224 protein-coding genes, 2 tRNA genes, 3 rRNA genes, 1 other RNA gene, 1 pseudogene and 1 riboswitch (2 of these 232 cut by a window edge) are annotated in these 230686 nt (G+C 40.9%); of the genes and pseudogenes, 157 read left to right on the top strand and 74 right to left on the bottom strand.

The window, feature by feature from the left end; translation table 11 throughout:
• From rpoB to L4F91_RS00480, 14 genes are all read left to right on the top strand, one after another.
• On the top strand, nucleotides 1-1542 hold the final stretch of the coding sequence (gene rpoB / locus L4F91_RS00415; protein ID WP_250351165.1) for a DNA-directed RNA polymerase subunit beta. Its footprint begins 2487 nt before the window's first position; 1542 of the gene's 4029 nt are visible here — the last part of the coding sequence; its start codon lies beyond the left edge, outside the window; its stop codon occupies nucleotides 1540-1542.
• Nucleotides 1543-1641: 99 nt separating this feature from the next.
• Nucleotides 1642-5904, top strand: a complete 4263-nt coding sequence (gene rpoC, locus L4F91_RS00420) for a DNA-directed RNA polymerase subunit beta' (RefSeq protein ID WP_395896632.1) — start codon at nucleotides 1642-1644, stop codon at nucleotides 5902-5904.
• A 244-nt stretch (nucleotides 5905-6148) separates the two neighbouring features.
• The gene (locus tag L4F91_RS00425) at nucleotides 6149-6706 is read left to right on the top strand and encodes an acetate uptake transporter (RefSeq protein WP_395896634.1); all 558 of its coding nucleotides are present in this window, start codon (nucleotides 6149-6151) and stop codon (nucleotides 6704-6706) included.
• A gap of 152 nt (nucleotides 6707-6858) precedes the next feature.
• On the top strand, nucleotides 6859-7659 hold the full coding sequence (nudC, locus tag L4F91_RS00430) for an NAD(+) diphosphatase (RefSeq protein ID WP_395897777.1): 801 nt from the start codon (nucleotides 6859-6861) through the stop codon (nucleotides 7657-7659).
• An 11-nt stretch (nucleotides 7660-7670) separates the two neighbouring features.
• Complete coding sequence (gene hemE, locus L4F91_RS00435; protein WP_250351161.1) at nucleotides 7671-8735, top strand: uroporphyrinogen decarboxylase; 1065 nt, start codon at nucleotides 7671-7673, stop codon at nucleotides 8733-8735.
• A gap of 9 nt (nucleotides 8736-8744) precedes the next feature.
• Entirely contained in the window at nucleotides 8745-9335 is a 591-nt protein-coding gene (locus L4F91_RS00440) for a YjaG family protein (RefSeq protein ID WP_395896636.1), read from the top strand.
• A gap of 158 nt (nucleotides 9336-9493) precedes the next feature.
• On the top strand, nucleotides 9494-9766 hold the full coding sequence (locus L4F91_RS00445; RefSeq protein ID WP_017805492.1) for an HU family DNA-binding protein: 273 nt from the start codon (nucleotides 9494-9496) through the stop codon (nucleotides 9764-9766).
• Nucleotides 9767-9922: 156 nt separating this feature from the next.
• A complete protein-coding gene (locus tag L4F91_RS00450; RefSeq protein WP_395896638.1) occupies nucleotides 9923-10705 on the top strand; it encodes a DeoR/GlpR family DNA-binding transcription regulator in 783 nt (260 codons plus the stop codon).
• Between the two features lie 50 nt (nucleotides 10706-10755).
• Nucleotides 10756-12588, top strand: a complete 1833-nt coding sequence (gene glmS, locus L4F91_RS00455; protein ID WP_265778483.1) for a glutamine--fructose-6-phosphate transaminase (isomerizing) — start codon at nucleotides 10756-10758, stop codon at nucleotides 12586-12588.
• A 189-nt stretch (nucleotides 12589-12777) separates the two neighbouring features.
• A complete protein-coding gene (locus tag L4F91_RS00460) occupies nucleotides 12778-14013 on the top strand; it encodes an MFS transporter (RefSeq protein ID WP_265762960.1) in 1236 nt (411 codons plus the stop codon).
• Nucleotides 14014-14161: 148 nt separating this feature from the next.
• Nucleotides 14162-14812: a cell division ATP-binding protein FtsE gene (gene ftsE / locus L4F91_RS00465; RefSeq protein WP_250351156.1), complete on the top strand. Its 651-nt coding sequence runs from the start codon at nucleotides 14162-14164 to the stop codon at nucleotides 14810-14812.
• Nucleotides 14813-14822: 10 nt separating this feature from the next.
• On the top strand, nucleotides 14823-15737 hold the full coding sequence (ftsX, locus tag L4F91_RS00470; protein ID WP_265778444.1) for a permease-like cell division protein FtsX: 915 nt from the start codon (nucleotides 14823-14825) through the stop codon (nucleotides 15735-15737).
• 299 nt (nucleotides 15738-16036) lie between these two features.
• Nucleotides 16037-17152, top strand: coding sequence for an aspartate-semialdehyde dehydrogenase (asd, locus tag L4F91_RS00475; RefSeq protein ID WP_265762959.1), 1116 nt, complete (start codon nucleotides 16037-16039; stop codon nucleotides 17150-17152).
• 293 nt (nucleotides 17153-17445) lie between these two features.
• The gene (locus tag L4F91_RS00480) at nucleotides 17446-18435 is read left to right on the top strand and encodes an alpha/beta fold hydrolase (RefSeq protein WP_395896641.1); all 990 of its coding nucleotides are present in this window, start codon (nucleotides 17446-17448) and stop codon (nucleotides 18433-18435) included.
• On the opposite strand, the gene crcB is transcribed toward L4F91_RS00480, so the two are convergent.
• Together crcB and L4F91_RS00490 are read right to left on the bottom strand one after the other, a co-directional pair.
• Nucleotides 18395-18778 carry a fluoride efflux transporter CrcB gene (gene crcB / locus L4F91_RS00485; RefSeq protein ID WP_250351152.1) on the bottom strand — a complete coding sequence of 128 codons (384 nt, stop codon included), beginning with the start codon at nucleotides 18776-18778 and terminating at the stop codon, nucleotides 18395-18397. The genes L4F91_RS00480 and crcB overlap by 41 nt on opposite strands.
• A gap of 26 nt (nucleotides 18779-18804) precedes the next feature.
• Nucleotides 18805-19623: a Cof-type HAD-IIB family hydrolase gene (locus L4F91_RS00490; RefSeq protein WP_395896644.1), complete on the bottom strand. Its 819-nt coding sequence runs from the start codon at nucleotides 19621-19623 to the stop codon at nucleotides 18805-18807.
• Between the two features lie 369 nt (nucleotides 19624-19992).
• On the opposite strand from L4F91_RS00490, the gene ilvG reads away from it, so the two are divergent.
• The 5 genes from ilvG (at nucleotide 19993) to ilvA (ending at nucleotide 26134) form a co-directional block, all read left to right on the top strand.
• Complete coding sequence (gene ilvG, locus L4F91_RS00495; protein ID WP_395896646.1) at nucleotides 19993-21639, top strand: acetolactate synthase 2 catalytic subunit; 1647 nt, start codon at nucleotides 19993-19995, stop codon at nucleotides 21637-21639.
• A 25-nt stretch (nucleotides 21640-21664) separates the two neighbouring features.
• Nucleotides 21665-21895, top strand: a complete 231-nt coding sequence (ilvM, locus tag L4F91_RS00500; RefSeq protein WP_250351149.1) for an acetolactate synthase 2 small subunit — start codon at nucleotides 21665-21667, stop codon at nucleotides 21893-21895.
• A gap of 71 nt (nucleotides 21896-21966) precedes the next feature.
• Complete coding sequence (gene ilvD / locus L4F91_RS00505) at nucleotides 21967-23808, top strand: dihydroxy-acid dehydratase (protein WP_265762954.1); 1842 nt, start codon at nucleotides 21967-21969, stop codon at nucleotides 23806-23808.
• Between the two features lie 90 nt (nucleotides 23809-23898).
• Nucleotides 23899-24576, top strand: a complete 678-nt coding sequence (locus L4F91_RS00510; protein ID WP_395896648.1) for a DUF1345 domain-containing protein — start codon at nucleotides 23899-23901, stop codon at nucleotides 24574-24576.
• A gap of 10 nt (nucleotides 24577-24586) precedes the next feature.
• Nucleotides 24587-26134 carry a threonine ammonia-lyase, biosynthetic gene (gene ilvA / locus L4F91_RS00515; RefSeq protein ID WP_395896650.1) on the top strand — a complete coding sequence of 516 codons (1548 nt, stop codon included), beginning with the start codon at nucleotides 24587-24589 and terminating at the stop codon, nucleotides 26132-26134.
• Between the two features lie 190 nt (nucleotides 26135-26324).
• Here ilvA and gdhA read toward each other — a convergent pair whose 3' ends face one another.
• The 5 genes from gdhA to metN all read right to left on the bottom strand — a co-directional run bounded on the left by gdhA (nucleotide 26325) and on the right by metN (nucleotide 31282).
• Entirely contained in the window at nucleotides 26325-27674 is a 1350-nt protein-coding gene (gene gdhA / locus L4F91_RS00520; protein WP_250351145.1) for an NADP-specific glutamate dehydrogenase, read from the bottom strand.
• 246 nt (nucleotides 27675-27920) lie between these two features.
• Entirely contained in the window at nucleotides 27921-28547 is a 627-nt protein-coding gene (locus tag L4F91_RS00525; protein WP_250351144.1) for a YchE family NAAT transporter, read from the bottom strand.
• A 145-nt stretch (nucleotides 28548-28692) separates the two neighbouring features.
• The gene (locus L4F91_RS00530; protein ID WP_395896653.1) at nucleotides 28693-29526 is read right to left on the bottom strand and encodes a MetQ/NlpA family lipoprotein; all 834 of its coding nucleotides are present in this window, start codon (nucleotides 29524-29526) and stop codon (nucleotides 28693-28695) included.
• 39 nt (nucleotides 29527-29565) lie between these two features.
• Entirely contained in the window at nucleotides 29566-30255 is a 690-nt protein-coding gene (locus tag L4F91_RS00535; RefSeq protein WP_250351142.1) for a methionine ABC transporter permease, read from the bottom strand.
• Entirely contained in the window at nucleotides 30245-31282 is a 1038-nt protein-coding gene (gene metN / locus L4F91_RS00540; RefSeq protein WP_265762949.1) for a methionine ABC transporter ATP-binding protein MetN, read from the bottom strand. The genes L4F91_RS00535 and metN overlap by 11 nt, the downstream gene beginning before the upstream one ends.
• 167 nt (nucleotides 31283-31449) lie before the next feature.
• On the opposite strand from metN, the gene gmhB reads away from it, so the two are divergent.
• From gmhB to rplQ, 23 genes are all read left to right on the top strand, one after another.
• Complete coding sequence (gene gmhB / locus L4F91_RS00545) at nucleotides 31450-32004, top strand: D-glycero-beta-D-manno-heptose 1,7-bisphosphate 7-phosphatase (RefSeq protein ID WP_265762948.1); 555 nt, start codon at nucleotides 31450-31452, stop codon at nucleotides 32002-32004.
• A gap of 365 nt (nucleotides 32005-32369) precedes the next feature.
• Nucleotides 32370-33912, top strand: a 16S ribosomal RNA gene (locus L4F91_RS00550).
• A gap of 80 nt (nucleotides 33913-33992) precedes the next feature.
• Nucleotides 33993-34069, top strand: a tRNA-Ile gene (locus L4F91_RS00555).
• Between the two features lie 25 nt (nucleotides 34070-34094).
• A tRNA-Ala gene (locus L4F91_RS00560) sits at nucleotides 34095-34170 on the top strand.
• Between the two features lie 309 nt (nucleotides 34171-34479).
• Nucleotides 34480-37378 (top strand): 23S ribosomal RNA (locus L4F91_RS00565).
• Nucleotides 37379-37489: 111 nt separating this feature from the next.
• Nucleotides 37490-37605: ribosomal RNA gene (rrf, locus tag L4F91_RS00570) — 5S ribosomal RNA — on the top strand.
• Together the 16S, 23S and 5S rRNA genes with 2 tRNA genes alongside form the textbook arrangement of a ribosomal RNA operon.
• 397 nt (nucleotides 37606-38002) lie before the next feature.
• Nucleotides 38003-38374, top strand: coding sequence for a 50S ribosomal protein L14 (gene rplN / locus L4F91_RS00575; protein WP_005548786.1), 372 nt, complete (start codon nucleotides 38003-38005; stop codon nucleotides 38372-38374).
• 10 nt (nucleotides 38375-38384) lie between these two features.
• Nucleotides 38385-38696 carry a 50S ribosomal protein L24 gene (gene rplX / locus L4F91_RS00580; RefSeq protein ID WP_250351139.1) on the top strand — a complete coding sequence of 104 codons (312 nt, stop codon included), beginning with the start codon at nucleotides 38385-38387 and terminating at the stop codon, nucleotides 38694-38696.
• Between the two features lie 20 nt (nucleotides 38697-38716).
• A complete protein-coding gene (gene rplE, locus L4F91_RS00585; protein WP_115248902.1) occupies nucleotides 38717-39256 on the top strand; it encodes a 50S ribosomal protein L5 in 540 nt (179 codons plus the stop codon).
• 12 nt (nucleotides 39257-39268) lie between these two features.
• Nucleotides 39269-39574, top strand: a complete 306-nt coding sequence (gene rpsN, locus L4F91_RS00590) for a 30S ribosomal protein S14 (protein ID WP_250351138.1) — start codon at nucleotides 39269-39271, stop codon at nucleotides 39572-39574.
• 36 nt (nucleotides 39575-39610) lie between these two features.
• Nucleotides 39611-40003, top strand: coding sequence for a 30S ribosomal protein S8 (rpsH, locus tag L4F91_RS00595; protein ID WP_250351137.1), 393 nt, complete (start codon nucleotides 39611-39613; stop codon nucleotides 40001-40003).
• Nucleotides 40004-40021: 18 nt separating this feature from the next.
• On the top strand, nucleotides 40022-40555 hold the full coding sequence (gene rplF, locus L4F91_RS00600) for a 50S ribosomal protein L6 (RefSeq protein WP_046098796.1): 534 nt from the start codon (nucleotides 40022-40024) through the stop codon (nucleotides 40553-40555).
• A gap of 13 nt (nucleotides 40556-40568) precedes the next feature.
• A complete protein-coding gene (rplR, locus tag L4F91_RS00605) occupies nucleotides 40569-40922 on the top strand; it encodes a 50S ribosomal protein L18 (RefSeq protein WP_046098797.1) in 354 nt (117 codons plus the stop codon).
• A 15-nt stretch (nucleotides 40923-40937) separates the two neighbouring features.
• Nucleotides 40938-41438: a 30S ribosomal protein S5 gene (gene rpsE / locus L4F91_RS00610; protein ID WP_103854523.1), complete on the top strand. Its 501-nt coding sequence runs from the start codon at nucleotides 40938-40940 to the stop codon at nucleotides 41436-41438.
• A gap of 6 nt (nucleotides 41439-41444) precedes the next feature.
• A complete protein-coding gene (rpmD, locus tag L4F91_RS00615) occupies nucleotides 41445-41624 on the top strand; it encodes a 50S ribosomal protein L30 (protein ID WP_103854522.1) in 180 nt (59 codons plus the stop codon).
• Nucleotides 41625-41628: 4 nt separating this feature from the next.
• The gene (gene rplO, locus L4F91_RS00620; RefSeq protein WP_250351136.1) at nucleotides 41629-42063 is read left to right on the top strand and encodes a 50S ribosomal protein L15; all 435 of its coding nucleotides are present in this window, start codon (nucleotides 41629-41631) and stop codon (nucleotides 42061-42063) included.
• Between the two features lie 7 nt (nucleotides 42064-42070).
• Nucleotides 42071-43396, top strand: coding sequence for a preprotein translocase subunit SecY (secY, locus tag L4F91_RS00625; RefSeq protein ID WP_250363751.1), 1326 nt, complete (start codon nucleotides 42071-42073; stop codon nucleotides 43394-43396).
• 26 nt (nucleotides 43397-43422) lie between these two features.
• Nucleotides 43423-43536, top strand: a complete 114-nt coding sequence (gene rpmJ, locus L4F91_RS00630; RefSeq protein WP_005548767.1) for a 50S ribosomal protein L36 — start codon at nucleotides 43423-43425, stop codon at nucleotides 43534-43536.
• A 140-nt stretch (nucleotides 43537-43676) separates the two neighbouring features.
• Nucleotides 43677-44033, top strand: a complete 357-nt coding sequence (rpsM, locus tag L4F91_RS00635; protein ID WP_017805524.1) for a 30S ribosomal protein S13 — start codon at nucleotides 43677-43679, stop codon at nucleotides 44031-44033.
• Between the two features lie 15 nt (nucleotides 44034-44048).
• A complete protein-coding gene (gene rpsK / locus L4F91_RS00640; protein ID WP_012072238.1) occupies nucleotides 44049-44438 on the top strand; it encodes a 30S ribosomal protein S11 in 390 nt (129 codons plus the stop codon).
• 28 nt (nucleotides 44439-44466) lie between these two features.
• A complete protein-coding gene (rpsD, locus tag L4F91_RS00645) occupies nucleotides 44467-45087 on the top strand; it encodes a 30S ribosomal protein S4 (RefSeq protein WP_250351134.1) in 621 nt (206 codons plus the stop codon).
• A gap of 32 nt (nucleotides 45088-45119) precedes the next feature.
• Nucleotides 45120-46109: a DNA-directed RNA polymerase subunit alpha gene (locus L4F91_RS00650; RefSeq protein ID WP_126371196.1), complete on the top strand. Its 990-nt coding sequence runs from the start codon at nucleotides 45120-45122 to the stop codon at nucleotides 46107-46109.
• Between the two features lie 39 nt (nucleotides 46110-46148).
• Entirely contained in the window at nucleotides 46149-46538 is a 390-nt protein-coding gene (gene rplQ, locus L4F91_RS00655) for a 50S ribosomal protein L17 (protein WP_250363749.1), read from the top strand.
• A gap of 677 nt (nucleotides 46539-47215) precedes the next feature.
• Here the strand turns inward: rplQ and ribB are convergent.
• Nucleotides 47216-47863, bottom strand: coding sequence for a 3,4-dihydroxy-2-butanone-4-phosphate synthase (gene ribB, locus L4F91_RS00660; RefSeq protein WP_395896666.1), 648 nt, complete (start codon nucleotides 47861-47863; stop codon nucleotides 47216-47218).
• Nucleotides 47864-47979: 116 nt separating this feature from the next.
• Nucleotides 47980-48125: riboswitch (FMN riboswitch) on the bottom strand.
• 96 nt (nucleotides 48126-48221) lie between these two features.
• Between ribB and L4F91_RS00665 the strand changes: the two genes are divergently transcribed.
• The 3 genes from L4F91_RS00665 to L4F91_RS00675 all read left to right on the top strand — a co-directional run bounded on the left by L4F91_RS00665 (nucleotide 48222) and on the right by L4F91_RS00675 (nucleotide 50532).
• Nucleotides 48222-48485, top strand: a complete 264-nt coding sequence (locus tag L4F91_RS00665; protein WP_395896668.1) for an accessory factor UbiK family protein — start codon at nucleotides 48222-48224, stop codon at nucleotides 48483-48485.
• Nucleotides 48486-48565: 80 nt separating this feature from the next.
• The gene (nadR, locus tag L4F91_RS00670) at nucleotides 48566-49837 is read left to right on the top strand and encodes a multifunctional transcriptional regulator/nicotinamide-nucleotide adenylyltransferase/ribosylnicotinamide kinase NadR (protein WP_250363746.1); all 1272 of its coding nucleotides are present in this window, start codon (nucleotides 48566-48568) and stop codon (nucleotides 49835-49837) included.
• Between the two features lie 8 nt (nucleotides 49838-49845).
• Nucleotides 49846-50532, top strand: coding sequence for a metallophosphoesterase (locus L4F91_RS00675; protein WP_250363745.1), 687 nt, complete (start codon nucleotides 49846-49848; stop codon nucleotides 50530-50532).
• 63 nt (nucleotides 50533-50595) lie between these two features.
• On the opposite strand, the gene L4F91_RS00680 is transcribed toward L4F91_RS00675, so the two are convergent.
• The 3 genes from L4F91_RS00680 to L4F91_RS00690 form a co-directional block, all read right to left on the bottom strand.
• Nucleotides 50596-52131, bottom strand: coding sequence for a YifB family Mg chelatase-like AAA ATPase (locus tag L4F91_RS00680; protein ID WP_395896671.1), 1536 nt, complete (start codon nucleotides 52129-52131; stop codon nucleotides 50596-50598).
• 330 nt (nucleotides 52132-52461) lie between these two features.
• On the bottom strand, nucleotides 52462-53094 hold the full coding sequence (gene yihA / locus L4F91_RS00685) for a ribosome biogenesis GTP-binding protein YihA/YsxC (RefSeq protein WP_250363743.1): 633 nt from the start codon (nucleotides 53092-53094) through the stop codon (nucleotides 52462-52464).
• Between the two features lie 133 nt (nucleotides 53095-53227).
• Nucleotides 53228-53674, bottom strand: a complete 447-nt coding sequence (locus L4F91_RS00690; protein WP_265778418.1) for a hypothetical protein — start codon at nucleotides 53672-53674, stop codon at nucleotides 53228-53230.
• 122 nt (nucleotides 53675-53796) lie between these two features.
• Here L4F91_RS00690 and L4F91_RS00695 point away from each other — a divergent pair, with 122 nt between their 5' ends.
• From L4F91_RS00695 to L4F91_RS00705, 3 genes are read left to right on the top strand one after another with little or no spacing between them, the layout of a single operon-like run.
• Complete coding sequence (locus L4F91_RS00695) at nucleotides 53797-54546, top strand: hypothetical protein (protein WP_265762945.1); 750 nt, start codon at nucleotides 53797-53799, stop codon at nucleotides 54544-54546.
• 4 nt (nucleotides 54547-54550) lie between these two features.
• Complete coding sequence (locus L4F91_RS00700) at nucleotides 54551-56062, top strand: Eco57I restriction-modification methylase domain-containing protein (RefSeq protein WP_265762944.1); 1512 nt, start codon at nucleotides 54551-54553, stop codon at nucleotides 56060-56062.
• On the top strand, nucleotides 56049-58529 hold the full coding sequence (locus L4F91_RS00705; RefSeq protein ID WP_395896675.1) for a GIY-YIG nuclease family protein: 2481 nt from the start codon (nucleotides 56049-56051) through the stop codon (nucleotides 58527-58529). Before L4F91_RS00700 ends, L4F91_RS00705 begins: the two co-directional genes overlap by 14 nt.
• Before the next feature lie 76 nt (nucleotides 58530-58605).
• Here the strand turns inward: L4F91_RS00705 and icd are convergent, their stop codons facing one another.
• Complete coding sequence (gene icd / locus L4F91_RS00710) at nucleotides 58606-59862, bottom strand: NADP-dependent isocitrate dehydrogenase (RefSeq protein WP_395896677.1); 1257 nt, start codon at nucleotides 59860-59862, stop codon at nucleotides 58606-58608.
• A 110-nt stretch (nucleotides 59863-59972) separates the two neighbouring features.
• Between icd and L4F91_RS00715 the strand changes: the two genes are divergently transcribed.
• Entirely contained in the window at nucleotides 59973-60674 is a 702-nt protein-coding gene (locus L4F91_RS00715; RefSeq protein ID WP_395896679.1) for a pseudouridine synthase, read from the top strand.
• Nucleotides 60667-61122 (top strand): NUDIX domain-containing protein, encoded by a 456-nt coding sequence (locus L4F91_RS00720; RefSeq protein ID WP_250363737.1) that lies wholly within the window; start codon nucleotides 60667-60669, stop codon nucleotides 61120-61122. Before L4F91_RS00715 ends, L4F91_RS00720 begins: the two co-directional genes overlap by 8 nt.
• A 72-nt stretch (nucleotides 61123-61194) precedes the next feature.
• On the opposite strand, the gene L4F91_RS00725 is transcribed toward L4F91_RS00720, so the two are convergent.
• The 7 genes from L4F91_RS00725 to xylA form a co-directional block, all read right to left on the bottom strand.
• Nucleotides 61195-61800 (bottom strand): DUF1440 domain-containing protein, encoded by a 606-nt coding sequence (locus L4F91_RS00725; RefSeq protein ID WP_250351120.1) that lies wholly within the window; start codon nucleotides 61798-61800, stop codon nucleotides 61195-61197.
• A gap of 235 nt (nucleotides 61801-62035) precedes the next feature.
• On the bottom strand, nucleotides 62036-62455 hold the full coding sequence (ruvX, locus tag L4F91_RS00730) for a Holliday junction resolvase RuvX (RefSeq protein WP_395896682.1): 420 nt from the start codon (nucleotides 62453-62455) through the stop codon (nucleotides 62036-62038).
• Nucleotides 62455-63012 (bottom strand): YqgE/AlgH family protein, encoded by a 558-nt coding sequence (locus L4F91_RS00735; RefSeq protein ID WP_250351118.1) that lies wholly within the window; start codon nucleotides 63010-63012, stop codon nucleotides 62455-62457. Before L4F91_RS00735 ends, ruvX begins: the two co-directional genes overlap by 1 nt.
• Nucleotides 63013-63036: 24 nt before the next feature.
• Nucleotides 63037-63771, bottom strand: coding sequence for a 16S rRNA (uracil(1498)-N(3))-methyltransferase (gene rsmE, locus L4F91_RS00740; protein ID WP_395896684.1), 735 nt, complete (start codon nucleotides 63769-63771; stop codon nucleotides 63037-63039).
• 100 nt (nucleotides 63772-63871) lie between these two features.
• The gene (locus L4F91_RS00745) at nucleotides 63872-65053 is read right to left on the bottom strand and encodes a XylR family transcriptional regulator (protein WP_395896686.1); all 1182 of its coding nucleotides are present in this window, start codon (nucleotides 65051-65053) and stop codon (nucleotides 63872-63874) included.
• A 129-nt stretch (nucleotides 65054-65182) separates the two neighbouring features.
• Entirely contained in the window at nucleotides 65183-66628 is a 1446-nt protein-coding gene (gene xylB / locus L4F91_RS00750; RefSeq protein WP_395896688.1) for a xylulokinase, read from the bottom strand.
• 84 nt (nucleotides 66629-66712) lie between these two features.
• Complete coding sequence (xylA, locus tag L4F91_RS00755; protein ID WP_395896690.1) at nucleotides 66713-68032, bottom strand: xylose isomerase; 1320 nt, start codon at nucleotides 68030-68032, stop codon at nucleotides 66713-66715.
• Nucleotides 68033-68307: 275 nt separating this feature from the next.
• Between xylA and L4F91_RS00760 the strand changes: the two genes are divergently transcribed.
• From L4F91_RS00760 to dusC, 12 genes are all read left to right on the top strand, one after another.
• The gene (locus tag L4F91_RS00760) at nucleotides 68308-69474 is read left to right on the top strand and encodes a MalY/PatB family protein (RefSeq protein WP_395896692.1); all 1167 of its coding nucleotides are present in this window, start codon (nucleotides 68308-68310) and stop codon (nucleotides 69472-69474) included.
• A gap of 11 nt (nucleotides 69475-69485) precedes the next feature.
• Nucleotides 69486-70901 carry a Na+/H+ antiporter NhaC gene (gene nhaC / locus L4F91_RS00765; RefSeq protein ID WP_395896694.1) on the top strand — a complete coding sequence of 472 codons (1416 nt, stop codon included), beginning with the start codon at nucleotides 69486-69488 and terminating at the stop codon, nucleotides 70899-70901.
• A 213-nt stretch (nucleotides 70902-71114) separates the two neighbouring features.
• The gene (gene xylF, locus L4F91_RS00770) at nucleotides 71115-72113 is read left to right on the top strand and encodes a D-xylose ABC transporter substrate-binding protein (protein ID WP_395896696.1); all 999 of its coding nucleotides are present in this window, start codon (nucleotides 71115-71117) and stop codon (nucleotides 72111-72113) included.
• A gap of 73 nt (nucleotides 72114-72186) precedes the next feature.
• Nucleotides 72187-73701 (top strand): D-xylose ABC transporter ATP-binding protein, encoded by a 1515-nt coding sequence (gene xylG / locus L4F91_RS00775; protein ID WP_395896698.1) that lies wholly within the window; start codon nucleotides 72187-72189, stop codon nucleotides 73699-73701.
• 2 nt (nucleotides 73702-73703) lie between these two features.
• Nucleotides 73704-74831, top strand: coding sequence for a sugar ABC transporter permease (locus L4F91_RS00780; RefSeq protein ID WP_395896700.1), 1128 nt, complete (start codon nucleotides 73704-73706; stop codon nucleotides 74829-74831).
• A gap of 175 nt (nucleotides 74832-75006) precedes the next feature.
• Entirely contained in the window at nucleotides 75007-75717 is a 711-nt protein-coding gene (gene recO, locus L4F91_RS00785) for a DNA repair protein RecO (RefSeq protein ID WP_250351614.1), read from the top strand.
• Between the two features lie 3 nt (nucleotides 75718-75720).
• On the top strand, nucleotides 75721-77034 hold the full coding sequence (gene rlmD / locus L4F91_RS00790) for a 23S rRNA (uracil(1939)-C(5))-methyltransferase RlmD (RefSeq protein WP_395896702.1): 1314 nt from the start codon (nucleotides 75721-75723) through the stop codon (nucleotides 77032-77034).
• A gap of 13 nt (nucleotides 77035-77047) precedes the next feature.
• On the top strand, nucleotides 77048-79279 hold the full coding sequence (relA, locus tag L4F91_RS00795; protein WP_395896704.1) for a GTP diphosphokinase: 2232 nt from the start codon (nucleotides 77048-77050) through the stop codon (nucleotides 79277-79279).
• Nucleotides 79280-79364: 85 nt separating this feature from the next.
• Nucleotides 79365-79721 carry a diacylglycerol kinase gene (locus L4F91_RS00800; protein WP_395896706.1) on the top strand — a complete coding sequence of 119 codons (357 nt, stop codon included), beginning with the start codon at nucleotides 79365-79367 and terminating at the stop codon, nucleotides 79719-79721.
• Nucleotides 79722-79925: 204 nt separating this feature from the next.
• Nucleotides 79926-80216, top strand: coding sequence for an IS3 family transposase (locus tag L4F91_RS00805; protein ID WP_395896708.1), 291 nt, complete (start codon nucleotides 79926-79928; stop codon nucleotides 80214-80216).
• A gap of 6 nt (nucleotides 80217-80222) precedes the next feature.
• Entirely contained in the window at nucleotides 80223-80642 is a 420-nt protein-coding gene (locus L4F91_RS00810; protein WP_395896710.1) for a transposase, read from the top strand.
• A 142-nt stretch (nucleotides 80643-80784) separates the two neighbouring features.
• Complete coding sequence (gene dusC, locus L4F91_RS00815) at nucleotides 80785-81723, top strand: tRNA dihydrouridine(16) synthase DusC (protein WP_395896712.1); 939 nt, start codon at nucleotides 80785-80787, stop codon at nucleotides 81721-81723.
• A 526-nt stretch (nucleotides 81724-82249) separates the two neighbouring features.
• On the opposite strand, the gene L4F91_RS00820 is transcribed toward dusC, so the two are convergent.
• The 3 genes from L4F91_RS00820 to L4F91_RS00830 all read right to left on the bottom strand — a co-directional run bounded on the left by L4F91_RS00820 (nucleotide 82250) and on the right by L4F91_RS00830 (nucleotide 85517).
• Complete coding sequence (locus tag L4F91_RS00820) at nucleotides 82250-83242, bottom strand: amidohydrolase family protein (protein WP_250351095.1); 993 nt, start codon at nucleotides 83240-83242, stop codon at nucleotides 82250-82252.
• Nucleotides 83243-83545: 303 nt separating this feature from the next.
• Entirely contained in the window at nucleotides 83546-85291 is a 1746-nt protein-coding gene (locus L4F91_RS00825) for a DUF3413 domain-containing protein (RefSeq protein WP_395896714.1), read from the bottom strand.
• 4 nt (nucleotides 85292-85295) lie between these two features.
• On the bottom strand, nucleotides 85296-85517 hold the full coding sequence (locus L4F91_RS00830) for a YejL family protein (protein ID WP_265762391.1): 222 nt from the start codon (nucleotides 85515-85517) through the stop codon (nucleotides 85296-85298).
• Between the two features lie 118 nt (nucleotides 85518-85635).
• On the opposite strand from L4F91_RS00830, the gene yejK reads away from it, so the two are divergent.
• The 4 genes from yejK to cpxA all read left to right on the top strand — a co-directional run bounded on the left by yejK (nucleotide 85636) and on the right by cpxA (nucleotide 89274).
• Nucleotides 85636-86652 carry a nucleoid-associated protein YejK gene (yejK, locus tag L4F91_RS00835; protein WP_395896716.1) on the top strand — a complete coding sequence of 339 codons (1017 nt, stop codon included), beginning with the start codon at nucleotides 85636-85638 and terminating at the stop codon, nucleotides 86650-86652.
• A gap of 63 nt (nucleotides 86653-86715) precedes the next feature.
• Complete coding sequence (gene bamE, locus L4F91_RS00840; protein WP_250351091.1) at nucleotides 86716-87129, top strand: outer membrane protein assembly factor BamE; 414 nt, start codon at nucleotides 86716-86718, stop codon at nucleotides 87127-87129.
• Nucleotides 87130-87175: 46 nt separating this feature from the next.
• On the top strand, nucleotides 87176-87877 hold the full coding sequence (gene cpxR, locus L4F91_RS00845; protein ID WP_395896719.1) for an envelope stress response regulator transcription factor CpxR: 702 nt from the start codon (nucleotides 87176-87178) through the stop codon (nucleotides 87875-87877).
• Nucleotides 87878-87888: 11 nt separating this feature from the next.
• Complete coding sequence (gene cpxA, locus L4F91_RS00850; protein ID WP_250363949.1) at nucleotides 87889-89274, top strand: envelope stress sensor histidine kinase CpxA; 1386 nt, start codon at nucleotides 87889-87891, stop codon at nucleotides 89272-89274.
• Nucleotides 89275-89448: 174 nt separating this feature from the next.
• On the opposite strand, the gene narL is transcribed toward cpxA, so the two are convergent.
• Both narL and L4F91_RS00860 read right to left on the bottom strand, forming a co-directional pair.
• A complete protein-coding gene (gene narL / locus L4F91_RS00855; RefSeq protein WP_250351088.1) occupies nucleotides 89449-90078 on the bottom strand; it encodes a two-component system response regulator NarL in 630 nt (209 codons plus the stop codon).
• Between the two features lie 13 nt (nucleotides 90079-90091).
• Nucleotides 90092-92584 (bottom strand): class I adenylate cyclase, encoded by a 2493-nt coding sequence (locus L4F91_RS00860; RefSeq protein ID WP_395896723.1) that lies wholly within the window; start codon nucleotides 92582-92584, stop codon nucleotides 90092-90094.
• Nucleotides 92585-92767: 183 nt separating this feature from the next.
• On the opposite strand from L4F91_RS00860, the gene hemC reads away from it, so the two are divergent.
• From hemC to L4F91_RS00895, 7 genes are all read left to right on the top strand, one after another.
• Nucleotides 92768-93694, top strand: coding sequence for a hydroxymethylbilane synthase (gene hemC, locus L4F91_RS00865; RefSeq protein WP_250363951.1), 927 nt, complete (start codon nucleotides 92768-92770; stop codon nucleotides 93692-93694).
• A gap of 32 nt (nucleotides 93695-93726) precedes the next feature.
• Nucleotides 93727-94479 carry a uroporphyrinogen-III synthase gene (locus L4F91_RS00870; protein WP_395896726.1) on the top strand — a complete coding sequence of 251 codons (753 nt, stop codon included), beginning with the start codon at nucleotides 93727-93729 and terminating at the stop codon, nucleotides 94477-94479.
• A gap of 19 nt (nucleotides 94480-94498) precedes the next feature.
• On the top strand, nucleotides 94499-96031 hold the full coding sequence (locus L4F91_RS00875; RefSeq protein ID WP_395896728.1) for a uroporphyrinogen-III C-methyltransferase: 1533 nt from the start codon (nucleotides 94499-94501) through the stop codon (nucleotides 96029-96031).
• Between the two features lie 11 nt (nucleotides 96032-96042).
• The gene (locus L4F91_RS00880; RefSeq protein ID WP_265778525.1) at nucleotides 96043-97335 is read left to right on the top strand and encodes a heme biosynthesis protein HemY; all 1293 of its coding nucleotides are present in this window, start codon (nucleotides 96043-96045) and stop codon (nucleotides 97333-97335) included.
• Nucleotides 97336-97373: 38 nt separating this feature from the next.
• Nucleotides 97374-97814, top strand: a complete 441-nt coding sequence (locus tag L4F91_RS00885; protein ID WP_250351083.1) for a hypothetical protein — start codon at nucleotides 97374-97376, stop codon at nucleotides 97812-97814.
• Nucleotides 97815-98147: 333 nt separating this feature from the next.
• Nucleotides 98148-99512 carry a diaminobutyrate--2-oxoglutarate transaminase gene (locus L4F91_RS00890; protein WP_250351082.1) on the top strand — a complete coding sequence of 455 codons (1365 nt, stop codon included), beginning with the start codon at nucleotides 98148-98150 and terminating at the stop codon, nucleotides 99510-99512.
• A gap of 78 nt (nucleotides 99513-99590) precedes the next feature.
• Nucleotides 99591-101123, top strand: a complete 1533-nt coding sequence (locus L4F91_RS00895; RefSeq protein WP_395896732.1) for a pyridoxal phosphate-dependent decarboxylase family protein — start codon at nucleotides 99591-99593, stop codon at nucleotides 101121-101123.
• A gap of 60 nt (nucleotides 101124-101183) precedes the next feature.
• Here the strand turns inward: L4F91_RS00895 and L4F91_RS00900 are convergent, their stop codons facing one another.
• Nucleotides 101184-102077, bottom strand: coding sequence for a DMT family transporter (locus L4F91_RS00900; RefSeq protein WP_395896734.1), 894 nt, complete (start codon nucleotides 102075-102077; stop codon nucleotides 101184-101186).
• Nucleotides 102074-102430 carry a dihydroneopterin aldolase gene (gene folB / locus L4F91_RS00905; protein WP_265762381.1) on the bottom strand — a complete coding sequence of 119 codons (357 nt, stop codon included), beginning with the start codon at nucleotides 102428-102430 and terminating at the stop codon, nucleotides 102074-102076. Before folB ends, L4F91_RS00900 begins: the two co-directional genes overlap by 4 nt.
• 98 nt (nucleotides 102431-102528) lie before the next feature.
• Between folB and plsY the strand changes: the two genes are divergently transcribed.
• Complete coding sequence (plsY, locus tag L4F91_RS00910; RefSeq protein ID WP_250363957.1) at nucleotides 102529-103131, top strand: glycerol-3-phosphate 1-O-acyltransferase PlsY; 603 nt, start codon at nucleotides 102529-102531, stop codon at nucleotides 103129-103131.
• 14 nt (nucleotides 103132-103145) lie between these two features.
• On the opposite strand, the gene L4F91_RS00915 is transcribed toward plsY, so the two are convergent.
• Nucleotides 103146-103544, bottom strand: a complete 399-nt coding sequence (locus L4F91_RS00915) for a helix-turn-helix domain-containing protein (protein ID WP_250363958.1) — start codon at nucleotides 103542-103544, stop codon at nucleotides 103146-103148.
• Between the two features lie 139 nt (nucleotides 103545-103683).
• Between L4F91_RS00915 and L4F91_RS00920 the strand changes: the two genes are divergently transcribed.
• From L4F91_RS00920 to L4F91_RS00930, 3 genes are read left to right on the top strand one after another with little or no spacing between them, the layout of a single operon-like run.
• On the top strand, nucleotides 103684-104166 hold the full coding sequence (locus L4F91_RS00920) for a hypothetical protein (protein WP_250363959.1): 483 nt from the start codon (nucleotides 103684-103686) through the stop codon (nucleotides 104164-104166).
• 20 nt (nucleotides 104167-104186) lie between these two features.
• A complete protein-coding gene (locus L4F91_RS00925) occupies nucleotides 104187-104795 on the top strand; it encodes an outer membrane protein (RefSeq protein WP_265762379.1) in 609 nt (202 codons plus the stop codon).
• A 22-nt stretch (nucleotides 104796-104817) separates the two neighbouring features.
• Nucleotides 104818-105267 carry a DUF2846 domain-containing protein gene (locus L4F91_RS00930; protein ID WP_250364528.1) on the top strand — a complete coding sequence of 150 codons (450 nt, stop codon included), beginning with the start codon at nucleotides 104818-104820 and terminating at the stop codon, nucleotides 105265-105267.
• Between the two features lie 60 nt (nucleotides 105268-105327).
• Here L4F91_RS00930 and L4F91_RS00935 read toward each other — a convergent pair whose 3' ends face one another.
• From L4F91_RS00935 to L4F91_RS00955, 5 genes are all read right to left on the bottom strand, one after another.
• Nucleotides 105328-106098: a class I SAM-dependent methyltransferase gene (locus L4F91_RS00935; RefSeq protein ID WP_395896738.1), complete on the bottom strand. Its 771-nt coding sequence runs from the start codon at nucleotides 106096-106098 to the stop codon at nucleotides 105328-105330.
• Complete coding sequence (trmA, locus tag L4F91_RS00940; protein WP_395896740.1) at nucleotides 106080-107174, bottom strand: tRNA (uridine(54)-C5)-methyltransferase TrmA; 1095 nt, start codon at nucleotides 107172-107174, stop codon at nucleotides 106080-106082. The genes L4F91_RS00935 and trmA overlap by 19 nt, the downstream gene beginning before the upstream one ends.
• Nucleotides 107175-107249: 75 nt before the next feature.
• A complete protein-coding gene (locus tag L4F91_RS00945) occupies nucleotides 107250-107579 on the bottom strand; it encodes a DUF413 domain-containing protein (RefSeq protein WP_250351072.1) in 330 nt (109 codons plus the stop codon).
• Nucleotides 107580-107652: 73 nt separating this feature from the next.
• Nucleotides 107653-108285 carry a DsbA family protein gene (locus tag L4F91_RS00950; RefSeq protein WP_395896742.1) on the bottom strand — a complete coding sequence of 211 codons (633 nt, stop codon included), beginning with the start codon at nucleotides 108283-108285 and terminating at the stop codon, nucleotides 107653-107655.
• A gap of 11 nt (nucleotides 108286-108296) precedes the next feature.
• Nucleotides 108297-108563 (bottom strand): YihD family protein, encoded by a 267-nt coding sequence (locus L4F91_RS00955; RefSeq protein ID WP_250351070.1) that lies wholly within the window; start codon nucleotides 108561-108563, stop codon nucleotides 108297-108299.
• Nucleotides 108564-108760: 197 nt separating this feature from the next.
• On the opposite strand from L4F91_RS00955, the gene mobA reads away from it, so the two are divergent.
• From mobA to L4F91_RS01005, 10 genes are all read left to right on the top strand, one after another.
• On the top strand, nucleotides 108761-109366 hold the full coding sequence (mobA, locus tag L4F91_RS00960; protein WP_250363964.1) for a molybdenum cofactor guanylyltransferase MobA: 606 nt from the start codon (nucleotides 108761-108763) through the stop codon (nucleotides 109364-109366).
• A gap of 80 nt (nucleotides 109367-109446) precedes the next feature.
• Nucleotides 109447-109971 carry a hypothetical protein gene (locus L4F91_RS00965; protein ID WP_395896745.1) on the top strand — a complete coding sequence of 175 codons (525 nt, stop codon included), beginning with the start codon at nucleotides 109447-109449 and terminating at the stop codon, nucleotides 109969-109971.
• Nucleotides 109972-110170: 199 nt separating this feature from the next.
• The gene (fruB, locus tag L4F91_RS00970; RefSeq protein ID WP_395896747.1) at nucleotides 110171-111703 is read left to right on the top strand and encodes a fused PTS fructose transporter subunit IIA/HPr protein; all 1533 of its coding nucleotides are present in this window, start codon (nucleotides 110171-110173) and stop codon (nucleotides 111701-111703) included.
• An 11-nt stretch (nucleotides 111704-111714) separates the two neighbouring features.
• Nucleotides 111715-112656, top strand: coding sequence for a 1-phosphofructokinase (gene fruK, locus L4F91_RS00975; RefSeq protein ID WP_395896749.1), 942 nt, complete (start codon nucleotides 111715-111717; stop codon nucleotides 112654-112656).
• Between the two features lie 4 nt (nucleotides 112657-112660).
• Nucleotides 112661-114349, top strand: a complete 1689-nt coding sequence (locus tag L4F91_RS00980; RefSeq protein ID WP_395896751.1) for a fructose-specific PTS transporter subunit EIIC — start codon at nucleotides 112661-112663, stop codon at nucleotides 114347-114349.
• Between the two features lie 234 nt (nucleotides 114350-114583).
• The gene (locus L4F91_RS00985; RefSeq protein WP_250351064.1) at nucleotides 114584-114832 is read left to right on the top strand and encodes a succinate dehydrogenase assembly factor 2; all 249 of its coding nucleotides are present in this window, start codon (nucleotides 114584-114586) and stop codon (nucleotides 114830-114832) included.
• Nucleotides 114833-114932: 100 nt separating this feature from the next.
• Nucleotides 114933-115508 carry an RNA polymerase sigma factor RpoE gene (rpoE, locus tag L4F91_RS00990; protein WP_250351063.1) on the top strand — a complete coding sequence of 192 codons (576 nt, stop codon included), beginning with the start codon at nucleotides 114933-114935 and terminating at the stop codon, nucleotides 115506-115508.
• 32 nt (nucleotides 115509-115540) lie between these two features.
• Nucleotides 115541-116116, top strand: a complete 576-nt coding sequence (locus L4F91_RS00995; RefSeq protein WP_395897779.1) for a sigma-E factor negative regulatory protein — start codon at nucleotides 115541-115543, stop codon at nucleotides 116114-116116.
• Between the two features lie 73 nt (nucleotides 116117-116189).
• On the top strand, nucleotides 116190-117149 hold the full coding sequence (gene rseB / locus L4F91_RS01000) for a sigma-E factor regulatory protein RseB (protein ID WP_395896753.1): 960 nt from the start codon (nucleotides 116190-116192) through the stop codon (nucleotides 117147-117149).
• Nucleotides 117150-117584, top strand: coding sequence for a SoxR reducing system RseC family protein (locus L4F91_RS01005; protein ID WP_395896755.1), 435 nt, complete (start codon nucleotides 117150-117152; stop codon nucleotides 117582-117584).
• Between the two features lie 135 nt (nucleotides 117585-117719).
• Here L4F91_RS01005 and pgtP read toward each other — a convergent pair whose 3' ends face one another.
• The gene (pgtP, locus tag L4F91_RS01010) at nucleotides 117720-119045 is read right to left on the bottom strand and encodes a phosphoglycerate transporter protein PgtP (RefSeq protein ID WP_395896756.1); all 1326 of its coding nucleotides are present in this window, start codon (nucleotides 119043-119045) and stop codon (nucleotides 117720-117722) included.
• A 126-nt stretch (nucleotides 119046-119171) separates the two neighbouring features.
• On the opposite strand from pgtP, the gene mobB reads away from it, so the two are divergent.
• The gene (mobB, locus tag L4F91_RS01015; RefSeq protein ID WP_395896758.1) at nucleotides 119172-119672 is read left to right on the top strand and encodes a molybdopterin-guanine dinucleotide biosynthesis protein MobB; all 501 of its coding nucleotides are present in this window, start codon (nucleotides 119172-119174) and stop codon (nucleotides 119670-119672) included.
• A 27-nt stretch (nucleotides 119673-119699) separates the two neighbouring features.
• Nucleotides 119700-121094, top strand: coding sequence for a DHA2 family efflux MFS transporter permease subunit (locus L4F91_RS01020; protein ID WP_395896760.1), 1395 nt, complete (start codon nucleotides 119700-119702; stop codon nucleotides 121092-121094).
• Between the two features lie 106 nt (nucleotides 121095-121200).
• Here the strand turns inward: L4F91_RS01020 and L4F91_RS01025 are convergent, their stop codons facing one another.
• The 11 genes from L4F91_RS01025 to L4F91_RS01075 all read right to left on the bottom strand — a co-directional run bounded on the left by L4F91_RS01025 (nucleotide 121201) and on the right by L4F91_RS01075 (nucleotide 130305).
• Nucleotides 121201-121830: a hypothetical protein gene (locus L4F91_RS01025; protein ID WP_250351057.1), complete on the bottom strand. Its 630-nt coding sequence runs from the start codon at nucleotides 121828-121830 to the stop codon at nucleotides 121201-121203.
• A gap of 5 nt (nucleotides 121831-121835) precedes the next feature.
• A complete protein-coding gene (locus L4F91_RS01030; RefSeq protein ID WP_395896762.1) occupies nucleotides 121836-122894 on the bottom strand; it encodes a beta-ketoacyl synthase N-terminal-like domain-containing protein in 1059 nt (352 codons plus the stop codon).
• A 2-nt stretch (nucleotides 122895-122896) separates the two neighbouring features.
• The gene (locus L4F91_RS01035) at nucleotides 122897-123181 is read right to left on the bottom strand and encodes an acyl carrier protein (RefSeq protein ID WP_395896764.1); all 285 of its coding nucleotides are present in this window, start codon (nucleotides 123179-123181) and stop codon (nucleotides 122897-122899) included.
• Nucleotides 123181-124425, bottom strand: coding sequence for an ABC transporter permease (locus L4F91_RS01040; protein ID WP_395896766.1), 1245 nt, complete (start codon nucleotides 124423-124425; stop codon nucleotides 123181-123183). The genes L4F91_RS01035 and L4F91_RS01040 overlap by 1 nt, the downstream gene beginning before the upstream one ends.
• Nucleotides 124419-125141 carry an ABC transporter ATP-binding protein gene (locus L4F91_RS01045; RefSeq protein WP_395897781.1) on the bottom strand — a complete coding sequence of 241 codons (723 nt, stop codon included), beginning with the start codon at nucleotides 125139-125141 and terminating at the stop codon, nucleotides 124419-124421. The genes L4F91_RS01040 and L4F91_RS01045 overlap by 7 nt, the downstream gene beginning before the upstream one ends.
• 7 nt (nucleotides 125142-125148) lie before the next feature.
• Nucleotides 125149-126150 (bottom strand): BtrH N-terminal domain-containing protein, encoded by a 1002-nt coding sequence (locus L4F91_RS01050; protein WP_395896768.1) that lies wholly within the window; start codon nucleotides 126148-126150, stop codon nucleotides 125149-125151.
• The gene (locus L4F91_RS01055) at nucleotides 126147-127148 is read right to left on the bottom strand and encodes a virulence RhuM family protein (RefSeq protein WP_265777430.1); all 1002 of its coding nucleotides are present in this window, start codon (nucleotides 127146-127148) and stop codon (nucleotides 126147-126149) included. Before L4F91_RS01055 ends, L4F91_RS01050 begins: the two co-directional genes overlap by 4 nt.
• A gap of 104 nt (nucleotides 127149-127252) precedes the next feature.
• Complete coding sequence (locus L4F91_RS01060) at nucleotides 127253-127663, bottom strand: hypothetical protein (protein WP_395896770.1); 411 nt, start codon at nucleotides 127661-127663, stop codon at nucleotides 127253-127255.
• Entirely contained in the window at nucleotides 127650-128813 is a 1164-nt protein-coding gene (locus tag L4F91_RS01065) for a beta-ketoacyl-ACP synthase III (protein WP_395897783.1), read from the bottom strand. Before L4F91_RS01065 ends, L4F91_RS01060 begins: the two co-directional genes overlap by 14 nt.
• A gap of 2 nt (nucleotides 128814-128815) precedes the next feature.
• Complete coding sequence (locus L4F91_RS01070) at nucleotides 128816-129742, bottom strand: dialkylrecorsinol condensing enzyme (RefSeq protein WP_395896772.1); 927 nt, start codon at nucleotides 129740-129742, stop codon at nucleotides 128816-128818.
• A gap of 137 nt (nucleotides 129743-129879) precedes the next feature.
• A complete protein-coding gene (locus L4F91_RS01075; protein WP_250351047.1) occupies nucleotides 129880-130305 on the bottom strand; it encodes an excinuclease ABC subunit A in 426 nt (141 codons plus the stop codon).
• A gap of 140 nt (nucleotides 130306-130445) precedes the next feature.
• Here L4F91_RS01075 and L4F91_RS01080 point away from each other — a divergent pair, with 140 nt between their 5' ends.
• The 26 genes from L4F91_RS01080 (at nucleotide 130446) to L4F91_RS01205 (ending at nucleotide 158176) form a co-directional block, all read left to right on the top strand.
• Nucleotides 130446-130859: a hypothetical protein gene (locus L4F91_RS01080; protein ID WP_250363981.1), complete on the top strand. Its 414-nt coding sequence runs from the start codon at nucleotides 130446-130448 to the stop codon at nucleotides 130857-130859.
• A 6-nt stretch (nucleotides 130860-130865) separates the two neighbouring features.
• A complete protein-coding gene (locus tag L4F91_RS01085) occupies nucleotides 130866-131618 on the top strand; it encodes a beta-ketoacyl synthase chain length factor (protein ID WP_395896775.1) in 753 nt (250 codons plus the stop codon).
• Nucleotides 131603-132355: a lysophospholipid acyltransferase family protein gene (locus L4F91_RS01090; protein WP_395896777.1), complete on the top strand. Its 753-nt coding sequence runs from the start codon at nucleotides 131603-131605 to the stop codon at nucleotides 132353-132355. Before L4F91_RS01085 ends, L4F91_RS01090 begins: the two co-directional genes overlap by 16 nt.
• A 13-nt stretch (nucleotides 132356-132368) precedes the next feature.
• A complete protein-coding gene (locus tag L4F91_RS01095; RefSeq protein ID WP_250351043.1) occupies nucleotides 132369-132626 on the top strand; it encodes a phosphopantetheine-binding protein in 258 nt (85 codons plus the stop codon).
• An 8-nt stretch (nucleotides 132627-132634) separates the two neighbouring features.
• Nucleotides 132635-132913 carry an acyl carrier protein gene (locus L4F91_RS01100; protein WP_250351608.1) on the top strand — a complete coding sequence of 93 codons (279 nt, stop codon included), beginning with the start codon at nucleotides 132635-132637 and terminating at the stop codon, nucleotides 132911-132913.
• On the top strand, nucleotides 132906-134567 hold the full coding sequence (locus L4F91_RS01105; protein ID WP_395896779.1) for an AMP-binding protein: 1662 nt from the start codon (nucleotides 132906-132908) through the stop codon (nucleotides 134565-134567). The genes L4F91_RS01100 and L4F91_RS01105 overlap by 8 nt, the downstream gene beginning before the upstream one ends.
• 4 nt (nucleotides 134568-134571) lie before the next feature.
• On the top strand, nucleotides 134572-135135 hold the full coding sequence (locus tag L4F91_RS01110) for a hypothetical protein (protein ID WP_395896781.1): 564 nt from the start codon (nucleotides 134572-134574) through the stop codon (nucleotides 135133-135135).
• Nucleotides 135125-136450 (top strand): AMP-binding protein, encoded by a 1326-nt coding sequence (locus L4F91_RS01115; protein ID WP_395896783.1) that lies wholly within the window; start codon nucleotides 135125-135127, stop codon nucleotides 136448-136450. The genes L4F91_RS01110 and L4F91_RS01115 overlap by 11 nt, the downstream gene beginning before the upstream one ends.
• Nucleotides 136443-137168, top strand: a complete 726-nt coding sequence (locus tag L4F91_RS01120) for a glycosyltransferase family 2 protein (RefSeq protein WP_395896785.1) — start codon at nucleotides 136443-136445, stop codon at nucleotides 137166-137168. The genes L4F91_RS01115 and L4F91_RS01120 overlap by 8 nt, the downstream gene beginning before the upstream one ends.
• A complete protein-coding gene (locus L4F91_RS01125) occupies nucleotides 137165-138097 on the top strand; it encodes a glycosyl transferase family 2 (protein WP_395896787.1) in 933 nt (310 codons plus the stop codon). Before L4F91_RS01120 ends, L4F91_RS01125 begins: the two co-directional genes overlap by 4 nt.
• Nucleotides 138094-138540, top strand: coding sequence for a thioesterase family protein (locus L4F91_RS01130; RefSeq protein ID WP_250351037.1), 447 nt, complete (start codon nucleotides 138094-138096; stop codon nucleotides 138538-138540). The genes L4F91_RS01125 and L4F91_RS01130 overlap by 4 nt, the downstream gene beginning before the upstream one ends.
• A gap of 14 nt (nucleotides 138541-138554) precedes the next feature.
• A complete protein-coding gene (locus L4F91_RS01135) occupies nucleotides 138555-139139 on the top strand; it encodes an outer membrane lipoprotein carrier protein LolA (RefSeq protein ID WP_265762357.1) in 585 nt (194 codons plus the stop codon).
• A 17-nt stretch (nucleotides 139140-139156) separates the two neighbouring features.
• Nucleotides 139157-141484 (top strand): MMPL family transporter, encoded by a 2328-nt coding sequence (locus L4F91_RS01140; RefSeq protein WP_395896789.1) that lies wholly within the window; start codon nucleotides 139157-139159, stop codon nucleotides 141482-141484.
• Nucleotides 141485-141511: 27 nt separating this feature from the next.
• Nucleotides 141512-142750: an NAD(P)/FAD-dependent oxidoreductase gene (locus L4F91_RS01145; protein WP_265777418.1), complete on the top strand. Its 1239-nt coding sequence runs from the start codon at nucleotides 141512-141514 to the stop codon at nucleotides 142748-142750.
• Between the two features lie 107 nt (nucleotides 142751-142857).
• Nucleotides 142858-143364 (top strand): DUF3261 domain-containing protein, encoded by a 507-nt coding sequence (locus tag L4F91_RS01150; RefSeq protein ID WP_395896792.1) that lies wholly within the window; start codon nucleotides 142858-142860, stop codon nucleotides 143362-143364.
• Between the two features lie 8 nt (nucleotides 143365-143372).
• Nucleotides 143373-144593, top strand: a complete 1221-nt coding sequence (locus L4F91_RS01155) for a beta-ketoacyl-ACP synthase (RefSeq protein WP_395896794.1) — start codon at nucleotides 143373-143375, stop codon at nucleotides 144591-144593.
• Nucleotides 144586-145041 (top strand): dehydratase, encoded by a 456-nt coding sequence (locus L4F91_RS01160; protein ID WP_250363994.1) that lies wholly within the window; start codon nucleotides 144586-144588, stop codon nucleotides 145039-145041. The genes L4F91_RS01155 and L4F91_RS01160 overlap by 8 nt, the downstream gene beginning before the upstream one ends.
• On the top strand, nucleotides 145038-145766 hold the full coding sequence (gene fabG, locus L4F91_RS01165; protein WP_250363995.1) for a 3-oxoacyl-ACP reductase FabG: 729 nt from the start codon (nucleotides 145038-145040) through the stop codon (nucleotides 145764-145766). Before L4F91_RS01160 ends, fabG begins: the two co-directional genes overlap by 4 nt.
• A 10-nt stretch (nucleotides 145767-145776) precedes the next feature.
• The gene (locus L4F91_RS01170; protein ID WP_250351029.1) at nucleotides 145777-147015 is read left to right on the top strand and encodes a beta-ketoacyl-ACP synthase; all 1239 of its coding nucleotides are present in this window, start codon (nucleotides 145777-145779) and stop codon (nucleotides 147013-147015) included.
• 911 nt (nucleotides 147016-147926) lie between these two features.
• Nucleotides 147927-148862: a substrate-binding domain-containing protein gene (locus tag L4F91_RS01175; protein ID WP_395896797.1), complete on the top strand. Its 936-nt coding sequence runs from the start codon at nucleotides 147927-147929 to the stop codon at nucleotides 148860-148862.
• 100 nt (nucleotides 148863-148962) lie between these two features.
• Nucleotides 148963-149895, top strand: a complete 933-nt coding sequence (locus L4F91_RS01180; protein ID WP_395896799.1) for a sugar ABC transporter substrate-binding protein — start codon at nucleotides 148963-148965, stop codon at nucleotides 149893-149895.
• A gap of 33 nt (nucleotides 149896-149928) precedes the next feature.
• Complete coding sequence (locus L4F91_RS01185) at nucleotides 149929-151437, top strand: sugar ABC transporter ATP-binding protein (protein ID WP_395896801.1); 1509 nt, start codon at nucleotides 149929-149931, stop codon at nucleotides 151435-151437.
• Nucleotides 151438-151506: 69 nt separating this feature from the next.
• On the top strand, nucleotides 151507-152463 hold the full coding sequence (locus L4F91_RS01190) for an ABC transporter permease (protein ID WP_250351025.1): 957 nt from the start codon (nucleotides 151507-151509) through the stop codon (nucleotides 152461-152463).
• 204 nt (nucleotides 152464-152667) lie between these two features.
• Complete coding sequence (purL, locus tag L4F91_RS01195; RefSeq protein ID WP_395896803.1) at nucleotides 152668-156561, top strand: phosphoribosylformylglycinamidine synthase; 3894 nt, start codon at nucleotides 152668-152670, stop codon at nucleotides 156559-156561.
• Between the two features lie 149 nt (nucleotides 156562-156710).
• A complete protein-coding gene (locus L4F91_RS01200) occupies nucleotides 156711-157247 on the top strand; it encodes an NADPH-dependent FMN reductase (protein ID WP_395896805.1) in 537 nt (178 codons plus the stop codon).
• Between the two features lie 29 nt (nucleotides 157248-157276).
• On the top strand, nucleotides 157277-158176 hold the full coding sequence (locus L4F91_RS01205; RefSeq protein ID WP_265762349.1) for a pirin family protein: 900 nt from the start codon (nucleotides 157277-157279) through the stop codon (nucleotides 158174-158176).
• Between the two features lie 99 nt (nucleotides 158177-158275).
• Here the strand turns inward: L4F91_RS01205 and dusA are convergent, their stop codons facing one another.
• The 5 genes from dusA to L4F91_RS01230 all read right to left on the bottom strand — a co-directional run bounded on the left by dusA (nucleotide 158276) and on the right by L4F91_RS01230 (nucleotide 164269).
• Complete coding sequence (dusA, locus tag L4F91_RS01210) at nucleotides 158276-159274, bottom strand: tRNA dihydrouridine(20/20a) synthase DusA (protein WP_265762348.1); 999 nt, start codon at nucleotides 159272-159274, stop codon at nucleotides 158276-158278.
• Nucleotides 159274-160680, bottom strand: a complete 1407-nt coding sequence (locus L4F91_RS01215; protein WP_250364004.1) for a chloride channel protein — start codon at nucleotides 160678-160680, stop codon at nucleotides 159274-159276. The genes dusA and L4F91_RS01215 overlap by 1 nt, the downstream gene beginning before the upstream one ends.
• Nucleotides 160681-160821: 141 nt before the next feature.
• On the bottom strand, nucleotides 160822-161538 hold the full coding sequence (gene deoD, locus L4F91_RS01220) for a purine-nucleoside phosphorylase (RefSeq protein WP_250351019.1): 717 nt from the start codon (nucleotides 161536-161538) through the stop codon (nucleotides 160822-160824).
• 21 nt (nucleotides 161539-161559) lie between these two features.
• Nucleotides 161560-162798 (bottom strand): phosphopentomutase, encoded by a 1239-nt coding sequence (gene deoB / locus L4F91_RS01225; protein WP_395896808.1) that lies wholly within the window; start codon nucleotides 162796-162798, stop codon nucleotides 161560-161562.
• Between the two features lie 208 nt (nucleotides 162799-163006).
• On the bottom strand, nucleotides 163007-164269 hold the full coding sequence (locus L4F91_RS01230) for a NupC/NupG family nucleoside CNT transporter (RefSeq protein WP_250364006.1): 1263 nt from the start codon (nucleotides 164267-164269) through the stop codon (nucleotides 163007-163009).
• A gap of 241 nt (nucleotides 164270-164510) precedes the next feature.
• Here L4F91_RS01230 and L4F91_RS01235 point away from each other — a divergent pair, with 241 nt between their 5' ends.
• From L4F91_RS01235 to rplS, 7 genes are all read left to right on the top strand, one after another.
• Complete coding sequence (locus L4F91_RS01235) at nucleotides 164511-165161, top strand: YitT family protein (RefSeq protein WP_395896810.1); 651 nt, start codon at nucleotides 164511-164513, stop codon at nucleotides 165159-165161.
• 82 nt (nucleotides 165162-165243) lie between these two features.
• Nucleotides 165244-166017 (top strand): glycosyltransferase family 2 protein, encoded by a 774-nt coding sequence (locus L4F91_RS01240; protein WP_395896812.1) that lies wholly within the window; start codon nucleotides 165244-165246, stop codon nucleotides 166015-166017.
• 10 nt (nucleotides 166018-166027) lie between these two features.
• Nucleotides 166028-167056 carry a glycosyltransferase family 4 protein gene (locus L4F91_RS01245; protein WP_395896814.1) on the top strand — a complete coding sequence of 343 codons (1029 nt, stop codon included), beginning with the start codon at nucleotides 166028-166030 and terminating at the stop codon, nucleotides 167054-167056.
• 156 nt (nucleotides 167057-167212) lie between these two features.
• Nucleotides 167213-167461 carry a 30S ribosomal protein S16 gene (gene rpsP / locus L4F91_RS01250; protein ID WP_395896816.1) on the top strand — a complete coding sequence of 83 codons (249 nt, stop codon included), beginning with the start codon at nucleotides 167213-167215 and terminating at the stop codon, nucleotides 167459-167461.
• Between the two features lie 32 nt (nucleotides 167462-167493).
• A complete protein-coding gene (gene rimM / locus L4F91_RS01255) occupies nucleotides 167494-168021 on the top strand; it encodes a ribosome maturation factor RimM (RefSeq protein ID WP_250351012.1) in 528 nt (175 codons plus the stop codon).
• A 62-nt stretch (nucleotides 168022-168083) separates the two neighbouring features.
• Complete coding sequence (trmD, locus tag L4F91_RS01260; RefSeq protein WP_395896818.1) at nucleotides 168084-168836, top strand: tRNA (guanosine(37)-N1)-methyltransferase TrmD; 753 nt, start codon at nucleotides 168084-168086, stop codon at nucleotides 168834-168836.
• Nucleotides 168837-168908: 72 nt separating this feature from the next.
• The gene (rplS, locus tag L4F91_RS01265; protein WP_250351010.1) at nucleotides 168909-169259 is read left to right on the top strand and encodes a 50S ribosomal protein L19; all 351 of its coding nucleotides are present in this window, start codon (nucleotides 168909-168911) and stop codon (nucleotides 169257-169259) included.
• A gap of 65 nt (nucleotides 169260-169324) precedes the next feature.
• On the opposite strand, the gene L4F91_RS01270 is transcribed toward rplS, so the two are convergent.
• On the bottom strand, nucleotides 169325-170158 hold the full coding sequence (locus L4F91_RS01270) for a MurR/RpiR family transcriptional regulator (RefSeq protein WP_250351009.1): 834 nt from the start codon (nucleotides 170156-170158) through the stop codon (nucleotides 169325-169327).
• Nucleotides 170159-170408: 250 nt separating this feature from the next.
• On the opposite strand from L4F91_RS01270, the gene iolC reads away from it, so the two are divergent.
• The 3 genes from iolC to rsmB all read left to right on the top strand — a co-directional run bounded on the left by iolC (nucleotide 170409) and on the right by rsmB (nucleotide 174898).
• Nucleotides 170409-172322, top strand: a complete 1914-nt coding sequence (gene iolC / locus L4F91_RS01275) for a 5-dehydro-2-deoxygluconokinase (protein WP_395896821.1) — start codon at nucleotides 170409-170411, stop codon at nucleotides 172320-172322.
• Between the two features lie 246 nt (nucleotides 172323-172568).
• Entirely contained in the window at nucleotides 172569-173528 is a 960-nt protein-coding gene (fmt, locus tag L4F91_RS01280; RefSeq protein WP_395896823.1) for a methionyl-tRNA formyltransferase, read from the top strand.
• A 26-nt stretch (nucleotides 173529-173554) separates the two neighbouring features.
• The gene (gene rsmB / locus L4F91_RS01285) at nucleotides 173555-174898 is read left to right on the top strand and encodes a 16S rRNA (cytosine(967)-C(5))-methyltransferase RsmB (RefSeq protein ID WP_395897785.1); all 1344 of its coding nucleotides are present in this window, start codon (nucleotides 173555-173557) and stop codon (nucleotides 174896-174898) included.
• 152 nt (nucleotides 174899-175050) lie between these two features.
• Here rsmB and L4F91_RS01290 read toward each other — a convergent pair whose 3' ends face one another.
• The 8 genes from L4F91_RS01290 to rapA all read right to left on the bottom strand — a co-directional run bounded on the left by L4F91_RS01290 (nucleotide 175051) and on the right by rapA (nucleotide 183508).
• Nucleotides 175051-175800: an amino acid ABC transporter ATP-binding protein gene (locus L4F91_RS01290; protein WP_250363641.1), complete on the bottom strand. Its 750-nt coding sequence runs from the start codon at nucleotides 175798-175800 to the stop codon at nucleotides 175051-175053.
• A gap of 9 nt (nucleotides 175801-175809) precedes the next feature.
• Nucleotides 175810-176493: an amino acid ABC transporter permease gene (locus tag L4F91_RS01295; protein WP_268738993.1), complete on the bottom strand. Its 684-nt coding sequence runs from the start codon at nucleotides 176491-176493 to the stop codon at nucleotides 175810-175812.
• A gap of 22 nt (nucleotides 176494-176515) precedes the next feature.
• A complete protein-coding gene (locus L4F91_RS01300; protein WP_250351004.1) occupies nucleotides 176516-177298 on the bottom strand; it encodes an amino acid ABC transporter substrate-binding protein in 783 nt (260 codons plus the stop codon).
• A 185-nt stretch (nucleotides 177299-177483) separates the two neighbouring features.
• On the bottom strand, nucleotides 177484-178851 hold the full coding sequence (hemN, locus tag L4F91_RS01305; protein ID WP_395896825.1) for an oxygen-independent coproporphyrinogen III oxidase: 1368 nt from the start codon (nucleotides 178849-178851) through the stop codon (nucleotides 177484-177486).
• 10 nt (nucleotides 178852-178861) lie between these two features.
• Nucleotides 178862-179296, bottom strand: coding sequence for a DUF2489 domain-containing protein (locus L4F91_RS01310; protein ID WP_250351002.1), 435 nt, complete (start codon nucleotides 179294-179296; stop codon nucleotides 178862-178864).
• Between the two features lie 3 nt (nucleotides 179297-179299).
• Nucleotides 179300-179866 (bottom strand): Der GTPase-activating protein YihI, encoded by a 567-nt coding sequence (yihI, locus tag L4F91_RS01315; RefSeq protein ID WP_395896828.1) that lies wholly within the window; start codon nucleotides 179864-179866, stop codon nucleotides 179300-179302.
• Nucleotides 179867-179954: 88 nt separating this feature from the next.
• On the bottom strand, nucleotides 179955-180614 hold the full coding sequence (gene rluA / locus L4F91_RS01320) for a bifunctional tRNA pseudouridine(32) synthase/23S rRNA pseudouridine(746) synthase RluA (RefSeq protein WP_250351000.1): 660 nt from the start codon (nucleotides 180612-180614) through the stop codon (nucleotides 179955-179957).
• Entirely contained in the window at nucleotides 180614-183508 is a 2895-nt protein-coding gene (gene rapA, locus L4F91_RS01325; RefSeq protein WP_395896830.1) for an RNA polymerase-associated protein RapA, read from the bottom strand. Before rapA ends, rluA begins: the two co-directional genes overlap by 1 nt.
• A gap of 248 nt (nucleotides 183509-183756) precedes the next feature.
• Between rapA and pnuC the strand changes: the two genes are divergently transcribed.
• Entirely contained in the window at nucleotides 183757-184437 is a 681-nt protein-coding gene (gene pnuC / locus L4F91_RS01330) for a nicotinamide riboside transporter PnuC (RefSeq protein WP_395896832.1), read from the top strand.
• A gap of 71 nt (nucleotides 184438-184508) precedes the next feature.
• Here pnuC and L4F91_RS01335 read toward each other — a convergent pair whose 3' ends face one another.
• Together L4F91_RS01335 and L4F91_RS01340 are read right to left on the bottom strand one after the other, a co-directional pair.
• Complete coding sequence (locus L4F91_RS01335; protein ID WP_395896834.1) at nucleotides 184509-185645, bottom strand: Gfo/Idh/MocA family protein; 1137 nt, start codon at nucleotides 185643-185645, stop codon at nucleotides 184509-184511.
• 62 nt (nucleotides 185646-185707) lie between these two features.
• Nucleotides 185708-187216 carry a CoA-acylating methylmalonate-semialdehyde dehydrogenase gene (locus L4F91_RS01340; protein ID WP_395896836.1) on the bottom strand — a complete coding sequence of 503 codons (1509 nt, stop codon included), beginning with the start codon at nucleotides 187214-187216 and terminating at the stop codon, nucleotides 185708-185710.
• A 242-nt stretch (nucleotides 187217-187458) separates the two neighbouring features.
• On the opposite strand from L4F91_RS01340, the gene iolB reads away from it, so the two are divergent.
• Together iolB and L4F91_RS01350 are read left to right on the top strand one after the other, a co-directional pair.
• Nucleotides 187459-188292 carry a 5-deoxy-glucuronate isomerase gene (iolB, locus tag L4F91_RS01345; RefSeq protein WP_395896838.1) on the top strand — a complete coding sequence of 278 codons (834 nt, stop codon included), beginning with the start codon at nucleotides 187459-187461 and terminating at the stop codon, nucleotides 188290-188292.
• A gap of 208 nt (nucleotides 188293-188500) precedes the next feature.
• A complete protein-coding gene (locus L4F91_RS01350; RefSeq protein WP_395896840.1) occupies nucleotides 188501-189964 on the top strand; it encodes a catalase in 1464 nt (487 codons plus the stop codon).
• A 335-nt stretch (nucleotides 189965-190299) separates the two neighbouring features.
• Here the strand turns inward: L4F91_RS01350 and L4F91_RS01355 are convergent, their stop codons facing one another.
• From L4F91_RS01355 to L4F91_RS01370, 4 genes are read right to left on the bottom strand one after another with little or no spacing between them, the layout of a single operon-like run.
• Nucleotides 190300-191469, bottom strand: a complete 1170-nt coding sequence (locus L4F91_RS01355; RefSeq protein ID WP_395896842.1) for an FAD-dependent monooxygenase — start codon at nucleotides 191467-191469, stop codon at nucleotides 190300-190302.
• On the bottom strand, nucleotides 191466-192677 hold the full coding sequence (gene ubiH / locus L4F91_RS01360) for a 2-octaprenyl-6-methoxyphenyl hydroxylase (protein ID WP_395896844.1): 1212 nt from the start codon (nucleotides 192675-192677) through the stop codon (nucleotides 191466-191468). Before ubiH ends, L4F91_RS01355 begins: the two co-directional genes overlap by 4 nt.
• An 18-nt stretch (nucleotides 192678-192695) precedes the next feature.
• Complete coding sequence (gene pepP / locus L4F91_RS01365; RefSeq protein ID WP_395896846.1) at nucleotides 192696-194009, bottom strand: Xaa-Pro aminopeptidase; 1314 nt, start codon at nucleotides 194007-194009, stop codon at nucleotides 192696-192698.
• A gap of 11 nt (nucleotides 194010-194020) precedes the next feature.
• Entirely contained in the window at nucleotides 194021-194566 is a 546-nt protein-coding gene (locus L4F91_RS01370) for a UPF0149 family protein (RefSeq protein WP_395897787.1), read from the bottom strand.
• Nucleotides 194567-194710: 144 nt separating this feature from the next.
• Here L4F91_RS01370 and L4F91_RS01375 point away from each other — a divergent pair, with 144 nt between their 5' ends.
• The 3 genes from L4F91_RS01375 (at nucleotide 194711) to L4F91_RS01385 (ending at nucleotide 195881) form a co-directional block, all read left to right on the top strand.
• Nucleotides 194711-195013, top strand: coding sequence for a cell division protein ZapA (locus L4F91_RS01375; RefSeq protein ID WP_250350990.1), 303 nt, complete (start codon nucleotides 194711-194713; stop codon nucleotides 195011-195013).
• Nucleotides 195014-195098: 85 nt separating this feature from the next.
• A non-coding RNA gene (ssrS, locus tag L4F91_RS01380) (6S RNA) lies at nucleotides 195099-195295 on the top strand.
• A gap of 10 nt (nucleotides 195296-195305) precedes the next feature.
• Nucleotides 195306-195881, top strand: coding sequence for a 5-formyltetrahydrofolate cyclo-ligase (locus tag L4F91_RS01385; protein WP_395896848.1), 576 nt, complete (start codon nucleotides 195306-195308; stop codon nucleotides 195879-195881).
• Nucleotides 195882-195918: 37 nt separating this feature from the next.
• Here L4F91_RS01385 and xerC read toward each other — a convergent pair whose 3' ends face one another.
• Both xerC and dapF read right to left on the bottom strand, forming a co-directional pair.
• Nucleotides 195919-196809: a tyrosine recombinase XerC gene (gene xerC, locus L4F91_RS01390; RefSeq protein ID WP_395896850.1), complete on the bottom strand. Its 891-nt coding sequence runs from the start codon at nucleotides 196807-196809 to the stop codon at nucleotides 195919-195921.
• 43 nt (nucleotides 196810-196852) lie between these two features.
• Nucleotides 196853-197677 carry a diaminopimelate epimerase gene (dapF, locus tag L4F91_RS01395; RefSeq protein WP_250350987.1) on the bottom strand — a complete coding sequence of 275 codons (825 nt, stop codon included), beginning with the start codon at nucleotides 197675-197677 and terminating at the stop codon, nucleotides 196853-196855.
• Nucleotides 197678-197960: 283 nt separating this feature from the next.
• On the opposite strand from dapF, the gene clpB reads away from it, so the two are divergent.
• The 10 genes from clpB to prmA all read left to right on the top strand — a co-directional run bounded on the left by clpB (nucleotide 197961) and on the right by prmA (nucleotide 208662).
• Nucleotides 197961-200534, top strand: a complete 2574-nt coding sequence (gene clpB, locus L4F91_RS01400) for an ATP-dependent chaperone ClpB (RefSeq protein WP_395896852.1) — start codon at nucleotides 197961-197963, stop codon at nucleotides 200532-200534.
• 138 nt (nucleotides 200535-200672) lie between these two features.
• The gene (menB, locus tag L4F91_RS01405) at nucleotides 200673-201530 is read left to right on the top strand and encodes a 1,4-dihydroxy-2-naphthoyl-CoA synthase (protein ID WP_250363615.1); all 858 of its coding nucleotides are present in this window, start codon (nucleotides 200673-200675) and stop codon (nucleotides 201528-201530) included.
• A gap of 64 nt (nucleotides 201531-201594) precedes the next feature.
• Nucleotides 201595-202053: a hypothetical protein gene (locus L4F91_RS01410; RefSeq protein WP_395896855.1), complete on the top strand. Its 459-nt coding sequence runs from the start codon at nucleotides 201595-201597 to the stop codon at nucleotides 202051-202053.
• A gap of 11 nt (nucleotides 202054-202064) precedes the next feature.
• Nucleotides 202065-203057, top strand: a complete 993-nt coding sequence (gene menC, locus L4F91_RS01415; protein ID WP_395896857.1) for an o-succinylbenzoate synthase — start codon at nucleotides 202065-202067, stop codon at nucleotides 203055-203057.
• A gap of 88 nt (nucleotides 203058-203145) precedes the next feature.
• Nucleotides 203146-203598, top strand: a complete 453-nt coding sequence (aroQ, locus tag L4F91_RS01420; protein ID WP_250363618.1) for a type II 3-dehydroquinate dehydratase — start codon at nucleotides 203146-203148, stop codon at nucleotides 203596-203598.
• A 159-nt stretch (nucleotides 203599-203757) separates the two neighbouring features.
• Nucleotides 203758-204213: an acetyl-CoA carboxylase biotin carboxyl carrier protein gene (gene accB / locus L4F91_RS01425; protein WP_395896859.1), complete on the top strand. Its 456-nt coding sequence runs from the start codon at nucleotides 203758-203760 to the stop codon at nucleotides 204211-204213.
• 57 nt (nucleotides 204214-204270) lie between these two features.
• Nucleotides 204271-205617 (top strand): acetyl-CoA carboxylase biotin carboxylase subunit, encoded by a 1347-nt coding sequence (gene accC, locus L4F91_RS01430; protein WP_250350980.1) that lies wholly within the window; start codon nucleotides 204271-204273, stop codon nucleotides 205615-205617.
• Nucleotides 205618-205951: 334 nt separating this feature from the next.
• The gene (locus tag L4F91_RS01435; protein WP_250350979.1) at nucleotides 205952-206215 is read left to right on the top strand and encodes a YhdT family protein; all 264 of its coding nucleotides are present in this window, start codon (nucleotides 205952-205954) and stop codon (nucleotides 206213-206215) included.
• Entirely contained in the window at nucleotides 206215-207639 is a 1425-nt protein-coding gene (gene panF / locus L4F91_RS01440) for a sodium/pantothenate symporter (RefSeq protein ID WP_265762860.1), read from the top strand. The genes L4F91_RS01435 and panF overlap by 1 nt, the downstream gene beginning before the upstream one ends.
• 138 nt (nucleotides 207640-207777) lie before the next feature.
• Complete coding sequence (gene prmA / locus L4F91_RS01445; protein ID WP_395896862.1) at nucleotides 207778-208662, top strand: 50S ribosomal protein L11 methyltransferase; 885 nt, start codon at nucleotides 207778-207780, stop codon at nucleotides 208660-208662.
• A gap of 37 nt (nucleotides 208663-208699) precedes the next feature.
• Here prmA and L4F91_RS01450 read toward each other — a convergent pair whose 3' ends face one another.
• From L4F91_RS01450 to L4F91_RS01460, 3 genes are all read right to left on the bottom strand, one after another.
• Nucleotides 208700-210157, bottom strand: a complete 1458-nt coding sequence (locus L4F91_RS01450) for a surface lipoprotein assembly modifier (protein WP_395896864.1) — start codon at nucleotides 210155-210157, stop codon at nucleotides 208700-208702.
• 54 nt (nucleotides 210158-210211) lie between these two features.
• The gene (locus L4F91_RS01455) at nucleotides 210212-211006 is read right to left on the bottom strand and encodes a Slam-dependent surface lipoprotein (protein ID WP_395896866.1); all 795 of its coding nucleotides are present in this window, start codon (nucleotides 211004-211006) and stop codon (nucleotides 210212-210214) included.
• Nucleotides 211007-211136: 130 nt separating this feature from the next.
• Nucleotides 211137-214193, bottom strand: a complete 3057-nt coding sequence (locus L4F91_RS01460; RefSeq protein WP_395896868.1) for a TonB-dependent receptor domain-containing protein — start codon at nucleotides 214191-214193, stop codon at nucleotides 211137-211139.
• 313 nt (nucleotides 214194-214506) lie between these two features.
• On the opposite strand from L4F91_RS01460, the gene dusB reads away from it, so the two are divergent.
• The 12 genes from dusB (at nucleotide 214507) to L4F91_RS01520 (ending at nucleotide 224729) form a co-directional block, all read left to right on the top strand.
• Entirely contained in the window at nucleotides 214507-215505 is a 999-nt protein-coding gene (gene dusB / locus L4F91_RS01465; RefSeq protein WP_250350973.1) for a tRNA dihydrouridine synthase DusB, read from the top strand.
• Complete coding sequence (gene fis, locus L4F91_RS01470; protein WP_103855173.1) at nucleotides 215486-215785, top strand: DNA-binding transcriptional regulator Fis; 300 nt, start codon at nucleotides 215486-215488, stop codon at nucleotides 215783-215785. Before dusB ends, fis begins: the two co-directional genes overlap by 20 nt.
• Nucleotides 215786-216476: 691 nt before the next feature.
• Nucleotides 216477-216692 (top strand): IS3 family transposase, encoded by a 216-nt coding sequence (locus tag L4F91_RS01475; protein ID WP_395896871.1) that lies wholly within the window; start codon nucleotides 216477-216479, stop codon nucleotides 216690-216692.
• On the top strand, nucleotides 216628-218004 hold the full coding sequence (gene trkA, locus L4F91_RS01480; RefSeq protein WP_395896873.1) for a Trk system potassium transporter TrkA: 1377 nt from the start codon (nucleotides 216628-216630) through the stop codon (nucleotides 218002-218004). The genes L4F91_RS01475 and trkA overlap by 65 nt, the downstream gene beginning before the upstream one ends.
• A gap of 89 nt (nucleotides 218005-218093) precedes the next feature.
• Nucleotides 218094-218492, top strand: a complete 399-nt coding sequence (gene mscL, locus L4F91_RS01485; RefSeq protein WP_395896875.1) for a large-conductance mechanosensitive channel protein MscL — start codon at nucleotides 218094-218096, stop codon at nucleotides 218490-218492.
• Nucleotides 218493-218607: 115 nt separating this feature from the next.
• Nucleotides 218608-219021, top strand: a complete 414-nt coding sequence (gene rraB / locus L4F91_RS01490; RefSeq protein WP_250363625.1) for a ribonuclease E inhibitor RraB — start codon at nucleotides 218608-218610, stop codon at nucleotides 219019-219021.
• Nucleotides 219022-219170: 149 nt separating this feature from the next.
• A complete protein-coding gene (locus L4F91_RS01495) occupies nucleotides 219171-219869 on the top strand; it encodes an SIMPL domain-containing protein (RefSeq protein ID WP_395896877.1) in 699 nt (232 codons plus the stop codon).
• 60 nt (nucleotides 219870-219929) lie between these two features.
• Nucleotides 219930-220538: a peptidylprolyl isomerase gene (slyD, locus tag L4F91_RS01500; RefSeq protein ID WP_250350968.1), complete on the top strand. Its 609-nt coding sequence runs from the start codon at nucleotides 219930-219932 to the stop codon at nucleotides 220536-220538.
• A gap of 174 nt (nucleotides 220539-220712) precedes the next feature.
• A complete protein-coding gene (gene pepE, locus L4F91_RS01505) occupies nucleotides 220713-221432 on the top strand; it encodes a dipeptidase PepE (RefSeq protein WP_395896879.1) in 720 nt (239 codons plus the stop codon).
• Between the two features lie 10 nt (nucleotides 221433-221442).
• Nucleotides 221443-222735: a C4-dicarboxylate transporter DcuC gene (gene dcuC, locus L4F91_RS01510; RefSeq protein ID WP_395896881.1), complete on the top strand. Its 1293-nt coding sequence runs from the start codon at nucleotides 221443-221445 to the stop codon at nucleotides 222733-222735.
• 186 nt (nucleotides 222736-222921) lie between these two features.
• A complete protein-coding gene (rimO, locus tag L4F91_RS01515) occupies nucleotides 222922-224253 on the top strand; it encodes a 30S ribosomal protein S12 methylthiotransferase RimO (RefSeq protein ID WP_395896883.1) in 1332 nt (443 codons plus the stop codon).
• The gene (locus L4F91_RS01520; protein ID WP_265762870.1) at nucleotides 224253-224729 is read left to right on the top strand and encodes a low molecular weight protein-tyrosine-phosphatase; all 477 of its coding nucleotides are present in this window, start codon (nucleotides 224253-224255) and stop codon (nucleotides 224727-224729) included. Before rimO ends, L4F91_RS01520 begins: the two co-directional genes overlap by 1 nt.
• Nucleotides 224730-224796: 67 nt before the next feature.
• Here the strand turns inward: L4F91_RS01520 and L4F91_RS01525 are convergent.
• From L4F91_RS01525 to dnaA, 5 genes and pseudogenes are all read right to left on the bottom strand, one after another.
• A pseudogene (locus L4F91_RS01525) lies at nucleotides 224797-224982 on the bottom strand (MFS transporter); the annotation flags it as partial.
• Nucleotides 224983-225021: 39 nt separating this feature from the next.
• Complete coding sequence (locus L4F91_RS01530; protein ID WP_265778631.1) at nucleotides 225022-225714, bottom strand: 7-cyano-7-deazaguanine/7-aminomethyl-7-deazaguanine transporter; 693 nt, start codon at nucleotides 225712-225714, stop codon at nucleotides 225022-225024.
• Nucleotides 225715-226017: 303 nt separating this feature from the next.
• A complete protein-coding gene (gene recF, locus L4F91_RS01535) occupies nucleotides 226018-227109 on the bottom strand; it encodes a DNA replication/repair protein RecF (RefSeq protein ID WP_395896886.1) in 1092 nt (363 codons plus the stop codon).
• A gap of 5 nt (nucleotides 227110-227114) precedes the next feature.
• On the bottom strand, nucleotides 227115-228215 hold the full coding sequence (gene dnaN / locus L4F91_RS01540) for a DNA polymerase III subunit beta (protein ID WP_395896888.1): 1101 nt from the start codon (nucleotides 228213-228215) through the stop codon (nucleotides 227115-227117).
• Between the two features lie 10 nt (nucleotides 228216-228225).
• Complete coding sequence (gene dnaA / locus L4F91_RS01545) at nucleotides 228226-229584, bottom strand: chromosomal replication initiator protein DnaA (protein ID WP_395896890.1); 1359 nt, start codon at nucleotides 229582-229584, stop codon at nucleotides 228226-228228.
• 357 nt (nucleotides 229585-229941) lie between these two features.
• On the opposite strand from dnaA, the gene rpmH reads away from it, so the two are divergent.
• The 4 genes in view from rpmH to yidC are tightly spaced (at most 14 nt apart) and all read left to right on the top strand, a layout consistent with a single transcriptional unit that may run on beyond the window.
• A complete protein-coding gene (rpmH, locus tag L4F91_RS01550; RefSeq protein WP_395896892.1) occupies nucleotides 229942-230076 on the top strand; it encodes a 50S ribosomal protein L34 in 135 nt (44 codons plus the stop codon).
• A 14-nt stretch (nucleotides 230077-230090) separates the two neighbouring features.
• Complete coding sequence (gene rnpA, locus L4F91_RS01555; RefSeq protein ID WP_395896894.1) at nucleotides 230091-230450, top strand: ribonuclease P protein component; 360 nt, start codon at nucleotides 230091-230093, stop codon at nucleotides 230448-230450.
• Nucleotides 230414-230674 carry a membrane protein insertion efficiency factor YidD gene (yidD, locus tag L4F91_RS01560; RefSeq protein WP_250350956.1) on the top strand — a complete coding sequence of 87 codons (261 nt, stop codon included), beginning with the start codon at nucleotides 230414-230416 and terminating at the stop codon, nucleotides 230672-230674. Before rnpA ends, yidD begins: the two co-directional genes overlap by 37 nt.
• A protein-coding gene (gene yidC, locus L4F91_RS01565) for a membrane protein insertase YidC (RefSeq protein ID WP_395896897.1) crosses the window boundary here: on the top strand, nucleotides 230674-230686 show its 5' portion. It continues 1601 nt past the right edge of the window; only the first 13 of its 1614 coding nucleotides appear in the window; its start codon is at nucleotides 230674-230676; the stop codon falls past the right edge of the window. Before yidD ends, yidC begins: the two co-directional genes overlap by 1 nt.

A 230686-nucleotide genomic window follows, 5' to 3' on the forward strand; every position in this document is an offset into this window, starting at 1 on the left:
ACGACTATTCATATTCAAGAACTTTCTTGTGTGGCACGTGATACTAAACTGGGTTCAGAAGAAATCACCGCAGATATTCCAAACGTCGGTGAGGCCGCGTTAAGCAAACTTGATGAATCAGGGATTGTATATATCGGTGCAGAAGTAAAAGGTGGCGATATTCTTGTGGGTAAAGTCACACCAAAAGGTGAAACCCAATTAACCCCAGAAGAAAAATTATTACGCGCCATCTTTGGTGAAAAAGCCTCAGATGTAAAAGATTCTTCACTACGCGTACCAAATAGCGTATCAGGTACCGTGATTGACGTTCAAGTTTTCACCCGTGATGGTGTAGAAAAAGATAAACGTGCATTAGAAATTGAAGAAATGCAATTAAAACAAGCGAAAAAAGATCTTGTCGAAGAATTAGAGATCTTGGAAGCAGGTTTATTTGCTCGTGTACGTAACGTATTAATTTCTGGTGGAATCTCTGAAGCGCAGTTAGATAAACTAGAACGTACAAAATGGTTAGAACAAACCCTTTCAGATGAAGACAAACAAAGCCAATTAGAACAATTAGCCGAACAATACGAAGAACTTCGCAAAGACTTTGAACACAAACTTGAAGTCAAACGTGGCAAAATTATCCAAGGCGATGATCTTGCACCGGGCGTATTGAAAGTGGTGAAAGTGTATCTTGCAGTGAAACGTCAAATCCAACCGGGTGATAAAATGGCGGGTCGTCACGGTAACAAAGGGGTTATCTCAAAAATTAACCCAGTTGAAGATATGCCGTATGACGAAAATGGTCAGCCAGTGGATATCGTATTGAACCCGCTGGGCGTACCTTCACGTATGAACATTGGTCAGATTCTTGAAACACACTTAGGTTTAGCGGCGAAAGGAATTGGTGATCAAATCAATGCAATGATCAAACAAAAACAAGATGTTGAGAAATTGCGTGGTTATATCCAAAAAGCCTATGACTTAGGTGGCGGCTCACAAAAAGTGGATCTTTCAACCTTTACAGATGAAGAAGTGATGCGTTTAGCGCAAAACTTACGCAAAGGTTTACCATTAGCAACACCAGTATTTGACGGGGCGCACGAAGAAGAAATTAAAGGCTTGTTAGAGCTAGGTGGCTTACCAACGTCTGGTCAAATTACCTTATATGATGGTCGTACCGGTGAGAAATTTGAACGTCCTGTAACCGTGGGTTATATGTATATGCTCAAATTGAACCACTTAGTGGATGACAAAATGCACGCACGTTCAACAGGTTCTTATAGTCTTGTGACGCAACAACCATTGGGTGGTAAAGCACAATTTGGTGGTCAGCGTTTCGGTGAGATGGAGGTATGGGCGCTCGAAGCTTATGGTGCGGCTTACACCTTACAAGAAATGCTTACAGTGAAATCTGATGATGTGAATGGTCGTACGAAGATGTATAAAAATATCGTGAGCGGTAACCAACAAATGGATCCGGGTACGCCAGAATCTTTCAACGTAATTATGAAAGAAATTCGTTCACTGGGTATTAACATCGACTTAGACGAAGAATAATCTGATAAGCGAAAGCTAAAGTACGCTCAAGTGCGGTGAAAAAATGTTGAAATTTTACACCGCACTTGGATAAGTTTAACTCCGACAGGAGCAAAATCTGTGAAAGACTTAGTTAAGTTTTTAAAAGCACAATCAAAAACTTCAGAAGATTTTGATGTGATTAAAATTGGTTTAGCCTCACCGGATATGATCCGTTCTTGGTCATTTGGTGAAGTTAAAAAACCTGAAACTATCAACTACCGTACGTTTAAACCAGAGCGTGACGGGCTTTTCTGTGCGCGTATTTTCGGGCCAGTAAAAGACTATGAATGTTTATGTGGAAAATATAAACGTTTAAAACACCGTGGTGTGATCTGTGAAAAATGTGGTGTCGAAGTTACTCAAGCAAAAGTTCGTCGTGAACGTATGGGACATATTGAGTTAGCTTCTCCAGTTGCACACATTTGGTTCTTAAAATCTTTACCATCCCGTATCGGTTTATTATTAGATATGCCGTTGCGTGATATTGAACGTGTACTTTATTTTGAATCTTACATTGTTACTGAACCGGGAATGACGGATCTGGAAAAAGGTCAATTATTAACGGAAGAACAATATATGGACGCTGAAGACCGTTGGGCTGACGAATTTGAAGCGAAAATGGGAGCGGAAGCGATCCAAGCGTTATTACGTGATATGGATTTGGAAGTGGAATGCGAAAACTTGCGTGAAGAATTGCAAGAAACCAATTCAGAGACTAAACGTAAAAAAATCACTAAACGCTTAAAATTATTAGAATCTTTCATTCAATCAGGCAATAAACCTGAGTGGATGGTGATGACAGTATTACCTGTTTTACCACCAGATTTACGTCCATTAGTACCACTTGATGGCGGACGCTTTGCAACGTCCGATTTAAATGATTTATATCGTCGTGTGATTAACCGTAATAACCGTTTAAAACGTTTATTAGACTTGATTGCACCGGATATTATCGTGCGTAACGAAAAGCGTATGTTACAAGAATCTGTCGATGCGTTATTGGATAACGGTCGTCGTGGTCGTGCAATTACGGGTTCTAACCGTCGTCCATTGAAATCACTTGCGGATATGATCAAAGGTAAACAAGGTCGTTTCCGTCAAAACTTATTAGGTAAACGTGTTGATTATTCTGGTCGTTCTGTAATTACAGTGGGTCCATACCTACATCTACATCAATGTGGTTTACCGAAAAAAATGGCATTGGAATTATTCCGTCCATTTATTTACGCGAAATTAGAAAGCCGTGGCTTTGCAACAACCATCAAAGCTGCGAAGAAAATGGTTGAGCGTGAAGATGCTATCGTATGGGATATTTTGGCTGAAGTTATCCGTGAACACCCAATCTTATTAAACCGTGCGCCAACCTTGCACCGTTTGGGTATTCAGGCTTTTGAACCAATCTTAATTGAAGGTAAAGCGATTCAATTACACCCATTAGTGTGTGCGGCATTCAATGCGGACTTCGATGGTGACCAAATGGCGGTTCACGTACCATTAACCCTTGAAGCTCAGCTTGAAGCGCGTGCGTTGATGATGTCAACCAACAACATTCTTTCACCAGCTAATGGTGAGCCAATTATCGTACCATCACAAGACGTGGTATTAGGTCTTTACTATATGACACGCGATAAAGTGAACGGTAAAGGCGAAGGAATGTTATTACAAGATCCGCGTGAAGCAGAAAAAGCTTATCGTACAGGACAAGCAGAATTACATTCTCGTGTGAAAGTACGTATCACAGAATATGTGAAAGATGCTGCTGATGAGTTTGTTCCGCAAACGAACCTTGTGGATACCACAATTGGTCGTGCCATTTTATGGATGATTGCACCAAAAGGAATGCCATTTAGCTTATTCAATCAAACCCTAGGCAAAAAAGCGATTTCTAAATTAATTAATGAAAGTTATCGTCGTCTTGGATTGAAAGCGAGCGTGCTATTTGCTGACCAAATTATGTACACTGGTTTTGCTTATGCCGCACGTTCTGGTTCATCAGTCGGTATTGATGATATGGTGATCCCGGCGAAAAAATATGAAATTATTTCAGCCGCAGAACAAGAAGTTGGAGAAATTCAAGAGCAATTCCAATCAGGTTTAGTTACCGCAGGTGAGCGTTATAACAAAGTCATCGATATTTGGGCAGCCGCAAATGAACGTGTTGCTAAAGCGATGATGGAAAACCTTTCACAAGAAGAAGTCGTAAACCGTGAAGGGGAGCTGGAAAAACAAGCGTCATTTAACAGTATCTTTATGATGGCGGATTCTGGGGCGCGTGGTTCTGCCGCACAGATTCGTCAGCTTGCTGGTATGCGTGGTTTGATGGCTCGTCCAGATGGCTCAATTATCGAAACACCAATTACCGCGAACTTCCGCGAAGGGCTAAACGTACTTCAGTACTTTATTTCAACCCACGGTGCGCGTAAAGGTTTGGCGGATACCGCACTGAAAACGGCAAACTCAGGTTACTTAACTCGCCGTTTAGTGGATGTGGCACAAGACTTAGTGATCATTGAAGATGACTGTGGTACTTACGAAGGTATCGTAATGACCCCATTAATTGAGGGGGGCGATGTAAAAGAGCCTTTACGTGATCGCGTATTAGGTCGTGTTGCCGCAGAAGACATCTTAAAACCGGGTACAGACGAAGTTTTAATCCCACGTAATACCTTATTAGATGAAAAACTTTGTGATCTCATTGATGAAAATTCCGTTGATAGCATTAAAGTACGTTCAGTCGTAACCTGTGATACTAACTTTGGTGTATGTGCGAAATGTTACGGACGCGATCTGGCACGCGGACACCTTATTAACCAAGGTGAAGCGGTAGGTGTTATTGCTGCACAATCAATCGGTGAGCCGGGTACACAGCTAACGATGCGTACCTTCCATATCGGTGGTGCGGCATCTGCGGCAGCAAAAGAATCAAGTATTCAAGTTAAGAATAACGGTACATTACGTTTAGCAAACGTGAAATTTGTTACCAACAAAGAAGGCAAATTGGTATTAACTTCTCGTAACACTGAATTAACTGTCATTGATGCCTTTGGTCGTACCAAAGAGCATTATAAAGTGCCTTACGGTGCAGTATTAAACAAAGCAGATGGTGATGAAGTGAACGCAGGGGAAACCGTTGCAAACTGGGATCCACATACTATGCCAGTGGTTTCCGAAGTATCAGGTTTCGTGAAATTTGTTGATATTGTTGATGGCTTAACCGTAACTCGTCAAACCGATGAATTAACAGGTTTATCTTCAATCGTCGTACAAGATGTGGGTGAGCGTGCAACAGCTGGTAAGGATTTACGTCCAACTATCAAGCTAGTCGATGCACAAGGTAATGATGTTCTCATTGCAGGTTCGGATATGCCAGCGCAGTACACCTTACCGGGTAAAGCGATTGTTACCCTTGAAGATGGGGCAGAGGTTCACGTCGGGGATTCCCTTGCTCGTATTCCACAAGAATCAGCAGGAACCAAAGATATTACCGGTGGTCTTCCACGCGTAGCCGATCTCTTTGAAGCGCGTAAACCGAAAGAACCTGCAATCTTAGCAGAAATTTCCGGTATTGTTTCCTTCGGTAAAGAAACCAAAGGTAAACGCCGCTTACTTATCACCCCAACAGAAGGTGAAGTGTACGAAGAAATGATTCCAAAATGGCGTCAGCTCAACGTATTTGAAGGTGAAATGGTAGAGCGTGGGGATCTGATTTCTGATGGTGCAGAAACGCCACACGATATTCTACGTTTGCGCGGTGTACACGCAGTGACTGATTACATTGTGAACGAAGTGCAAGAAGTTTACCGCTTACAAGGGGTAAAAATTAACGATAAACATATCGAAGTTATCGTTCGCCAAATGTTGCGTAAAGCCATCATCACGAAGGCTTATGATTCTGAATTCTTAGAAGGTGAGCAAGTGGAAGTTGCACGTGTGAAAATGGTTAACCAAAAACGTGAAGCGGAAGGTAAACCATTGGTTGAGTTTGAGCGTGAGTTATTGGGTATCACCAAAGCCTCATTGGCGACCGAATCCTTTATCTCAGCTGCCTCATTCCAAGAAACCACCCGCGTGCTTACAGAAGCTGCCGTGGCAGGTAAACGCGATGAATTACGTGGCTTGAAAGAGAACGTTATCGTTGGTCGTTTGATCCCAGCAGGTACGGGTTTTGCGTATCACCAACAACGCCAGAAAAACCGTGCTGCGGGCATTGTAGAACCTGAGCAACCAACAAAAGCTTCAATGGTTTCAGATGAAGACATTGCCTCTGAATTTACATTCAGTGCTGATGATGCCACCGCAAGTTTAGCAGAAATGTTAAATATGGCAGAAGATGCAGAATAAAATTTAGTCTTTAAGTCATCGAAAGCCCGAATATCATTTCGGGCTTTTTTTATTACTTGGGATTCGGGGCATTAATATTTAGGTAAGCATATAAAGTGCGGTGAAAAATTCATAAATTTTATACCGCTCTTAAAACGTTATCTGAGTTAAATTTTTCCTCTCAATTTCGATAAAATCGCTTTATTTTCAAAATAATATCAAGCATAATCCGCCCTTTCATTTTATTAACAATCTAGGAAAACAAATGACAGTTCAAACAACAGAAAAATTGGCAAATCCGGGGCCTTTAGGCTTATGCGGTTTTGCTTTAACAACATGGTTATTAAGTTTAATTAATGCAGGGATTTTTGCTAAACAAGATGGGATCTCTGTTGTGTTAGCAATGGCATTCGCCTTCGGGGGAACAGCACAATTAATCGCAGGTATAATGGAATACCGCAAAGGTAATACCTTTGGCTTCACTGCTTTCATCAGCTATGGGGCATTCTGGTGGTCTTGGGCATTGTTCGTACAATTTATGCCAACCGCAAGCCCTGCCTTTTTAGGTTGTTATTTAGCTGCTTGGGGAACTTTTACTTTAATGATGTTTATTGCTTCATTTAGCAAACCAAAAGCGTTACGTGTGGTCTTCTTCTTTCTTGTGCTAACTTTCTACGCATTAGCAATTGGCGATGGTTTTGGTTATGACTATATCGTGAATATTGGTGGGTATTTAGGGTTAATCACAGCATTAGCTGCATTTTATCTCGCTGCCGCAGAAATGATTAACGAAAATTTTGGTCGAGAGATTTTACCGATTTAATATTTAAAAAATAGTGCGATAACGCACTATTTTTTTGCGTAAATTTTAATAGTTTTTGATTGATAAACCTGTAAAATGCCTCATCATATTTCATTAGAAATACTTATTAATACAATCCTAACAAAGTGCGGTGAGTTTTTATGAATTTTTCTATGCAACCTATTGCAGCCACAACGCAAGGCGCTTGGCTTTTAACCCAAGGATCAAACATTTTTCTGGTAAATGAAAAATTACCTGAGGGCAAGGCGGAAGCGTTTCAATTAACGGGGCTTTTAGCAATGGAAATTGGGCGTTGGAATGATCAACCACTTTGGCTTGTTGCAGAACAGGAAGATTTACGAACTTACACGTCTTTGCGTAGTTTGTTGCATTTGCCTGAAACACAATTTAATTTGCTCAATCGTGGGGTGGAAATTAACCATTTCCTAAAAACTCACCGCTTTTGTGGGAAATGTGGGACGAAAATGGCAATGGTGAAAGACGAATTGGCGGTGCAATGTGAAAACTCCGCCTGTTCTTACCGCACTTATCCTGTGATTTGCCCTTCAATTATCGTGGCAGTTCGCCGTGGGAAGCAGATTTTGCTCGCTAATCATCAGCGTCATCAACAAGAAAAAATGTACACTACCTTGGCGGGCTTTGTGGAAGCGGGGGAGAGTTTTGAGCAAACGGTAAAACGTGAAGTGTTTGAAGAAACAGGAATCAAGGTGAAAAATATTCGCTATTTTGGTAGCCAGCCTTGGGCATTTCCTAATTCTCAAATGGTGGGGTTTTTAGCTGATTATGTTTCGGGGGAGATTCGTGTGCAAGAAACAGAGATTCAAGAGGCACAGTGGTTTGATTATGATAAACCCTTGCCAAATTTGCCACCAAAAGGCACTATTGCGTTGAAATTAATTAATGCCACACTGGCACTTTGTGCCGCTGATGATAAAAGTGCGGTAGAAAAATAAAGGAAGTTAAGATGTCTGAATTAAAAAATGATCGTTATTTACGTGCGCTTCTGCGTGAACCTGTGGATATGACCCCAGTATGGATGATGCGTCAAGCAGGGCGTTATTTACCAGAATATAAAGCCACACGTGCGCAAGCAGGGGATTTTATGTCCCTTTGTCGTAATGCCGAGCTGGCTTGTGAGGTTACGCTACAACCTTTACGCCGTTATAATTTGGACGCTGCAATTTTGTTTTCTGATATTCTCACTATTCCAGATGCAATGGGGCTAGGTTTGAGCTTTGGAGCTGGGGAAGGACCAAAATTTGCCCATCCAATAGAAAATAGAAGTGCGGTGGAAAATTTGCCGATTCCTGATCCTGAACAAGAATTGCAATATGTGATGAATGCGGTGCGAACCATTCGCCGTGAACTCAAAGGTGAAGTGCCGTTAATTGGATTTTCTGGCAGCCCTTGGACGCTTGCGACTTATATGGTGGAAGGTGGTAGCAGTAAGGCTTTCACGAAAATTAAGAAAATGCTTTATAGCGATCCAAAAACCTTGCATTTATTACTCGACAAATTAGCGGATTCCGTTGCCCTTTACCTCAATGCGCAAATTAAAGCAGGGGCGCAATCAGTGATGATTTTTGACACTTGGGGTGGTGTGCTAGCGCATCGTGAATATCTTGAATTTTCGCTACAATATATGCGAAAAATTGTGGAAAACCTCATTCGTCATTATGATGAACGCAAAGTACCAGTTACCTTATTCACCAAAGGTGGCGGATTGTGGTTAGAACATATCGCGAACACAGGTTGCGATGCAGTTGGTTTGGATTGGACCGTGGATCTCGCAGAGGCAAAAAAACGTATCGGGCATAAAGTGGCACTACAAGGTAATATGGATCCTTCCGTGCTTTATGCTTCTCCTGAACGCATTGAACAAGAAGTGCGGTCAATTTTGGCGGATTTTGGTGAAGGAAGCGGGCATATTTTTAATCTTGGTCATGGTATTCATCAAGATGTACCTGAAATCAGTCCGAAGATTTTCGTTGATGCGATTCATCATTATTCTCAGTCTTATCATAAATAAGGGCAAACAATGCGTAATCCTATTCATAAACGCTTAGAACATTTAACAAGTTGGCAGCATATCACTTTTATGGCGTGCCTATGTGAACGAATGTTGCCGAATTTTCAGCTTTTTTGCCAAGTAACAGAACAGCCTGAGCAAAGTCGAATTTATCAAAATATTCTGAATTTAACCTGGGAATATTTAACCGTGAAAGGGGCAAACATCAATTTTGATAATCAGTTAGAAAAGTTTGAGGCGATTATCCCAGATGTAAATAATTACGACTTTTATGGTGTAGTACCCGCGATTGATGCGTGCGAGGCGCTTTCTGAATTATTACACAGCCTCATTGCGGGAGAAACCTTAGAACACGCGGTGCAAGTGAGTTTGATTTCTTTGCAAACTGTTACTGGATTATTGGAAATGCATTTAGATCGGGAATTATCCGAGCAAGAACTCAAAGCAAGTGAAGAAATTGAGCAAGAACTAGATGTACAATGGCAGATCTACCGTACGCTCCGAGAGAGCGAAGCGCGTGATATTTCCTTGATTTTAGCCCTTAAAAATGAAATTCGAGCTGAAGGGATTTCAAATATCGGTATAGAATTTAACCAATAATGTGATTTAGGCGACATTTTTGCGATTTATTGCTTTGTTTTATATCGAAGTTGATTTATGCTTTAGCACACTGTGAATACAGTATTTCTTAATAGACTTAGGTGTTAGGTATGTCCTAATACGCTTAATTTAATCGAAAATAGAGAAGGTACTAATTTATGAACAAAACGGATTTAATTGATGCAATTGCAAGTGCAGCAGAGTTAAACAAAAAACAAGCTAAAGCTGCATTAGAAGCAACTTTAGATGCTATCGCAGGGAGCTTAAAAGCAGGTCAACCAGTTCAATTAATCGGCTTTGGTACATTTAAAGTGAATGAGCGTAAAGCACGTACTGGTCGCAATCCGCAAACGGGTGCAGAAATCCAAATTGCTGCTTCTAAAGTGCCTGCATTCGTTGCTGGTAAAGCATTAAAAGACGCAATTAAATAATTATTGTCTTTATTTTTCTGACCCTGCGTAATGCAGGGTTTTTTATTTATGCTACTTGATAAATAGCCTTCTTCTCTATTTTAACCAATTTTCTATTTACATTTTCCTTTTCTTTCTATAATATTCCGAACCGAAATTTAAATCTAATCAAGTGTTATGAAGCGAAATATTCAGCCAAGAAATACCCAGCAACGCCGTCATCGCATTGTACAGTTATTACAAAGCCAAGGTGAAGTTAGTGTAGAGCAACTTGTGCAATTATTTGACACCTCAGAAGTGACTATTCGCAAAGATTTAACCGCGCTTGAGGCAAATGGGGTATTAGTACGTCGCTATGGTGGGGCGATTTTAATGCCGCAAGAATTGCTGGATGAAAACCAAGATGAACATCTTTCAAAACGAAAGTTAGCGATTGCAAAAAAAGCGGCAGAACGGATTGCCGATCATAATCGCATCATCATTGATAGCGGTAACACAACCGCTGCCTTGATCAATCAGCTCAATAAGAAGCAAGGTTTGGTCGTGATGACGAACTCGCTTTCCGTCGCCACGCAGTTGCGTGCTTTAGAAAATGAGCCAACGCTATTGATGACAGGGGGAACTTGGGATACCCGTTCTGAATCTTTTCAAGGGCAAGTCGCCGCACAGGTGTTACGTTCATACAATTTTGATCAGCTCTTTATTGGTGCAGATGGCATTGATCTTGAACGCGGTACCACGACATTTAATGAATTAGTGGATTTAAGTCGTGTTATGGCAGATGTTTCCCGTGAAGTTATCGTTATGGTGGAATCACAAAAAATTGGCAGAAAAATGCCAAATATCGAATTAACCTGGCAACAAATTGATGTATTAGTCACAGATGATGTGTTGGCAGAAGACATTAGACAGCAAATCGAAGCACAAGGCGTAGAGGTTATTTGTGCAAGTGCGGTCTAAATTTTAAGTATTTTTTATTATTTTTTTAACATTGAAACAAAGGACATTTTATGTGTGGAATTGTTGGTGCAGTAGCACAACGTGATGTAGCAGAAATTCTGGTTGATGGATTACATCGTTTGGAATACCGTGGTTATGATTCCGCGGGTGTGGCGGTATTAGATGCAGATCATAATATGCAAATTGTTCGCCGAGTAGGGAAAGTCAATGCGCTGGATGAAGCGATTGAAGCGAACCCCATTTTAGGCGGAACAGGGATTGCACATACGCGTTGGGCTACCCACGGTGAGCCTTCAGAAGCCAATGCTCACCCACATCGCTCTGGTAAAATTGCTATTGTACATAATGGTATTATTGAAAATTACGAAGAATTGCGTGAAGAATTGCAAAAACGCGGTTATGTATTTCTTTCTCAAACCGATACAGAAGTTATTGCACACCTAGTAGAATGGGAATATCGCACTGCTAGCTCATTATTAGACGCCGTGCAAAAAACCGTGGCACAATTGCGCGGCGCTTATGGGATGGTTGCGATGCATCAAGATGAACCTGAACATCTTGTTGTCGCTCGTTCTGGTAGCCCATTAGTTATCGGCTTAGGTGTGGGAGAAAATTTCCTTGCCTCTGATCCGCTTGCCCTCTTAAGTGTTACACGCCGTTTTATTTACTTAGAAGAAGGGGACGTTGCTGAAATTTCTCGCCGTGATGTGCAAATTTTTGATGCGCAAGGTAATGCCGTTGAGCGTGAAGTACACGAAGGACATTTTGAAGCGGATGCGGCAGATAAAGGACAATATCGCCACTATATGCAAAAAGAAATTTTTGAACAGCCTGTTGCAATTATGAATACCTTAGATGGCCGCATCGTCAATGGTAAAGTGAATATTGATGCCATTGGCCCTAATGCCGCAGAAATCTTGAAAAAAGTGGAACATATTCAAATTGTTGCCTGTGGTACGTCGTATAATGCAGGTATGGTTGCGCGCTACTGGTTTGAATCTATTGCTGGGGTGAGCTGTGATGTGGAAATTGCTTCGGAATTCCGCTATCGCAAATTTGTAACACGTCCAAACAGTTTATTAATTACCCTTTCACAATCAGGAGAAACAGCAGATACTTTAGCTGCATTACGTTTAGCGAAAGAATCGGGTTATATGACAGCAATGACCATCTGTAACGTGGCAAGCTCTTCATTAGTACGTGAATCTGATTTTGCCTTTATGACCCGTGCTGGGGTGGAAATTGGTGTGGCATCCACCAAAGCATTTACCACGCAATTAACTTGCTTATTACTATTAAATGCAGCAATTGGGCGTTTAAAAGGCACTGTGAGTGAAGAACAAGAACATCATATCGTACAGGCTTTACAACGCTTACCAGCACAAATTGAAAGTGCGCTAGTTTTTGATAAACAGATTGAAAAACTCTCTGAAGATTTTGCTGAAAAACATCATACATTATTCTTAGGACGTGGTGAGTTTTACCCCATTGCAATGGAATCTGCATTGAAATTGAAAGAAATTTCTTATATTCACGCAGAGGCCTATGCGGCAGGAGAATTAAAACACGGCCCATTAGCCCTAATTGATAGCGATATGCCTGTGATTGTGGTTGCGCCAGAAAATGATTTACTGGAAAAAGTAAAATCAAATATTGAGGAAGTTCGCGCTCGTGGTGGTCAGCTTTATATTTTCGCAGATCACGATGCGGGTTTCAGCGATGGCGAAGGCTTTAAAACGATCGTATTGCCGAAAGTTGATGAAGTTACTGCACCCATTTTTTACACTGTGCCGTTACAACTCCTTTCTTACCACATTGCCTTAATTAAAGGCACAGATGTGGATCAACCTCGTAATCTTGCTAAAGCGGTTACGGTGGAATAAGTTTTCTAACAGCCTTGTAATGATTTGCAAGGCTGTTTTTTATTCTTCATTTTCTAGTCTGTTCTCATTGCTTAACGCAAACGAATTGACTACACTATGCACGCTTTTATGATGTGCTTTTATGTACATATTAGCAAATCTCCTTTCTTAACACTTTAAAGGCTACCCGTGAGTAGCAAAAGGACATCTATGAAAAACAACGTAAATGATTATGGCTGGAAAGCCTTGATTGGCTCTGCCGTGGGCTATGCAATGGACGGTTTTGATTTACTCATTCTTGGCTTTATGCTTAGTGCTATTTCTGCCGATTTAGCATTATCAAGCGCCCAAGCAGGATCTTTAGTTACTTGGACATTAATCGGAGCGGTAGCCGGTGGCATAATTTTTGGTGCGTTAAGTGATCGTTATGGACGTGTGCGAGTATTAACTTGGACAATTGTTCTCTTTGCCGTGTTTACAGGGTTATGTGCGTTTGCTCAAGGCTATTGGGATTTACTAATCTATCGTACTATTGCTGGTATTGGCTTAGGTGGTGAATTTGGGATTGGAATGGCATTAGCGGCAGAGGCGTGGCCTGCTCGACATCGTGCCAAAGCAGCTTCTTATGTGGCGCTTGGGTGGCAAATCGGTGTATTGGGCGCGGTGCTGCTTACCCCATTATTATTGCCAATAATCGGCTGGCGAGGAATGTTTATTGTGGGCATTTTCCCTGCTCTTGTTGCGTGGTATTTACGAAGAAAATTACACGAGCCAGAGGTTTTTACGGAAAAACAGACCGCACTTTCCACTACACATCCTACACAATCTAAATGGCAGGCATTCCGAGAGTCTTTCCAATTATTGGTGAAAGATAAGCAAACAGCAAAAGTGAGCTTGGGCGTGGTGATACTTACATCTGTACAAAATTTTGGTTATTACGGCATAATGATTTGGTTACCTAATTTCCTTTCTAAACAGCTTGGGTTCAGTTTAACTAAATCTGGTGTTTGGACTGCGGTAACTGTGTGTGGAATGATGAGTGGTATCTGGATTTTTGGCCGTCTTGCCGACAAAATCGGGCGTAAGCCAAGTTTTCTGCTTTTCCAGCTTGGTGCTATTATCAGCGTCATCACTTATTCGCAACTGACTGAACCAAGCGCTATGCTCATTGCGGGGGCATTCTTAGGAATGTTCGTAAACGGAATGATGGGGGGCTATGGTGCATTAATGGCAGAGGCCTATCCGACCCAAGCTCGTGCCACTGCACAAAATGTGTTGTTTAATCTTGGACGTGCTGTAGGTGGCTTTGGCCCAGTAGTTGTCGGGGCAGTGGTGGCGACTTATTCTTTTTCTACTGCGATTGCTTTCCTTGCCTTGATTTATGTGATCGATATGATCGCGACCCTTTTCTTAATTCCAGAATTGAAAGGTAAACTATTGGATTAATGGATAAAAATGATGAGCAATTTAGTTATGCTCGTCATTTTCTAGTTTGATTGACAATTCCTTACATTTATCCCACAAATTTCTGCTCAAAAAATGAGAATATCCGTTATAATCATCCGCTTAACATAAAAGAAAAGAGATAACAACGATGATACGCTTTGAAAATGTCAGCAAGGCTTATTTAGGCGGCAAGCCTGCCTTGCAGGGATTAAACTTTCATCTTCCCGTAGGGAGTATGACCTATGTTCTTGGGCATTCTGGCGCGGGGAAAAGTACCTTATTGAAACTCATTATGGGAATGGAGCGCGCGAATGGCGGGCAAATTTGGTTTAACGGACACGATATTACACGTTTGTCTAAACACGAATTGCCATTTTTACGTCGCCAAATTGGTATGGTGCATCAAGACTATCGTCTGCTTGCCGATCGTTGTATTGTTGATAATGTGGCATTACCATTAATTATTTCAGGCATTCATCCAAAAGAAGCACAAAGCCGAGCCTTAGCCGCGTTAGATCGTGTTGGTTTACGTGATCGTGCCAATCACTTGCCTATCCATTTATCTGGTGGAGAACAACAGCGCGTGGATATTGCTCGTGCCATTGTACATAAGCCTCAATTATTACTTGCCGATGAGCCAACAGGCAATTTAGATAACGCGCTTTCTCTCGATATTTTTAATTTATTTGAAGAGTTTAACCGCCTTGGTATGACGGTGTTAATTGCCACTCACGATATTAATATTGTTCAACAAAAACCAAAACCTTGTTTAATCTTAGAACAAGGTCATTTACGTTAAGGAAAGTGAAATGAGTTCTCGTCCAATTAATGCGTCTTGGTGGGTTCAAACCCATTATGTGCTACGAGCGGTGTTGGCAGATCTAATTAAGAAAAAATATGCCACCCTATTAACCATTCTCGTGATCGCCGCTTCGCTAACTGTGCCAACGGTGAGCTATTTGTTATGGAAAAATATTCATCAAGCCACCACACAATTTTATCCTGAAAGCGAACTTACCGTTTATTTGCATAAAAATCTCACGGAAGCCGATGCTAATTTAGTGGTGGAAAAAATTCGCCAACAATCTGGGGTAGAAAGTCTGAATTATATTTCTCGTCAAGAGAGTCTTAATGAGTTTAAAAACTGGTCTGGTTTTAGTGAAGGCTTGGATATTCTCGATGATAATCCGCTGCCTGCGGTAGTGATTATTAAGCCAAGCAAAGACTATAATGAAAGCCAAAAACGCAATGAATTAAGGGAAAATTTAGCTAAAATAAAAGGCGTGCAAGAAGTGCGTTTAGATAATAATTTAATGGAAAAACTCACCGCACTTTCGTGGCTCATTGCACATATTGCGGTAGTTTGCACGCTTTTGATGGCTATTTCCGTTTTTCTCGTGATTGGCAATAGTATTCGCTCTGATGTGTATAGCAACAAAGCGAACATTGAAGTGATGAAATTGCTTGGTGCCACAGATCAATTTATCCTACGTCCTTTCCTTTACACAGGTATGATCTATGCCGTCTTAGGAGGATTATTGGCTTGCGTGTTCAGTGCCATTGTAATTGGCTATTTTACAAGTGCGGTGAAATATGTGACGGAAATTTTTGCGGTAAATTTTGAGCTACACGGCATAATGATTGGCGAGTTACTATTTTTACTCGCAATGTGCGCGCTCTTGGGCTATATCGCCGCGTGGTTATCGGCAAAAAAATACAGCTAATTTTTCTCGTTCTTTAATCCCCTTTTGCTTTGTAAAAAGGGGATTTTTCTTTCCTTTTTCGATTTTTTCAACGCTCGCCGAGCTAAATCGAGTATTCTTTATAGAAAGATCAATTATTCGCAACTTTTTTTAGAAAAATGCTTGCTTTTGTTTACGCTATCTTGTACGTTTTTTTGCACGGTTTAACGTAATTAATTTCCTGTGAATTAAAGCCGAAGGGTTATACTTTTAACCTTTTTACTGGGCATAATTCATCCAGATTTTATTTTCAACACAACATTACTTATAAGGAAAATTTTATGCAAAACGTTGGTTTTATCGGTTGGCGTGGAATGGTGGGTTCCGTACTAATGGATCGTATGCAGCAAGAAAATGATTTCGCGAATATCAACCCTATCTTTTTTACCACTTCACAAGCAGGTCAAAAAGCCCCTGTTTTCGCGGGTAAAGAGGCCGGTGTGTTAAAAGATGCGTTTGACATCGCGGAATTACAAAAATTAGACATTATCGTTACCTGCCAAGGCGGTGATTATACCAATGAAGTCTATCCAAAATTAAAAGCAACAGGGTGGAACGGCTATTGGATTGATGCAGCTTCGGCATTACGTATGGACAAAGATGCAATTATCGTACTTGATCCTGTAAACCAGAATGTGATCAGTGAAGGGCTAAAAAATGGTGTGAAAACCTTCGTGGGCGGAAACTGTACAGTGAGCTTAATGTTAATGGCATTAGGCGGATTATTTGAACGTGATTTGGTGGAATGGGTATCCGTTGCCACTTACCAAGCTGCCTCTGGCGCGGGTGCAAAAAATATGCGTGAATTATTAGTGCAAATGGGGGAATTAGAAGCGTCTGTTAAAGCCGAATTAGCAAATCCAGCTTCATCAATCTTAGATATTGAACGCAAAGTAACCGCAAAAATGCGTGATGCGTCCTTCCCAATTGATAATTTTGGCGCGCCACTTGCTGGTAGTTTAATCCCTTGGATCGATAAATTATTACCAGAAACAGGGCAAACGAAAGAAGAATGGAAAGGCTATGCAGAAACCAATAAAATTTTAGGTTTAAGTGACAATCCAATCCCAGTGGACGGCTTATGTGTGCGTATTGGTGCATTACGTTGCCACAGCCAAGCCTTTACCATCAAATTGAAAAAAGATTTGCCATTAGACGAAATTGAGCAAATTCTTGCATCTCACAATGAATGGGTGAAAGTGATTCCAAACGATAAAGAAACCACTTTACGCGAATTAACCCCTGCAAAAGTAACAGGCACATTAAGCGTACCAGTAGGACGCTTACGCAAATTAGCAATGGGGCCTGAATACCTCGCCGCCTTTACTGTTGGTGACCAATTACTATGGGGGGCTGCGGAGCCTGTTCGCCGTATTTTAAAACAACTCGTGGCGTAATTTCTAAGTTAAAAACTCATTGAAAAACGAATAGATAGAAAGCACCGCACGGCTGAAAATAAAGTGCGGTGCTTTTTGTGGGTTTTTTAGTGAATTTGAATAGCAAAATGTTTTATTTTCCCTTGAATGTTTAGCAATAGGGCTGCTGTATAAAAATAACGAAAAAAACACCGCACTTTAAAAATATGAAGTTTTATCAAAAAGTCAGAACCTCTGATGTGGCATTATGTTCTATCTTTCTTATCAGCTTTCCTTTATGATCGTGACATCTTTGTTTTATTGAAGGTAATCCAATGCTAAATTGCCTACACCGAGAACCTCATTTTTGCCGATTTGCGTTACAGCAATTAATGCCCTTTGTCGATCAATTTCCTATCCAATATTTAACGGGGAAGCAGGGTTGCCAAATTGCCTATCGCCATTTTTTGCATACAGAAACCTCGCCAAGTGCGGAGCGAAAATTGATGATTTTAGTCAATGGACGGGCGGAGAATATGTTGAAATGGTCGGAGTTGGCTTATGATTTTTATCAATGGGGATATGATGTATTGCTTTTTGATCACCGTGGACAGGGGTATTCTCAACGTTTATTAACGGATAAAGACAAAGGTTACGTTGATGAATTTCGCTTTTACTGTGAGGATATGGATACGGTAATTAAGCAAATCACTTGCCACAACGATTATTCGCAACAATACCTGCTTGCCCATTCGTTGGGATCACTGATTTCGGCTTATTATTTGGCGAATTATGATCATCAGATTCAATGTGCGGTGCTTTCTTCGCCATTTTTTGGCTTGCCGACCAAACATTTATTGCGTGATGAGTTGATCATTAATTTGATGATGTTAGTTGGACAAGGACAGCGTTATGTATTCGGCAAAACCGCTTATAAACCCACCAATCTTGAGTTAAATGAACTCAGTTTCTGCAAAACCAGAATGAAATGGATGAATCGTATTAATCGCTATTTTCCTGAATTAAGTCTTGGCGGGCCAACATTCCGCTGGGTGCATTTGTGTTTAACGGCAATTAAAGGGTTGGAAAAAATTTTGTCGCGCATTGAAATTCCTGTCTTGGTTTTGCAAGCTGGCAAAGAAAAAATTGTAGAAAATGCACAGTTGGCAAAATTAGTTGCCTGCTTGCCACAAGGAAAGTTAATTACACTGGAAAATGCCAAGCACGAGATTTTATTTGAACGGGATAAAATTCGTGCCGAAGCCTTAAATACAGTACAAGCCTTTATCGCCAATAACGAGACAACAACACGCCCAACAGGGTAAATAATAGGCTACCAGCAAGATGTAAGGCAATAATGGTCAGTGCGGACAGCCATTTTTCATTTAAGAAATTATTAATGACCTCCGCTGAAAAGGAAGAAAAGGTGGTGAGACTGCCTAAAAATCCTGTGATTAAAAATAATCGCCATTCGCCAGAAAACTGGGGGGATTGCCAAGCGAGAGCGAGTAAGATGCCAATTAAAAAACAGCCGAGATAATTGGCGATCAGTGTACCAAACGTGAGAAATGAAAACAGTGGGTTTAATAACTCACTCAAGCCCCAACGTGTGCAAGCGCCTAGTGCTGCGCCAGTACTGATGATGAGTAATGTTTGCCAAATTGCCATTTCGCCTGATATCCGCTTATTTTGCTCTAATACACACCAAAGGTGGCGCGTAAATAACTTGCGACAGCTTCGTGACGGTTAAAACCGATTTGTTCTAACTGCGGGCAAGTTTGCACTAAACGTGGATCAGCATTGCCCATAATGCACCCTTTTCCTACTTCGCTGAGCATTTCCACATCGTTCATTCCATCTCCAAAGGCAATACAAGCATTTAAGCCATAGTCGCGATTTGTTACAACTTTAGCAAGTGCGGTGGCTTTTGACACATTTTTATTCATAATTTCTAAACACTGTGGGGTGGAATAGGTCATATAAACGTGCTCGCCAAAATGTTGTGCGATATGTGCTTCAATTGGGGCGAGATCGGCGGGCGTTCTGCCAATGAAGAAGACTTTTTCTGTTTCACGTCCGTGATGTTGGTTGAAATCCACAACCTGATACATAAAACCAGAATCTTGATGATATTTTGCTAATTCGGGCATATCTAGGCTAATGAACCAACCCTCTTCTTGATAGCTATTTACAAACACATTTTTTTTATCATAAGGGGTTTGCATTATTTCCATTGCGATTGCATCCGGCAAACTGTTGCTCAACAGCAATTTACCTTGCAAATTATGCGATCTTGCGCCATTTGAAGTAATGAGCACGGCGTTATCCAGTTTCACTTTGCCTACAATATGTGCCACATCTTCATATTTCCGCCCTGTGGCGAGAATAATATCAATCTTTTTTTGGGATAATTTTTCGAGGGTTTCAATTGTGAAATCACCAATCACGTGATTTCCATTGAGCAATGTGCCATCTAAATCGGATACAACGGCACGAAAGGGTTGATTTTGCATAATTAAGCTCCTTCAACAAAAACAGCGAATATCATAGCAAATTATACGAAAAAATGACCGCACTTTTTCTTTCACGTTTTCTCTTTTATAAGAAAACGATTGCTAAATAGAAAAATTCCTTGATTTCTATTTTCAATGTGGTATCAATAGTAGCCAGTAACGGTAATTATTCAGATTTTATTCATACAATGACAAAACATTATTCTCTTATTAGCATTATTATTAACCTCGTGGTGATTATCACTGCGAGGTGTTGGCTTGCTAATAACTAGAATAATTAAACCTGATTTATACTTATTAGAAAGCCCCTCGCAGAGATTGCTGAGAGGCTTTTTTTATAACTAATTTATGATATAGGATAGGTGAAAAATGAACGGTGCAAGATTAGTAACCGAATGTTTAAAGGCGCATCAGGTGGATGTGGTGTTTGGGTATCCCGGTGGGGCGATAATGCCAGTTTATGACGCCATTTATGATTCAGGCTTGGAACATTTACTCTGTCGTAATGAGCAAGGCGCTGCGATGGCGGCAATTGGCTATGCCAGAGCCAGCGGTAAAACAGGCGTATGTATTGCCACTTCAGGCCCGGGAGCAACCAATTTAATCACTGGGCTAGGTGATGCGTTAATGGATTCCATTCCGGTTGTGGCGATTACGGGGCAGGTGGCATCCTCATTAATCGGTACAGATGCCTTTCAAGAAGCCGATGTATTAGGGTTATCTCTTGCTTGCACGAAACATAGTTTTATTGTGCAACATATTGATGAATTACCAGAAATTATCGCCAAAGCCTTTCAAATCGCGCAAAGTGGTCGCCCCGGTCCTGTGTTGATTGATATTCCAAAAGATGTGCAATTTGCTGAAACCGATTTACAGCCTTTTACCCTTCCTGTGGAAAAACCAACCGCACTTGATCCTGTCGAATTAGAAAAAGCATTGGCATTAGTGAAAAATGCGAAACGTCCTGTGGTGTATGTTGGCGGGGGCGTAGGAATGGCGAATGCGGTTCCTGCCTTGCGTGAATTTTTAGCTATCACCGAAATCCCAAGTATTTCCACGTTAAAGGGATTAGGCACAATTTTGCCTGATACGCCTTATTATATGGGAATGATCGGTATGCACGGCACCAAAGCCGCCAATTTAGCCACTCAAGAGTCAGATTTATTGCTCGTGTTCGGTGCGCGCTTTGATGATCGTGTAACGGGAAAATTAGATACCTTCGCCCCTAAGGCAAAAGTGATTCATTGCGATATTGATATTGCTGAACTCGGTAAATTACGTCGTCCTGATGTGGCTTTACGTGGTGATTTAAATGCCATTTTTCACGCCTTAGCAATGAAATTAGCATTGACTGATTGGCATAAAGAAATCAATAAACTCAAACAAGCGTTTGATTTTCGCTATGCACAAAATCAGGGGAAACAACCGATTAATCCTTGGTGGTTGCTTAACACGGTTTCTCAGCAAAAAGCAAAAAACGCTATTGTGGTTACTGATGTCGGACAGCATCAAATGTGGTCAGCACAGCATATGCAACATTATGCCCCAGAAAATTTTATTACCTCAGCAGGATTTGGCACAATGGGATTTGGCTTGCCCGCAGCGATTGGGGCGAAAAAAGCCCGTCCCAATGATGAGGTAATTTTAATTACGGGTGATGGCTCATTAATGATGAACGTGCAAGAACTTGGCACGATTAAACGTGGCAAAACACCGGTAAAAATCATTTTATTAGACAACCAACGCTTAGGTATGGTACGCCAATGGCAAACCTTATTTTTCCAAGCTCGTCATAGTAATACCATTCTTGATGATAACCCTGATTTCGTTACCCTTGCCTCTGCGTTTGATATTCAGGGTGAACGCATTGAATCAGGGGAAGAAGTGCAAGGGGCATTAGATCGTTTATTCCGATCAGAAGGGGCTTATTTATTACATATTTGTATCCCAGCAGAAGAAAACGTGTGGCCACTTGTTCCGCCAAATGCTTGCAATGTGGATATGCTGGAAGAATAAGAAAAAAGGAATTGTGGGGAAAATTATGCAACAGTATGAATTATCAATTCGTGCCAATAGACGGCCAGAAACCTTAGAGCGTTTATTGCGCGTAATGCGTCATCGTGGTTTTGAAGTGGTAAAATTACAAACCGAAAGCCAGCAACAAGAAATCACCTTGCAAGTCATCGTGCAAAGTGAAAGAGCGGTGGAATTATTAGTCAATCAATTAGTGAAATTACCTGATGTCATTGCGTTAAATTCATCGGCTAACTGAAGAAATAAATGCCTCATTGCGTTTTATCGCATTGTATTTAATTTAAAAATTTGTCAAAGTTTGGAGAGATTATGCCTAAATTACGTTCAGCAACCAGTACACAAGGTCGCAATATGGCGGGCGCACGCGCCTTATGGCGTGCAACAGGAATGAAAGAAAATGATTTTGGAAAACCCATTATTGCGGTGGTGAACTCATTTACACAATTCGTACCGGGACACGTTCACTTGAAAGATATTGGGCAATTAGTTGCACAGCAGATCGAACAAGCTGGTGGTGTAGCGAAGGAATTTAACACAATCGCCGTTGATGATGGCATTGCAATGGGACACGGTGGAATGCTGTATTCCCTACCTTCTCGTGATTTAATTGCCGACAGCGTAGAATATATGGTGAATGCACATTGTGCCGATGCAATGGTGTGTATTTCCAACTGCGATAAAATTACCCCGGGAATGTTAATGGCAGCATTACGCTTAAATATTCCAACCATTTTCGTTTCTGGCGGTCCAATGGAAGCCGGAAAAACCAAGCTCTCTGATCAATTGATTAAATTAGATTTAGTCGATGCAATGGTACAAAGTGCGGATAAAAATGTGTCCGATTCTGATGTTGAAGCCATTGAACGCTCAGCTTGTCCAACCTGTGGTTCTTGTTCTGGAATGTTCACCGCAAACTCAATGAACTGTTTAACGGAAGCATTAGGCTTAAGCTTGCCGGGTAATGGCTCTTGTTTGGCAACGCATAAAGATCGTAAACAGTTATTTTTAGATGCGGGGAAACAAATTGTTGAACTTTGCCACAACTATTATCAACAAGATGATGAATCTGTATTACCACGTTCGATTGCCACGAAAGCCGCTTTTGAAAATGCGATGAGCTTAGATATTGCAATGGGGGGGTCAACCAATACCGTTCTGCATTTATTGGCGGCAGCGCAAGAAGCCGAAGTGGATTTCACGATGGCAGACATTGATCGCCTTTCTCGTCGCGTGCCTTGTTTAAGCAAAGTTGCCCCAAATACCGCGAAATATCATATGGAAGATGTTCATAGAGCAGGCGGTATAATGGCCATTTTAGGCGAATTAGATCGTGCGAATTTGCTGGATAACCAAACTCGCACCGTATTAGGGTTAAGCTTGGCAGAGCAAATAGCCAAATATGACATTATGCTAACTCAAGACGAAGCGATTCGTGCATTCTATCGCGCAGGGCCGGCTGGCATTCGCACCACGCAAGCCTTTTCGCAAGATTGTCGTTGGGAAAGCCTTGATGATGACAGAGAAAACGGTTGTATCCGCAGTAAAGCATTTGCTTATAGTCAAGATGGTGGACTTGCAATGCTTTCAGGTAATATCGCCTTAGATGGTTGTATTGTAAAAACCGCTGGGGTAGATGAATCAATTTTAAAATTTACCGGAAACGCCATTGTCTTTGAAAGCCAAGAAGACGCAGTTAATGGCATTTTAGGTGGAAAAGTGCAAGCGGGCCACGTGGTGGTGATTCGTTATGAAGGGCCAAAAGGCGGACCGGGTATGCAAGAAATGCTTTATCCAACCAGTTACTTAAAATCAATGGGGCTAGGCAAGGCTTGTGCATTATTAACCGATGGGCGTTTTTCTGGTGGAACATCAGGCTTATCTATCGGCCATTGTTCGCCAGAAGCGGCAGCAGGTGGCGTAATTGGCTTAGTGAAAGATGGCGATACCATTGAGATCGACATTCCAAATCGCTCCATTCAATTAATGGTATCTGAACAAGAATTAGCGGTCCGTCGTGCAGAGCAAGATGCAAAAGGCTGGAAACCAGCGAATCGTCAGCGTGAAGTGTCGTTAGCACTGAAAATTTATGGCCACTTCGCCACTTCTGCAGATAAAGGTGCGGTGAGAGATCGCACTAAATTAGCCGATTAAAGAAAAATGACTGCACGGAATAAAGTGCGGTCATTTTTTCACCTATTTTTATCATCGTGCCTATAATCTTAGGTCGTGAAGGGAAACATTATGCTAAAAATGTTAAAGCAACACATTAAATTTTATACCAGCTTGATCCTTGTTGTGTTTGCTTTTTTAGGTTTTCGCCTGCTTTCTCAGGGCGAGATCAGCATTGATCTGATTTATTCTTGGGATATAGGAATGAGCCTGTATTTATTTTGGACATTTTGGACAATTCGCCAGCAACATCGTCATCGCGAAAAAATGACCGCACTTTTACAAGAACGCCAAACAGGAACAAAAGCGATGTTTGCCATTGTGAGCATTATTATTGTCGCTTGTCTTGTTGCCTTAGTCCGTTTAGTGAGTATTGCACAAAATTTGCCCGTTATGGAAAAAATGTGGTATATCAGTGTGGCTATCATTTCTATTTTTCTTTCTTGGCTAGTTATTCATATTTTATTCGCCATTCGGTATGCTCATCTTTTCTACCATAGCAAAATAAGCGGTGAGCCAATGCCATTACAAATTCCCCAAAGTGATGGGCAAAATGGTTATCAAACCGAGCCAAATTATTATGATTTTATTTATACAGCCTTGATTATAGGTACGTCAGCGCAAACCGCCGATGTTATGTTTTCATCAAGAGCAGGGCGTATTTTAGGCGGGATTCATAGCATTGTTGCCTTTATTTTTAACGTTACCGTGCTTTCTTTACTGATTAATATTATTTCAGGTTTTATTTAAGGATAATAAAATGACAACCCTTTCATTCAACAGCCCGACACCCAGCGGGGACGATTATTTAAAAACCATTTTAAAATTAGGTTCAGTGGTTTATCAAGTAGCGCAAACCACCCCATTACAGCCGATGGAAAAACTCTCTTCTCGCTTAGCTAATCAGATTTTAATTAAACGTGAAGATCGCCAGCCAGTGCATAGTTTTAAATTACGCGGTGCTTACGCAATGATCGCTGCATTAAACGAACAACAACGTCAAGCGGGGGTCATTGCCGCGTCCGCAGGTAACCACGCACAAGGCGTTGCGCTATCCGCCAAGCATCTTGGCTTAAAGGCATTAATTGTGATGCCACAAAATACGCCAAGCATTAAAGTTGAAGCGGTGAGTCGTTTTGGTGGCGATGTGTTGCTTTATGGCGCAAACTTCGATGAAGCAAAAAGTAAAGCGATTGAGCTGGCTAAAACGAAAAATATGACGTTTATTCCTCCTTTCGATCATCCTTTAGTGATCGCAGGGCAAGGCACCTTAGCACTGGAATTATTACAACAATCTTCTAATATCGATCGGGTTTTTGTCCCCGTTGGCGGTGGCGGTTTGGCAGCGGGAGTTGCCGTGTTAATTAAACAATTAATGCCAGAAATTAAAGTGATTGGCGTGGAAAGCAAAGATTCGGCGTGCCTGTATCAAGCGTTAAAAGCAGGGCAACCCATGGATCTAGAACGAGTGGGATTGTTTGCCGATGGGGTGGCAGTAAAACGCATTGGTGATGAAACGTTCCGCTTATGTCAGCAATATCTTGATGATGTGGTGTTGGTGGACGGCGATGAAATTTGTGCGGCAATGAAAGACATTTTTGAAAATGTTCGTGCAATTGCGGAGCCTTCAGGCGCTGTTTCTCTGGCTGGGCTTAAAAAATATGTCAAACAACATCAAATTCAAGGGGAAACCTTAGTCAATATTTTATCTGGGGCAAACCTGAATTTTCATACTTTACGTTATGTCTCTGAGCGTTGTGAAATTGGTGAAAAACACGAAGCGATGCTCGCGGTAACGATTCCCGAAGAAAAAGGCAGTTTCTTGCGTTTTTGTCATTTGCTTGGCGATCGTGCGGTAACAGAATTTAATTACCGCTATGCCGATCAAGCGCAAGCCTGTATCTTTGTTGGGGTGCGTATCAGTGGTGAAAAGGAAAAAAATGAAATCATCGCCCAGCTACAACAAAACGGCTATGCGGTGATGGATCTGTCTGATGATGATGTCGCGAAAACCCATATTCGTTATATGATTGGTGGACGCTCATCAAGCCAAGCTAAAGAACGTTTATACAGTTTTGAGTTCCCAGAACAGAAAGGTGCATTGCTTAAATTCCTTGAAATGCTTGGCACACACTGGAACATTTCCTTGTTCCATTATCGTGCGCACGGTGCAGATTATGGCAATGTGCTTGCTGGCTTCCAATTAGATGAAAATGATGAAATTCGTTTTAACGGACATTTGGAAGAACTGGCTTACACCTATCAAGATGTAACGGATAGCCCGGCGTATAAGTATTTTTTAGGATAAGTGAAAACTCGGGAAAAGAAAAACCATCGTAAAAAAGTGCGGTGGTTTTTTTATGAATTTTTACCTGTTTATAAATGATTAGCAGAGAAAATAAAGGGAGGTGCTTGACCTCCCTTTATCTTTATAAATACATTAATGTCCTTTCGCTCTGCTTGCTTAGTCCATAATGTGTTTTGCACTTTAAGGATTATTAGTAAACCCCTTGCGCTAACATTGCATCAGCAACTTTTACGAAACCAGCGACGTTTGCACCAGTGACATAATTGATGTTAGCTTGACCTTCCACTGTGCCGTATTTTTTACAGTTAGCGTGGATGTCGAGCATAATTTGTTTTAATTTCGCGTCCACTTCTTCAGCCGTCCAGTATAGACGTTGTGAGCTTTGTGCCATTTCTAAGCCTGAAGTGGCCACACCACCTGCATTTGCTGCTTTACCCGGACCAAATAATACGCCAGCTTCAAGCAATGCATCGGTTGCTTCGATCGTTGTTGGCATATTTGCACCTTCTGCCACAAGTTGTACGCCATTAGCGATTAATTTTTGTGCATCAGCAAGGTCTAATTCGTTTTGTGTTGCACAAGGTAAGGCGATGTCTGCTTTCACGCTCCACGGACGCTCGTTCGCAACATATTGTAAGCCGAATTTTTCCGCATAATCTTTCACTCGACCGCGCTGTACATTTTTGATTTCCATCAACGCAGCTAATTTTTCTGGGGTGAAACCCGCTTCATCATAAACGTAGCCAGAGCTGTCAGAACAAGTAACGACTTTCGCGCCAAGTTGTAAGGCTTTCTCAATCGCATATTGTGCAACGTTACCTGAACCTGACACAACCACGGTTTTACCTTGGAAAGATTGATTTTTTTCTTCAAGCATTGCTTGTGCAAAATACACTAAGCCATAGCCTGTTGCTTCTGGACGAATTAAGCTACCACCGAATGATAAACCACGCCCTGTGAACACACAGCCTGCTTGGTTAGATAATTTTTTCATCATCCCAGCAAGATAGCCCACTTCACGACCACCAACACCAATGTCGCCTGCAGGAACGTCTGTGTCAGGGCCAATATGGCGATAAAGCTCGCTTACTAATGCTTGGCAGAAACGCATTACTTCGCCGTCAGATTTACCTTTAGGATCGAAGTCTGAACCGCCTTTACCACCGCCCATTGGTAATGTGGTGAGGGCATTTTTGAAGATTTGTTCAAAGCCTAAGAATTTTAGGATTGATTGGTTTACAGAAGGGTGGAAACGCATTCCGCCTTTAAATGGTCCAATTGCACTGCTGAATTGAACACGGAAAGCACGGTTTACCTGCACTTGACCTTTGTCATCTGTCCACGCTACGCGGAATTGGATTAAACGCTCAGGCTCAACAAGGCGCTCTAAAAGAGCTTGTGAGCGATATTGTGGGTTTTTCTCTAAGAATGGCCAAATCGAAGTGAACACTTCACGCACAGCTTGTAAAAACTCTGGTTGGTGTCCATCACGTTGTTCAACTTTGGCTAAGAATTCTTCTAATGAGGTAACTTGTGACATAATTTACTTCCTTTATGTGTGTATGATGTTGATAAATTTATTATTAGAATGGCTAAAGTCCTGTTGTACAGTCTTTAGGTAAGCCTTAGAAAGTTGGCTTGGGAATTACTATGCAACAAAAAGGGGATCTATTGCAAATATTTTTTTGTAAAAAAATGGTTTTTTATAAAAAATTAGATGATTATCAAAAAAAAGCGGTGGTTTATGAAAAAATTCTAAATAAACCACCGCACTTTAAAAAATAAATCAGAAGAGATGAAGATTTTTGATCCCTTCAACAATAATTTCAACCCCGAGAGACATCAAAATTAACCCCATAATACGGGTAATCACATTAGAACCTGTTTTGCCTAATTTTTTAATCAATGGCTCAGAATATTTTAATAAGATAAAACAGCATAGCCCGAAAATGGCAATGGTGAGTGAGGTGTAAATATAATCCATAATGGTATGCTGATTTGAGCCAAATACGATGGTGGCACTGATTGAGCCGGGGCCTGCCATAATTGGCATTGCCAATGGCACGACGGCAATGTTGTTGTAATCGTCAAAGTTTTCTGCTTTTTCTTCTTTATTGATTTTATGATCACCGATTTTACCGTTGATCATTGTCAGTGCGATCATCGCCACCAAGATACCTCCCGCAATGCGGAAAGAGTTAATGGAAATATGGAAGGCATCTAAAATCATATTGCCAAAGAAGAAGCTGACCAACAAAATCACGGTAACAGAAAAGCAGGTAATAAGCCCCGTGCGATTTTGCTGTGCTGGTGTTTGATCGGATGTCATTGAGTAGAAAATAGGAATAACGCCCAGTGGATTGACGAGTGCGATCAGTCCTACGAAAAATTGGATATAAATTGCAATGTCCATACGTTTTTTTGGAATAAGTAAAGGGGTTGCTATTGTTGCTATTATAGAGCGTTCATTTTTGTTGAACAAGAAAAGTGCGGTGTTTTTTCGATGAGAAAATAATGCCCCTGAATGGTCAGGGGCAAGGTGAAAAAAGGGGTTAAAATTACCAGCCTTTAACTACGCCGTCTTTGAAGTATTTTACTGCTTCTTGGTACACTTCATCGGTTTGATACGCTTTTACGAAGTTTTTCACCGCGTCGCTGTCTTTGTTGTCTTCACGCGCTACGATAATGTTTACATAAGGCGAATCTTTATCTTCAACAAACACACCGTGTTCTTGCGTATTTAAACCAACTTGACCCGCGTAAGTGTTATTAACAACCGCCAAATCAACATCATCTAATGCACGGGCTGCTACAGAGGTATCCACTTCTTTAATTTGTAGATGTTTTGGATTTTCTACAATGTCTAAAGAGGTTGCGAATAGGTTTGTGTTGTCTTTAAGTTTAATTAAACCTTGTTTTTCTAATAAGATTAATGCACGCGCAAGGTTACTTGGATCATTTGGCACAGCAATGATGGCACCGTCTTGTAATTCGCTCACATTTTTAATTTTTTTCGAATAACCAGCTAATGGATAAACGAAGGTGTTACCCACGATAACAAGGTTTTTATAGCCGTGTTCTTGCGAATCTTTATCAAGGTAAGGTTTGTGTTGCATTGCATTGATATCTAAATCCCCATTGCTTACCGCTGGGTTTGGTAATGAATATTCGTTAAATTCGACAAATTCGACATCTAAACCATATTTTTCTTTCGCTACTTTTGCCGCAATTTCCGCCACTTGGTGTTCTGGCCCTGACATTACGCCCACTTTAATTTTTTGTGCAGCAGGTTGTGCGGCGGCAGTGGTTTCTGCTTTTTTGTCATCTTTACAAGCGGTTAGTGCTAAAACCGATGAAAGTGTGGCTACCGTGAATAATTTTTTAAAGTTCATTTTTACTTTCCTTTTTAGTGAGTTAAGTGGATGTTGAGATTAACGATGATCGAAATGATCTGCTAATTTGTTACCGTATTTTTCGCATAACATAACGATAAGTACGATGATAATGGTTGAAACCCAAAGCACATAAGGCATATTGCGGTGTAATCCGAAAGAAATTGCGGTGTTACCTAAACCGCCACCGCCCACTGCGCCAGCCATTGCGGAATAACCAATCAGCGTGACTAAGGTGAGTGTCATTGCTTTAATTAGAATCGGTAAGGCTTCGGGTAAATAAAAGCGTGTAACTAGCTGCCAAACGTTTGTTCCCATTGCTTTGGCGGTTTCTGTTAGCCCCGTAGGAATATCGCCCAAGGCGTTTACGGTTAAGCGTGCGTAAAAAGGCAAGGCCGCAACACTTAATGGAATAATTGCCGCTGTGGTGCCTAAGGTGGTGCCAACCAGAAAACGCGTTACGGGCATTAAGTCAAATAATAAAATGATAAAAGGAATTGAACGCCCAACATTAATAATGATTTCTAAAGTGCGGTTCAATTTTTTATTATTTAGGGTTTGCCCTTCTTTGGTTAGAAAGGTGATGATGCCCAATGGCAAGCCAAATAATACAGCAAAAAAGGTTGCCACAAGGCTCATATAAACTGTTTCAAAAGAGCTGTTGGCAATCAGTTGCCAAACTTGTGGGGTAAGCTGACGGGAAAATTCAGCGCTAAACTCAGTCCACATAACCTAATACCTCCACACGAACATTATTTTCCATTAGATAAATTTTGGCTTGCGTAATCGCGTCTTCATCGCCTTCCACTTCTGCGATGGTAAAACCAAATTTTACCCCACCTGCATAGTCAATTTGTGAGGTGAGAATACTTAAATCCACGCCAAAACGTTTGGAAGCTTGTGAAAGTAACGGGGCATCTACGGAACGCCCCGTAAATTCAAATTTAATAATTGGCCAAGCATTCGGGTGTTTTGGGGTTGGTGATAATTTTTCCAAATATTCTTCCGGCAAATTAATGTGGAATGTTGAGCTAATAAATTGTTGTGCCAATTCAGTTTTTGGATTTGAGAAAATTTCGCTCACCGAACCTTGTTCAACAAGTCGTCCTTTGTCAATCACCGCAACTTGATCGCAGATCCGTTTTACTACGTCCATTTCGTGTGTAATCAATAGAATAGTAATACCTAAAGTGCGGTTAATTTCTTTTAATAATTTTAAAATTGCTTGCGTGGTGGCGGGATCTAGCGCACTGGTTGCTTCATCGCAGAGGAGTACTTTAGGATCACTGGCTAAGGCGCGTGCAATAGCAACACGTTGTTTTTGTCCGCCTGAAAGATTGGCTGGGTAAACATCACGTTTTTCACTTAATCCAACTAAAGCAAGCAACTGTTCCACTTTTTGTTTAATGTCAGCTTTGCTTTCACCTGCTAATTCTAGTGGTAGGGCAATGTTGCCATAGACGGTGCGTGAACTGAGCAAATTGAAATGTTGGAAAATCATTCCAATATTGCGTCGTTCTTGAATCAGTTGGCTATCGGATAAATGGGTTAATGCTTTGCCATTTACTATCACAGAACCAGAAGTTGGTCGTTCTAATAAATTGACACAGCGGATTAGCGTGCTTTTCCCCGCACCTGAGGCACCAATCACACCGCAAATTTGCCCTTTCGGAACGTGCAAATTGACGTTATCAAGTGCGGTGATTTTTTTATCCGCAATGTCGAAAATTTTACTAAGGTTTTCTAGCTTAATCATATAAGCCCTTTTTATATGCTTAAATTTAAGTTTTTGGTATTTTAGACGTCTAGAATGCTGTGTCAATATTTATTCACAAGATTTTTAGAATGTTCCGCTATTAGTTAGAATAAAATTACGTCATAATGCAACAAAATAGCAAGCATTAATATAATAAGGATAAGAAGGTGAATAAAGCGATTTTTCTCGATCGAGATGGGACGATCAATATTGATCACGGTTATGTCCATCAAATTGATGACTTTCAATTTATTGAAGGAAGTATTGAGGCATTGCAACAACTTAAGGCAATGGGCTATTTATTGGTGTTGGTAACGAATCAATCGGGCATTGCAAGAGGCTATTTTACAGAACAACAATTTTTACAACTCACCGAATGGATGGATTGGTCACTGGCAGATCGCGGTGTTGATCTCGATGGTATCTATTATTGCCCTCATCACCCTGAAGGCAAAGGAGAATATAAAGAAGCGTGCGATTGCCGTAAGCCGAAATCGGGTATGTTATTACAGGCAATAGAAGAATTGGATATCGATCCTGCGCAGTCTTTTATGCTGGGTGATAAAAAAGAAGATATGCAAGCTGGCAAAGGAGCTGGTGTGCAAAATTGTGTTTTAGTGCGTACAGGCAAAGCGATCACCGCTGAAAGTGAACAAACTGCTGATTTTGTGATAAATAGCATTGCGCAATTACCTGCTTTAATTAAGCAAATGAAAAAGTAAAATGTGAAATTAATAGGACGTAAAAGCAAAGTGCGGTATAAAAATTCACTAAATTTTCACCGCACTTAGGTGAATAATTTTGCAAGTTGGTGTAAAAGTCATCAAGCGATAAAAAATCTTAAAAATTTGCAAAAAAAGACTTGCAAAGATTTTCGAGATGTCTATAATACGCCGCACACAACGACGCGACGTTGTAGAAATTAAGATGATACAAATCGCGTCGTTCTTTTTTGCTCTTTAACAATCAATCAGACAATCTGTGTGGGCATTCGTTGATTTTCAAAAAGATTTAAAATTTAGAAATCAATGATGCTTAACTTGAGATTCGAAAAGAATATAACGTTATGTATTCATTGAGCGAGATTAAACTGAAGAGTTTGATCATGGCTCAGATTGAACGCTGGCGGCAGGCTTAACACATGCAAGTCGAACGGTAACGGGTTGAAAGCTTGCTTTCGATGCTGACGAGTGGCGGACGGGTGAGTAATGCTTGGGAATCTGTTTTATGGAGGGGGATAACCATTGGAAACGATGGCTAACACCGCGTAATATCTGAGGATTAAAGTAGTGGGACCGGAAGGCCACTAGCCATAAGGTGAGCCCAAGTGGGATTAGGTAGTTGGTGGGGTAAAGGCCTACCAAGCCTGCGATCTCTAGCTGGTCTGAGAGGATGACCAGCCACACTGGGACTGAGACACGGCCCAGACTCCTACGGGAGGCAGCAGTGGGGAATATTGCGCAATGGGGGGAACCCTGACGCAGCCATGCCGCGTGAATGAAGAAGGCCTTCGGGTTGTAAAGTTCTTTCGGTGATGAGGAAGGTTGACGTGTTAATAGCGCGTTGATTTGACGTTAGTCACAGAAGAAGCACCGGCTAACTCCGTGCCAGCAGCCGCGGTAATACGGAGGGTGCGAGCGTTAATCGGAATAACTGGGCGTAAAGGGCACGCAGGCGGTAAATTAAGTGAGATGTGAAATCCCCGAGCTTAACTTGGGAATTGCATTTCAGACTGGTTTACTAGAGTACTCTAGGGAGGGGTAGAATTCCACGTGTAGCGGTGAAATGCGTAGAGATGTGGAGGAATACCGAAGGCGAAGGCAGCCCCTTGGGGAGATACTGACGCTCATGTGCGAAAGCGTGGGGAGCAAACAGGATTAGATACCCTGGTAGTCCACGCTGTAAACGCTGTCGATTTGGGGGTTGGGCTTTGAGCTTGGCGCCCGTAGCTAACGTGATAAATCGACCGCCTGGGGAGTACGGCCGCAAGGTTAAAACTCAAATGAATTGACGGGGGCCCGCACAAGCGGTGGAGCATGTGGTTTAATTCGATGCAACGCGAAGAACCTTACCTACTCTTGACATCCAAAGAAGGTCTTAGAGATAAGACTGTGCCTTCGGGAACTTTGAGACAGGTGCTGCATGGCTGTCGTCAGCTCGTGTTGTGAAATGTTGGGTTAAGTCCCGCAACGAGCGCAACCCTTATCCTTTGTTGCCAGCACTATGGGTGGGAACTCAAAGGAGACTGCCAGTGATAAACTGGAGGAAGGTGGGGATGACGTCAAGTCATCATGGCCCTTACGAGTAGGGCTACACACGTGCTACAATGGTGCATACAGAGGGAAGCGAGTCTGCGAGGGTGAGCGAATCTCAGAAAGTGCATCTAAGTCCGGATTGGAGTCTGCAACTCGACTCCATGAAGTCGGAATCGCTAGTAATCGCGAATCAGAATGTCGCGGTGAATACGTTCCCGGGCCTTGTACACACCGCCCGTCACACCATGGGAGTGGGTTGTACCAGAAGTAGATAGCTTAACCGAGAGGGGGGCGTTTACCACGGTATGATTCATGACTGGGGTGAAGTCGTAACAAGGTAACCGTAGGGGAACCTGCGGTTGGATCACCTCCTTACCGAAGAGAAGACGAATGTTCACACAGATTGGTTGATTGATGTTAGACAATGAGAAGCAAAGGAATACCCGAATCCTTGAGGGTCTGTAGCTCAGGTGGTTAGAGCGCACCCCTGATAAGGGTGAGGTCGGTGGTTCAAGTCCACTCAGACCCACCACTCAAGTGATGAAGAAGAAATGATTGGGGATATAGCTCAGCTGGGAGAGCGCCTGCCTTGCACGCAGGAGGTCAGCGGTTCGATCCCGCTTATCTCCACCAAATCATTTAATGAGATGTAAATCATTAGTAAGTTCTTTTAGGTTATCTTAAGTCTATATACTTAAGATGGATTTTAGTCAGAGAATTTAGTAATGATAGTACACAAAATCAGTATTATTGTATTTGCTCTTTAACAATGTAAAAACAAGCTGAAAACTGAAGAGACTTTCAAGCCGGTGATAAAGGATAAAGTTTATCATTGAATTGAAGAAGTCTGAGTAGAAGAAGACTTACTTGAACAAAAGCAAGTAAGCGATTCTCAACGAATGACGATGATAGCTTTAAGGAAAAAAATCCTTGAGGTTGTATAGTTAAGTGAGAAAGCGTACAGGGCGGATGCCTTGGCAATCAGAGGCGAAGAAGGACGTGCTAATCTGCGAAAAGCGTGGGTGAGTTGATAAGAAGCGTTTAACCCACGATGTCCGAATGGGGAAACCCGATAGGTGAAGAACCTATCATTGTTTACTGAATAAACTAGGTAAACAAGGCGAACCGGGAGAACTGAAACATCTAAGTACCCCGAGGAAAAGAAATCAACCGAGATTCTGTGAGTAGCGGCGAGCGAAAGCGGAGTAGCCAGTAAGTGATAGCGAGTGATTTAGGAGAATTGACTGGGAAGTCAAGCGAAACAGGGTGATAGCCCCGTATCTGAAAAATCGCGTGTGGTACTAAGCTTACGAGAAGTAGGGCGGGACACGAGGAATCCTGTTTGAAGATGGGGGGACCATCCTCCAAGGCTAAATACTCCTGATTGACCGATAGTGAACCAGTACTGTGAAGGAAAGGCGAAAAGAACCCCGGTGAGGGGAGTGAAATAGAACCTGAAACCCTGTACGTACAAGCAGTGGGAGCCCTTTTGGGTGACTGCGTACCTTTTGTATAATGGGTCAGCGACTTATATTTTGTAGCGAGGTTAACTGAATAAGGGAGCCGAAGGGAAACCGAGTCTTAACTGGGCGGCTAGTTGCAAGGTATAGACCCGAAACCCGGTGATCTAGCCATGGGCAGGTTGAAGGTTGGGTAACACTAACTGGAGGACCGAACCGACTAATGTTGAAAAATTAGCGGATGACCTGTGGCTGGGGGTGAAAGGCCAATCAAACCGGGAGATAGCTGGTTCTCCCCGAAATCTATTTAGGTAGAGCCTTGTGTGAATACCTTTGGGGGTAGAGCACTGTTTCGGCTAGGGGCCCATCCCGGGTTACCAAACCGATGCAAACTCCGAATACCAAAGAGTACTGCACAGGAGACACACGGCGGGTGCTAACGTCCGTCGTGGAGAGGGAAACAACCCAGACCGCCAGCTAAGGTCCCAAAATCTATATTAAGTGGGAAACGAAGTGGGAAGGCTTAGACAGCTAGGATGTTGGCTTAGAAGCAGCCACCATTTAAAGAAAGCGTAATAGCTCACTAGTCGAGTCGGCCTGCGCGGAAGATGTAACGGGGCTAAAATATAGTACCGAAGCTGCGGCATCAATCGAAAGATTGTTGGGTAGGGGAGCGTTGTGTAAGCGGAAGAAGGTGGTTCGAGAGGATTGCTGGACGTATCACAAGTGCGAATGCTGACATAAGTAACGATAAAACGGGTGAAAAACCCGTTCGCCGGAAGACCAAGGGTTCCTGTCCAACGTTAATCGGGGCAGGGTGAGTCGGCCCCTAAGGCGAGGCTGAAAAGCGTAGTCGATGGGAAACGGGTTAATATTCCCGTACTTGGTAAAGCTGCGATGTGGGGACGGAGAAGGTTAGGTTAGCGTACTGTTGGAGATGTACGTTTAAGTTGGTAGGTGGGTAGACTAGGCAAATCCGGTCTACTGTCAACACAGAGAGATGATGACGAGGCTCTAAGGAGCTGAAGTAACTGATACCACACTTCCAGGAAAAGCCACTAAGCTTCAGGCTTTACTAAACCGTACTGAAAACCGACACAGGTGGTCAGGTAGAGAATACTCAGGCGCTTGAGAGAACTCGGGTGAAGGAACTAGGCAAAATAGCACCGTAACTTCGGGAGAAGGTGCGCTGGCGTAGTGTGAAGTTCTTTGCGAATGGAGCATGAACCAGTCGAAGATACCAGCTGGCTGCAACTGTTTATTAAAAACACAGCACTCTGCAAACACGAAAGTGGACGTATAGGGTGTGATGCCTGCCCGGTGCTGGAAGGTTAATTGATGGTGTAATCGAAAGAGAAGCTCCTGATCGAAGCCCCAGTAAACGGCGGCCGTAACTATAACGGTCCTAAGGTAGCGAAATTCCTTGTCGGGTAAGTTCCGACCTGCACGAATGGCATAATGATGGCCAGGCTGTCTCCACCCGAGACTCAGTGAAATTGAAATCGCCGTGAAGATGCGGTGTACCCGCGGCTAGACGGAAAGACCCCGTGAACCTTTACTATAGCTTGACACTGAACCTTGAATTTTGATGTGTAGGATAGGTGGGAGACTATGAAGCGGTAACGCCAGTTATCGTGGAGTCGTTGTTGAAATACCACCCTTTAACGTTTGATGTTCTAACGAAGCGCCTGAAACGGGTGTTCGGACAGTGTCTGGTGGGTAGTTTGACTGGGGCGGTCTCCTCCCAAAGCGTAACGGAGGAGCACGAAGGTTTGCTAATGACGGTCGGACATCGTCAGGTTAGTGCAATGGTATAAGCAAGCTTAACTGCGAGACAGACAAGTCGAGCAGGTGCGAAAGCAGGTCATAGTGATCCGGTGGTTCTGAATGGAAGGGCCATCGCTCAACGGATAAAAGGTACTCCGGGGATAACAGGCTGATACCGCCCAAGAGTTCATATCGACGGCGGTGTTTGGCACCTCGATGTCGGCTCATCACATCCTGGGGCTGAAGTAGGTCCCAAGGGTATGGCTGTTCGCCATTTAAAGTGGTACGCGAGCTGGGTTTAGAACGTCGTGAGACAGTTCGGTCCCTATCTGCCGTGGGCGTTGGAGAATTGAGAGGGGCTGCTCCTAGTACGAGAGGACCGGAGTGGACGCATCACTGGTGTACCAGTTGTCTCGCCAGAGGCACTGCTGGGTAGCTAAATGCGGAAGAGATAAGTGCTGAAAGCATCTAAGCACGAAACTTGCCTTAAGATGAGTTCTCCCCGACTTTAAGTTGGTAAGGGTTGTTTGAGACTAAGACGTAGATAGGCTGGGTGTGTAAGCGATGTGAGTCGTTGAGCTAACCAGTACTAATTGCCCGAGAGGCTTAACTATACAACACTCAAGGGTTTTGGCTTGTTTTTGATTGAAAGAGTAGGGATTTTAGAGCGTAAGGCTTTGAAGTCTGTGAAGAAGAGATAAGATTTAGATGAGATAAAGAATTATCTTGGCGGCGTTAGTGCAGTGGACCCACCTAAATCCATGCCGAACTTAGAAGTGAAACGCTGTAACGCCGATGGTAGTGTGGGAGTTTCCCATGTGAGAGTAGGGCACCGCCAGGTTTTGAATGAAAGAAGAACGCCATTGAGGGAACTCAGTGGCGTTTTTTGTATTTGGAGGGAATAGAAGCAGAGAAGCATCACTGAGAATGAATAGGCTAGATTGAACCATAATCTAAAGATAAAAGATATTATATATAAGTATATTTAAAGGCTATTAATTATGTCTGATATGTTTGGGGTATAAAGACATAAGCAAGAGAAAAAAGATGCAAGAAAAATCTGTCAAAATTACAGGCACTTTGATTTGGGGAGTTATATGATTTTTTCTAAGGAAAATAGTGTTTAGAGATCAGTTTTATATTGCATTCATAGCATTTTTTATAGTAGAATTCATCCTCTATCCTGTAAGGATAGGTTCGTCCCGAGAGGGTGTTATTAATTTTAGCGGAGTACTAAGATGATCCAAGAACAGACTATGCTGGACGTTGCTGATAACTCAGGCGCTCGCAGTGTAATGTGTATCAAGGTTCTAGGTGGATCGCACCGTCGTTACGCTGCTATTGGTGATATCATCAAAATTACTGTGAAAGAAGCAATTCCACGCGGTAAAGTTAAAAAAGGTGATGTATTAAAAGCAGTTGTTGTGCGCACCAAGAAGGGTGTTCGTCGCCCAGATGGATCAGTCATTCGCTTCGATGGTAATGCTTGTGTAATTTTAAACAATAACACAGAGCAACCAATCGGTACTCGTATTTTTGGACCTGTGACTCGTGAACTTCGTTCTGAGAAGTTTATGAAGATCATTTCTTTGGCGCCAGAAGTACTATAAGGAGTAAGAAATGGCTGCAAAAATTCGTCAAAATGATGAGGTGATTGTTCTTGCTGGTAAAAGCAAAGGCAAACGTGGTAAGGTAACTAAAGTGTTACCAAACGGTAAAGTTATTGTTGAAGGTATTAACATTATCACTAAACACGAGAAACCAGTTCCTGCATTAGGAAAAGAAGGTGGCTTAGTGAAAAAAGAAGCAGCAATTGATGTATCGAATGTTGCAATTTTTAACCCAAAAACAAACAAAGCTGACCGTGTAGGTTTTAGATTTGAAGATGGTAAAAAAGTCCGCTTCTTTAAATCTAACAATGAAATTATTTAATTAAAAACTGGAGTAATGCGATGGCGAAACTGCATGATTACTACAGAGATCAAGTAGTTAATGAATTGAAAGAGAAATTCAACTACTCGTCTGTCATGCAAGTCCCACGAATCGAAAAGATTACCCTGAATATGGGGGTGGGTGAAGCATTGACCGATAAGAAATTGCTAGATAACGCAGTTGCGGATTTAGCAGCGATTAGTGGTCAAAAACCTTTAATTACTAAAGCACGCAAATCTGTTGCTGGCTTTAAAATCCGTCAGGGATATCCAATCGGTTGTAAAGTAACACTACGTGGTGAACGTATGTGGGAGTTCTTTGAACGTTTAATTACAATCGCTGTTCCACGTATTCGTGACTTCCGCGGTTTAAGTGCGAAATCATTTGATGGTCGTGGTAACTACAGTATGGGTGTACGTGAGCAAATTATCTTCCCTGAAATCGACTATGATAAAGTAGATCGTGTTCGTGGTTTAGATATCACTATTACTACTACTGCTAATAGCGATGAAGAAGGTCAAGCACTATTGGCTGCCTTTAATTTCCCATTCCGCAAATAAGGCAGGTTACAAATGGCTAAACAATCAATGAAAGCACGCGATGTCAAACGCGTAAAACTCGCTGAGAAATTCTATACAAAACGTATGGAATTGAAAAAAATCATCTCTGATGTCAATGCATCAGATGAAGATCGTTGGGCAGCAGTGTTAAAGTTACAGTCTTTACCACGTGATTCAAGCCCTAGCCGTCAACGTAACCGTTGCAACCAAACTGGTCGTCCACACGGTTTCTTACGTAAATTTGGTTTGAGCCGTATTAAGGTGCGTGAAGCAGCAATGCGTGGTGAAATTCCTGGCCTTAAAAAAGCTAGTTGGTAATTTACTACTTTATTTTGGAATCGGAGTAAAAGCACAATGAGTATGCAAGATCCAATCGCAGATATGTTGACCCGTATTCGTAATGGTCAAGCTGCGAATAAGATTGTGATCAATATGCCTTCATCCAAGCTAAAAGTGGCAATTGCCAATGTATTAGCTGCGGAAGGTTATATTGAGAACGTTAAAGTTTTAGAAGGCACTAAGCCTGAATTGGAAATTACTTTAAAATATTTCCAAGGGAAGCCTGTTGTAGAAAGCATTCAACGCGTAAGCCGTCCTGGTCTTCGTATTTATAAACGTAAAGACGAATTACCGAAAGTTATGGGCGGATTGGGTGTAGCAGTAATTTCTACATCTAAAGGTGTAATGACTGATCGCGCAGCTCGTCAAGCGGGTTTAGGCGGTGAAGTTATTTGTTATGTAGCTTAATAGAGAGGTAGGAAGAAAATGTCTCGTGTTGCAAAAGCACCTGTTAGTATTCCTGCCGGCGTTGAGGTTAAACTTGACGGACAGCTACTAACAGTTAAAGGTAAAAATGGCGAGTTATCTCGCACTATTCATAACTCAGTTGAAGTTAAACAAGATAATAATGAATTAACTTTTGCTCCTCGTGCAGGGGTAGTTGGTGCAGACGCACAAGCGGGTACAGCGCGTGCATTAGTTAATGCAATGGTTATCGGTGTTACTGAAGGCTTCACTAAGAAGTTACAATTGGTGGGTGTTGGTTATAGAGCACAAATGAAAGGTAACGTAGTTGCATTAAGTTTGGGTTTTTCACACCCTGTTGAGCATACATTACCTGCAGGTGTGACTGCTGAATGTCCATCACAAACAGAAATCGTTCTGAAAAGTGCTGACAAACAATTGATTGGTCAAGTTGCAGCAGATATTCGTGCTTATCGCCGTCCTGAGCCTTACAAAGGTAAAGGTGTACGTTATGCTGACGAAGTTGTACGTACAAAAGAGGCTAAGAAGAAATAATTAAGGTAACACTATGGATAAGAAATCAGCTCGTATCCGTCGTGCAGCTCGTGCCCGTCATATGATGCGTGAACAAGGTGCAACTCGTTTAGTTGTTCACCGTACTCCTCGTCATATTTATGCACAAGTGATCGCACCAAACGGTTCAGAAGTGCTTGCCGCTGCTTCTACAGTCGAAAAAGCAATTAGTGAGCAAGTTAAATATACCGGTAATAAAGATGCAGCCGCAGTAGTGGGCAAAATCATTGCTGAAAGAGCTTTGGCAAAAGGTGTCAAAGATGTTGCATTTGATCGTTCCGGTTTTAAATATCATGGTCGTGTCCAGTCTTTAGCGGACGCTGCCCGTGAAGCTGGTCTACAGTTCTAATAGAGGTAATTTGAGATGGCAAACATCGAGAAACAAGCTGGTGAACTGCAAGAGAAGCTAATCGCGGTAAACCGTGTATCAAAAACAGTTAAAGGTGGTCGTATCATGAGCTTTACTGCATTAACAGTAGTTGGCGATGGTAATGGTCGTATTGGTTTTGGTTATGGTAAAGCGCGCGAAGTTCCGGCAGCGATCCAAAAAGCGATGGAGAAAGCTCGTCGCAATATGATTACTGTGGCTTTAAATGAAGGCACTTTACAACACCCAATTAAAGGTACTCACACAGGTTCTCGCGTATTTATGCAACCTGCCAGTGAGGGTACTGGTATTATTGCAGGCGGTGCAATGCGTGCAGTACTAGAAGTTGCTGGTGTTCGTAACGTTCTTTCTAAAGCATACGGTTCAACTAACCCAATTAACGTTGTTCGTGCAACAATTGATGCACTAGCAAATATGAAATCACCAGAAATGGTTGCTGCTAAGCGTGGCAAAACCGTTGATGAAATTTTGGGGTAATGGACAATGGCTAAAACTATTAAAGTAACTCAAGTTCGTAGTTCTATCGCTCGTTTACCGAAGCATAAAGCTACCTTGCGTGGACTAGGTCTTCGCCGTATGCACCATACTGTTGAACTAATTGATACTCCTGCTGTACGTGGGATGATTAACCAAGTTTCATATATGGTTAAAGTGGAGGAATAAGAGAATGCGTTTAAATACTCTATCTCCGGCTGAAGGTGCTAAACATAGTGCAAAACGCTTAGGTCGTGGTATCGGTTCAGGCTTAGGTAAAACAGGTGGACGTGGTCATAAAGGTCAAAAATCTCGTACTGGCGGTGGTGTTCGTCGCGGTTTCGAAGGTGGACAAATGCCTTTATATCGTCGTTTACCAAAATTTGGTTTTACCTCAATGAAATCAGCGGTAACTGCGGAAGTTCGTTTGAATGATTTAGCAAAAGTTGAAGGAAATGTTGTAACATTAGAAACGTTAAAAGCGGCTAATGTATTAACTAAAGATATTCAATTTGCAAAAGTTATTCTTTCTGGCGAAGTGAAATGCGCAGTAACTGTTCGTGGTTTACGCGTAACTAAAGGCGCTAAAGCAGCAATTGAAGCGGCTGGCGGTTCAGTTGAGGAATAATTAATAAATGGCTAAGCAACCAGGTTATCAAAATAGAAGTACTCAAAGCGGTACAAGTGAACTGAAAAGTCGATTATTATTTGTGCTCGGTGCACTTATTGTTTTCCGTATTGGTTCTTTCATTCCGGTTCCTGGTATTGATGCTGCTGTTTTAGCTCAATTACTTGAGCAGCAAAAAGGCACCATTATTGATATGTTTAATATGTTCTCTGGTGGTGCTTTGAGCCGAGCGTCAGTATTTGCATTGGGTATTATGCCGTATATTTCTGCATCTATTATTATCCAACTACTGACAACGGTTCATCCTGCTTTAGCAGAATTAAAGAAAGAAGGTGAGGCTGGTCGTCGAAAAATTAGTAAATATACACGTTATTCGACATTAGTTCTTGCAATGATCCAGGCAATCGGTATTTCTACTGGATTGCCTAATATGTTGCCAGGATTAGTACCTAATTTGGGATTTAGTTTTTACTTTACTGCTGTAATTAGTTTAGTTACAGGAACAATGTTTTTAATGTGGTTAGGTGAGCAAATTACCGAACGCGGCATTGGTAATGGTATTTCTTTAATTATTTTTGCAGGTATTGTTGCTGGTTTACCATCAGCAATTGGCGCAACAATTGAGCAAGCGCGTCAAGGGCAAATGCACTTGTTAGTTCTGTTGCTCATCGCAGTTATTGTTTTTGCAGTAACCTATTTTGTTGTTTTCGTTGAAAGAGGACAACGTAGGATTAAAGTTGAATATGCAAAACGTCAACAAGGTCGTCAAATCCTTGGCGGTCACACCACTCATTTACCACTTAAAGTAAATATGGCGGGCGTAATTCCTGCTATCTTTGCTTCGAGTATCATCTTGTTTCCTGCTACGATTACATCTTGGTTTGGGCAAGGAGCAAGTTTAGATTGGTTAACTGACTTATCGATGTTATTGCATCCAGGTCAGCCTTTATATTTGATCGTTTATGCAGTAGCTATTATCTTCTTTAGTTTCTTCTATACAGCGATGCAATATAACCCGCGTGATACAGCAGAAAATTTGAAGAAATCTGGTGCATTTATTCCGGGAATTAGACCAGGTGAACAGACATCACGTTACATTGATAAAATAATGACCCGTTTAACTTTGATTGGCGGTCTATATATTACATTCGTGTGTTTAGTTCCTTATATTATGACGTCAGCGTGGAATGTTCAGTTCAATTTCGGTGGTACATCTTTGCTGATTGTTGTAGTGGTAATTATGGATTTCATCGTTCAGGTTCAAAGTCATTTAATGTCAACAAAATATGAATCTGCGTTGAAAAAAGCAAACCTTAAAGGTTTTGGGCAGTAATGCTCATATAGTAAAAGGGATAAGCAATGAAAGTTCGTGCTTCCGTAAAGAAATTATGTCGTAACTGTAAAATTGTTAAACGTGAAGGTGTTGTTCGTGTATTATGTAGCGACCCTAAACATAAACAACGTCAAGGTTAATTGATATTTTTCTTGCAAAGAACCAGCTGGGCATATATAATGCTCAGCTCATTTATGTCCTTGACATACTGTTTGAGTATCCTGAAAACGGGCTTTTCAAGATCAGTATGTCAAATTAGTTAAAATAATAGGAGTGCATAGTGGCCCGTATTGCAGGCATTAACATTCCTGATCAAAAACATACTGTAATTGCATTAACATCAATTTACGGTATCGGCAAAACTAGAGCAAAAGCTATTTGTGCTGCAACAGGAATTGCTGAAGACGTTAAGATCAGAGAATTGTCTGAAGAGCAGATTGATAAACTGCGTGACGAAGTTGGTAAATTTACCGTTGAAGGTGACTTACGTCGTGAAGTAACACTTAACATTAAACGCCTATTAGATTTAGGTTGTTATCGTGGTTTACGTCATCGTCGTAGCTTACCGGTGCGTGGTCAACGTACTAAAACTAATGCGCGTACCCGTAAGGGTCCACGTAAGCCGATCAAGAAATAAGTCGGGGTAAATTAAATGGCAAAAACACCAGTTCGTGCACGTAAACGTGTAAAAAAACAAGTAGTAGATGGCGTTGCTCATATTCACGCATCTTTCAATAATACAATCGTTACGATTACTGACCGTCAAGGTAATGCTCTAGCATGGGCTACTGCTGGTGGTTCAGGTTTCCGTGGTTCTCGTAAATCCACTCCGTTCGCTGCTCAGGTAGCTGCTGAGCGTTGTGCAGAAATGGTCAAAGAATTTGGCTTAAAGAACTTGGAAGTTATGGTAAAAGGACCGGGTCCAGGTCGTGAGTCGACAATCCGTGCATTAAATGCAGCGGGTTTCCGTATTACGAATATTACTGATGTTACCCCGATCCCACATAACGGTTGTCGTCCACCGAAAAAACGTCGTGTATAAGACGTATTAGGATAGTTGGAGAAAGAAAATGGCAAGATATTTGGGTCCAAAACTCAAGCTAAGCCGTCGTGAAGGTACTGACTTATTCCTTAAGTCAGGAGTACGCGCGATTGATTCAAAATGTAAAATTGATACAGCACCCGGTCAACACGGTGCTCGTAAACCTCGTTTGTCAGACTATGGTAGTCAGTTACGTGAGAAACAAAAAGTTCGTCGTATCTATGGTATTTTAGAACGTCAATTCCGTAACTACTATAAAGAGGCAAACCGTCTAAAAGGTAATACTGGTGAAAATTTACTAGTATTATTAGAAGGTCGATTGGATAACGTTGTTTATCGCATGGGCTTTGCCGCAACTCGCGCAGAAGCTCGCCAATTAGTGAGCCATAAAGCAGTTGTTGTTAATGGTCGTGTGGTTAACATTCCATCTTTCCAAGTTTCAGTAAATGATGTTGTAGCTATTCGTGAAAAATCTAAGAAACAAGCTCGTATTAAAGCATCATTAGAATTAGCAGAGCAAAAAGAAAAACCAACTTGGTTAGAAATTGATGCTGCTAAAATGGAAGGTGTGTTCAAACGTGTTCCTGAACGTTCTGATTTATCAGCAGACATTAACGAACATCTGATCGTAGAGCTTTACTCTAAATAATAGTTAAAGCTTCGTAGCAAAGAGAGGATAAAATGCAGGGTTCTGTTACAGAATTTTTAAAACCACATTTAGTTGATATTGAGCAAATTAGCTCTACTCATGCTAAAGTGATCTTAGAACCGTTAGAGCGTGGTTTCGGCCATACTCTAGGTAATGCATTGCGCCGAATTCTTCTATCTTCAATGCCAGGTTGTGCTGTGACTGAAGTAGAGATTGATGGGGTATTGCATGAGTATAGTAGCAAAGAAGGGGTTCAAGAAGATATTCTTGAAGTACTTCTAAACTTAAAAGGCCTAGCGGTTAAAGTACAGAATAAAGATAATGTATTTCTGACACTAAGCAAATCTGGAATTGGCCCTGTTGTTGCAGCAGATATTACCCATGATGGTGATGTCGAAATTGTGAATCCTGAACATGTCATTTGCCATCTTACTGATGAAAATGCATCAATTAATATGCGTATTCGTGTACAACGTGGTAGAGGATATGTTCCTGCTTCTGCTCGAGTTCATTCTCAAGATGAAGAACGTCCTATCGGTCGTTTATTAGTAGATGCTTGTTATAGCCCCGTTCAACGTATTGCTTACAATGTTGAAGCAACGCGTGTAGAACAACGTACTGACTTAGATAAGTTAGTGATTGAGCTAGAAACAAATGGCACTATTGATCCAGAAGAAGCAATTCGCCGTGCAGCAACAATTTTAGCAGAGCAACTTGATGCATTCGTTGATTTGCGAGATGTTCGTCAGCCTGAAGTCAAGGAAGAAAAACCGGAATTTGATCCGATTCTTTTACGTCCTGTTGATGACTTAGAGCTGACAGTTCGTTCTGCTAACTGTTTGAAAGCAGAAACAATTCACTATATCGGTGATTTAGTACAACGTACAGAAGTTGAGTTATTAAAAACGCCTAATCTTGGTAAGAAATCACTTACTGAAATTAAGGATGTGCTGGCTTCTCGTGGCTTATCACTTGGTATGCGCCTTGAAAATTGGCCACCAGCAAGTATCGCTGAAGATTAGTGGTCATTAGGTTAAGATTTTTCTGAGAAGGATAAGATCATGCGCCATCGTAAGAGTGGTCGTCAACTAAACCGTAATAGCAGCCATCGCAAAGCGCTGTTCCGTAATTTAGCAAGTGCATTAGTTAGTCATGAAATCATTAAGACAACATTGCCAAAAGCAAAAGAATTACGTCGTGTAGTTGAGCCGTTAATTACATTAGCAAAAGAAGACAGTGTTGCAAACCGTCGTTTAGCTTTTGCTCGTACTCGCAACATTGAAACTGTTGCTAAATTATTCAATGAATTAGGTCCACGTTTTGCACAACGTGCGGGTGGTTATACTCGTATCTTAAAATGTGGTTTCCGCGCTGGTGATAATGCACCAATGGCATACATTGAGTTAGTCGATCGTCCAGCAGTTGCTGAAGAAACTTCATCAGCTGAATAATCGAATTTTGATGTTAAAAAGCCTGCTATATGCAGGCTTTTTTATTTATTATCATTTCAGGTATCAATTGAAAATTATATCTATAACACAATAGTATCTGCCATTGGAATAATTTTCAAAATGCCCAGTATACCTCTCTTTTGGATAAAGTTTTTATTACTCGAATACCTCTTTGTGTCAGAATAATTTGCATTGGTGATAATTGTTGTTTAAATGCAGATAAAGATAAGGCGGTAATAATAGAAGGGTATAAGTGATATATGGGGAGACCGCCGATTGCATTTACTTGAAGTCAAATAGCAATAGATATCAGGATTTAAGTTTGGAATAGGGTAAGCCAGCTTCTGGCAGATAGCGTAAAGAGTAGGAAAAGCTGAGCCAATGCTATTACTATTTCAATTATATCGCTTACGCATCTAATCCTTCATATATTGATTTCTTGCATTCACAATAAAGTTATAACTAATACAATAAGTTAGAAAAGCCTTAAAATTTGCCATATACCTTTTGCTTTTTAATAAAGGTCTTTTTATTAGCAAATAATTTATTATGCCAGAAGAGATTGTGTAGGCTATGTCGTTGTTTTGATTTGTTAATTTATATTACATAACCACATCGCCATAGACGGTTTAAACGCGTAGATAAAAAAATAGCAGGAATAAACCCTGCTATTTTCACTATTTTTTATTCGCCTCTAAACGATATTGCACTAAATCTTCAATTGTCATCACGGGATAACCAAATGCTTCAGCAAATTTGATAATTTCCGCTGTACGTGCCATTGTACCGTCATCATTGGTGATCTCACAGATTACTGCGGCGGGTTTATAGCCCGCAAGCACGGCAAGATCAACAGAAGCTTCGGTATGCCCCCGACGTTTTAGCACGCCCCCTTCCGCTGCTCTTAATGGAAAAATATGCCCCGGTCGGTGTAAATCTTGTGGTTTCGCATTATCTGCAACAGCCGCTTTAATGGTCGTTACTCGATCTGCGGCGGAAACCCCAGTTGATACCCCTTCTGCTGCTTCAATCGTTACGGTAAATGCGGTTTTATTGACACTGGTGTTGTTTTGCACCATTGGGGGTAAATCAAGTTGTTGGCAAATCTCATCGCTTAAACACAAGCAAACAATCCCACTGCCGTAGCGAATAAGTTTTGCCATTTGTGCTGCATCAATGGTTTGTGCGGGGAAAATTAAATCGCCTTCGTTTTCACGATCTTCATCATCTAAAACAAGTACGCCATTGCCTTGTTTGAACGCTTCAATGGCTTTTTCAACACGTTCTTGCGGTGTCCCAAAAGCAGATAAAATAGACTGATTCATAGTAAAAAAACCTTTTAATAATAAATTGATACTTGAATCAGGGCTGATGAGGGAAGTTTTTCGTTATGATAAAAAACAAAATAACAAAAATAGATTTTATCCAAAGATAAAACCCATTTGATTCTCTTTCATCCAGACTTTGACTGTCGGCTTTGGATTTTCACCAAATCTGCTGACTTTACTTTTGCAAGTAAACGCTCGTGGGCTTATGCGTGATGCACTTACCACCGGTAGGGAATTTCGCCCTGCCCTGAGAATGAGGGCATAGTATAACGCAATCTAAATAGAGAAAAAATGTTTTTCTTTACGCAGATATTGCATACAATATGCCACATTAGTGCAATAATGTGAGGTCTTTATGCTAAATCCACAAAAAATAGAGCAAATTATACAACAAGTACAAAATTCCCTACCGCAAGGAATGAAAGAGCTTGGCAAAGATGCAGAGGCAAAATTTAAGCAAGTTTTGCAGGCGCAATTGGCTAAATTAGATGTTGTTACCCGTGAAGAGTTTGATGTACAAACCCAAGTATTAATGCGTACACGTGAAAAACTTAATGAGTTAGAAAAACGCATTGATGCCCTATTGGAAGAACAAAATCAAGCACAAAAAACTCGCTAAAATCTCACCGCACTTGATTTTCTTAAGTGAAAAGTGCGGTCTTTTTTCTAAATAAATTTGGCAATATAAGGAATTTCGTGATGTCCGCATTCGCCTATCTACAACAAAAACGTAAGCAATTAAACTTAAAAGTCAATGAGGTTTGTGAGCAAGCTCACATTACTCGCGCTTATTTTAATCAGCTCGTTAGTGGCAAAATCAAAAACCCAAGTGCAACCAAATTATCTGCCTTACATAAAGTGTTACAAATCACTGATTTGCAAGATAAAAAAGTGGGGGTAATCTTTGGTAAGTTTTACCCTGTGCATACGGGACACATCAATATGATTTATGAGGCGTTCAGTAAAGTTGATGAAGTCCACGTTGTGGTGTGTAGCGATACTGAGCGTGATCTGAAACTGTTTTACGACAGTAAAATGAAGCGAATGCCAACAGTGCAAGATCGCCTACGTTGGATGCAACAAATTTTTAAATATCAGAAAAACCAAATTTTTATTCATCATTTAGTCGAAGACGGTTTACCGAGTTATCCAAATGGTTGGTCTGCGTGGGCAGAGCGTGTTAAACAGCTTTTTGAAGAAAAGCAGGTAAATCCGAGCGTAGTTTTTAGTAGCGAACCGCAAGACAAAGCCCCTTACGAAAAATATTTAAATTTACAGGTGGAATTGGTTGATCCACAACGTCAGTTTTTTAACGTTTCTGCTACCAAAATTCGTAATACACCGTTCCATTATTGGAAATTTATCCCAAAAGAAGTGCGTCCATTCTTTGCCAAAACCATTGCCATTTTAGGTGGAGAAAGCAGCGGAAAAACCGTTTTAGTGAATAAATTAGCGACTGTTTTTAATACAACTTCCGCTTGGGAATATGGGCGTGAATTTGTGTTTGAAAAACTGGGCGGCGATGAGCAAGCGATGCAATATTCCGACTACCCACAAATGGCTCTAGGGCATCAACGTTATATTGACTATGCGGTACGCCACGCACATAAAGTGGCGATTGTGGATACAGATTTTATTACCACGCAGGCATTTTGCATTCAATATGAAGGCAAAGCTCACCCATTTTTAGATTCAATGATTAAAGAATACCCTTTTGATATTACCATTTTATTGAATAACAACACCAAATGGGTAGATGACGGCTTACGCAGTCTTGGTAGCTACAAACAGCGCCAACGTTTCCAACAATTATTGAAAAAATTATTGGATAAATATAATGTGCCTTATATTGAAATCGAATCACCGAGCTACTTAGAGCGTTATAATAAGGTGAAATCCATTGTAGAAAAAATTCTCAACGAAGAAGAGCTACCCGAACTTAACAACGATAAATCGATTTTTGAGGAATAACAGCCCCTATGATCTTATTTGCAGGCGACCCACACGGAAGATATGACCATCTTTACCCTTTTGTGCAAGAACAAGAGGGGATCGCCCTTGTCATACTTGGGGATTTACAACTCACCAGCACAGAAGAATTGGATAAATTAGCACAACATTGCGATCTTTGGTTTATTCACGGTAATCACGACAGCAAAACCGTTGCCGCCTTTGAAGCACTCTGGGGAACAGAATGGAAAAAGCGAAACCTACACGGGCGTGTGCAAACCATTCAAGGTAAACGCATTGCAGGGTTAGGTGGGGTATTCCGTGGGCAAATTTGGATGCCACCAAATAAGCCAGTTTTCTTTGATCCCATTCATTATTGCCAATATTGTCCACAAGAGAAAATTTGGCGAGGAGGCTTGCCGTTACGGCACCGCACCTCCCTTTTCCCTTCAGATTTTGAACAATTAGAAAATCTGCAAGCGGATATTCTTGTTTCTCACGAAGCGCCAAAACCCCACCCACTTGGCTTTTCTGTGTTTAACAAATTAGCGAAAAAAATGGGCGTTACGCATATTTTCCACGGTCATCACCACGAAAACGTTGATTACTCCTCCATTAATCGCGATGTTAATCTCAACATCACCAACGTAGGTTTCCGCAGTTTATGCGATGAACAAGGAAATTATTTATTGAAGAACATTGATGATAGAAAATAATTTTCTCGTTTGCTTATTCTTATCAAGGATAAAGTGCGGTCAAAAATATTATAAAATTTTAGCTTAAACTAAATTCTTTGAAAGTTTCTGCAATAACCGATCCATCGCCCGATAGGAAAGTGCTTCTGCCAAATGAGGACGTTGTATTTGCCTTTCATTATTCAGATCCGCAATGGTGCGTGCCACTTTTAAAATACGATGATAAGCACGCACAGACAGCCCTAATTGCGTGAGTGTATTTTCAAGGAAAATACCGTCTTCAGGGCTAATTTTACAATCTCGTTCAATCTCTTTACTGCTCAAATGGGCATTAATTTTACCCGCACGGGCAAATTGAATTTCCCGCACGTTAATAATTTTCGACCGCACTTGTTCGCTGCTTTCGCCTTTATTTTCAATGTGCTGCAATGCCCCTTTAGGTAAAAGTGGCACTTCAATAGATAAATCAAAACGATCTAAAAATGGCCCTGAAAGACGGTTTAAATAGCGCATTACTTGCTGTGGTGAGGTGCGATTATGCACACCAGTGTAATGCCCTGTGGGGCTAGGATTCATTGCCGCAATCAGTTGAAATTTGGCGGGAAAACAGATTTTTGCATTGGCTCGAGAAATAATAATTTCGCCACTTTCTAGCGGCTGACGCAACGCATCTAACACCTTGCGATCAAACTCTGGCAATTCATCTAAAAACAGCACACCATTATGCGCAAGGGAAATTTCGCCGGGTCTTGGTATCGTTCCTCCACCAACTAACGCTGGCAAAGAGGCACTATGATGAGGGGCGCGAAAAGGACGCAGTTTCCAATTTTTAAAATTCAATTCATTTTGCACAAGGCTAGCCACAGAGGCGGTTTCAATCGCCTCTTGTTCGGTCATTTCAGGCAATAATCCCGTTAAACGACTGGCAAGCATCGTCTTCCCTGTTCCGGGAGGGCCAAGTAACAAGAGGTTATGTTGTCCCGCTGCTGCAATAGTTAATGCGCGTTTGGCGTGCTGCTGACCAATAATATCAGTTAAATCCGCTTGATTTTTAAAGGAAAAATCCACCGCACTTTGCGTGGTTAAATCGCTGGCAAGGGGCAAGATTTCTTGTTCATTAATAAATTGCACCACGTCTAATAAATGCGGTGCGAAATAACTTTTTTGATCCGCCACCAACGAGGCTTCATTCGCATTTTGTTGTGCAATAATTGGGCAACGACGTACTTTTTTCGCCGCCAAAATAGCCGGAATAATACCGTGAACGCCTCGCAATTCGCCAGTTAAAGCAAGCTCGCCTAACAATTCAAATTGTTTTAAGCGTTCAGGATTAACTTGTTCCGAGGCTGCTAAAATGCCAATGGCAATAGGCAAATCAAAGCGTCCCCCGTCTTTGGGTAAATCTGCTGGTGCAAGATTTACTGTAATACGTTTAGCGGGATATTTAAAATTGGCATTGAGCAACGCACTGCGTACCCGATCTTGGGCTTCTTTCACGGTTTTTTCAGGTAAGCCCACAAGGGTAAATCCCGGCTTTCCATTGCTTAAATGTACTTCAATCGTAACTAGCGGTGCTTGCACGCCCATTGACGCACGGCTATAAACAATCGCTAATGACATTCATCATCCTTCATTTTGCTTAATTTGAACAATGAATATAAAAAAAGCGAAAAAGAAAGAAAATGCTCACCGCACTTTTTTGCGATCAAGATCGAGAAAATAGAAGAATAAAATGAGATTAAACGCTGTTTATGAGCAATGATTATTCATCGTAGGTAACCCACATATTCCCTATCGTGAGTTAAAAAACGATTTTCTGAACATTGGCTTTTCTTATTGATTGCAAATAGAAGGAACGATTGAGGCGGTGAGAAAACATTTTTAGATAGGCGTATTTTTACTCAATGGTCACTGATGAAAAAAGTGCGGAAATCTCACCGCACTTTATTTTTATGCATTTTCACTTTCTTCAATCAGCGCACTAAACCAGCTATCTAATTTTCCAGCGAGTTTATCAATGCCTTGTTTTTTCAGGGCAGAGAAGGCTTCCACTTGCACATCACCTTGAAAAGGAAGAATGGCTTCACGCACCATTTTGACTTGTTTACTCACCGCACTTTGGCTCAGCTTATCGGCTTTGGTGAGCAACAACAGCACGGGCAGATCCGCGGAGACAGCCCATTCGATCATTTGCTGGTCTAAGTCTTTTAGCGGGTGGCGAATATCCATCAAAATCACAACACCGCCTAAACATTCACGTTTTTGCAAATACTCACCTAAGGCTTTTTGCCACTGAATTTTCATTTGCTCTGGTACAGCGGCATAACCGTAGCCGGGTAAATCAACCAATTTGCATAAAGGCTCGACTTCAAACACATTAATTAATTGTGTTCGCCCGGGCGTTTTGGAGGTGCGAGCAAGGTTTTTTTGATTTGTTAAGGCATTCAGTGCGGTAGATTTGCCAGCATTAGAACGCCCCGCAAAGGCGATTTCCATCCCCTTATCTTCGGGTAACACGCGAATATTCGGGGCGCTGGTAAGAAAATGGGTTTTATGATAATTCAATTTCATTTTGTTGCTCATTTTATCGATCTTTTATCAAAACGTTCAGCTCATAAAGGAAAGTGCCTAGCATACCTTATAAATCACAAAACCACGATAAAAAATGATAAAAAAGCGACATTTCTATCACAAATAAATGAAAGGAAAAAACGCATTACTCACAATGCTGTTTATACAAAGCAATAATCACCTCGCGCACCACATTGCGTTGTGGCTCAGGGAGATCAAGGAAATGATTGAACAGGGCTTTATCTTGTTGTGTGGCAAGGTTTTCCCAACGGTGTTGTTGCAAAATATCGGAACGTCGAAGTTCACCAGCTTCCAATTTTTCTAGCTTTTCTGATGAAACCAAATCAGTCAGATCAACTTGCAACCAATTGGCTAAGGTTTTTAATTTATCAAGGCGAGGAATACTCTCACCTCGCAACCATTTTCCTGCGGTGTGTGGTGTAATAGATGTGCCGTAATAACGCAAATTAAATTCACGTTCAAGAACATTGCCCCGTGCTGAGTAACCCTTAGCAAGCAATCCTTTTTTTAAATTATCAGCAAAACGTTGCTTTTCTCGCCGATCTTGTTGCGTTTTTTCATTTTTCTTCATAATTGCGAAAGCTATCACTCCCACATAAAAAATCGTAACTATGAATTGATAAAAGTTACAAATTGATCAAAAATAATTACAAAAATAAAGAAGAAAAACCCTATCTTTTAAATCTATTAATAATGATTAAAGAAAAACAAATAGTTTCAAAAAAGCGAGTTGCCGATCACGGTGAAGTTTATACAAGAGAAAAAGAAGTCAATGCAATGCTGGATTTAGTGGCAATGCAAACGCAATCACTTTCTGCCACTTTTTTAGAGCCTGCGTGCGGAACGGGCAATTTTCTGATCGAAATTTTACGCCGTAAGTTGGCGGTGGCAGCTGAAAATTACCAAGATAAACATAAGCGTAAAAAGTACGTCAAATCACCCAGCCAGCTTTCCTACGAACGAGATTTAATCCTTGCGGTAAGTAGCATTTACGGCATTGAATTGCTGGAAGATAACGTGAAAGCCTGTCGCAAACGGCTGTTTGATTTTGCCACAGCGGAATATGCACGGCTTTTTCCTGACAGCCAAAAAACAGCCTGCTTAGACGCCATTGAATGCCTGCTACATTTTAATATTGTGTGGGGCAACGCCCTTTCAATGGAAGTGGAAACGCCACGACATTCAATACCTCTTGATGGCTTAGTTACCGAAGAAGAGAAAGAGCGGTCAAAAAAAGCGATTATTTTTTATCAATGGAGTTTTGTGACTGAACGCAAAATCAAACGTGTGCCTTTTATTTATTGGGGATTAGTGGATAGAGCCTATCAACCCAATGGGAACAGCCTGTTACCGCACCCTTACCGCACCGTTTTTCAATCAAGTCTTTGTGATTTCTTACAATTAAAACAGCAATATGCCAACGAATATGAACAAAGTGAGTAATGGAATGACAATTAATAATTACAACCCTGATGTACTTTCTTGTATTGCTAATTTATCAAGTGATGAAGTGTTTACGTCACCACAGTTAGCCAACAAAATGCTAGATCTCATTCCACCGCACTTTTTTTGCGATCCCACAAAGCGATTTCTCGATCCTTGTAGCAAATCAGGGGTGTTTTTGCGTGAAATCGCCAAGCGATTAATTAAAGGGCTTGCGCCACATTTCCCGAATTTGCAAGAACGCTTAAACCATATTTTTACCAAGCAACTTTTCGGCATAGGCATTACCACGCTTACCGCACAATTAAGCCGTCGTAGTTTGTATTGTAGCCGTGAAGCCAACGGTGAATATTCCGTATGTACAGCCTTTGATGATGAAAACGGCAATATTTTTTACCGCACTTTATCCCATCAATGGGAGAATGGTCGCTGTATTGAGTGTGGCGCAAGTCAAGAGGTGTTTGCGCGTGATGAGAAATTAGAAAGCCACGCCTACCATTTTATCCATTCTTATAGTCCTTTTTTTGAGCAATATAACAAGATGAAATTTGATGTCATTATCGGCAATCCGCCTTATCAGTTAAGCGATGGTGGCGCACAAGCCAGTGCCAGACCTATTTATCAAAAATTTGTGGCACAAGCGAAAGCGTTGCAACCGGAATATTTAGTGATGATTATCCCCGCGCGTTGGTATGCGGGGGGAAAAGGGCTTGATGAATTTCGTGCGGAAATGTTGCAAGACCGCCAAATTCGCCAGTTACACGATTTCCCTAATTCACAAGATTGTTTTACTGGCGTGGAGATTAAAGGGGGCGTGTGTTATTTCTTATGGCAAAAAGACTCAACGGGTAAGGCAGAGATATTCACTTATGAGGGAAATAATTTGGTGTCTCACGCTCAGCGTTATTTACAAGAAGAAAATCTGGATATTTTTATTCGCAGTAACGAGGCAGTGGAAATTTATCATAAGGTAAAAGGGTTTAATGAGGTGAGCTTTAATGAATGGATAAGTTCACGTAAGCCTTTTGGATTTGATACAAAGTTTAAAGGCTACGCAAAAAACAAAGATAATACGGTGAAATATTACGCCAATAAAGCGATAAATTATATTAGTCGTGGTGAAGTGAGCGTAAATCGCGATTGGATTGATCGCTATAAATTATTTGTACCTAAAGCCATTGGTTCAGGTGATGGTCGAGAAGATTTAGTTAAACCGATTTTAGCTGAACCTAATTCTTGTTGTTCAGAAACCTATTTAGTGTTTGGACCTTTTGATGATGAGAGAACAGCCAGAAATGTTATTTCTTATATTCAAACTAAATTTTTCCATTTTATGCTAACAATCAAAAAGAATACGCAAGATGCCACAAAAAAAGTATATGAATTTATTCCAATGCAAGATTTCTCACAATCGTGGAATGACGAAAAACTGTACGCAAAATATGGCTTAACCCCCGATGAAATTGCCTTTATTGAGGCAATGATACGCCCAATGGAAAGAAATGATGTCGAATAATTTACTCTTACCCTTACAACAACCGAAAATTTATGCGTACAGCGATGTGCGCTTTCCTAATATGCTCAAAGTGGGTTATACAACACGCAACGTTGCTGAACGGATTGCAGAACAATATCCGGTAAAAACACCCAACCAGAGTTATCAGCTTCAGCTTGAAGAATTGGCAATTCGTGATGACGGCTCTTATTTTACCGATCACGATGTGCATCAAGCGTTATCCAAAATGCGCATCGTGCGCGCAGAAGGGGAATGGTTTCATTGTAACGTGGAACAAGTTAAAGCCGCGATTGTCGCTGTACGCAATAGAATTGCCCCCGAAATGCACCGCACTTTAGATTTCGCAATGCGTCCAGAACAGCAAACCGCGGTGCAACGTGCCGTCGCATATTTCAACGCCTTTACTGCCGATCCGAGAAATGCCAATAAAGAACCTAAATTTTTATGGAACGCCAAAATGCGCTTCGGTAAAACCTTCGCGACCTATCAATTAGTCAAGCAAATGAATTGGCGTCGTGTGCTTATTCTTACCTTTAAACCAGCGGTAAAAACCGCGTGGCAAGAAGATTTACAGCAACATAAGGATTTTATCAATTGGCAATTTTTAGCCAAAGAAAATATGGACGAGTGGGAAAGCATTAAGCAAAAAAGCGAAGCCTTGCATAAACCGTTGATTTGTTTTCTTTCATTGCAAGATCTTCACGGACGCACCGCAAAAGGCAAAGTGAAAGCACGCAACCGTTGGCTTTATGATATTAACTGGGATTGTGTGGTATTTGATGAATATCATTATGGCGCGTGGCGAAACAAAACCAAAGAACAGTTTGATGATGGTGAGCTTAACACCGAATTGAGCGATCAAATTGAATTTGATGAAGATTTCTTAGGGCTGACAACATACCATTATCTTTATCTTTCTGGCACGCCATTTCGTGCATTAAATAATGGCGAGTTTATTGAAGAACAAGTGTTTAGCTGGACATACAGCGATGAACAGCAAGCCAAAATGCAGTGGGGAAATAAGCCTGATAATCCTTATCGCGCCTTGCCGAAAATGGTGATGATGACTTACCAAATGGCGGAAGATTTGCGCGTGGTGGCGGAAAAAGGCGAGCGTAATGAATTTGATTTAAATGAATTTTTTGCTACCACCGGTGAGGGTGAGCAAGCTCAATTTAAACATCAAGATGCGGTGCAAAAATGGCTCAATTGGTTGCGTTATGGCGGAGAACATCAGCTTAATTTACGTTTAGATCCCCCACCAATGCCTTATAGTGATGTGAATTTGCTGGCGAATTTATTACATACGGTCTGGTTTTTGCCAACAGTAACAAGCTGTTTTGCTATGCGGAATTTATTAGCAATGCCACAAAATCAGTTTTATCACGATTATAACGTAGTCGTGGCGGCAGGGGCGCAAGCAGGCATTGGCGAGAGAGCCTTACCCCCTGTACGCCAAGCCATTGGCTCTAACCCATTGAAAAGTAAAAGTATCACCCTAAGTTGTGGAAAATTATTAACAGGTATTTCTATTCCTGAATGGTCGGGCATTTTTATGTTATGTAATCTAAAAAGCCCTGAAACCTATTTCCAAGCCGCTTTTCGTGTACAAACGCCGTGGGTGATGCGTGATGATAATCAGCAGGAAGTGGTTATCAAAGAATATTGTTATGTCTTTGATTTTGCGTTAAATCGTGCCTTAACCCAAGTGAGCGATTACAGCACCAAACTCAATCCAAAAGAAGACAATCCAGAAAAACAAGTGGCAGAATTTATCCATTTTCTACCGGTGATTTCCTATGATGGCGGTGCAATGAAACGCTTTGACGCAGGGGATATTTTGGATTATGCCTTAAGTGGTATCACCGCCACCTTACTGGCGCGCCGTTGGGAAAGTGCAATGCTGGTGAATGTGGATAATTTCACCTTAGATCGTTTAAGAAACAGCCAAGAAGCGATGGCAGCATTGGCGAAGATAGAGGGATTTCGTTCGCTAAATCAGGATATTACCACCATTATTAATCGCACCGAAACGGTGAAAAAAACCAAAACAGAAGCAGAAAAAGAGGGGCGAGAGCTAACCGCAACGGAGAAAAAAGAAATTGATTCGGCAGAAAAAGAGCGGAAATCCTTACGCAAACAAATTCAGGAAAAATTAATTAAATTTGCCACCCGTGTTCCTGTGTTTATGTATCTTACTGATTTCCGAGAACATTCCTTACGAGAAGTGATTGAGGTGCTAGAGCCAGAGCTATTTTTCACGGTAACAGGTTTAACGCAAAAAGATTTTCAATTGCTCGTCAATCTCAACGTGTTTAACCAATCACAAATGAACGAAGCGGTATTTAGCTTTAAACGTTACGAAGACGCAAGCCTTGAATATACAGGGATTCGTAAGCACCAAGGCAATTTTATCGGCGGTTATGACACAGCCATTAGTAAAGACGAATATCAGCAGTTGTATTAACGCGATTAAGGGCGAAAAAATAGTGCGGTGAAAAATTCTTCATTTTTTTACCGCACTTATCTTTTAGACGAAAATGCTACATATTTGCCACAATATCTTCGGCAAATTCTGAGGTTGAACGTAATGTCGCCCCTGCTAGCATTTCGGCAAAATCAAAGGTGACCGTTTTGTTTTCAATGGTTTTAGCAACTGCATTGACGACTAAATCGGCGGCTTCAGTCCAGCCTAAATGACGTAGCATCATTTCACCACTGAGGATTAATGACCCCGGGTTGCCTTTGTTTTGCCCCGCAATTTTAGGGGCAGTACCGTGAGTGGCTTCAAAAATTGCGGCATCAGCCCCGATATTTGCGCCCGGGGAGATACCTATTCCACCCACTTGGGCGGCAAGTGCATCAGAAATATAATCACCGTTTAAATTGAGGGTGGCGATAACATCATAATCCGCAGGGTGGAGTAGCACTTCTTGCAAGAACGCATCGGCAATGGCGTCTTTGATGATAATGTCACGCCCAGTTTTGGGGTTGGTCAGCTTCATCCACGGGCCTTCATCAATGAGCGTTGCGCCATATTCTTTCGCCACTTCGTAGCCCCATTCTTTAAACGCACCTTCGGTGAATTTCATAATGTTGCCTTTATGCACTAATGTGAGGGATTTTCTATCATTATCAATGACATATTGTAAGGCAGCACGCACTAGGCGTTGTGTTCCTTGTTTTGAAACGGGTTTGATGCCAATGCCACAGTCTTGTGGAAAACGGATTTTGTTCACCCCCATTTCTTGCTGTAAGAACTGAATCACTTTATCTGCTTCAGGCGAGCCTGCTTTCCACTCCACTCCGGCGTAAATATCTTCAGAGTTTTCACGGAAAATAACCATATTGACTTTTTCAGGGTGTTTAACTGGGCTTGGCGTGCCACTGTAATAACGAATTGGACGTAAACAGTTATAAAGATCTAATCCTTGACGCATTGCCACATTTAAAGAGCGAATGCCACCGCCAACAGGCGTCATCAACGGGCCTTTAATGGCAACGTGATAGGCTTTAATTAAATCAAGGGTTTCTTCCGGTAACCAAGTGTTTTCGCCATAAACTTCATTGGCTTTGCCTCCCGCATAGATTTCTAACCAAGCAATTTTGCGTTTGCCTTGATAGGCTTTTTCCACCGCGGCATCAATCACGCGTTGCATTGCTGGTGTGACATCCACGCCAATGCCATCACCTTCGATGAAAGGAATGATGGGGTTATCAGGGACAATCAATCCCCCTTGTGCGTCTAAATGAATTTTTTCCCCCTGAGGAATAACAACGGCGGATTGGGTTTGACTCATTGGATTCTCCTTTAATGGTTGATGTTGTGTTATAGTGAGCAGAGAAAGCACATTGATAGTTTGGTAAAAATGTGCGTTTAGATTGATCTTTATTCATTCTCATAACATATATGAAGGCAAAATTTCTTTCAAGCCGTAATCAACAAGAACGGCAAAATTTACGCAAAAAAACGGTTCAGCATTTTGCGCGTAAAAAAGCAAATGTCCCTGATTTTGCACACACCAAAGTGGTGCTGTTTAATAAGCCCTTTGATGTGCTGAGTCAATTTAGCGATGAAAACGGGCGACAAACACTTAAAGATTTTATTCCTATTTTATCGGTTTATCCCGCAGGACGTTTAGATCGCGATAGCGAGGGGCTGTTAATTCTCACGAATAACGGTGAAATTCAGCATCGCTTAGCCGATCCTAAATACAAAACGGAAAAAACGTATTTCGTGCAGGTGGAAGGCGAGCCAACAGAGCCTGAGCTTGAACCACTACGCCAAGGGGTAAGATTAAAAGAGGGCAAAACGTTACCGGCAAAAGTGCGGGTAATTTCTGAGCCAGCTTTTTTATGGCAACGGGATCCGCCTATTCGCGTACGCAAAAGCATTCCGACAAGTTGGTTAGAAATTAAAATTAGCGAGGGCAAAAATCGCCAAGTTCGCCGAATGACCGCACATATTGGTTTTCCCACATTGCGTTTAATTCGTGGCAAAATGGCGGGATTTAGCGTGGAAAATTTGCCATTAGGGCAGTATTATCAATTGACGGCTCAAGAACTTGAAGCCCTTTATCAAAGGTTAAAATTAAGGAAATCCAATGCATAGACCTTATATTACGATGGCGTGCGTCGTCCATTGCCAAGGCAAATTTCTGTTTGTGAAAGAATTTGAGTACGGCAAAATGACGTTAAACCAGCCCGCAGGGCATTTAGAGCAGAATGAAAGCATTCTTGCAGGGGCAATGCGTGAATTAAAAGAGGAAACGGGTATTCACGCCACGCCAAGCAAGCTGATTAAAATCTATCAGTGGCACGCACCACGTAGCCAAAAAGATTATTTACGTTTTGTCTTTGCGGTGGAATTAGCGGAATGTTTGCCCATTGTGCCGAGTGATCCGGATATTGAAGGCGGTGTCTGGCTCACACCCGAAGCGTTTCAACATTATATCCAACAAGCCGGGCAGGCAGAACGCAATCCGTTAGTCAGCCAAGCATTGCAAGATTATTTAAATGGCGAGGGGGTAAGTTTAGAAGTGCTGAGGCTGTTTGAATAAAATTGGTGAAATTTACACCGCACTTTGTTTTTCACATAAAAATAAAGCCCGAATGGCTCGGGCTTTACTTGATTAACGATAAGGTTGATCCAATGGAACTTCAGGATCTGGTTGATGCGTGATGCGGTTACGTAGATCACGACGAATAATCTCAATTGTCCAGAACCAGAAGATATGTCCTACTAATTCAGAAATATGTTCGTATAATGGCCATTCTGCAACAGGTGGGGTTAAACCTAATGCTGGGAACGTGATGTAATGCACACAAATATCCGCGATTAAACCTGCACCAATACCTTGCCAGAATTTAATTTTAGGAAAACGTTCTGCCACAATACAGTAACCAATTGCAAAAACTAAAGAGAAGGTGATGTGAGTTACACCAATCCAGTCAAACCCGTGATCTGCAAAAGTGAATACCGCAGCCGTTGGATCGATGCCAATATAATCACGTAAGAAAACGTGTGGTGGGTTTAAAAACGCACGAGAACACACTTCTAATGCTTGTGAAGGATCTTGACAAGCCGCAACGAATAAATCGAATGGACTACGTGGTGGGAATGGATGTTCTGCCCCCCATTTTACAAAGGCAGAAATTAAACCACCGATAAAACCAACAAAAATTGCCACACCATAGCGACGGCGTGCAGGATCGGTTTGAGTGAAAATACCTGACATATAATTCTCCAAATAAAATGATAATTGTGAGTGATTTCTTTATTTATTAAATTTGATTAAATAAATAAAATCGCTAGCAATTCTATGCCTAATTGAGAATTAGTCAAGCAATTTTCTACCCCTAAAGAGATAATTCAAAAGAAGTATGATTGAGTGAGGTGAAAAATAAGCAAAAAAGAACGTGCAGAGTTAGTAATATTTTATAAACTCTGCATAATACCTTGTTTTTAAAGTATTATTCTTCAAAATTGTTAAACCAACTTTCTAAAATAATGCAGGCAGAAATGCTATCGACCTTGCCTTTTTCTAAGGCTTTAAAGCCACCACGTTGGAAAATTTCTGCGCGCGCTTCCGTGGTGGTAAGGCGTTCATCTTGTAAGATCACCGTTACGCCAAATCGCCCGTGTAAACGGTTTGCGAATTTTTTTGCCCGTTGGGTGAGGGGCTGTTCTGTGCCGTCCATATTTAAAGGTAAGCCCACAATTACCTTATCAGGTTTCCATTCAGCTAAGCATTTTTCAATGGCTTCCCAATTGGGAATTCCATCTTGTGCTTTAAAGGCTGGCAAAGGTTGCGCAGACTTTGTAATACTTTGCCCGACGGCACAACCGATGCTTTTTGTACCAAAATCAAAGGCGAGTGCGGTAATAGCCATTAACAATGCCCCGCTTGATAAGCAAAATTGTGCTGTTGAATACCTAATAATTGGTTGGCAGCTAACCAGCGTTCTAAATAAGGGACATCAAACAAAATATGTTCATTCGCTGGTACAACAAGCCAATCATTATTAGCAATTTCCCTTTCTAATTGATCTGGCGACCAACTTGCACAACCTAATGCTACTAGACATTTTTCTGGAGCTTGTGGTGTGCCAAGTGTATCAATCACATCCGCGGAGGTCGTCAGCCATAAATTATCAGCTACTTTATGGCTATTCATAAAGGGTTTGGCACTTTCTGTGTGTAAAATAAAGCCCCGTTCAAGGTTGGTTGGACCGCCTGCAAGAACGAGATCATCGGGATATTTACGGTTATCCGCCATCATAAAATTCATCTTAATACATAATTCTGCAATGCTCAGATCCGTTGGCTGGGTAAGGACCAATCCCATTGCGCCTTGTTCATTATGCTCGCAAAGATATACCACAGAACGATAAAAATGATCGTCTTCCAAATGGGGCATTGCGATTAAAAAATGGTTTTGTAATTGCATATTCTCTTTCCTAAATTTAAGGGATTAGGCTAAATCCCCAAAGCAAACTTGTAATGCGGTAATTGCCGTTAATGCCGCGGTTTCTGTTCGTAACACCCGCTTGCCAAGCAACACCTCCGAGAAACCTTGCTGCTCGGTTTGAGCAATTTCTTGTGGCGACAAGCCCCCTTCTGAGCCAATCAGTAAGCGCACACCTTCAGCGGGTAGGGCGGGTAAGGTGCGAATAGAATATTTCGCTCTTGGGTGCAAATTCAACTTTAACATTCCATCTTGCTCGGCACACCATTCTTCTAATTTCATCATCGGGCGAATTTCAGGGATCACATTTCGCCCGCATTGCTCACAAGCAGAAATCGCAATTTTTTGCCATTGTTGAATTTTTTTCGCCATACGATCCGCATCTAACTTCACACCGCAACGTTCCGACCACAATGGCGTGATGACCTTCACACCAAGTTCAACGGATTTCTGAATAGTAAATTCCATTTTCTCACCGCGGGACATCACCTGCCCAAGATGAATGTGCAACGGGCTTTCCCGATCATCAAATTGGCGATCTAAAATTTCCACCGCCACGGCTTTTTTGCTCACTTGCGTAATCACAGCAGGATAAATATGGTTACTGCCATCAAATAATTCAAGGCGATCCCCCTCCTGCATTCGCAACACCCGCCCAACGTGATTTGCCGCTTCTTCCGTTAATTCACACTGAGTTTGTTGCTGCAGAGAAGTAGGGTGATAAATTCTTGGTATTCGCATTTTTTCTTACTGTTAATTAAGGGGTGTTTATCATATCAGAAATCAAAAAAACTTTGGGAAAAAGCACCGCACTTTTCCTTATTTGAGGAATAATAAAGGATTATTTATTTTGCCAATATGCCCGAAATGCTTTGGGCGTATTGCCCTGTTCTTTTTTAAATACAGAATAAAAATATTGCAAGGAGGGGTAACCGCACACTTCGGCAATTTCAGTAATTGCAATATCAGAAAATCGTAGTAAATGAATGGCTCTTTTCATTTTTTCTTGATGAATAATTTGATGAATGGTTTTATTCATTTCGGCTTTAAAACGGAGTTCTAAATTACTACGCGAAATTCTTAAATGATCTAGTACTTGCTCAACCTTTATCCCTTGACACGCACGTTGTCGAATATAATGCATCGCTTGTATAACGAGAGGATCACATAAAGAAAGATAGTCAGTAGAATTGCGTTCTTCAACGCCTAATGGGGGAATAAGTAGGGGTTTATTGCTAACAGGCAGGTGATTCAGTTGATGGTGTAATAATTTTGCTGCTTGATAACCAATTTGTTTTGTGCCTTGAGAGACGGATGACAGGGAAATGCGAGAGAGATATTGTATAATTTCTTCATTATCTATACCAATTACACAATATTGATCAGGTACCGCCATTCTCGCTGTTTCACAGGCTTGTAATAGATGCCTTGCCCTTGCATCGGTAACCGCAATAATCCCCGTATGTTGCGGAAGTGATTGAATCCATTGAATTAACTTTTCTTGTGCTGTGCGCCAATTTTGTGAATTGGTTTGTTCGCCTTGATAAAGGCGGATAGGATAAGCGTATTTTTGCATTAATTGAATAAACGCATTTTCCCGTTCAATCGCCCAATGTTTTTGCTGATTTTCTGTGGGTAAGCCATAGAAAGCAAAGTGATTTAATCCTTTTTGTTTGAGATGTAAAAAAGCGGTTTCAATTAATGCGTAATTATCGGTAGCAACATAAGGGAAATGTGGATAAAAATCAGGATTTTGGTAGGAGCCGCCCACGGCGACAAGGGGAACATCTATATTTTTCAGTAATTCGGCGGTTTCTGGATCATCAAAGTCAGCAATAATTCCGTCAATGGAAAGGCGTTGGATGGTTTCTTTATGGTAAACAAAATCATCTTCCATAAAAATATCCCACGTGCATTGAGAGGCCTGTAAATATTGACCGACACCTGCGACAACTTGGCGATCATAAACTTTATTAGCATTAAAAAGTAGTGCGATACGATAAAACTTTCCTGTATGTTGCATATTTCCGTTCCTACCTATCTCCATTTGATGAATAGCATAACGAAATTTAGAAAAAATTAAACCGTTTGTTTTCATTTGAAGTGCGGTATAAATTTAGCCCATTTTTACACCGCACTTGATTTTACTGACTTAAAGCCCTTTTAATCGTTGATAAAGTTGATGATATTTTTCTCGTTTTTGTTGATATTGCTGATAAATTTGGCTATTTGGTTGATAGATATTTTCAAGCGGGAGTGGTTTACAATAGTCAGCAAGCGGTTGCATTGGATTTAGTGCAATTTGGGCTAATTTGGCTGCTCCAAGAGCTGGTCCAACATCTCCTCCGGTGCGATATTCAAATACTTTCCCCGTAATATCTGCTAATAATTGTCGCCAGTAGGCACTTTTTGCTCCTCCGCCAATAAGGCTTATACTCGTTGCTTCTACGCCTGTTTCGTGTAAAACATCAATACCATCAGCAAGGGCGAAACTAACGCCTTCAAGCACTGCTCTCGCCATAGTAATCGCACCATCATTGTGGTTGAGTCCCCAGAATACTCCTGTGGCATAAGGATCGTTATACGGCGTACGTTCACCAGAAAGATAAGGTAAAAAAAGCGCATCGGAAGGGGTTTTACAGTGTTCTATTTGGTTGAAGAGTTGTGCGATATCGCGAATTCCCGTAATATTTTTTACCCAATCAATCGCAGAAGCGGCGCTTAAAATCACCGACATCAGATGCCAACGTTCAGGGAGGGCGTGGCAGAAACTATGCACGGCTTTTTGTGGATTGGCGCTGAATTGATCCGTTACTACAAAATAAACCCCTGATGTTCCTAATGACAACATTGCTTGCCCAGCTTGATACAGCCCTATTCCTATTGCACCTGCTGCATTATCGCCACCACCTGCCACAACAGGAACGGATTTCATTCCCCATTGTTGAGCAATATCTTGACGTAAATAGCCTGTAATTTGATTGCCCTCAAATAATCTCGGCATTTGTTCAATACTGAGTTCGCAAGCATTGAGAAGAGGCTCACTCCATTGGCGTTGTGCAACATCAAGCCACATTGTTCCTGAGGCATCTGACATATCAGAGGCATATTCCCCCGTCATTCTTAAACGGAGATAATCTTTTGGCAATAATACTTTGTTAATTTTTGCAAATAATGCAGGCTCATTCTTTTTTACCCATTTTAATTTAGGCGCGGTAAACCCCGGCATCATCAAATTACCAGTAATTTGACGAGATTCGGGGACGCTTTGTTCTAATTCCAGACACTCATTTGCACTACGCCCATCATTCCATAAAATAGCAGGGCGAAGAATTTGATCTTGCTTATCAAGTAATGTTGCACCGTGCATTTGCCCGGTTAAACCAATGGCTTTAACATCATTAAGCGGATGTTGTTGTGCTAAGTTAAGCATTGCGTGATCTGTTGCTTGCCACCAAGTTTCAGGATCTTGTTCAGACCACAGTGAATGTGGGCGAGAAACAGATAAAGGATGATGTGTGGTGGCGAGAATACGCTGTTGTTCATCAAGTAATACAACTTTTACCCCAGAGGTGCCGAGATCAATACCAATATACATAATCACTCCTTTTGATAGGACAAAGGCTTGCAGATTGCTATATATCCTACAAGCCTTATTATTCGCGTTTCTTAATCCTTAATATTAGTCATAAATATAACGATTAACCAAATTCTCTAAATATTCTTGCTGACCTGAAATTGGTTGAGGATTTAGATTTTGGCGTTCAACAAGTTCAGCAAGGCTTGCTAAAGAGGCTTGACCAGAGAGAATTTCCTGTCCTAATTGACCTTCCCAACCTGCATAACGCCGCGCAACAATTTTTTCTAATTGCTGTTCTTCAAGCATTTTAGCTGCGCGTTTGAGTGATAAAGCAAGTACGTCAATAGCACCAATATGCCCATAAAATAAATCATAAGGATCGCAACTTTGGCGGCGAATTTTGGCATCAAAATTAAATCCCCCTGTAGTAAAGCCACCATTTTTCAAGATTTCATACATAATTAATGTATTTTCTTCAACACTATTTGGGAATTGGTCGGTATCCCAGCCAAGTTGAGGATCACCGCGGTTTGCATCAATAGATCCAAAAATACCTAAAGCATAAGCGCTTGCAATTTCATGTTGGAATGTATGGCCGGCAAGTGTGGCGTGGTTCGCTTCAATATTCACTTTGATTTCATTTTCTAAACCAAATTGTTTTAAGAATCCATAAACCGTTGCAACATCATAATCATATTGATGTTTGGTTGGTTCTTGCGGTTTTGGTTCAATCAATAATGTGCCTTTAAAACCAATTTTATGCTTGTGATCAACAACCATTTGCATAAAACGTCCTATTTGCTCACGTTCCCGTTTTAGATCGGTATTAAGTAAGGTTTCATAGCCCTCTCGACCGCCCCATAATACGTAATTTTCACCACCTAATTTTTGGGTTGCATTCATTGCATTGACAACTTGTGCGGCGGCCCAAGCAAAGACTTCTGGATTTGGATTGGTCGAAGCCCCCGCCATATAACGTGGGTTAGTAAAGCAATTCGCTGTTCCCCATAATAATTTTATGCCTGTATCTGCTTGTTTTTGAGCCAGAACATCTACAAGGGTATGGAAATTATATAAATATTCTTTAAAGGAGTTTCCTTCTGGCGCAATATCAACATCATGGAAACAATAGTAAGGAATACCTAATTTAGTAAAAAATTCAAACGCAATATCCGCTTTCTGTTTTGCCCCAGCAAGCGGATCACTATTTTTTTGCCAATGACGATCAAGCGAGCCAGCACCAAACATATCATTACCATTCCAACAGAAGGTATGCCAATAACAAACTGCTAAACGCAAATGCTCAGCCATTGTTTTGCCTAAAATGACTTGATTGGCATCATAATAACGAAATGCCAAGGGATTGGTTGAGTTTATCCCTTCATAACGGATTTTATCAATTTTATCAAAATAGTTTGTCATCGTTCTTTCTCCTTATTGCATTAAGTTCATTCGCATCATTCACTAAAAATGCAAAGGGAGCAATTACGTTATTTTATTTATTCATTAAGATTATTCTTTATTGTGCAGAAGATCACAAAAAAGAAAAAACATAATAGCAATATTAATTTTCTGAATAGTAAAACAGAGAAGCAAACTTTAAATTAACCTTAGGAGAAAATAAAAATGCGTTTAGTGCGTTTAAATTTGCTATGTAATCAGCTGGGTATTTCTAATTCTAAAACAAGGAGAAGAATATGACACATAAAGCCTATAAAAAACAAATAGCTGAACGCATCGAACAATATAGTGCGAAGTGGCATAATTATCGAGGCGAAAACTATATTTCAATGTCCGTGGCTGATATGGATTTACCTGCCCCTCAAGCATTGATTGAAGCACTTGATAAAGCAAATAAAACGGGAATTTATGGTTATACATTATTACCTGAAAATTATTTTGACGTCGTCGCAAACTATATTAAACGCCATTATCATTATTCCGTTGATAAAAATGAGATTGTATTTTGTCCCAGAATTATTCAGGGCATTGCCATTTATTTACGGGAATTCACACAACCGGCTGATAAAATTTGCTTATTCACGCCATCTTATTCCCCTATTACCAATATCATAACCGATAACCAACGTGAGCTACTAACCTGTCCTTTAGTCTATAAAAATAATGGTTATCATATTGATTTTCCAAAATTGGAAGACTGCTTTAAGCAAGCTAAAACATTTATTTTACTTTCCCCTCATAATCCAACAGGGAGAGTGTGGACATTTGAAGAATTACAAAAAATTGCACAATTAGCCGAACAATATCAGGTTTTTATTATTTCTGATGATGTTCACGCTGATTTTACTTTTACCCAACAAGCACACCAAATTATTGCGGGCATTACGCCTTATGTGAAAAATCATTCTATGATTTGCACCTCTCCAGCAAAAACATTCAATATTCCGGGATTAGAAATTGCAAATCTGTTAATTCATAATCGTAAAATTAGAGAAAAATTACACCGCACTTTATTGCAGCTTGGCATCCATAATCCTAATTATTTCTCTATTCCAGCTATTATGGTGGCATATCAACAATGTGATAGCTGGATAACACAAATTAAAAATGAAATAGCTGAAAATAAACAATTCGTAACACATTTTTTTGCCCAAGAAATACCACAATTCGATGTGGTTTGTACTGAAGGAACTTATTTGCTATGGGTGAATTATAAAAAATTAGCGATAGATGAAGCAACATTAAAAAATCGCATAACCAACCTTGCACAACTGGAGCTGGCTTGGGGAACAGATTTTGGGATCGAAGGAATGGGATTTTTCCGAATGAATATTGCAATGCCACGGGCTTTATTGCAACAGGCTTTAATTCAACTTCGAGATGGGTTAAAACAACAAGCATAAGGGGAATAACGATGAATACAACTAAATTACATCGAACACCAAGTTTAATGGAAGCATTATCACCAATTTTGGTCATGCTTATCTTACTCGGATTAGGTTATGCCTTTTTCGATTTACCACCTGAGCCATTAATGATCATTTCTTGTGTTTTTGCCGGTGGATTAGTGAAGTATCTTGGCTATAGTTATGATGAAATGCTCGGGGCTATTGCAGGAAAAATTGCCAAAACAATGCCCGCACTTTTAATTTTAATTACAGTAGGGTTGTTAATTGGCACGTGGATTGCTGGCGGAACCATTCCAATGATGATTTATTATGGCTTAAAAGTCATCGATCCTAAATTCTTATATATTACTGCCTTATTACTCACCTCTATTGTGTCTGTTTGTACGGGGACCTCTTGGGGATCCGCAGGAACAGTCGGGGTCGCCTTTATGGGAGTGGCAATAGGTCTAGATGCGAATCTTGCGGCAACCGCCGGTGCCGTCGTCGCTGGGGCTTATTTTGGTGATAAACTTTCTCCGCTTTCTGATACCACAAATATTGCCTCAGCAGCTGCGGGGGTGGATTTATATGAGCATATTGCCCACTTACTTTACACTACGTTACCTTCTTTTATCGTTGCCGCTATTGTATATATTTTTTACGGTATGTCTGGTAATTTACATGATGTCGCCACACCCGCAAAAGTGGTTGAAATGATATCTGGTTTAGAACAAGTTTATCACTTTAATGTCATTTTATTACTTATCCCTGTTGCCATTATTTTATGGGGTTCTATCAGCAAAAAACCAACCATTCCAGTTATGTTACTGTCTGCCTTTGTTGCCATACTCAATGCAATTTTTATTCAGAAGTTTGCCTTAGCAGATGTGGTGAATAGTGCTGTGAATGGTTTTAATGTATCGATGATTCCTAATGATATTCAGGTTAGTAGTGATTTAGCTCGCCTATTAAATCGTGGTGGTATGAATTCAATGATGGGCACATTATTGATCTGTTTCTGTGCGCTTTCATTTGCAGGTATTTTATCTCTTAGCGGTGCCTTAGAGGTGATTATTAAACACTTATTAAAATTAGTGCGTTCAACCGCCTCTTTAATTTTTACCACCATTCTTTGTGGTTTAACGATGATTGGGGTAACTTGTAATGGACAAATTTCTATCTTAATTCCCGGCGAAATGTTACGCGAAGCTTATATAGAACGTGGCTTACATCCAAAAAATTTAAGCCGTACGGCTGAAGATTCCGCAACCATTATTGAGCCGATTTTACCTTGGACCGCAGCCGGTGCTTATATGGCAGGAACGCTTGGCGTGGCGACCCTATCTTATCTTCCTTGGGCAATTTTATGCTGGAGTGGTATCGTATTTGCGATGTTATGGGGGATCACCGGATTTGGTATTGCTAAATTAAATAAAGCATAAGTTAAATAGGTAAAATAAGTAAAAATCGTTATCTCTTTGATAAGAAATAACGATTTTTTTATTATTGTGTACTTCATCACAAAAAAGAAAAAACATAATAGGATTAATAAATCTGATAATTGAATTATTAATTTAACCTCAGCAAACTAGGGATTGAGTGAATAAGTTGTTGCGCTCAACTATCATTAATTTAACCTAATATGAGGTGCTATTATGAAAATCAAACATCTTTTCCTTTCCCTTGCAGCTTCTTTAACGTTATTAACCAATCCTGTTCTCGCTAAAGATCTCACCATAGGTATGTCCATTGATGATTTACGCTTGGAGCGTTGGCAAAAAGATCGTGATATTTTTGTGAAAAAAGCAGAAAGTTTAGGGGCAAAAGTTTTTGTTCAATCTGCCAATGGCGATGCAACAGCACAAATATCACAAATTGAAAATATGATTAACCGTAATGTCGATGTCTTAGTAATTATTCCATTCAATGGGGAAGTATTAGGTAATATTATTGGTGAAGCAAAACGTGAGGGCATTAAAGTATTAGCTTATGACCGTCTTATTAATAATGCTGATTTAGACTTTTATGTTTCTTTTGATAATGAAAAAGTGGGTGAATTACAAGCAAAAAGTATTATTGAAGTAAAACCTGAAGGAAATTATTTCCTTATGGGAGGTTCACCTGTTGATAATAACGCAAAATTATTCCGTAAAGGACAAATGAAAGTCTTACAACCATTGATTGATAGTGGAAAAATTAAGGTTGTAGGCGATCAATGGGTGGACTCTTGGTTAGCCGAAAAAGCCCTGCAAATTATGGAAAATGCCTTGACTGCAAATAAAAATAATATTGATGCCGTAGTCGCGTCTAATGATGCAACGGCAGGCGGAGCAATTCAAGCCTTGAGTGCGCAAGGGTTAGCAGGAAAAGTGGCTATTTCAGGACAAGATGCGGATCTTGCTGCAATTAAACGTATTGTTCAAGGTACGCAAACGATGACAGTCTATAAGCCGATTACTAAATTAGCGGATAAAGCAGCTGAAATCGCCGTGCAATTAGCCAAAAATGAAACACCAGAATCAAATGCCGTATTAAATAATGGCTTAAAAGACGTTCCGGCTTATTTATTAGATCCAATTGCCGTAACAAAAGAAAATATTGAAGAAACCATTATTAAAGATGGATTCCACAGTAAAGCACAAATTGAAAAATAATCTCACTTCTGCGAAATAAAGCGGTATAAAAAGTGCGGTAAAAAAAGACCGCACTTTATCAGGAGGTTCTAGTATGCCAACATTATTATCAATGAAAAATATTACTAAAAAGTTTGGTGATGTTACTGCATTAAATCATATTTCTATTGAGCTGAATGAAGGAGAGATTCTTTCTCTTTGTGGCGAGAATGGCTCTGGTAAATCTACCTTAATGAAAGTGTTATGTGGTATTTATCCTTATGGTGAGTATTCTGGTGAAATTTATTTTTCTAATGAACCTTTAATCGCTAAAACTATTAAAGATACGGAAGAAAAAGGCATTGCAATTATTCATCAAGAACTGACATTAGTTAAAAATATGACCATTTTGGAAAATATGTTTTTAGGTAATGAAAGAACAAAATTAGGTATTACGGACGATAATGAAATGTATCTACGCTGTAAAACCATTTTACAACAAGTTCAGTTAGACATCGATCCGAATATTAAGGTTGCTGAATTAGGTTTAGGGCAACAACAATTAGTGGAAATTGCAAAAGCATTAAATAAACAAGTTCGTTTATTAGTCCTTGATGAACCCAGTGCCTGTTTAACTGAAAAAGAAACCGAAATACTGCTTAACTTAGTTCAAGATCTTAAAGCCCATAATATTGCTTGTATTTATATTTCTCATAAATTAAATGAAGTAAAAACGATTTCTGACAAAATTTGTATTATCCGTGATGGTGAGCATATTGGTACGCAACCTGCTGCCTTGATGACAGAAGATGACATCATTACTATGATGGTCGGTCGTGAAATTACCTCACTTTACCCTTATGAAACGCGTCCTATCGGAGAAGAAATGTTACGCGTTGAACAGCTTTCGGCTTGGCATCCGATTAATCGCCATATTAAACGTGTTGATAATGTCAGTTTCCGTCTGCATAAAGGAGAAATATTAGGCGTTGCAGGATTAGTTGGCTCAGGTCGTACTGAAATGGCACAATGCCTATTTGGTTCATATCAAGGGAAATATCAAGGAAAAATTTTTGTACAAGGCCATTCTATTCATATTCGCCATTGTGCTGATGCCATTGTACAGCAAATTGTTATGGTGCCAGAAGATCGTAAAAAACACGGCATTATACCCATTATGGGAGTAGGAAAAAACATTACGCTTTCTTCATTAAAAAAATATTGTATGCTCGGCAATATCATTAATGAACCACTAGAAGAGACCATCATTCAGCAATCTATTGAGAAACTAACTGTAAAAACTGCTAGCCCTGATTTAGCAATTGGACGCTTAAGTGGAGGAAACCAACAAAAAGCGATTTTAGCAAAATGCTTATTGCTCAATCCTAAAATTCTGATTTTAGATGAGCCTACTCGTGGCATTGATATTGGGGCGAAATATGAAATTTATAAACTCATCAGTCAATTAGCAAAACAAGGTGTGGCGGTTATCGTCATTTCCTCTGAATTACCTGAAGTATTGGGCATTAGCGATCGTGTTTTAGTGATGCACCAAGGACAAATCAAAGCCGATCTCATCAACGATCATTTAACGCAAGAACAAGTGATGGAAGCCGCACTTAAGGAGTAATTATGTCTAAGCTAAAATCCATTAATCTACAAGTTTATATTATGCTCATTGCCATTATTGTGATTATGGCATTTTTCTCATTCGCCACCGATGGGGCATATTTAAGTGCAAGAAATATTTCTAACTTATTGCGTCAAACTTCCATCACAGGAATCCTCGCTATTGGAATGGTTTTTGTGATTATTTGCGCAGAAATTGATCTCTCAGTGGGGTCATTAATGGGCTTATTGGGAGGCTTTGCTGCCATTACAAATGTTTGGTGGGATTGGCCTCTGTCTTTAACGATTATTACCACTATTTTGCTCGGCATTTTGTTTGGGGCTTGGAATGGTTGGTGGGTTGCATATCGCAAAGTCCCCTCATTTATTGTTACCTTAGCGGGAATGTTAGCGTTCCGAGGGATCTTAATTGGCTTAACAAATGGTACAACCGTCTCCCCAATTAGCACAGAGATGACGATGATCGGACAAGGTTATTTGCCTGATCTCGCTGGCTTCTTGATTGGTACAATCGCGATTTTAGGTTTTATGAGCTGGGGAATCTACCAAAGAAAAGCAAGAAAGCACTTACACTTAGCTGTCCCTTCTAACGCACAAGAAACCTTAAAATATGCGTTATTTGCCTTAGCGATTTTGGGCGCCATTTACCTATTAAATGACTACCGCGGTATTCCATTCCCTGTTTTATTACTGGCATTGTTAGCCGTAATAGGAATGTTTATGGCAAGAAAAACCGCATTTGGCCGTCATATTTATGCAATTGGTGGGAATATTGACGCCGCCCGATTGTCAGGCATTAGTGTTGAGAAAGTCAAATTAATTATTTTTTCTTTAAATGGCTTTATGGTTGCGATTGCAGGGCTTATTTTAAGCGCTCGTCTAGGTGCAGGCGCACCCTCTGCAGGACAAAATGCAGAACTTGATGCCATTGCTGCCTGTGTCATTGGTGGGGCAAGTTTAGCTGGTGGTATCGGCAGTGTTTATGGTGTCGTCATTGGCGCATTCATTATCGCCCTGTTAGATAATGGAATGAGTATGCTAGATGTCCCTACATTCTGGCAATATATTGTCAAAGGCGGCATCTTACTACTTGCTGTTTGGATGGATACAATGAGTAAAAAGAAAATGTAATTGAAAAACGCTCTTATAATGCCACCGTACTTGTGATAATCATAAAGTGCGGTGGTTTTTTATGAAATTTTTATTAAAAAACACAAAAAAATCCCACCGCATTTTTCCCCCTCACTTTGCAAAAAATCTGTTAAAATATCCTCACTTCAACGAATGATTAGCTAAGGATAACGTTATCGAAAACTGGCAGCGGGGCTTTGTTTTACATCGTAGGGCATACAGTGAAACAAGCTTATTGGTGGATTTGTTTACGGAAGAAACAGGACGTTTAACCGTGATGGCGAAAGGCGCGAGAACGAAACGTTCAGCGTGGAAAAGCATTTTGCAGCCATTTACCCCCTTGCTGTTGCGCTGGACTGGGCGAGGCGAGGTGAAAACTTTAACCAAAGCTGAAGCCGCTTCGCTTACCTTACCTATGCAGCCTACTGCACTTTATAGTGGTTTTTATGTCAATGAACTCTTGATGCGTTTATTAGCAGTGGAAACGCCTTATCCTGATATTTTCCAAGATTATTTAAAATGTATTACAGGGTTGGCTAGTGTGTCTCATTCTGTTGAGCCAAGCCTGCGTACCTTTGAATTTCAATTACTGACTGCGATGGGCTATGGGATTGACTTTTGCCACTGTGCAGGGTCAGGTGAGCCGGTTGATGAAAATATGACTTATCGTTATCGTGAGGAAAAAGGCTTTATTGCTTCCCTAATTAAAGATAATCTGACTTTTTATGGCAGAGAATTGCTGGCATTTGAGCGGCGAGAATTTCACGATCAAGCGGTATTGCAAGCAGCAAAACGTTTTACGCGCATTGCCTTGAAGCCTTATTTGGGCAGTAAACCTTTGAAAAGTCGGGAATTATTTACTCAACATATTTTATATCAGAAATAACCTATGGCATTACTTTATACCCCAAAAAAAGTTGAAAAAAACCACCGCACTTTTACCGCTAAGGTGCAAGGCTTGGATTATCAAGGGCTAGGCGTGGCGAAAATTGAAGGGAAAACCTGGTTTATTGAAAATGCGTTACCTGATGAAAAGGTGCTGGTTGCGGTGTTGGAAGAAAAGCGTCAATATGGCAAAGGGGTGGCGAAGAAATGGTTGGAAACCAGTGCGCAACGTGTGCCGCCTGCCTGCGTTTATTATGAAAAATGCGGTGGTTGTCAAACCCAGCATATTCCATTGGAAATGCAACGTCAGATAAAGGAGCAAGCATTATTCCAACGTTTAAGCAAACTGCAAGGCGAACCTATCGCATTAATGCCAAGAATTGTCGGTGAACAATGGCATTATCGCCGCCGTTTACGATTAAGTCTTTATTGGGATAAAAAGCACGGCTTGCGCATTGGCTTTCGGCAGAAAAATTCGCAAAATATTGAACCTGTGCAATCTTGCCTTGTGATCGAAAAGCCTCTGGATAATTTGTTGCCAAAAATCACCGCACTTTTACAACAGTGGTCTAACCCGAAAAATTTAGGGCATCTTGAGCTGGTACGCGCGGATAACGGTGTGGCATTATTGTTACGTCATCAAAAAAATTTGGCAGAAAAAGACCGCACTTTGTTAATTGAATTTGCCCAAAAAGAACATTTAATGCTGTTTGTGCAAGATGATGAGCAAATTCAGCAGCTTTATGGTGAAAGCCCTTATTATGAATTGAACAATCGGCAACGGCTACATTTTGATGTACGTGATTTTATTCAGATTAATCCGCAACTCAATCAGGTGATGATTGATACCGCATTGAATTGGCTCGACTTAACTGATCAAGATCAGGTACTGGATTTGTTCTGCGGAATGGGCAATTTCACCTTGCCAATAAGCGCTCAAGCCAAGCAAGTGGTGGGCGTAGAGGGTGTGGCGGAAATGGTGCATAAAGCAGCACAAAATGCGGAACGAAATGGGTGTAAAAATGTCCAATTCTATCAGGCTGATCTAGCACAATCTTTTTCAGCCCAACAATGGGCAAGCCTGCAATTTAATAAAATCTTACTTGATCCACCACGTGCAGGTGCGGCATTTGCGATCCCCTTTTTAGCGGAATTAAAGGCAGAAAAAATAGTATATGTCTCTTGTAATCCAGCAACACTGGTGCGAGATGCAGAAATGCTTTTGCAGGCTGGATATCAAGTAAAACAAGTGGCAATGATCGATATGTTCCCGAATACAGGGCATTTAGAAAGTATTAGTCTATTTGAACGGAAATAAATAGGAAGGCGTTATGGTTGCTGTTCGAGGTTCTCATCTACTTAACCCGAAAGATTTTGTCATTGAACAATGGAGTGAAAGTTTAGGGCTTTCTTCTGAGCTGACGGAAAAATTAGTGCGGGCGTGGCATTATTCGCAAGAGAAAATCCAACAGCAGCAAAGTACGGACGAAAAGCCACAACTGCATTGCTCGCTCTTTTCTGGTGTAGAAATGGTGGAAATTTTACACAGCCTGAATATGGATAGCGAAAGTCTAATCACCGCAATGATTTATCCTGTGGTAAGCCATAATATTGTTGAGTTAGCACAAATTGAGGAAGATTTCGGTACTGCGATTGGTAAGCTCGTGAAAGGTGTGCTGGAAATGGATAACATTCGTCAGTTAAATGCAAGCCATTCTGCCAATTCGCTGCAAGTGGACAATGTACGCCGTATGTTGTTGGCGATGGTAGATGATTTCCGTTGCGTGATTATCAAACTGGCTGAACGTATTGCCTTTTTGCGAGATGCGGAAAATTGCTGTTCCGAAGAAGAGAAAGTGCTTGCTGCGAAAGAATGTGCCAATATTTATGCCCCTCTCGCTAACCGTTTAGGCATCGGGCAGTTGAAATGGGAGTTAGAAGATTATTGTTTCCGCTATTTGCATCCTGAACAGTATCGAATGATTGCTAAATTATTGAAAGAACGTCGTTTGGATCGTGAGCAATATATCGCAGATTTTGTGGCGGATCTTACGCACTATTTACAAGAAAATATCGATCAAGTGGAGGTTTATGGTCGCCCGAAACATATTTATAGTATCTGGCGAAAAATGCAGAAAAAGCACTTAGAATTTAGTGATTTATATGATGTTCGCGCGGTGCGGGTGATCGTTCAGAAATTGCAAGATTGTTATTCTGCCCTTGGAATTGTGCATACCCATTTTAAACATTTACCGAAAGAATTTGATGATTATGTCGCCAACCCCAAACCAAACGGCTATCAATCTATTCATACGGTGGTATTGGGCAAAGGTGGAAAACCCATTGAAGTGCAAATTCGTACTCAGCAAATGCACGATGATGCGGAGCTTGGGGTGGCTGCGCATTGGAAATATAAAGAAGGGGTAACGGGGCATTCTGCCTATGAAGATAAAATTGCTTGGTTGCGTAAATTATTAGCGTGGCAAGATGATATTACGGATTCAGGTGAAGTGATTGCTGAGTTACGTAGCCAAGTGTTTGATGATCGGGTGTATGTGTTTACGCCTAAAGGTGAGGTCATCGATCTGCCAACAGGATCGACACCACTGGATTTTGCCTATGCGATTCATAGTGAGATTGGGCATCGCTGTATTGGAGCAAAAGTGGGCGGACGTATTGTACCGTTTACCTATCAGTTGCAAATGGGCGATCAAATTGAAATCATTACACAAAAAACACCAAACCCAAGTCGGGATTGGCTTAATCCGAATTTAGGTTTCACCAATACGAGTAAATCTCGTGCCAAAATTGCAGCGTGGTTTAAGAAATTAGATCGCGATAAAAATATTCCAGCAGGTAAAGAAATGCTGGAGAATGAAATTACGCGTTTAGGCATTGCGCTCAAGCAAGTGGAACAGTATGCTTTACCACGTTACAACCTGAAAAATTTAGACGATTTATATGCTGGCATCGGTGGGGGCGATATTCGCCTTAATCAGCTCATTAACTTTTTGCAAAGTAAACTGATTAAAACCACGCCACAAGAAACCGATGAACAGATTTTACGTCACGTTACACAGAAAAGTGCGGTAAATTCTGCGCAAAAAAATGACTCAAAGGGCTATGTGATCGTAGAAGGTGTGGGCAATTTAATGCACCACATTGCACGCTGTTGCCAGCCAATTCCCGGAGATGACATCGTGGGCTACATCACAATGGGACGCGGTATTTCTATTCACCGTAGCGACTGCGAACAATTTTTAGAATTGCAAGAGAGCCACCCAGAGCGCGTGGTGGAATCCATTTGGGGAGATAATTATGCGAGTGGTTTCCGTATTAGTATTCGTATTATCGCCAGTGATCGCCACGGTTTGTTGCGTGATATTACCACCGTGCTTGCCAATGAAAAAATCAGTGTCTCAGGGGTAGCGAGCCGTACAGATAACAAAAAACAACTTGCAACCATTGATATGGAAATTGAGTTAAACAATGTACAAATATTAAGCAAAGTCTTAGCACGTTTAGCAAAATTAGATGATGTGATTGAAGCGAAACGGTTATAACTAAACAAAACGTAATTGTTTTGCGTTGTATTAACGCGGCACAAATATAACCATCACACTCAACGTATTTAATAAGGAAAGAAAATTGGAAAAAACAACAGGCTTGACCCATTTAATTAAATCCACAGGTTATTCATTAAAAGGGCTAAAAAGTGCATTTAAAAACGAAGCTGCATTTCGCCACGAGGTATTCTGTGCGTGCATCTTAATCCCTCTGGCTTTTTGGCTCGCAGATGACAAAATTGAGTTGATCTTGCTGGTTGGCTCCGTGTTATTAGTGCTAGCAGTAGAATTGCTCAACAGTGCAGTGGAAGCCGTGGTGGATCGCGTTGGTAAAGAATATCACGAGCTTTCAGGGCGCGCGAAAGATCAAGGCTCCGCCGCGGTATTTGTGACACTGATCCTTGTTGTGATTACTTGGGGAGGGATTCTCTTTTTCTGACAAAAAGAAGTGATCTGCCCCCACAGAGTTATTCCCTAAAGCTGTTAAAAAATTGTAGCGTGAGCTGGCTCTCGTCCGTGCAGAGATTGCTTATCTAAAAAAGTTGGAGGAATTAGACCGGCAAAAACGACGGCAGAAAAAAGAGCCACCATTTACGATTTAAAGCAAAAGTATGCGTTAAATGATTTACTAAAAGCGGCGAAAATGGCGCGCTCTACCTTTTATTATCAAGAAGTTAAGCGCGATTACACGGCAGAAAAAGTGGCAATATTCTCGCTGTGTCAAGCGAGTAAACAGCGAGATGGCTACAGCCCTTTAACGTTCAAATTACGTCAAATCGGGGTTACGTTGAATCATAAAACCGTACTGAAATTAATGAGGGCGTTGCAAATTCAGTCGATTGTTCGCCAGAGAAGGCACGGAAAGCGAGATGAGACCGCTTTGATTGCGCCAAATATGCTGAATCGTGATTTTACTGCGACAAAACTGAATTAGAAATGGGTGACGGATATGACCGAATTTCATATTGGGCGGGAGAAGCTGTATTTTTCCGCGCTAATGGATTTGGCGAATCAAGAAATTATCGCCTATCAGTTTGCAAGACGCCCCAACTTTCCCTTGGTAACAAAAATGCTGGAACAAGGGTTAAGCCAATTAAGTGCGACGGATTGCCCTATTATTCACAGCGACCAAGGCGTTCTTTATAGTACAAACGCTTGGCGAAAAATGCTGGAAGGGCGCGCGATACCGAGTATGAGCCGACGCGGGAATTGCTATGATAATGCGGTGATTGAGCGTTTCTTTGCGATTTTAAAATCCGAGTGTTTTTATGCGCGTAGCTATACATTGATAGCGGAATTGCAAGCTGAACTTGAGGAATATGTGGTGTATTACAACCAAAACGTATTAAAATGGTTTTAAAAGGACTGAGTCCTGTTCAATACAGAACTCAGTATTTATAGTTTAACAACCTGTCCAACTTTTGGGGAGCAGATAAGAGTGCGGTGGAAAATTCAGCATTTTTTTATTTTTCATCAAACCAATAGCCTAATAACGAGTAAAAATGCGAGTTTTTTTAGCGCCAATGCAGGGCGTGCTTGATCCGCTTGTGCGGCAACTTCTGACTGAAATTAATGACTATGATCTCTGCGTATCAGAATTTGTGCGTGTGGTGGATCAACGTTTACCTGAAAAAACATTCTATCGCCTCTGCCCAGAATTAAAGCAAGGTGGACGAACTTCAGCGGGGACACTTGTCCGAGTACAATTACTCGGACAACATCCTCAATGGCTCGCAGAAAATGCTATATTGGCAACAGAATTAGGATCGCACGGCATTGATTTTAACTGTGGTTGCCCTTCTAAAACCGTTAATGGCAGCCACGGCGGAGCGGCATTGCTGAAACAACCTGAATTGATTTACCAAGCCACTAAAGCCTTACGCGAAGCATTACCGAAAGAACAAGTGGTGAGCGTTAAAGTACGCTTGGGGTGGGATAGCGATGCGCACGCCTTTGACATTGCTGATGCGGTACAACAAGGCGGTGGCACAGAAATCACCATTCACGGACGCACCAAAACCGATGGTTACCGTGCGGAAAAAATCAACTGGCAGAAGATAGCTGAAATTCGCCAGCGTTTAACCATTCCAGTGATCGCAAATGGTGAAATTTGGGACTGGCAAGATGCACAGGACTGCCTTGCTGTAACAGGTTGCCAAGATGTGATGATAGGACGTGGCGCATTAACCATTCCAAATTTAAGCCGAGTGGTGAAGTTCAATCACGCTAAATTAGATTGGGAAACAGGTGTTATGCCTTTGCTACACCGTTATGCTCATATTGAAAACCTACAAGATACCGGCTTTTATCATATTGCCCGCACCAAGCAATGGCTGCAATATCTGAAAAAATCTTACCCACAAGCCAGTGTGCTGTTTGAGTATATTAAAACTTGTCAAACGGCAGAAGCGTTACGCGAAAGGTTAGAGCAAATAAAGTAAATCGTTTGTACTTTGCGTTACATCACCAACGTCATCCCATTTATCGTCATTTCAAATAAAAAAGAATATGGCATTACCCGCTCTCTTATGTGCTACTTGTACACCACGGTTGTTGTCGTATTGTCTTATTTTCATTTTAAACGATCATATCATTAGAAGTGCATTCTAAAATTGGCGCGGTGTCTTTGTCATTGAATAAGGTTTTTATTGTGTCAATCACTTACGATATTTGGGGATATCACTATTTGGTACGCTAACGACTTAATAGTCTAACAATCCTAAAATCTGGCAAAACTTGGTTAAATGGTTTAGGAATATTTTACTTATTGTCAAGTAATTTTCCTTATATTGTAGGCAACTTTGTCTATTTTTAACCCCATTATTCTGGGATACACCCTAGAAAAATTTACGTTGCGGGGTAAAAATGCTTGAAAATCCCACCGCACTATTAAAAATAGGCAAGGCTAATAAAGCAAAAATCCTCCGTGCTTGGGAGGATTTTTATTCGTAAACGCCTAAGTCACGTCTAAGCCGCATCTAAGCCCAACACTTTTCGTCCATTGATACTGGCAATGTTTACCATTGCCTCTAAATCAGGGAAACGACAACCTGCGGCAAGTAGGCTAAGTTCCTGCCACATATCGCCCTCACATAGTGGCACCATATAATCGCAAATGTTATCCGTACCAATGGCAACGGTGATGTTTTCTGGGATCATTTCATCAACGGGGGTGAGGGCATTGTGGAAGGGCATTAAATCTTCTTTACGATTACTGTCAATCCACGCCATTGGACAGGCGATCATCATCATTTGGGCTTGGCGCATTTTCTCGTAAAGTTTGTAGCGATATTCGCGTGAATGTGCGCCAATGGAAATACCGTGAATGGCAACCACGCGCCCTTCCATACCGTGTTCAATGGTTTTATCACAGAGTTGCTCTGTTTCTTTTTCTTTCGGGGTGTTAAATTGATCAACGTGGACGTGGCACATAATGCCGAGTGATTTGGCTTTATCAAGCAAAATATCCATCGCCTCAAGACCGCGTCCGTAATCTAGTTCATCGCGATAAGGCAAGCCACCAATCATATCGACCATTTCTGCACCAATATCAAACCATTTTTTGGCGGTGGGTTCGATCACGCCTTTTAGGGTTTGATTAGCGAATTTTAAAGTGATGTCGTGTTTATACACATCACGCGCTTTATGCGCGGCGATGATGGCACGATCTTCACAAATGGGATCAATATCCACAAAGGTACCAAACGCGGTTACCCCTTGTGAGATCATTAATTCAATGGCTTGGCAAAAGCGGGCGTAATAATCATCTACGGTGGAGGTGCGTTTTACTTCGTCCACTAAATCCCATTTTTGTTGCAAATTACTGCTATGGTAAATACCGATTTTTTCTGGCGTCATTGTGAACGCGCGGTCAGCGTGAGCGTGTGAATTGACCCAGCCGCCTTTTTTGATAATTTCGTCTCGAATATAGGTTTTAAAGCTACGAACGTGATTACGCATAATTTTCTCCGTAATAATGAAAGCGAGGCGGACAATAGGCTAGAGATGAAAAAATCCCAATACAGTGGGATCGTGTTATTAAGAGAAAATTGCTTTGCGCTCAAGTGGTGAGCCTCTTGATTTGTGGTGTGTGGTGTAATGTTATGAAAAATTCGCAGATTTTTACTTAATAACATTCTATTTTGTCCAGATGAATTTGAATAATAAAAAAGGCGAAATGCCTTTGCAGCGGCGATAGTATAAGCGCTTCAATAGTAAAAATATAATTGGTTTTAACTATTGGTTGCTTAATTTGTCTTCCTTTTATTTTTCAAAAAAAGCATTATCTTGATTAAATACCTCTAAGAACAAACCAAGCGGTGGCGTGCGTGAGGTGGTTTTTTGGTAAGTGCGGTCGTATTCTTGGTAGTTTCCACGGCGATCAAGATGATATTGTGTGCCATCAGCGGTAACAATCACATTCCAACGATAATTTCCTACCTGTACCCAACTGCGGCGCAATGCGGGGTTAAACAAATCCATTCCCTGTGCATAATCAGAGGCAGGATTTTGCACGCCAAATAAATGTGTCATTAATGTAGGCAAAATATCTGTGTGGCTAGTGAGTTTTTTTACCTGCCCTTGTTCTAACCCTTGCCACGCAATAATCAGCGGGACGTGAATTTCTTCTGGTGCGAAATAATGACTTTGCTGTTTTTCACTTAATGAGGTGAAATGATAGCCTTCTTCAGCGGTAATTAAAATAAGGGTGTCGTGGCGATTGACTTCGCGTAATACGCCATCTAGCAAGCCATCTAATTCATTCAGTTGAAGCGCATAGACTGTCTCATTTAACCCTTGCGGAATGGTCAGGCTCAAATAGCTGAAATAAGGTTTTTCTGTATTGTGTTTTGCATACCAATTATGCCATTTTTGCACGCTTGTTCGGTTGCTATGGACGTTGTGATCTAATTTTTGTTGATTAAACAAATTCTGGCTTAACAAACTGGCGTGAAAGCCATCGCTGGAAAATAATCCCAGTTGATAAGCAAATTTTTCTTGCTTGAGCGTGCTAATTAGCACGGATGGCGTTTTGTTGCTTAATAAGCTATCGGTATAATTCGCCGTCAATCCGTAGAACAAGCCCGTTAAGGCGGTGTTATTGTTATTGCCCGTGCTGTAATGATTGAGATATTGCGTTGCTTGCTCAGCAAAGGCGCTCAGCTGTGGCATTTTTTCAGCACTAACTGCATCATAACGTAGTCCAGATACGGTAATGATCAGAATATTGCTTGGATTAACTGGGGCAAAGCGCAATGGCGATTTAGGATAATCGATCTTTAAGGCTTCAGGTCGTCCCTCTTGTTCTAAGGTTTGACTATATTGATTTTTATCTAAGAAACCGTGCTTTTCTAAGAAAGAGCGTGCAGTCATCGGGTAAGAAAGCGGAAAATTAGATTTTTGCATCGTGATCGGACGATAGATAAACGCATCTGCCCAAGCATAAATTAAGTGGGTGGCAATAAAGGTACAAACAAAGAATACCCCCACACCTTTAAGCCATTTTTGCCGTTCAAGGCTACGCAATTTTTCCCACGACCAGCGAGAAAACAGCATTTGAATCAATAAGATAATTGGCATTGGCACGAAAAACAGTTGCCAGTTGCGGGAAAGCTCACCATTGTCTGGGTTTACCAATAAATTCCATACGAGTGAAGAAAGGTGAAAATTAAAGCGCGCAAAAACTTCTGTATCCACTAATAATAGGGTTGCCCCAATGGTGGTGAGAATCACACTTAGCCCACGGAAAGTGCGGTTGTTTTTTACCATAAAACTGAGCGGAAAAATAATCAGCAAATACAAGGCAAACACAATAAAACTAAAATGCCCTAATAAACTGATGAAAAAATACAGTTTGCCAAAAAGCGTGTCTGGCCAATCGATCAAAAAGGCATAACGTGCGCCAATCACAATTGCCCAAAGGATATTAAAAAAAGCAAACCAATGCCCCCAAGCGATTTTTCGCGAGGTGTTTTCACGATATTGTTTGCTTGTTTTAATGCCAAACATCGTATTATTTTTGCTCTTTGATAGAACGCATTAACGCATCAGAAAAGGCCTGAGCTAGCGCGATACGTTGCTGTTGCCCCATATTATGGGTAAGTACATTGGTCACCATATTACCCAGTACAACCAAGGATAAATCTACCGGCGTTTGATGTTTTTCAAACACGGCAATCAGTTCATTTAATAAGGTATCAACGTGTTTATCTTGGAATTTTGATTGTTTCGCCATAATGAATATTGTTGTTAAATTTGAAGGCTGAGAATAATTTTGCGTATGCTAGCATATTTTCGCCGAAAGTGCGGTTATAATATCGTACAAATTTATTTTTATAAATATGGATTAAAAAATGAGTATTACGGTTAAGCAAATTGTGTTGCACCAATTGGTAAAACACCAGCAAGAAGACGCCATTCAACTTGATGTGCAACTGCGTAATGAACGGTTGCCAATTAGCCCTGAAGTAGAACAAATGATGCTGCATTTACATCAAGGTTATCAAAATAAAGCAAAAGCCTATGGTGTATTTGAAGAAGCCTCAGAATTTGCGCAAAATCTTAATCGTTTTCTCGAAAATGACTTAGATTTTCTGCCTTTTAGTCACCAATCTGCGCAAAAGCTTGCACAGGAATTAGGGAAATATAACTTTGCAGATAGCGGCACATTCGTGTTGTGCCAATACAATTTTTTAGCGACGGATTATTTGTTTATCGCCTTGCTAGACAGCCACGCCAGTATGTTGGTGGACGAAAACCTAGAAATTCATCGTACGCAATATTTGGATCTTACTCAATTTGATATTGCCGCACGCATTAACCTGACGGATTTGCATATTGATGCCAGTTCTAATCGCTATCTCACCTTTATTAAAGGCAAAGTCGGGCGGAAAATTGCCGACTTTTTTATGGATTTCTTACAGGCAGAAGAAGGGCTAAATCCACAATTGCAAAATCAATGTTTATTACAAGCAGTGAACGATTATTGCGAGCAAGGTGAGTTAAATAATGAGCAATCCCAAGCGGTGAAAAAGCAAGTGTTTGAGTATTGTAAAGGGCAAATGAGTGCGGGCGAAGAAATTGAATTGCGGGAACTTTCCGACAGTCTGCCTACTCTAAATGAACAGTCTTTTGTGGATTTTACGCAAACGCAAGATTATGGCTTGGAGGAACATATTCCCCCAGTCCGTTCTGCCTTGAAAGGCTTAACCAAGTTTTCTGGCTCAGGCAAAGGGGTAACCATTAGCTTTGACGCAGAGCTGATTAACCAACGTGTCATCTGGGATGAAATGGGTGATACGCTCACTATTAAAGGGCTGCCACCGAATTTGCGTGATCAACTACAACGTTGGCTAAAAGGCGCGAATTAATTTGGCAATAGGACGAAGTTTAGGTATTATCCCCCAATCATTAAAGAATAAAAGGTAACCAATATGCAGTTAAAAACTCTTATTACCGCGGCAATGTTAGCATTCAGCGTAACGGCCTGTTCCACCGTAAGCAAAGTGGTCTATCGTATTGATGTGCCACAAGGAAATTACCTTGAGGCGGCCACGGTGGATCAAGTCAAAGTGGGAATGAATAAGCAACAAGTACAATACTTATTAGGGACGCCGGTGTTAATCGATCCATTTAGCAATAATACTTGGTATTATGTTTTCCTTATCCAAAAGGCTTACCAAGCACCAGAACAACATACCTTTATCGTAAACTTTGATAAACAAGGTGTGGTCACTCACCTTGATTTAGATAAACCGTTGCCAACAGCGGGAGAAAAAGAAATCAATAATGTGGTGATTGACGCGCCAGAAAGCCAAAACAAACACTGGTGGCAGTTCTGGAAATAAAAACTCGGCAAAATAACACCGCACTTCATTATAAGGACCAAACGCAATGGCTAAATTATTATTAGTGGACGATGATATTGAACTTGTGGAACTTCTGGCGGAATTACTTCAGCTAGAAGGCTTTGAAGTAGATACCGCAAACAATGGTAAAGAAGCCTTAGACAAATTGGATAACAGCTATCACCTTGTTTTATTGGATATAATGATGCCCGTGTTAAACGGCATTGAAACCCTAAAACAAATTAGGCAGCATTTCACTACCCCCGTAATGATGCTCACAGCACGAGGCGATGAAATTGATCGCGTTATCGGCTTAGAGTTAGGTGCAGATGATTATTTACCAAAGCCATTCAATGATCGTGAATTAGTGGCAAGAATTAAAGCCATTTTACGCCGTACTGAACTGGTAAATTCCGTGAATGAAAGCAAATCAGAAGAAAATCAACAAATTGAATTTTGTGGTCTCACGCTTTATCCCGGACGTCAGCAAGTGCTTTATGAGGATAAAAATCTTGAACTTACCGGCACAGAATTTGCTTTATTACAAACCCTTATCGCAAATCCGGGGCAAATTCTTTCTCGTGAGCATTTGAGTATGGAAATCCTAGGTAAACCGCTGACACCGTTTGATCGTGCTATTGATATGCATATGTCAAATCTAAGGAAAAAACTCCCACCACGAAATGACGATTCGCCTTGGTTCAAAACCTTGCGAGGCAAAGGCTATCTTCTTGTTGCCTCGAAATAACCTCACGCAAAATGAAATTAACGTTTCTTAATACCTTATCAATGCGAATTTTTGCCTTATTCTGGCTTGCCTTTGCGCTTCTCCTCGCATTGATTTTTTTACTACCTTATTTTGATGCGCGTATTTACACGGAACTTGGCAATGAAGAAGTTTCGGGTTATTACGGTGAAATCGCCACCGCCATTCGGAATAAACAACTGGCGCATATTATTTCTGGCGTGCCAGTTATCCCTATGGACAAATTTGACGACATTCACCCTGTTTTGGCAGATAAAAATGGCAATATTCTTGGCGCAAGAAAGGAAGAAATTGCCTCTATTCAGCAATTTATGTACCACACCGTAAGCACATTAAAACCGCTGAAAAAAAACTTTTATGATATTCAGATTGCCGGGCCTTTTACTGTACATCTCAATTTAGACAATGATGTGCCTTACACACTCTATTTTGTCAGCCGTGTTAATCCGCAAAAAGAAGTTCTGTCTTATATTTTTGACCGCCCTTATATCCTCATTTTATTTATTATGTTAATTTCCACCCCGTTACTTTGGTGGCTTTCACGAAGTATTGGGCGACCGTTGAGACATTTACAGCAAGCGGCCAATGCCGTTGCTTTAGGCAATTTTAAAGTGGATAAATCCCTTGAAACGCAAGGCACTATTGAGTTACGTCAAGTGGGGCAAAGTTTCAATCGAATGACGATTGCCTTAGACGATCAACTTTCTAATCAGCAAACCCTACTTTCCTCTATTTCACACGAACTAAGAACACCGCTTACCCGCTTGCAACTGGCGCTAGCCTTATTACGTCGCCGAATCAATAGCAGCGCAGAAATTGCTCGCATCGAAAAAGAAGCCGTACGCCTTGATGAAATGATTAATGATCTGCTGTTACTTTCACGTCAGCAGCTAAATAGCCATATTCTACGAGAAATTTTCCCCATCACTGAAATTTGGCACGATATTATTAAAGATAGCCGTTTTGAAGCGGAACAGAAAAAATTATCCTTCAAAGTCAAACAACTGATTCATAAACCGAGCCAATATTACCTCAATGGAAATAAAGGGTTAATTTGCAGTGCCATTGAAAATATCTTACGCAATGCGTTGAAATATACGCACGCTAAAATTGAAGCAACAATCTTTATTGAAGAGAATGCAATGGTGATTGCCATTGATGATAACGGCGCGGGTATTCCAGCCAATGAATATGAAAATATTTTCAAGCCATTTTATCGCATTGATGAAGCCAGAACCCGTGAAACCGGGGGAACAGGGCTGGGGCTTGCGATTGTCGCTAATGTTATCCGTGAACATCAAGGAAAAGTATGGGCGGAACCAAGCCACCTTGGTGGCTTGCGTGTTGTGATCAAACTGCCGTTATGGATTTCTCAATAAATGTTCTTTAGCACTTTTGTATGCCATAAATTTCAGAAATAAAAATTCTAAAATTTTCAACCGCACTAATTAGTTTGCATAATTTGATTTATCGTAAGAAAAGTAAGTGCGGTACTTTTTTGTAAAGTATTGAAGAAAGAGAGCGGATCTTTTACCGCTCTTTGTTGCGTGGTTTTATGCCCCTTTATGCTGAAAATACAGCACGGTGGCTGCCACACGAGAGTGAACATTGAGTTTACGTAATAAGTTGCGGATATGCACTTTTACGGTTTCTTCTGAAATAAAGAGTTGTGCGGCAATCTGTTTATTGGATAAGCCCGTTGCAATCAGGCGTAGCACATCCATTTCTCGATCCGTAAGGGTGTAAATCGGATCTTGTTCGGGGCGTTGTTCTAGTAGTAAATCTTTAATTGAATCGCTTAAAATCACTTCTCCTTGAGCAATACGTTTAATTTGCCCAAGTAACAGATCGGGTTCGGTATCTTTTAGTAAATAGCCGTCTGCACCCGCGTCAATCAGCGTGAAAACATCATTTTTGGCATCGGAAACGGTAAGAATAACAATGCGAGCATCGACATTTTCTTCACGTAATGCCTTGAGCGTGTCTAACCCTGATAGCCCTTTCATATTCAAATCAAGCACAATTAAATCTGGTGAGGTTTGTAAGGCAAGGTTAATTCCTTCTGCACCACTACCGGCATCACCAACGATTTCAAATGTTTCATCTAATTCCAATAATTGTTTTATGCCACGACGCATCAGTGGGTGATCGTCAATCAGCAGCACTTTCATTGTATCCAACATAAGTTTCCCCTAGTTATGATGACACCAAACGACTATAAAATGGGACAATCTTGACGCCACTTTCGCTTGGTAATAATTGATAAAATTGTGGATAGTTAAAATTTCGTTGCACAATTTTATACGGATTATTATTTCCCTCCAAGCCTGCCGATTGATAAATATGATTTATCTCATGAATTTTCTGTTCTTTTTCACCTTCACAGTTACGATAAATCTCAATTCGGTTAGCTTCGTCTAAAATATAGACATTAAATGTCTTATCCAAGTTATTTTCAAAGAAAAATTGTAAAAAACCTTCGCTGGCAAAGGCGTCAATTTCATAGGGGTATGTTTTGTGCTTGTGGTTTTCCTCTTTATTGTCGATGACTTCTTGTACCTCTACATTGAAATCCTCGTTACTAATCAAAGGTGGGGTGTGGATTTCTTGCAAGCTAATGCCGCGTTCTTCAAAGAAAAATTGCCAGTTTTTCCCCGCAACACGCAATAAATTATTTTGTGGCACATCACTGACGCCTACTTGGATATTGATACATTTGTTGATTAATGCGGTAACAATATTTCGTAAGGTTTTTTGATAATATTTGCTATAACAGAATACATTTACGCTTTGTGGTGAGGTGGAACCACGATAAATTTTGTTAGAAAGCACTTTTAATGCCAATAAAATGGCATTTGGTCCTTCAAAATGCAGAGTACGAATTTCATTCCATAAATTGCGATAAGTTAAATCAATACTTCCTACTAGGCTTTCTTCATCAGGCCCAAAACTAAATAAATCATTGGCGACGATGGTGGTTTTTGCCTCAGATAAATGTGCTGTCGGGTCTTTGGTGAGATTAATGGAAACGACTAAGCTTTTTATTTCGCAGTTATGATTTAATTCCTCATTACTTGCCGCGGCCACTACTGTGGGCAGAGATAAACGTAAATCGGTAACGAATTGCCTTAATTTTGCAAGCGTTACATTTGGGCTAAAGATGTGTAATTCTGTTTTGGGGGTCAGTAAACGGTTGAAATATGCCCAAGAAACCAATTTATTGAGATTTTCGCTATATTCTATGTAGCGTGGCTGTTCAAATCCTTGGACATCAGGCGTTTGGTTTACTAAGTACCAACCTGCTTTGAAATGACGGTTGTTTTTGACTTCAATAAAGGTAATGTTTTTTTCCGATAAATCAGAAGAAATCATTGCATTGAGTAAAGTGATTTTACCCGGCAATTCTTCAAATGCTGTATAAAGTTTACGGGTTAAAATGCTAATATCTTGCGGCATTATGCTGGAATTTACCTTATATTTGCGGGCAAATTGTACTAAATGCCGATAACTAAACATTAAGAACTTAATTAAGTTATTATGGCTTTCTTTTACGCGTTTTATTTTCCAACAGGCGCGCTGATTTAGCTCTTGTACCAATTCTTTTGACCAGCCCCACGTTTTGGCTAGGTTCTGTAATTGGGCTAAACGCCAACTGTGTTTGGGAACATTATGACTGTATTCATTGGCTTTAATATAAAAGCAACGGCGAACAAATTCTAAGCGACGTAAATCGTTGAGTCCGATTAAATAATTGGTTACTCGCTCAAGCATTGTAAGATAAGGATCAAAGTGATGTTTTTTATCGCCACTCAGTAAGCGTGCTTTAAATTCTTGGGCGATCAGGTAAGTGTCTGGGTAATCCGCGGAATAAGTTTCCAGCAACAAAATTTTTAACACGGATTTGTAAGGTGAATCAATCCCTTTGTAGAGTTGCCACAAACTCGCACCAAAATATTCATTGGCAGAAAATGCCCCTAAGCCACCAAAATCCACCCAATCATTAGGATCGATACGTTTTTCTTTGATTAAACGTGCCACTTCTTGTTCATAGTCTTTTTCATTTTCTACGGGTAGATGTAGCCATAATAAGGGTTTTCCAGCAAGGCGAATGGCGGATCGGTAAAATTCATCTAGCAATAGCATATATTGTGCCGAACCACAATTTTCTGCCGTTAACGGATCCGCGTAACGAAAACAGCGGAAGCGGTTTTGATCCATTAAATATAAGTTAATTTCCACCCCTAAGGTTAATGCCCATTGCTGTAAGGCGTCCATTTTTTGGCTTAATAAATGGCGATCTTCTGGGCTAATTTGCGGGTGGTGACAAACCCAAATATCCAAGTCTGAAGCCGATGTTTGGCTAATTGAAGCGATACTGCCCATTACATACACGCCAAGCACGGGAAAGAAAGTGCGGTGAGAAAATGGCGAATTTTCGATTTCTTGCTCACTTAACTCAAAATGTGCGGAAAGATAGGCTTGTTGATAATCCGATAAAACAAAATCAACAATCCCTGCTGGGGCATTTTTGATATAGCCTGGCAGCGTGTGATGATTGAGGTGCAATAACAAGGTAATCGTTTGAAAAACTTGACTAAATTGAGCTGAACTGCCTGAAATTGCGCGTTCAAAACGTAATTTGTCGAGATATTCCACTTGTTGTTTCGCACTATTAATATCGTAATTCAATTTATATCCTAGGAAAGAGGGAGTGATAAATGAACAATTTCCTCGAATTTCATACAAAGAAATTGAAGTATTACTCTATCATTTGCCTTATCGGAAAGCAAAAAAATTAAATGAAAACTGACATTTTGAGGCAACAATGATAGGATAAGCCCTAATGTTTCTACGCTTATTTTTTGCATAATGATGACAAAAAAACTAATCAAAATCGCAACCCGCCGTAGCCCTTTAGCATTATGGCAAGCGAATTATATTAAAGATCGTTTAACGCAATTATATCCAGCACTTTGTGTTGAGCTTGTGCCAATGGTAACCAAAGGCGATGTAATTTTAGATACGCCACTGGCGAAAATTGGCGGAAAAGGCTTATTCGTCAAAGAATTAGAAAATGCCCTATTAAAGGGCGAAGCCGATATTGCCGTACATTCAATGAAAGATGTGCCAATGCAATTCCCACAAGGCTTAGGGCTAAGTGTTATTTGCCAACGTGAAGATCCCCGTGATGCCTTTGTGTCAAATTCTTACCGCACTTTAGAGGAATTACCTGCGGGTGCTGTGGTGGGGACATCAAGTTTACGCCGTCAATGTCAGCTTAACGCGTTACGACCTGATTTGACCATTCAATCTTTACGAGGAAATGTGGGGACACGATTAAGTAAATTAGACAATGGTGATTATGATGCGATTATTCTTGCTTCAGCGGGATTAATTCGTTTAGGAATGGCAGAGCGCATTGCCTCTTTCATTGATACGGAAATTTCCTTACCCGCAGCAGGGCAAGGGGCAGTTGGAATTGAATGCCGTGTTGATGATGTGGAAGTGCAAACCCTGTTAGCACCACTTGCCGATCCAGAAACCACTGCCTGTGTGTTAGCTGAGCGTGCGATGAATAATCACCTACAAGGTGGTTGTCAAGTGCCAATCGGGGGGTATGCGGTGATTTCTGATAATCAGCTTTATCTTAAAGCGTTAGTGGGGAAAACAGATGGCAGTGAAATTATTCGTGCAGAGGGTAAAAGTGCGGTGGAAAATGCGCAAGAATTAGGTATTCAAGTCGCAGAAAGCTTATTAAAACAAGGGGCAGATAACATTTTACAAGCCCTTGGTGTGTAATTATTCACCTTTACAACGATAAGGAAAACCCAATGGCAGTGTTGGTTACGCGCCCTGATGAAAAGGGCAAACAACTGGTGGAAATGCTGGCAAAGGCAGGCATCGCAGCCATTCATTTTCCGCTCTTTTCTATTCAAGCCGGACGTGAGCTTAATGATTTGCCCTCTCAGCTCAATCAACTCAATGCGGGGGATTATGTTTTCGTGGTATCGCAAAATGCGGTAACTTATAGCGCTGAAAGCCTTAAACAAGCTGGCTTTCAATGGCGGGCAGATTTACAGTATTTTACCGTTGGACAACGAACCGCACAGGCATTTTGTAGTCAAACAGAACAGTGCATTCATTATCCTTTTCAGCAAGAAACAAGTGAAGGTCTGCTTTCTTTATCGGCAATGAAAAACGTGCAAGGTAAAACCATTTTGATTTTACGGGGTAATGGTGGACGAGCTTTTTTTGCAGAGCAAGCCAGCGTGCGAGGGGCTAAAATTAAAACTCTGGAATGTTATCAGCGACAGCCCTTAGTTTATGACCCTTTAGAACAAATCAGTATGCTTAAGCGAGCTGGCATTACGACAATCATTGCGACCAGCAAAGAAATTTTGCGTTTATTGCTAGATTTTGTCCCCAAAAATGAACATAATTGGCTAAAGTCTTGCCACTTAATAACGGTAAGTGAACGAATTCAACGCGTTGCCTTTGAAATGGGCTGGGAAAAGGTGAGTCTTTCACCACGAGCAGATAATGCAACCTTGTGCGATACTTTATTGCAATTTAACGAGTTTTAATAATCATAAGGAATAAATTATGGCTAAACATCACGCAAAAAAAACAGATAAAACCCCTGCTGTGGAAAACACAACACAATCTGTCGAACCTGTGGAAAATTCCCTTCAAATTGAAAATTCTGAACAAGAAAATGAAGTGGTGAAAAACGAGCAAGCCCCCCCTGAACCGACAAAGGAAGAACCTATGCAACCATCACCAGAAAAAGTTACAACGGACAATGAACCTGCTAAGCCAGAAACCGTGATTGTTAAAAAAGGCGGTACAGGTGTGGCGATTTTAGCGTTATTAGTTGCATTGGGTTTAGGGGGCGCGGGTTATTATTTTGCAGAGCAACATCTAACCAGTGTACAAGCAAGATTAACGGCGTTGGAAGCGCAAAAACCACTCTCAACCCATAGCCAAACTTTCACTGACGCTGACTTAAGTGCATTAAAACAAGATCAAAGCAAAATCGCTCAGCTTGCACAAACAAGCCAATCTACCAATGAAAAATTAATCGCATTAGAAAAAATGGTAGAAATTAAGGAACAGCAAATCTCCGCCTTACAAAATCAAGTAAACACATTAAGTAATGCGCAAAAAGCGGCGCAGCCAAATGATTGGTTGCTGTCCGAAGCTGATTTCTTATTAAACAACGCATTACGCAAATTGGTATTAGATAATGATGTGGATACCGCAATTTCTTTATTAAAAGTGGCGGATGAAACCTTAAGTAAAGTCTCTGACCCACGCGTGATCAATGTTCGTAGTGCAATTAATAGCGATTTAAAACAGTTGCTTTCAGTCAATAACATTGATCAAAATGCCATTATGCAGCACCTGTCTCAGCTTGCGAATAATGTTGATGAACTGAGCGTACTCAATGTGAATTTCGATGAACCCAATGAAAATAATGATAAATTGAGTGGCTCTTGGGACGATTGGAAAGAAAATGCAGAAAAAAGTGCCACTTCTTTTTTAAATCATTTTATTCGTGTTACGCCAAAAAATGCGGATAACAAAGCATTGTTAGCACCTAATCAAGATATTTACCTGCGTGAAAATATCCGTTTGCGTTTACAGTTAGCGATTATGGCGGTACCGCGTCAGCAAAATGATTTATATAAACAATCTTTAGAAACCGTCGCCTCTTGGGTGAGAAGTTATTTTGATACCAATACCGAAGTGGTACAAAATTTTCTTAAAGAAGTGGATGAGCTAGCAGAACAATCTATTTATGTTGATGTGCCAACGCAGTTAACTAGTTTAAATTTATTAGATAAGTTGCTTAATAAGCCTTCGCAAGAGGTGCAAAAAATTGAGCTTTCCGTAGATAAAGAGGTGGCGCAAGAAAATGCGCAAAATGCCAAAGGGGAAAGCGCACAAGGTAGCAACACAACAGAAAATGCCGCGCCTGCACAACAGGCTTCAACGGTGAATGCAGAAAGCAATGCGACGCAACGCGATGAAAATCAAAGTGAAAAGCCGAGTGAAAACCAAACTGCCGTGGAAAACCAAAGTGCGGTGGAAAATGCAGACAAATCTGAGCAAAATCAAGCACAACAACAGTAGAGGAAATAGCAATGTTTAGAACCCTATTTTTAATGCTGGTGTTACTTGCCGGCTTAATCGCAGGCCCTTATCTATCGGGCAAACAAGGCTATGTGTTAATTGAAACCAGCACATACAGCATTGAAATGTCAATCACCACCCTTGTGATTTTCTTCGTGATTGCAATGGCGGTGGTATATGGCATTGAGTGGATCATCACAAAATTCTGTCGTTTAAGTAACAGCACTTATGGCTGGTTCTCTCGTCGTAAACGCCTTAAAGCACAAAAACAAACGCTTGAAGGGTTAATGTTAATGGACGAAGGGCAATATTCTAAAGCTGAAAAATTAATTGGTAAAAATGCCAAACATTCTGATGAGCCAATCCTAAACTTTATTAAAGCAGCAGAAGCGGCACAGCAACGTGGCGATGAGTTTGGCGCTAATCGTTACTTAATTAAAGCCACTGAATTGGCTGGCACAGATAACTTACTTGTTGAGATTGCGCGTACGCGAATTTTATTACAGCAAAATAAATTGCCTGCCGCACGCAGTGCCATTGATAGCTTGTTAGTAATGACCCACCGCAATAAAGAAGTGTTAAAACTGGCAGTTGAGATCTACTTAAAATCGCACGCCTTTGAAGCGTTGGATAAAATTTTGGATCAAGTGGAAAATTCAGGGATCTATTCAGATAAAGAATTTACGACCTTGCAACATCGTGTAGAAGATGGCTTACTTGACGAAAAAATGAATGAAGAAGGCGTCGATGGCTTGCTTAAATGGTGGGACGATCAACCACGTAAACGACAAAATGATCTATATGTCAAAATTGGGCTTATTCGTCGCTTGATTGATAGTGATGATCACGAAACCGCCTATAAATTGATCTTAGAAGCCTTGAAAAAAGTAGATGACAACAACCCACTGGCACAACAACTTTGCTCGCAAATTACCCGTGTTCAACCCGTAGATAACAGCAAATTGCTGAAAATTATGGAAAAACGGGCAAAACAAAGTAAGGAGCAATCTTGTTGTTGCACAAACCGTGCCTTAGGTTACTTATATGTGCGTAATGGCGATTTTGCTAAGGCAAGCGAAGCATTTAAGAAAGTGATCGCAGATAAAACCCAGCTTCAGCCGAATGATATTACAATGGCAACCTATGCCTTTGAGCAAAACGGTGAAAATGAACTGGCTAAACAACTTCAGCAAGAAAGTTTGAAATCCGCAATGTCGGTGCAAAACTTAGCCTCTGAAGAAAATGAAAAAACGCCAGAAAATCCTACCGCACTTGTTGAAACGGCAGAAACAAAAAACCTTTAAGCTAAGCATAATGCCCTGTTTTCAGGGCATTCTTTTATATGATGATAACTCTTCCTCATAAGATTGCACAATTTCTACAACAGCAAACGGTGATGAGCCTTGCTGTTCATAACACACAAGATTTTTGGGCGGCAAACTGCTTTTATGTGCTTGATAATGAGAATGTCAGCCTGATTTTCTTTTCTTCTCTTAATACGCAGCACGCACAAATAATGCAACAAAGTGAGCAGGTCGTTGGTACGATTGCCACACAAACCGATCAAGTGAGCGAGATTGAAGGCGTGCAGTTTAAAGGTCGTGCCATATTGCTTGATGGAAATGCCCGCCAATCTGCTCTTAAGCGCTATTACGCGCGTTATCCCTTTGCCCGCTTGATGAATACTGACTTATGGAAAATTGAACTTGATGAAATCAAACACACCTCTAATAAATGTGTTTTTGCCCAGAAAACTTACTGGAAAAGAACAAGTGCGGTGTAATTTTTGATTATTTTGCCTAAATCAATAAAAATCACTTTTCTTTCTAGCAAAAAAGGGTACTATATCCCGTCTTTTGTAAGGCTTCCGCTTTACAAACTTCCAACTTTCCAATTAGGAAAAATAAAAAAGCTGAAACGCTTTTTTTAATAAGTAGCGAGTCAAAATGCCCCATGGCATCTTATTTTTAAGAATAAGAAAGCTTAGGCTTATAACGCGTATTTATTTTATTCTCAGGCAAGGCGAAATAACGCAGAATGAGGACAACAGAAATCGCGTTATCCCGCAAGGCACCCGACTTATTTTTTTAACCTCTTATTGAAGGTATAGATTAGCATGACAAACACGCCTGTAAATCCAATCAACAACGCAACCAATGAATATTATCTCAACCGCCAAAATGCAATGGAATCGAATGTGCGTAGCTATCCACGCAAATTGCCATTAGCCATTGCCAAAGCACAAGGTTGTTGGGTAACGGATGTTGAAGGTAATGAATATCTTGATTGCTTAGCTGGTGCAGGAACATTAGCGCTTGGGCATAATCACCCTGCGGTGATCCAAGCGATTCAAGATGTATTAAGTAGCGGTTTACCGCTTCACACATTAGATTTAACCACGCCATTAAAAGACGCTTTTACTGAAGAACTGCTTTCTTTCTTCCCGAAAGATCAGTATCGTCTGCAATTCTGTGGTCCTTCTGGTGCAGATGGCACAGAGGCAGCAGTAAAACTTGCCAAAACCTACACTGGACGTGGTAATGTTATCGCATTTTCTGGTGGTTACCACGGAATGACCCACGGTTCACTTTCTATGACAGGGAACTTAAATGCGAAAAACGCTGTACAAAACTTAATGGCTGGCGTGCAATTTATGCCTTATCCGCACGAATACCGTTGTCCATTGGGTCTAGGTGGCGAAGCGGGGGTAGAGGCACTAACCTATTATTTTGAAAACTTTATTGAAGATGTAGAAAGCGGTGTGGTAAAACCGGCAGCGGTGATCCTTGAAGCGATTCAAGGGGAAGGCGGTGTGGTAACGGCGCCTGTGAAATGGTTACAAAAAATCCGTGAAGTAACGAAAAAACACGGTATTGTGTTAATCCTTGATGAAGTGCAAGCGGGTTTCTGTCGTTCAGGAAAAATGTTTGCCTTTGAATATGCCGGTATTGAACCTGATATTGTGGTAATGTCAAAAGCCGTAGGGGGCAGTTTGCCATTGGCAGTGCTTGCCATTCGTAAAGAATTTGATGCGTGGCAACCAGCAGGACATACAGGCACATTCCGCGGTAACCAAATGGCAATGGCGACGGGGTATGCGTCATTAAAAATTATGCGTGAGCAAAACTTAGCGCAAAATGCCTTAGAACGTGGTGATTTCTTACAAACTGAATTGAAAAAATTAGCACAACAATTCCCTTGTATCGGTAACGTGCGCGGACGTGGTTTAATGATCGGGATTGAGATCGTTGATGAACGTCAAGCGCAAGATCGCATTGGGGCATATCCAGCAGATGGTGAACTGGCTGCCGCAATTCAAAAAGCCTGCTTTAACAATAAGTTATTGCTAGAGCGTGGTGGTCGTGGTGGTAATGTCGTGCGTATTCTTTGCCCACTTATCATCACGCAAGCGGAAAGTGAAGAATTAATCAAACGCTTTGCTCAATCCGTAGCAGATGCCTTAAAAGCCGTGCGTGGCTAATTATTAATCTAGCTAAATGGGATAGCACAACGTCCCATTTAGCTATTTTTATTTCAACCATCTTTCAGGAAATTCTCAATGGTCGATTTCGCAAAACACAAACAATCCCTTCTTTGCAATGATCCACAATCTATCGCCGATTATGAAAAAAATATGGCAACGGCAATAAGTGCGGTAGGAAATTGGCTCAAAAATAATAAAATGTACACGGGGGGAAGTATTAAACAGCTCCGTGAAGAAATTGCTTTTCAGCCGTCGCAACAAGGTTTCGGATTAGAAAAATCCTTAGCACGCCTCACTGAATTATTCTTAAACAAAAGCCTAAAAGTGCATCATCCACATTCTTTGGCGCATTTACATTGCCCGACGATGGTGGCTAGCCAAGTTGCTGAAGTGTTTATTAATGCCACTAACCAATCTATGGATTCTTGGGATCAAAGCCCAGCAGGGTCATTAATGGAAGTGCAATTAATCGAATGGTTACGCGAAAAAGTGGGGTATGCCGCAGGTGATGCCGGTGTGTTCACTTCTGGTGGCACGCAATCGAATTTAATGGGCGTGTTATTAGCACGCGATGCTTGTATTGCTAAACATTGGAAAAATGCTGAAGGGAAGGAATGGTCTGTACAGCAAGATGGCTTACCCGCAGAAGCATTACAACGGGTAAAAGTGTTATGTTCAGAAAATGCCCACTTCTCTGTGCAAAAAAATATGGCAATGATGGGAATGGGCTTTCAATCTGTAATCAGTGTACCTTGCAATGAAAATGCACAAATGGATACAACGGCATTAGCCAATATCCTCAGTAAGCTCAACGCAGAAGGGAAATTAGTTGCCTGTATCGTGGCAACCGCTGGAACAACGGATGCAGGGGCGATTGACCCATTGCAAGACATTCGTCAGCTTGCAGATCAGTATGGAGCGTGGCTACACGTTGATGCGGCGTGGGGCGGTGCATTATTGCTTTCTAATGACTATCGTCATTGGCTAAACGGCTTAGAATTGGCGGATTCCGTTACCCTTGATTTCCACAAACACTTTTTCCAAAGTATTTCTTGTGGGGCATTCTTACTTAAAGATCCACAAAACTACCGTTTCATTGATTACAAAGCAGACTACCTGAATTCAGAATACGATGAAGAACACGGTGTCCCTAACTTGGTAGCAAAATCCTTGCAAACAACACGCCGTTTTGATGCATTAAAATTATGGTTTACCGTAGAAGCCTTAGGGGAAGAACTTTATGGCTCAATGATTGACCACGGCGTGAAACTTACTCGTGAAGTGGCGGACTACATTAAGGCAACAAAAGGGCTAGAATTATTAGTTGAACCACAATTCGCGTCGGTGTTATTCCGCGTAAATCCAGCGAACTACCCTACGGAATTTATTGATAATCTCAATCAAAATATTGCCGACGAATTATTCGCTCGTGGCGAAGCCAATATTGGGGTAACCAAAGTTAATGGCGTACAAGCTTTAAAAATGACTACGCTTAGTCCTATCGCCACCTTGGAAAACGTACAAGCCTTACTTGATCAGGTGCTTGAAACCGCTGATAACATCAAAGAGGCCATCGTTGCAGGTAATTATGTGCCTGCGATTGATTAATCTTTCTGAGCGATAATAAAAAGTGCGGTAAAAAATACCGCACTTTTTGTTTTTGTGTTTTTATCCCTTTCGATTACACATCAGTAACCCTAGCACAATCAATGCTCCACTGATGAAATGATACCAATAGAGCTTTTCACCCAAAACGCTAATGCCAAGCAGAGCAGCGAATAAAGGGGTAACATTGGTAAACACTGCGCCTTTCGCACCTCCGACGAGATTAATGCCGTAGTTCCAAAAGGCGTAAGACAAAATAGAAGGGCCGACAACTAAATAGCCGATCATTGCCCAATGGTTTGGAGAAATTTGGCTGATAATCGGTTCGCTGGCAGTCAAGGCTTTCCATAAAAATATAGGGGTAAAGCACAACATTGCAATGGCAACAAGTAAGGTAAGCATCACCGCGTTGGGTAACTCTGCTGGGCGTAGGCGGATAATGCAACAATAAACAGCCCAGCTCAATGCCGAGCCAATCGCCCACAGATCCCCTTTATTCACATTGAATTGTACTAAGGTTTGTGGATCGCCTTGGCTTAATAAACAGAATACACCGAAGAAACTTACCATTGCCCCCGCGAGCATTAAAGGACGAATTCTATCCCCAAAAATAAGGCGATTGAGCAATAGCACCGCAATAGGGACTACGGCAAGATAAATACTCGCGTTAAGTGCCGTGGTGGTTTGTAAGCCTTGATAAAGAAACAAAGGGAAGATCACAATGCCGAGTAACGAAAGTGCGGTTAAAATTTTCCACGTTTTTTGAATCAAGGGAACGAAAGCAATGACAGGTTTAACAAACAGCAATAATAACAGCACAGCGGCGGGAAACCAACGGAGATAAGTCAGTACGATGGGATCAACGTCACGGCTTAGTATTTTGCCGAAGATATAATTTCCGCCCCAAAATAACGTGGCTAAAATTAAGCAAAGATAGCCATAATACGGTTTATTCATCTTGTTCCACGTTCCACTATAATGCCAACATTGCGTGCTTGTGCCACTGCTTTGGGCTTACTTAATTTAATTTTTAACCAGCTTAATCCGTATTTTTGTTCAAGCTGCTGCGCTACTTCATAAGCGACGCGTTCAATTAAGAAAAAAGGTTTAGATTGTACATAATTGATAATAAATTCGCTGACTTCGGCATAATTTAGGCAATAGGCAACATCATCGGTCTCCGCTGCCTGACGACAATCCCACGCCATTTCCACATCAAAAATCAACGTTTGTTTGATTTGCTGTTCCCAGTCATAGACGCCAATTTGAGCGAAAACAACCAATTCTTCAATAAAAATGCGATCTATCATAAAATCCTTCAATCTCCTGAAATACTATTAGGCGTATGCTATCAAGTTTATGTACAATAGACGAACAAATTTTTCACTTGACAGTTCAGGGAGGTAAAATGAGCCTTTTCGCCCTTTTTTATATATTTTGTGCGTATTTGCTCGGTTCAATTTCGAGCGCCATTTTATTTTGTCGCCTTGCCGGCCTACCTGATCCTCGCACCACAGGCTCACACAATCCCGGTGCAACCAACGTGCTACGCATTGGCGGACGTTGGGCCGCCTTAGCGGTACTTATTTTTGACATTCTAAAAGGAATGCTTCCTGTATGGGCAGGTTATTATCTCGGTTTAACCCAATTCCAATTAGGTATGGTTGCATTGGCTGCCTGTTTAGGGCATATCTTCCCCTTATTCTTTAAATTTAAAGGTGGGAAAGGCGTCGCCACCGCATTTGGCGCCATTGCCCCTATTGGTTGGGGCGTGGATCTTTGGATGCTTGGCACGTGGCTTGCCGTCTTTTTACTCACGGGATATTCATCCTTAAGCGCGGTTATCGCTGCCATCACCATTCCTTTTTATGTATGGTGGTATAAACCCGAATTCACTTTTCCTGTTGCACTGGTCTGCTGCCTGCTCGTTTACCGCCACCACGATAACATCCAACGCCTATGGCGCGGTCAAGAAGACAAAGTCTGGAATAAATTTAAGAAAAAATTGTGAAAAAACCACCGCACTTAGTTTTGCGTAGTCTGTTGTGCTTTCAATAATGCAATAATTTCTTTTAACGAGGCGATCTCTTTATCTTTTTGTGCTAATAACTGATCTTTATAGCTTAATGCTAATTTGAGTTTTTCATTTTCAATGGTAACCGCTTCATTTGTTGCATAATAATTCGAGCTAAGTTGACTATTTTCACTAATTAAAAAGCAAATATGGCGATCATCTCTTACTAATTCAGAAATATCCATATCAAAAATCTGTGCAATTTTCTTTAATTTTTCGTAATGTAATTGTGTTTCACCGCGTTCAATTTTTGCATAACCACTTGGCGATAAATTCATTTTCTCCGCCATTTCTTCTTGGGACCAGTGATTCATTTCCCGTATCAATCGAATTTTTTCGTGTATCGCCATTACCTGCTCCATTTGTTCAATTCCTGCTCAAAATGAGTAGAAAACTGTCTTCCTCATCTATGGTTTATTATCAGGGGAGTGTTATAGAATTTCGTCTGTTTCAAAAACAGACATTTTACATCTTTAATAAGGTTTATCTATGAAAAATTTATTAAAAGTTGCGTTATTTGTCGCAACTGTAGGGTTAACTGGTTGTGCTACGATTGTTAGTAAAAGCACTTATCCTGTTTCTATCCAATCTGTCCCTGATGGAGCGAATTTTACGATTACAAATAGAAAAGGAAAAATCATCAGCCAAGGAATTACCCCACAGGTAGTTAAATTAAAATCTGGTTCTAGCTACTTCAAACCTGAAAAATATCTCATTACTTTTGACAAAAAAGGTTTCACAAAAGAAACAATCGAAATTCAAGCAACATTAGATGGTTGGTATTGGGGGAATTTTGCTTTAGGTGGACCATTAGGATTGATTGTTATTGATCCTTTAACAGGGGCTATGTATCGTTTACCAGAGGAAGTAATGGCTACCTTAAGTAATGGCAAAGAGCGCGCATTAACTGTGATTGACATTAATACATTGCCGAAAGAACAGCATAGAAAACTTCAAAAAATTAACTTATAAATCTAAATAGGAGAAATATTATGAAAAAATATTTGATGGCGACACTACTTTCTAGTACAGCATTATTTGCACAAGCGGAAAATTTTTCTGGCTTCTATATTGGTAGCGCACTTGATTTGAATAAACAGTCTTTTTCCGTGCCAGTACAAGAACTTGGTTATCACTATGATGATGGTAATTATACGGGGTCTAGCTCTCGTTCTGTTGGCGTGGGTATTGTTGGTGGCTATATGTTTGATTATGGCAACAATTTTGTTGGTATTATTGAGGGAAAAATTAGTCTTCCGAATAATAAAACAGAAGATGATTTAGGCAATGAAATCGCTAAAGAGAATTTCCGCGTAGGCGTACATTATTTGCAAGGCTATCAACTTGATCGTTTCTTGCCTTATGTCAAAATCGGTGTAGAAGCAGGCAGTTTCACGATGAATGAAGATAATCCAGCGTTTAGATATGTTGATTTTGAAAATAGTGGCGCGTTTGGATTTAGTTACGGTTTTGGTGTGAAAACAAAAATTACGGATAATTTAGTTGCAGGGCTTGATTATAGCAGAGTCACGTTAGAAGCGAAAAATAGTATTGAATTTAAAAGCAATACGATCGGTTTAAATATTAGCTATTTATTCTAGTTAAGGTTAAATGGTGAATATGATGAAAAAGATCCTTTCCGTTTTAATGCTTGTTGGCACGTTAATTTTAACGGGCTGTGCAAAAGTGCCTATGGCTTCAGAAGCAGAAGATGTGCAAGCGAAACAATTTGTTACCCCTAATAACACAATGTCTGGCTTGTATATTTATCGTGATTCAACATTTGGAGCAAGATTAAGAAAAAATCTTTATGTTGATGATAAATTTATTGGACAATCAGCACCTAAAGTCTATTTTTATAAATTAGTTACGGCGGGAAAACATAAGATTTCTACTGAGTCAGAATTTGGTAATAATGACTTACATATTATGACGGAAGGTGGGAAGAATTATTTTATTCGTCAGTATATAAAAATGGGCGTTTTTGTTGGAGGTTCAAACCTTGAACAAATTGATGAAGAAAAAGCAAAAGCAGCGATCAAAAAGTTAAAACTTGCTCGTTCGCCACAATAAAGCACTTATCTCAGAGCCATCAGTGAATGATGGCTTTTTTGATTTTATTAAATCGTCTTACTAAACCACCGTATAAATATCAAAGCGATGATTTTTGGTTTCGCGGCTAAAGTGCGGTGTTTTTTGGGCGAGGAATTCGGCGTAGTCAGGGCGTTTTACTACAACGCGCTTTTGTGCAATTTGTAAGGCGGGGGCGAGTAGGGCATCGGCGTCTTCATCCGCACCGACTAAATGCTGAAAAACGCGCATTTCTTTTTTCACCAATGCACTTTTCGTTTTGTGGGGATACATCGGGTCGAGATAAACCACATCGGCTTGAATGCCTTGTTGAGCCAGATCGCCAATCTGTTTTACGGGTAATAATTGCATATTTTGTTGCATCATTGCACCGATTTCTGCATCTTGATAAGCACGTTGTAAGCCGTCTTGTAATAATAAATAGACCACAGGGTGGCGTTCGACTAAACGCACTTGGCAACCAATGGCGGCGAGTACAAAGGCATCTCTTCCCAAGCCTGCTGTTGCATCAATGAGGGTTGGCAGATAATCTTTTTTAATTCCCACCGCTTTGGCAATGGCTTCACCTCGACCGCCGCCAAATTTGCGGCGATGTGCCATTGTGCCATTGACAAAATCCACATATACCGCACCTAATTTGGGTTCGTCTAATTTGCGTAATTCCAAGCGCGCAACGCCATTTTGTTCAGTTTGCACCAAGGCAAGTGAGCTGTTGGAGTGGTGGATTAATCCTTGTTGTTCACAAAGTGCGGTGAAATTTTGCGAATTTTTGGTTTCGCAAATGAGTTGCACGGCTATTTTCGGATCAACCATACGCCTGATTCCATATGTTCAGTATAAGGGAACTGATCAAATAAGGCTGCACGCTCAATGCGGTGCGTTTGACACAGCGTTTGCAGGTTATCGCACAGCGTGTGCGGGTTGCAGGAAATATATAAAATGCGATCATAGTGTTGCACCAATTTTACTGTGTCAGGATCTAGCCCAGCCCTTGGCGGATCAACAAAAATTGTGTTGCAATCATAAGCTTGCAAATCAATGCCTTTTAAGCGGTTAAAAGCACGCACGCCGTTTATGGCTTGGGTAAATTCTTCTGCCGACATTCTGATGATTTGCACATTCTCAATTCGGTTTGCGGCGATGTTAAATTGTGCCGCTGCCACAGAGGGTTTGGCGATTTCTGTGGCGAGAACCTTACGGAAATTTTGTGCCAGTGCGATAGAAAAATTGCCGTTTCCACAATATAGTTCAAGTAAATCGCCTTGGCTGTTTTTGGTGCAATCAATTGCCCATTGCAACATTTTGCTATTTACCACCGCATTGGGTTGCGTGAAACTGTTTTCCACTTGGCGATAAATATAATCTTTGCCGTTTACGGGCAGAATTTCATCCACATAATCCTGATCTAAACAAATTTTTTGTTTGGACGCGCGTCCGATGATCTGCGCGTCAAAACCTTGCTGTTGCAAGGTTTGGCGTAATGTGAGTGCTACCTGCTGCCATTGCTCATCTAAGACTTTGTGATAAAGCAGGCTCACGATGATCTTATTGCTCAGGGTGCTGAGATAATCAATTTGAAATAAACGATGGTTGAGAATGGCGTGCTGTTTGAGCAGGGGCAGCAAGGCTTGCATCATTTCATTGATAAGCTGGCTGGCAATTGGAAAGCGGTCAATGCGATAAGGTTTACGCGTTTGCTTGTCGAACATAATATGATAAAAATCGTCCTGTTGATGCCACAGGCGAAATTCGGCTCGCATACGATAATGTTGCTTTGGCGAGTCAAACACAGCTAATTCTGGTGCATTAAACGGGGCGAAAAGTGCGGTTAATTTTTGGCGTTTTTCTGCCAATAATTCATCATATTTTTCGATAGGTAAAACTTGCATTGATCCTTCTCATTATTTATTGCGAGCAAAAAGAAAAGGCTTGATTACTCAAGCCTTATGATCTTACTAGGCAGATTAATCCGCGTTGCTCATATCTTCTAAGTTATCGGCGACTACGCCAGATAAGGTATAAACACGTTTTGTGGTGCTGGTTAATGTGCGGTATTTATTCCACGTTTTTTCAAAAAAAGTTTCTGCTTGACGCTCACCTTGACAAAATGCCACAAAGGCTTTTTCTTCTTCTGTGATTGGCGCACGTTCACCAGTATCTAAGGCTTTAAAGGCTTGACCATATTGCTCTAAAGCTTGAGATTCTTTGATTGTATAATCACCGTGGCGAGCAAAACCGCGGGGATAGTTTTTATCGTCAAAAAAACGACGCGTTACGCTAAAACTTTCTGCCATAATATCCTCAATATTGCGAATTCAAAATCGGCACGCATTAAACCAATTTTTGGTTATTTTTGCAATGGATTTGTTACTTTTGTAGTAAGGCTTTAACCGTTTCGACATAGTCTTGAATGAAACCTTCTTGACTATGCGATAGCCCTTCAGGGTTCACGCGATATTTGCCGTTTACATAAAAATCTGGCACACCGTGTACATTAAAACGCTCAGCGGCTTGCACTTGCTGATTGTATAATCCGGTGACGGCAAAGCTGTTAATGCCACCATCAAATTGTTCCGCCGTTACGCCATTATTAATAAAAATTTGGCGGATCGCATTTAAACTTGGTGCGCTTTGATCTCGACTTTTTACCGCAGCTTGTGCGGCTTCAAATAATGGGGCTTTCACTTTATCTTCTACGCCGAGTGCCATTGCTAAAGCCCACGCGCGGGTGAGATTTTCTGATTGAAACCCTAAAAAATTCACGTGATATTGCTTAAATTTAGTGCCTTCAGGGAGTGCAGCTTTGACTTTTTCAGGAATGTGGTAATCCATTTCAAAGGCATAACAATGAGGGCAATAAAAAGAGAAAAATTCAATCACCTCAGGCTGAACCGCGCGTTCTGTATTTAACGCAATATATTGTTTTCCTTCTGTTAAATTAACGGCTTGGACATTTGCCACAAAAAACAGTGATGCTAACGCAATAAGAAATTTTTTCATTCCAACTTTCCTTATTTAATTATCCCGCGTGCTTTTAATAATGCGGTTTTAAAATCTTCTTCGTAATCTTTTTTAATCCCCGGGATTGGCTCGTGTTTATCTGTGCCATACATTTTTAAATGATAGATAATCACTTCGTCCGTTAATTCTGCCACAGGTTTATCAAACCCCGCTTCATCCGCGATTTTTTGCAAAATTTGGGTTAAGCTTAAATCAGGATCTTGCGACCAATAAGGTTGCAATAATTCCAATACTTCATTTAGACGATGACATTTCATAACAGTTCCTCACCTTGAGTTAGAAAGGGCTAAATAATACTGTAATTATCGGGAGAAAGGAATAAGTTAGCGTAAAAAAGCCGCTCCTACAAGTGCGGTAGAAAAATTCACACTTTTTTCCACCGCACTTTTTTATTTGCGGGGTTATCAAGTAGAATGAGGGTGTTTGATAAGGTGGAAAACAGAAGTGAGGGTAAATGAAAATCAGTGCAGTAATTCTTGCTGGTGGGCTGGCAAGACGTATGGGAGGGGCGGATAAAGGCTTACAGTTGCTACAAGGTCAGCCCCTATTTTGGCATTGTTATCAGCGTTTAACGCCCCAACTGAATGACATTGCGATTAACGCAAACCGCAATCAAGCCCTGTATCGTCAAAGTGGTTTGCCCGTGTTTGCTGACGAATTGGCAGATTTTCAAGGACCTTTGAGTGGTATTTTAACCAGCTTAAGGTTATCCCATTCAGATTTTGTGCTGTTTGTGCCTTGCGATTGTCCGTTTTTACCCTTGAATTTACTAGAAAAATTACAGCAACCTATTTTGCGCTCATTACCCCATTCTCGAAGTGCGGGAGAAAATTCCCCCGTTTTGCTCACTTATGCCACTGACGGTGAACGAGAACACCCTACCTTTTGCTTGGTTTCGACAACACTTGCTGAAAAACTTGCGGACTATTTGCAAAAAGGTGAACGACGAATGTTGCAGTTTATGCGACAAAATGGGGCGATTGCTGTCGATTTCAGTGAACAAAAAGCGGCATTCCAAAACTTTAATACCTTGGCAGATTTAGAAAGCAAAGTGCGGTAAAAAATCACCGAAATTTGGCTTTTTATTCACATTATAATCAGTATAATAAGCAAAATCTGATTAACAAAAACGGATAAGTTATGTTCAAAATTATTTCAATTTCACTGTTAAGTGCGTTTTTAGTGGCGTGTTCTTCAATTTCCTCTTATGTTCCTTTTATGGATAACGAGAAAAAGGTGATTGATTTAGATAAAGAGAAAATCGATCAAAAATCCTATGCAGCGGCTTATGCGGCAACGGTACAAACCTATTCTGGGCGAGTAAATAAAGATTATGATGTGAATTCCTTCGCGAGTGGTGCGAACGATTGGTATTTAAACCGTATTTTAATTCCGATTGATCAAATCAAAGCAAAATTATATCAAAGCGGTGGCGTGGAGAGCCAAATTTATGCTTATTATAGCGGTGTGGTGTTTGCCTCTGAATTACAGAATAATTTTAATCGTTTAAGTAAAGACTGTTGGGCACACATTAATAAACCAAGTGCAACGCAAGGTATTTATGATGCGATGCTGGATTTACAAAAAGGACAAACACGTTCCTTAGATGAAGGCTATATCGCGGAAGGTAGCGATCAAGTGTTGAAAGTTTGTACCGGAAAATAATCTGTAAGGTTACTGATAATTCATCAGTAACCTTTTCTTTTTTGATGTAAGCTGAAAGGTTTTTGCTTAATGTTCAGCAACATATTTAGTAAGTGTTCAGCAAGTTATTAATAAAAAATGATTGCCAAATTGGGGTGTGAAGAAGTCAGCCGTATGACAACCCCCATTTGGTCTTTAAATCTCATATTCTGGAGGGAAAATGCTTAACTTATCAGAAAACAATATTCATTTATCGGCACAAGCCGAAAATAAACAGCAAGCCATTGAATTAGTCGCGCAAGCGTTAGAGCAAGCGGGCAATGTGGAAGCGGGATATTTAGCGGGAATGCTAGCGCGTGAAACACAAACGTCCACTTTTTTGGGCAATGGTATTGCCATTCCGCACGGCACGCTAGAAACGCGCCCAATGGTGAAACAAACAGGCGTGCAAGTGTTCCAATTTCCACAAGGGATTGAATGGGGCGAGGGTAACAAGGCGTATGTTGTGATCGGGATTGCCGCACGTTCCGATGAACATTTAACGCTACTCCGCCAGCTTACCCAAGTGTTAGGTGATGAAGAAAAAGCAGCAAAATTAGCTACATTGCAAGAAGTGGAAAAATTCCGTGCCATTTTAATGGGACAAGAAACTTTGCAAGTGAAAAGTGAAGATGTCAGCCTTGAGGTGGAGACAGAAAGCCTGCTTACCTTAATTGCGATGAACGCAGGTAAATTGCAACAACAAGGGGCGGTGAATAATCAGTTTGTGGCAGAAGTCATCGCTTCCCCGGCATTGCCATTAGGGGGCGGTTTATGGCTCACCGACTCAGTGCAAGGTAACGAGAAAAACGCCCTGACGTTCAGCCGTGCAAAGCAAGCCTTTCAGCATAATCATAAAGAGGTGAAAGGGGTGCTAACCGTGGCTTGTGTGAATGAACAAATTGATGAGCTACTTGCACGCTTGCTAGAAAATTCCGTGCAACAAACGTTATTAAACGGAAATGCTAACCAAATTTTGACCGCACTTAATGGCGGTGAAGTCAGCGTTGCAAGCCCAGCCCCTACTAATACAAATAGCGAGAATGCGGGTACAGTGATTGGTACATTTACTGTGCGTAATGAACACGGCTTGCACGCACGCCCTTCGGCGGTATTAGTGAATGAAGTGAAAAAATTCGCCTCAAAAATTACAGTAGAAAATCTTACCCGAGGCGGTGAGGCAATCAGTGCAAAAAGTTTGATGAAAATTGTTGCACTGGGCGCAACCTTTGGGCATCGTTTGCGTTTCCGTGCGGTGGGCGAAGATGCTAAACACGCCATTGAATCCATTGGAAAAGCGATCGCAGAGGGATTAGGCGAAGAAGTGTCTTCTTTATCACCAAAAGAGCCTGATCAGATTGAAGTGGTAGGTGAAAGCACCACGAATAATGAAAAAATGCCAGAAAAAAGCACCGCACTTGAAAATCACGATCCGAGTGAAAGTGTTGAAGCGATTTTTGTGGTACGCAACGAACACGGTTTGCACGCACGTCCTGCTGCGGTGTTAGTCAATGAAGTGAAGAAATATAACGCGTCGGTGGCGGTGCAAAATGTCGATCGTGATAGCCAATTAGTGAGTGCCAAAAGCTTAATGAAAGTGGTGGCACTTGGCGTGGTGAAAGGGCATCGTTTACGTTTTGTGGCAACGGGTGAAGAAGCACAACAAGCCCTTGCCGGCATTGGCGCGGCAATTGAAGCAGGTTTAGGTGAGTAGAGGTATTCGTAATGGCAAAAGTGGCAACAATTACATTAAATACCGCTTATGATTTAGTGGGAAGGTTAAAACGTATTGAGCTTGGCGAAGTCAATACAGTGGAAACCTTAGGCTTATTTCCTGCTGGTAAAGGCATCAATGTCGCCAAAGTGCTGAAAGATTTAGGTATTGACGTAGCGGTAAGTGGTTTCCTTGGTCGTGATAATCAAGGCGATTTCAACACAATGTTTGCAGAACTTGGCTTAGAAGATCGCTTTCAGCGTGTGGCAGGTAAAACCCGTATTAACGTGAAAATCACCGAAACCGAAGCCGATGTTACCGATCTGAATTTCCTCGGTTATGAAATTTCACCACAAGATTGGCAAGATTTTGTCCAACAATCCTTATTGTTATGCAAAGATTTTGACATTGTTGCCGTGTGTGGCAGTTTGCCGCGCGGTGTCAGTCCAACGGATTTTGCCCAGTGGCTCAAACAGCTACAACAATCAGGCATAAAAGTGGTCTTAGACAGCAGTAATGCGGCACTCACTGCGGGCTTATCTGCCAATCCTTGGCTGGTCAAACCAAATCATCGTGAGCTTGAAGCGTGGGTGGGGCATTCTTTGTCAAATCTTGAAGAAATTATCAGTGCAGCAGAAAAATTGCGCGCACAAGGCATTGCCAATGTAATTATTTCAATGGGCGCAGAAGGCGCGCTGTGGCTGAGTGAACAAGGTGTAATCCAAGCGAAACCACCGAAATGCGAACAGGTGGTTAGCACCGTAGGGGCAGGCGATTCAATGGTAGCGGGATTGATTTATGGCTTGAGTCAATCCCTTTCACAGCAAGACATCCTTGCCTTTGCTAGTGCCGTGTCAGCTTTTGCAGTATCGCAAAGCAATGTTGGCGTGAGCGATCCTGCATTATTAACACCAATCTTAGAAAAAGTACAAATTTCAGTGATTAAAGGATAAAACGATGAAGATATTTTTAACTACCTCAACACAATTAGGCAATGCCAAAGCCTTTTTGATTAAACAGGTGCTTACCGTAGCAGCAAAACAACAAAGCAATGAAGTGGTGGCAGATGCCAATCAAGCAGATTTAGTGATTGCGTTAGGTGGAATGCCGAATGACAATCGCTTACAAGGTAAAAAGGTTTTTGTGGCAGACGCAGAAAATGCCTTTAATGCCCCCGAAACCATCTTAATTCAAGCGATGGCTGAGGCTGTAGACTATACCCCACACGAAACACAAAGTGCGGTGCAAATTTCGCCAGATTTTTCCAATAAAACCAAAAATATTGTGGCGGTAACCGCTTGCCCAACAGGTGTGGCGCATACCTTTATGTCTGCGGAAGCGATTGCTGAATATGCTAAAAAGCAAGGCTGGAATGTGAAGGTAGAAACCCGTGGGCAGGTGGGTTCAAGTAATATTATCTCTCCTGAAGATGTGGAAAATGCCGATTTAGTCTTTATCGCAGCCGATATTGATGTGGATTTAAGCAAATTTGAAGGCAAGCCGATGTACCGGACTTCCACTGGACTTGCATTAAAGAAAACCGCACAAGAATTTGAAAAAGCGTTTAAAGAGGCAAAAATTTATACTGGTGCAAGTACAGCGAAAGTACAAAGTAGCGAAGAAAGCCGTGGCGAACGTAAAGGGTTGTACAAACACTTGATGACTGGGGTTTCCCATATGTTGCCATTAGTGGTGGCAGGTGGTTTGCTGATCGCCATTTCCTTTATGTTTGGGATTGAGGCATTTAAAGATCCAAATATTGCAGGAGGCTTACCAAAAGCCTTAATGGATATTGGCGGTGGTGCCGCATTCCATTTGATGATCGCTGTATTTGCTGGTTATGTGGCGTTTTCTATTGCCGATCGTCCGGGGTTAGCTGTCGGCTTAATTGGCGGTATGCTCGCCACCACAGCAGGCGCAGGGATTTTAGGCGGAATCATTGCTGGCTTGCTCGCAGGTTATGTGGTGAAAGGCTTAAATTCCGCGATTCAATTACCAGCCAGTTTAAGTTCATTAAAACCGATTTTAATTTTACCATTGCTTGGCTCTGCCATTGTGGGCTTAGTGATGATTTATCTTATCAACCCACCAGTTAAAGGCTTAATGGATGCCTTGGTAGAATGGCTCAACACAATGGGACAAAGCAATGCGTTGCTTTTAGGTGCGGTACTTGGTGCGATGATGTGCGTGGATATGGGTGGCCCAGTGAACAAAGCGGCTTATACTTTTGGTACAGGTTTGATCGCTTCTGGCGTTTACACCCCAATGGCAGCAGTGATGGCAGCGGGTATGGTACCCCCAATTGGAATGGCGATTGCCACGTTACTCGCACGCAAAAAATTCACCGCTAATCAACGTGATGCTGGTAAGGCTTCCTTTGTGTTAGGGCTTTGTTTTATCTCTGAAGGGGCATTGCCATTCGTTGCCGCCGATCCTGTACGTGTGATTGTATCAAGTATTATTGGAGGTGCTGTGGCAGGCGCGATGTCTTTAGGTTTATCAATTGGCTTACAAGCACCGCACGGTGGATTATTTGTGATCCCATTTGTTACGCAACCATTAATGTATCTTGCTGCTATTGCAATTGGCGCTATTGTAACAGGGGTCATCTATTCGGTGATTAAACCAAAACTTGCGGAAAAATAACCGCACTTTGTTAATCAGCAAAACCCGGCGTAAATGTCGGGTTTTTTATCGCGATTTAAGCATTAAATAAAACAAAGCCATTTGAGGCAAGAATACGAAGAATACAACAAATCAAGCCAATGTCAGCTTATTGCAAAACAGAGTAACACACTTAAGAAAAAACAAAATTATTCCCACATCACTAATCAAATTCCGCTATAATCCCCCATTATTCGGTTCAAGAAGGAAACAAATATGGAAAAATATAATAAATTTCGCCTTGAATGGGATTGTCGGCGTGGAATGCTTGAATTAGATAAGGTCATAATGCCGTTTTTCCAACAGCATTTTGATGACCTTGATGAGCAACAAAAAGCCACCTTTGTTCGTTTACTTTCAGCAACAGATTTGCAACTTTTTTCGTGGTTTTTTAATCGAAAACCTGCGCCAGATCTTGAATTACAGCAAATGGTTTCCTATATACAAGAAAAATTATCACATTAATTTATAAATATTTTGAACTTTTACAATTTTTACACCTCTAAGAGAACACGAGCTTGCTGTCTTGTATATCAAGGCTTGTTAGAGGTATATAAGAGGTTATATGGCTGAACAGCTAACAGATCAGGCTTTGGTAGAAAGGGTACAGCAGGGAGATAAGAAAGCATTCAATTTGTTGGTATCGCGTTATCAGAATAAGGTAGCCGGGTTATTAACCCGTTATGTATCGCCGAATGATATTCCTGATGTTGTACAAGAATCATTCATTAAAGCATACCGCTCAATTGAATTATTCCGTGGTGATAGTGCTTTCTACACTTGGCTATATCGTATCGCCGTAAATACGGCAAAAAATTATTTAACCGCACAAGGCCGTCGCCCGCCAAATGAAGATATTTTGGCAGATGAAGCAGAATCCTATGATGTGGGAACGAATTTACGGGACGTAGATACCCCCGAAAATCAGATGTTATCTGGTGAATTGAAGAAGATTATTTTTGATACCATTCATAGTATGCAGGAAGACTTAAAAACCGCCATCACCTTGCGTGAGTTAGAAGGATTAAGTTATGAAGAAATTGCCGATATTATGAATTGCCCAGTAGGAACGGTACGCTCACGAATTTTTCGAGCAAGGGAAATTATCGAAAATAAAATTCAACCTTTACTTCAGCACTAACTAAAGTAAATTAATTAATCTTGGAGTTTATGATGCAAAAAGAACAACTTTCAGCCTATATTGACGGAGAACAATTAAGCGCGGAATTTACCGAGGCACTTTGTCAAGATCGAGATTTACAAAAATCTTGGGGCAACTTTCATCTGATTCGTTCCGTCATACGCCAAGAAAGCGACGTATTGCTCGGGCAAGATTTTACCAACAAAATGGCCGAATTAATCGAGCAAGAAGAAATGATTGTGGCAGAACCTAAAATTTCACAACCAATGCCAGAAGAAATTAAGCAATCTCCATTTAGCCAAAAACTGAAAGCGTGGTTTATGCCGATGACGCAATTCGCCGTGGCAGCAGGGGTATGCTTGGTGGCAGTAATGGGTATGCAGAGTTTTATGGCAAACAATGCGAAAGAAGGTCAAGATACCCCTGTGTTACAAACCTTACCATTTAATAATTCGGTGCAAGAAGTGAGTTATAATGCCCCAGCACAATCGGTGATTACACCAGAACAAATTGAACAAAAAAATAAACGCATTGATTCAATGCTACAAAGTTATGAATTGCAAAAACGCATTTATGCAGATAGATTAAATTTGCAAAATCAGAAATAATAATGAATGAAGTTTAGGTTGTTCACCACCATTTTTGGTGGTGAATTTGTTTGTATCCTATGTGTGAATAACGATGTTAAAAACGATCAAAAAACTTACCGCACTTTCCTTAGTGCTATTTTCTGCAAATCTCGTATGGGCTTCTGAAACAGATACGGTACAGCCCAGCCAATTGTTAGACGAAATGCAACAGGCAGGCAGTCGCCTGAGTTATGAAATGGCCTTTGTGCAAACCACACCGAATATGGCCTCCTTGCGTTATAGCCATATTCATTATAATGGCAAAACCTATGCGCAATTACTTACCTTAGATGGAATGCCTCAGCAAATTGTGCAACGTGATAATGTGGTGAGCTATTTCCAACCAAATTATTCGCCGTTCTCAATTAACGCGAATCATATTGTGGACAGTTTACCAGCGATTCTGTGGAGTAATCTTGATGCGTTGAAGCAACATTATGATTTCATCTATATTGGACGTAACCGCGTGGCAGATCGCGTGGTAAAAACGATTCGTATCGTGCCAAAAGATGATTTTCGTTATCAATATGTGGTGTTTATTGACGAACAAAGCCATCTGTTGTTACGCAGTGATGTGCTAGACCGAGAAAATAACCTGTTAGAGCAATTCCGCGTAGTGAATTTGTATCAAAGCGAACAATTTGATGATTTGCTCAATGTGATCAATCATATGGGCTTTCCTGCACTGCTTAATGACAAAACCACTTTCCAACCAAGCAACGACGCATTTAACTGGCAGCCAAGTTGGTTGCCAAATGGGTTTAAGCTGATTAATCGTAGCGTGGAAATGAATGGTGAAGAACGCATTGAAGCACAGCTTTATAGCGATGGATTGTTTTCCTTTACCCTTTACCGTTCAGCCTCTATTTTGCCAAATGAAGAAAAAAACGGCTGGTGGAATGGCACAAGAACGTTTTATAGCGAAACCTTTGGTGATAACGAATTTACTTTAGTTGGACAGCTACCAATTTCTACCGCAAAACGTATCGTACAAGATATTAAGGTGAAATAAATGCTAACAGAACGTGCGGTGGTGATTTCTTACCAATCTGGTATTGCACAAGTGAAATGCCAATCTCAAAGCGCTTGTGGAAGTTGTGCGGCTAAATCAGCCTGTGGCTCGGCAGCACTCGCAGAGTTAAATGGCGTAGGTACAACGCATATTTTTGAAGTAGAAACCATCACTCCCCTCAATATCGGACAAATTATAGAAATTGGGTTAAGTGAACGTTCCTTAATACACTCAAGCTTGCTTGTCTATTTTTTTCCACTCATTATCTTAGTGCTTTCCGCCTTGATTGCAGACACCCTTTGGCGAACCGAACTGCCACAAGGCATTTTTATTATTTTTTGCACCGCACTTGCCTTTATTATTGTTCATCTTGTGTCAAAATCTTGGCAAAAAAAAACCAGCTACCGCCCGATCTTTTTGCGTGTAATTAAGTAGTATTTTTGTAAGGAAATAGAATTAGCAAGTCGCGTTATGCGATAAAAAGATCAATATTTTTAACCGCACTTTATTAATTAAGACAAACAAAACGCCTTATATTTTGCGATATAAGGCGTTTTTACAGAAGACCGTTTAACTTTCTACTTTTCTAAATAAAGTGAACGAGATAAAAATAAAGGCAAGAATACTTGAGGCGATAAGTATATAGAACCCGCCATCCCAGCCAAAGTTATCCACTACGGCACCTAATACTGTTCCTGCACTGGCAGAACCAAGTAGATAACCAAATAATCCAGTAAGCCCTGTTGCTGTACCTGTTGCCACACGAGGAACTAAATCAGCCGCTTGTAAGCCAATCATCATAACAGGACCATAAATGAGGAAGCCAATCGCGATTAAACAGATATTATCTATCATTGGGTTGCCTGCTGGATTTTTCCAATAGACGAAAATCGCAATTAATACCCCTACTAAAAACATTAGCATCGGCGGAGCGCGGTGTCCTTTAAAGACTTTATCGCTTAAATAACCACTTACTAACATTCCGGGAATACCCGCATATTCATAAAGGAAGTATGCCCAGCTTTGTTTATCAAACGTGAAGTGTTTGACTTCTTTCAAGTACGTTGGCGCCCAGTCAATAATCCCGTAACGAATAAAATAAACAAATACATTAGCAATCGTAATTGCCCATAAGAATTTGTTATTAATGATATATTTAAAGAAAATTTCCTTACCAGTTAAAGTATGGGCTGATTCAACTTGTTGCGCTTTTCCCCCTTTGTATTCTTCAATGGGTGGTAATCCTTGTGATTCAGGCGTATCACGCATTAAGAAAAACATTACAACACTAAGCAAGATCGCAATGGTTGCAGGAAGATAAAAGAGCGCTTGCCACGCACCAAAAAGGTATAAGCCTAAAATCGCCAGTGGACCAATTAAGCCACCACCAATATTATGAGAAACATTCCACCAACTCCACCAACTTCCGCGCTCTGAGGTAGAAAACCAGTTGGTCATTGTTTTTGCACCGGGTGGATAACCCATACCTTGAAACCAACCATTTAAAGCGCTAAGTACAATCATCGCAGAAAGTGAAGAAAGCACCCCCGGCACTAAACCGAAGATCATACTCACCATCGCGGAAGCAACTAAACCAATAGTAATAAAATATTTGGGGTTACTGCGATCTGAGACATTACCCATAATAAATTTACTAAAACCATAAGCCACAGCAAGTGCAAAAGAAACTGTACCCAGCTGAGCTTTGGTATAGCCATATTCTTCAATTAAATGCGGAATGGCAAGAGAGAAATTCTTGCGAATTAAGTAATAAGCCGCATAACCGATGAATACACCAAAGAAGACTTGCCAACGTAATCGACGATAATCCCGATCAATGATAGCTTTATCCGTGATACGCATAGTAGGGGGTGAGGCTTTTAAAAATCCAAACATAAGATCCTCCAATTTTGTGAAATTGAGCGTATTATTAAGTATTTGAATAAATTAATCTGTGATATTCTTCACAAAAAGTTCATTATTAAATTTAATTGTTGAATTAACTCTCAAATAGAGGACAAAATGCGTTCAATGCTTGGCATAACCGGATACAGCGGTAGTGGAAAAACCACTTTATTGGAAAAACTTTTGCCTCGGCTTGCCGATCTTGGGCTGCGCGTGGCAGTGATTAAGCACAGTCATCATAATGCACAAGTGGACAAGGAAGGCAAGGATAGCTGGCGAATGAAAGAAGCGGGCGCAAGCCAAGTGATAATGGCTTGTGATAGGCGGTGGGCGTTGATGACAGAAACACCACAGCCAGTGAATTTAGCTTATTTGGCAGGGCAATTTGATCCGCAATTGACGGATCTCATTTTGGTGGAAGGCTTTAAGCACGAACCGATTGCAAAGATTTTATTGCATCGTCAAGCCACGGAGAAAGCCTTACCAGAGATTGATGAGAAAGTCATTGCGCTTGCAACGGATTACCCTTTAAGCTGTGCTGTGCCACGTTTGGATATTAATCAGATTGATCACATTGCCGCATTTATTTTTCATTGGTATCAACAACAAATAAAATAAAGTGCGGTGCAAAATCGCAGAATTTTTATGACAGAAACGAAAAATTATACGGGCTTGGCGTGGATTGCCGCTGTCGCCTTTTTTATGCAAACTCTTGATGCGACGATTTTGAATACAGCGTTACCGACGATTTCTCGCAGTCTAAATGAATCGCCACTGAATATGCAGTTGGCAATCATTAGTTATGCCTTAACTGTCGCCTTGTTTATTCCATTAAGTGGTTGGGCGGCGGATAAATTTGGTACGCGGAAGGTTTTTCGTTCTGCCATTGGTATTTTTGTATTGGGATCGGTGGTGTGTGCCTTATCGCACTCTCTGCCACAATTGATTTTTGCCCGTATTTTACAAGGGGCGGGTGGCGCGTTAATGATGCCTGTTGCTCGCTTGGCGATCATTCGTTCTGTACCGAAAAACCAGCTATTAAATGCGTGGAATATTATGGCGATGGCGGGGCTAATTGGGCCAATTCTTGGTCCCGTGTTAGGTGGTTTAATCGTTACCTATATGACGTGGCATTGGATTTTCTTAATTAATATTCCTATCGGGCTAGCTGGGATTTTCCTTGCAGGCAGTTATATGCCAAATATGAAAGGGCAAGTGGGGCGTTTAGATAAAGCAGGATTTATGCTGTTTGCCGGTGGACTTGTAGGCTTGACCTTAGGGCTAGATTTAGTGGCAGAGCATTTCACCGCAACTTGGATTGCTTTTTTGGTATTGATTGTGGGGATATTATTTCTCGCCAGTTATTATCTTTATGCCAAACGGGTTCACAACCCATTAATGCCGCTTTCCTTATTCCACATTCGCACCTTCCGTTTAGGTTTTATTGCGAATTTATTTATCCGTCTTTGTGGTTCGGGCGTGCCGTTTTTATTACCTCTTATGCTACAAGTGGTATTCCATTATAGTGCGGAAGCCGCTGGCTGGTTAATGGTGCCTATTGCAGTTAGCTCAATGGCGTTTAAACCGCTTATTCGTGGTATTCTTTCTCGTTTTGGTTATAAGAAAACTCTAATCAGCACCGCCATTGTGATGACTTTGGTGATTGCCGCAATGAGCTTATTACAACGGCATACCCCAATTTGGCAAATGGTGTTGATTTTATTGGCATACGGCGGATGTATGTCGGTCAGTTTTACTGCGATTAATACCTTAACCATCGGCGATTTGTCGGACAGTAATGCCAGTGCCGGTTCAACAATGCTTAGTGTGATTCAACAAGTCGGGATTGGCATTGGCATTGCCGTTTCTTCAGTGATGTTAAATGTGTATCGCAATGTACTGGGTGAAAGTGCCGAACAGTTGCAACAAGCCTTTAGCTTCACTTTCTTAACGTCCAGTTTATTTGGTTTCATTCTCGTACTCATTCTTTCTGGCTTAAGAAAACAAGATGGGGAGAATTTGCAGATAAGAAAAAAATAATGTTAATACGAGATCACCATTTGCTGATGTTAAGGCTTGAGAGAGCAAAATAAAAGTGCGGTAGGATTTTTGTGAATTTTCCTCCGCACTTTTTGATATTGTGCTTTTATGTATCTAGATCGAAATTCTGCCCATTCAATGCAAAATGCAAATAATGATTTTCTGGTAGAGAATGGTGTGAAGTAGAAAAATTTGGCGAATTTTGCACCGCACTTGATGATAGGGCATTTTCCCCTGCGATATTACTGAGTAACCACCAACAGCTTCCTTCCCATTCCATAGTTGGTGATTCAATCGCCCAACCGACTAACACCTGATCGACGGAATCGCTTCTTAATGCTAATTGCGCAAGCTGTAATGGATGATCCACATCCTCTTGCGAGGTAATTAAGAAAAGGCTATTGCCCGTTGTTTGAAAATGTTGTGAAAGCTGAAAAACCGTCGCGTTATTGAGATTTGCCATAAAATCCAGTGGACTAGGCAAGTCTTGTTCCATAAGCTGATGGAATAATTTGTTAAATTTGCTTGGTGAATTAAAAGGCGAAGCCAAATAAATTGCGGTATTTGGCGTGATATAAGGCTTTAGTGGCAATGCCCCGAGTAAACAAAGTTGGGTAAATTTGCTTAAACGACGCGCATCTACGCCAAAGGCTTTGAGCTGCTGGCGGAGTTCTGCCTCACTTTGCCCTTGTGTAATAAACTGGCTTTGTTGTTTTAAATAACGATTTGATTTCATTTTACTTACTCTTTTCCTTGCCAGTGAAGAATCCAAGCAATATTACTGCCACCAAAGCCTAAAAAGTAGTTCAAATAATAGCCGGTAGAAAGCGGTTGCGTTTGCTTTTCTATTGCCCCTTGTGGGGTGATGGTTAAGTAATTTGTTTTATCTTGCTGTAATTGTTGCCAAAGCCACGCGGTTTCCATTGCACCACTTGCACCTAAACTATGTCCAAGGTACGGTTTGGCTAATAAGCAAGGAATGCTCGGGAACTGTTGTTGCAAAAACGCGATTTCCATTTCATCGCTGTTTCCGCCCACTGCGTGAACTTTAATGCCAGCTAGTTGATGAGATTGTAATCCTGCTTTATGCAAACAATTTTCAATCAGTTGAGTCAATGCCTCTGCGGAGCTATTGGTTAGATTATGGTGATCCGTAATCGTGCTGATGGCAGAGATTTCTAGCTTTTTCTCTGGATTTGGTTGATTTTCCAATGCCACGCAAGCGATTCCTTCCCCTAAAATAATACCGTTATGCTGTTGAAAAGGTTGATAGGGCAAATCGTCTGCCAATAAGTGCATTGCATTGAAATGTTCAAAGGTTAAGCGGTTAAACATTTCAAAACCAACCACCAAAGCACGCTCACATTGCCCTTGCTCAATCATTTGATAAGCATAGCCCATTGCTTGTGCAGAGGAAGTACAAGAGGTCGCAACGCTGAAAACAGGCGTTTGATAGCGTGTTTTTAAACGTTCTGCGATAAGCGCTAGGCTGTATTCTTGCGGCAAAGGCTGATTATTATGCCAACGAAATTCGCAATCACTCATTAAATACGCCGTTGAGCCTAAAAGAATGGGGGTATTTTGCAGTGCATCGGCTTGCCAACCGCGTTGCGTTAATACCTTGTCAATATGCTGTTCTAAATAAGTGCAGAGTTGATTGAAATTCAGCAAAGGTTGCTCAAAAGCACGAAAATAAGGCAAATGCTGGCTTTGCCCAAGCATTGAAGATTGCCGCCAAGGATTGAGCTTAGCAGTTTGTGCATTTTGTTGGCTCGCTGCGGTGAGATAGACTTTCGGCATTGTTAAGAATGTTGGTGACGGATAAAGTGGGCTAAATCACGAATATTCATCATATGTTTACGCACCATTCGGTCGCCATTTAACCTCACTTTAAAGTGAGCTTGTAGTGCCACCGCAATTTGTAGCGCATCTAGAGAATCTAACTGGATACGGCTTTGTTCACCAAATAATGGCTCATCATCGCTGATCGCGCTGGGATCGATGTCCATTTTATCGGTTTCTTGCACGATCAAGTTTTTCAGTTGTTGTTCTAGCTCAGGTTGGCTGAGAGTAAAAATATAGCTCATTAAAATCTCGCTTGTGTTTTGAGTTGATGGGCGTAAATCAGCACGGCGATGAAGAGCATCACAGCACCAAAACCCGTTAAAAGCCAAAGTTCAGGCTGAATTTGCATTAACGTAGCCTGATTTAATAATAGTTGCTGAAATGCCGTTAATGCCCAACCCATTGGTGAAAATTGGGCGATTTCTTGCATCATATCAGGCATTACATAAGTTGGCACCATAATGCCACCAATGGCAGCCATAATGATAATGCCACCGCCTCCTAGCACCACAGCCTGTTCAGTTGTGCGCGCAATCACACTAATTAATAAACCATAGCCTAGCGCAGAAAGGCTTACCGCAGCCGACAGCACGGCATAATACCACCATTCGCCATTTAAGCTAAACGCAGGCATAGCAAGCATTGGTAGCACCCAATAGCCTAAGGCAATCATTCCAATAAATTGGCATTGATTGATCAAAAAATACGGCACTAATTTTGCTAAAATCAGCCTCAGACTTGAGGCTCTTGCTAAACGTAAACGCGTGAGCGTGTTGGTCTGTCGCTCCATCGCCATTACGTTGGAAAGGGGGATCATAATAAAAAACATCCCAAAAATTAACCACGCAGGCACGCTATGCTGCACAGCATTGGGCTGATTGACCGTTTTCCCTTGGCGATTAAGATAAATTTCCTGCCAGCGCTGTTGTGCTAAATAAGTATTAATTTCATCGAATTTTTTATCTAATGCTTGATTGACTTCTTGCTGAATGCGTTTTACTGGATTGCGTTGATTGTGTTTCAATACAATGTGATTATCTTTGGAATAACGCTCAAGTCGTTGCTGACTGTAATGCTTTTGCAGGATGCCTTTAACGCCAAGCAACCACGCCCGATCCACACTGGGATTAAGCCAAAGTTGTAAAGGCTGTTCTTCTTTTAGCGCATTTTTATCTTGATTGGGATTTACTACAATCAACGCAAATTTTTCTTGTAGTAAATCTTGTTGATATACCTCTAATTGAGCGATATTTCCTTGTTTTACGAGCAATTCCTCTTGTTGTAGTGTGGTAAAAAATCCGTCATTTAGGGGATCATTTGGCGTACCAAGCAGCAAAATTTCGCCACGATTACCTAATTCATTCTCACTGCTAAGTGCGGCTGACATAATCAACATAAATAAAATCGGCATAATAAATAACACTGCTACACCGTGCAGATCGCGGCTTAATAGGCGTAATTCTTTGAACATTGCAGCAATTAGCATTTGTTCCCCGCTTGTTGTAAAAAATCCAAATAAAAATGCTCAAGACTTTGCCCTTCAGCAAGCATTCCCTTTATTTCTCCTTGATAAATGAGTTTACCTTCATTGAGTAAAACTAATTGATCGCATAGTTGTTCAATTTCTTGCAGATAATGTGACGTGTAAATTACCGTGATGCCTTGCTGAGTTAATTCTGCTACGGAATTTAAAATAAATTGGCGGGATTGAGGATCAATACCTACGGTGATTTCATCTAAAAAAATCACCTTTGGACGATTAATTAAACCAATAGCAAAATTTAAGCGGCGTTTTAATCCGCCTGATAAATGTTTTGCTAATTTAGATTTATAAGAAGTTAGCCCGACTTTTTCTAATAATTCAATGAGCCAGTTTTTATCATTGATATGATAAAGTGCGGCGAAAAATTTTAAATTTTCCCATACCGTTAATAAAGGATAAAATGCAAAATCCTGTGGCACTAAAGAAAGTTGATGACGCTGTTGTTTGCTCAATTTGTGAAATGGTACACCCTCAAAATAAATCTGCCCTTGTTGCACCGCCTGCAATCCACAAAGTAAAGACATCAATGTTGTCTTCCCCGCGCCATTAGGGCCGAGCAAACCGATTGCTTGTCCTTGAGAAATATCCAACTGAATGTTTTGTAAAGCGAATTCTTGGCTTTGTGGATAACGATGATAAAGATTTTCAATTTGCAACATCATAGAATTATCCTTTGGATTGAGCTAATTGTTGCCATAATTGACGTTCTTGCTGAGCAATCTGACGTAATCTTTCTGCTAAATCTTGGTAGCCTTGTGCTGTTGGCTGCCGGCATTGCTTCACGCAAAGGCTGGCAAATTGTCGCCATTGATCACCAATTTCTGTCATTTGTTGTGAGGCTTGTTTGAATTTTGGCTCTTGGCAGATTTCTGCCGCTTGCTCTAGGAAATAGGCATAAATATAGCGAAAGCCCGCGCCACCTGTGCCAATTTCTTCTTGCATTCGCACGATGTGACCAAGGAAGAGTTTTTTGTATTTTTCACTTTGTTTACTGTGAGCAAATTTTTCGATTTGTTTTGCAAGAGAAAACATTCCGCGCACGCCAACAAACCAAAGCGGTGCGAGCATTTGTTTGGCATTTTTGCGAATCGCTTTTCTCAATATGGCGGGCAAATCAAGTGCGGTCAAATTTGGCGAAGTTTTCCAATAATACATTAACCCTTTTGCCGCTAATGCGCCTTTTGCGAAACGGGCGCGTTGTAAATCTTGTGCCGCACAGCGCTGTACTTGCTCAAAGACAGGATCGCTAATTAAATATTCATTCTCCTGTTTGCCATAAACTAACAAATTATGTGCATTAAAATGAAAACGCATTTCGGGCGGAAAATAAGGCAGCCAAAACACTGAAGTTTGCAACCCCACCAGCTTTCCTTGCGCTAAAGCTTTATCCAAGGCTTGTTGCCCTTGTTGTGGTGAACGAAATCGTTTTAACGCAAGTTTTCCTTTTAATACTTTTGACACTTTTTTAAGCATTACCCCCGGTGGCATTCGATAAGAAATTAACGGCATTCCGCTAATTTTGATGAGTGGAATATAAACAAAGGTCAATGCCGATGCCAAGCCGAATACCATCGCTTCATTGAAATCAACCCCTTGCGATTTGAGTAAGGTGGACATCACGCCACTTTCGCAATGGGCAGTGTGTTGGTGGGAAAAGTTATTGTTCATTTTTTAATATTTAAAAGTTCTTTGATATAAATTTCACCTAATTTTTCTTTTTCTAAACAGCGTTTTTGTGCATATTTGTCATATTCAAGAAGTGCTTTTTCCTCTGCTTGTTTTTTACTGATTGAACCTTGATCTCTCAATACATTTCTATCGTTAAATTCAAGAAAACGATCTAATTGTTCTTCCCAATCTTTTAAGAAAAACTGTTTTTTTCGGCTTGCTTGATCTTCTGCAAAATCTAGCCACATTGAAACAATCCGATTTAATGCTGTAATTTCTTGTTCATTAAGATAATTTTTAGCTACTGTAATATCTTTTTTTACTACACCGATACCACTAAAATTTGTCAATCCCATATTAGGTAATTCTGCATTTGCTCGTTGAAAAATGATTTCTGCTGCTGTTTTATTAGTACAAGCAAAATGAAGTTTGTTTTGAATTTTTTGGAAAAATTGCGTTGTTTCTTTAAAAGAGGGTTGATAATCTGCTGCTAAAGTGAAAATTTCACGCACTCGTAAATACATTCGGCGTTCACTTGCTCGAATATCTCGGATTTTTTCTAAGAGCAGATCAAAATAGTCATTGGCTTGATTAGCACCAATAGGTGGATTTTTTAATCGTACTTCATCTAGCACAAACCCTTTTTCTATATATTCGCCCAACGTGCGAGTTGCCCATTGGCGAAATTGAGTACCACGCGTCGACCGGACACGATAACCAATGGCAATAATTAAAGGTAAAGGATAGTAAGCGATTTGGCGTTTAATCTCTCTCCTGCCTTCATTTTGAACTGTCAACTGAAAGTTGACGGTTGAATTTTCATCAAATTCACTTTCATCAAAAATAGCTTTAATATGTTTACTGATATTCTGCTTTGTCGTTTGATAAAGCTCTGCAATTTCCAACTGATTTAACCAAAGTTGAGAACCTAATTCGCGTAAGGTGAATTGAGATAAACCGTCTTCGGTCGTATAGATGATAATACTGTTTTCTTTCATATTTAGCGGTACTCTTAATGAATATCAATCTACGCTTTGCTATATCGTTATTTCTTAATTCTAGTTAAAATCTATACCAATCAAATAGTTAAATAAGCCAAAGATTACGCTAAAGAAGAATGTGATACAAAATTTTTGAAATATTCCATCTCAATACCAAACACATCTGCATATTTCCCTAGCTTCTTCTGAGAAAGTGTTTCCCAAACCTCAGGCCTAAAATGCCGTTTTATTTGCCATTGCCAAAAGCCGGTGGCTTGGGCGAGGGATTGTTCATCAAAACGATATTTATACATTAAATAGTACAACACTGATTTTTGCCCGTTTTTAACCGCCTGTAAGGCTTGTTCTGTTTGTTGCTTAAGGGCTTCCACGGCTTGCTGAGTGGCAAATTCTTCCGTTTGCCAGCCTGTACTTGTGCTAGCTTGATAATGCCCATTTTGGGTGGCGTAGATGATCTTTTTCTGTCCACGGAAAATGCGGCTATCATCTTGTGGAATGTCATTCAGATCCATTCACCACCTCAAGCAACATAAAACAAGAGGAAAAACGACCGCTCTCGGGGATATAACATAACACTTTCTGACCATTTTTGAGTGGGAAAGTGCGCATAAATTCTTCTAAAATAATGTAAATAGACGCTGATCCCGTGTTTCCTTTTTCGGCAAGGTTGGTAAACCATTTTTCTTGTGGAATATCAAACTGAATACGTTGTAAACCTTCCGATAATTTGTTACGAAAAAAGCCCGAAGAATAGTGCGGTAAGAAATAATCAATATTTTCAGCACGGAGTTGATATTTGTCGATTAAGCGAATTAAGGCTTTTTCGACGGTATATTTCACAATATTTTCGTTGAGCAATTTTACATCTTGTTTAATTGCCATTAGGCTGTGTTTGTCGCGATATTGGCTATCCACCGTCTTCCAACTAACAAACTTGCCATTGTCGATTTCTGCACCTGCGTACATACACACAGGCATTTCATTGGCGTAAGAGACGAGATCAATCCAATGAATTTTAAAACTAATGCCTGTTGGATTTGGGCGATGGCTTAGTTGTGCTGCTCCTGCGCCGTCTGAAAGCATCCAGCGTAAAAAATCTTTTTCAAAGCCAATTTCAGGCTTTGCATTATCCAGTTGTTTTTGATTAATCTCAGGACGAAAATTTTCGCTACGCATTACTGCTGAGGCGGCTTCAGATGCCACCGCAATCGCATTTTGATGTTCCCCTGTGCGAATCCCATTATAGGCGTGTTTCATCGCTGCCATTCCCGCCACGCAAACGCCTGCGGTAGTTAGCACTTCGCAAGCTGGCGCATTGGGAATTAAGCCGTGAACCATTACCCCTTGTCCCGGCATAATTTGATCCGGATAAGAGGTGCCACAGGCTAAACAGTCAAGCTGATTTATATCCACGCCTTGCGCCACTAATTTTTCAATAGCACAGACTGCAAGTTCTGTGCTGCTGTGCGTGGCTTGCCGTGTTTGTGGGTCAATGGCGTAATAACGCGTGCGAATCGCATTTGAGCGTAAAATCATATTGCGAACACGGGAAGGAACATCACCGACCATTCCTAATACGGCTTCCATTTGATCATTGGTAACAGGATTATTTGGCAAAAAACTTGCCACTGAATTAATATAAACCTCAGAAAGTTGCGACATCATTATTCTCCAGATGGGGCAGCAAAATAGCGTTTTTGGCGCTCAAGTTTTTCTTTTAATAATGGTTTTAATAAACGCTTAATGAGAGCGGAAATTGGCACGACGGTAATAATTAATAAGACTAAAAAAGCAATATAAACATATAACACAGCTTGGCGCAAACGTGGTGAAATTTGACCGCACTTAAGTAATAGCTTACCCCATAAATAAAAGCTACGGTGTCCGACTTTTTCACTCATCATCAGTTTCTCATCAATTTGCACTGCGCCCATATTCTGAAACAGGGGTTGATGAAGAGAGACATTTTCCGCTAACTTTTCTGCAAGTTTGCCACCAAATCGCTGCATATCGGCAATATTTTCTTCACTAATGCCCGCGCTAGGTAACCACTTATAAGGACGCTTTTTGCCTGTAAACAGCCATAATGGCGTGGTGATAAAACTTGCCCACGCGTTAGATTGATCCGTTTTAACGATATTACCAACCAGTATTGCGCCAGCTTGATTTAATAATGCTTTGACTTTTTCTTGCGCCATTAACCACATATTACGGCAGCCGATTAAGGTAACGACAGGTGTGTTATACAATATGTGTTTAGCTTGTTCACTTTGTAAGAACGCGGTAATCGGTTGAGATGGAGAAAGAAACCAAACACTATATGCAATAATGACTAAATCATATTGCCTACGTTGTAGTGTTGGTGTTTCAATGGGCGCAGGTTGTAAGTGAACACTTTCAGGAAAGGTATTAAAAAATGGGGTAAATTTCCACGGAAAAATATAATCCTGTTGCGGTTTCACCTGATATTCTTCAATTGAAATGTCTTGTTGAGTGCGTAGTGGTTGTAGAAAACTTTCCACTAAGCGAGAAAGTTGCCCTGTTTGCGAATAAGAAACGACAAGAATATGTTTAGCTGAATGCGTGACCATAAAGTTAAGTACTACAAAGCGTACACCGATAAAATTCGGCGCAAAATTATAAATTTGATAATGTGCTTGTCAAGCCAGATAAAATATCAAGTGCGGTGTAAAATTTCCCAATTTTTGACCGCACTTAATGAAATGAATTAGCGAACAATATCGCCTTTCAAGGCAACACCGCTCATTAGATTTCCTGCGTGACATTCATATTGCGTTGTGCTGCGATAAGGGTTTTTCTTATAGAAGCTGATGATATTGCCCACTTTCGTGGCACGATGTTTTTTCGCCGTATCTTGGAATTGTTTCACGACTGTGAGGAACGCCCATTGGCAAGATTTCTCATCACTTTTATTTGCTGCATTTGTTTTACGATTACTGACCATACCTGCTTTTACGGTCGAACCCGGTGCAGGTCTGCCGAAATAGAGTTTAATTTTTGGATCTAATACCTCTTTCGCTTCAGGGGAATTCAATGCTTCCTGAATGGAGTAATAATGGGTGGTATCTCTTGGTGCGCAAGCAGCAAGTAAGAGTGTGGTGAAAGCAATGGCAAATTTTACTGAATGTTTCATAATTTTTCCTTGTTTTTATTAGATAGATTAAATACCTTAATTTGATCTTATGTAAACGGTTGCTTTGTGTTTGGTAATTTAGCGTAAATTAAGGTAAACTTCCACAATATTTTTTATTAATAAATGGTTAGGTTTTTATAATGAAAAAATTATTCTCAATTTGTTTTTGTGCCGTCACTTTAGTAGGGTGTGCAGCAGGGATTAAGGATTCACAACCTGTGCAATTAGCGAGTCTTAAACAGCCATTATGCGTTACCGCAGATTTGCGAAAAGCACCTGAAGATTTTTCTGACGCAATTTTAGCGAGCTTAAAAAAACGTGGTATTAAAGCACGCTTTGTTAAATTCAATGAGTTAGCAAGTTGCGAATCTATTTTAAAAGCGAATGTTCGTGGTAACCGTGCCATTATTGCCCGTGCGAGTTTAAAAGTTCAACAAGATAAGCAAGTGCTTGGCTTTGTTACTTATAGAAGAGGCGGTGATGAAGCGGAGCGTGTAAAAGAAGTAGGTTTACAAGGTCAAACCGATTTAATGATTAACGAATTATTTCAATAATAATCAATGAACACCGCAATTTGTCAGTTTAATTTTTCGCTAAGAGGATGGAAAGTGGTGACTAACCGTGAGCTTTCCCCCCAAGATTGGCAATTAGGCGAACAACATTGGAGGCAAAATAGCCACTTATGGCAACCTTTTGCTCCTAAGTTAGCCTTTTTACCCCCATTAAAACGGCGACGTTTAAGTGAATTGGCGCGCTTATTTTTTGAAGCAGCGTGGGATCTTATGGAAGAACAGCCTAATATCCCCGTGGTTTATGCTTCTGCGAATAGTGAAATTAATCGCAATTTTGCCCTCTGGCATAGTCTTTTAAGCGAAGGCGATATTTCACCCATTTCCTTTAATTTATCTGTGCATAATGCGTTGGTTGGACAATGGTCAGAAATGCGCCAAGTAAAAGCAGAAACCACGGCAATTATGGCACAACAAGATAATTTAGAAGTCGCATTACTTGAAGCTTACTTATTGTTGCAAGAAGGACAACAACGTGTGCTTGTCGTCGTCGCAGAATCGCCATTGGCGGAACAATATAATGCACAACCTGTGGTTCGTCAGCCTTTTGGTTATGCGTTAGCCTTAGTCGTAGAAAAAGGCGATCAATACCAACTTAGCTTACATCGTGCTGAGGAAGGCGTTGAACCCGCACAAAAGTGTGGTGACAATGCGCTATTTTGGGTGCTGCAACAATATTTAGACCAATCTCAGTGGCAAACGTTAAGCTCCCGTGGAGAGGTTTGGTTATGGCAGAAAAAGTAGATTGGTTACGCCGTTTTCTTGCTACCGCCATAGGTTTCGCTTTTTGGGGCGTTGCAGGAACATTATTGCAGTTGATTCTATATCCTTATGCATGTCGCCCACAAAATTTAGCCATACAATTAAAAGTGCGTCGTTTTGTTGGGAAAATTTGGTATTATTTTGTTCGCTTTTGCGTTTGGAGTGGTGTGCTAGAAGTAACCTATCAGGGGTTTGAAAAATTAGGACGCGCGGGACAATTAGTGATCGCTAATCATCCTTCTTTACTTGATGTCGTGCTTACTTTAGCGAAAACGCCGGAGTTAAATTGCATTGTAAAACAAGATTTATTACACAACCCTACAATGCGAAATCAAATTCTGGCTTGTGGATTTTTGCCGAATACGGAATCTCTTGAGCTGTTAGAACAATGTGATAACGTGCTGAAAGAACAAGCAATTTTGCTTTTCCCTGAAGGAACAAGAACCGGTTGGGATGGCGTGGTAAAGTTGAACCGTGGTGCGGTATCGATTGGTTTACGCAGTGCGAAAATTATTACGCCGGTGGTGATAAAAATGCGTCCACTGAATTTCAAGAAAGGGCAACCTTGGTATCAACTTCCTAAAACGCGCATTACTTATACGCTTTCTGTGGGCGATGATATCGATCCACAAACTTGGCTTGCTGAAAAGCCTTTACCTTTGGCGGCACGTCGCCTAACACAATATTTAAACGATTATTTTAATTCTCAAACTCAATAAAAGGATAAATAAAATGGAATTAGAACAACAACTTAAAAATATCATTATCGAAAGTTTAGCATTAGAAGACATCAGCCCAGAAGATATTGAAAATGAAACATTGCTTTTCAGTGATGAGGGCTTAGGTTTAGATTCCGTTGATGCACTTGAACTCGGTTTAGCTGTACAAAAAGCCTTTAATTTACAATTAGATAGTGAACAGCACGCGTTACGCGATCACTTCACGAATGTTAATACTTTAGCCGCCTTTATTCGTTCACAACAAGGTTAATAACGATGATGACAGAACAACAAATTCAGGGCTTACTCTCTGAGGCTTTGGTTTCTCTCTTTGAAATTGATCCAAATAAGATCACACCAGAAACCCATCTTTATGAAGATCTGGAAATTGATAGCATTGATGCCATTGATTTAATTGATTACATCAAACGTAACACGGGATACAAAGTGAAACCTGAAGATTTTCGCAATGTGCGTACCGTAAATGATGTGGTGCAAGCCGTGTTAAAAATGAGCCAACAAACCCAACAAGCCACTGACGATTCACAGAATGCCTAATTATACGGAACACAGCCTTATCGCTACACAACCTGATTGGCGTTATGGCGACTTTGCTTATAAAGCGTTACAAATGGCACAAGCTTTCAAACAGCAAAACGTGAAATCTATCGCTGTTTGGCTAGAAGATGGCGCCAATCTTGCCTGTACCTTACTTGCCGCGTGGCAGGCTGATGTACGCGTACTTTTTCCGCCTAATTTAACTGAAGAAAGCCTTGAATGGGTTGCTCAGCACGCGCAGTTTTGGTTATGTGATAACGAGGCAACACTGCCTTCAAAAGTATCCTTTGATGCGTTTGGTCAGGATAGGGTTATTCTAAAAGAAGAAAAATTTGCACCGCACTTTGATCGTAATGCGCAAACGGAAATTTGGCTGAAAACCTCGGGCAGTACAGGAGAAGCAAAGACCATTGTCAAAACGGCTCAACAAATGTGGCGAAGTGCGCAAGTGTTAGCCGATGCCTTACCGTTTCCTGCGGATAATCAGTGGCGCGCAATTAGCACCGTAAGCATTCAGCACGTTTATGGGTTAACCGTGCATATTATGATGGCTTTAGTGTTGGGGTGGCAAATAGGGCGTAAGCAGCTGTTTTATCCTGAATGTATTAAGTCGGCACTTAACCAATCAGAAAATGCGGTGTTAGTGAGCAGTCCTGCGATGTTATCAAGTATTGCTTGGGATAAAATGGCTATGCCAGAAAGTTTGCAAGGTGTGGTTTCTTCAGGCGGTGCATTGGCTGATGACGTATCAACGCAAATTCGTACGGCAATTCACGCCCCTGTGGTGGAAATTTATGGTAGTACGGAAACAGGGCCTATTGCTATCCGTGATGATATTCATCTTTGGCAACGGTTGCCAAAGAGCCAGCTCGGACAAGATGAACAAGATGCCTTGTGGATTGAAGCCGATTGGATTTCTGGGCGTGAGCAAACGGCAGATGTCGTAGAATTTGAAGGCTCGGGTTTTCGTTTACTCGGACGCTGTGATCGCATTGTAAAAATCGGCGATAAACGCACATCTTTAGTGAGTATTGAACGTCAGTTATTGCAGCATCCTTTTGTAGAGGATTGTTATATTGCACGTCATCCAGAACAAAATCGTTTAGCCGCTTGGGTAGGATTGACGGAAGTGGGTATTAACGCCTTTCGTGAACAAGGCCGTCGTGCAGTCATTGCACAACTGAAACAAGCCGTAGCAGCAAATCAAGATAAGTCAGCTATTCCACGTTTTTGGCGTTTTACTGATAAATTACCCCGCAATAGTCAATCGAAAATTAATAAATTAGCGTTTAATCAGGTTTGTGTGGAAACTGTGCTTGATCCCATTTGGTCAGCGCCAGCGTGTGATCAGAATCAATATGTGATAAAAGGCAAAGTGCCGTTGGAATTGCGTTTCTTAAAAGATCATTTCGCTGAATTTCCCTTAGTGCCGGGGGTGATCGAATTACAATGGATCAGCGAAAAAATGCAGGATTTTTTAGGGTATTCCCCAACGTTTTCGAGCATTGATCGTTTGAAGTTCCAGCATTTTTTACGTCCAAATGATGAGTTTGAGCTTTCGCTTACTTGGCAACCTGAAAAGCGACGAATGGCTTTCCAGCTCAAGGTAGCAGAAAAAACTTGCTGTAGTGGTGTAGCAATTTTAACGGAATAATATAATGAAAGCCTTCACTTCCGTTCTTATCACCTTATTCCTTGCAATAAGTGCGGTGGCTTTTCCCATTTTTTTTTGGTGGCAGGGGGCAGATAGCCCCATTTTATATTATCTACCGTGGGTAATGGCACTCTTATGGGCGGTGAAAGGATGGCAACAACCCCCATCAACGCAGCGTTATTTTTCCTTTTGCTTAGCGTTAATTTTAGCAGTGATTGCTGGCACGCGTGCTTTAGTGGGAATGTTTTGGTATCCAGTGATTATTAATGGATTAATGTTGCTATTGTTTGCAAGCAGTTTATGGCAATCGCAGACTTTTGTAGAACGTTTAGCGCGCTTACAAGAGCCAAATTTAACGGATAAAGGTGTGCGTTATACCCGAACCGTAACCCAAGTGTGGTGCATTGTTTTTATTATTAATATTGTGGTGACGACTGCACTCATATTGGGACAATATTATGATTATTGGGCATTATATTCAGGGGTGATTTCCTATGTGTTCATTGGCTTGATTATGAGCATTGAATGGATCATTCGACAACGAGTAAAAAAATATCATGCAAATTAATTTTTCAGCAATCAAGGATATTACCTTAAATCCACCTTGGTCAAAGCAAGATTTTACCTTACGAGCTTGGCAAATTAGTCAGCAATTACAACAGCAACAGGTGCGTAGCTTAGGCTTATGGCTTGATGATGCCGCACAGATGGCGTGCGTGTTGTTGGCGTGTTTTCAGGCAAAAGTGCGCGTGTTATTGCCACCTAATTTATTAGCAGAAAACCAACAATGGCTTGCACGAGAAAATGCAATGCTGATGGATAATGAGCGTGTTGCGACCTTCGGTTTAGAACAACAGGTAGAAGCAGAAACTCTTGCACAACCGTTAATTGATCCTGATTGTCAAAGCGAAATTTGGATTAAAACCTCAGGCAGTAGTGGCGAACCAAAAGTTTTGATCAAAACAGCCAAAAAAATGTGGCAGGAAGCACAAGCTATTGCTGACACTATCAAGTTTTCAGCGGATAGGCCACTTTATGTGGTATCAAGTGTCTCCGCGCAACATCATTATGGTTTATCCTACCGTATTTTCTTACCGCTCTATCTAGGTTGGTCTATCGCTCGCTTGCAATACCATTATCCCGAATATTTGATGAGCGAAAGTTTACAAGTAGAGAAGGTATTGTGGGTGAGTAGCCCTGCATTGCTTACTCACCTTAATTTAAAAGATACCAAACTGGCTCGTTGCGGTATTCGTGCTGTCATTTCAGCAGGTTCTCCTTTGCCTTCAGAGACCGCACAACGTATCCACGATGTGCTAGGTTGCCGAATGATCGAATGTTACGGTAGTACTGAAACTGGTGCAATCGCGTTTCGAGAACAAGAGACGTTATGGACACCGACAGTGGTAACAGAGGTGGGATTAACAGAAAATGAAACGCTTTGGGTTAATTCACCTTGGCTTGATGAACCAGAAATTATGGCAGATATGGTACAAATGCACGGCGAGCGCTTTTTACTGTTAGGACGCACGGATCGCATTGTGAAACTGGGCGACAAACGTATTTCTCTGGTCAATATAGAACAAGCCTTGCAGCAGCATTCTTGGGTCATTGATTGCTTTGTGGCAAAGCACCCAAATCAGGCTCGTCCTGCGGCTTGGGTCGCGTTAACGGAAGAAGGATTGAAAGTTTACCGCACTCAAGGGCGTAACGCGGTGATTCATTCACTGCGCCAACACCTGAGCCAAAATCAAGAAGCGGTAGGCTTACCCCGTTTTTGGCGTTTTACCGACAAATTGCCACGCAATAGTCAATCAAAAATTTTAAACGCTGATTTCGAGCAAGCTTTTCTTAGCCAGCAAGAGGAATTCGCTAATGAATAAACAGGTAATTGCGCTTATCCCTCATTACAATCATTCAACCACGGTTAGCGCTGTTGCAAATCAGCTACGCCAACTTGATTTGCCCGTGTTGATTATTGACGATGGCTCAACCGATTCTCATAAAACCGTACTGCATACGCTTGCTCAGCAAGACGGAATTCAAATCCATTTTTGCCCACAAAATGGGGGAAAAGGGGCAGCAATGAAAGTGGGATTTCAATTGGCGTGGGAACAGGGTTTTGCCTATGCCGTACAAGTCGATGCAGACGGACAGCATCAGCTTTCTGATGTGGCAATCTTTTTGCAAAAAAGTGCTGAAAATCCCACCGCACTTATTTGTGGGCGTCCAATCTATGGTGAGGATGCACCTAAGGCTCGTTTATATGGTAGAAAAATTACCGATTTTTGGAATGCTATCCACACCCATTCACGCGATATTTTAGATGGAATGTGTGGTTTTCGGCTCTATCCTGTGGAAGCAATGATCAATTTATTGAAGCAGGAAAAAATTGGCGATCGTATGGATTTTGATATTGAAATTATTGTCAAAGCGCACTGGTATCAAATCCCAATGGTATGGGTGGATACCCCCGTTCGTTATGATAAGAATGGCACATCTCATTTTCGGGCTTTTGCGGATAATTGGAAAATCAGCAAAATGCATACGAAACTTTTTTGGCAGATGGTATGGCGAATGATACAAGGCAAGCCGTTATGAGCCAACCAGATAAACATTGGGCAAAACAGCAGGAGCGTGGAACGCGTTTCTTTCTCAACTTAACACGCTTGATTGTGGCATATCTGCCTTTGTGGGCGATCCGCATTGCTACCTTTGTCGTGGTGAGCTATTTTTTTGTTACATCAAAGAAAGCTCGCCAATATATTGCGGAATATCAGCAACGTTTGTGCCAAACTTTTCCTGACACGAGGTTACCTCGTTGGGCGGTTTTTCGCCAGTTTTTAACCTTTGGTGTCGCGATTACCGATCGCTTTGCGGTGTGGCAAAATAAAATTCATTATCGTGATTTGCACATTGATGATGCGGACAATCTTTATCACGATATTGATCATCAAAACCGTGGGCAAATTTTATTGTGTTCCCATTTGGGCAATATTGAAATTTGTCGCGCGTTAGTAGATAGTGGACATCACCCTAATTTTGTGCTGAATGTATTAGTGCATAGTCACCACGCTGAGGCATTCAATGACGCCTTAGAAAAAGCCGGTGCTAAAGCCCTTCCCGTTATTCAGGTAATGGATTTAGATGCACAAAAAATGTTTGAATTGCACCAACGGTTAGAGCGAGGTGAATGGATTGCCATTGCCGCTGATCGGATTCCGGTGCGTGGTGATAAAACCGAAAAAGTCAATTTTCTTGGTAAGTCAGCCGATTTTCCGCAAGGGGCTTGGTTGCTTTCGGCATTGCTCAAAGCACCACTTAATACGGTGTTTTGTGTGAAGTCGCAAGGGCGTTATCAATTAAAACTTCGCCGATTCAGCTCAGCTATTTCAGGACGAGGTATTGCCCGTCAGCAACACATTCAGCAGGCAATGCAACAATATGCTGATGTCTTGGCGCAAGCGTGCCGAGAACAGCCATTGCAATGGTTCAATTTTTACGATTTTTGGAATGACGAACAAAAATGAAAACAAAAAAACATATTTATTGCCAACATCAATCTGATTACGAGATCCCATTTTTTGATGTGGATTCCGCACATATTATGTGGCACGGGCATTACATCAAATATTTTGAAATGGCACGCTGTGCATTGTTAGAAGAGATTGGTTACACTTACGATCATATCCGTGCCGACGGCTATGGTTGGCCCATTGTGCAACTGAATGTGAAATACGTTCGTCCGGCACTTTTTCGCCAAAAAATTCGTGTTACCCTTTCGGTATTGGAATACGATACTTGCCTACGCATCGACTATGTAATTAGCGATTTACAAACAGGAAAAAAACTCACCGTAGCCAGTACGACACAAGTGGTGGTGGATGCTAAAACGGGCGAGATGCAATTAGAAGCAACGGAAAATTGGCGAAAGGCGTTTGAGGCATATAAAGGCTTTCAACCTCTCGCTTAATTGGAATAGGAAAGATGAAAAAATATTTTGCGTTATTATTATGGATAGTCAGTTTACCTCTTTGGGCGTTTTCTGAGCAAGATCTTATCGCTCAACTTCAACAAAGTCATACGGTACAAGGAGATTTTGTACAGCAGCGTTTTCTTAAAGCATTGCCACAACCTATTGAAACTAAAGGAAACTTTACATTAGTAGCAGAAAAAGGCTTGCTGTGGCAAATGACACAGCCTTTTCACACAGAATTACGGATTACCCCACAGGGTATTGCACAATGGAATGGGCAAGATTGGGTTGCTAACGGAAATATGGCGCAATCGCAACAAATTCGTCTGTTTTTAGGCTTGTTATCGGGGGATTTGTCGGGGCTAAAAAGCCATTTTGATTTTGCATTAAGTGGTAATGCCAAACAATGGACATTGCAACTTACGCCAAATTCGCTCTTAATGAAACAGATCTTTACTTCAATTATTGTACAGGGAAATCAGAGCGTAACGGCAATGCAACTGAATGAAGTACAAGGTGATAGCACAAAAATTTACTTTCAGCATATTCAGCTTAATCAGCCATTATCATCCGCGGTGAAACAAGCACTAGAATAGAAAAATGAGTACCTAAAATGTCGCAGTCAGTCAAAACATCAAAATTTTCCACCGCACTTTTTTCTATGGCAATTCGTATTGCGTATGTAATGAGCTTGGTGTTTTGCATAATTACACTGGTGATATTTATTTTGCGTGGTAATTGGCTGCAAACTGATTTACAAGCATTATTGCCAGAAGATCAGCAATGGCAAACCATACAACAGCAAGTTGATAAACAGCAAGAACAGCGGTTAAATGGGAAAATCATTGCACTGATTGGTGCAAGCTCGCTTGATAATGGGATTCAACTTTCGCGGGAAATTGCTCAACGTTGGCGTCAGAGTGGTTTATTTCGTCAGGTGAACAGTGAGTTCCAGCCTGATCTTAATACACTTCGCCAAGCAGTGAAAACCCTCGCTTTTGCCACGTTACCCGCCCATATTCGTACTCAATTAATTCAGCAACCTCATCAATATTTCCAGCAATATGCGCAGCAAATGAGCAATCCTTTTGCAGCACAAAGTATATTGCCGTTGGATCAAGATTGGCTCGGTTTTGGACGATTTACGCTTGCACAAGCACAGCCACAGAGTAATGTACAATGGCAAGCAGAAAGTGGTGTGCTTAGCGTGAATGGACAAGGAAAAAGCTGGATATTATTACAAGGGGAATTAACCCCTCAAAACTGGCTTACTCCCCCTTTAGCATTGCTACAGCTGATTGAACAAAATCAGCAACTTGCGCACTCACAAGGGGCAGAAATGAATATCACAGGTGCAAGCCTATTTGCCTTGCAAGCCAAGCAAAGTGCAGAGCGAGAAAGCCAATTAATGAGTGGCTTTGGGGTGGGATTAACCTTAACGCTGTTGCTGGTGGTATTTCGCTCGCTACAAGTGTTATGGTTATTTTTACCTATTGTGGCAGGTGTGTTAGTGGGCGTGGTCGCAACCCTTGCTTGGTTTGGGCAAGTGCATATTTTAACCCTCGTCATTGGCACAAGTTTAATTGGCGTATTGATTGACTTTCCATTGCATTGGCTTTCTGGCTCATTGCTTTCTCACCGTTGGCAAGCAAAGCGAGCAATGCAAAAACTACACCTCACCTTTAGTGTGAGTTTATTGGTCACGTTGCTAGGTTATGCGTTGCTTGGTTTTACTTCATTGCCTATATTACAGCAAACCGCCTTATTTTCAGCGGCGGCGTTACTGGCAGCGGTGCTGTTTACGCAACTTTTATTACCCGATTTTTTTCTCCATTATCAGAATAAACGCCCAACAAAGTTGTTATACGCTTTTTATCAAGTGCGGCGCTTTTTTCAAATGTTTTTGCTTTACCGAAAAGCCTTGATAGGCATATTCGCCCTCTTTGTTGCGGGAGGAATTGTCCAATCTAAGTGGCAAGATGATATTCGTCAGTGGGTGGCATTATCACCGAATTTAGTTAGCCAAGCACAAAAAATTGGTGAATTAACAAGAATGCAATTAAGTGGGCAATATTTTTTAGTTTTAGCGGAAAATGACGAAAAATTACTCGAAAAAATCACCGCACTTGATCGTCAATTAGAACAAGCCAAGCAGCAACAGCAGCTAGAAAGTTATCAATCTTTAAGCCAATGGCTAATGAGTGAAAAACAACAACGTATTTTCGCACAACAATTGCAACACTTATCATCACAGGATTATGCACCACTCAGTGCAATGGGGGTTCCTGCTGAAATTGTGCAACAACAACTGAAAGGATTAGTTCATCAGCCAGCACTTTCTTTGCAAGCGGCATTGAATACACCATTAGGACAGGGGTGGCAAAGTTTGTATTTAGGGCAGATAGCTGGACAAAAAGCCGCGATTATCCCTGTTAATAAAGGCGACCACCAAGCCTTATCACAACTTGCCAATCATCACGATATTTTCTGGCAAGACAAGCGTAGCCACTTAAACCAAGCTTTCCAACAAACTCGTAATCAAGCCGTGTGGCTAAAATTACTTTCTTTTCTCTTAGCAGGTTTATTGTTGTGGCGTTATTTCGGTGCCAAAGCGAGTGGAAAAATGTTATTTGTACCCGTTTTTGCGGTGCTTACCACCTTGGGTATTTTCGGTTGGCTTGGTTTACCCATCAGCTTGTTTGCAATGTTTGGAATGTTGTTGGTTTCTGCTATTGCTGTGGATTATGTTGCATATTTGCAAAGTGTTTCTGGGTTAAATGCCCATAAGCAATTTGCGATTGTCCTTGCTGCAAGTACGACGCTAATTTCTTTCGGTTTGCTCACCCTAAGCCATACGCCCGCTGTGGCATTGTTTGGGTTGAGCGTGAGTATTGGCGTGATTTGTGCGGTGAGTATCGCATTTATGATGTATCGTAAATAATAACAATGACTTTTTAGGGAGCAAAAAATGAGTCAATATGATGTCGCGATTATTGGTGCAGGCCCTTCAGGTTCCGTGGCGGCTGCATTATTAGCGAAACAAGGGGTATCAGTATGTGTATTAGAGAAGCAATATTTTCCCCGTTTTGTCATTGGTGAAAGCTTACTACCTTATTGTATGGAAATTTTGCGTGAAGCTGAATTGCTTGAGGCAGTAAATCGCGAACCGAGTTTCCAATTTAAAAACGGCGCTGCTTTCACTTGGGGCAATCGTTATACTTATTTTGATTTTACCGATAAATTTACCGCTGGGGCTGGTACAACTTTCCAAGTCAGACGGGGGATTTTCGATAAAATTTTAATTGATGAAGTGGCAAAACGTGGCGTTGATGTCCGTTTTGGCAATGAAGTATTAGCTTTTGAAACACAAAATGATGGCGTGCAATTACAGGTGCGTAACGATAAAGGCGAAAGCTACAATTTGAACGCGAAATTTGTTCTTGATGCAAGTGGTTACGGGCGCGTATTGCCACGCTTATTAGATTTGGAGTTACCTTCACACTTGCCAGCGCGTGTGGCGCGTTTCACCCATATTGATGACAATATTGATGATCCTGAGTTTGATCGAAACAAAATTCTTATTACGACTCATCCAGAACACCGAGATGTATGGTTATGGCTTATTCCTTTTGCCGATAATCGTTGTTCTATTGGTGTGGTTGGTTTGCCTGAGACCCTTGAAGGCGATGACGAACAGGTGTTAAAAAAATTTGCATTAGAATGCCCAATGCTAAAACGCATATTAAAAAATGCCGTGTGGGATAATGATTTCCCTTATCGTCATATTCAAGGTTATTCTGCGAATGTAAAAACCTTGCACGGAGAACGCTTTGCTTTATTAGGGAATGCGGCGGAATTTTTAGATCCTGTTTTTTCATCGGGGGTGACAATCGCATTGCATTCCGCACATCTTGCTGTTCCTTTGATCGTGCGACAACTCAACGGTGATATTGTGGACTGGCAAAAAGAATTTGCCGATCCGCTAATGCTTGGTGTAGATGCGTTTCGCACTTATGTGAATGGTTGGTATGACGGCTCATTTCAAGATGTGGTGTATGCGAAAGATCCACAGCCCGAAATTCGTCGTATGATTTCTTCCATTTTAGCTGGGTATGCGTGGGATAGTGCGAATCCATTTGTGGCAAAATCTACACAACGTCTTGCCGCGTTGGCTGAGTTTTGTGGCACAGCAAGCCAAGATAAATAAAAAAGAGGAAATAAAGTGCGGTGCGATTTTTGAGAATTTTATCCCTGTTCATTGATCTAAAAAGAAATGCTACAATCGAAAAAAGTAAAAAAACAACCGCACTTAATATGATGATAAAAAGAATAAGTCAATGGCGAGCTTGGTTTATTGCTGTTGTATTCTGTGGCGTGATGGGCTGCCAAAGTTTACCACAAGCGCAAAATTTCCCAACCAATACGCCAAGTAGCCAATTATTTAAGATTGAACGGCAAGACGAGCAACATCGCTCTCAGCAACAAAGTTTACTTGCCTTACAATATCAACCTAGACAATGGCGTTGGGTGCAAACCGATCCTCTTGGTGCGCCTTTGGCAAGGGCGGTTTTAACGTCACAAGGTTGGCAAAATGATGGCTTTGTTATGCCAAACCCGCAGGCAAAATGGTTGTTTTCTGCGATAGCAACGGCGTTATATCCAGATTTCCCGCTTTTTCCATTTAGCAAGGTGGAAATGCAAGGTAAGCGACAAGTTTATTTTATTAATCATAAGCCTGTTTGGTCGATTGAAGGGCAATCTCCCGTGTGGAAAATTGATTTAACCGACAATAGCCATTGGCGTGTAACTTTATTAAATTAAGGAATAATGTGAGTCAATTGTATTTATCGCAACCTGCGGTGGTCAGTAGTTTAGGTGAAGGGCTGGCTGCCCATATTTCAACGTTATTATCTGCTGCACCTTCTACATTAAGTTTGTGTGATACGCCATTTAGTGAAAATGGATTGCTAGATAATGCACGAATGTATGGCGCGGTGAATGTGCCACTTCTCCCGTTCCCAAAGACTGTTCCAGCAGCGCATCGTAGCCGTAATAATCAATTGTTGTGGCATTGTTTGGCACAGCTGGAAACGCAGATTGAGCAAGCTATTCAGACGTTCGGTAAACATCGCATTGCGGTTGTGGTGGGGACCTCTACCACGGGAGTAGATGAAAATATTGAGCTGTTTAAGCAAGCGGCGGAACATCAAGATTGGTCTCGTGTGCCTTTCAAACAGCAGCAACAATATTTCTCTGCACCTGCAGATTTTGTCGCGTGGCAATATGGTTTGAGTGGATTATGTTATGGCATTTCTACTGCTTGTACTTCTGGCGCGAGAGCCTTGATGAGTGCGGCACGATTATTGAAAAATAATCTGTGTGATGTGGTGATTTGTGGCGGCGTGGATACCTTATCCCCTTTAACAATCAAAGGCTTTCAATCCTTATCGGTATTATCCGATAGCCAGACGAATCCACTTTCTGCAAACCGTAAAGGCATTAATATTGGTGAAGGAGCGGCAATGTTTGTGCTATCTAAACAGCCTTTCGGACAATCAGTAGAATTACTCGGCTATGGGGCAAGCAGTGATGCTTATCATATGTCTTCACCCCATCCAGAAGGCGAAGGCGCAATTGCCGCATTTCGTGCGGCTTTAGCAAATAGTCAGCTTGCGGCAGATGAAATCGGTTGGATCAATTTGCACGGTACAGGCACTATTCATAATGATCAAATGGAAATTCTCGCTGTGTATAATGTGTTTGGTGAACATACCCCTTGCACTACAACAAAACCATACACAGGACATACATTAGGCGCAGCTGGTGCTGTGGAGGCTGCCATTTTATGGGGAATGATCCATCCTGATTTCAATCCAGAAGGGAAATTGCCACCCCAATTATGGGACGGTGAGCCAGATCCTACTTTACCTAAGGTTGCAATTACCGACACAAATAGTCGTTGGCAACAGGAAAAACGGATTGGGGCAAGTAGTTCGTTTGCTTTTGGCGGTAATAATACTGTACTCATTTTAGGAGAATGCGATGTTTGATTTAACCTGCCCAATTACCAATATTGCGCCACTGTTACCGCATAGTGGCGAAATGGTGCTATTACAACAACTTGATGAAGTTGGGGAAGATTTTCTGGTTGCACAAGCACAAGTGAGTGCGGATCATATTTTGCTAAAAAACGGCAAGTTAGCCAGTTTTGTCGGGGCAGAAATTATGGCGCAGGGCATTGCTGCTTGGGCGGGGTGTAAATGCGTTCGAGCAGGGCAACCTATTGGCTTAGGTTATTGGCTTGGAACAAGAAAATTGCATATTTATCAACAGGCTATTCCTGTTGGTAGTACATTAGAAATTCGTATTCATCGCTCCCTTGAAGATGATACTGGTTTTGGCGTGTTTGACTGCCAACTACGAAATAAAAATACAAATGAACTGATTATTGAAGGAACGCTGAATGTATTGCGTCCACCAAAAGAGAGAAAAGTATGACAGATAGCGTATTAATTACAGGTTCTAGTCGTGGTATTGGCAAAGCCATTGCATTACAACTGGCGCAATCGGGGTTTGATATTGTGTTGCATTGCCGTAGCCGACTTACGGAAGCGGAAACCGTTGCCGAACAAATTCGTGCGATGGGACGCAATGCCCGTATTTTGCAATTTGATGTGAGTGATCGTGATAATACCGCACGAAAATTACTGGCAGATGTAGAACAATTTGGTGCTTACTACGGGGTGGTACTGAATGCGGGATTAACCCGAGATAATGCTTTTCCTGCTTTAACGGATGAAGATTGGGATATTGTGTTACGCACGAATTTAGATGGCTTTTACAATGTTCTTCACCCCATTATGATGCCAATGATTCGCCGTCGAAAAGCTGGGCGAATTGTATGTATCACATCTGTTTCTGGTTTAATAGGAAATCGTGGGCAAGTCAATTATAGTGCCTCAAAAGCAGGTATTATTGGTGCGGCAAAAGCGCTTGCGGTGGAATTAGCAAAACGTAAAATCACGGTAAATTGTGTGGCTCCCGGATTAATCAATACAGAAATTTTAGATGAAAATGTGCCTGTTGAAGAGATTCTCAAAGCGATTCCCGCAGCAAGAATGGGGGAACCAGAAGAGGTGGCACACGCCGTTGATTTCTTAATGAACGAAAAAGCAGGCTATATTACTCGTCAAGTTATCGCCGTGAATGGCGGATTATGCTAAGGAAAAAATAATGAAACGCGTTGTGGTAACAGGTATCGGCGGTATTACCGCATTTGGACGTGATTGGGCAAGCATTAAACAGGCTTTTGTGAAACAAAAAAATGCAGTGCAAACAATGGATTGGGGCAAGCTAGATGGAGAAATAGAATCTCGTCTTGGTGCGCCTATTAACCACTATACCCCACCTGAGCATTGGAATCGTAAGCAATTACGCAGTATGGGCAGAGTGGCGCAGCTTTGTGTTGATGCTGCTGAAATGGCGCTAACAAATGCGGGGTTATTGCAAAATGGTGAACTTGATCCTTGCGTCCTCAATGGCAATATGGGCGTGGCAAGTGGCTCATCATCAGGCAGCACCAAAGACATACAAGATCTCGGTTTAATGATGGCAGGTTATCCCAACACCAGTAATGCCAATACTTATGTACGAATGATGCCTCATACTACCGCGGCAAATATCGGTATTTTCTTTGGCTTAAGTGGACGTATTATCCCAACATCAAGTGCCTGTTCATCAGGCAGTCAAGGCATTGGTTATGCGTATGAGGCGATCAAATATGGAATGATCCCAATGATGTTAGCTGGTGGCGGTGAAGAGTTTTGCCCTTCACAAGTCTATGTGTTTGACTCTCTTTATGCCGCAAGTCGCCGGAATAACCAACCACAGCAAACACCACGTCCTTATGATCAAGAACGTGATGGCTTAGTCATCGGCGAAGGTGCAGGGATCTTAGTATTAGAGGAACTTGAACACGCCAAAGCACGCAACGCAACGATTTTAGCGGAAGTAGTTGGGTATGGCGCAAACAGCGATGGCAGCCATATTACACGTCCACAAAAAGAAACAATGCAACGCTGTATGGAATTAGCCTTACAAGATGCGGGATTACGCCCTGAGCAAATTGGTTATGTGAATGGACACGGCACAGCCACAGAACAAGGTGATATTGCAGAAACCCTTGCCACCGCCGCATTATTTGGCAATGTTCCCCTCAGTTCACAAAAAAGCTATCTCGGACACACGCTCGGTGCGTGCGGTGCATTAGAATCTTGGTTTTCTATTGAAATGATGCGCGATAATTGGTTTGCACCAACGCTCAACCTAGATAATATCGATCCACGTTGTGGCAAGCTCGATTACATTCGTCAAGCCCCAAGAGAAATTCACACAGACTATGTAATGAATAACAACTTCGCCTTTGGTGGGGTAAATACATCGCTCATTTTTAGGCGCTGGACGGAAGACTAAGTATATAGTGGATATTTAGAAATAGAATTTTCTGTAGTACAACAAAAAATTCAATGATTTTCAACCGCACTTTATTTTTATACAAAAGAATAAGTGCGGTTGAATTTTTGCGAATTTTTTCTCTATGAATAAAAGATTAAGCAACGGTTTAACGCTTTTTATGCTTAGGAAAAACCTGCTTTTCTCATCGTGGTTATTAGTCAAACATTACCATTTTGCCAGCAATAGTCGTTAAATTTCCTGCTTTTACTCATTGAAGAAAACTCACACTATATTGCGAGAGGGAATAGCCATTATGTTCATTAGAACGATGATTCAACACCATTGAATCAGAGATGAACGCGTTGGTTAATCAAGTCCTGAAAAATAATAATCTTCGAGTTACCCAGACCATCTTCTTTAGTGTGGTATCGAACTAACATAGCAACTAATGCTATAAAAATCGTATAGAGGACATAAATACTCACATCATTCTTTTTCATTTCTTTTTAAATAAGTTGATGGCATCTAAACAACGCTTTCATTGAAAATTAAATTTCAAAAATTTCTATTTTCGGGCGTGAAATTTCATTTTATTGCGAAGATCAAATTTTAGGTTAGAAACCAGATTTTGGCGATTAAAATTATGTAAATAACAGAAAAATGCTTAGATTTCTATTTTTTATAAGTACAGCAGAAAAAAATGTGAGTTTTTATGCATTTTCTTTATTTCTAAATACGAAAACACGATCTAATTCACAATTTTTTAACTTGATGATTGCGACATTTTTCCCTTAATGCTATATATAAAATAGATGATTTATTTCATAATTGTCTAAATTTGAAATTTATATTCACAAAATAGAACCTTGTGCAATATAGTGGTATTTCAGCTTTGTGATCAATCTAACCTTTAAAATAGGAGTAGAAGAATGAAAAAAACACTATTAGCAATGCTGTGCAGCGGATTGTTATTGACATCTCAAGTTGTAATGAGTAAGCAGCTTATGATTGGTGCCCCAATGAATTCTTTCGCGGATAAATGGCAGACATATTTACAAGATTCAATTCGTGATTTTGATGAGAAACACGATGATGTGGAAATTAAATTATCCGATGCAAATGGCGATCCAGCTCGTTTGCTAAATGATGTGGAAACGTTTATCGATCAAAATGTTGATGCTTTGCTTGTTGTACCAACAGATCCAAATATTGTTAAGGTCATTGGACGTAAAGCACAAAAAGCAAAAATTCCACTCATTATTGTTAATCGTAAACCTAATGATGAAGATATGAAATATGTTACAAGTTACGTCGGTTCTGATGAGATTGAGGGGGGACGTATCCAAGCAGATTTTATTGTGAATACGTTAGGTGGTAAATCAGGCAATGCATTAATTTTATTAGGGCCTTTAGGGCAAGATGCAGTAACTAAGCGAACTCAAGGTAATAAAGATATTTTTGCACAACATAAAAATATTAACATCGCGACAGAGCAAGAAGGAAAATGGGAACGTGATAGAGGTTTGAGCATTGCTGAAAACGTATTGGCAGCAAATAAAAATATTAATGTTGTGGTGAGCAACAATGATGAAATGGCAATCGGTGCATTACTTGCTGCACGTAAACTGGGGCTAAAAGATGAAGATATTCTTATTGTGGGTTTGGATGCCACGCCTGATGCATTGGAATATTTAGGTAAAGGGCTAGATGCTACGGTTTATCAATCAGCTAAAGGGCAAGGTGCAGCTGGAGCAGAAGTTGCATATTTAGCAGCAAAAGGAGAAAAAGTCCCTGCAATAAAATGGATTCCATTTGAATTAGTTACCCCTGATAAAAAAGAGGAATATCAAGCCAAATATAAATAACACTCATACAGAAGGGCAGAGCTTTGGCTTTGTCCTTCAACTAATAAATGAGATAACTCAAAGTGCGGTTCATTTTTTCGTTATTTTTGGAGTATAAGTGATGTTCAAAAAACTATTCTTCCTATTTATTGGCATTTTCTTTATTCCGACATTATTTGCCAAATCCTTCACTATCGGCGTTTCGATGTATAGCTTGTCTGATAAGTACCCTACTTATTTACAAGATGCAATGCAGAAATTTGAAAAAGTGCATCAGGATGTCAAACTGAAATTTGCCGATGCGAATGGCGATCCGGCAAAGATGTTGAATGATATTGAGAACTTCATTGATAGCAATGTTGATGCCATTGTTGTGATGCTAACTGATCCAAAAATTGTGAAATCAATTGGTTTAAAAGCAAAGAAAGCAAAAATTCCATTAATTGCGGTTACGGTTAAACCTAATGATGAAGATATGCAATACCTTACGAGTTATGTCGGTTCGGAAGAAATGACGAGTGGAAAACTGCAAAGCGAATTTGTTTTACGCTCATTAAATGGGAACCCCGCGAATGCTATTATTTTATTAGGTCCATTAGGGCTAGATGCCCAAATTAAGCGCACAGAAGGAAATAAATCTGTTTTAGCTTCCCATCCTGAAATCAATATTCTTTCCGAACAAGAAGCAAAATGGGACAGAGCGAAAGCAATGGAAATAGCAGAAAATTTATTTGCTGCACATAAAGATATTAATGTTGTACTAGCAAATAATGACGAAATGGCAATTGGTGCATTATTGGCTGCAAGAAAAGCAAAGATTCCAGACGACAAAATCATTATTGTTGGTATTGATGCGACACCAGATGCTCTTGCATATCTTGGTAAAGGGTTAGATGCAACGATATTTCAGTCGGCAAAGGAACAAGGCAGAATGAGTATCGAACTGGCATATAAGGCGGCTAAAGGAGAAAAAGTTCCCGCGATAAAATGGATTCCATTTGAATTAGTTACACCTGATAAAAAAACACAATATCTCAATAAATATAAAGAATAGCTCTGATAAATAGTTGATATGAAGGAGTAAAGTATGAGTACAGCAACAAAATCTCCCTATATTTTAGAAATGCGTAACGTTTCTAAAACATTTCCTGGGGTAAAAGCGTTAGATGGAATTAATTTAAAAGTAAAAAGAGGATCTATTCACGCCTTAATGGGGGAAAATGGCGCCGGTAAATCGACATTGATGAAAGTGCTTTATGGCATTTATACCCCCGATGCGGGCAGCGAGTTAATTTTAGATGATACACCCTTTAAACCTACCCGACCGATTGATGCGATTAGACGTGGTTTAACAATGGTACCGCAAGAAATTTCACCTGCTGCGAATTTGACCATTGCCGATAACTTTTATCTTGGGCGAGAAATTACGAAAGGGCGTTTTTTGCTTAATCAAAAAGAGATGAATGCAAGAGCGGTAGAAATTCTTAATAATCTTGGTGTCCCGATGGATGTTACAGTCAAAATGTCTGAAGTTTCTGTTGCGAAAGCACAACTTGTTGCAATTGCAACAGCCGTATCCAATGATGCCAAAGTCATTATTATGGATGAACCCACAACAGCATTAACTGAAACTGAGGTAGAACAACTTTATCGTATTATTGATATTGTAAAAAAACGTGGTATCGCCATTATTTTTATTTCACATAAATTAGACGAAGTATTTAAAGTTTCTGACGAAATCACCGTAATTCGCGACGGACAATACGTTGGTACAAAAGCCACTTCAGAGATCACTAAAGATCAACTTATTTCAATGATGGTTGGACGAGATATGTCTGAAATGTTCCAACGTGAACGTTTTGAGATTTCAGATGAAATTGTTGTTGAGGTGAAACACTTTACTCGTGTAGGAAAATATCAAGATATTAATTTCAAAGTGCGTAAAGGGGAAATTTTTGGTATTGCTGGTTTAGTGGGGGCTGGTCGTTCTGAAATAGTCGAGGGGTTGTTTGGTTATAAACCCGCGGATAGCGGCGAAATTTATATTCATGGTGAAAAAGCTGAAATTCATAATCCCTTAGATGCGATGAAATACAAAATTGGTTTTGTAACAGAAGATCGTAAATTGACAGGATTATTTCTTAATTTAAGCATAACTGACAATATGATTATGCCGAAAATGTCCCCTTATTTGGAAAATTTTTTGGTATCAGTAACGCGAGCGCAAAAGACGGCGTATGAACAAAAAGATAAGCTCAAAATTAAGGCGCCAAATGTCGAAGTCATTACTAATAATCTATCAGGAGGAAACCAGCAAAAAGTGTTACTTGCCCGTTGGCTTTTACTTGAGCCTGATATTTTAATCCTTGATGAACCAACAAAAGGTATTGATGTGGGGGCTAAAGCAGAACTCTATAAATTAATGGTTGAGTTATCCAAACAAGGAAAAACAATCATTATGATTACATCAGATATGCTAGAGCTACTTTCAATGAGCGATCGTGTTATGGTAATGCACGAAGGACATCAAGTTGGGATTATCCCACATCAAGAACTAACGCAAGAACGGGTTTTAGAATTAGCATCTGGTGCATAACAACATTTATAAACCAGACTAACATTCATTCAAACTAGTAAAATGGTAAACACAGATGAGGTATATATTATGTCAAATGTGACTTTCAAAAAAATCATAAATGCTTATGGAATGGTTTTTATCTTAATTGGACTATTTTTAGCCCTTTCTCTCTCAATTGATGGTTTTTTCTCTGCTCGTACGGTTTGGAGTATTATCGAACAGGTTTCAATGTTTGGAATCATTGCTATTGGAGTAACTTTTGCAATTATCACAACAGGGATTGATTTATCCTCTGGTTCTGTCGTGGCGCTTACCGCAGTGGTTTCAGCTTCAGTAGTGACTGGCGGTGATTCTGTAAGTGCTGCAATGCTCGCTTTCGCTATTTCATTAGCATTAGGCGCATTCCTCGGAGCAATTAATGGAACATTAACCGCAGTAGGCGCAATTCCTCCCTTCATCGCCACCTTAGGTATGATGATTATTGCTCGTGGTGCGGCACAATTATATTCAGATGGACGCCCAATTGATGCCTCTTCTGAAGCCTTTACTTGGATTGCTGATGTAAATGTATTTGGCTTACCTGGGTTAGTTATTTTATATATTTTGATTGTAATTGGATCACATATTTTACTCAGTCGTTCTACTTTTGGACGCCACGTTTATGCTGTGGGCGGAAATCTTAATGCGGCAAAAATTTGTGGAATCAACACCACTAAAACCTTAATTTGGGTTTATACCTTAGCGGGCGCATTATCTGGTTTAGCGGGGGCATTACTCGCAGCACGAACCTATGCGGGTAACCCTTCTTACGGATTAGCTTGGGAACTTGATGCAATCGCCGCAGCAGTGATTGGCGGCGTATCATTAAGTGGTGGCTTTGGCAGCATTCCAATGTGTGTAATTGGAGCATTGATTATTGGTACAACCAACAAAGGTTTAAATATGCTGGGAGTCGATCCTTACTGGCAACAAATTGTAAAAGGATTGATCATTGTTTTTGCTGTATTACTCGATACTTTAAAGCGTCGTAAAAAAGCGAGCTAAATTTCTCGCTTGCCTTAGCTAATTAACAACCGCCTTTTGCTTAAATCAAAAGTGCGGTCGTTTTTTCTCTTTTTTTATCCATAACACCACGTTTTTAATGAATTCGTTTTTTATTCATTACTACACTTACGCAAACGTTTTCGTTTTGCTAAAAATTCCTCTATAATAGCCAAGTTTTTCATTAATCTAACCAATGGTAAGTCTATGTTGCAGATTTTTCGTGGCTCTCCAGCCCTTTCGCCTTTCCGTTTAAATCAACTCGTCCAACGCTTTCAACAAGCACAACTTCCAGTGAAATCTTGCTATGCAGAATATCAACATTTTGCAGAACTCAGTGAAGCATTGAATACGCTTGAAGAGCAAGAATTAACCCAATTATTACATTATGGTCCAAACTTGGCACAGCACGAACCACAAGGGGAATGTTTTATTGTTATCCCTCGCGTTGGTACGATTTCTTCTTGGTCGTCAAAGGCCACTGATATTGCACACAATTGCGGTTTAAATAAAGTTTTACGTTTAGAGCGCGGATTAGCGTTTTATTTTGAGTTAGAACGTACTTTAAATGAGCAAGAGCAAACCCAGCTTGTTAGTCATATTTATGACCGAATGATGGAAACGGTAATCCGCACGCCACAAGAAGCCGAAGTGCTATTCCAGCAACAGCAACCAAAACCCTTTACCCGAGTGGATATTTTGGCAGGTGGGCGCAATGCATTAGCACAAGCAAATGTGTCTCTGGGGTTGGCATTGGCAGAAGATGAAATTGATTATTTAGTGGAAAATTTCACCGCACTTGGGCGTAATCCGACTGATGTGGAACTTTATATGTTCGCGCAAGCCAATTCGGAGCATTGTCGCCATAAAATTTTTAATGCCGATTGGATCATTGATGGTGAAAAACAAGAAAAATCCTTGTTCAAAATGATCAAAAATACCTTTGAGAAAACCCCAGATTATGTGCTTTCAGCGTATAAAGATAACGCCGCGGTAATGGAAGGCTCAAACGTTGGACGCTTTTTCCCAGATCAAGATGGGCAATATCGTTATCATAATGAAGATGCGCATATTTTAATGAAAGTCGAAACCCATAACCACCCAACGGCAATTTCCCCTTTCCCGGGGGCGGCAACGGGATCTGGCGGCGAGATTCGTGATGAAGGGGCAACAGGAAGAGGCGCTAAACCAAAAGCAGGATTAGTGGGATTTTCTGTTTCAAATCTGAACATTCCAAATTTTGAGCAACCGTGGGAAACCGCGCTATCTAAACCTGATCGAATCGCCTCTGCATTAGATATTATGCTAGAAGCGCCTTTAGGCGGTGCGGCATTTAATAATGAATTTGGTCGTCCAGCCTTGCTTGGTTATTTCCGTACTTATGAAGAAAAAGTAAACAGCTTTAATGGCGAAGAAGTGCGTGGCTATCACAAGCCTATTATGCTCGCAGGCGGTATCGGGAATATCCGTGCAGAACACGTGCAAAAAGGTGAAATCCCTGTGGGCGCAAAATTGATTGTACTTGGCGGGCCAGCAATGAATATTGGCTTAGGCGGTGGTGCGGCCTCTTCAATGGCATCAGGCAAATCGAAGGAAGATTTAGATTTTGCTTCCGTACAGCGTGATAATCCTGAGATGGAACGCCGTTGCCAAGAAGTGATCGATCGCTGTTGGCAAATGGGTAAAGATAACCCGATTTTGTTTATCCACGATGTAGGCGCAGGCGGTTTGTCTAACGCAATGCCAGAGTTAGTTCACGATGGGGGGCGTGGCGGACGCTTTGAATTGCGTGATATTTTATGTGATGAAAAAGGAATGTCGCCGTTGGAAATTTGGTGTAACGAATCGCAAGAACGTTATGTGCTTGCTGTTGCACCAGATAAATTAGCGTTATTTGAGCAACTTTGTCAGCGTGAACGTGCGCCATTTGCCGTGATTGGTGAAGCGACAGAACAAGCACACCTTACCTTACACGATGATCATTTCCATAATGAGCCGATTGATTTACCAATGAATGTATTGCTTGGTAAAACACCAAAAATGACGCGCGATGTTGCCTCTAAACACGTGCATAATCCACCACTAGATCACTCAAATATTGAGTTAAAAGAAGCGTTACACCGCGTATTACGTTTGCCTGTGGTGGCAGAGAAAACCTTCCTAATTACCATTGGTGATCGCTCCGTAACGGGTATGGTAGCGCGCGATCAAATGGTTGGTCCTTGGCAAATCCCCGTAGCAGACTGCGCAGTCACGACGACGGCATTAGATAGCTATCACGGTGAAGTAATGGCAATGGGTGAACGCGCCCCTGTGGCATTGTTAGATTTCGCTACTTCTGCGCGTTTAGCCGTAGCAGAAAGCCTCACCAATATTGCCGCAACGGATATTGGCGATATTAAACGCATTAAACTTTCTGCTAACTGGATGTCTGCCGCAGGGCATACGGGCGAAGATGCAGGGCTTTATGAAGCCGTCAAAGCCGTAGGGGAAGAACTTTGCCCGCAATTGGGCTTGACCATTCCCGTGGGGAAAGATTCAATGTCAATGAAAACTACTTGGCAGGAAAATGGTGAACAAAAATCCGTCACCGCCCCCCTTTCTTTAGTGATCAGTGCGTTTGCTCGGGTGGAGGATGTACGCAAAACCGTCACCCCACAATTACGCACCGACAAAGGCAGCAGCCGTTTATTCTTGATTGATTTAGGCGAAGGGAAAAATCGCTTAGGCGCAACCGCATTGGCACAGGTTTATAAACAATTAGGTGATAAGCCAGCGGATGTGGTGAATGTGGAAAGCCTGAAAGGCTTCTTCAATGCAATGCAACAACTTGTGAATGAACAAAAATTGCTGGCTTACCACGATCGTTCAGACGGCGGCTTGATTATCACCCTTGCCGAAATGGCGTTTGCAGGGCATTGTGGCGTATCCGTAGATATTAGCGCGTTAGGTGATAACGATCTTGCCGTATTGTTTAATGAAGAATTAGGCGCGGTGATCCAAGTGAAAGACAGTGATTTGCCCGCTGTTCGTCAGGCTTTCGAGCAAAATGGTGTACTGTATCTACTGAAAGAACTTGGCACGGTAAACGCAAACAATCAATTTGAAATCACGCGTGGCACGAAAGTGTTATTGAAAGAAACCCGTTCTGAATTGCGTGGCATTTGGGCAGAATTGACCCACAAAATGCAGGCATTGCGTGATAATCCAGAATGTGCCGAGCAAGAATTTGCCGCGAAGAAAAATCCAAATGACAAAGGCTTCTCCGTGTCTTTAACTTATGATGTGAATGAAGACATTGCGGCACCTTATATCGCCAAAGGTGTACGTCCACGCATTGCCATTTTACGTGAGCAAGGCGTAAACAGCCATTATGAAATGGCCGCCGCCTTTGACCGTGCAGGCTTTGATGCCATTGATGTGCATATGAGTGATTTGCAACATCAACGCCATCATTTGAAAGACTTCCAAGCGCTTGTGGCTTGTGGTGGCTTCTCTTACGGTGATGTGTTAGGCGCAGGCGGTGGCTGGGCAAAATCTATTCTATTTAACACCGCACTTCGCGATCAATTTGCCACTTTCTTTGCTCGTGAAAATACCCTTGCACTCGGGGTATGTAATGGTTGCCAAATGCTCGCTAACTTAGCTGAAATTATCCCGGGAACAGAAGCGTGGCCACGTTTTGTGCGTAACCAATCGGAACGTTTTGAAGCGCGCGTCGCAATGGTTCGCATCAATGAGACGGCTTCACTGTGGTTTAACGGAATGGCTGGTTCTCATATGCCAATCGCGGTTTCTCACGGTGAGGGACGTGTAGAGTTCAAAAATGATCAGCAACTTGCTATGTTGCGTGAACAAAATTTGATTATTGCACAATATATTGATAATGATCTCAGCCCAACCACCCAATACCCCGCCAACCCAAATGGTTCCGTGGATGGTATTACCGCACTCACCAACCGCAATGGACGTGTCGCCATTATGATGCCACACCCAGAACGAGTTTACCGCGCAGTTTCCAATTCGTGGTATCCTGAAGATTGGACAGAAGACGGTGCGTGGATGCGATTATTCAGAAACGCAAGAGTCGCGTTAAAATAAGAAAGCATAGGAAAAAACAAAGTGCGGTGATTTTTCACCGCACTTTTTCTTATCAGGAAAAAGATCATTTCTAAAATGCCGATTGTTTTGGAGGAGGGGGGAGATTTATAATTGGCGAAAATTTCCCCTAATGTATTGAGGTTATAATAATGAACATTTCGCTGATTATTGGCAGTTTAAGCAAACAATCTATTAATCGAAGTATTGCAAATTATATCGTTGCTCAGTTTCCAGCTGAGGTAAAGGTGCAGGAAGTACGCATTGATGATTTGCCTCTTTACACACAAGATCGCGATAAGGAAAGCGTGGCAGAATATGATCGCGTGCGTGAGCAAATTAAAATGGCTGATGCAGTACTCATTGTTAGCCCTGAACATAATCGCGCAATACCTGCAGCCACGAAAAATATCATTGATATTGCTTCTCGTCCTTATGGACAAAATTTATGGCAAGGTAAGAAAGTGGCTATTGTTACTGCCTCACCGAGCGCTTATGGCGGGATTAATGCGGGTCTGCAAATTCGTCAAAGTTTACAAAGTATTGGTGCGAATGTGCTGATTTCTCCAGAAGTTTTTCTTAGCCGTGCGACGCAAGCGCTTAATGAACAAGGGGAAGTAGCAGATGAACGCACCGCGGGTTTTTTAAGTAAGTTTGCACAAACTTTTATTCAATGGGCAAAAGCATAAGGTAATAAACTAAAACATAAGGAACAAAAATGAGCGTAGATAAATTAAATGCAATAACCAAAGATGTCGGTGGCATTCCTGTGGCGCGTTTGTTACCACAAGCGGGTAAGCGTACCATTGGGGCGTGGTGTTTTCTTGATCACGCAGGGCCATCAGAATTTACCGATAATAATGCGGGCTTGCAAGTCGGTGCGCATCCACACACCAATTTACAGACGTTTACGTGGATGCTTGAAGGGGAAGTTTGGCATCAAGATAGCCTTGGTTATCGTCAATTAATTAAGCCCAAACAAGTGAATTTAATGACTGCTGGCACTGGTAGCCAGCGTGGCATTAGCCATACGGAACAAACCCCTGAAGGCGTGCATCAACTTCACGCGGTACAGCTTTGGATTGCGCTTCCAATGGATCAAGAGATTGAGCCAAATTTTCAACATTATCCTCAATTGCCTGAATGGCAGGAAAATGGCGTAAATTACATTTTGACCACCGGTAGCTATCAAGGCAGAACCGCACCAACACAGCAATATAGCCCATTAGTTGGCGTAGATATTCAATTTCAACAGTCCCAAACAGTGCGTATAGAACAGCAACCAAACTTTGAATATGGCGTTCTGGTACTGAAAGGCAACGTGGAGATTGAAGGGCAAATTTACCAACAAGATCAACTGGTTAGTTTAACGGATTGCCAAACCCACGAATTTAACATCAAAGGGGAGGCGGGCAGCCATATTATGTTACTCGGGGGAGAACCGCTCGCACATAAAACCTTAGTGTGGTGGAATTTTGTCGCAGATAGTCAAGCGGCTTTGCGTCAAGCTGTGGAGGATTGGAATAATGGGCATTCGCGTTTTGGACATATCGATCTGGAAGGTACGCGCTTACGCCGCTTAATTGCGCCTGAAATGCCTGCCAAATTAGTGGAATAAACGAACGTTACGCTTAAGCCCTTTGTAAAAAGGGCTTTCTTTTACAATAAAAAGTTGCGAAAAAAGCACCGCACTTTTCTATTTTAGTTTCTCCCACAATTAGGCTTCCACAAAAGCTAAAGCCTGTTCCACGATTTCAATGCCTGCCCCTGTTTTATGGGCGTTTTCGCTGAGATGTCTGCGCCATTGACGAGCGCCTTTGCAATGTTGGAATGCGCCAAGCATATGGCGGGTGATGTGATTAAGATGAACGCCTTGCGCAAGTTGTTGTTCGATATAGGGGAACATTTTTTCCACTGCCTCTTTTGGATGAATAATGGGGCATTGCGGATCAAACAAGGCGTGGTCAATATAGCCTAATAAACTCGGGTTTTGATAAGCTTCACGCCCAACCATTACGCCATCCACATAACGCAGATGTTGTTGCATTTCTTCAATGGTTTTAATCCCGCCGTTAATGCTGATTAAAAGTTGTGGAAAATCCCGTTTTAGCTGATAAACACGCTCATAATCAAGGGGCGGAATTTCACGATTTTCCTTCGGGCTTAATCCATTGAGCCACGCTTTGCGTGCGTGGACGATCAATTCTTGACAGCCTGCTTGCATCACTTTCTGCACGAAATCACAGAGAAATTCATAGCTATCAAGATCATCAATGCCAATACGGGTTTTTACCGTGACAGGAATATCCACCACAGACTGCATACGCTGCACACAATCTGCGACTAAATCTGCTTTCGCCATCAGGCAAGCACCAAACATTCCGTTTTGCACGCGATCAGACGGGCAGCCCACGTTTAAATTAATTTCTTGATAACCACGCTCAGCGGCAAGTTTTGCACAATGTTGTAATTGTTCGGGATCACTCCCGCCAAGTTGAAGTGCCACAGGGTTTTCTGCCAGATCAAATTCCAAATGATCGTACTTGGCGTGAATAATTGCACCTGTGGTGATCATTTCCGTATAAAGCAATGCGTGCTGACTGAATTGGCGATGGAAATAACGGCAATGGCGCGTTGTCCAATCAAGCATTGGGGCAACAGAAAATCGCCCACGATAAAAGTGCGGTGTGTTTTTTGTTGATTTTTGTTGGGTCATTATTTGTTTTCTTCTTGTACGGATTTTGGCTGTTCTTGTTGCTTTAACTCAGCTTGTTTTGCCTGCTCTTGAATACGCTGGCGGAAACGCCCTGCGGCAAAATGATAGAACGGTTTCGCATTAAACTGGCGTGAAATGATAGAAGCGATAAGACTACAAATCAAGAGCCAAAATAGCACGGGTTCACTGGATGTCATTTCCATTACTACCACGCTTGCTGTAACAGGGGATTGTGTTGCTCCAGCTAAGAACGCCGCCATACATAATAAAACCAGTAAACGTTGATCTACAATGCCTCCTGTAAGCGACCAGATTTGTGCGCCAATGCCCGCTCCCGTGGTTAATGATGGGGTGAAAATCCCCCCAGCCGTGCCTGTCCAATAAGTTGCAACGGTGGCGAATAGTTTACTTATGCCTACTTCGCTCCCCATTTCGACACCACTCAATGCTTGAGTAACCACTTCATAGCCTGTGCCATAAGTTTGTCCGTGGGTGAATGTGCCAAGCCCCGCAAGGATTAAGCCTAAAATAAAGGCGGTATAAATAGGGTGACGGCGAATCCACCCGCGAATTTTAGCTGGTGCAGTGCCAGCCACCCCTTTAGCTAATAAGCGAGCAAAAATACCGCCTAAAATGCCACTTACTATGCCACATAATGCAACCCATAAGAACATATAAGGCACGGAAGTTTCACCTTGATAATTCGGAAAATAGGGGTTATTGCCCTCAATGGCGACCAAAATAAACCCTGCGGTGAGTACCCCAAGTAGCACACGGCGTTCCCAACGGAGCAAAATGCCACGCCCTAATTCTTCAATCGCAAAAATCACCCCAGCCAGAGGGGCATTAAATGCTGCTGCCAGTCCACCTGCTGCACCCGTTGCCATTAATTCATTGGCATTTAAGCCTTTAAATGCCAAACCGTGGCGACGACACACGTTGCCCCACGCATACATTACCGCTGCGCCCACTTGTACAGAAGGCCCTTCGCGCCCCACTGATGCACCAAATAACATCGCTAAAAAGGTGAGCGGGATTTTCCACAGCGTTTGTCCAAAGGCAATGAGCTTACTTTTATTGGCGCTATACGGCATATCAATTGAAGCGATCACTTGTGGAATGCCACTGCCCGAAACATAAGGGGTGTATTTAGCGGTAAACCACGCCAAAAAAGCCAGTCCTAAAGGCAGCACAATCCATACTGCATAAGGATATTTGGCACTCCAGTGGGCATTCCAATGTAAGGCTAAATCGGCAAATTTGGCAAAGCCAAGGGAGAATAAGGATACCAACGCTGCACCGATTAACAGACAGGAAAATTCAATGGTTTTACGCGAAATGCGATAGCTTTGGCGTAATTTTCGATGAATAAAATGACGAATTTTTTGAGTAAATCGCATTAACATTTTAGCTAGCAGAGATGAAAATGAATTGAGGGAAATTATAGCAATATTTTCTTATGCAAAATATACCAAGGATCAATAAGATGAAAAATTGCTAAAAAAACACCGCACTTAGTTTCTCGTGCGGTGTGATTTCATTCGGAATTAAGCCTGATCACCAAGCAATACACTTTCTAACGCAATTTCAATCATTTCATTGAAAGTCAGTTGGCGTTCTTCCGCGCTCGTTTGCTCGTGGGTACGGATATGGTCTGATACCGTACAAATGGTTAGGGCTTTTGCGCCAAATTCTGCCGCAACACCGTAGATGCCCGCTGCTTCCATTTCTACGCCTAAAATGCCGTATTTTTCCATCACATCAAACATTTCAACATCAGGGGTATAGAAAAGATCAGCCGAATAAAGGTTACCCACACGCACGTTGATACCTTTATTTTTTGCTGCTTGTACGGCAGCTTGGGTCATTTCAAAGTCGGCAATGGCAGCAAAGTCATTATCTTTAAAACGAATACGATTGACTTTTGAATCGGTACAAGCACCTAATCCAATAATCACATCGCGTAGTTTCACATCAGCGCGTACTGCACCGCACGACCCGACGCGGATAATTTTTTTCACACCATAATCGGTAATTAATTCTTTGGCGTAAATGGAACAAGAGGGAATTCCCATTCCGTGTCCCATTACCGAAATTTTTCGCCCTTTGTAAGTGCCTGTGTAGCCTAACATATTACGCACATTGGTAACTTCTTTGGCATCTTCCAAGAAGGTTTCCGCAATGTATTTGGCACGCAATGGATCGCCGGGCATTAATACTACATCAGCAAAAGCACCTGCTGGGGCGTTGATATGTGGAGTCATAATAAAGTCCTCTTCTATTGATTAATCTTGGTTGTTGAAATTAAGGATTGATTTACCGTAATCCATTGGTGATAAGCCAAAATAGTCGGCAATAGTTTGCCCTACATCAGCAAAGGTTTCACGTTTGCCTAAAAAGGCTTTTGGTACTTGTGATCCGTAAAGCAACACTGGAATATGCTCACGAGTATGATCCGTGCCGTGCCAAGTTGGATCGCAACCGTGGTCGGCAGTGAAAATAAGCAAATCACCTTCATTCATTAAGGCTAATAGTTCTGGGATACGGCTGTCGAAATATTCTAATGCAGCGGCATAACCTGCGACATCACGGCGGTGGCCAAAATCAGAATCAAAGTTTACAAAGTTAGTGAAAACAATGGCATTTTCGCCCGCTCTTTTGACTTCTACAAGGGTTTTATCAAATAATTCTGCCAAGCCTGTGGCTTTGACTTTTTCGGTAATACCTGTATGAGCGTAAATATCAGCAATTTTGCCGATAGAAATCACATCCCCTTGTTTTTCTTCGACTAATTTTTGTAATACGGTTTTCGCGGGTGGCTCAATGGCATAGTCTTTACGGTTACCAGTACGAGAAAATTCGCCAGCTTTATTGCCAACAAACGGGCGAGCAATGACACGCCCAATGTTGTAATCGGCTAATTCTTCACGCACAATTTCGCATAATTCGTACAGCTTGTCTAAGCCGTAGGTTTCTTCGTGGCAGGCAATTTGGAAGACGGAATCTGCCGAGGTGTAGAAAATAGGTTTACCTGTTTTCATATGTTCTTCGCCCAGTTGATCTAAAATCACGGTACCGGATGAATGGCAGTTGCCAAGGTAACCTTCTAAGCCCGCACGTTCGACAATACGATCTAATAAAACCTGTGGAAAGCTGTTTTCGTGATCGGGAAAGTAGCCCCAATCGAATAATACTGGCACACCTGCGATTTCCCAATGCCCTGACGGGGTGTCTTTACCTGATGAAATTTCTTTCGCATAAGCATACCCACCAATCAGCGCGGGGCTTGGATTAAAACCGGCTGGCAATTCGCCGCAAGATTCTTTGGCGGCTAAGCCTAAGCCCAGTTTTTCAAAATTAGGCAAATGAAGTGAACCTTTGCGCCCGTTTTTGTCTTCCAGCCCTTCGGCGCAGCGTTGTGCAATATGACCTAAGGTATTTGCGCCTTTATCGCCAAATTTTTCCGCATCTTCACTTGAACCGATACCGAAAGAGTCTAACATCATTATAAATACGCGTTTCATTTTAAGCTCCTTAATCATTGAACTCTGTGTTTGGGCGACAGAATGTTTGCTTTATTTGGAAGCGGAAAATGCTCATTGCTTCCTTATTGGAGAGATCCTAATCCCCTTGTAACATAATGATAGCAAACGTTTTCTTTGCCTTAATATGACAACACCACGAACAATGTCGTGGCGTTATCGAAAAAATGTGATGAAATTTTACCGCACTTTACAGCGCCGCACCACTTAAACCGATAAATAAACCGGCTATGGTTGCACTCATCAGATTAGCTAATGAACCTGCAATTACCGCTTTAATACCAAGACGTGCAATATCACCACGGCGACTTGGTGCCATTCCGCCTAAGCCTCCAATTAAGATCGCGATAGAACTGAAATTTGCAAAACCACAAAGGGCGAAGGTAATAATTGCTTTTGTTTTATCGCTTAATTGTACCGCTGCATCCGCTGCAAGGTAAGGGGCAAATTCTAAGTAGCCAACAAATTCGTTCACCGCTAATTTAATCCCGATCATTTGACCTGCAATGCCCGCTTCGTTCCAAGGTACACCGATCACCCAAGCTAATGGGCGGAAAATCCAACCTAAAATTAAGCCAAGAGAAAGTTCTGGCATACCGAACCATTCGCCAATGCCACCTAATAAGCCATTTACTAAGGCAATTAATGCAACGAATGCAATTAACATCGCGCCGACATTCATTGCTAATTGCATACCAGATGACGCCCCTGCTGCGGCAGCATCAAGGATATTTGATGGTTGTTCTAAATCAACTTTTTCAATGTCATCATTGAATTTTTCTGTTTGAGGCACGATTAATTTTGCAAACAATAAGCCAGCAGGTGCCGCCATAAAGGATGCAGCGATTAAGTATGGCAATGGTACGCCTAAGCCGGCATAACCAGCTAATACTGAACCTGCGATAGACGCCAATCCACCACACATCACGGCAAATAATTCTGATTCAGTCATTTTACTGATATAGGGTTTGACGACGAGAGGCGCTTCCGTTTGTCCAACAAAGATGTTTGCGGCAGCAGACATTGATTCCGCTTTGGAAGTGCCTAATGCTTTTTGTAAGCCACCACCAATAATTTTAATAATCCACTGCATTACGCCAATGTAATAAAGTAAGGAAATCAACGCAGAGAAGAACACAATAATCGGTAACACACGAATAGCAAAAATAAATCCGTCATTACCAAAAGCTTTAAATGACGCATCAGTTGCTAAACCACCGAAGACAAATTTAACCCCTTCATTCCCGTAATTTATCACTTTGCTTACGCCATTGGATAAGGCAAGCAAAATATCACGTCCAACTGGCACATAAAGAATAAATGCACCAATCAGAATTTGAATTAACAACGCCCCACCGACTGTGCGCAAACTAATTGCACGGCGATTACTTGATAACAGAACGGCAATAGCAAGAAGTACAACAATGCCCAGCACACTTATTAAGCTACTCATATTAGAATTTCCTTAAATGTAAAATTGAGATAAAAACGCAAACGCATTTTACTGTTTTTTGTAACGAAATGCTTGCAAAAATGTACAAAAATGTGAAGGCAAGCGATTGCTTTGCGGTAAAAATGCACAATTTCTTAAACGTTTTAGCTATATGTTATAGAGATTAAGCAGTTGGGATTTAGGTAAATTTCCTTTATCATCATATCTCAAAGTGCGGTGCAAATTTACGATCAATTTATCTATGAAAAATCAATTTAACGTGCTTCCTCACACACCTTGGACAGCAAAAAAACATTGGTCAATTGAGTATCATTCCCTAGTAATGTTGATTATTTCTTTAACTATTTTAGGTATGGGGGAAGGCTTACTTTTACTGGCAAATTTAGGTTCAGCCCCTTGGACTGTGCTTTCGCAAGGGGTGGCATTACAAGCGGGCTTTAATGTTGGTTGGGCCTCACTTATTATCAGTGCCATTGTTATGCTGATGTGGTTTCCACTTAAACTTCGTGCAGGTTTAGGAACGGTGTTAAATACCTTATTGGTTGCCTTGTCTTTAGGTATCACGGTGGACTTTATTTCCGTTCCTCACTCTATGCTACTTCGCTTTACTTATGCCTTACTAGGTATTCTCTTATTTGGCGTAGCTTCCGCATTTTATCTCACTTGTCATCAAGGGGCAGGCCCTCGTGATGGGCTAATGGTTGGCTTATGTCAGCGATGGCATTGCAAAGTAGGCATAGTCAGAACCCTAATAGAGATTACTGTTTGTGCTATCGGCTTTTGTCTTGGGGGAACGGTGGGAATTGGAACGTTACTCTTTGCATTTAGTATCGGCTGGATTGTGCAATTAACATTAAATACCATTGGTTATTGTCTTAGGTTAAAAAAATAGTGCGGTACTTTTTTGAATACTTTTTCTTTTGTGAGAAGATCTATTACACTTAGCAAAAAAGTAATTGAATAAGGATGAAATTATGCCAACAATCAGCGTTGCAATGATTATAAAAAATGAACAGCAAGATCTTGCACAATGTTTAGAAAGCGTGAAAGATTGGGTGGATGAGATTGTCATTTTAGACTCAGGTAGCACCGATAAGAGCAAGGAAATCGCGCTGCAATATGGGGCTAAATTCTATGAGAATCGCGATTGGCAAGGCTTCGGCAAACAACGCCAACTGGCACAGCAATACGTAACCTCTGATTATGTGTTATGGTTAGATGCTGATGAGCGTGTTACAGATGAGCTGAAACAACAAATTCAGCAAGCTGTGGAGAAAAATTTGCCTAATGTGGTGTACGATATTCCACGTATCAGCGAAGTTTTCGGGCGTTTAATTCGTCATTCAGGCTGGTATCCCGATTATGTTGTGCGATTGTATCAAACCCAGTATGCTGGTTATAACGATGCCTTGGTTCACGAAAAAGTGATCTACCCAGAAAATACGACAGTGCAAAAACTAACGGGAAATTTGCTTCATTATCCTTATAAAAATTTACATCATTATCTGGTTAAATCAGCCAATTATGCCAGCGCGTGGGCAGAACAACGGGCAAAACAAGGGAAAAAAGCCACATTATTTCAAGGTATTACCCACGCAATCGGGTGTTTTGTCAAAATGTATTTCGTAAAAGCCGGTTTTTTAGACGGCAAACAGGGATTTTTATTGGCAGTGCTTTCGGCATTTTCTGTTTTTTCCAAATATGCTCAACTATGGTCAAAAAATATCTCTTCCCTAAATAATGATTAAAGGTGATTATATGAATAATGTTAAACCGGCGATTTTATTTATTAATATGGCAAAAGGCTTTGGCGGCGGGGAATTCCAAACCGAGCAATTAATGTTAATGTTGCCTGACTACCAAGTTTACTTTTTTGGAAAAAAGAAGGGTAAATTTATCCAGAAATTAAGAGCACACAAAAATATTACTATTTTGAATTTTTTTCAGCTTATTAAACTTGTACTTAGTAAAAAAGCACTGATTATTCATGCTCAAGATGGTAGAGGTGCGCACATTGCAGGTTTTCTTAAATTGATTTCAGGTAAGCCTGTTGTAATAACAAGACATGTTGCATTTCCATTTAAACATAAATCGTCCACAAGATCTTATAAAAATGCTGATGTTTTAGTCGGTGTTAGCGAACAAGTCAGCCATAACTTAAAAGCGTTGAACAATAATGTTAAAACAATTTATGGCTGTATAAAGCCTTTATTAGAGAATAATGAATTTGAGCAAACGTTTTTTTCAGAAAAAAAAGGGAAATTATCTATCACTCATATTGGTAATTTACAAAAAGTGAAAAATTTTGAATTAACGATTGAGCTAGCAAAAAGTTTGCCTGAAATATTATTTTATATCGTTGGTTCAGGTGAATTAGAACAAGCCTTAAAAGAACAAGCAAAAGATTCAAATAACATTATTTTTATCCCTTTTACACCTTATATTGGTTCTGTATTTAAGCATATCAATTTGCAAATTATTCCTTCTCATTCTGAAGGTTTGGGGGCAGTAATATTAGAAGGGTACCAATATGGCGTTCCTGCACTAGCAAATTCTGTTGGTGGCATACCTGATATCATTGCAAATAACAAGACAGGCTATTTAATCAAACATAATACAATAGAATCTTATCAGTACGTTTTAACAGAATTACTTAATGCTCCAGAAAAACTTATTGAGCTAAAAGAGAATATCAAGATGTATATGCAACATAATGATTTTTCAGCACAAAATATGGCAAGGCAGTATGTTGAAATTTATCGCGTTCTCTTAAAAGAGAAATCCTAGTCATTGCCGGCTATACAACAGCGAATATTTGTTGCCTTTTTAGCGAGAAAGAGTATAATCCACAGGCTTTTTGTCTATATATACAGAGAAAAAAGTAAGCATTCCCACTCCTTCGATGTGGGTTTTCTTTTTGTTTATTAAAATTAGAGGAAGGTTATGGTAACCATTCGTTTATCTCGTGGCGGAGCTAAAAAACGCCCATTTTATCAAATTGTTGTCGCTGACAGCCGTTGCCCTCGTGATGGTCGTTTTATTGAGCGTGTTGGCTTTTTTAACCCATTAGCAGCAGGTAAAGCTGAACGTTTACGCGTTAATTTAGAGCGTGTAAATGCTTGGGTTGAAAAAGGGGCGACATTATCTGATCGCGTTAGCTCTTTAGTAAAAGAAGCGCAAAAAGCTGCTTAATTGCAGATTTTTCAGATTAATAGGTGAATAAAATGACACAACAAAGAATCGAAGTAGTTGGGAAATTAGGTTCAACATACGGAATTCGTGGTTGGTTACGTATTTATTCATCAACAGAACAAGCTGAAAGCATTTTTGATTATCAGCCTTGGTTTTTAAAAATTAAAGGTCAATGGCAAGCAACAGAATTAGAGAGCTGGAAACATCATAATCACGAGCTTATTGTTAAATTAAAAGGTATCAATGATCGTGAAATGGCGCAAACCCTTGCAAATATTGAAATTGGTGTTGATTTAAGTGTATTCCCTCAGTTAGAAGAAGGGGATTATTATTGGCACGATTTAATTGGCTGTGATGTTGTAAATTTACAAGGTTACAAAATGGGTAAAGTGGCAGAAATGATGGAAACTGGTTCAAATGATGTCTTAGTTGTGCGAGCAAATAGCAAAGATGCTTTTGGTAAACAAGAACGGTTAATTCCGTTTTTGTATGGACAAGTAGTTAAAAGAGTAGATCTCACTACCAAGACTATTGATGTGGAGTGGGACGCTGGTTTCTAAACTCAGGCATACAGTGAGCTTTAGGTTGTAGCATTTCGAGCCTACAAATTAGGAAAATAACAATGTGGATTGGTCTTGTATCATTGTTCCCCGAAATGTTTAAAGCGATTACTGAGTATGGGGTAACAGGGCGAGCCGTAAAACAGAATCTCTTGCAAGTACAGTGTTGGAATCCACGGGATTTTACCACTGATAAACATCAAACCGTTGATGACCGCCCTTACGGCGGTGGGCCTGGAATGTTGATGATGGTGCAACCATTACGAGATGCAATCCACGCCGCTAAAACGGCCGCAGGAGAAGGGGTAAAGGTAATTTATCTTTCACCACAAGGTCGCAAGCTCGATCAAAATGGTGTAACAGAATTGGCAAAAAATCAAAAATTGATTTTAGTCTGTGGTCGTTACGAAGGCATTGATGAACGAGTGATTGAAACGGAGATTGACGAAGAATGGTCAATCGGTGATTACGTTTTAACGGGTGGTGAATTACCCGCAATGACATTAATTGATGCCGTTGCACGCTTTATTCCCGGTGTATTAGGCAAACAAGCCTCCGCACAAGAAGATTCTTTTGCGGAAGGATTGCTTGACTGTCCCCACTATACTCGCCCAGAGGTACTCGATGGAATGTCAGTACCTGCGGTGTTGATGTCAGGTAACCACGCAGAAATTCGCAAATGGCGATTAAAACAATCGTTATTACGAACGTGGTTAAGACGCCCTGAGCTATTGGAAAGCCTAGCTCTGACTGACGAACAACGAAAATTGCTGGCGCAAGTAAAACTTGAACAGCAAGCAAATAAAGTTGATTAGTTGATCGCGAAATGGCTTTGTCCAGTTTCGTGAAATCATCAGTTAATACTAGGATCTTAGAAGGATTACACAATGAGTAACATCATTAAACAAATTGAACAAGAACAATTAAAACAAAACGTACCTAGCTTCCGTCCGGGTGATACTTTAGAAGTTAAAGTATGGGTTGTTGAAGGTAGCAAACGTCGTCTGCAAGCATTCGAAGGCGTGGTTATTGCAATTCGTAACCGTGGCTTGCACAGCGCATTCACTTTACGTAAAGTGTCTAACGGTGTAGGTGTTGAGCGTGTATTCCAAACTCACTCACCTGTTGTAGAAAGCATCGCCGTTAAACGTAAAGGTGCGGTTCGTAAAGCGAAACTTTACTACTTACGTGAGCGTTCAGGTAAATCTGCACGTATTAAAGAGCGTCTTGGCGATTAATTTTCCAAGCAGAAATAAGAAAGGCTTGAGAGGCATTCTCAAGCCTTTTTGTTTATTATTTGTTTTTAAAGAGGTAATTCTTTTTTCAATGCCAGTGTAATTGCTAAGGTTTGCACTAAAGTCATTGTTGCACATTGTGAGCGAAAGCCACGCACTTGGGCTTCTTTAATGACAAAAGAGACATCACTAAAAGCGATCAGAGGACTAATTTGGCTATCCGTGATTGCGATCTGCTTTACGCCTTTATTTGCTGTGGTATGCATAATATCTACGGTTTCTTTCGCGTAAGGAGAGAAACTGATTGCAATGACAACATCACCCTCTTTAACTAAATTCAGTTGTTCATCAAACATTCCCCCTAAGCCATTAATTAAAAATGAACGGCAATCTAAGTGATGTAGGGCATAATCGAAATAGCTTGCTATGCTAAAGGAGCGTTTTAAGCCAATAATGAAAATATTATTCGCATTGTTTAGAATTTCCACTGCGCGTTGTATTTCTTGTTCAGAAGTTTGGTTAGCTAGTTGCTGTAAAGCTTGATGATTTGCTTGAGTAAAAATATTTAAAATATCCACCCCACTTTCCCGATTGGCCTGTTCTGGTTCAAGCTGACGAAAAAGTTGTAAGCGCTCAGTGTAATTTGCTGTTTCTTCCATTAGGTTTTCACGGAAGATTTGTTTCATTTCATTAAACCCGCTGAATCCAAAAGCATTAGCAAAGCGAATTAGAGTGGAAGGCGGTACATTGGCTCGTTCAGAAATGGTGGCTACTGTATCAAATACCACACTATTACTATTATCTAGCACATATTGTGCCACTTGCTTTAAGCGCTTACTTAAGTTGTCATAACGCGCACGGATTTCATTTTGTAATTGGACTAATTGAGAGTTATTTTGCATTCTACTTTCCTAACGAAATAAACATTTTATAACTTAATTAATGATAGCAAACATTTCATCTGAACAGAAAATGTTCTTTGATAAATTTTAAGGTTTCGTTGCAGTTTTATCATAAATAGAGAAAATCTTTGTGATCTACTTCTCAAATATTAATTTCATAAAATGACATTTTTGAAATATATGTTTTAATTTGACTATAATTTTATGAGTTAAGCATTTTGTGATTTCATCATCACTAAGGAAAAGCACAATGAAAACGACTGAAAAAACCTTAGATCTTATTTGTCTTGGACGTGTGGCAGTAGATTTGTATGCTCAACAAATTGGCTGTCGTTTGGAAGACGTTACTTCTTTTGCGAAATATTTAGGCGGATCGTCAGGAAATGTTGCTTATGGTACAGCGGTACAAGGTATTAAATCCTCAATGCTGGCTCGTGTAGGTGATGAACATATGGGACGTTTCTTACGTGAAGAATTACAACGAGTTGGGGTGGATACGAGCCATCTTATTACCGACAAAGCGCGCTTAACTGCCTTAGTCATTTTAGGTATCAAAGATCAAGATACTTTCCCACTTATTTTTTATCGCGATAATTGTGCGGATATGGCAATTGATGCGAAGGATTTTGATGAAGCTTATATTGCTTCAGCGAAAGCGCTTGCGATTACAGGAACACATTTATCGCATCCTAACACCCGCCAAGCAGTATTGACTGCCTTAGAGTATGCTGGACGTAACGGCACAAAACGCTTGCTTGATATTGATTATCGTCCTGTTTTGTGGGGATTAACCTCTCTTGGTGATGGTGAAACTCGCTTTATTGATTCTGAAGCCGTGACTAAATCCCTGCAAGAAGTGTTACACCATTTTGACGTGTTAGTTGGCACCGAAGAAGAATTCCATATTGCCGGTGGCTCAACAGATACACTGACTGCATTAAAAAATGTGCGTAAGGTGAGTGATGCTACTCTTGTATGTAAACGTGGTGCATTAGGTTGCTCCGTGTTTGAAGGTGATATTCCTAATGATTTAGATGGGGGGATTAATGTTTACGGGGTTCGGGTTGAGGTATTGAATGTTTTAGGTGCAGGTGATGCCTTTATGTCAGGCTTATTACGTGGTTATATCAATGGAGAAAGCTGGGAGCAATGCTGCCGTTATGCTAATGCTTGCGGTGCATTAGTGGTTTCACGTCATGGTTGTGCGCCAGCAATGCCAACTAAAACAGAACTTGATGATTATCTTGCTCGAGCAGAAAGCGTGCCACGTCCTGACCTAGATTTACAACTAAATCATTTACATCGTGTCACCTCACGTAAAAAACAATGGAATGATCTCTGCATTTTTGCTTTTGATCATCGCAAACAACTTGTTGATATGGCACAAAAGTGTGGGGCTAATTTAGATAAAATTCCTGTGCTAAAAAAACTTCTCGTGCAAGCTGCTGAACAAACAGCTCAACAAGAAGGTATTTCCAACGGATATGCAGGTGTCCTCGCAGACACAACCTTTGGGCAAGCTGCACTCAATGAAATCACAGGGAAAGGCTGGTGGATAGGGCGACCAATTGAATTACCCTCTTCTCGCCCGCTACGTTTAGAGTACGGTGATCTCGGTAGCCAACTAATCAATTGGCCAGCAGAACACGTTGTTAAATGTCTTGTTTTCTATCATCCCGCAGATAATGCAGATTTACGCATAGAGCAAGACGAAATGCTCAAACAAGTTTATCAAACTTGTTGCCGTACAGGGCATGAGTTGTTGTTAGAAATTATTTTGCCTGTAGATATGGAACAAAACGAACATTATTATGCAGAAATGATTAAGCACTTCTATGCCATTGGCATTAAGCCAGATTGGTGGAAATTACCCGGTGTATCCTCACTGGCTTGGCAAGAGATCAGCAATACCATTGAACAAAGTGATCCTTATTGCCGTGGTATTCTTATTTTAGGATTGGATGCACCAGAAGAAACATTTGGACAGGTCTTTAAAGCCTCTGCTAATACACCATTAGTCAAAGGTTTTGCTGTGGGACGTACGATTTTTGGTCAGCCATCTTACCAATGGCTATCAGGAGAGCTTTCGGATGCGCAATTGGTTGAAGCTGTATCTGAACGTTATAGACGATTAATTCGATTATGGAAAAATCGTAAAAATTAACGACACTAGGTTTGCTTTCATAAACATTGTGAGCAAGTCAAACGGCTTGCTCATTTGTTTTAGACATTGGCTAAGTGCGGTTGTTTTTTACAAATTTTTCAGCGTACTTTATTTTTATTTTCTTTAATAGACCTTTCTTTCAGCATTTTTTTCACCCCAAGTTAAAAATACATTATACTTAACGCTAAGAATTACCTTGCATCTATAACTATTTGCATAATGACTAGCATAACGAAGAGAAATGCGATGACAAAACCTTTAAATATCATTTTTGCAGGTACGCCAGAATTTGCGGCACAACATTTGGCGGCCTTGTTGAATTCAGAACATAATGTAATTGCGGTTTACACCCAGCCAGATAAGCCTGCAGGACGTGGTAAGAAACTACAAGCCAGTGCGGTGAAACAGTTAGCGGAGCAGCATCAGATTCCCGTTTATCAACCTAAATCCTTACGCAAAGAAGAGGCGCAACACGCGCTCGCTGCGTTAAATGCCGATGTGATGGTCGTGGTGGCGTATGGGTTAATTTTGCCAAAAGCGGTTTTGGACGCACCAAGATTAGGCTGTTTGAATGTACACGGTTCCATTTTACCTCGTTGGCGTGGCGCTGCACCCATTCAACGCGCCATTTGGGCAGGCGATGCTCAGACTGGGATCACCATTATGCAGATGAATGAAGGCTTAGATACGGGGGATATGCTGCATAAAGTGTATTGCGATATTAGCGCTGAAGAAACCTCTTTGAGCCTTTATCATAAGCTGGAAAAAATTGCCCCAAATGCGTTGCTTGAGGTATTAAATGGTTTAGAGGCGGGACAATTTCAGCCAGAAGTGCAAGATGATGCCTTGGCTAACTATGCCGATAAACTGTCTAAACAAGAGGCTAAATTAGATTGGCAATGTTCCGCAGTACAGCTTGAGCGTTGTATTCGAGCCTTTAATCCTTGGCCGATCAGTTATTTTGTTACGACCGATAGTGATGGCAATGAACAGACCTTAAAGGTCTATCAAGCAACGGTGTTACCTCATCAGAATCAACCAGCTGGTACGATTTTACAGGCAGATAAAAATGGTATTCAAATTGCCACAGTCGATGGCGTGTTAAATCTTACTCAGCTTCAACCAGCGGGTAAAAAGCCAATGTCGGCACAAGATTTACTTAATGGCAGAGCAGATTGGTTCCCCGTAGGTAAGGTATTAGCATAATGAAGCAAACAAAACCTCAAGCAAAAATGCCTAAAAAAAGTACCGCACTTGCTGCAAAATCCCTTTCTGTGCGTGCCGTGTCGGCACAATATCTTTTGCAAGTGTTAGATAAAGGACAATCGCTTTCTACCTTACTTGCGGAAAAAAATCCTGTGCTGAAAGAACAGGATCTTCCCTTATTACAAGAAATTTGCTTTGGTGTATGCCGTGTGTTGCCCCGTCTAACGCAAATTATTCAGCAATTAGTGGATAAGCCGTTGAAAGGCAAAACTCGCCTTGTGCATTGTTTATTGCTAGTGGGCTTGTATCAACTTTTATATTTACGCACTCCCGATCACGCGGTAGTCGATGAAATGGTAAAGGCAACGCAAAGCCTGAAATTAGACAGTTTCAAAGGCTTGGTGAATGGCGTGCTACGCCGTTTCTTACGCGAACAGGCGAATATTCTAGAGAAAGTAGATAAACATTGGCAAACCTTGCACCCAGAATGGTTGGTGAATAAGCTGAAAGAAGCCTATCCAAATTGGCGAGAAATTATCGAAGCGAATAATCAAAAACCGCCAATGTGGTTAAGAGTGAATGTGCAACATAGCAATGTTGATGATTATCTCGCTTTATTACAAAAAGCAGACATTGACGCAGTGGCGGGAGAGCATCCGCAGTCTATTCGTTTAATACAGGCAAAAAATGTGGCACAGTTACCACACTTTATGGAAGGTTGGCTCACCGTGCAAGATTTGCACGCTCAATGGTCAGCGCGATTACTTGCCCCACAAAATGAGGAAGTGATTTTAGATGCTTGCGCCGCACCGGGAGGAAAAACCACCCACATTTTAGAACTTGCCCCGCAAGCCAATGTGATCGCATTGGATGTAGAACGACATCGTTTACAACGGGTGGAAGAAAATTTAGCGCGAATGGGACAAAAAGCGTTAGTGATTTGCGGTGATGCAAGCCAGCCAGAACAGTGGCTCAGTCAGATTCAGCAGCAATTCGGAGAAAGCGCGGTGCAATTTGACCGAATTTTGCTTGATGCCCCTTGCTCTGCAACAGGGGTTATTCGCCGCCACCCTGATATAAAATGGTTACGTAAAGAAAGTGATATCGCCCCTTTGGTCGCCTTACAAAAAGCCATTTTAACTGCCTTATGGCAACGTTTGAAACCTAACGGTGTGTTGCTTTATGCCACTTGTTCATTATTGCCAGAGGAAAACAGCGCGCAAATTACTGACTTTTTACAACACCACCCTGAGGCGGAATTAATGCCATTGCCATTCCCTGAGCAAACACAAGCTGGTCATCAATTTTTTCCACAAGAAAATGGTGGTGATGGCTTTTATTACGCAAAATTAGTGAAAAAAGCGGATTAAATTTTACAACGTGGTTATGATACGAAAATAAAAAGTGCGGTGTTTTTTACGCCATTTTTTCTCCTCACAGCGCCGACTTTTAGCTGATAAAACGGTAAGAAAAAACCGATGATTTCTCATCGGTTTCGTTTTTTTATCACGCTTTATTGTTGTCATTCTGCCTTTAAACGATGTAAAAAGGCTTTTGTGCGTTCGTGTTTTGGATTGGCAAATAATGCTTGTGGCGAACCTTGTTCAACAATGACGCCACCGTCCATTACCACAACCACATCCGCCACATCTAGGGCAAATTTGATTTCGTGCGTTACCACGACCATTGTCCAACCTTCGTTAGCGAGTGCTTTCATTGTGTTTAGCACATCTTGTACTAACTCCGGATCGAGTGCGGAAGTGGGTTCATCAAAGAGCATTAATTCAGGTTGAATCGCCAGTGCGCGAGCAATCCCAACACGTTGTTGCTGACCGCCTGAAAGTTGGTAAGGATAAAGATCTTTTTTGTCTAATAATCCCACTTTTTCCAATAAGGTTTCAGCTTCTTGACGAACGATTTTGGGATCGCGTTTTTGCACTTGCACAGGGCCTTCCATAATGTTTTCCAAGGCGGTTTTGTGCGGGAATAGGTTATATTGTTGGAACACCATTCCTGATTTACGGCGCAAAGGTAAAATCTGCTTATTGATATTGTTACTTGCAAAATCGACGGTGAGTGGATTTTCTTGGGTAAATTCAATCGTGCCTTGCTCTGGTAATTCTAAGGCATTCAAACAACGTAAGAAAGTCGTTTTGCCTGAACCTGAAGGCCCTAGAATGACCACCACTTCGCCTTTGTGAATATCAAGATCAATCCCTTTTAGTACAGGATTATGACCAAAGGTTTTATGAATATTGCGTACTTTAATCATCGCCTTCCCCTATCTTGCCACATAGCGATCTAAACGTTTTTCTACCCGCGCTTGAATGATGAACAGCACAAAACAGAAACACCAATATACCAACCCAGCCTCAATATACACCGGTAAGAAATCGTAAGAGGAATTGGCGATTTGCTGTGCTACACGGAACATCTCTGTTACAGTAACAACTGAAGCAAGCGATGTATCTTTAAACAAGCCAATAAAACTGTTACTCAACGGCGGAACGGCAACACGAAACGCTTGCGGGGCAATAATTCGACGGAAAGTCTGCATATAGGTCATACCAATAGTATAGCCTGCTTCCCATTGTCCTTTCGGCACGGATTGAATCGCTGCACGCACGGTTTCTGAACCATAAGCGCCAACATTAAGGGAAAACCCAATAATTGCGGCAGGAATCGGATCGATAAACACCCCCAATGCAGGTAAGCCATAAAATACGACTGAAATTTGCACCAACATTGGCGTACCGCGAATAATTGAAATATACACTTTGGCAATGGCAAGTAGAATACGATGTAAACACCCATTAACCGGTGTTACTCGTAGCAATGCCACGCCAATTGCAATGATCATTCCCAAAAAGAAAGAAACGACAGCAAGCGGTATTGAAACCAATACCGCTGCTTTAACCATTGGGAGAAACCCATTTATCACCAGCTCAGCACGCGCATCGGTCATAAAGGGTAAGGAAGCTAAGAAATTATTTAACACTGATATCCTTTCCAAAGAATTGTTCACCTAATTTTTTCAATGTGCCGTCATTGCGTAACTCAACAATTGCGGCATTGATTTTATCTAAGGCATCATTATTGCCTTTATTAGCCACAAACCCGGCACCCACTTTATCTTCTGATTCCCAGAATGGTTTTAAACCTGAATTTGGATTTTTCTTTAAATAATCCAACAGGGCTAAGGAATCATTAAAGGTAACATCTGCGCGTTTTTGCTGAATTAATAATAGTCCTTGTGCCATACCATCAATAGGTACAATTTGCGCACCATATTTCACCGCTAGCTCACCATAGTTTGAGCTAAGTGTTTGTGCCGCTTTTAAGCCTTTTACATCTTCAACTTTTTGAAGACGATTTTCATCCTGACGCGCTAATAGCATTGCCCCAGACCAGCTATAAGGTTCTGATTTATCAAAGGTGGCCTGACGTTCTGGTGTGGTTAATGCTACTTGGTTTGCCACTAAATCAAAGCGTCCACCTTTTAGGCCTGCAAGCATTGCGTCCCATTGGGTTTCTTTAAATTCTACGGTTACTCCCAATTTTTCTGCCACGGCACGGGTAACTTCCACATCATAGCCGGTTAATTTTCCGCTCGCATCGTGATAAGTGAAAGGGGCGTAAGTGCCTTCTGTACCAACTGTAATTGTCCCTTTATTGTTGATACGTTCAATCAAACTTTCTGCTGCAACAGCTTGAGTTGCAGTTGTGATAGCGAAAAGTGCGGTAGAAAAAAAGGCTAATTTTTTCAACATAATAGTCTCCTTTGAGTAGATTTCGTTAAGTGCTAGGCATTGTAAAAGAAACAGCGTGATTTACAAATAACTTAAAGGAATATGTTATAAAAAAGTTAAATATACTGAATTTCTTTAACTCGCTTCGTACTTCTAAGCTCACAGTTTACCCGCTCAATGCAATCGCTTTGAGCGGATCATTGAGATTAAATAATTCGTGAGAACTGCTGACGTCTGGCTTGTTGTCGTGAATAGGTATCAAAACATAAGCAAATATTACGAATGAGCAAATGTCCCACTGGCGAAACCTGTAAGCCTTGATTGCCTATTTCAATGAGCCCATCTTCCGCCAGAGGGGCAAGCAATTCCAGATCTTCTGCAAAATGAGTTTTGAAATCAATGCCATATTGCTGTTCAAAAGGGGCATAATCCAGTTTGAAATTACAAATCAGTTGTTTGATCACATCACGGCGTAAGCAATCTTCTTGGCTCATAACAAAGCCTTTGTGAAGTGCGGTGCTTTTTTGTTCAATATCTGCGTAATAATGTTTTAGCTCTTTTTGGTTTTGTGCATAAGTATCACCCAGCAGGCTAATTGCAGAAACGCCAAGCCCAAGCAAATCACATTCTTCTTGTGTGGTGTAACCTTGGAAATTTCGGTGTAGCACGCCATTTTGTTGGGCAATCGCTAGCTCATCATCTGGTTTGGCAAAATGATCCATTCCAATAAAGCGATAACCCGCCTGACCTAAGGTTTCAATGGTCTTTTGCAAAATAGTGAGTTTGGTCTCTGGTGCAGGTAGTTGATCCTCTTTGATTTTTGCCTGCCCTGCAAAGCGACTTGGTAAGTGCGCATAGTTAAACACGCTCAAACGATCGGGATTCAGTTCGATCACTTTTTGCAAGGTAAACATAAAACTTTCAACGTTCTGCAATGGTAGGCCATAAATCAAATCTAGATTGGTGGACTGAAAGCCTAAAGCGCGTGCGCGTTCTAACAAAGCGTGAATAAAGTCTTCATCTTGTTCACGGTTTACTGCTTTTTGCACTGCTTTATTGAAATCCTGTACACCCATACTAATTCGGTTAAAACCGATTTTGCGTAAGTGATCAAGGGTTTCCAATTCAATTTTGCGTGGATCCATTTCGATACTAATTTCTGCGTTATCACAAATCTCGAAATGTTCTCGCAACATTGCCATTAAACGGCTGGATTGTTGCTCAGTGAGATAGGTTGGTGTGCCACCACCCCAATGGACTTGGGTAACCTTGCGGTTGCGAAAAAGTGCGGCACGATTTTTAATTTCTTTTTCTAAATAATCGAGATAAATATCCGCTTTGTGCTGATGACGCGTAATGATTTTGTTACAAGCACAGAAATAGCATAATTTATGGCAAAACGGGATATGCACATAAAGGGAAAGCGGACGATCTGGGTAACGCCCTGCTGCCGCTTGAAAATCCTGTTCATTATAATGTTCATTAAATTCTAGCGCCGTTGGGTAAGAGGTGTAACGTGGCCCAGAATAGTTATATTTTTGAATTAACGCGGAATCCCACATAGTTCCAGACATTAATTTCCCCCTAAATATTTTCAATATCAAGCAATAATTGATTTAATTCCAACAAAATTTTTGGCTCTAACTTTGCCTCAGCACTTTCACGTGTGAGATCTAAACGCATACGCTCGTTCTTTTTTAACGCTTTCCGTGCTTGATGCGTTGGCATTTCCTTCACCACCTCATAAAGTTCTGCCATAGCAGGGTAAGCGGTGATTTTTAGCCCCAAAGGATCGAGTAACATTTTTAGCCGAATCGCCCCTTCAGACAAATTGCAATCACCATTTTGCATTGCCCGAGCGATAATCTCAATACTCTCTTTGAGGCGTTTTACACGAGCCAAACGCGCATTCTCTAACTGCTGTTTTTGTTGCTTTAAGGCACGCAACAATTTCACCGCATAAGCGGTTAATCCCACAATAATCAAAAGCCCGAGGGCAACTAAAAGGTAAATCCACATAAATTATTTAAACTGATTAATATCAATGGTTTCAAAAGTGCGGTATAAATTTTCCGCATTTTCTTCATCGTCGCGGATGCCAAGTTGATCCATAAGCTGTGCAATGCGATCTAAACATTCATCCACAAAGGCCTGATCTTGACGGCTTAAGGTTTTACCTGCTTCAAGCTCATCTAATAAGTCATTCAAGCATTCATTATTTTCAAGCTGTTCAAGTTCCACCATTGGATCAAGGACTTTCTGTTTTTCTACCGCAACGGGCGGAATGGTCATCCCTTTTTCAGGTTTATTGACGAACTCTACCACGAGTGGAATTTTCTTGCGGCTGCCTACACGAGGATCTAACTTCACTTGTTGTTGCAAGGCGTTATTTTCTTCTTGGCGGCTATGGCGAGAACCCGCGGCTAAGCCTTTATGTTTTTTCTTTCTTTTTTCCTCACGCGCTTTGGCATCTAATTCATAACGTGTTAGTTTGCGTCCACGTCCAGTTGGGACGTTTTGTGTTGGTTTATCCGCCTTGCGTGTTGGCATAATATCCGTAATACGGCGTGTTTTCTTTTGACGGGACATAATTTATCTCAAATAAAAATGAATAAGGGAGAATTGTAGCATTAAATCACCAATTCTCCGCATTATTTCTGTGATTGGTCATAATCAATTAAAATGGCACTTCTGCGGTAAAATTCATTATTTCGCCTGTTAAAGGATGGCGAATTTGTAAAGATTGCGCGTGCAAGCATAAACGTGGCGACATTGCTTTCGCTTGTGGATGCGCATAAAACTTATCGCCTAAAATGGGATGACCAAGAGCGAGCATATGTAACCTTAATTGGTGCGAACGCCCTGTAATGGGGGTAAGTTGCACCCTTGTGCTGTTATTGGGTAAGCGTGCTAAAACCTCAAAATTTGTTACCGCACTTTTACCTAGCTCAAAACAAATCTTCTGTCTTGGACGATTTTCCCAATCGCAAATCAGTGGCAAATTCACCGTGCCACTTTCCTGCTGTAAATGTCCCCATACTAAGGCTTGGTAAGATTTCTTCGGCTCACGCTCACGAAACTGGCGTTTGAGTTCTTTGTCCGCAAGTTTACTCATCGCAAACAACAAAATCCCACTGGTTGCCATATCAAGACGATGCGCAGGCTCGCAGAAACCATATTTTTCTTTCACCCGCGACATTGCACTGTCGTAATATTGCGGTTGATTTCCCGGTACGGAAAGCAAACCGCTCGGCTTATTGAGCAATAAAATATGGTTATCGTGATAAATCACCTCTAACCAAGGTTCACGTGGGGGACGGTAGTCAATTAATGCCATTATTTACTCTTATTACTGATAATCACACGCAGGCTATCCAAGCGCCAAGTTGCTTTTTGCAAATACTGCACAATTTGCTCTCGCTCTGCGCTGAGTGCGTCAATTTCATTTTGGCGAATCGTTTTATTCACTTGCTTTAACGCTTGCAAACGGGTTAATTCGCTATCCAAACGTTGTGTGGCTTTCTGCTCAGCTTGCTGAATAAATTCCTCAGCTTGTTGAGCCATTTTCCGATCGCCTGCTTTCAATAATTGTTCAATATTGGCGCGCAACATTTTGATCACCTTGCTCGCCATTTGTTTTGCCATAGGTTTAAGTTGTTTTTGTAACAACTCAAAGCCCACTTTTTCCGCGAGATTATTTCCTTTACCATCAATTAATAAGCGTACTGGCGTTGGTGGCAAGAAACGTGTGAGCTGTAATCCTCTTGGTGCTTGTGCTTCCACAATATAGATAAGTTCCAACCACATCGATCCCACTGGCAATTCATTATTGATGAACAATGATACGGCAGTTTTACCAATCTCGCCATCAGTAATCAAATCTATGCCATTGCGAATCATCGGGTGATCCCACGTGAGAAATTCAACTTCTTCGCGTGCTACCGCTAAATGACGATCAAAGGTAACAGTTACCCCCTCTTCTTTTAAGCCCGGAAAATCTGGTACGAGCATTGTGCCTGTTGGATGAATGACAATGCTTTTTTCACCTAAATCTTCCTGTTCCACGCCAATAATATCGAACAAATTCAAGGTGAAATTAATTAATTCGCTTGATCCATCTTGCGCGCCAATGGCATCTGCCAAGGCTTGGGCTTGTTCGCCCCCATTAGAGTTGATTTCCAATAGGCGATCGCGTCCTTGATCAAGCTGGGCTTTCAGTACATCACGTTCAAGGCGAGTTTGTGCAACAAATTCCTCAAAGTCCGCATTTTGTTCATTATGCTGTAAAAACGCTTGTAATTTTACACCGCACTTTTCAAATAACGTTGCCCCCATCGGACAGGTTTCTTCAAACGCATTTAACCCTTGATGATACCATTTCGCCAGTAGAACCTGCGGGCTATCGGCAAAACAAGGCGCATAAATCTCAATATCTTGAGTTTGTCCGATACGATCTAAGCGTCCAATGCATTGTTCCAACAAATCAGGATTATCCGGCAAATTAAACAGCACGAGATGATGAGCAAACTGGAAATTTCGCCCTTCTGATCCAATGCTGGAAGTCAGCAACACTTGCGCTCCTTCTTCCTGCTGAGCAAAATAGGCGGCAGCTTTATCCCGTTCCACAATCGACATATTTTGATGAAATACCGCACTGCGAATTGCCTCTTTTTCGCGTAATGCTTTTTCTAACTGAATAGCTGTATTGGCTTGATGACAAATCACCAACACTTTTTCTTCACGATAAGATTGTAAAAAATCAATCAACCATTCCACACGAGGATCAAAATCCCACCACGCGGCATCTGGATTCATTTTTTGGAAGATCTGCTCGGGATAAAATAAATCACTGGTTTTTACCTCACCTAGCATTTTCAACACACCAATCGCATTACGATATTGTTTTGGCATTGGCAAAGTGATTTCGTGATAATGACGCAATGGAAAGCCTTTCACCCCTTGACGCGTATTACGAAATAACACACGGCTTGTACCGTGGCGATCGAGTAAATTTTCTATCAGCGTTTGGCGTGCTTGTCCTTTTTTCTCGCAATGTTGAAGATCTGCCAATAATGGGTCTATGTCCTGATCGGAAAGCAATTCGGCTAAATGTTTTTCTTCTTGCGTGCTTAATGGCTGTTCACTCAGTAATCCTTTCACCGCTTCAGCCACCGGTTGATAACGCTGCTGTTCTTGCACAAAGGCGTCATAATCATAAAAGCGATCAGAATCGAGCAGTTTTAAGCGTGCAAAATGACTTGCTTGCCCTAGCTGTTCAGGCGTTGCGGTCAGCAATAACACGGCTGGAATATGGTTTGCCAGCTGTTCCACCATTTGATATGCCAAACTAGGAGCGTGTTCCGACCATTCAAGATGATGAGCTTCATCCACAATAAGCAAATCAAATTCTGCCTTCACAAGCTGCTCAGCACGTTTGGGCTTTTGAATGAGCCAATCTAGCGCACAAATAATCAAGGATTCTGTTTTAAACGGATTGGTTGCCACACCACCGTCAAGCCCATCAAAATCCGCACAACGTTCTTCATCAAAAAGTGAAAAATGTAAGTTAAAACGGCGTAGCATTTCTACTAGCCATTGATGTTGTAAGGTTTCTGGCACAATGATAAGTACTCTTTCTGCTCTTTCCGCAAAAAGTTGCTGTTGTAAAATCATTCCTGCTTCAATGGTTTTCCCTAACCCCACTTCATCAGCAAGTAATACGCGTGGTGCAATACGTTGCCCGACTTCTTGCGCAATATGAAGTTGATGTGGAATTAATCCACCACGAATCCCTCGCAAACCACGCAATGGCGATTGATATTGTGCTTGACGTTGTTGCAAGGCACGATAACGCAACACAAAATGCGAAACACGATCAATCTGCCCAGCAAATAAACGTTCTTGAGGCTTGCTAAAGGTAATTTGCGCACTGAGATCGGCTTCTTGCAATAGCGTTTCTTGCCCGTCTTCTTTTTGTACCAAATAAAATGCCAGTCCATTATGATCTAACACTTCAAGTACTTTTCCCTGCCAACCCTCTTTATGGCGAATTTCATCGCCTACGTTAAAAACCACCCGTACTAATGGGGCATTATCTAAGGCATAAATGCGAATTTCTTCGGCGGCAGGAAAATTGACCGTTACGGTACGATGATTAACTTCTGCAACCACACCCAAGCCCAGATCATTTTCACTTTCACTAATCCAACGCTGACCAACTACAAAGGACATAAAATTTTCTCTTATTATTACTCTTACTTAATTGCTAACGCTTTATAGGTAAAGCATTTCGCGAATATTCAACCATCAAAAAGGGCGGCTATTTTAACGATCTTGCCACAAAAAAGAAATGAAAATATATACAACAAAAATGTGATTAAAATCACGTAAAGCAAATGAAAATGTAGCTTATCCTTGACTTTAAAAAAGTGCGGTGTAAAAATCGCAAGGTTTTTATTTCACTTATTGAGGATAATACAATGCGCTTATCTCAAACGCTCAAAAATGAATTTTTTGGTGGCTGGAAACCCTTTGAAGTTGTCTGGCTTTTCTTGTTTATTGCGGCACAGGTTTATGCCTATGTGCAATCCCCTGTTTCGTGGTTAGAAGCGCTCGCGGGTATTTCAGGGATTTTATGCGTGGTCTTTGTCGGGAAAGGGAAAATCAGTAACTATTTCTTCGGCTTGATTTTTGCTTATAGCTATTTCTATGTGTCTTTAGACAATAAGTTTTATGGCGAAATGACCACCACGCTTTATGTTTATATTCCTGCGCAATTTATCGGTTATTTCTTATGGAAAGAAAATATGCGTAATAACGCAGAACAAAGTGAAACGGTAATTGCTAAATTTCTCACCTTAAAAGGCTGGACAACCCTCATCACCCTTGTGGTACTAGGTTCTGCTACCTTTATTAGTATTTTAAAAACCACTGATGGTAATTCAGTCGGCTTAGATGGTGTCACCACTGTACTTGTTATTGCCGCACAATTATTGATGGTTTTGCGTTATAGCGAACAGTGGATTTTATGGATTATTATCAACATTCTCTCTGTCATACTATGGGCAGAAACCCCCGCTATGTATTTAATGTACGGTGCTTACTTGCTTAATTCATTATATGGCTATTACAACTGGTCGAAACTTGCAAAAAATGCCTAAAAAAGACTGCACTTAACTTAAAAACGAAAAACTTGGCATAATAGCCAAGTTTTTTTATGTATTTAAGATGGTTAGGCAATTTCTTCTACATTAACCCAACGTTTTTCACGATAAGACTCTGCTATTGCATCAAGAACACGAGAAACCTTAAAGCCTTCTTTAAAATCAGGATACATTGGCTTATTATTTGCTATACCATTGATAAGATCTCGAATTTCCACTGTTTTTTGATCATTAAAACCAATACCATGCCCAGCACTTACACAGAAATGCTTATAATCAGGGTGAAGTGGGCCGGTAAGTAAAGTTTTAAAACCTTGTCGTGCTGGATCATCTGAGTGAAGATACAATTTTAGTTCAGCCATTCTTTCTTGCGTGTAGCTGATAGTCCCCTTAGTTCCGGTTATAACATAACTTAGTCCCATTTTACGTCCACAAGCAATGCGAGAAGTTTCAATCGTTCCCATACAACCGTTAGCAAAACGTACGATTGCTGCTGCTTGATCTTCATTTTCTACTGGAAGCTGTTCATTCAAATTTTGTGGATTTGGACGCATTTTGATTACAGTATCCATATCTCCAACTACACGTTGAATTTGGCTACCTACAAGATACTGTGACATTTGTATAATATGTGCCGCGAGATCACCTAGCGCACCCAGTCCTGCTTTTTCTCGAATACAATGCCAATCTCTTGGTGTATTGGGATCGGCGAGATAATCTTCATTATGTGTTCCATAAAAATGAATAATGTCCCCAATTTCTCCTCGCGCTATGATTTCTTTCGCAAGCTGAGTGGTTGGATTCTTAATATAATTAAATCCCACAAGGGTTTTTACCCCTGCTTTTTTTGCAGCTTGATACATTAATTTGGCATCTTCCGCAGTTAACGCAAGAGGTTTTTCTGAATAAATATGTTTACCTTGCTCAATCGCTGCTAAGGCAATTTCTTTATGTAGAAAGTTGGGGGTACAAATATCTACCACATCAATATCAGGATCTTGCACCACATCACGCCAATTTCCTGTAGATCGTTTAAAGCCAAAGGCTTTGGCTTTTTCGGCGGCTAACTCAGGCGTTATTTCAGCTAGATAATCACATTCTAATTCAGCATCTAGCGGGAAAACCGTTGGCGCTTGCGCATAAGCAATCGCATGACAACGCCCAATATATCCTGTACCAATTAATCCAATTCTTACTTTTTTCATTTCTTTTTCCTTATGCAAGAAAAAAAGAGATTCCCATCACAGAAATCTCTTTTATGTTTTTATTATAAGGTTGGCATACTAAATGCCGCTTGAGAGTCCATATTTTGTTCTGGCCAACGTGTCGTCACAGTTTTCATCTTAGTATAGAAACGCACGCCATCTGGACCATATACATTTAATGCGCCAAAAGCTGAACCTTTCCAACCACCAAAACAATGGAACGCCATCGGAACTGGAATTGGGATATTCACTCCAATCATTCCAGCTTGAACACGATATGAGAATTCTCGAGCCGCTGCACCGCTATTGGTGAAAATAGCAGCGCCATTACCAAACTGGTGATCATTGATTAAACGCATTGCATCTTCAAAGTTTTTCGCTCGAACAATACCTAGCACAGGGCCAAAAATTTCTTCTTTGTAAATAACCATATTCTCAGTAACGTGATCGAATAATGTACCTCCAATAAAGAAACCATCTTCATAACCTGCTGGTTTTTTATTACGTCCATCTACGACTAAAGTAGCACCTTCTTCCACACCTTTATCAATGTATTTCGTTACATTGTTGAGATGTTGCTGTGTAATAAGGGGGCCAAAATCCATTTCTTTTTCGCCCTCTGTTGGAATACCTGGTCCATAGCGTAAGGCTTCTACTTTTGGTTTGAGTGCTGCCACTAATTTATCCGCAGTGTCATCGTCAATGGTTACTGCAATTGGTAGTGCCATACAGCGTTCACCAGCCGCACCAAAAGCGGCGCCTAGTAAGGCATCTGCAGTAGCATTAATATCCACATCAGGCATCACTAAACCGTGATTTTTCGCAGCGCCAAGTGCTTGTACACGTTTACCGTGTTCAGAACCCACTTTATGGACATATTCTGCTGCTGTTGTCGATCCAACAAAACTCACTGCTTTAACACGTGGATCTCGCAATAAAATTTCATTATCGTGGCGATTCCCGTGAACGACATTAAACACACCATCTGGCAAACCTGCTTCTTTTAATAATTCAGCAAGACGAATAGAAAGTGAAGGATCAGTTTTCGCTGGTTTCAAAATAAAGGTATTACCACAAGCTAATGCCACGGGAAACATCCACATTGGCACCATTGCAGGAAAGTTAAATGGGGTAATACCAATACAAACGCCTAAAGGTTGCATTGTGGAATGAATATCAATACCTCGTCCTGCTTGCTCTGAAAACTCACCTTTTAGTAAATGTGGGATACCACAGGCAAATTCGACGACTTCTAAACCACGAGTTAATTCACCACAAGAATCAGAATAAACTTTACCATGCTCTTCAGTAATTAAACGAGCTAGAGAATCCCAATCACGCTGTAATAGTTCTTTAAACTTAAATAACACTCTCGCTCGACGTAGTGGCGAAGTCGCTGCCCATTCAGGGAAAGCTTTTTGTGCCACCTCAACAGCCTCCAATACTTCTGCTTCCGTACTCATATGCACTTGTCGAATTTGTTTTCCTGTTGCAGGGTTAAAAATTGGCCATACTTTTTCGCCCTTACTTTCAACCTGTTTTCCATTAATAAAGTTTAAAACGGTTTCCATTCTTTGCTCCTTAATCTAAAAGTGAAATGAATGATTCATCTGATTATGCTTGGCACAAAGTCAAGTGAGAATTAGATTAGAATAATGAAACAAATTTTTCAATTCATCTTGCGTAAAAATGAAATAATTATTTCATTTTTGTGATCTACGTTGGATATTTGACAATTTTTTCTAACAGTATTTCACCATCTGATCTATGATTTGGGCAAAATCTACCTAATAGTCTAAGATGAGAGGTTAATATGAGCTATCTATTATCAAAATCAGCCAAACAAAATCCTGCGCCTAATGGTCTAGTACAAAAAATAACACCTAAGAGTGCTAATTGGGAATATGTTGGGTTTGAATGTTATCACCTGCAACCTAATCAAAGTTTGAGCTTTGATACAGAAAATACTGAAGTATGTTTTGTAGTTTTAGCGGGGAAATGCACGATTTCGACAGCAGGACAAGTCTTTAAACATATTGGTAAGCGCCAATCCCCTTTCGAGCGTATTCCACCTTATTCTCTTTATGTCCCTCATCATCATCAAGTTGAAATCGAAGCTGAAAGTTATTTAGAATTAGCCGTTTGCCGCGCACCAAGTGAAGGTAATTTATCTGTACGTTTAATCACACCTGAAGACGTTGGTGTTGAGCAACGAGGATTTGGTAATAATAAACGCCTTGTGCATAATATTCTGCCAGAAACGGAATCCGCTGATGCCTTATTAGTTGTAGAAGTATTTACCGACGAAGGAAACACGAGTTCATTCCCGAGCCATAAACACGATCAAAAAGATAGTGAAGCCGAAACTTACCTAGAAGAAACCTATTACCACCGTTTTGAACCAGCTCAAGGATTTTGTTTGCAACGAGTTTATACTGATGATCGTAGCTTAGATGAATGTATGGCTGTTTATGATGGCGATGTTGTGCAAGTTCCAAAAGGTTATCATCCTGTTGCGACCATTGCGGGTTATAACAATTATTATCTCAATGTTATGGCAGGCCCTGTTCGTAAATGGCGGTTTACTTGGGAAACAGATCACCAATGGATCAATAGCCAGGAATATGCAGATAAATTTTCTAAATAGAAAAGATATCTTCTTGAAACTAAGTGTAGTGTAAATTTGGGAAGCAGATCAAAATTTACCATTTTTACACCGCACTTTTGTTTAGCTCTATTTTTAACACCTCTTTATCCCTATTAAATCAATAAAAATTATCGTTTAGCCAAATTTGCCTCAATACTGCTATGATTTGGGGAAATTAATCTCCTATATCACTCATTAAGGAAAAAAAATGACTGACAATTCAATCAAAAAATGCCCAGTTACCCATTTAACGACAGACTTTGGGGCGCCAGTGGTGGATAACCAAAATAGTTTAACGGCAGGACCACGTGGTCCACTTTTAGCTCAAGATATATGGTTACAAGAAAAATTGGCGAACTTCGTACGTGAAGTGATCCCAGAACGTCGTATGCACGCCAAAGGTTCTGGCGCATTCGGTACATTCACGGTCACCCACGATATTACTCAATATACCCGTGCAAAAATTTTTAGTGAAATTGGTAAGAAAACTGAAATGTTTGCACGCTTCACAACCGTAGCGGGTGAGCGTGGGGCGGCAGATGCAGAACGTGATATTCGTGGTTTTGCGCTGAAATTTTATACCGAAGAAGGAAATTGGGATATGGTAGGCAACAATACGCCTGTCTTCTTCTTACGCGATCCGCGCAAATTCCCAGATCTGAATAAAGCAGTAAAACGCGATCCTCGTACTAATATGCGTTCAGCAACGTATAACTGGGATTTCTGGACATTGTTACCAGAAGCACTTCATCAAGTCACCATTGTTATGAGCGATCGAGGTATCCCTGCCAGCTATCGCCATATGCACGGTTATGGTTCACACACTTATAGCTTTATTAATGCTGAAAATGAGCGCTTTTGGGTGAAATTCCACTTCCGCACACAGCAGGGCATTAAAAATCTTACTGATGCCGAAGCGGAAGCCATTATCGGTAAAGATCGAGAAAGCCACCAACGCGATTTATATGAAGCGATTGAGCGTGGTGATTTTCCAAAATGGACAATGTTTGTACAAATTATGCCAGAGCAAGATGCGGAAAAAGTGCCTTATCACCCTTTTGATCTTACCAAAGTATGGCCCAAAAAAGATTATCCATTAATTGAGGTGGGGGAATTTGAACTTAATCGTAATCCAGAAAACTTCTTTTTAGATGTAGAACAATCAGCGTTTGCACCAAGTAATTTAGTGCCGGGAATTAGTGTATCACCAGACCGTATGCTACAAGCGCGTTTATTCAACTATGCCGATGCACAACGTTATCGTTTAGGGGTAAACTATCAGCAAATCCCTGTTAATCGTGCGCGTTGTCCAGTACATAGCAACCATCGTGATGGGCAAGGACGTGTAGATGCAAACTATGGTAGTTTGCCACATTATGAACCAAATAGCTTTAGTCAATGGCAAGAGCAACCACAATACAAAGAACCGCCGTTGAAAATCACAGGGGATGCAGACTTTTGGAATTATCGTGAAGATGATGCAGATTACTTCAGCCAACCACGTGCATTGTTCCAATTAATGACTGCCGAACAAAAACAAGTGCTATTTGAAAACACTGCACGTGCCTTAGGTGATGCGCCAGATTTCATCAAACAGCGTCATATCGACAACTGCACCAAGTGTGAGCCAGCCTATGGCGCAGGTATTAAGAAAGCATTAGGTTGGGCATAATCCCTCATCAATAAAAGCAACCTTGCTCACTCTGCTCCTAGAAGTTGAAAAAATAATCAATGCTAGGAGCAGTGATCTGATCCCAAAAAGTTCCCATTCTTCTTGAAAGAATGGGATTTTCAGTTTAACTTTTAGACAGCAAAAGACCAACTTAAAACGTTGTGGAAATGGTGTAGGATTTAGGGCTTATCTGGTATAGCCCCTAACGTTTTGTATGTTTGCTTATATTTTCTATAACGTTGGTACTTATTTCTTCCACTTATTAATCATCATTCTCTTAAAGGAACAATCTAGTGGTCATATTGGAAAAGAAACAAGAATGAACATTTTTGAAATCAAATCCCTAATCCTTGACGAATAAGCTGTTCTTTTAATAATCCAAACTGATTTGTGGCGCGAAGGCCGATACCGCGGGCGAGTTTTTTTAGTGGATTGTTGCCGGCAAAGAGATCTTTTAAGCCTTGCATTGCGATGAGCATTTTTACTGCTTCTGTCTTACGTGTACGTTCGTAATAACGCAGGTTGCGATATTCACCGATGTCTAAACCTAATGCAACGTGTTTTTCAATTTCTTGGGCAAGCAGTAACGCATCTTGCAAGCCTAGGTTTACCCCTTGTCCTGCCAGTGGATGAATGGTGTGAGCCGCATCGCCAATTAAAGCGATACGCGGCTGCGCGAAGTTGCGTGCATAGCGCGCGGTGAGTGGAATCGCTTGGCGTTCGCTTTGACATTCGCATAGCCCAAGCTGATTATCAAAAGCAATGCTTAGCTGTTTGTTGAATTGTGCAGGATCGCAATCACGAAGTTGTTTAGCTTGCTCTGGCGGAAGGGACCACACAATAGAACAGAGATTTTCTTGATGTAACGGTAAGAATGCTAAAATGCTGTCGGGGGCAAAAATTTGTCTTGCGCAATGTTGGTGTGGCTCTGCGGTTTTGACGTTGCAGACTAACGCATATTGCCCGTAATCACGGAAAATAAGCGGAATATTGGCTTTTTGCCGCAGCCAAGAATTTGCTCCATCTGCGCCCACAACTAATTTTCCCACTAACATTTGCCCATCAGTTAAGGTAAGAATCGCGCTGCTTTCGTTAATACCGATATTCTGAGCCGTCTCGGTGAAAATCTCGATATTCTCTTGTGCGTCCACTTGTTGCCAAAGGCTATGCTGAATGATCGGATTTTCCACAATATGCCCAAGGTGAGAAATACCTAACCCTTTGGTATCAAATTCAATTTTGGCAAAGCTATCTTTTTCCCACACAGACATTTTATCGTAAGCCGTTGCGCGCGTCGTTTGAATGGTTTGCCACGCATTGAGTTCTTGCAGAAAATGCTCACTGGCAAGGTTCAAGGCGCTCACACGATAAGCGATATGCGTGGAAGAAAAATGCGGCGGATGAGATTCGATTAGGGCGATGCGTATTGCGGTATGTTTTAATTTGGCGGCAAGTGCCAGCCCCACCATTCCACCACCGATAATAATGAGATCAAAATTTTTCATTGTGCTAACCACCCTAATGTTGGTTTGATAAAGTGTTGTTTGAGTAAGTGAGATTGCGCCATTGCCATTAGCCCCAAATTTCGTCCAATTTGTAATGGCAATAATGTATTGGCAAAGAGCGAAACCAAGCCGTCCGTTAAGTTCATTAACTGCGTTTGATCCGCTTGGCGTGCTTTTTCATATTGCTTTAATAAGGCGTATGTGCCGAGATCTTGCCCTTGCATAAAGGCTTGGCTTAATAACTTGGCAAGGCAAATGACATCACGCATCCCCAGATTAAAGCCTTGTCCCGCAATGGGATGCAAGGTTTGTGCAGCATTACCGATCAGCGCAGTGCGGTGATGAATATGCTGGCTGGCTTGATATAACGCCAAAGGATACGCAAAACGCTTGCCGCATTGCTGCAATTTGCCGAGCCGCCAGCCGAAGTGTTGTTGCAAACGAGCAAGAAAGGCGTTGTCTGTTAGCCCCATTAAATATTGAGGATCTTTCACGCACCAGACTAAGGACATCAAATTATCCGTCATCGGTAATAATGCGAGCGGACCTTCCGCAGTGAAACGTTCAAACGCACGCTGTTGATGAGGCTGTTGCACTTGAAGATTGGTGATAATTGCCGTTTGTTGATAATCACGCACCTTGTTGATGGCAATGTTGGCTGATTTTGCCACCAAAGATTGTGTGCCATCCGCGCCGATAATAAGCTGACAAGATAAAGTGCGGTGGTTTTTTAGCGAAATTTTCACCCGCTCTTTATCAAACTGAATTTGTGCAATATCCATCGGGGAAAAATAGTCAATGTTGTCATAGTGTTTGATTGCCGCAAGCAATATTTCGCCTATCGGCTGCAATGCAACCACTGCACCCAGTTGTTTTAACTGAAATTCATCGGCGTGAAATTCCACTAAGCCACTGTGTCCTTTATCAGAAACGTGAATATGCTCAATAGGGCAGGCAAGGGGAGAAATTTGTTGCCATAATGATTGCGTATTAGGTAAAGTGAGCCGAGCAAGTTGTTGGCAAGTTCCCGCCGAAAGGGCAATGCAACGGGCATCAAAACCGCTTTGCTGATGCTGTTGAGGGGCTTGTTTTTCTAGTAACGCAATGCGCATTGTGCCTTGTGTTTGCGCACTTAAGGCTAAAGCGAGGGTGCAACCTGCCATTGCGCCGCCTACGATAATCACATCATAATGCTCAATTTGTTCCATTTCTGCCCCATTTTAATTTTACGCGTTCTGTGCCATCACTTGTTCGATTTCATCAATTTCTTTTGGTACGGCACTGGTTAGCACTTTGTTGCCATATTCTGTGATCACAATATCATCTTCAATACGAACGCCAATACCTTTATATTGCTCAGGCACATCGGCATTGGTTGGAATATACAAACCGGGTTCCACCGTTAGCACCATACCTACTTCTAATGGTCGATCGCGTAATTTGCTGTCTGTTTTAAGGCTATAACGCCCCACATCGTGGACATCAATACCAAGCCAATGGCCTAAACCGTGCATATAAAAGGCTTTGTAGGCTTCCTCTGCAATTAGTTGTTCCACCTCGCCTTGCAAAATACCCAAACGTACCAAGCCTTCCACTTTAATGTGGATAACGTCTTGATTCACTTGCTGAATATTATTGCCTGCTACCAAAGATTTTATGGCGTGTTTTTGTGCATTTAGCACGATTTCATAAATATCTCGCTGGGCTTGGCTGAATTTGCCATTAACGGGATAAGTACGCGTAATATCGCCAGCATAGTAGGCAAATTCACAGCCTGCATCGACTAGCACTAATTCGCCCTCTTTCAAAGGCTGATCATTTTCATTGTAATGCAGAATACAAGCGTTATCGCCTCCAGCAACAATACAGTTAAAAGAAGGGAAACGTGCGCCAAAACGGTTAAATTCGTATAGCAATTCCCCTTCAATTTCAAATTCTAAGCGGTTTGGACGCGTTTGTTTCATTGCGCGTAAATGCCCAAGGGCGCTAATTTGCCCTGCTTGTTGTAATAAGGCAATTTCATTCGCTGATTTGATTAAACGCATTTCATCTACATAGTCTGCCCAATTCAAAACTTGCGAAAATTGCACCGCACTTTCTTTAAGCCGCTGATTACCCCAAGGCTGGGGGGCGGGGTTATGGTAAAGTGCGGTGAAATTCTGGCTGATTTTTTGCCATTGTGGCGCAAAATCTTCAATACAATAGGCTTCGTCTAGATTTAATTTAGCCGCGGCACTTTCCACGCCCAAGCGACGTCCGTTCCAGGTTTCCATTAGAGGATCAGAAGGACGTAAAAACAATAGGGTACGAGCGTGTTGTGCCGTTTTGGCTAATACCAAAATCGCATCAGGTTCATTAAAGCCGGTGAAATACCAAAAATAGCTGTCTTGGCGGAAGGGATAATGGTTGTCGTTGTTACGCACCTGTTCTTGTGCCGAGAAAATAATGGCTAAGGAATTATCCGCCATTTGTGCCAGCAATTTTTCACGCCGTTGGACAAATTCGTTGGCAGGGATTTGGGCTAAATAAGCAAGATCCATTGTCTTTCTCCTTAGTGTAATACGGTTTTTGGTTGAGCCTGATAAGGGCGATAATGGGCATAAAGCACCGCCACCAAGGTGCGGACATATTCCGCCACTTGTTCTAAGGATTCCGCCAGTTCTTCAGGATCGTCGTCTTCTTCATAAGCTAACACCGCAATATGTTGCAGATCATCTAACGCTTCACCAATTTCCCCTGTTTCTTTATCCATTTGAGCTTGCACTAGCCCTAAACCGAGCAAAAAGTGGCTTGTCCATTCTGAAAGGGCATCAATTTCGTTAAACACATCGCCGTTTTCTGGCAAGAAAAGTTGGAAATTGAAGCTATCAATATCTTCTAGGTGATGCTGAATATCGTGGTAAAGTGCCGATATGTCTTTTAATAAAGCGGTAGGGTAGGCTTCACCATTATTGGTAAATTCATTCATAAAAACTGGCCATTTTTGCTCACTTGCCGCGCCACAAATTAAGCCAGTAAGCAAGCCGTGTAATTCGGCAGCAGTAACAGGAATTGTGGCTTGGCGGAGTTTTTGGGCTAATTCGTCATAAGAGAGAATATCAGACATAATTTTTTCCTTTTGCTAAAGATAGGCGTAGTTTAGCACTGTTAGATTAAGCTAACCACAATCAGGCGGATTTTTATGACGAAAAATATTTGCTATGGCATAATAGCAAAAAATTTATTTTCACTGAGGATAAGTATGTCATCGCAAAGCATTGAATTATCTGTATTAGGACAGGTGTTACGTTTAAATTGTCAAGAAGATCAACACGATGCCTTACGCCAAGCTGCTCGCGCATTAGATCAACGAGTATCTGAAATGAAGGAACGCACAGGGATATTGCAATTAGAGAAAGTGCTTTCTATCGTGGCATTAAACCTAAGTTATGAACTTATCCAACAGCAGCAAGTTACGCAGAAAATTGAACAAGTCGTTAGCACACAAATCAGACAACTGGATAATTCTTTAGAAGGCATTTTGGCACAAAAAACCAATACTTGATGAAATAATATGATCTTAACCAAGAATTGGAAAAATTAAGCTAGTCAATACGACTAAATTGCGTTAGTATTACCACAAATTTAAAGATTACCTGAGATGTTCGCCAGTGGGTTACGTCCCTGAGCCGATACTTAACATCTTATGAATTGGTTTCCTATTGTTGGTGTGCAAGCTTACCTTGGCGCAAGCCCTGATGTAAGAAGCCTAAAAACGATAATGACTGATTCCCTTGAACCGTAGGGTTCAAGGACCGACCATCCACAACGGCATCTCGGGTTCTTCCGTCAATGCAATGAACCTTACAACCTGCAATCAACAGCGTCAAATTATTCGCCAACACATTCGTCAATTAAGACAATCTCTTAGCCCTGCTCAACAAAGCCTTGCTGAACAAAATATTACCCAACAAGCGCTTGATTTTATCACGCAAAAACAGGCTAAACATATTGGATTATACCTTTCTTTTGACGGAGAAATCTCAACCAAACTGCTTATTCAAAAATTGTGGCAACAAAATCTCTCTGTTTATCTCCCCGTGTTACATCCTTTTGCAGCGAATCATTTGTTATTTCTCCGCTATCAATCAGATAGTCCATTACAAAAAAACAAATTTGGTATTTTAGAACCTAAATTAGATGTACGAAATGTGCTTCCAACCAATGCTCTTGATATTCTTTTCACCCCACTTGTTGCCTTTGATAAACAAGGCAACCGTCTTGGAATGGGCGGTGGCTTTTATGACAGAACATTACAAAACTGGCAACAAAAAAACTTCCTTCCTATCGGTTTAGCTCACCAATGCCAACAAGTGGACGCATTACCCATAGAAAGTTGGGATATCCCCTTGTTTGGGGTGTTTGTGGGGTGATAAGTGGATAGGGTTCCCCCTAAAAACGGTGCAACGTTTACGATTTTTTTCGTTTCGCTCTTGGGTGTGCGGAATCGTAAACCTGTGCTAAATGTTGGAAATCAAGGTGAGTATAGATTTGCGTGGTAGAGAGATTACTGTGTCCAAGCAATTCTTGTACCACGCGTAAATTGGAACTACTTTCAAGCATATGTGTGGCAAAAGAATGGCGCAATTTATGAGGGTTCAAATGGCTAGATAGCCCTTGCTTAATTCCCCACACTTCCATTCGCTTTTGAATAGAACGATGGCTCATTCGATTACCTAATTGACTCACAAATAAAGCATCATCTTTTGGATTAAATAACAACCGCACTTTTAACCATTGTTGTAACGCGTGAGAGGCATAACGGCCGAAAGGCAAAATACGTTCTTTATTCCCTTTCCCAATGACACGCACCTCCCGCGCACGCGTGTTAATGCTATTTAGATTCAATCCTTGCAATTCGGATAAACGTAAACCTGAGCTATACATTAATTCCAACATCGCTTTATCGCGTAAATCTATTGGCTCTTTACTGTCGTTAGCTAATAATTGCTGAACCTGTTCATTATCCAAATTTTTTGGTAAATGTTTCCCTTGTTTAGGCGCAGAAACGCCAACCACAGGATTGACAGCAAGCACGCCTTGCTGAACTAAATAACTCAAAAACTGACGCAATGCAGATAATCGTAAAGCCAAACTTTTTTCGTGTAAGCCTGCCTTTTTACTCTGCGCCAAGACAAACCGCACTATACTTGGTGTAATATCTTGCCATTGTGTTATCCCATTTTCCTGCAACATCGCCACCACCGCCTCAAGCTGACGCTGGTAATTACTCAATGTATGTGGACTCACCTGCCGTTCAATACGCAGGTAGTTCCAGTAGGTGTTGAGGTGTTGTTGCATTAACTTTGTCCTATCATAAAGTGCGGTGTAAAATAACGAAAAATTACAGTCTAATCACCCCATCATAAATATGTGTCGCATCGCCTGTCATATAAAGTGGGTGGCCTTCGCCTTGCCATTCAATGGTGAGGCTACCTCCGGGCAGATCAACTTGCACTTTATTATCAAGTAAACCTTGCATTATGCCTACTGCTGCTGCGGCACAGGCACCACTTCCACAGGCTTGGGTTTCTCCTGCGCCTCGTTCGTAAACACGTAATTTAATATGATTACGGTTAATGATTTGCATAAACCCTGCGTTTACTCGTTCAGGAAAGCGTTCGTGGCTTTCAAGTAAAGGGCCTAGTTGGGCAACATTGGCGCTGGCAATATCTTCCACTTGTACAACGCAATGAGGATTTCCCATTGACACTGCACCACATAATACCGTTTGAATTTCCGTACGTAGAATGTAATTTTTCTCAAATTTATTGGCGATAAATGGAATTTTGCTTGGTTCCCAAATCGGTTCACCCATATTCACACGGATCATTCCATCATCTTGTACGCTTAAGATCATTTTGCCTTTTGCCGTACTGACCGCAATGTCTTTTTTATTGGTTAGCCCTTTCATTGTAACAAAACGGGCAAAACAACGTGCGCCATTGCCACATTGAGCCACTTCACTGCCATCTGCATTAAAGATACGATAGTGAAAATCTAGCTCGGGATCATAAGGTGGTTCAACGACAAGGAGTTGATCAAAGCCAATGCCTGTATGGCGATCGGCCAGTTTTTTTATCATTTCAGTGGGAAAATAAGCATTTTGCGTTACCGCATCAACCACAACAAAATCATTGCCTAATCCGTGCATTTTGGAAAATTGCATTTTTCCATCCTTATTGAAAATCATTAATTAAGCGCAATTATAAAGGTGAAGAACAATTGAGTAAACTACTCATTTATGCAACCTATTGTTCTAACGGTATTAATAGATTTTGCTTAAATTTTTTTTATTTTATGCTTGAAATTTACAAATTAGTCCTTACTTACTTGAACAAGAGAAACTCGCCAAAATGCGAGATAGCATAATGATCATTGCTTGATTTTGAAATACGATGGCATTGCCTTGCTTTTCAAACTTAAGCAACAAAAGATAGGAAGAAGAGAGAATGAATATAGAAAAATTTACCACTAAATTTCAACAAGCCTTGGCTGAAGCCCAATCTTTAGCCTTAGGAAAAGATAACCAATTTATTGAACCCGTACATTTAATGACAGCCTTGTTAAACCAAGAAGGCGGATCTGTTGCCCCAATTTTAACCGCAAGTGGGGTGAATGTTGCAATGTTACGTAATGAATTAAATGCGGAACTGAATCGCTTACCACAGGTTTCAGGGAATGGCGGTGATGTGCAAATTTCACGTAACTTGGTTAATTTATTAAATCTATGCGATAAGCTCGCACAACAAAAACAAGATAAATATATTTCATCAGAACTTTTTCTGTTAGCCGCATTAGAAGAAAAAAGTAGCCTAAGTGAGTTATTACATAAGTGCGGTGCAAAAAAAGATCGTTTACAACAAGCAATAGAACAAATTAGAGGAGGTCAATCCGTGAATGACCAAAATGCAGAAGAAAGCCGTCAGGCCTTAGAAAAATATACGATTGATTTAACCGCACGTGCGGAAAGCGGTAAGTTAGATCCCGTCATTGGGCGAGATGAAGAAATTCGTCGCACAATCCAAGTGTTACAACGCCGAACTAAGAATAACCCTGTCCTGATTGGTGAACCGGGTGTGGGAAAAACCGCCATTGTGGAAGGATTGGCACAACGTATCGTTAATGGTGAAGTGCCAGAAGGATTAAAAAATAAACGCGTTCTTTCCCTTGATATGGGCGCATTAATTGCGGGCGCAAAATACCGTGGTGAATTTGAAGAACGTTTAAAAGCTGTACTGAATGAAATTGCAAAAGAAGAAGGCCGTGTGATTTTATTTATTGATGAAATTCACACTATGGTTGGTGCAGGTAAAACTGATGGGGCAATGGATGCAGGAAATTTATTAAAACCGTCTCTTGCTCGTGGTGAATTGCACTGTGTCGGTGCAACAACCTTAGATGAATATCGTCAATATATTGAAAAAGATGCCGCACTTGAGCGTCGTTTCCAAAAAGTTTTTGTCGATGAGCCAACGGTTGAAGATACCATTGCCATTTTACGTGGTTTGAAAGAACGTTATGAGATTCATCATCACGTTCAAATTACAGACCCAGCGATTGTCGCGGCGGCAACACTTTCACATCGTTATATCTCCGATCGCCAATTACCTGATAAAGCGATCGATTTAATTGATGAAGCTGCCTCTAGTATTCGTATGGAAATTGATTCTAAACCGGAACAACTTGATCGCTTGGAACGCCGTATTATCCAGCTCAAGTTAGAACAACAAGCGTTACAAAAAGAAGACGATAGCGCAAGCCGTAAACGTTTAGAAATGCTTGAAAAAGAACTGGCAGAAAAAGAACGTGAATATGCGGAATTAGAAGACGTTTGGAAAAGCGAAAAAGCAGCCCTATCTGGCACGCAACATATTAAAGCCGAATTAGAAAATTCCCGTACGCAAATGGAACAAGCGCGCCGTGTTGGTGATTTGAGTAAAATGTCTGAATTACAATATGGACGTATCCCTGAATTAGAGCGCCAACTTGCCCAAGCTGAAAGTGCAGAGGGTAAAGAAATGCACTTATTACGCTATCGTGTAACCGATGAAGAAATTGCCGAAGTGCTTTCCCGTGCCACGGGTATCCCAGTATCCAAAATGATGGAAGGGGAAAAAGAAAAATTATTACGTATGGAAAATGTACTTCATAAACGCGTTGTTGGACAAAATGAAGCCGTTGTGGCAGTTGCCAATGCGATTCGCCGTAGCCGTGCCGGATTATCCGATCCAAATCGCCCGATTGGTTCATTCTTATTCTTAGGGCCAACAGGTGTGGGTAAAACGGAATTGTGCAAAACATTGGCAAGTTTCTTATTTGATGATGAAAATGCGATGGTTCGTATTGATATGTCAGAATTTATGGAAAAACACAGTGTCTCGCGTTTAGTCGGCGCCCCACCGGGATATGTGGGCTATGAAGAAGGGGGCTATTTAACCGAAGCAGTACGCCGTCGCCCTTATTCTGTGGTGTTATTAGATGAAGTAGAAAAAGCGCACCCTGATGTTTTCAATATCTTATTACAAGTGCTTGATGATGGACGCTTAACTGATGGACAAGGTCGCACGGTTGATTTCCGTAACACCGTTGTGATTATGACCTCAAACCTCGGTTCTGATCTGATTCAAGGTAACCAAGATCTTGATTATGCAGGTATGAAAGAGGTCGTGATGTCGGTGGTAAGCCAACACTTCCGTCCAGAATTTATCAATCGGATTGACGAAACGGTGGTCTTCCACCCATTGGATAAAGCCAATATTCGCACGATTGCAAAAATTCAATTACAACGTTTAGAAAAACGGATGGAATCACATGGTTATCATCTAAGTTTTACCGATGCGGCATTAGATTTCATTGGGGAAATTGGTTATGACCCAATTTATGGTGCAAGACCACTGAAACGTGCAATCCAGCAAGAAGTGGAAAATCCGCTTGCCCAACAAATTCTTTCTGGTGAGCTTTTACCGGGAAAAACAGTTACGATTGATTATGTCGATGGTAACGTGATTGCAACCCAATCCTAATTGTTGCTAAAAAAACACCGCACTTTTGCGGTAAACCAAGCCTCGCAAATGCGGGGCTTTTTTGAGCATTCGCTGGCTTTTCGTCATTTCTAGATTAAGCTATAATGCTTACCGATTTATTTAGCAAAGGAATTAATTATGCAAAATCCAAAAGATGATGTACTTTACGCCCCCGTAGAATGGGCAGACCACAGCGCAGGGTATAGTGATATTTTGTATCATAAATCCACTGACGGGATCGCCAAAATTACGATTAATCGCCCCGAGGTTCGCAATGCCTTTCGTCCTCAAACGGTAAAAGAAATGATCCACGCTTTTTCTGATGCACGCTTTGATGAAAATGTTGGGGTAATCGTGCTAACAGGACAAGGAGAAAAAGCCTTTTGCTCTGGCGGAGATCAAAAAGTCCGTGGTGATTACGGTGGTTATAAAGACGACGCAGGCGTGCATCATCTTAATGTTTTGGATTTTCAACGTGATATTCGCAGCTGTCCGAAACCCGTTGTGGCAATGGTGGCAGGCTATGCGATTGGTGGTGGACACGTGTTACATATGCTTTGCGATCTTACCATCGCTGCCGAAAACGCAATTTTTGGTCAAACAGGCCCGAAAGTCGGATCCTTTGATGGTGGCTGGGGGGCAAGTTATATGGCACGAATTGTCGGACAGAAAAAAGCCCGTGAAATTTGGTTCTTATGCCGTCAATACAATGCGCAAGAAGCCTTAGAAATGGGCTTAGTCAATACCGTTGTGCCGTACGCTGATTTAGAAAAAGAAACCGTGCGCTGGTGTCGCGAAATGCTTCGCAATAGCCCAATTGCATTACGTTGTCTAAAAGCCGCATTAAACGCAGATTGTGATGGTCAAGCGGGTTTACAAGAATTGGCGGGGAACGCAACGATGTTATTTTATATGACTGAAGAAGGGCAAGAGGGGCGTAACGCATTCAATGAGAAACGCGCGCCTGATTTCAGTAAATTTAAGCGTAACCCATAATTGACTAGTGCGGTAAAAATTTTCATCATTTTTTACCGCACTTTTATTTTATCCCGAATACAGAATGATGACCTCAATTTCACTTAAAAAACTGCTTTTCTTTTGGACAGCCGTTGTGTTATTTAACACCGCTGTGTGTTTTTTCTTTGGCTTGCTGATCTCTTCCCACCCGATGTCTATACTAGGAATGTGTATCGGTGTTCTCTGCTTTATTGCTTTTTATACCTTTGTCGATTACCACTTACTGATTAAGCAAAAATTACGTTGGCATAAAGCATTACGAAGAAGTGCTTTGATCAGAGGGGGCTTGCAAATTGCTGTTTTATTACACGTTTCCATTGAATTTTGGTGTGGCTTTCTCGCATTAGCGTTATTGGAAGTGTTATTTGGCAGTTCCTTACCATTATTTTTACATAGTTTCCTTGCCACCTTACTCACAGGGTTATTTCTGTCTGTCATTCTTGCTATCCTCTGTGTCATTTGCTTTTTTCTGGCTAAGCCAACAAAACAGCTCAATCAATAAAAGGAGAAAATATGCGTTCCTATCAACTCTATCGTTATCAAATCCCTATGGATTCCCAAGTGGTATTACGCAACCGTTTTTTAAAATTACGAGAAGGGTTGCTTGTAAAAATTCGCTGTGGTGAACACGAAGGGTGGGGAGAAATCGCACCTTTACCCGAATTTAGCCAAGAAACCTTAGCACAGGCGGAAGCGCAAGCGATTCAATGGTTGAAAGACTGGGATAAGGCACGGAGTCAAAATCAGAAATTGTCCTTAGAAGGATTATTTCCTTCCGTGGCATTTGGGCTAAGTTGTGCCTTAGCCGAAATGAAAGGGGAATTACCGACAGAGGGGAATTATCGCACTGCCCCGCTTTGTTATGGTGATCCCGATGAACTTTATGCTGAATTAATGCAACTTGAAGGGGAAAAAGTCGCAAAAATCAAAGTGGGCTTATATGAAGCGAATCGTGATGGATTAATAGCCGATATGTTTTTAGAAGCCATTCCTGAATTGCAATTACGTTTAGATGCAAACCGCGCTTGGACACCCGCCAAAGCACAACTTTTCGCCAAATATATTAAGCCAGCACACCGCTCCCGTATTCAGTTTGTAGAAGAACCTTGTCGCTCTCGTGAAGAAAGCCGTCAATTTGCCCAACAAACAGGCATTGCGATTGCGTGGGATGAAAGTGTACGAGAAGCCAATTTTGTTGTAGAAAAAGAACCGCACTTAGCTGCCATTATTATCAAACCAACCCTTGTTGGCAGTTTAGAGCGCTGTATTAGGTTAATTCAACAAGCCCATCAACAAGGCATTATGGCGGTAATCAGTTCCGCATTAGAAAGTAGTTTTGGTTTAACCCAATTAGCCCGTATCGCACAGCGTTATACGCCCAATACAACACCGGGCTTAGATACATTAGATCTAATGCAATACCAATTAATTCGCCAATGGCAAGGTTCAACCTTACCGGTCTTAGATCTCAATAGTGAACAGATCACGCCAATAACGATACAATAAGCCCTTATTGGTTAGACCACCGAGAAGGCTACTGCGATTTTTATAAAAATCATTATAATGCAACAAGTTAAGGGAAAAAGGATTAATTATGTCAGCATCTGCACGAATTTTGTTACTGAATGGCCCAAATCTAAATATGTTAGGCAAGCGAGAACCTAAACATTATGGCACGCTTTCTTTATCTGCTATTGAACAACAAATGCAACAGCTTGCACAACAGCACGGCTTAGCATTAACCTGCTTTCAAGCAAATAGCGAAGAAAAACTGATAGATAAAATTCATCAAAGTTTTCAACAAATTGATTTTATTATTATTAATCCTGCTGCTTATACCCACACCAGTGTCGCACTACGCGATGCCTTATTAGCCGTCGCCATTCCGTTTGTTGAAGTCCATTTATCGAATATTCATAAACGCGAACCATTCCGCCATCATTCTTATTTTAGCGATGTGGCTGAAGGGGTGATTTGTGGTTTAGGGGCAAAAGGCTATGAATTTGCCTTCCATTATGCGTTGCAATATTTGCAAAATAAGGCATAAATTACGGAAATTTTAACGAAATTAACAGAATTTTATCGCCAAAAAGATTATTTTAAGGTAATCTTTGTGGCGGCAATTTAAGTTAAAAAAACACCGCACTTTGTTTTTCATAACGTCATTAAAGTGCGGTGAAAAATATTAACATTTTAGGAAAAAATTATGGATATTCGTAAAATTAAAAAACTTATCGAATTAGTTGAAGAATCAGGCATTATGGAGCTTGAGATTTCAGAAGGTGAAGAGTCTGTTCGTATTAATCGTGGCTCTCCTTCCTCAACAGCAGTGCAATATACGCTTCCTGCTGCAGCGCCTCAAGTTGCACCAGCGCCTGTTGCAGCGCCAACAGCTACTGTTGAGCCTCAGGCAAGCACCGAGGTTTCAGGTCATCAAGTTCGTTCACCAATGGTTGGAACCTTTTACCGTAGCCCAAGCCCTGATGCGAAACCGTTTGTAGAAGTGGGACAAAGCGTGAAAGTCGGTGATGCCTTGTGTATTGTTGAAGCAATGAAAATGATGAACCGTATTGAAGCAGATAAAGCCGGTGTGGTAAAAGCAATCCTAATTAATGACGGTGAACCGGTTGAATTTGATGAACCATTAATTGTTATCGAATAAATCATTTCTATTTAGGCGGAACAACATTCTGCCTAACAATTCTAAGAGATCATTCTTATGTTAGAAAAAGTTGTAATAGCCAACCGTGGAGAAATTGCCCTACGCATTTTACGTGCTTGTAAAGAGCTGGGTATCCGAACCGTTGCGGTTCACTCCACCGCAGATCGTGAATTAAAACACGTCTTATTAGCAGATGAAACCGTCTGCATCGGGCCTGCGCCTTCAACCAAAAGTTATTTAAATATCCCTGCGCTGATTGCGGCTGCAGAAGTTACGGGCGCAGATGCTATTCACCCGGGATATGGTTTTTTATCTGAAAATGCCGATTTTGCTGAACAAGTAGAGCGTTCGGGGTTCACCTTTATTGGCCCAACTGCCGATGTCATTCGTCTAATGGGGGATAAAGTTTCTGCCATTAACGCAATGAAAAAAGCGGGCGTGCCTTGCGTACCGGGTTCTGATGGCCCTGTTGGCAGTGATATGAAGAAAAACAAAGAAATTGCCAAACGCATTGGTTATCCTGTGATTATTAAAGCCTCTGGTGGCGGTGGCGGTCGTGGTATGCGTGTGGTGCGTGATGAACATTCTTTGGAAGAATCTATTGCAATGACTAAAGCCGAAGCAAAAGCCGCGTTCAACAACGATATGGTATATATGGAGAAATATTTAGAAAATCCACGCCATATTGAAATTCAAGTGCTGGCAGATACGCACGGCAATGCGGTTTATTTAGCAGAACGTGATTGCTCAATGCAACGTCGCCACCAAAAAGTAGTGGAAGAAGCGCCAGCGCCGGGGATTACTGAAGAAATGCGCCGTGATATTGGTTCACGTTGTGCAAAAGCCTGTGTAGAAATTGGCTACCGTGGTGCGGGGACGTTTGAATTCTTATATGAAAATGGCGAATTCTATTTCATCGAAATGAACACTCGTATTCAAGTTGAACACCCCGTTACAGAAATGATTACGGGCGTGGATTTGGTGAAAGAGCAATTATTAATTGCCTCAGGCTTACCACTTTCTATCAAACAAGAAGAGATTAAAGTGCGTGGACACGCTATTGAATGCCGTATCAATGCCGAAGATCCAAAAAGCTTCTTACCTTCTCCAGGGAAAATTAGCCATTTACACGCTCCCGGTGGTTTAGGGGTACGTTGGGATTCGCATATTTATACGGGCTATACCGTTCCGCCACATTATGATTCAATGATCGCAAAATTGATCACTTATGGCGATAACCGAGAAGTGGCCATCCGTCGTATGCAAAATGCCTTAGGTGAAACAATCATTAATGGCATTAAAACCAATATTCCACTCCACGATCTGATTTTATCGGATGAAAACTTCCAAAAAGGTGGTACAAATATCCACTATCTAGAGAAGAAATTAGGAATGCACGATTAATTCCATCATTCAATCCACAAGGCGTTTTAAATAACGCCTTTTTTATTACAGAATTTTGGGGGGGGGTAATCACTTTCTTTATTATTACGCGTAAAAAAAGTGCGGAGCAAAATTTACAAAATTTTGTTGTTTAATTTGAAATAACACAACATTGCCTTGCCTGATTTCAATCATTTAATCGACAATTTTCACGCTATTTAACGTGATTTTTGTCAATATATTTTGCTAAGATTAGGCACTGAGCAAATAACTCAATTCGTCTGAAATTTTGCTCGCGTGTTGCCGTATGAAAATTTAGCGATAAACATAACAAATTAGGAGAACAACAAAAGCGATGAAACAACATTCTCGTTATCAGCAAGCCACAAAAGAAGCGCGTTGGGCGTTTGGGCTGACCTTGCTTTATGTCGTGGGTTGGTGTTTATGTGCTTATTTACCCAAAGATTCTCAAGGACCGCTCGGTTTTCCACTCTGGTTTGAATTGGCTTGCATTTATTTGCCAGTGCTATTTATCGTGGTGGCTTATTGGGTGATAAAAATTGTGTATCAAGAGATTGATTTAGAAAATATTAAACTCGAAAACAAGGATGTTGAATAATGAATCTCGGTATTATTTTCCCTTTAGGTATTTACCTTGCTTTTGTGTTTGGTGCAGCAATTTATGCTTATACGAAACGTTCTAAAGGCGATTTCTTAACTGAATATTATGTTGGCAACCGCTCTATGACAGGCTTTGTACTTGCGATGACCACCGCATCCACCTATGCCAGCGCCAGCTCTTTTGTCGGAGGACCGGGCGCGGCGTATAAATTTGGTCTAGGTTGGGTATTACTGGCAATGATTCAAGTACCCGCAGTATGGCTGGCGCTTGGTGCGTTGGGGAAAAAGTTCGCCTTACTTTCTCGTGAAAGTAAAGCCTTAACAATCAATGACTTATTACTTTATCGTTATAAAAATAAATATTTAGTCTGGATTTCTTGTATTGCATTATTAATTGCTTTCTTTGCCGCAATGACCGTGCAATTTATTGGCGGTGCGCGCTTGCTGGAAACCACTATTGGCATTAGTTATACCAATGCGTTACTGATTTTTGCCGTTACAGTGGGGCTTTATACCTTTATTGGTGGATTTCGTGCGGTGGTACTGACGGATACCATTCAAGGAACGGTAATGATTCTTGGCACGATTATTTTACTTGGGGCAACGATCTATGCCGCGGGGGGAATTGAAAGTGCGGTGCAAAAACTCAATGAAATTGACCCGCACTTAACCAGTCCTTATGGGCCAAATGAGATGTTAGGCTTTCAATTTATGGCCTCTTTCTGGGTTTTGGTATGTTTTGGCGTAGTCGGCTTGCCTCATACGGCGGTGCGTTGTATGGCGTTTAAAGACAGTAAAGCTTTGCACAATGGAATGTTAATTGGCACGATTGTTTTAGCGTTAGTGATGTTGGGTATGCATCTTTCTGGTGCATTAGGGCGCGCAATTTTACCCGCGTTAGACGTGCCGGATCAGGTGATCCCAACGTTAATGTTACAAGTGCTTCCGCCAATTGTCGCGGGTATTTTCCTTGCTGCACCAATGTCTGCCATTATGTCCACGATTGATGCGCAGCTCATTCAATCCTCATCTATTTTTGTTAAGGATTTATATCTCAGCACCAAGCCTGAAATGGCACAAAATCAAAAAAAGATTAGCTGGTTTTCTTCAATTATTACGTTAATTTTAACCGCACTTTTGATCTTGGCGGCGTTAAATCCGCCAAAAATGATTATTTGGTTAAACCTTTTCGCCTTTGGTGGTTTGGAAGCCGCTTTTTTATGGGTGATCGTGTTGGGATTATATTGGCAGAAAGCCAATGCCGTTGGTGCAATTTGCTCAATGGTAGTGGGCTTAACCACTTATGTAGGCTTAACCGCCGCAAGTATTAAACTATTTGATTTTCACGCCATTGTGCCGTCTTTATTATTTGGCTTAATCGCTTTTCTGATCGGTAACAAGTTTGGTGAAAAATCTCAATAATATCGTCATTTGAGTTGACAATAATACCGGATAGGCTCGCCGCATACGCGCTGAATAGTACGCCGCGAGCTATCTTATTTGATTTCCAATTTAAACGGCTCTTATTTATTAACCTTTTTATTTTAGTAAGGAAAAATTATGGCTTGGGTTCAAATCCGCATTAATAGTACCAATCAACAAGCGGAAACAATTAGTGATTATTTAGAAGAAATTGGTTCAGTTTCGGTAACCTTTATGGATAGCCAAGATACCCCGATTTTTGAACCACTTCCCGGTGAAACGCGTTTGTGGGGGAACACCGATGTGATCGCCTTATTTGATGCCGAAACCGATATGCAACAGATTGTTGCTTTACTCAAAAGTGCGGGGCATTTAAGTAAAGAAACTGCCTATAAAATCGAACAAATTGAAGATAAAGATTGGGAACGTGAATGGATGGACAATTTCCACCCAATGCAGTTTGGTAAACGTTTATGGATTTGCCCAAGCTGGCGAGACGTTCCCGATCAAAATGCGGTAAATGTTATGCTTGATCCGGGACTAGCCTTTGGAACAGGCACGCACCCAACGACGGCGCTTTGCTTAGAATGGCTAGATAGCTTAGATTTAAGCAATAAAACCGTCATTGATTTTGGCTGCGGTTCCGGGATTTTAGCCATTGCCGCCCTAAAATTAGGGGCGAAAAATGCGATTGGTATTGATATTGACCCACAAGCGATTTTAGCCAGTCGCAATAATGCAGAACAAAATGGCGTGAGCGACCGCCTACAACTCTTTTTAGCTAAAGATGCACCAGCGGATTTGCAAGCTGATGTTGTTGTCGCTAACATTTTGGCTGGTCCATTAAAAGAACTTGCGCCGGCTATCACTCAATTAGTCAAACCACAAGGTTTACTTGGTTTATCGGGCATTTTAGAAACGCAAGCTCAATCAGTTTGCCAAGCTTACGAAAATCAATTTATCCTAGAGCCAGTGGCAATCCGCGAAGAATGGTGCAGAATTACGGGAAAGGCTGGTAAGTAAGATGTAAGTGCTGAAATTTATTTTCAGCACTATAAATTTAAAAAATGAAATGCAAATTAAATTGTAATTCAGTTTGTTTATAAGAATAAAGCCAATCTACATTACTACGATTAATTGTTCTTTTTATGATTAAATTTGGTGTGAGTTTTTCATAAAAGATGTTAGGGAACGCTAAGATAGCTTGATAAATTAATTGGTTATCTTTTCTTTTGGTTTCTAAAATGGCATTGTATCGTAAATAATTAGTTCGCTTTATTGAAGCCAGTAATGTCAGGTTTAGTTTTTCATTAAATTGGTGATAAAGACCAAATCTTGTGCCAAGCATTTTATAGGCATTTGTTTTGTCTGTAACATTGCGGTATTTCCCATCACCTCCTATAAAGAGCGTGGTATTATAATGAGGCGTGTAATACCAAGTTGTATATAAAGATGAAATACCTGCATTTTCTACCGCACTATAATTTGAATTATAAGATAAATGTTTGTACTCAAGTTGTACATTGAGAAAATGTTTTTTTAAAAGAGATTGCATCCATCCTAAATGTCCTCCAAAAGCGTGGTAATAACGCTTATTAGCAAACAATTCATATTCAAAAAGAGGGGAAATAATAAGCTCTCTTTTCGCATCTTGAAAAGTATATCCAATATGTGTTTTAAATGTGGTATCATTATATTCTTGAGCCATTGGATAATATTGTCCTTCGCTATTGAAATAAATATTTATTCCGTGATTCCCTATTAAATTAAAATGTCTATTTAGGTTAAGCTCATATCCCCAACCTTTTGCGTTAATTACTTTAGGGGTGGCTCGTTGAACGATGCAAGTGGAGCCAGAAAATAATAGACAGCGATAATGTTCTGGGGATTGATTGATATTTTTTTGATAGCGATAACCAACACGTAATTCACCGTGCCATTGCTCCCGTTCTTTTAAAACTTGTAAATATTCCTTTAATAATGCGTTCACTTCATTAGGTAAGGGCATTTGAACGAGCTGAGAAAACAGCTTACTGGCTTCTTTATTCTTTTTATTTTCAAATAGAATGCGTGCTAAATCTAATTGCCCCCGTAAAAAAGTAGGTTCAGATTCTAATAATTTTTGATATTCTGCTTCCGCTTTAATTAATTCACCCCGCTGGCGGGCGAGCGCCCCTTGGGCGAACCATACCAGTTCTTTTCTATGCTGGGGAAATTGGCGATATTGCTGTAAAAATTTTTCTGCATAATGCCAAAGTTGTTGATTTACCGCAATATAAAGAGCTTGTCCTACATCGGCTTCAGTATTCGCTACAGAAAAAGATTGTCCATCTAAGGTGATTTCATTTTCTTTCTGGTTATTTGGAAATGGGAATAACGCTGCTTCTTTTTGTTGTTGATTGATTTTTTGTTGGGAGTTTTGCCATAGTTGCAGACCTTGTTCTGTATTTTCATTTGCATAGCTTGGCAAAGCCCTGAGAAAGGCAACGCCCAACAAAATTAAAAAATAGTTTTTCATAGGCTTTAACATCTAATAAAAATAGGAAAAAGGGGGAAGGCTCCCCCTATGAATTTATTTATTTTTGCTACCACCAAAGGCAGTGTCATATTGGTTATCGGCAAATTTAGCGTACCCCGCTAATGCAGCGGCGTCTTTACCAAAGAATTGTCCGCTGGTCGTACCATCGACTACACCATTTGCAAAGGCATCTCCCTTGAAACTTGCATTTTGCTTATTAATTTTTGCATCAATTTCAATTTCAAGATCTCTTCTTGCCATAGTTCCTTCTAGCGTACCTTTCTCAAAGTCAGCATTAAATTGCCCTTTCAATACCCCTTTATTAAGATCATTGTTGTTATTGATACCTGTTACAGTATAAGTGGCTTTACCGCCTTTTGGTAAGGCGACGGTTTTCTCATTTCCTGCATAATACACCACGCGCTCTTTTGTCGCATCGGCATCACGCGCCACCCATTCGCCATAATACAGCTCTTGCTCGCCCACTTTTTTGAACGCAAAGTTGCCGAGTTTATTATGGAATCCAGGTACCCAGCTTGGCATATTGTTCATTTTAAGTACGACCACATTATCATTATCGACACCACCAAAAGCACGCATCCATTGAGTGTTTTTGGTAATTTTCGTTAAGGATTTAAAGCTCGTCACTTTAGAGGTGACACCTTTAACTTTTACACCGGGTAAACCACCTTCATCAGAATGAAACCAACCATTATGTGCTGCGGATGGATTTGCTACAGATAAATTAGCACTGCCGTTAGAAATACCTGAAGTAACAGCCCCTTGAGCGGATAGGCAAGCAAATAGGGTTACACTAAGTGCGGTCATTTTTAAAGAAATATTTTTCATACTCTTTTCCTTTTTGAGAATGGGGATGTTCCCCGTTTTATTGGCATCATTCTGATGCGTTTTGGTCATTTCCCTGTTGTGTGAGAGCGAAGGGAAATGACCGCTTTTTTAACCCCAGCCAAAGCTGAAATTAAAATTTCGCAGTTAATCCCAATTTAAATGTTCTCCCTGGTGCGGGGATCATTGAACGTGTCATTGGATCAAGATAATAGCGATCAGTTAAATTAGTACCTGTGAACTCAACGGTTAGATTTGGTGAAAATTGATATTTAATATAAGCATCGACTACTAACACAGGTTGCCAATACATTGGTCTATTCCAACCTAAGTCAATTTTTTCATTTGTAGAGAGGTTTTCATTGAGTTCAAATAATCTTGCTTCTTCTTTATTGACAGCTTTGCTGTGATAAAGCCAGCGGCTACCAATTTCTAATTTACGATCAAAGAAACGTCCACCTAGATTCGCCGTAATGGAATATTTTGGTTGTAATTGGGTGCGTAAATACCCCCAAGGGAAGCCGCCCGTCATACAATGTGGTACGCGCATTGCAACGGGATCCATTTCCACTGCCATATCCGCATCACAAACTTTATTTTTAAGGTTATAAGACACGCCAAAATCAGCAAAATAGTCGCCGTTATCATAGCGGGCTTGAAGTTCTATGCCATCAACAACCCGTTTATCTAATTGAACAAAACGGAAATCTGTATTACGGTCGATGACATTTTTAGTGACATTGTGGTAATAGCTGAATTTTACATCTGCTTTGGTAGGTGTGCTAAATAAGGAACTAAAATCATAGGCATAGCCTACCTCAATATTTTTAGCACGTTCAGGCTTTAAGCGGGCATCTTTGAAACGCGCATTAGTATCTGCACTGGCGGAAAAGCCAACGGTATCTTCAAAAATACTTGGCATACGGGCATATTGTGTATAACGAAGATATACCCTGGAATTATCCGTTAAAAATGCCGTTGCCGAAAATGCAGGTGCAAAAGCGTGAGCACGATGTTTTTCCACTTTTTTTAATTTATCGCTTTCTTTTAAAGGTTGATAATGCTCTCCTAAAGAGCTGTTAACATATTTGTCAGTTACTTTTCCTGTGACTGGATTAATCACTGTTTCATTTTTTAGTGTGCCATTATAAAAAGGATTATCTTCTTTATGTAAACGACCATCACTATGGAAATCTATATCTACAGAATGTTTTCTAATAATGCCATCCTCTTTTAAAGTGGTCCAATCTCCGCTTTCCCCTAAAAGTGCATCAAGTTTATCAACGATTTCTCTATCTTTCTTTCTGTACTCTGGATCTCTACGATATCTGTTACCTAATCTGTTTTTATACTCATCTCTTAAGTTATCTTTTTCTGTCATTAATTGTTGGTATTGATTCCAAATATCTTGTGAAACAATTTCATCAAAAGATAGTGTTTTACCAATAGAAATTTGTCTAGGGCGAGTTGGATTATCTTCATAAGGTTTATAAAGTACCCCTGATTTAACCAATCTATCTAAATAATCATCATAAGACCAATATTCATTATAACGAGCCCCAGCAGTCAGCATTAACCAATTAGTTGGGCGATAGTTAAAATTAAAGGCAATATCCCACTCTTGTCGACGCCCCATTCTTGCAGGGCTTTCATAGATGCTATTTGGGTTTGGTTGTGATTTTAGGTGATCACTAGTGAGGCGTTCTTTTTGAAATGAGCCAGAAAGGGTTAAATCCAATTTATCTGTCAAATGCATTTGATTGCTGAGGTTAAATCCTTTTCGGGTGTTATAAGCATTAGATTGTGCAGCATTGACAAAATTATATTTGCCATTGGTATTCGGGTGCGTTTTGCTCCATTCTGCCTGTTCGGCTTTCATACAATTTAAATCAAATTGATTCATAAACTCATCTGGCGTGGAGTTAGCAAGATCCTCCTCATTCATTGGTCTATAGCATTTTTGCATTGCAATCCCCATAAATTCATTATCTAGCTCATTTGGCTCTCGAGGATTACCGCCAGAGGTATTGGTATCGCTAATAGTGCGTGTGTACCATATCCCCGCTTTTAAATTAATCAATGGGTTATCGGGGTTATAATGATAATCAGCGTTAAAAGCGTGCTGAGTTACCGTGGCTAAAGGCCATTGAGGCACGCGGTCATAAAATTTTGAAAAATCTAGACGAGAAGGCATAATCTCGCCATAAGTCATTTTAGTATGACGGTAGCCCAGTTTGAGTTCTTGTTTATCAGTGAATCGCCAAGTATTCTTTAATAAATAAGACTCCATTGTACTTGAGGTATTCGGGATTTCGGTATGGGGGCGATAAATTGAGGCAGCAAAAGGTAAATTCGGCTCCATTTGTTTTAACTCACGTCCCGATTTTTCATCAAGGCTCCCTTCGTAACGATGAGAACTACCTTGCCCGGATAGATAATTGCCCTTACTGCGATAACTATAAGCGGCTAGCAGATCAAATTTTTCTTCACGCAATCCAACGGCTAAACGCATTGCATTATCTTTGCCCCATTCTCCTTTAGTTTTAGGCTTGACCAAGGTAGTAGGAAGGAAATCACCTGGGAAAGGATCATACATACGAGAATCTTCACCTAAGTGCAGGTTATTAGGATGTTCTTTGACTGAGTTATTACTCGCTTCAAGTTTTAATTCCACACCGACTTTTTGATTGGGAGCCACAATATCATCAACATCAATGGTACGCATTTTAACCGTCCCACCAATGCCACTTGCCGTTCCTGCCGCTAACGCTGGCCCTTTTTCAATGGTGATGCCACCAATTAAATTCGGATCAAGATAATTTCGATTATTTGCCCCGTTGTAACCGCGCCAAGTTGTAATTGCCTGCTCTGTGCCATCAATTGTTACAGGAATACGCCCCTGTCCTTGCACGCCACGAATATTTGGATCAACGGCACCACTATTGCGCGCATCACCACTGTACACCCCATTAAAGGCTTGAAACAGATCCGCAGGGGCCGCCCCTTTATAGCGTTCCACGGTTTCTTTATCAGAATACATATTGGTGATATTACGTAAATAGATTTCGTCTTTTTTCTGCTCCGTTTGAGTTTCCGCTTTACTTTTGATTACAATCGTTTCTAATTCCTCTGCATTTACTATAGTATTTAAACAAAATATGAATGATAAATAACACTTTTTAAATTTCATTATTAATCCCCTTTTATTAAAATGATAATCATTATCAATTTAATGATAAAAAATAATTCTCGAAAATACAACTGAATACTTATAAATGAGTATAACTCTGCTAGTTATGATTAATGGTTATTACCGGAGGGGATGTTTTTTCATTTTTCTGAGCAATTAATAGACCTAAATCAAATCAATTGAAAAAAATGAATTTTGTATAAAAATTATGCTTTGCAAATGGGGCAAAAGTGCGTATCATAGCACGCCTTGCCCGTAGGGGCGGGCGATGAGTTGTATGTCAAAGGTAGTAATGTGTTAAAGGAAGGCAACAATGCGAATTGGTCATTATCAATTAAAAAACCGTATTTTGCTTGCACCGATGGCAGGTATTACTGACCAACCTTTTAGGCGCCTTTGTGCGAATTATGGGGCAGGATTAACGTTTTCAGAAATGATGGCAAGTAATCCTCGTGTCTGGCATACAGAAAAATCGAAACAACGTCTTGCGTATCATCAAGATGTCGGCATCAACGCCGTGCAAATTGCGGGATCCGATCCGCAGGAAATGGCACAAGCTGCACAAGTGAATGTGGGCTATGGGGCAGAAATTATTGACATCAATATGGGCTGTCCTGCAAAGAAGGTGAATCGTAAATTGGCAGGTTCTGCGCTTTTACAATATCCTGATTTAGTCCAACAGATTCTTGAAGCCGTGGTTCGTGCTGTGGATGTGCCTGTAACACTAAAAATTAGAACAGGCTGGGATCGACAAAATCGAAACTGTGTGGAAATCGCTAAAATTGCCGAACAAGCTGGCATTCAAGCACTGACTATTCACGGGCGTACGCGTGAATGTTTATTTGAGGGCGAAGCGGAATACGACAATATTAAAGCGGTGAAACAACAGGTTTCCATCCCCGTGATTGCCAATGGCGATATTACATCAGCACAAAAAGCCCAAGATGTACTCAATTACACAGGCGCTGATGCAATAATGATTGGGCGTGGTGCATTAGGTCAGCCTTGGCTATTTCAGTCTGTGGCAGATTTAATAGAAAACAGCTCAATAACTTCAGAACCAAGCTTAGAAGAAAAGTGCGGTGTTATTTTGCGACATATTCAGGCACTTCATCAGTTTTATGGTGAAGAAAAGGGGTATCGCATTGCACGCAAGCACGTAGCTTGGTATTTACAGGGAATTCAACCTAATTCCAGTTTTAGACAGACTTTTAATGCCATTACGAATGCAAAAGAGCAAATAACAGCATTGAAAGAATTTTTTAATTTGATTTTATTGGATAAGAACAACAATGTTAGAACAACAACGTAATCCAGCCGAAGCACTCACTGTTTCAGTATTAAACTCACAATCACAAGTAACAAATAAGCCACTTCGTGATTCTGTGAAACAAGCAATTAGAAATTATTTAGCACAATTAGATGGTCAAGATGTGGACGATCTTTATGAGTTAGTGTTGTCAGAGGTTGAACACCCTATGCTTGATATGATTATGCAATATACCCGTGGTAATCAAACTCGTGCCGCCACAATGTTAGGTATCAACCGTGGTACATTACGTAAAAAATTAAAAAAATACGGTATGGGCTGATAATTTCAGGTTTTAAATAAAATGACACTGATCTGCTCCCCAAAAGTTGGACCACATCCAATAATTAAGGAGCAGATTTTTTATGGCAAAACATTATTCAACAGCATTTGCATTACGCGCGATTTCGTTAGTCTCTGTTCAAGGTATGAATCTGAATCAGACGACAAACTATTACGGTCTCTCTTACTTTCGCTAAATTATGGTTTAGTTGTAACGCATTAGAAAAGTGATATTGATTGGCTTATTCGCTAGCCTAATCGGAGAAATAAGATGTGATTCCTCAAACCAAACCGCCTGTCAAAGCCGATAAAAAACCTTTTTTACAAGAGATTGAATACTCTTACCAGAAGAATATCTATTTAAAAAAGTTCTTTGAACTCAGAAGTATCAAGCTCAAGCGGAAAAATATACCATCGTTCGAGAACGAAGGAAGCAATCTCTCTTTTCCATATTACTGAAGATGACAAATCTGTCTCACCATACCTTTTAACTATTTGGGGGTTCGTATTGAAGATATTCAAGGAAGCGTTATAAATTCGTTTCTCTTGCACACTGATTCATAGCGACTAAGGTTGGCGCTATCAGGTGGCAGTGTGGCACGAAATACTCGTAGTGAAAAATACCTTAAAGTCAGTTCATAGCATAAGCCATAAGGGGAATTGGTATAATAAGATGGTAGAGAGTTTTTAGTATGGTGAAGTTCGAATGTTTTTACCTGAATTGCTTTGCCAATGTGTCAGAGATGGAGGTAGCGCTACACGAGTATATTCGCTATTATAACAAGCAATGGATTAAATCCGCATTAAATAACTTGAACTTAGTGCAATACAGAGATCACAACAATGAAAATCATTATTTTAGGCGCAGGGCAGGTAGGGACAACATTGGCAGCCAATTTGGTCAGTGAAGATAACGATATTACGCTTGTCGATAATGAAGCAGAACGTTTACTTGCGTTACAAGATAAGCACGACTTGCGTGTCGTGAATGGGATTGCGTCATCACCGAGAGTCTTGCGTGAAGCAGGTGCAGCGGATGCAGATTTAGTCGTGGCAGTAACTAATTCAGACGAAACCAATATGATTGCGTGCCAAGTGGCTTATACTTTGTTTAATACACCAACGAAAATTGCACGTATTCGGAGTACAGACTATTTACGTGAAAAAAATAAATTATTTCAATCAGATGTTATCCCGATCGATCATATTATATCCCCTGAAAAATTAGTGACTGATGAAATCGTTCGCTTGATTGACTATCCGGGGGCGCTACAAGTTTCTCATTTTGCCGAAGGGCGGATTAGTATCGTGGTGGTGAAAGCCTATTATGGGGGGCCATTGGTAGGATATGCCCTATCAATGTTAAAAGAGCATTTGCCACATATTGATTGCCGTGTCGTGTCTATTTTGCGACAGGATAAAGTGATTCGCCCACAAGGATCAACCATTATTGAAGCGGGGGATGAAGTTACCTTTATTTGTGCCACAATTCATATTAAAGCCATTATGAGTGAATTACAGCGTCTAGAAAAACCTTATAAACGCATTATGATTATTGGTGGTGGGAATGTTGGAAGTGGGGTTGCAAAACGTTTGGAAGAACAATGCTCAGTAAAATTAATTGAGCGAAATCAGGAGCGTGCAACTATTTTGGCAGAAAGGCTATCAAAAACATTAGTTTTTCATGGAGATGCTTCAGATCAGTCGCTTTTATTTGAAGAGCACATAGAAAATATTGATGTTTTTCTTTCGCTCACCAGTGATGATGAGGCTAACATTATGTCTGCATTATTGGCAAAACGGCTTGGTGCGAAAAAGGCAATGGTACTGATTCAACGAATGGCATACATTAATTTATTGCAAGGAGGCACGTTAGACATTGTGGTTTCTCCTCAACAAGCCACGATTTCTGCCTTATTGGGGCATATTCGTAAAGGGGATATAGGGAATGTTGTTTCTTTACGTCATGGTGTTGCGGAGGTCTTAGAGATTATTGTGCATGGGGAGGCTAGCTCTTCTAATGTAATTGGACGCAAAATATCTGAAATTAAACTTCCTGCAGGCGCGATTATTGGTGCAATATTACGTGGTGAAGATGTGATGGTTGCGAGAAAAGGGTTAGTGATTGAGGAAAACGATCACATTATAGTATATGTGAGTGATAAAAAACATATTCCAGAGGTAGAAAAATTATTCCAACCTAGTGCATTTTTTATCTAAAAATGAAAAAAAGTGCTGTACTTATTGTTTTTAGTTCATATAATAGCCGCCGCTGATTAATCCTTTCAGCCTTTATTTAGGAGTATTTTATGAGTTTTATGAAAGAGTTCCGCGAATTTGCAATGCGTGGAAATGTGGTGGATATGGCAGTCGGTGTGGTTATCGGTGGAGCATTTGGTAAAATTGTAAGTTCATTCGTGGGCGATGTGATTATGCCAGTATTAGGCTTATTCACTGGTGGCGTAGATTTCAAAAATTTACACCTTGTACTAAAAGAAGCTGTGGGCGATGTGCCAGCAGTAACGTTAAACTACGGTGTATTCGTACAAAATATCGTTGACTTCGTGATCATTGCATTTGCAATTTTCTTAGTTGTGAAAGGAATGAACAAAATGAAGAAACCAGCAGAAGAGCCAGAAGCAGCACCTGCTGAGCCTTCAAATGAAGAAAAATTATTAACTGAAATCCGTGATTTATTAAAAAAATAATTCGCTGAATAGAAAAAATCTTCCTTATAAATAGGAAGATTTTTTTTATCCTAAATTTGGATAACGTAGTAAAATAAGGGCATATATTTACTTTACACACAAAAGGAGAAATCCAATGACTAACATTCCGCATATTGAAGATGCGCAAACAGAAACGCGTGAAATTATTCAGAATTTACTCAATGACGGTAGCGATCCTGAAGCACTTTATATTATTGAGCATCATATTTCTCATAATGATTTTGAACAATTAGAAAAAATTGCTGTTGATGTATTTAAGGCTGGCTATGAAGTGTCTGATGCAGAAGAGTGGGAAGAGGAAGAAACTGGCAAGATCTTTTATTCCTTTGATGCTATTAGCGAAATTGAATTAAAGGCTGAATTAATTGATGCACAACAAAAAGAATTATTTCCACTTATCGCTAAATTCAATGGCATTTATGACGGCTGGGGAACATATTTTGAAGATCCTAATGCTGAAGACGATGAATATGGCGAAGATGGTGAATTTTTTGATGATGAAGAATAAGATTGCGCAAAATTTTTAAAAATCACACCGCACTTTATTTTCAGCAAAATATAAGTGCGGTGCTTTTTTATGGATTTTTTTATCTTCGGAACTATTTGCATTTTTTTCTGTCGATATAGCAATAAATCAATTAATTTATAAGGAATTTTATGCGTTTAAAACAACTTACTTTTGCCTTAATGGCATTACCATTATCGTTATCTACCTATGCTGCAGAGAATACTCATAATATAGTGAGTTTTTCTGTTGATGTTGAAAAAGAACTTTCGCATGATTTACTCCAAGCCACCTTGTTTACCCAAGCGGAAAACAAAGATCTTGCGTTGGCGAATAAAGAAGTGAGCAATAAAATTAATCAAGCCTTTGAGATATTAAAATCCTATCCGGACGTTGAATTAAGTGATAATTCACGTAGTACACAAGTCCGTTATAACAGTGATGGCAAGCAAAATGGCTGGATTGCGCGCGCCCAGCTAATATTGCAAAGTAAAAATAATGAAGCCTTATCTAATGCAATGACGAAACTTAATGGTATTTTGGCAATTGAATATGTAAACTCTCAAGTGTCTTCTGCTGCAATTAATCGAGTTGAAGATGAAATGACAAAACAGGCGCTTGAACAATTAAACCGCAAGGCAAACTTAATTCAACAATCACTTGGCGCGAAAGGTTATAAAATTGTGGAATTAAATATTCGCACCCCAATGGAAAGCGGACGCTTTGTGGCTCGCCCTTATGCTATGGCGAAAATGGCAAGTTCAATGTCGAATGATGAGGTGCAATTAGGCAACGGCAAAGCTAACGTAAGAGCAAGCATTGAGGCAAAAATTCAGCTAGTTCAGGAATAATGACAGCCAGCCCCATTTCTTATACAATGAGGCGATTTTAACAAGCCAACGAGGTTATCAATGAAAGTTGCAAAAAATGTGGTGGTGAGCATTGCTTACCAAGTTCGTACTGAAGATGGAGTATTAGTTGATGAAGCTCCAGTCAATCAGCCTTTAGAATATTTACAAGGGCATAATAATTTAGTCATTGGCTTAGAGAAAGCCCTAGAAGGTAAATCTGTTGGTGATAAATTTGAAGTTCGCGTAAAACCAGAGGAAGGTTACGGGGAATATAATGAAAATCTTGTTCAACGTGTACCAAAAGATGTGTTTGTTGGTGTCGATGAGCTTGTCGCTGGAATGCGTTTTATCGCCGATACCGATGTAGGGCCATTACCTGTTGTGATCACGGAAGTAGGTGAGAATGATGTGGTTGTCGATGGTAATCATATGCTCGCAGGACAAGAATTATTATTTGATGTAGAAGTTGTTGCAACACGTGAAGCAACCTTAGAGGAAATCGCACACGGTCATATCCACCAAGAGGGCGGTTGCTGTGGTGGACATGGTGATAGCGATGAAGAAGGACACGGCTGTGGTTGTGGCGGTCATCACCATCATCATAACCACGATCACCACCATCATCACGATGGTGAAGGTTGCTGCGGAAATGGCGGCTGTAAGCATTAAGGCTAGAGAATTATGTTGAACCACGCAAATCGCGTGGTTTTTTTATGATCTTTCTCAAGAAATCTTATTTTTCATTCTTGATTTTATTTCTTTTTTATTCTGACTACGCATAATAGAGAAATACGAATCACCTAATATTAGGTATTAATTGAACACTTTTATAAGGAGAAAAACATGAAAAAGATGTTATTAATGAGTGGCTCAAAATATAAAGATACAGGTTATTTGGTACATTGTATGCCGTGGCTAAAAACTTTTCTTTCTGAATACCGAGGAAAAACCATTGGATTTGTCCCTTATGCCGGTGTCAGCCGTAGCTATGATGAATATGAAAATGGAGTAAAACAAGCACTTGCTGAATTAGAGATGGATATTATTTCTGTTCATCGAGGAAAAACACACCTCGATATTATCGAACAAGCTGATGTGATCGCAATTGGTGGCGGTAACACGTTCTGCTTGCTTAATGGATTGTATGAGCATCATTTATTGGATGCGATTCGCCAGAAAGTACAACAAGGCACGCCTTATTTTGGTTGGAGCGCTGGTGCCAATGTGGCTGGTAAAAGTATTATGACAACCAATGATATGCCAATTCTTTATCCCCCTTCCTTTGATGCTTTAAATCTATTTCCTCACCAAATTAATCCACACTTTATTTCAGGTAAAATAGCAGGACATAATGGTGAAAGTCGTGAAGAGCGTTTAGCGGAGTTTTTAATGATTAATCCTGAATCACAGGTTTACGCATTGCCTGAAGGCACGGCATTGCATATTCAGGGGCAACAAGCAAGTGTACTAGATATTAGCCAAGCACAGCAAAGTGCGGTGTTAAAATTGAGCAAAAATGGGGCTTGTCAGTCTTACCTCGCTGGATCGATTTTTAATTATTAAGGAGAATAATATGCTTGAACTTAAATCTTTCGTGGCAATTTTGGGTGTTGTTGCTGCGGTTTATTTATTGGTAAAAAAATATGAAACGCGTACCGTATTAATTGGTTTAGGCTTATTAATGTCTTTATTAACGCTCAACCCAATGGGGGCGTTAGATGCCTTTGCTAAATCAATGACCAGCAGTGGATTAATTATGGCAATCTGTTCCAGTATGGGCTTTGCTTATGTGATGAAATACACAAAATGTGATACACATCTTGTGCATTTAATGACTCGGCCCTTATCAGGACTAAGATTTTTCTTAATTCCTTTTGCCACAATGATTACTTTTTTTATTAATATTGCGATTCCTTCAGCAGCCGGTTGCGCTGCCGCCGTTGGCGCAACATTAATCCCCGTATTAAAAAGTGCAGGTGTGCGACCTGCTACGGCTGGGGCAGCCATTTTGGCTGGCACATTTGGTTCAATGATGAGTCCCGGCTCTTCTCATTCTGCTATGATTGCCGAAATGTCAAATTTAACGATTACGCAAGTCAATTTATCTCATGCACCTTATACGATTATCGCTGGTGCGATTGCAGCGGTTTCGCTAACTTTAGTCGCATTAATGCTAAAAGATTATGGCGAAGAACATCGTCAAGCCTATTTAGCAGAAGCTAAAGAATCTGAACAATCTTTCCAAAAATCAAACATTTTCTTTGCCATTGCACCTTTATTACCATTGGTTATTTTAGTAATTGGTGGAACCGCTTTACAAGAAATCCCGGCACTTGCTTGGACGAAAATGGGGGTACCGCAAGCAATGTTAATTGGGGCAATTTATGCCATTTTCGTTACACGCATTTCTCCGGCTAAAATTACAGAAGAATTTTTTAATGGAATGGGGAGCGCTTATGCAAATGTGTTAGGCATTATTATTTCAGCGAGTGTTTTTGTGGCAGGGCTAAAATCGACTGGTGCCATTGACAGCGCCATTGAATTTCTTAAGCATTCAAACGAATTTGTCCGTTGGGGAGCAACGATTGGTCCATTCTTAATGGGCTTGCTCACAGGTTCTGGCGATGCGGCAGCAATCGCCTTTAACACAGCAGTAACACCACACGCAGTCGAATTAGGCTACACACACTTAAACCTTGGTATGGCGGCCGCTATTGCAGGGGCTATTGGACGCACTGCCTCGCCAATCGCAGGCGTAACGATTGTTTGTGCAGGATTAGCGATGGTTAGCCCTGTGGATATTGTTAAACGTACAGGTTTAGGAATGGTGCTTGCTGTACTATTCTTGGCATTATTTATGCTTTAATTTTTTCACGGTGGGAAAATTTAACACATTCCCACCGCACTTTATTATTCCTTCTGTCTAAAAAAGCCATCTGACTTTCTTCGCATAAAGTGCGGTGCTTTTTTCTGTAAATTTCCCCTCACTTATCGCCTTTTGCATACGAATTTTGTACAATGCACCGTTTTGAGTGATTATTGAGATTATTTTATGAGTTCAGCACCAAATATTGGTTTTATTAGTTTAGGTTGTCCTAAAAATTTAGTGGATTCAGAACGTATTTTGACGGAGCTGCGTTCTGATGGGTATAACATTATTCCAAGTTATGAAAATGCCGATTTAGTGATCGTTAATACCTGCGGATTTATTGACAGCGCAGTGCAAGAGTCGTTAGAAGCCATTGGTGAAGCGTTAGAAGAAAATGGTAAAGTGATTGTTACAGGCTGTTTGGGGGCGAAAGAAGATCGTATCCGTGAAGTACATCCAAAGGTATTAGAAGTTACAGGCCCACATAGTTATGAAGCGGTGATGACACAAGTGCATAAATATGTACCAAAACCCGCACACAACCCTTATATCAGTCTTGTGCCAGCGCAAGGAGTGAAATTAACCCCAAAACATTATGCCTATTTGAAAATTTCAGAAGGCTGCGATCATCGTTGTACTTTCTGTATTATTCCTTCAATGCGCGGTGATTTAGATAGCCGTCCGATTACGCAAGTCTTAGATGAAGCCAAACGCCTTGCTGATGCTGGGGTGAAAGAGCTACTTATCGTGTCGCAAGATACTTCAGCGTATGCCTTAGATCAAGGTAAAGAAAATCAAAATAAAACGGTTTTCTGGAACGGTAAGCCAATCAAAAATAATCTGATCAGCCTGTGCGAGCAGTTGGCGACCTTAGGCATTTGGGTGCGTTTGCATTATGTATATCCTTATCCGCACGTGGATAATTTAATTCCACTTATGGCGCAAGGCAAAATTTTGCCTTATTTAGATATTCCATTACAACACGCAAGCCCAAAAATTTTGAAAGCAATGAAGCGTCCGGGGTCTATTGATCGCACGTTAGAACGTATAAAAAAATGGCGTGAAATTTGCCCTGAATTAACCTTACGTTCCACTTTTATTGTTGGCTTCCCGGGTGAAACGGAGGAAGATTTTCAACAACTATTAGATTTCTTACAGGAAGCCCAGCTTGATCGAGTTGGCTGTTTCAAATTTAGCCCTGTTGAAGGTGCGCCAGCCACAGATATGCCAGATCAAATACCAGAAGACGTAAAAGAAGCGCGTTTCCACCGTTTTATGCAAGTGCAACAAGCTATTTCAGCACAACGCTTACAGCAAAAAATTGGCAAAACCCTGCCTGTCATTGTGGACGAAATAGATGAAGAAGGGATTATCGGACGCTCAATGGCGGATGCCCCAGAAATTGATGGTGTGGTTTATGTAGATAACTTATCTCACCAAGCTGTGAGCGTAGGACAAGTGATTAACGTAACGATCACACAAGCCGATGAATATGATTTATGGGGAACCTGCTAATGGCAGCGCCAGTGAACGTGTTATTTGTCTGTTTGGGGAACATTTGCCGTTCCCCAATGGCGGAATATCTTTTCCGTGAAAAAGTGAAACAAGCAGGCTTAGCCAATAAAATGATGAGTGATAGTGCTGGCACATCTGGCTGGCACGATGGCGAGGATATGCACTGCGGTACAGCAGAAACTCTTGAATTACATCATATTGATAATAAAGGTTTTACTAGCCGAAAAGTGCGGTTAAAAGATTGGCAAGATTTTGATTATATTATTGCTATGGATAACCAAAATTTAGCCGATTTAGAAAAATTATTTGGACATCACCCTGAAAAATTATTTCAAATCACTCAGCTTTGTCCTGATTTAGGTATCGATCATATCCCTGATCCTTGGTACACCAAGAATTTTACCCAAACTTACGAATTATTAGATCAATGTTGTGATGCCTTGTTAGCACACATTCGTAAAGAAAAATCTTGTTAAAAACCACCGCACTTTTGTTGATAAAAGCTGATAGGTTATGGCTATCAGCTTTTTTGCTATAACTTGCTTATGTATTATTCCGCTTCAGTAAGAGTAAAGCAAAGGTTGAGATTAATAGCACGAATGCTGCGCCGATATAAAGATTTTGTTTTTCTCATCCGCTATCTAATAAAATACCTGCGATTATTGGAGCAAGGATTGCGCCAATGCGTCCTATGCTGATTGACCAGCCAGCACCTGTACTTCGTATATTCATTGTGTTTCCTTATGATATGTTGATGAATAAATCCTTTTATTCTCTTGTGAGTTGTTGAAGCTTACGCAAAATAATATTTAGTGCGACGCCATAGGCAGGAACAAATAGCACGATGCCGACAAAAAGTTTGAAAAGATAATCTACAAAACCAAGTTCAAACCAATGTTCCGCCATAAAAGGATCACTGCTTGCGAAAAATGCGACGGAAAAGAATAAGAAGGTATCTGCCATTGAACCGAAAATCATTGAGCTACTCGGCGCAATCCACCAGGTTTTTAACTGGCGTAATCGATTAAATACAAGTACATCAAGTAATTGACCGAAAACATAGGCGACAAAACTGGCAATAGCAATGCGAAAAACGAATAAGTTGAAATCAAATAAGGCTTCGATCCCTTGATATTGCGTGTCCAAAAAGAGCGTGGAAATCACATAACTGATAATTAATGCGGGAAACATCACGGCAAAGATGATCCATCTTGCGGCGGTTGCTCCAAAAATTCGCACAGTTAGATCCGTTGCAAGGAAAATAAATGGGAAAGTAAGCGTTCCCCAAGTGCTGTGGAACGAGAAATCTGCTAGTCCGAGTAGATGAAATGGCAAGTGTATCTCAAACGGGATTTGTACTAAATAGTTACTTGCGGCAATAATAAAAATGTGGAAAAAAGTTAAAATAATTAATGCGTTACGTTTTTGGTGAACATTAAAGATCGGAGAAGTTACTTTCATCTTTTATACCTTTTTGTTGAAAATATTGGGGTGAGGGAACCCAAATTAAGTGGAAAAATTGCGTAATCTTTGAACAGCTGATGTTCGACATACAGGTTATTCAAAGGATCGCTGATAATACGTATTTTTGTTGATATTTCAAGGAATATCTCAATTTATTTTGAGGAATAAGTGCAGAAAATTCTCTATTATAAAGTGCGGTGCTTTTTTGTTGATTTTTGTTTTGAGGGAATGGGGAATGATTTGTGTATATCCGCCATTTGATGAGAGAACATAAGAGGTTTCTTGTTTTAGCAAGAGAGGTTAGGAAGAGCAAAACACGTTTTCACTGAGTTTACCGTTATTGACACTAAAAGTACGGTGTTTTTCTGGTTGCATTTCTTTTAGTTGGTTGTGTGTAATGGCGGTAACAAACACTTGTGAGCCGCTTTGTTGTAGGCGTTCAGCTAATAATGCACGTTTTGTTTGATCTAATTCAGAAGCGAAATCATCAATTAAAAAAATACAATGACGATTTTTTTGTTGCATCAAATGTTCACCTTGAGCTAGGCGCAAGGCACACATTAGCAGTTTTAATTGCCCACGAGAAAGCACATCTTCTACCGGTAATCCATTCGCCTTAAAGCGAAAATCCGCCTTTTGCGGGCCAGATACGGTGTAACCAATGGCACGATCTCGTTCAAAATTTTGACATAACAATTCGGCGTAATCGCTGTTTTTATCCCAGCCTTGATGAAAACTGACACTGATTTCTAATTCAGGCAGAAATAGCTGACAGGTGCGTTCAATTTCAGGACGTAAGGCTTCGACATAATCGGCACGCCATTGGCTGACTTGGTTAGCAAGATTGACCAGCGCTTTATCCCAAATCTGAATATGTTCATAGTGCAAGGCTCGTTGTAAAGCCGCATTGCGTTGCTTCAATAAGCGGTTAAGTTGGCTCCAAACAGGGTGAAAATCACGATGATGATGGAATAGTCCCCAATCTAAAAAAGCACGGCGATAGCTTGGCCCACCGTTGAGCAAGGTCAATCCTTCTGGGGTAATCATTTGCATTGGTAACAAATGGGCAAGATCGGCAATTTTCTTTGCTTCTTCACCGTTAATTTTTACCTGAGTGTTACCTTGGCGGTGTTTTTGCAACCCCACTGACCACTGATGTTGTTGCTCTTGAATTTTGCCATAAAGGGTGAAGTGAGGCTGTTCGTAAGAAATAATGCGATTTGCTACCGCACTTTTAAAAGAACGTCCGTGAGCAAGATAAAAAATGGCTTCAAGTAAACTGGTTTTACCGCTGCCGTTATTGCCCACTAAAAAGTTAAAGCCGTGGTCAAATTCTAGATCCACGGCGTTTAAATTACGAAAATTTTCAACCGTTAAGCGTGAAATTGCCATATCAATTATAAACGCATTGGCATAATCACATATTCTGCGCTATTGTCATCCACATCTTCAATTAAGCAACTGGAAGAAGCATCTGTCAATCGCATACGCACTTGTTTGCATTTGAGGGCATTGAGTACATCAAGCAAATAGCTGACATTAAAGCCGACTTCCATTTCTTCGCCGTTGTAGTCGATGTCAATGATTTCTTCGGCTTGCTCTTGCTCCGTATTTGTCGCGGTGATTGTGAGCTGGTTTTCTGCAAGCTGTAAACGTACTGTTCTTACTTTATCATTGGATAAAATCGCGGCACGGGCAAAGGCTTGTTTTAAACTTTCCCATTCGCCTGTCATAATACGTTGCGCATTGCGTGGTAATACGCGACGATAATCTGGGAAACGTCCATCAATTAATTTAGAGGTAAAAATAATGTGTCCTAAATCAATGCGTAAATTATTTGTACCAATTTGTACACGAGCTGGCTGATCATTACTTTCTAATAAACGGGCTAATTCTAGCACGCCTTTACGTGGCACAATGACAGAATGAAGCTGTAAATCTTGTTCTAGGGGAATTGTACAAACCGCAAGGCGATGTCCATCTGTTGCAACAGTACGCAATAAGTTACCTTCGGTTTCAAATTTCATTCCATTTAAGAAATAACGCGCATCTTGATTTGCCATAGAAAATTGAGTGGCATCAATGAGGCGACGTAAGGTGGCTTGTGTGGTGGTAAAATCTACCTCTGCTTGCCAATCAGCTAAATTTGGATATTCCTCAGCTGGAAGGGTTGTTAGATTAAATTTACTTCTACCGCAATGCACTAAGGCACGTTCTTCTTCAAAACTTACCGTAATATCTGAACCATCAGGAAAACTACGGCAAATATCAAGGAATTTTTTAGCGGGTATGGTGAAATGCCCATCTTGTTCAGCACTATTTAACTGTGTTTGGGTGGAAAGTTCCACTTCTAAATCTGTTCCTGTAATGGTTAAAGATTGCCCTTCAATGTGTAGTAATACATTGTTTAACACAGGAATATTAGGGCGACTACTCAATACACCACATACTTGTTGTAAGGGCTTTAACAGGTTTTCTCTTGATACAGTAAATTGCATAGTTTCGTCCTTAAACTGATAAGGTTCGGATTAAATTAGACCAATCTTCTTGAATGCTTGGGTCTTGTTGCTTGAGTTTATCTACACTGCGACAGGCGTGCAAAACAGTAGTATGATCACGATCACCAAAGCTACTGCCAATTTCAGGGAAACTGCGATTAGTCAGTTCGCGTGAAAGTGCCATTGCAATTTGGCGAGGGCGAGCCACCGATCTTGCGCGACTTTTCGATTTAAGATCGGCCACTTTGATACGGTAATATTCTGCCACGATTTTTTGGATGTTTTCCACGGTCACTAATTTTTCTTGTAACGCCAGCATATCTTTGAGGGTCTCACGCACAAAATCAATGGTAATCGGTTTGCCCGTAAATTCTGCATTAGCGTGAACACGGTTGAGCGCGCCTTCTAATTCACGCACGTTCGTGCGTAATTTTTCGCCGATAAACAACGCCACTTCTTGGGGTAAGCGCATATTTTTTTCTTCTGCTTTTTTCAATAAAATGGCGACACGAGTTTCAAGTTCTGGGGGTTCAATGGCTACGCTTAATCCCCAACCAAAACGAGATTTTAAGCGATCTTCAATTTTCTCTATCTCTTTTGGATAGCGGTCAGAGGTTAAAATAATTTGCCGACTACTTTCAAATAACGAGTTAAAAATATGGAAAAATTCTTCTTGCGTACCGTCTTTGCCCGCAAAGAATTGAATATCATCAATCAGCAAGGCATCTAAAGTGCGGTAGAATTTTTTGAAGTTTTCCATTTTGTCTTCTTGCAGCGCCCGGACATATTCTTGCATAAAGCGTTCTGCGTGGATATAAATTACGCGTGCTTCTGGTTTTGTGGTTAAAATGCCATTACCTACGGCGTGTAATAAGTGGGTTTTGCCAAGCCCAGTGCCACCGTAAAGAAACAGGGGATTGGCGCTTTGTTCCCCCGGATTAATTGCCACTTTTTGTGCCACTGCGCGGGCAAGTTGGTTTGATTTCCCTTCGACAAAATTGTCAAAAATATGCTTAGTATTTAAGTTAGAACGATAATTGGCCTTTTGTTCATTCGCTGGCGTGGGTGCGGTATTTGGTACGATAACAGGCGTAGGTGTGGTACGCGTCGCGGGTTTTGAGCCTTCCTGCACTTTTACACTAAAATCTGCATTGCCAGAAAATTGTTGGGCTAAGCGGCTAATTAGTTCAAGATAATGGGTCTCCACCCAGTTTTTAACAAAAACATTGGAAGCATATAACACCATATTGTTTTCACCTACAATATCAGCTTGCAATGGACGTAACCAAGTGCTGAAATCCGTTGGTGAAACTTGATCTTGTAATTGTGAAAGGCAATCCTGCCAAAGCGATGCGAGCGTGGTTTTCATTGTTATTATATCTTGGTTTATCCGTTAAACATCTGAATAGTCCGCTGAAAAGTGCGGTGAGAATTCGGCTAATTCTACAATAAAGTTGAGAAAAGATCTTTATAAAAGGATCAAAAAAAATCGAAAAAGGCTGCTTGAGATTTCTGCCAAAAAAAGTATAATTCTCCCCGCTTTTATGCTTTCAAATAAGAAAAATACAGATTATGTTGTGATTTTTTCTTATTCTTATTTGACGAACGGTTCATTTGTGATTACAATTCCGTTCCTTATTTTAGTAACCCTTGTTTCAATTCGTTTTTGGCTATCTAAATGTCAAAGGCAATAATTAAACAATGTTGATTTAGGTAGATTATAATTATGAAACGTACATTTCAACCATCTGTATTAAAACGTAGTCGTACTCACGGTTTCCGTGCGCGTATGGCAACTAAAAACGGCCGTCAAGTTTTAGCTCGTCGTCGTGCTAAAGGTCGTAAGAGTTTATCTGAATAATCCAGCCTTTTGCTGTGATTAAGCTAAACTTTTCTAGGGAGTTACGTCTGCTAACTCCCGCTCAATTCAAATACGTTTTCCAAGATCCACAATGTGCCAGTTCAGCGCAAATTACCATACTTGCTCGCATTAATCAGGAAAATCATCCCCGTCTTGGGCTTGCTGTTGCCAAGAAGCATTTAAAACGCGCCCACGATCGTAATCGCATTAAACGTCTATGCCGTGAACGCTTTCGCTTATTGCAACACCGACTGCCAAATTATGATTTTGTGATTGTTGTTAAACAAGGCATTAGTCAGTTAGATAATCAACAACTATTCAATTTATTGGATAAATTATGGCAACGCCACATTCGCTTGGCTCAAAAATCTTAATTGCGCTTATTCGCTTTTATCAACTGGTAATTAGCCCTTTAATTGGCCCACGTTGCCGATTCACACCAACCTGTTCTTGCTATGGCATTGAGGCATTAAAAACGCACGGTGCGTTAAAAGGTGGTTGGCTTACGTTAAAACGTATATTAAAATGTCATCCTTTACACGCGGGTGGATACGATCCTGTTCCACCAAAGATCAATAACAACAAAGAGAACAAATAATGGATTCAAGAC

The organism is Avibacterium sp. 20-126, from assembly GCF_044358625.1.
Lineage (GTDB): Bacteria > Pseudomonadota > Gammaproteobacteria > Enterobacterales > Pasteurellaceae > Avibacterium.

Excerpts from the sequence above, each read along its gene's own strand:
- L4F91_RS00820 (WP_250351095.1), bottom strand. The coding sequence starts at position 83,242 with ATGCGTAATCACGTTCGTAGCTTTAAAACCTATATTCGAGACGAAATT.
- rseB (WP_395896753.1), top strand. The coding sequence starts at position 116,190 with ATGTTAAAAACGATCAAAAAACTTACCGCACTTTCCTTAGTGCTATTT.
- L4F91_RS01140 (WP_395896789.1), top strand. The coding sequence starts at position 139,157 with ATGTCGCAGTCAGTCAAAACATCAAAATTTTCCACCGCACTTTTTTCT.
- rluA (WP_250351000.1), bottom strand. The coding sequence starts at position 180,614 with ATGGCATTAATTGACTACCGTCCCCCACGTGAACCTTGGTTAGAGGTG.
- L4F91_RS01100 (WP_250351608.1), top strand. The coding sequence starts at position 132,635 with ATGACAGAACAACAAATTCAGGGCTTACTCTCTGAGGCTTTGGTTTCT.
- L4F91_RS01005 (WP_395896755.1), top strand. The coding sequence starts at position 117,150 with ATGCTAACAGAACGTGCGGTGGTGATTTCTTACCAATCTGGTATTGCA.
- yihI (WP_395896828.1), bottom strand. The coding sequence starts at position 179,866 with ATGTCCCGTCAAAAGAAAACACGCCGTATTACGGATATTATGCCAACA.
- menB (WP_250363615.1), top strand. The coding sequence starts at position 200,673 with ATGCAAAATCCAAAAGATGATGTACTTTACGCCCCCGTAGAATGGGCA.
- pepP (WP_395896846.1), bottom strand. The coding sequence starts at position 194,009 with ATGGATCTTGCTTATTTAGCCCAAATCCCTGCCAACGAATTTGTCCAA.
- relA (WP_395896704.1), top strand. The coding sequence starts at position 77,048 with ATGGTTGCTGTTCGAGGTTCTCATCTACTTAACCCGAAAGATTTTGTC.
- gdhA (WP_250351145.1), bottom strand. The coding sequence starts at position 27,674 with ATGTCACAAGTTACCTCATTAGAAGAATTCTTAGCCAAAGTTGAACAA.
- panF (WP_265762860.1), top strand. The coding sequence starts at position 206,215 with ATGAATCTCGGTATTATTTTCCCTTTAGGTATTTACCTTGCTTTTGTG.
- L4F91_RS01105 (WP_395896779.1), top strand. The coding sequence starts at position 132,906 with ATGCCTAATTATACGGAACACAGCCTTATCGCTACACAACCTGATTGG.
- nhaC (WP_395896694.1), top strand. The coding sequence starts at position 69,486 with ATGAATACAACTAAATTACATCGAACACCAAGTTTAATGGAAGCATTA.
- L4F91_RS01270 (WP_250351009.1), bottom strand. The coding sequence starts at position 170,158 with ATGCAAAATAACTCTCAATTAGTCCAATTACAAAATGAAATCCGTGCG.
- metN (WP_265762949.1), bottom strand. The coding sequence starts at position 31,282 with ATGATTAAGCTAGAAAACCTTAGTAAAATTTTCGACATTGCGGATAAA.
- L4F91_RS00490 (WP_395896644.1), bottom strand. The coding sequence starts at position 19,623 with ATGCAAAATCAACCCTTTCGTGCCGTTGTATCCGATTTAGATGGCACA.
- L4F91_RS01030 (WP_395896762.1), bottom strand. The coding sequence starts at position 122,894 with ATGCCGAAAGTCTATCTCACCGCAGCGAGCCAACAAAATGCACAAACT.
- L4F91_RS01040 (WP_395896766.1), bottom strand. The coding sequence starts at position 124,425 with ATGCTAATTGCTGCAATGTTCAAAGAATTACGCCTATTAAGCCGCGAT.
- slyD (WP_250350968.1), top strand. The coding sequence starts at position 219,930 with ATGAAAGTTGCAAAAAATGTGGTGGTGAGCATTGCTTACCAAGTTCGT.
- L4F91_RS00680 (WP_395896671.1), bottom strand. The coding sequence starts at position 52,131 with ATGTCATTAGCGATTGTTTATAGCCGTGCGTCAATGGGCGTGCAAGCA.
- L4F91_RS01310 (WP_250351002.1), bottom strand. The coding sequence starts at position 179,296 with ATGTGGATTTACCTTTTAGTTGCCCTCGGGCTTTTGATTATTGTGGGA.
- L4F91_RS01340 (WP_395896836.1), bottom strand. The coding sequence starts at position 187,216 with ATGGAAACCGTTTTAAACTTTATTAATGGAAAACAGGTTGAAAGTAAG.
- L4F91_RS00720 (WP_250363737.1), top strand. The coding sequence starts at position 60,667 with ATGCATAGACCTTATATTACGATGGCGTGCGTCGTCCATTGCCAAGGC.
- accC (WP_250350980.1), top strand. The coding sequence starts at position 204,271 with ATGTTAGAAAAAGTTGTAATAGCCAACCGTGGAGAAATTGCCCTACGC.
- L4F91_RS01120 (WP_395896785.1), top strand. The coding sequence starts at position 136,443 with ATGAATAAACAGGTAATTGCGCTTATCCCTCATTACAATCATTCAACC.
- L4F91_RS01065 (WP_395897783.1), bottom strand. The coding sequence starts at position 128,813 with ATGTCGCAACTTTCTGAGGTTTATATTAATTCAGTGGCAAGTTTTTTG.
- rimO (WP_395896883.1), top strand. The coding sequence starts at position 222,922 with ATGAGTTCAGCACCAAATATTGGTTTTATTAGTTTAGGTTGTCCTAAA.
- narL (WP_250351088.1), bottom strand. The coding sequence starts at position 90,078 with ATGTTGGATACAATGAAAGTGCTGCTGATTGACGATCACCCACTGATG.
- L4F91_RS00530 (WP_395896653.1), bottom strand. The coding sequence starts at position 29,526 with ATGAACTTTAAAAAATTATTCACGGTAGCCACACTTTCATCGGTTTTA.
- pepE (WP_395896879.1), top strand. The coding sequence starts at position 220,713 with ATGAAAAAGATGTTATTAATGAGTGGCTCAAAATATAAAGATACAGGT.
- L4F91_RS00480 (WP_395896641.1), top strand. The coding sequence starts at position 17,446 with ATGCTAAATTGCCTACACCGAGAACCTCATTTTTGCCGATTTGCGTTA.
- dapF (WP_250350987.1), bottom strand. The coding sequence starts at position 197,677 with ATGCAATTTTCCAAAATGCACGGATTAGGCAATGATTTTGTTGTGGTT.
- rapA (WP_395896830.1), bottom strand. The coding sequence starts at position 183,508 with ATGTCCTTTGTAGTTGGTCAGCGTTGGATTAGTGAAAGTGAAAATGAT.
- L4F91_RS00875 (WP_395896728.1), top strand. The coding sequence starts at position 94,499 with ATGGCTAAACATCACGCAAAAAAAACAGATAAAACCCCTGCTGTGGAA.
- L4F91_RS00760 (WP_395896692.1), top strand. The coding sequence starts at position 68,308 with ATGACACATAAAGCCTATAAAAAACAAATAGCTGAACGCATCGAACAA.
- L4F91_RS01070 (WP_395896772.1), bottom strand. The coding sequence starts at position 129,742 with ATGGTCACGCATTCAGCTAAACATATTCTTGTCGTTTCTTATTCGCAA.
- rplF (WP_046098796.1), top strand. The coding sequence starts at position 40,022 with ATGTCTCGTGTTGCAAAAGCACCTGTTAGTATTCCTGCCGGCGTTGAG.
- L4F91_RS01475 (WP_395896871.1), top strand. The coding sequence starts at position 216,477 with ATGGTGAAGTTCGAATGTTTTTACCTGAATTGCTTTGCCAATGTGTCA.
- clpB (WP_395896852.1), top strand. The coding sequence starts at position 197,961 with ATGAATATAGAAAAATTTACCACTAAATTTCAACAAGCCTTGGCTGAA.
- pnuC (WP_395896832.1), top strand. The coding sequence starts at position 183,757 with ATGCGCTTATCTCAAACGCTCAAAAATGAATTTTTTGGTGGCTGGAAA.
- L4F91_RS01410 (WP_395896855.1), top strand. The coding sequence starts at position 201,595 with ATGATGACCTCAATTTCACTTAAAAAACTGCTTTTCTTTTGGACAGCC.
- ftsX (WP_265778444.1), top strand. The coding sequence starts at position 14,823 with ATGAGTTCTCGTCCAATTAATGCGTCTTGGTGGGTTCAAACCCATTAT.
- menC (WP_395896857.1), top strand. The coding sequence starts at position 202,065 with ATGCGTTCCTATCAACTCTATCGTTATCAAATCCCTATGGATTCCCAA.
- L4F91_RS01035 (WP_395896764.1), bottom strand. The coding sequence starts at position 123,181 with ATGAGCTATATTTTTACTCTCAGCCAACCTGAGCTAGAACAACAACTG.
- trmA (WP_395896740.1), bottom strand. The coding sequence starts at position 107,174 with ATGCAAGTTTTACCTATCGAAAAATATGATGAATTATTGGCAGAAAAA.
- L4F91_RS00870 (WP_395896726.1), top strand. The coding sequence starts at position 93,727 with ATGGCAGTGTTGGTTACGCGCCCTGATGAAAAGGGCAAACAACTGGTG.
- rpmH (WP_395896892.1), top strand. The coding sequence starts at position 229,942 with ATGAAACGTACATTTCAACCATCTGTATTAAAACGTAGTCGTACTCAC.
- recF (WP_395896886.1), bottom strand. The coding sequence starts at position 227,109 with ATGGCAATTTCACGCTTAACGGTTGAAAATTTTCGTAATTTAAACGCC.
- L4F91_RS00735 (WP_250351118.1), bottom strand. The coding sequence starts at position 63,012 with ATGCAATTACAAAACCATTTTTTAATCGCAATGCCCCATTTGGAAGAC.
- iolC (WP_395896821.1), top strand. The coding sequence starts at position 170,409 with ATGAAAACGACTGAAAAAACCTTAGATCTTATTTGTCTTGGACGTGTG.
- L4F91_RS01050 (WP_395896768.1), bottom strand. The coding sequence starts at position 126,150 with ATGAACAATAACTTTTCCCACCAACACACTGCCCATTGCGAAAGTGGC.
- ilvA (WP_395896650.1), top strand. The coding sequence starts at position 24,587 with ATGACAACCCTTTCATTCAACAGCCCGACACCCAGCGGGGACGATTAT.
- bamE (WP_250351091.1), top strand. The coding sequence starts at position 86,716 with ATGCAGTTAAAAACTCTTATTACCGCGGCAATGTTAGCATTCAGCGTA.
- L4F91_RS01230 (WP_250364006.1), bottom strand. The coding sequence starts at position 164,269 with ATGAGTAGCTTAATAAGTGTGCTGGGCATTGTTGTACTTCTTGCTATT.
- L4F91_RS01185 (WP_395896801.1), top strand. The coding sequence starts at position 149,929 with ATGAGTACAGCAACAAAATCTCCCTATATTTTAGAAATGCGTAACGTT.
- L4F91_RS01245 (WP_395896814.1), top strand. The coding sequence starts at position 166,028 with ATGAATAATGTTAAACCGGCGATTTTATTTATTAATATGGCAAAAGGC.
- L4F91_RS01095 (WP_250351043.1), top strand. The coding sequence starts at position 132,369 with ATGGAATTAGAACAACAACTTAAAAATATCATTATCGAAAGTTTAGCA.
- rsmB (WP_395897785.1), top strand. The coding sequence starts at position 173,555 with ATGCCTAAAAAAAGTACCGCACTTGCTGCAAAATCCCTTTCTGTGCGT.
- dcuC (WP_395896881.1), top strand. The coding sequence starts at position 221,443 with ATGCTTGAACTTAAATCTTTCGTGGCAATTTTGGGTGTTGTTGCTGCG.
- L4F91_RS00780 (WP_395896700.1), top strand. The coding sequence starts at position 73,704 with ATGTCTAAGCTAAAATCCATTAATCTACAAGTTTATATTATGCTCATT.
- L4F91_RS01205 (WP_265762349.1), top strand. The coding sequence starts at position 157,277 with ATGAGCGTAGATAAATTAAATGCAATAACCAAAGATGTCGGTGGCATT.
- L4F91_RS01130 (WP_250351037.1), top strand. The coding sequence starts at position 138,094 with ATGAAAACAAAAAAACATATTTATTGCCAACATCAATCTGATTACGAG.
- L4F91_RS01080 (WP_250363981.1), top strand. The coding sequence starts at position 130,446 with ATGAAAAAATTATTCTCAATTTGTTTTTGTGCCGTCACTTTAGTAGGG.
- dusC (WP_395896712.1), top strand. The coding sequence starts at position 80,785 with ATGCGAGTTTTTTTAGCGCCAATGCAGGGCGTGCTTGATCCGCTTGTG.
- L4F91_RS00695 (WP_265762945.1), top strand. The coding sequence starts at position 53,797 with ATGATTAAAGAAAAACAAATAGTTTCAAAAAAGCGAGTTGCCGATCAC.
- L4F91_RS00930 (WP_250364528.1), top strand. The coding sequence starts at position 104,818 with ATGAAAAAGATCCTTTCCGTTTTAATGCTTGTTGGCACGTTAATTTTA.
- yejK (WP_395896716.1), top strand. The coding sequence starts at position 85,636 with ATGAGTATTACGGTTAAGCAAATTGTGTTGCACCAATTGGTAAAACAC.
- L4F91_RS01125 (WP_395896787.1), top strand. The coding sequence starts at position 137,165 with ATGAGCCAACCAGATAAACATTGGGCAAAACAGCAGGAGCGTGGAACG.
- rpmJ (WP_005548767.1), top strand. The coding sequence starts at position 43,423 with ATGAAAGTTCGTGCTTCCGTAAAGAAATTATGTCGTAACTGTAAAATT.
- ilvM (WP_250351149.1), top strand. The coding sequence starts at position 21,665 with ATGCAACAGTATGAATTATCAATTCGTGCCAATAGACGGCCAGAAACC.
- yihA (WP_250363743.1), bottom strand. The coding sequence starts at position 53,094 with ATGAGCAACAAAATGAAATTGAATTATCATAAAACCCATTTTCTTACC.
- dusA (WP_265762348.1), bottom strand. The coding sequence starts at position 159,274 with ATGACCCAACAAAAATCAACAAAAAACACACCGCACTTTTATCGTGGG.
- dnaN (WP_395896888.1), bottom strand. The coding sequence starts at position 228,215 with ATGCAATTTACTGTATCAAGAGAAAACCTGTTAAAGCCCTTACAACAA.
- L4F91_RS01295 (WP_268738993.1), bottom strand. The coding sequence starts at position 176,493 with ATGACCGATGCGCGTGCTGAGCTGGTGATAAATGGGTTTCTCCCAATG.
- L4F91_RS00880 (WP_265778525.1), top strand. The coding sequence starts at position 96,043 with ATGTTTAGAACCCTATTTTTAATGCTGGTGTTACTTGCCGGCTTAATC.
- L4F91_RS00965 (WP_395896745.1), top strand. The coding sequence starts at position 109,447 with ATGTTCAAAATTATTTCAATTTCACTGTTAAGTGCGTTTTTAGTGGCG.
- rpsK (WP_012072238.1), top strand. The coding sequence starts at position 44,049 with ATGGCAAAAACACCAGTTCGTGCACGTAAACGTGTAAAAAAACAAGTA.
- rpmD (WP_103854522.1), top strand. The coding sequence starts at position 41,445 with ATGGCTAAAACTATTAAAGTAACTCAAGTTCGTAGTTCTATCGCTCGT.
- L4F91_RS01385 (WP_395896848.1), top strand. The coding sequence starts at position 195,306 with ATGAACCTTACAACCTGCAATCAACAGCGTCAAATTATTCGCCAACAC.
- icd (WP_395896677.1), bottom strand. The coding sequence starts at position 59,862 with ATGAGTCAAACCCAATCCGCCGTTGTTATTCCTCAGGGGGAAAAAATT.
- L4F91_RS01375 (WP_250350990.1), top strand. The coding sequence starts at position 194,711 with ATGTCATCGCAAAGCATTGAATTATCTGTATTAGGACAGGTGTTACGT.
- L4F91_RS00830 (WP_265762391.1), bottom strand. The coding sequence starts at position 85,517 with ATGGCGAAACAATCAAAATTCCAAGATAAACACGTTGATACCTTATTA.
- L4F91_RS00715 (WP_395896679.1), top strand. The coding sequence starts at position 59,973 with ATGAAGGCAAAATTTCTTTCAAGCCGTAATCAACAAGAACGGCAAAAT.
- L4F91_RS01160 (WP_250363994.1), top strand. The coding sequence starts at position 144,586 with ATGTTTGATTTAACCTGCCCAATTACCAATATTGCGCCACTGTTACCG.
- ilvD (WP_265762954.1), top strand. The coding sequence starts at position 21,967 with ATGCCTAAATTACGTTCAGCAACCAGTACACAAGGTCGCAATATGGCG.
- cpxA (WP_250363949.1), top strand. The coding sequence starts at position 87,889 with ATGAAATTAACGTTTCTTAATACCTTATCAATGCGAATTTTTGCCTTA.
- trkA (WP_395896873.1), top strand. The coding sequence starts at position 216,628 with ATGAAAATCATTATTTTAGGCGCAGGGCAGGTAGGGACAACATTGGCA.
- L4F91_RS01355 (WP_395896842.1), bottom strand. The coding sequence starts at position 191,469 with ATGAAAAATTTTGATCTCATTATTATCGGTGGTGGAATGGTGGGGCTG.
- L4F91_RS01460 (WP_395896868.1), bottom strand. The coding sequence starts at position 214,193 with ATGAAATTTAAAAAGTGTTATTTATCATTCATATTTTGTTTAAATACT.
- rplN (WP_005548786.1), top strand. The coding sequence starts at position 38,003 with ATGATCCAAGAACAGACTATGCTGGACGTTGCTGATAACTCAGGCGCT.
- dnaA (WP_395896890.1), bottom strand. The coding sequence starts at position 229,584 with ATGAAAACCACGCTCGCATCGCTTTGGCAGGATTGCCTTTCACAATTA.
- glmS (WP_265778483.1), top strand. The coding sequence starts at position 10,756 with ATGTGTGGAATTGTTGGTGCAGTAGCACAACGTGATGTAGCAGAAATT.
- xylA (WP_395896690.1), bottom strand. The coding sequence starts at position 68,032 with ATGACAAACTATTTTGATAAAATTGATAAAATCCGTTATGAAGGGATA.
- mobA (WP_250363964.1), top strand. The coding sequence starts at position 108,761 with ATGAAAATCAGTGCAGTAATTCTTGCTGGTGGGCTGGCAAGACGTATG.
- L4F91_RS01020 (WP_395896760.1), top strand. The coding sequence starts at position 119,700 with ATGACAGAAACGAAAAATTATACGGGCTTGGCGTGGATTGCCGCTGTC.
- L4F91_RS01190 (WP_250351025.1), top strand. The coding sequence starts at position 151,507 with ATGTCAAATGTGACTTTCAAAAAAATCATAAATGCTTATGGAATGGTT.
- L4F91_RS00535 (WP_250351142.1), bottom strand. The coding sequence starts at position 30,255 with ATGTGGACTGAGTTTAGCGCTGAATTTTCCCGTCAGCTTACCCCACAA.
- ribB (WP_395896666.1), bottom strand. The coding sequence starts at position 47,863 with ATGAATCAGTCTATTTTATCTGCTTTTGGGACACCGCAAGAACGTGTT.
- L4F91_RS00805 (WP_395896708.1), top strand. The coding sequence starts at position 79,926 with ATGGCGCGCTCTACCTTTTATTATCAAGAAGTTAAGCGCGATTACACG.
- fruK (WP_395896749.1), top strand. The coding sequence starts at position 111,715 with ATGGCAAAAGTGGCAACAATTACATTAAATACCGCTTATGATTTAGTG.
- L4F91_RS00745 (WP_395896686.1), bottom strand. The coding sequence starts at position 65,053 with ATGCAACATACAGGAAAGTTTTATCGTATCGCACTACTTTTTAATGCT.
- L4F91_RS01290 (WP_250363641.1), bottom strand. The coding sequence starts at position 175,800 with ATGATTAAAGTACGCAATATTCATAAAACCTTTGGTCATAATCCTGTA.
- L4F91_RS00955 (WP_250351070.1), bottom strand. The coding sequence starts at position 108,563 with ATGAAATGTCATCGTCTAAATGAAGTATTGGAATTATTGCAACCTTAT.
- L4F91_RS01180 (WP_395896799.1), top strand. The coding sequence starts at position 148,963 with ATGTTCAAAAAACTATTCTTCCTATTTATTGGCATTTTCTTTATTCCG.
- rraB (WP_250363625.1), top strand. The coding sequence starts at position 218,608 with ATGACTAACATTCCGCATATTGAAGATGCGCAAACAGAAACGCGTGAA.
- xylB (WP_395896688.1), bottom strand. The coding sequence starts at position 66,628 with ATGTATATTGGTATTGATCTCGGCACCTCTGGGGTAAAAGTTGTATTA.
- hemC (WP_250363951.1), top strand. The coding sequence starts at position 92,768 with ATGACAAAAAAACTAATCAAAATCGCAACCCGCCGTAGCCCTTTAGCA.
- iolB (WP_395896838.1), top strand. The coding sequence starts at position 187,459 with ATGAGCTATCTATTATCAAAATCAGCCAAACAAAATCCTGCGCCTAAT.
- L4F91_RS00450 (WP_395896638.1), top strand. The coding sequence starts at position 9,923 with ATGAAGCGAAATATTCAGCCAAGAAATACCCAGCAACGCCGTCATCGC.
- accB (WP_395896859.1), top strand. The coding sequence starts at position 203,758 with ATGGATATTCGTAAAATTAAAAAACTTATCGAATTAGTTGAAGAATCA.
- L4F91_RS01240 (WP_395896812.1), top strand. The coding sequence starts at position 165,244 with ATGCCAACAATCAGCGTTGCAATGATTATAAAAAATGAACAGCAAGAT.
- rpsH (WP_250351137.1), top strand. The coding sequence starts at position 39,611 with ATGAGTATGCAAGATCCAATCGCAGATATGTTGACCCGTATTCGTAAT.
- L4F91_RS01215 (WP_250364004.1), bottom strand. The coding sequence starts at position 160,680 with ATGTTAATGCGATTTACTCAAAAAATTCGTCATTTTATTCATCGAAAA.
- L4F91_RS00985 (WP_250351064.1), top strand. The coding sequence starts at position 114,584 with ATGGAAAAATATAATAAATTTCGCCTTGAATGGGATTGTCGGCGTGGA.
- fruB (WP_395896747.1), top strand. The coding sequence starts at position 110,171 with ATGCTTAACTTATCAGAAAACAATATTCATTTATCGGCACAAGCCGAA.
- L4F91_RS00510 (WP_395896648.1), top strand. The coding sequence starts at position 23,899 with ATGCTAAAAATGTTAAAGCAACACATTAAATTTTATACCAGCTTGATC.
- L4F91_RS00675 (WP_250363745.1), top strand. The coding sequence starts at position 49,846 with ATGATCTTATTTGCAGGCGACCCACACGGAAGATATGACCATCTTTAC.
- L4F91_RS01055 (WP_265777430.1), bottom strand. The coding sequence starts at position 127,148 with ATGAAAGAAAACAGTATTATCATCTATACGACCGAAGACGGTTTATCT.
- L4F91_RS01520 (WP_265762870.1), top strand. The coding sequence starts at position 224,253 with ATGGCAGCGCCAGTGAACGTGTTATTTGTCTGTTTGGGGAACATTTGC.
- L4F91_RS01200 (WP_395896805.1), top strand. The coding sequence starts at position 156,711 with ATGAACATTTCGCTGATTATTGGCAGTTTAAGCAAACAATCTATTAAT.
- L4F91_RS00425 (WP_395896634.1), top strand. The coding sequence starts at position 6,149 with ATGACAGTTCAAACAACAGAAAAATTGGCAAATCCGGGGCCTTTAGGC.
- L4F91_RS01455 (WP_395896866.1), bottom strand. The coding sequence starts at position 211,006 with ATGAAAAATATTTCTTTAAAAATGACCGCACTTAGTGTAACCCTATTT.
- cpxR (WP_395896719.1), top strand. The coding sequence starts at position 87,176 with ATGGCTAAATTATTATTAGTGGACGATGATATTGAACTTGTGGAACTT.
- rplX (WP_250351139.1), top strand. The coding sequence starts at position 38,385 with ATGGCTGCAAAAATTCGTCAAAATGATGAGGTGATTGTTCTTGCTGGT.
- L4F91_RS00460 (WP_265762960.1), top strand. The coding sequence starts at position 12,778 with ATGAAAAACAACGTAAATGATTATGGCTGGAAAGCCTTGATTGGCTCT.
- nadR (WP_250363746.1), top strand. The coding sequence starts at position 48,566 with ATGTCCGCATTCGCCTATCTACAACAAAAACGTAAGCAATTAAACTTA.
- L4F91_RS01175 (WP_395896797.1), top strand. The coding sequence starts at position 147,927 with ATGAAAAAAACACTATTAGCAATGCTGTGCAGCGGATTGTTATTGACA.
- rplO (WP_250351136.1), top strand. The coding sequence starts at position 41,629 with ATGCGTTTAAATACTCTATCTCCGGCTGAAGGTGCTAAACATAGTGCA.
- deoD (WP_250351019.1), bottom strand. The coding sequence starts at position 161,538 with ATGACTCCACATATCAACGCCCCAGCAGGTGCTTTTGCTGATGTAGTA.
- asd (WP_265762959.1), top strand. The coding sequence starts at position 16,037 with ATGCAAAACGTTGGTTTTATCGGTTGGCGTGGAATGGTGGGTTCCGTA.
- L4F91_RS00440 (WP_395896636.1), top strand. The coding sequence starts at position 8,745 with ATGCGTAATCCTATTCATAAACGCTTAGAACATTTAACAAGTTGGCAG.
- L4F91_RS01115 (WP_395896783.1), top strand. The coding sequence starts at position 135,125 with ATGCAAATTAATTTTTCAGCAATCAAGGATATTACCTTAAATCCACCT.
- L4F91_RS01335 (WP_395896834.1), bottom strand. The coding sequence starts at position 185,645 with ATGAAAAAAGTAAGAATTGGATTAATTGGTACAGGATATATTGGGCGT.
- L4F91_RS01145 (WP_265777418.1), top strand. The coding sequence starts at position 141,512 with ATGAGTCAATATGATGTCGCGATTATTGGTGCAGGCCCTTCAGGTTCC.
- rimM (WP_250351012.1), top strand. The coding sequence starts at position 167,494 with ATGACACAACAAAGAATCGAAGTAGTTGGGAAATTAGGTTCAACATAC.
- ftsE (WP_250351156.1), top strand. The coding sequence starts at position 14,162 with ATGATACGCTTTGAAAATGTCAGCAAGGCTTATTTAGGCGGCAAGCCT.
- prmA (WP_395896862.1), top strand. The coding sequence starts at position 207,778 with ATGGCTTGGGTTCAAATCCGCATTAATAGTACCAATCAACAAGCGGAA.
- hemN (WP_395896825.1), bottom strand. The coding sequence starts at position 178,851 with ATGTCTGGAACTATGTGGGATTCCGCGTTAATTCAAAAATATAACTAT.
- L4F91_RS01075 (WP_250351047.1), bottom strand. The coding sequence starts at position 130,305 with ATGAAACATTCAGTAAAATTTGCCATTGCTTTCACCACACTCTTACTT.
- rpsN (WP_250351138.1), top strand. The coding sequence starts at position 39,269 with ATGGCTAAACAATCAATGAAAGCACGCGATGTCAAACGCGTAAAACTC.
- L4F91_RS01150 (WP_395896792.1), top strand. The coding sequence starts at position 142,858 with ATGATGATAAAAAGAATAAGTCAATGGCGAGCTTGGTTTATTGCTGTT.
- aroQ (WP_250363618.1), top strand. The coding sequence starts at position 203,146 with ATGTCAGCATCTGCACGAATTTTGTTACTGAATGGCCCAAATCTAAAT.
- xylF (WP_395896696.1), top strand. The coding sequence starts at position 71,115 with ATGAAAATCAAACATCTTTTCCTTTCCCTTGCAGCTTCTTTAACGTTA.
- ilvG (WP_395896646.1), top strand. The coding sequence starts at position 19,993 with ATGAACGGTGCAAGATTAGTAACCGAATGTTTAAAGGCGCATCAGGTG.
- L4F91_RS00950 (WP_395896742.1), bottom strand. The coding sequence starts at position 108,285 with ATGAAAAAATTTCTTATTGCGTTAGCATCACTGTTTTTTGTGGCAAAT.
- L4F91_RS00915 (WP_250363958.1), bottom strand. The coding sequence starts at position 103,544 with ATGGCGATACACGAAAAAATTCGATTGATACGGGAAATGAATCACTGG.
- secY (WP_250363751.1), top strand. The coding sequence starts at position 42,071 with ATGGCTAAGCAACCAGGTTATCAAAATAGAAGTACTCAAAGCGGTACA.
- rlmD (WP_395896702.1), top strand. The coding sequence starts at position 75,721 with ATGGCATTACTTTATACCCCAAAAAAAGTTGAAAAAAACCACCGCACT.
- mobB (WP_395896758.1), top strand. The coding sequence starts at position 119,172 with ATGCGTTCAATGCTTGGCATAACCGGATACAGCGGTAGTGGAAAAACC.
- xerC (WP_395896850.1), bottom strand. The coding sequence starts at position 196,809 with ATGCAACAACACCTCAACACCTACTGGAACTACCTGCGTATTGAACGG.
- rpsP (WP_395896816.1), top strand. The coding sequence starts at position 167,213 with ATGGTAACCATTCGTTTATCTCGTGGCGGAGCTAAAAAACGCCCATTT.
- L4F91_RS00925 (WP_265762379.1), top strand. The coding sequence starts at position 104,187 with ATGAAAAAATATTTGATGGCGACACTACTTTCTAGTACAGCATTATTT.
- L4F91_RS01025 (WP_250351057.1), bottom strand. The coding sequence starts at position 121,830 with ATGAAATCAAATCGTTATTTAAAACAACAAAGCCAGTTTATTACACAA.
- rpoE (WP_250351063.1), top strand. The coding sequence starts at position 114,933 with ATGGCTGAACAGCTAACAGATCAGGCTTTGGTAGAAAGGGTACAGCAG.
- L4F91_RS00920 (WP_250363959.1), top strand. The coding sequence starts at position 103,684 with ATGAAAAATTTATTAAAAGTTGCGTTATTTGTCGCAACTGTAGGGTTA.
- hemE (WP_250351161.1), top strand. The coding sequence starts at position 7,671 with ATGTCTGAATTAAAAAATGATCGTTATTTACGTGCGCTTCTGCGTGAA.
- L4F91_RS01350 (WP_395896840.1), top strand. The coding sequence starts at position 188,501 with ATGACTGACAATTCAATCAAAAAATGCCCAGTTACCCATTTAACGACA.
- L4F91_RS01235 (WP_395896810.1), top strand. The coding sequence starts at position 164,511 with ATGAAAAATCAATTTAACGTGCTTCCTCACACACCTTGGACAGCAAAA.
- L4F91_RS01110 (WP_395896781.1), top strand. The coding sequence starts at position 134,572 with ATGAAAGCCTTCACTTCCGTTCTTATCACCTTATTCCTTGCAATAAGT.
- fabG (WP_250363995.1), top strand. The coding sequence starts at position 145,038 with ATGACAGATAGCGTATTAATTACAGGTTCTAGTCGTGGTATTGGCAAA.
- xylG (WP_395896698.1), top strand. The coding sequence starts at position 72,187 with ATGCCAACATTATTATCAATGAAAAATATTACTAAAAAGTTTGGTGAT.
- ruvX (WP_395896682.1), bottom strand. The coding sequence starts at position 62,455 with ATGGCTATTACCGCACTCGCCTTTGATTTTGGTACAAAAAGCATCGGT.
- rsmE (WP_395896684.1), bottom strand. The coding sequence starts at position 63,771 with ATGCGAATACCAAGAATTTATCACCCTACTTCTCTGCAGCAACAAACT.
- L4F91_RS00690 (WP_265778418.1), bottom strand. The coding sequence starts at position 53,674 with ATGAAGAAAAATGAAAAAACGCAACAAGATCGGCGAGAAAAGCAACGT.
- L4F91_RS00945 (WP_250351072.1), bottom strand. The coding sequence starts at position 107,579 with ATGGCAGAAAGTTTTAGCGTAACGCGTCGTTTTTTTGACGATAAAAAC.
- crcB (WP_250351152.1), bottom strand. The coding sequence starts at position 18,778 with ATGGCAATTTGGCAAACATTACTCATCATCAGTACTGGCGCAGCACTA.
- L4F91_RS00895 (WP_395896732.1), top strand. The coding sequence starts at position 99,591 with ATGGTCGATTTCGCAAAACACAAACAATCCCTTCTTTGCAATGATCCA.
- L4F91_RS01135 (WP_265762357.1), top strand. The coding sequence starts at position 138,555 with ATGAAAAAATATTTTGCGTTATTATTATGGATAGTCAGTTTACCTCTT.
- fis (WP_103855173.1), top strand. The coding sequence starts at position 215,486 with ATGTTAGAACAACAACGTAATCCAGCCGAAGCACTCACTGTTTCAGTA.
- rplQ (WP_250363749.1), top strand. The coding sequence starts at position 46,149 with ATGCGCCATCGTAAGAGTGGTCGTCAACTAAACCGTAATAGCAGCCAT.
- purL (WP_395896803.1), top strand. The coding sequence starts at position 152,668 with ATGTTGCAGATTTTTCGTGGCTCTCCAGCCCTTTCGCCTTTCCGTTTA.
- L4F91_RS00525 (WP_250351144.1), bottom strand. The coding sequence starts at position 28,547 with ATGGACATTGCAATTTATATCCAATTTTTCGTAGGACTGATCGCACTC.
- L4F91_RS01530 (WP_265778631.1), bottom strand. The coding sequence starts at position 225,714 with ATGAAAGTAACTTCTCCGATCTTTAATGTTCACCAAAAACGTAACGCA.
- rpsD (WP_250351134.1), top strand. The coding sequence starts at position 44,467 with ATGGCAAGATATTTGGGTCCAAAACTCAAGCTAAGCCGTCGTGAAGGT.
- L4F91_RS01170 (WP_250351029.1), top strand. The coding sequence starts at position 145,777 with ATGAAACGCGTTGTGGTAACAGGTATCGGCGGTATTACCGCATTTGGA.
- L4F91_RS00665 (WP_395896668.1), top strand. The coding sequence starts at position 48,222 with ATGCTAAATCCACAAAAAATAGAGCAAATTATACAACAAGTACAAAAT.
- L4F91_RS00705 (WP_395896675.1), top strand. The coding sequence starts at position 56,049 with ATGATGTCGAATAATTTACTCTTACCCTTACAACAACCGAAAATTTAT.
- L4F91_RS01090 (WP_395896777.1), top strand. The coding sequence starts at position 131,603 with ATGGCAGAAAAAGTAGATTGGTTACGCCGTTTTCTTGCTACCGCCATA.
- rplR (WP_046098797.1), top strand. The coding sequence starts at position 40,569 with ATGGATAAGAAATCAGCTCGTATCCGTCGTGCAGCTCGTGCCCGTCAT.
- trmD (WP_395896818.1), top strand. The coding sequence starts at position 168,084 with ATGTGGATTGGTCTTGTATCATTGTTCCCCGAAATGTTTAAAGCGATT.
- mscL (WP_395896875.1), top strand. The coding sequence starts at position 218,094 with ATGAGTTTTATGAAAGAGTTCCGCGAATTTGCAATGCGTGGAAATGTG.
- L4F91_RS01045 (WP_395897781.1), bottom strand. The coding sequence starts at position 125,141 with ATGTTGCAAATTGAAAATCTTTATCATCGTTATCCACAAAGCCAAGAA.
- fmt (WP_395896823.1), top strand. The coding sequence starts at position 172,569 with ATGACAAAACCTTTAAATATCATTTTTGCAGGTACGCCAGAATTTGCG.
- L4F91_RS00725 (WP_250351120.1), bottom strand. The coding sequence starts at position 61,800 with ATGTCAGGTATTTTCACTCAAACCGATCCTGCACGCCGTCGCTATGGT.
- yidD (WP_250350956.1), top strand. The coding sequence starts at position 230,414 with ATGGCAACGCCACATTCGCTTGGCTCAAAAATCTTAATTGCGCTTATT.
- L4F91_RS00700 (WP_265762944.1), top strand. The coding sequence starts at position 54,551 with ATGACAATTAATAATTACAACCCTGATGTACTTTCTTGTATTGCTAAT.
- L4F91_RS00995 (WP_395897779.1), top strand. The coding sequence starts at position 115,541 with ATGCAAAAAGAACAACTTTCAGCCTATATTGACGGAGAACAATTAAGC.
- pgtP (WP_395896756.1), bottom strand. The coding sequence starts at position 119,045 with ATGTTTGGATTTTTAAAAGCCTCACCCCCTACTATGCGTATCACGGAT.
- L4F91_RS01495 (WP_395896877.1), top strand. The coding sequence starts at position 219,171 with ATGCGTTTAAAACAACTTACTTTTGCCTTAATGGCATTACCATTATCG.
- L4F91_RS01085 (WP_395896775.1), top strand. The coding sequence starts at position 130,866 with ATGAACACCGCAATTTGTCAGTTTAATTTTTCGCTAAGAGGATGGAAA.
- L4F91_RS00885 (WP_250351083.1), top strand. The coding sequence starts at position 97,374 with ATGATGATAACTCTTCCTCATAAGATTGCACAATTTCTACAACAGCAA.
- L4F91_RS00825 (WP_395896714.1), bottom strand. The coding sequence starts at position 85,291 with ATGTTTGGCATTAAAACAAGCAAACAATATCGTGAAAACACCTCGCGA.
- rplE (WP_115248902.1), top strand. The coding sequence starts at position 38,717 with ATGGCGAAACTGCATGATTACTACAGAGATCAAGTAGTTAATGAATTG.
- rplS (WP_250351010.1), top strand. The coding sequence starts at position 168,909 with ATGAGTAACATCATTAAACAAATTGAACAAGAACAATTAAAACAAAAC.
- L4F91_RS00445 (WP_017805492.1), top strand. The coding sequence starts at position 9,494 with ATGAACAAAACGGATTTAATTGATGCAATTGCAAGTGCAGCAGAGTTA.
- dusB (WP_250350973.1), top strand. The coding sequence starts at position 214,507 with ATGCGAATTGGTCATTATCAATTAAAAAACCGTATTTTGCTTGCACCG.
- folB (WP_265762381.1), bottom strand. The coding sequence starts at position 102,430 with ATGATAGATCGCATTTTTATTGAAGAATTGGTTGTTTTCGCTCAAATT.
- rpsE (WP_103854523.1), top strand. The coding sequence starts at position 40,938 with ATGGCAAACATCGAGAAACAAGCTGGTGAACTGCAAGAGAAGCTAATC.
- L4F91_RS00900 (WP_395896734.1), bottom strand. The coding sequence starts at position 102,077 with ATGAATAAACCGTATTATGGCTATCTTTGCTTAATTTTAGCCACGTTA.
- L4F91_RS00935 (WP_395896738.1), bottom strand. The coding sequence starts at position 106,098 with ATGGTTGATCCGAAAATAGCCGTGCAACTCATTTGCGAAACCAAAAAT.
- L4F91_RS00890 (WP_250351082.1), top strand. The coding sequence starts at position 98,148 with ATGACAAACACGCCTGTAAATCCAATCAACAACGCAACCAATGAATAT.
- L4F91_RS00650 (WP_126371196.1), top strand. The coding sequence starts at position 45,120 with ATGCAGGGTTCTGTTACAGAATTTTTAAAACCACATTTAGTTGATATT.
- plsY (WP_250363957.1), top strand. The coding sequence starts at position 102,529 with ATGAGCCTTTTCGCCCTTTTTTATATATTTTGTGCGTATTTGCTCGGT.
- L4F91_RS01450 (WP_395896864.1), bottom strand. The coding sequence starts at position 210,157 with ATGAAAAACTATTTTTTAATTTTGTTGGGCGTTGCCTTTCTCAGGGCT.
- nudC (WP_395897777.1), top strand. The coding sequence starts at position 6,859 with ATGCAACCTATTGCAGCCACAACGCAAGGCGCTTGGCTTTTAACCCAA.
- L4F91_RS01300 (WP_250351004.1), bottom strand. The coding sequence starts at position 177,298 with ATGTTGAAAAAATTAGCCTTTTTTTCTACCGCACTTTTCGCTATCACA.
- L4F91_RS01060 (WP_395896770.1), bottom strand. The coding sequence starts at position 127,663 with ATGGATCTGAATGACATTCCACAAGATGATAGCCGCATTTTCCGTGGA.
- ubiH (WP_395896844.1), bottom strand. The coding sequence starts at position 192,677 with ATGGAACAAATTGAGCATTATGATGTGATTATCGTAGGCGGCGCAATG.
- L4F91_RS00980 (WP_395896751.1), top strand. The coding sequence starts at position 112,661 with ATGAAGATATTTTTAACTACCTCAACACAATTAGGCAATGCCAAAGCC.
- L4F91_RS01435 (WP_250350979.1), top strand. The coding sequence starts at position 205,952 with ATGAAACAACATTCTCGTTATCAGCAAGCCACAAAAGAAGCGCGTTGG.
- deoB (WP_395896808.1), bottom strand. The coding sequence starts at position 162,798 with ATGAAACGCGTATTTATAATGATGTTAGACTCTTTCGGTATCGGTTCA.